At 67.1% G+C, this 226,446-nt stretch carries 206 protein-coding genes, 4 tRNA genes and 1 riboswitch (2 of these 211 only partly in view); of the genes, 149 read left to right on the top strand and 61 right to left on the bottom strand.

Going from position 1 to position 226,446, the window contains the following annotated elements; all coding sequences use genetic code 11:
- The 8 genes from RTK35_RS15835 to RTK35_RS15800 form a co-directional block, all read right to left on the bottom strand.
- Positions 1–570: the 5' portion of an outer membrane protein gene (locus RTK35_RS15835; protein ID WP_044405569.1), read on the bottom strand. Its footprint begins 114 nt before the window's first position; the window shows 570 of its 684 coding nt (coding positions 1–570); its start codon is at positions 568–570; the stop codon falls past the left edge of the window.
- A gap of 33 nt (positions 571–603) precedes the next feature.
- A complete protein-coding gene (locus RTK35_RS15830) occupies positions 604–1,059 on the bottom strand; it encodes an SRPBCC family protein (protein ID WP_316908406.1) in 456 nt (151 codons plus the stop codon).
- A gap of 31 nt (positions 1,060–1,090) precedes the next feature.
- Entirely contained in the window at positions 1,091–4,447 is a 3,357-nt protein-coding gene (locus RTK35_RS15825) for a beta-ketoacyl synthase N-terminal-like domain-containing protein (RefSeq protein ID WP_316908405.1), read from the bottom strand.
- A gap of 29 nt (positions 4,448–4,476) precedes the next feature.
- On the bottom strand, positions 4,477–5,529 hold the full coding sequence (locus RTK35_RS15820; RefSeq protein WP_316908404.1) for an acyl carrier protein: 1,053 nt from the start codon (positions 5,527–5,529) through the stop codon (positions 4,477–4,479).
- Positions 5,530–5,628: 99 nt separating this feature from the next.
- Positions 5,629–7,395, bottom strand: a complete 1,767-nt coding sequence (locus RTK35_RS15815) for an FAD-dependent monooxygenase (protein ID WP_253122468.1) — start codon at positions 7,393–7,395, stop codon at positions 5,629–5,631.
- Positions 7,396–7,398: 3 nt separating this feature from the next.
- Positions 7,399–8,010: an HAD-IB family hydrolase gene (locus RTK35_RS15810; protein ID WP_044405561.1), complete on the bottom strand. Its 612-nt coding sequence runs from the start codon at positions 8,008–8,010 to the stop codon at positions 7,399–7,401.
- Positions 8,000–9,514: a class I adenylate-forming enzyme family protein gene (locus RTK35_RS15805; RefSeq protein WP_316908403.1), complete on the bottom strand. Its 1,515-nt coding sequence runs from the start codon at positions 9,512–9,514 to the stop codon at positions 8,000–8,002. The genes RTK35_RS15810 and RTK35_RS15805 overlap by 11 nt, the downstream gene beginning before the upstream one ends.
- Before the next feature lie 36 nt (positions 9,515–9,550).
- Positions 9,551–10,591 carry an SDR family oxidoreductase gene (locus tag RTK35_RS15800; protein WP_316908535.1) on the bottom strand — a complete coding sequence of 347 codons (1,041 nt, stop codon included), beginning with the start codon at positions 10,589–10,591 and terminating at the stop codon, positions 9,551–9,553.
- 534 nt (positions 10,592–11,125) lie between these two features.
- Here RTK35_RS15800 and RTK35_RS15795 point away from each other — a divergent pair.
- Positions 11,126–11,719: a TetR/AcrR family transcriptional regulator gene (locus RTK35_RS15795; protein ID WP_044405555.1), complete on the top strand. Its 594-nt coding sequence runs from the start codon at positions 11,126–11,128 to the stop codon at positions 11,717–11,719.
- A gap of 48 nt (positions 11,720–11,767) precedes the next feature.
- Here the strand turns inward: RTK35_RS15795 and RTK35_RS15790 are convergent, their stop codons facing one another.
- Positions 11,768–12,400 (bottom strand): TetR family transcriptional regulator, encoded by a 633-nt coding sequence (locus RTK35_RS15790; RefSeq protein ID WP_284547014.1) that lies wholly within the window; start codon positions 12,398–12,400, stop codon positions 11,768–11,770.
- A gap of 94 nt (positions 12,401–12,494) precedes the next feature.
- Between RTK35_RS15790 and RTK35_RS15785 the strand changes: the two genes are divergently transcribed.
- The 3 genes from RTK35_RS15785 (at position 12,495) to RTK35_RS15775 (ending at position 15,575) form a co-directional block, all read left to right on the top strand.
- Positions 12,495–13,160 carry an O-methyltransferase gene (locus RTK35_RS15785; RefSeq protein ID WP_044405551.1) on the top strand — a complete coding sequence of 222 codons (666 nt, stop codon included), beginning with the start codon at positions 12,495–12,497 and terminating at the stop codon, positions 13,158–13,160.
- 275 nt (positions 13,161–13,435) lie between these two features.
- A complete protein-coding gene (locus tag RTK35_RS15780) occupies positions 13,436–15,040 on the top strand; it encodes a M28 family metallopeptidase (protein ID WP_074971869.1) in 1,605 nt (534 codons plus the stop codon).
- A 109-nt stretch (positions 15,041–15,149) separates the two neighbouring features.
- The gene (locus RTK35_RS15775) at positions 15,150–15,575 is read left to right on the top strand and encodes a LexA family protein (protein ID WP_074971868.1); all 426 of its coding nucleotides are present in this window, start codon (positions 15,150–15,152) and stop codon (positions 15,573–15,575) included.
- 27 nt (positions 15,576–15,602) lie between these two features.
- Here RTK35_RS15775 and RTK35_RS15770 read toward each other — a convergent pair whose 3' ends face one another.
- The 3 genes from RTK35_RS15770 to RTK35_RS15760 form a co-directional block, all read right to left on the bottom strand.
- Complete coding sequence (locus RTK35_RS15770; protein WP_182852994.1) at positions 15,603–15,755, bottom strand: hypothetical protein; 153 nt, start codon at positions 15,753–15,755, stop codon at positions 15,603–15,605.
- A gap of 225 nt (positions 15,756–15,980) precedes the next feature.
- Positions 15,981–16,376, bottom strand: coding sequence for a hypothetical protein (locus RTK35_RS15765; RefSeq protein WP_044405547.1), 396 nt, complete (start codon positions 16,374–16,376; stop codon positions 15,981–15,983).
- Between the two features lie 36 nt (positions 16,377–16,412).
- Positions 16,413–16,895, bottom strand: coding sequence for a GreA/GreB family elongation factor (locus RTK35_RS15760; protein ID WP_316908402.1), 483 nt, complete (start codon positions 16,893–16,895; stop codon positions 16,413–16,415).
- A gap of 132 nt (positions 16,896–17,027) precedes the next feature.
- Between RTK35_RS15760 and RTK35_RS15755 the strand changes: the two genes are divergently transcribed.
- The 4 genes from RTK35_RS15755 (at position 17,028) to rmuC (ending at position 20,496) form a co-directional block, all read left to right on the top strand.
- Complete coding sequence (locus tag RTK35_RS15755) at positions 17,028–17,399, top strand: XRE family transcriptional regulator (protein ID WP_044405544.1); 372 nt, start codon at positions 17,028–17,030, stop codon at positions 17,397–17,399.
- A gap of 18 nt (positions 17,400–17,417) precedes the next feature.
- Positions 17,418–18,167 carry an RES family NAD+ phosphorylase gene (locus RTK35_RS15750; RefSeq protein WP_044405542.1) on the top strand — a complete coding sequence of 250 codons (750 nt, stop codon included), beginning with the start codon at positions 17,418–17,420 and terminating at the stop codon, positions 18,165–18,167.
- A 387-nt stretch (positions 18,168–18,554) separates the two neighbouring features.
- Positions 18,555–18,968, top strand: a complete 414-nt coding sequence (locus RTK35_RS15745; protein ID WP_044405541.1) for a tetratricopeptide repeat protein — start codon at positions 18,555–18,557, stop codon at positions 18,966–18,968.
- A 52-nt stretch (positions 18,969–19,020) separates the two neighbouring features.
- Positions 19,021–20,496 (top strand): DNA recombination protein RmuC, encoded by a 1,476-nt coding sequence (gene rmuC / locus RTK35_RS15740; RefSeq protein ID WP_316908401.1) that lies wholly within the window; start codon positions 19,021–19,023, stop codon positions 20,494–20,496.
- A 509-nt stretch (positions 20,497–21,005) separates the two neighbouring features.
- Here rmuC and RTK35_RS15735 read toward each other — a convergent pair.
- Positions 21,006–24,110, bottom strand: a complete 3,105-nt coding sequence (locus tag RTK35_RS15735) for a transglycosylase domain-containing protein (RefSeq protein ID WP_410478673.1) — start codon at positions 24,108–24,110, stop codon at positions 21,006–21,008.
- Positions 24,111–24,271: 161 nt separating this feature from the next.
- On the opposite strand from RTK35_RS15735, the gene RTK35_RS15730 reads away from it, so the two are divergent.
- Positions 24,272–24,970 (top strand): class I SAM-dependent methyltransferase, encoded by a 699-nt coding sequence (locus RTK35_RS15730; RefSeq protein WP_316908400.1) that lies wholly within the window; start codon positions 24,272–24,274, stop codon positions 24,968–24,970.
- Here the strand turns inward: RTK35_RS15730 and RTK35_RS15725 are convergent.
- Positions 24,952–26,115, bottom strand: coding sequence for an OpgC domain-containing protein (locus RTK35_RS15725; RefSeq protein ID WP_316908399.1), 1,164 nt, complete (start codon positions 26,113–26,115; stop codon positions 24,952–24,954). The genes RTK35_RS15730 and RTK35_RS15725 overlap by 19 nt on opposite strands.
- A 161-nt stretch (positions 26,116–26,276) precedes the next feature.
- Here RTK35_RS15725 and RTK35_RS15720 point away from each other — a divergent pair, with 161 nt between their 5' ends.
- The 15 genes from RTK35_RS15720 (at position 26,277) to RTK35_RS15650 (ending at position 47,735) form a co-directional block, all read left to right on the top strand.
- Entirely contained in the window at positions 26,277–26,837 is a 561-nt protein-coding gene (locus RTK35_RS15720; RefSeq protein WP_316908398.1) for a cysteine hydrolase family protein, read from the top strand.
- A complete protein-coding gene (locus RTK35_RS15715; RefSeq protein WP_236215206.1) occupies positions 26,830–27,651 on the top strand; it encodes an aldo/keto reductase in 822 nt (273 codons plus the stop codon). The genes RTK35_RS15720 and RTK35_RS15715 overlap by 8 nt, the downstream gene beginning before the upstream one ends.
- Before the next feature lie 97 nt (positions 27,652–27,748).
- Positions 27,749–28,534, top strand: a complete 786-nt coding sequence (locus tag RTK35_RS15710; protein ID WP_160482886.1) for an efflux RND transporter periplasmic adaptor subunit — start codon at positions 27,749–27,751, stop codon at positions 28,532–28,534.
- The gene (locus RTK35_RS15705) at positions 28,531–29,850 is read left to right on the top strand and encodes an efflux RND transporter periplasmic adaptor subunit (RefSeq protein WP_142015484.1); all 1,320 of its coding nucleotides are present in this window, start codon (positions 28,531–28,533) and stop codon (positions 29,848–29,850) included. Before RTK35_RS15710 ends, RTK35_RS15705 begins: the two co-directional genes overlap by 4 nt.
- Positions 29,847–31,943, top strand: coding sequence for an HlyD family efflux transporter periplasmic adaptor subunit (locus tag RTK35_RS15700; protein ID WP_316908397.1), 2,097 nt, complete (start codon positions 29,847–29,849; stop codon positions 31,941–31,943). The genes RTK35_RS15705 and RTK35_RS15700 overlap by 4 nt, the downstream gene beginning before the upstream one ends.
- A 37-nt stretch (positions 31,944–31,980) precedes the next feature.
- Complete coding sequence (locus tag RTK35_RS15695; protein ID WP_316908396.1) at positions 31,981–32,781, top strand: aspartyl/asparaginyl beta-hydroxylase domain-containing protein; 801 nt, start codon at positions 31,981–31,983, stop codon at positions 32,779–32,781.
- Positions 32,778–33,746: a sulfotransferase family protein gene (locus RTK35_RS15690; protein ID WP_316908395.1), complete on the top strand. Its 969-nt coding sequence runs from the start codon at positions 32,778–32,780 to the stop codon at positions 33,744–33,746. The genes RTK35_RS15695 and RTK35_RS15690 overlap by 4 nt, the downstream gene beginning before the upstream one ends.
- A gap of 171 nt (positions 33,747–33,917) precedes the next feature.
- Positions 33,918–34,415, top strand: coding sequence for a GNAT family N-acetyltransferase (locus RTK35_RS15685; RefSeq protein ID WP_316908394.1), 498 nt, complete (start codon positions 33,918–33,920; stop codon positions 34,413–34,415).
- Between the two features lie 11 nt (positions 34,416–34,426).
- Positions 34,427–34,735 carry a DUF6916 family protein gene (locus tag RTK35_RS15680; protein ID WP_052807580.1) on the top strand — a complete coding sequence of 103 codons (309 nt, stop codon included), beginning with the start codon at positions 34,427–34,429 and terminating at the stop codon, positions 34,733–34,735.
- A 72-nt stretch (positions 34,736–34,807) separates the two neighbouring features.
- The gene (locus RTK35_RS15675; protein WP_236212252.1) at positions 34,808–35,383 is read left to right on the top strand and encodes a phage tail protein; all 576 of its coding nucleotides are present in this window, start codon (positions 34,808–34,810) and stop codon (positions 35,381–35,383) included.
- Positions 35,384–35,463: 80 nt separating this feature from the next.
- Positions 35,464–36,327: a sulfotransferase gene (locus tag RTK35_RS15670; RefSeq protein WP_107330703.1), complete on the top strand. Its 864-nt coding sequence runs from the start codon at positions 35,464–35,466 to the stop codon at positions 36,325–36,327.
- Between the two features lie 41 nt (positions 36,328–36,368).
- Positions 36,369–43,739, top strand: a complete 7,371-nt coding sequence (locus RTK35_RS15665) for an Ig-like domain-containing protein (protein WP_316908393.1) — start codon at positions 36,369–36,371, stop codon at positions 43,737–43,739.
- 49 nt (positions 43,740–43,788) lie between these two features.
- Positions 43,789–45,285, top strand: coding sequence for a TolC family protein (locus RTK35_RS15660; RefSeq protein WP_142016647.1), 1,497 nt, complete (start codon positions 43,789–43,791; stop codon positions 45,283–45,285).
- A 200-nt stretch (positions 45,286–45,485) separates the two neighbouring features.
- On the top strand, positions 45,486–46,499 hold the full coding sequence (locus RTK35_RS15655; protein WP_316908392.1) for a hypothetical protein: 1,014 nt from the start codon (positions 45,486–45,488) through the stop codon (positions 46,497–46,499).
- A gap of 132 nt (positions 46,500–46,631) precedes the next feature.
- Positions 46,632–47,735 carry a hypothetical protein gene (locus RTK35_RS15650; protein WP_142015494.1) on the top strand — a complete coding sequence of 368 codons (1,104 nt, stop codon included), beginning with the start codon at positions 46,632–46,634 and terminating at the stop codon, positions 47,733–47,735.
- 82 nt (positions 47,736–47,817) lie between these two features.
- On the opposite strand, the gene RTK35_RS15645 is transcribed toward RTK35_RS15650, so the two are convergent.
- Positions 47,818–49,425 (bottom strand): methyl-accepting chemotaxis protein, encoded by a 1,608-nt coding sequence (locus RTK35_RS15645; RefSeq protein WP_316908391.1) that lies wholly within the window; start codon positions 49,423–49,425, stop codon positions 47,818–47,820.
- A gap of 124 nt (positions 49,426–49,549) precedes the next feature.
- On the opposite strand from RTK35_RS15645, the gene arfB reads away from it, so the two are divergent.
- Positions 49,550–49,963 carry an alternative ribosome rescue aminoacyl-tRNA hydrolase ArfB gene (arfB, locus tag RTK35_RS15640; RefSeq protein WP_316908390.1) on the top strand — a complete coding sequence of 138 codons (414 nt, stop codon included), beginning with the start codon at positions 49,550–49,552 and terminating at the stop codon, positions 49,961–49,963.
- Between the two features lie 40 nt (positions 49,964–50,003).
- Here arfB and RTK35_RS15635 read toward each other — a convergent pair whose 3' ends face one another.
- From RTK35_RS15635 to phhA, 3 genes are read right to left on the bottom strand one after another with little or no spacing between them, the layout of a single operon-like run.
- Positions 50,004–51,197, bottom strand: a complete 1,194-nt coding sequence (locus tag RTK35_RS15635) for an amino acid aminotransferase (RefSeq protein ID WP_316908389.1) — start codon at positions 51,195–51,197, stop codon at positions 50,004–50,006.
- Complete coding sequence (locus tag RTK35_RS15630; protein WP_316908388.1) at positions 51,194–51,550, bottom strand: 4a-hydroxytetrahydrobiopterin dehydratase; 357 nt, start codon at positions 51,548–51,550, stop codon at positions 51,194–51,196. The genes RTK35_RS15635 and RTK35_RS15630 overlap by 4 nt, the downstream gene beginning before the upstream one ends.
- A gap of 60 nt (positions 51,551–51,610) precedes the next feature.
- Positions 51,611–52,441 (bottom strand): phenylalanine 4-monooxygenase, encoded by an 831-nt coding sequence (gene phhA, locus RTK35_RS15625; protein WP_316908533.1) that lies wholly within the window; start codon positions 52,439–52,441, stop codon positions 51,611–51,613.
- 356 nt (positions 52,442–52,797) lie between these two features.
- On the opposite strand from phhA, the gene RTK35_RS15620 reads away from it, so the two are divergent.
- Positions 52,798–54,357: a sigma-54-dependent transcriptional regulator gene (locus RTK35_RS15620; RefSeq protein ID WP_316908387.1), complete on the top strand. Its 1,560-nt coding sequence runs from the start codon at positions 52,798–52,800 to the stop codon at positions 54,355–54,357.
- A gap of 234 nt (positions 54,358–54,591) precedes the next feature.
- Here the strand turns inward: RTK35_RS15620 and RTK35_RS15615 are convergent, their stop codons facing one another.
- On the bottom strand, positions 54,592–55,302 hold the full coding sequence (locus RTK35_RS15615) for an XRE family transcriptional regulator (protein WP_044411536.1): 711 nt from the start codon (positions 55,300–55,302) through the stop codon (positions 54,592–54,594).
- 147 nt (positions 55,303–55,449) lie between these two features.
- On the opposite strand from RTK35_RS15615, the gene RTK35_RS15610 reads away from it, so the two are divergent.
- The 22 genes from RTK35_RS15610 (at position 55,450) to RTK35_RS15505 (ending at position 72,492) form a co-directional block, all read left to right on the top strand.
- Positions 55,450–55,980 carry a hypothetical protein gene (locus tag RTK35_RS15610; protein WP_044411537.1) on the top strand — a complete coding sequence of 177 codons (531 nt, stop codon included), beginning with the start codon at positions 55,450–55,452 and terminating at the stop codon, positions 55,978–55,980.
- Between the two features lie 161 nt (positions 55,981–56,141).
- On the top strand, positions 56,142–56,516 hold the full coding sequence (locus RTK35_RS15605; protein WP_044411540.1) for a putative holin: 375 nt from the start codon (positions 56,142–56,144) through the stop codon (positions 56,514–56,516).
- Positions 56,509–56,784, top strand: coding sequence for a phage holin family protein (locus RTK35_RS15600; RefSeq protein WP_044411543.1), 276 nt, complete (start codon positions 56,509–56,511; stop codon positions 56,782–56,784). Before RTK35_RS15605 ends, RTK35_RS15600 begins: the two co-directional genes overlap by 8 nt.
- 90 nt (positions 56,785–56,874) lie before the next feature.
- The gene (locus RTK35_RS15595) at positions 56,875–57,408 is read left to right on the top strand and encodes an LIC_12616 family protein (RefSeq protein ID WP_279802455.1); all 534 of its coding nucleotides are present in this window, start codon (positions 56,875–56,877) and stop codon (positions 57,406–57,408) included.
- A 1-nt stretch (position 57,409) separates the two neighbouring features.
- Complete coding sequence (locus RTK35_RS15590) at positions 57,410–58,909, top strand: DUF3383 domain-containing protein (RefSeq protein ID WP_107329710.1); 1,500 nt, start codon at positions 57,410–57,412, stop codon at positions 58,907–58,909.
- Between the two features lie 62 nt (positions 58,910–58,971).
- Positions 58,972–59,403 (top strand): phage structural protein, encoded by a 432-nt coding sequence (locus RTK35_RS15585; RefSeq protein ID WP_044411548.1) that lies wholly within the window; start codon positions 58,972–58,974, stop codon positions 59,401–59,403.
- 2 nt (positions 59,404–59,405) lie between these two features.
- On the top strand, positions 59,406–59,813 hold the full coding sequence (locus tag RTK35_RS15580; protein WP_069563008.1) for a phage tail assembly chaperone: 408 nt from the start codon (positions 59,406–59,408) through the stop codon (positions 59,811–59,813).
- A complete protein-coding gene (locus RTK35_RS15575; RefSeq protein ID WP_160158626.1) occupies positions 59,810–59,974 on the top strand; it encodes a hypothetical protein in 165 nt (54 codons plus the stop codon). Before RTK35_RS15580 ends, RTK35_RS15575 begins: the two co-directional genes overlap by 4 nt.
- Positions 59,964–61,715, top strand: a complete 1,752-nt coding sequence (locus RTK35_RS15570; RefSeq protein WP_316908386.1) for a hypothetical protein — start codon at positions 59,964–59,966, stop codon at positions 61,713–61,715. Before RTK35_RS15575 ends, RTK35_RS15570 begins: the two co-directional genes overlap by 11 nt.
- A gap of 9 nt (positions 61,716–61,724) precedes the next feature.
- The gene (locus RTK35_RS15565; RefSeq protein ID WP_044411553.1) at positions 61,725–62,486 is read left to right on the top strand and encodes a phage baseplate protein; all 762 of its coding nucleotides are present in this window, start codon (positions 61,725–61,727) and stop codon (positions 62,484–62,486) included.
- Positions 62,483–62,800, top strand: coding sequence for a phage baseplate plug protein (locus RTK35_RS15560; protein ID WP_160481214.1), 318 nt, complete (start codon positions 62,483–62,485; stop codon positions 62,798–62,800). Before RTK35_RS15565 ends, RTK35_RS15560 begins: the two co-directional genes overlap by 4 nt.
- Positions 62,797–63,654 carry a phage protein gene (locus tag RTK35_RS15555; RefSeq protein ID WP_316908385.1) on the top strand — a complete coding sequence of 286 codons (858 nt, stop codon included), beginning with the start codon at positions 62,797–62,799 and terminating at the stop codon, positions 63,652–63,654. Before RTK35_RS15560 ends, RTK35_RS15555 begins: the two co-directional genes overlap by 4 nt.
- Positions 63,647–64,288 (top strand): Gp138 family membrane-puncturing spike protein, encoded by a 642-nt coding sequence (locus tag RTK35_RS15550; RefSeq protein WP_052807641.1) that lies wholly within the window; start codon positions 63,647–63,649, stop codon positions 64,286–64,288. Before RTK35_RS15555 ends, RTK35_RS15550 begins: the two co-directional genes overlap by 8 nt.
- A 10-nt stretch (positions 64,289–64,298) precedes the next feature.
- Positions 64,299–64,652 carry a hypothetical protein gene (locus RTK35_RS15545; protein ID WP_044411559.1) on the top strand — a complete coding sequence of 118 codons (354 nt, stop codon included), beginning with the start codon at positions 64,299–64,301 and terminating at the stop codon, positions 64,650–64,652.
- Positions 64,653–64,714: 62 nt separating this feature from the next.
- Entirely contained in the window at positions 64,715–65,860 is a 1,146-nt protein-coding gene (locus tag RTK35_RS15540) for a baseplate J/gp47 family protein (protein ID WP_316908384.1), read from the top strand.
- A complete protein-coding gene (locus RTK35_RS15535; RefSeq protein WP_044411565.1) occupies positions 65,857–66,495 on the top strand; it encodes a DUF2612 domain-containing protein in 639 nt (212 codons plus the stop codon). Before RTK35_RS15540 ends, RTK35_RS15535 begins: the two co-directional genes overlap by 4 nt.
- Positions 66,492–68,798, top strand: a complete 2,307-nt coding sequence (locus RTK35_RS15530) for a phage tail protein (protein WP_316908383.1) — start codon at positions 66,492–66,494, stop codon at positions 68,796–68,798. The genes RTK35_RS15535 and RTK35_RS15530 overlap by 4 nt, the downstream gene beginning before the upstream one ends.
- Entirely contained in the window at positions 68,798–69,295 is a 498-nt protein-coding gene (locus RTK35_RS15525) for a DUF4376 domain-containing protein (protein WP_316908382.1), read from the top strand. The genes RTK35_RS15530 and RTK35_RS15525 overlap by 1 nt, the downstream gene beginning before the upstream one ends.
- A 255-nt stretch (positions 69,296–69,550) precedes the next feature.
- On the top strand, positions 69,551–71,176 hold the full coding sequence (locus RTK35_RS15520; RefSeq protein ID WP_222900014.1) for a hypothetical protein: 1,626 nt from the start codon (positions 69,551–69,553) through the stop codon (positions 71,174–71,176).
- 127 nt (positions 71,177–71,303) lie between these two features.
- Positions 71,304–71,864, top strand: coding sequence for a glycoside hydrolase family 19 protein (locus tag RTK35_RS15515; protein ID WP_316908381.1), 561 nt, complete (start codon positions 71,304–71,306; stop codon positions 71,862–71,864).
- Positions 71,861–72,241, top strand: a complete 381-nt coding sequence (locus tag RTK35_RS15510; protein WP_316908380.1) for a hypothetical protein — start codon at positions 71,861–71,863, stop codon at positions 72,239–72,241. The genes RTK35_RS15515 and RTK35_RS15510 overlap by 4 nt, the downstream gene beginning before the upstream one ends.
- Positions 72,238–72,492, top strand: a complete 255-nt coding sequence (locus RTK35_RS15505; RefSeq protein WP_044411579.1) for a hypothetical protein — start codon at positions 72,238–72,240, stop codon at positions 72,490–72,492. The genes RTK35_RS15510 and RTK35_RS15505 overlap by 4 nt, the downstream gene beginning before the upstream one ends.
- Positions 72,493–72,600: 108 nt before the next feature.
- On the opposite strand, the gene RTK35_RS15500 is transcribed toward RTK35_RS15505, so the two are convergent.
- Positions 72,601–73,107, bottom strand: a complete 507-nt coding sequence (locus RTK35_RS15500; protein ID WP_074971832.1) for a DUF4124 domain-containing protein — start codon at positions 73,105–73,107, stop codon at positions 72,601–72,603.
- 315 nt (positions 73,108–73,422) lie between these two features.
- On the opposite strand from RTK35_RS15500, the gene mgtE reads away from it, so the two are divergent.
- Positions 73,423–74,865: a magnesium transporter gene (gene mgtE / locus RTK35_RS15495; RefSeq protein WP_044411585.1), complete on the top strand. Its 1,443-nt coding sequence runs from the start codon at positions 73,423–73,425 to the stop codon at positions 74,863–74,865.
- 99 nt (positions 74,866–74,964) lie between these two features.
- On the opposite strand, the gene RTK35_RS15490 is transcribed toward mgtE, so the two are convergent.
- Positions 74,965–75,291, bottom strand: coding sequence for an Arc family DNA-binding protein (locus RTK35_RS15490; protein WP_044411587.1), 327 nt, complete (start codon positions 75,289–75,291; stop codon positions 74,965–74,967).
- Between the two features lie 451 nt (positions 75,292–75,742).
- Here RTK35_RS15490 and phnN point away from each other — a divergent pair, with 451 nt between their 5' ends.
- Positions 75,743–76,303 (top strand): phosphonate metabolism protein/1,5-bisphosphokinase (PRPP-forming) PhnN, encoded by a 561-nt coding sequence (gene phnN / locus RTK35_RS15485; RefSeq protein ID WP_316908379.1) that lies wholly within the window; start codon positions 75,743–75,745, stop codon positions 76,301–76,303.
- On the opposite strand, the gene RTK35_RS15480 is transcribed toward phnN, so the two are convergent.
- The 4 genes from RTK35_RS15480 to RTK35_RS15465 form a co-directional block, all read right to left on the bottom strand.
- Positions 76,300–76,485: a PA3371 family protein gene (locus tag RTK35_RS15480; protein ID WP_044411593.1), complete on the bottom strand. Its 186-nt coding sequence runs from the start codon at positions 76,483–76,485 to the stop codon at positions 76,300–76,302. The genes phnN and RTK35_RS15480 overlap by 4 nt on opposite strands.
- A 16-nt stretch (positions 76,486–76,501) precedes the next feature.
- Positions 76,502–76,681 (bottom strand): hypothetical protein, encoded by a 180-nt coding sequence (locus tag RTK35_RS15475; protein WP_268192955.1) that lies wholly within the window; start codon positions 76,679–76,681, stop codon positions 76,502–76,504.
- Between the two features lie 10 nt (positions 76,682–76,691).
- Complete coding sequence (locus tag RTK35_RS15470; protein WP_074971828.1) at positions 76,692–76,931, bottom strand: hypothetical protein; 240 nt, start codon at positions 76,929–76,931, stop codon at positions 76,692–76,694.
- A 204-nt stretch (positions 76,932–77,135) separates the two neighbouring features.
- Positions 77,136–77,603, bottom strand: coding sequence for an Lrp/AsnC family transcriptional regulator (locus tag RTK35_RS15465; RefSeq protein WP_044411602.1), 468 nt, complete (start codon positions 77,601–77,603; stop codon positions 77,136–77,138).
- Between the two features lie 198 nt (positions 77,604–77,801).
- Here RTK35_RS15465 and RTK35_RS15460 point away from each other — a divergent pair, with 198 nt between their 5' ends.
- Positions 77,802–81,269: an indolepyruvate ferredoxin oxidoreductase family protein gene (locus tag RTK35_RS15460; protein WP_208276328.1), complete on the top strand. Its 3,468-nt coding sequence runs from the start codon at positions 77,802–77,804 to the stop codon at positions 81,267–81,269.
- Positions 81,270–81,355: 86 nt separating this feature from the next.
- Positions 81,356–82,411, top strand: coding sequence for a Leu/Phe/Val dehydrogenase (locus tag RTK35_RS15455; protein ID WP_044411608.1), 1,056 nt, complete (start codon positions 81,356–81,358; stop codon positions 82,409–82,411).
- Between the two features lie 17 nt (positions 82,412–82,428).
- On the opposite strand, the gene RTK35_RS15450 is transcribed toward RTK35_RS15455, so the two are convergent.
- Positions 82,429–82,905 (bottom strand): GNAT family N-acetyltransferase, encoded by a 477-nt coding sequence (locus tag RTK35_RS15450; RefSeq protein ID WP_316908378.1) that lies wholly within the window; start codon positions 82,903–82,905, stop codon positions 82,429–82,431.
- Between the two features lie 93 nt (positions 82,906–82,998).
- Between RTK35_RS15450 and RTK35_RS15445 the strand changes: the two genes are divergently transcribed.
- Positions 82,999–83,075 (top strand) — tRNA-Arg (locus RTK35_RS15445).
- 62 nt (positions 83,076–83,137) lie between these two features.
- On the opposite strand, the gene RTK35_RS15440 is transcribed toward RTK35_RS15445, so the two are convergent.
- Positions 83,138–83,647 carry a DUF2165 domain-containing protein gene (locus RTK35_RS15440; protein ID WP_316908377.1) on the bottom strand — a complete coding sequence of 170 codons (510 nt, stop codon included), beginning with the start codon at positions 83,645–83,647 and terminating at the stop codon, positions 83,138–83,140.
- Between the two features lie 296 nt (positions 83,648–83,943).
- Between RTK35_RS15440 and pqqF the strand changes: the two genes are divergently transcribed.
- From pqqF to nahK, 4 genes are all read left to right on the top strand, one after another.
- Positions 83,944–86,358 carry a pyrroloquinoline quinone biosynthesis protein PqqF gene (pqqF, locus tag RTK35_RS15435; protein ID WP_316908376.1) on the top strand — a complete coding sequence of 805 codons (2,415 nt, stop codon included), beginning with the start codon at positions 83,944–83,946 and terminating at the stop codon, positions 86,356–86,358.
- A gap of 243 nt (positions 86,359–86,601) precedes the next feature.
- Positions 86,602–87,783, top strand: coding sequence for a porin (locus RTK35_RS15430; protein ID WP_044411629.1), 1,182 nt, complete (start codon positions 86,602–86,604; stop codon positions 87,781–87,783).
- 1,074 nt (positions 87,784–88,857) lie between these two features.
- The gene (nosP, locus tag RTK35_RS15425) at positions 88,858–90,021 is read left to right on the top strand and encodes a nitric oxide-sensing protein NosP (protein WP_316908375.1); all 1,164 of its coding nucleotides are present in this window, start codon (positions 88,858–88,860) and stop codon (positions 90,019–90,021) included.
- The gene (nahK, locus tag RTK35_RS15420) at positions 90,008–92,581 is read left to right on the top strand and encodes a hybrid sensor histidine kinase/response regulator NahK/ErcS' (RefSeq protein WP_044411635.1); all 2,574 of its coding nucleotides are present in this window, start codon (positions 90,008–90,010) and stop codon (positions 92,579–92,581) included. Before nosP ends, nahK begins: the two co-directional genes overlap by 14 nt.
- A gap of 848 nt (positions 92,582–93,429) precedes the next feature.
- On the opposite strand, the gene RTK35_RS15415 is transcribed toward nahK, so the two are convergent.
- From RTK35_RS15415 to RTK35_RS15405, 3 genes are read right to left on the bottom strand one after another with little or no spacing between them, the layout of a single operon-like run.
- Positions 93,430–94,788, bottom strand: a complete 1,359-nt coding sequence (locus tag RTK35_RS15415) for an HlyD family type I secretion periplasmic adaptor subunit (protein WP_074973563.1) — start codon at positions 94,786–94,788, stop codon at positions 93,430–93,432.
- Positions 94,789–94,797: 9 nt separating this feature from the next.
- Positions 94,798–96,957, bottom strand: coding sequence for a type I secretion system permease/ATPase (locus RTK35_RS15410; RefSeq protein ID WP_142015566.1), 2,160 nt, complete (start codon positions 96,955–96,957; stop codon positions 94,798–94,800).
- Positions 96,958–96,976: 19 nt separating this feature from the next.
- Positions 96,977–98,332, bottom strand: a complete 1,356-nt coding sequence (locus tag RTK35_RS15405) for a TolC family outer membrane protein (RefSeq protein ID WP_074973561.1) — start codon at positions 98,330–98,332, stop codon at positions 96,977–96,979.
- A gap of 472 nt (positions 98,333–98,804) precedes the next feature.
- Between RTK35_RS15405 and RTK35_RS15400 the strand changes: the two genes are divergently transcribed.
- The gene (locus tag RTK35_RS15400) at positions 98,805–113,780 is read left to right on the top strand and encodes a retention module-containing protein (protein ID WP_316908374.1); all 14,976 of its coding nucleotides are present in this window, start codon (positions 98,805–98,807) and stop codon (positions 113,778–113,780) included.
- Between the two features lie 94 nt (positions 113,781–113,874).
- Entirely contained in the window at positions 113,875–114,213 is a 339-nt protein-coding gene (locus RTK35_RS15395) for a hypothetical protein (RefSeq protein WP_044412584.1), read from the top strand.
- A 13-nt stretch (positions 114,214–114,226) separates the two neighbouring features.
- Here RTK35_RS15395 and RTK35_RS15390 read toward each other — a convergent pair whose 3' ends face one another.
- From RTK35_RS15390 to RTK35_RS15375, 4 genes are all read right to left on the bottom strand, one after another.
- Entirely contained in the window at positions 114,227–114,721 is a 495-nt protein-coding gene (locus RTK35_RS15390; RefSeq protein ID WP_074973557.1) for a SprT family zinc-dependent metalloprotease, read from the bottom strand.
- A gap of 80 nt (positions 114,722–114,801) precedes the next feature.
- A complete protein-coding gene (locus RTK35_RS15385; RefSeq protein ID WP_142015576.1) occupies positions 114,802–115,398 on the bottom strand; it encodes a Yip1 family protein in 597 nt (198 codons plus the stop codon).
- 150 nt (positions 115,399–115,548) lie between these two features.
- Complete coding sequence (locus RTK35_RS15380) at positions 115,549–116,148, bottom strand: Yip1 family protein (protein WP_044412634.1); 600 nt, start codon at positions 116,146–116,148, stop codon at positions 115,549–115,551.
- Between the two features lie 153 nt (positions 116,149–116,301).
- Positions 116,302–116,904, bottom strand: a complete 603-nt coding sequence (locus RTK35_RS15375) for a DNA-J related domain-containing protein (protein WP_316908373.1) — start codon at positions 116,902–116,904, stop codon at positions 116,302–116,304.
- A gap of 143 nt (positions 116,905–117,047) precedes the next feature.
- On the opposite strand from RTK35_RS15375, the gene ttcA reads away from it, so the two are divergent.
- The 8 genes from ttcA (at position 117,048) to RTK35_RS15335 (ending at position 122,524) form a co-directional block, all read left to right on the top strand.
- The gene (gene ttcA, locus RTK35_RS15370) at positions 117,048–117,872 is read left to right on the top strand and encodes a tRNA 2-thiocytidine(32) synthetase TtcA (protein ID WP_044412573.1); all 825 of its coding nucleotides are present in this window, start codon (positions 117,048–117,050) and stop codon (positions 117,870–117,872) included.
- 13 nt (positions 117,873–117,885) lie between these two features.
- Positions 117,886–118,557 (top strand): DNA-3-methyladenine glycosylase I, encoded by a 672-nt coding sequence (locus RTK35_RS15365; protein ID WP_316908372.1) that lies wholly within the window; start codon positions 117,886–117,888, stop codon positions 118,555–118,557.
- A gap of 32 nt (positions 118,558–118,589) precedes the next feature.
- On the top strand, positions 118,590–119,363 hold the full coding sequence (locus RTK35_RS15360; RefSeq protein ID WP_316908371.1) for an NAD-dependent deacylase: 774 nt from the start codon (positions 118,590–118,592) through the stop codon (positions 119,361–119,363).
- A gap of 67 nt (positions 119,364–119,430) precedes the next feature.
- Positions 119,431–120,024: a C40 family peptidase gene (locus RTK35_RS15355; protein WP_044412563.1), complete on the top strand. Its 594-nt coding sequence runs from the start codon at positions 119,431–119,433 to the stop codon at positions 120,022–120,024.
- A gap of 164 nt (positions 120,025–120,188) precedes the next feature.
- Positions 120,189–120,719 (top strand): C40 family peptidase, encoded by a 531-nt coding sequence (locus tag RTK35_RS15350; protein ID WP_301152355.1) that lies wholly within the window; start codon positions 120,189–120,191, stop codon positions 120,717–120,719.
- A 21-nt stretch (positions 120,720–120,740) separates the two neighbouring features.
- On the top strand, positions 120,741–121,400 hold the full coding sequence (locus RTK35_RS15345; RefSeq protein ID WP_316908370.1) for an O-methyltransferase: 660 nt from the start codon (positions 120,741–120,743) through the stop codon (positions 121,398–121,400).
- Between the two features lie 3 nt (positions 121,401–121,403).
- Entirely contained in the window at positions 121,404–121,724 is a 321-nt protein-coding gene (locus RTK35_RS15340) for a hypothetical protein (RefSeq protein WP_316908369.1), read from the top strand.
- 59 nt (positions 121,725–121,783) lie between these two features.
- Positions 121,784–122,524 carry an NAD-dependent deacylase gene (locus tag RTK35_RS15335; RefSeq protein ID WP_316908368.1) on the top strand — a complete coding sequence of 247 codons (741 nt, stop codon included), beginning with the start codon at positions 121,784–121,786 and terminating at the stop codon, positions 122,522–122,524.
- Positions 122,525–122,568: 44 nt separating this feature from the next.
- On the opposite strand, the gene lpcA is transcribed toward RTK35_RS15335, so the two are convergent.
- The 7 genes from lpcA to minC all read right to left on the bottom strand — a co-directional run bounded on the left by lpcA (position 122,569) and on the right by minC (position 127,742).
- Positions 122,569–123,156 carry a D-sedoheptulose 7-phosphate isomerase gene (gene lpcA / locus RTK35_RS15330; protein ID WP_208273255.1) on the bottom strand — a complete coding sequence of 196 codons (588 nt, stop codon included), beginning with the start codon at positions 123,154–123,156 and terminating at the stop codon, positions 122,569–122,571.
- A gap of 11 nt (positions 123,157–123,167) precedes the next feature.
- Positions 123,168–124,457 (bottom strand): M18 family aminopeptidase, encoded by a 1,290-nt coding sequence (locus RTK35_RS15325; RefSeq protein WP_069559737.1) that lies wholly within the window; start codon positions 124,455–124,457, stop codon positions 123,168–123,170.
- A gap of 94 nt (positions 124,458–124,551) precedes the next feature.
- Positions 124,552–125,127, bottom strand: coding sequence for a class I SAM-dependent methyltransferase (locus RTK35_RS15320; protein ID WP_316908367.1), 576 nt, complete (start codon positions 125,125–125,127; stop codon positions 124,552–124,554).
- Between the two features lie 3 nt (positions 125,128–125,130).
- Positions 125,131–125,766: an RluA family pseudouridine synthase gene (locus RTK35_RS15315; protein WP_142015607.1), complete on the bottom strand. Its 636-nt coding sequence runs from the start codon at positions 125,764–125,766 to the stop codon at positions 125,131–125,133.
- A 57-nt stretch (positions 125,767–125,823) separates the two neighbouring features.
- Complete coding sequence (gene minE / locus RTK35_RS15310; protein ID WP_044412541.1) at positions 125,824–126,078, bottom strand: cell division topological specificity factor MinE; 255 nt, start codon at positions 126,076–126,078, stop codon at positions 125,824–125,826.
- A complete protein-coding gene (minD, locus tag RTK35_RS15305; RefSeq protein ID WP_044412538.1) occupies positions 126,075–126,890 on the bottom strand; it encodes a septum site-determining protein MinD in 816 nt (271 codons plus the stop codon). Before minD ends, minE begins: the two co-directional genes overlap by 4 nt.
- 102 nt (positions 126,891–126,992) lie before the next feature.
- Entirely contained in the window at positions 126,993–127,742 is a 750-nt protein-coding gene (minC, locus tag RTK35_RS15300; protein ID WP_044412535.1) for a septum site-determining protein MinC, read from the bottom strand.
- A 138-nt stretch (positions 127,743–127,880) separates the two neighbouring features.
- Between minC and RTK35_RS15295 the strand changes: the two genes are divergently transcribed.
- The gene (locus tag RTK35_RS15295; protein WP_316908366.1) at positions 127,881–128,801 is read left to right on the top strand and encodes a lipid A biosynthesis lauroyl acyltransferase; all 921 of its coding nucleotides are present in this window, start codon (positions 127,881–127,883) and stop codon (positions 128,799–128,801) included.
- A 39-nt stretch (positions 128,802–128,840) separates the two neighbouring features.
- Entirely contained in the window at positions 128,841–130,031 is a 1,191-nt protein-coding gene (locus RTK35_RS15290; protein WP_142015613.1) for a patatin-like phospholipase family protein, read from the top strand.
- Positions 130,032–130,186: 155 nt separating this feature from the next.
- On the opposite strand, the gene RTK35_RS15285 is transcribed toward RTK35_RS15290, so the two are convergent.
- The 4 genes from RTK35_RS15285 to RTK35_RS15270 form a co-directional block, all read right to left on the bottom strand.
- Positions 130,187–131,038: a pirin family protein gene (locus RTK35_RS15285; protein ID WP_316908365.1), complete on the bottom strand. Its 852-nt coding sequence runs from the start codon at positions 131,036–131,038 to the stop codon at positions 130,187–130,189.
- A 141-nt stretch (positions 131,039–131,179) separates the two neighbouring features.
- Complete coding sequence (locus RTK35_RS15280) at positions 131,180–131,959, bottom strand: VacJ family lipoprotein (protein WP_410478672.1); 780 nt, start codon at positions 131,957–131,959, stop codon at positions 131,180–131,182.
- Positions 131,952–133,250, bottom strand: coding sequence for a serine/threonine protein kinase (locus tag RTK35_RS15275; protein ID WP_044412521.1), 1,299 nt, complete (start codon positions 133,248–133,250; stop codon positions 131,952–131,954). Before RTK35_RS15275 ends, RTK35_RS15280 begins: the two co-directional genes overlap by 8 nt.
- Positions 133,251–133,389: 139 nt before the next feature.
- On the bottom strand, positions 133,390–133,956 hold the full coding sequence (locus RTK35_RS15270; protein ID WP_182850705.1) for a hypothetical protein: 567 nt from the start codon (positions 133,954–133,956) through the stop codon (positions 133,390–133,392).
- Between the two features lie 133 nt (positions 133,957–134,089).
- On the opposite strand from RTK35_RS15270, the gene RTK35_RS15265 reads away from it, so the two are divergent.
- From RTK35_RS15265 to RTK35_RS15255, 3 genes are all read left to right on the top strand, one after another.
- On the top strand, positions 134,090–134,470 hold the full coding sequence (locus RTK35_RS15265; protein ID WP_279802416.1) for a hypothetical protein: 381 nt from the start codon (positions 134,090–134,092) through the stop codon (positions 134,468–134,470).
- 111 nt (positions 134,471–134,581) lie between these two features.
- On the top strand, positions 134,582–136,069 hold the full coding sequence (gene pap, locus RTK35_RS15260) for a polyphosphate:AMP phosphotransferase (RefSeq protein ID WP_142015626.1): 1,488 nt from the start codon (positions 134,582–134,584) through the stop codon (positions 136,067–136,069).
- 116 nt (positions 136,070–136,185) lie between these two features.
- Positions 136,186–137,370, top strand: a complete 1,185-nt coding sequence (locus tag RTK35_RS15255) for a thiolase family protein (protein WP_182850704.1) — start codon at positions 136,186–136,188, stop codon at positions 137,368–137,370.
- 76 nt (positions 137,371–137,446) lie between these two features.
- Here the strand turns inward: RTK35_RS15255 and RTK35_RS15250 are convergent, their stop codons facing one another.
- Complete coding sequence (locus tag RTK35_RS15250) at positions 137,447–137,653, bottom strand: DUF6316 family protein (RefSeq protein ID WP_074970042.1); 207 nt, start codon at positions 137,651–137,653, stop codon at positions 137,447–137,449.
- A gap of 214 nt (positions 137,654–137,867) precedes the next feature.
- Between RTK35_RS15250 and RTK35_RS15245 the strand changes: the two genes are divergently transcribed.
- On the top strand, positions 137,868–138,821 hold the full coding sequence (locus RTK35_RS15245) for a DMT family transporter (RefSeq protein ID WP_316908364.1): 954 nt from the start codon (positions 137,868–137,870) through the stop codon (positions 138,819–138,821).
- A gap of 6 nt (positions 138,822–138,827) precedes the next feature.
- On the opposite strand, the gene RTK35_RS15240 is transcribed toward RTK35_RS15245, so the two are convergent.
- Positions 138,828–139,679 carry an HDOD domain-containing protein gene (locus tag RTK35_RS15240; protein ID WP_160480049.1) on the bottom strand — a complete coding sequence of 284 codons (852 nt, stop codon included), beginning with the start codon at positions 139,677–139,679 and terminating at the stop codon, positions 138,828–138,830.
- Between the two features lie 121 nt (positions 139,680–139,800).
- On the opposite strand from RTK35_RS15240, the gene ung reads away from it, so the two are divergent.
- From ung to RTK35_RS15155, 17 genes are all read left to right on the top strand, one after another.
- Positions 139,801–140,496 (top strand): uracil-DNA glycosylase, encoded by a 696-nt coding sequence (ung, locus tag RTK35_RS15235; protein WP_044412501.1) that lies wholly within the window; start codon positions 139,801–139,803, stop codon positions 140,494–140,496.
- A 157-nt stretch (positions 140,497–140,653) separates the two neighbouring features.
- Positions 140,654–141,259, top strand: coding sequence for an outer membrane protein (locus RTK35_RS15230; protein WP_074970048.1), 606 nt, complete (start codon positions 140,654–140,656; stop codon positions 141,257–141,259).
- A 53-nt stretch (positions 141,260–141,312) separates the two neighbouring features.
- Complete coding sequence (locus RTK35_RS15225; protein WP_069559719.1) at positions 141,313–141,990, top strand: response regulator; 678 nt, start codon at positions 141,313–141,315, stop codon at positions 141,988–141,990.
- Entirely contained in the window at positions 141,987–143,351 is a 1,365-nt protein-coding gene (locus RTK35_RS15220; RefSeq protein WP_316908363.1) for an ATP-binding protein, read from the top strand. The genes RTK35_RS15225 and RTK35_RS15220 overlap by 4 nt, the downstream gene beginning before the upstream one ends.
- Before the next feature lie 109 nt (positions 143,352–143,460).
- The gene (locus RTK35_RS15215; RefSeq protein ID WP_044412490.1) at positions 143,461–143,874 is read left to right on the top strand and encodes a VOC family protein; all 414 of its coding nucleotides are present in this window, start codon (positions 143,461–143,463) and stop codon (positions 143,872–143,874) included.
- Between the two features lie 55 nt (positions 143,875–143,929).
- Positions 143,930–144,144, top strand: a riboswitch (cobalamin riboswitch).
- A 90-nt stretch (positions 144,145–144,234) separates the two neighbouring features.
- Positions 144,235–146,067, top strand: a complete 1,833-nt coding sequence (gene btuB / locus RTK35_RS15210) for a TonB-dependent vitamin B12 receptor (RefSeq protein WP_316908531.1) — start codon at positions 144,235–144,237, stop codon at positions 146,065–146,067.
- Between the two features lie 113 nt (positions 146,068–146,180).
- Complete coding sequence (cobO, locus tag RTK35_RS15205; RefSeq protein WP_069559716.1) at positions 146,181–146,792, top strand: cob(I)yrinic acid a,c-diamide adenosyltransferase; 612 nt, start codon at positions 146,181–146,183, stop codon at positions 146,790–146,792.
- Entirely contained in the window at positions 146,792–148,081 is a 1,290-nt protein-coding gene (locus RTK35_RS15200) for a cobyrinate a,c-diamide synthase (protein WP_139233611.1), read from the top strand. Before cobO ends, RTK35_RS15200 begins: the two co-directional genes overlap by 1 nt.
- The gene (gene bluB, locus RTK35_RS15195) at positions 148,078–148,728 is read left to right on the top strand and encodes a 5,6-dimethylbenzimidazole synthase (RefSeq protein WP_074970058.1); all 651 of its coding nucleotides are present in this window, start codon (positions 148,078–148,080) and stop codon (positions 148,726–148,728) included. Before RTK35_RS15200 ends, bluB begins: the two co-directional genes overlap by 4 nt.
- Entirely contained in the window at positions 148,725–149,633 is a 909-nt protein-coding gene (gene cbiB / locus RTK35_RS15190; protein ID WP_316908362.1) for an adenosylcobinamide-phosphate synthase CbiB, read from the top strand. Before bluB ends, cbiB begins: the two co-directional genes overlap by 4 nt.
- A complete protein-coding gene (gene cobD / locus RTK35_RS15185; protein WP_044412473.1) occupies positions 149,626–150,618 on the top strand; it encodes a threonine-phosphate decarboxylase CobD in 993 nt (330 codons plus the stop codon). The genes cbiB and cobD overlap by 8 nt, the downstream gene beginning before the upstream one ends.
- Positions 150,615–152,081 carry a cobyric acid synthase gene (locus tag RTK35_RS15180; RefSeq protein WP_316908361.1) on the top strand — a complete coding sequence of 489 codons (1,467 nt, stop codon included), beginning with the start codon at positions 150,615–150,617 and terminating at the stop codon, positions 152,079–152,081. The genes cobD and RTK35_RS15180 overlap by 4 nt, the downstream gene beginning before the upstream one ends.
- A complete protein-coding gene (gene cobU / locus RTK35_RS15175; RefSeq protein WP_316908360.1) occupies positions 152,074–152,592 on the top strand; it encodes a bifunctional adenosylcobinamide kinase/adenosylcobinamide-phosphate guanylyltransferase in 519 nt (172 codons plus the stop codon). Before RTK35_RS15180 ends, cobU begins: the two co-directional genes overlap by 8 nt.
- Positions 152,592–153,650, top strand: coding sequence for a nicotinate-nucleotide--dimethylbenzimidazole phosphoribosyltransferase (gene cobT / locus RTK35_RS15170; protein ID WP_316908359.1), 1,059 nt, complete (start codon positions 152,592–152,594; stop codon positions 153,648–153,650). The genes cobU and cobT overlap by 1 nt, the downstream gene beginning before the upstream one ends.
- Complete coding sequence (gene cobC / locus RTK35_RS15165; RefSeq protein WP_316908358.1) at positions 153,647–154,192, top strand: alpha-ribazole phosphatase family protein; 546 nt, start codon at positions 153,647–153,649, stop codon at positions 154,190–154,192. Before cobT ends, cobC begins: the two co-directional genes overlap by 4 nt.
- Positions 154,189–154,920: an adenosylcobinamide-GDP ribazoletransferase gene (locus tag RTK35_RS15160; protein ID WP_316908357.1), complete on the top strand. Its 732-nt coding sequence runs from the start codon at positions 154,189–154,191 to the stop codon at positions 154,918–154,920. The genes cobC and RTK35_RS15160 overlap by 4 nt, the downstream gene beginning before the upstream one ends.
- 426 nt (positions 154,921–155,346) lie before the next feature.
- A complete protein-coding gene (locus RTK35_RS15155; RefSeq protein WP_316908356.1) occupies positions 155,347–156,630 on the top strand; it encodes a Wzz/FepE/Etk N-terminal domain-containing protein in 1,284 nt (427 codons plus the stop codon).
- 362 nt (positions 156,631–156,992) lie between these two features.
- Here RTK35_RS15155 and sph read toward each other — a convergent pair whose 3' ends face one another.
- Both sph and RTK35_RS15145 read right to left on the bottom strand, forming a co-directional pair.
- Entirely contained in the window at positions 156,993–158,543 is a 1,551-nt protein-coding gene (gene sph / locus RTK35_RS15150; RefSeq protein ID WP_316908355.1) for a sphingomyelin phosphodiesterase, read from the bottom strand.
- Between the two features lie 200 nt (positions 158,544–158,743).
- Entirely contained in the window at positions 158,744–160,564 is a 1,821-nt protein-coding gene (locus RTK35_RS15145) for an acyl-CoA dehydrogenase C-terminal domain-containing protein (protein ID WP_316908354.1), read from the bottom strand.
- 162 nt (positions 160,565–160,726) lie between these two features.
- Between RTK35_RS15145 and RTK35_RS15140 the strand changes: the two genes are divergently transcribed.
- From RTK35_RS15140 to RTK35_RS15120, 5 genes are all read left to right on the top strand, one after another.
- Positions 160,727–161,140: a MarR family winged helix-turn-helix transcriptional regulator gene (locus RTK35_RS15140; RefSeq protein WP_074970076.1), complete on the top strand. Its 414-nt coding sequence runs from the start codon at positions 160,727–160,729 to the stop codon at positions 161,138–161,140.
- A 52-nt stretch (positions 161,141–161,192) separates the two neighbouring features.
- Entirely contained in the window at positions 161,193–162,383 is a 1,191-nt protein-coding gene (locus tag RTK35_RS15135; protein ID WP_316908530.1) for an MFS transporter, read from the top strand.
- Positions 162,380–162,502 (top strand): hypothetical protein, encoded by a 123-nt coding sequence (locus RTK35_RS15130; RefSeq protein ID WP_260845423.1) that lies wholly within the window; start codon positions 162,380–162,382, stop codon positions 162,500–162,502. The genes RTK35_RS15135 and RTK35_RS15130 overlap by 4 nt, the downstream gene beginning before the upstream one ends.
- A 71-nt stretch (positions 162,503–162,573) precedes the next feature.
- Positions 162,574–163,122: a glutathione peroxidase gene (locus RTK35_RS15125; protein ID WP_316908353.1), complete on the top strand. Its 549-nt coding sequence runs from the start codon at positions 162,574–162,576 to the stop codon at positions 163,120–163,122.
- A gap of 130 nt (positions 163,123–163,252) precedes the next feature.
- Positions 163,253–164,311, top strand: a complete 1,059-nt coding sequence (locus RTK35_RS15120) for a DUF2167 domain-containing protein (RefSeq protein WP_282886883.1) — start codon at positions 163,253–163,255, stop codon at positions 164,309–164,311.
- A gap of 126 nt (positions 164,312–164,437) precedes the next feature.
- On the opposite strand, the gene RTK35_RS15115 is transcribed toward RTK35_RS15120, so the two are convergent.
- The 3 genes from RTK35_RS15115 to RTK35_RS15105 form a co-directional block, all read right to left on the bottom strand.
- The gene (locus tag RTK35_RS15115) at positions 164,438–165,703 is read right to left on the bottom strand and encodes an OmpP1/FadL family transporter (RefSeq protein ID WP_410478671.1); all 1,266 of its coding nucleotides are present in this window, start codon (positions 165,701–165,703) and stop codon (positions 164,438–164,440) included.
- Positions 165,704–165,894: 191 nt separating this feature from the next.
- On the bottom strand, positions 165,895–166,374 hold the full coding sequence (locus tag RTK35_RS15110) for a hypothetical protein (protein WP_044412439.1): 480 nt from the start codon (positions 166,372–166,374) through the stop codon (positions 165,895–165,897).
- Positions 166,375–166,602: 228 nt separating this feature from the next.
- Entirely contained in the window at positions 166,603–167,457 is an 855-nt protein-coding gene (locus RTK35_RS15105) for a sulfurtransferase (protein WP_316908352.1), read from the bottom strand.
- A 93-nt stretch (positions 167,458–167,550) separates the two neighbouring features.
- Between RTK35_RS15105 and RTK35_RS15100 the strand changes: the two genes are divergently transcribed.
- Positions 167,551–168,345: a lysophospholipid acyltransferase family protein gene (locus tag RTK35_RS15100; RefSeq protein WP_316908351.1), complete on the top strand. Its 795-nt coding sequence runs from the start codon at positions 167,551–167,553 to the stop codon at positions 168,343–168,345.
- 126 nt (positions 168,346–168,471) lie between these two features.
- On the opposite strand, the gene rne is transcribed toward RTK35_RS15100, so the two are convergent.
- Entirely contained in the window at positions 168,472–171,591 is a 3,120-nt protein-coding gene (gene rne, locus RTK35_RS15095; protein ID WP_316908350.1) for a ribonuclease E, read from the bottom strand.
- Between the two features lie 562 nt (positions 171,592–172,153).
- Here rne and rluC point away from each other — a divergent pair.
- From rluC to sppA, 3 genes are read left to right on the top strand one after another with little or no spacing between them, the layout of a single operon-like run.
- Complete coding sequence (rluC, locus tag RTK35_RS15090; RefSeq protein ID WP_316908528.1) at positions 172,154–173,107, top strand: 23S rRNA pseudouridine(955/2504/2580) synthase RluC; 954 nt, start codon at positions 172,154–172,156, stop codon at positions 173,105–173,107.
- Positions 173,100–173,792, top strand: coding sequence for an HAD-IA family hydrolase (locus tag RTK35_RS15085; protein WP_316908349.1), 693 nt, complete (start codon positions 173,100–173,102; stop codon positions 173,790–173,792). Before rluC ends, RTK35_RS15085 begins: the two co-directional genes overlap by 8 nt.
- Positions 173,785–174,765: a signal peptide peptidase SppA gene (gene sppA, locus RTK35_RS15080; RefSeq protein WP_208273202.1), complete on the top strand. Its 981-nt coding sequence runs from the start codon at positions 173,785–173,787 to the stop codon at positions 174,763–174,765. The genes RTK35_RS15085 and sppA overlap by 8 nt, the downstream gene beginning before the upstream one ends.
- A gap of 51 nt (positions 174,766–174,816) precedes the next feature.
- On the opposite strand, the gene RTK35_RS15075 is transcribed toward sppA, so the two are convergent.
- Positions 174,817–175,395 carry a Maf family protein gene (locus RTK35_RS15075; RefSeq protein ID WP_236212770.1) on the bottom strand — a complete coding sequence of 193 codons (579 nt, stop codon included), beginning with the start codon at positions 175,393–175,395 and terminating at the stop codon, positions 174,817–174,819.
- A 107-nt stretch (positions 175,396–175,502) separates the two neighbouring features.
- Between RTK35_RS15075 and RTK35_RS15070 the strand changes: the two genes are divergently transcribed.
- The 18 genes from RTK35_RS15070 (at position 175,503) to RTK35_RS14985 (ending at position 189,935) form a co-directional block, all read left to right on the top strand.
- Positions 175,503–176,030, top strand: coding sequence for a YceD family protein (locus tag RTK35_RS15070; protein ID WP_044412418.1), 528 nt, complete (start codon positions 175,503–175,505; stop codon positions 176,028–176,030).
- A 13-nt stretch (positions 176,031–176,043) separates the two neighbouring features.
- Positions 176,044–176,226 carry a 50S ribosomal protein L32 gene (gene rpmF, locus RTK35_RS15065; RefSeq protein WP_044412415.1) on the top strand — a complete coding sequence of 61 codons (183 nt, stop codon included), beginning with the start codon at positions 176,044–176,046 and terminating at the stop codon, positions 176,224–176,226.
- Positions 176,227–176,229: 3 nt separating this feature from the next.
- Complete coding sequence (gene plsX / locus RTK35_RS15060) at positions 176,230–177,240, top strand: phosphate acyltransferase PlsX (RefSeq protein WP_074970096.1); 1,011 nt, start codon at positions 176,230–176,232, stop codon at positions 177,238–177,240.
- A 101-nt stretch (positions 177,241–177,341) separates the two neighbouring features.
- A complete protein-coding gene (fabD, locus tag RTK35_RS15055; protein WP_107329082.1) occupies positions 177,342–178,280 on the top strand; it encodes an ACP S-malonyltransferase in 939 nt (312 codons plus the stop codon).
- A gap of 14 nt (positions 178,281–178,294) precedes the next feature.
- A complete protein-coding gene (gene fabG / locus RTK35_RS15050) occupies positions 178,295–179,038 on the top strand; it encodes a 3-oxoacyl-ACP reductase FabG (RefSeq protein ID WP_044412409.1) in 744 nt (247 codons plus the stop codon).
- Positions 179,039–179,226: 188 nt separating this feature from the next.
- Positions 179,227–179,463: an acyl carrier protein gene (gene acpP, locus RTK35_RS15045; RefSeq protein ID WP_016493661.1), complete on the top strand. Its 237-nt coding sequence runs from the start codon at positions 179,227–179,229 to the stop codon at positions 179,461–179,463.
- Between the two features lie 108 nt (positions 179,464–179,571).
- The gene (gene fabF, locus RTK35_RS15040; RefSeq protein WP_044412403.1) at positions 179,572–180,816 is read left to right on the top strand and encodes a beta-ketoacyl-ACP synthase II; all 1,245 of its coding nucleotides are present in this window, start codon (positions 179,572–179,574) and stop codon (positions 180,814–180,816) included.
- Complete coding sequence (pabC, locus tag RTK35_RS15035; protein ID WP_236212772.1) at positions 180,816–181,628, top strand: aminodeoxychorismate lyase; 813 nt, start codon at positions 180,816–180,818, stop codon at positions 181,626–181,628. Before fabF ends, pabC begins: the two co-directional genes overlap by 1 nt.
- Positions 181,629–181,631: 3 nt before the next feature.
- Positions 181,632–182,687, top strand: coding sequence for an endolytic transglycosylase MltG (gene mltG, locus RTK35_RS15030; RefSeq protein WP_142015708.1), 1,056 nt, complete (start codon positions 181,632–181,634; stop codon positions 182,685–182,687).
- Positions 182,684–183,316 (top strand): dTMP kinase, encoded by a 633-nt coding sequence (gene tmk / locus RTK35_RS15025; RefSeq protein ID WP_236212773.1) that lies wholly within the window; start codon positions 182,684–182,686, stop codon positions 183,314–183,316. The genes mltG and tmk overlap by 4 nt, the downstream gene beginning before the upstream one ends.
- Positions 183,309–184,295, top strand: coding sequence for a DNA polymerase III subunit delta' (locus tag RTK35_RS15020; RefSeq protein WP_044412390.1), 987 nt, complete (start codon positions 183,309–183,311; stop codon positions 184,293–184,295). The genes tmk and RTK35_RS15020 overlap by 8 nt, the downstream gene beginning before the upstream one ends.
- Positions 184,296–184,329: 34 nt before the next feature.
- Positions 184,330–184,686 (top strand): PilZ domain-containing protein, encoded by a 357-nt coding sequence (locus tag RTK35_RS15015; RefSeq protein WP_044412389.1) that lies wholly within the window; start codon positions 184,330–184,332, stop codon positions 184,684–184,686.
- A gap of 56 nt (positions 184,687–184,742) precedes the next feature.
- Complete coding sequence (locus RTK35_RS15010; RefSeq protein WP_044412387.1) at positions 184,743–185,528, top strand: TatD family hydrolase; 786 nt, start codon at positions 184,743–184,745, stop codon at positions 185,526–185,528.
- Positions 185,529–186,092: 564 nt separating this feature from the next.
- Positions 186,093–186,731 carry a TetR/AcrR family transcriptional regulator gene (locus tag RTK35_RS15005; RefSeq protein ID WP_044412384.1) on the top strand — a complete coding sequence of 213 codons (639 nt, stop codon included), beginning with the start codon at positions 186,093–186,095 and terminating at the stop codon, positions 186,729–186,731.
- A gap of 85 nt (positions 186,732–186,816) precedes the next feature.
- Entirely contained in the window at positions 186,817–187,785 is a 969-nt protein-coding gene (locus RTK35_RS15000; RefSeq protein ID WP_236212774.1) for a GTP 3',8-cyclase MoaA, read from the top strand.
- A 25-nt stretch (positions 187,786–187,810) separates the two neighbouring features.
- Positions 187,811–188,698: a radical SAM protein gene (locus RTK35_RS14995; RefSeq protein WP_316908347.1), complete on the top strand. Its 888-nt coding sequence runs from the start codon at positions 187,811–187,813 to the stop codon at positions 188,696–188,698.
- Positions 188,699–188,761: 63 nt separating this feature from the next.
- The gene (locus tag RTK35_RS14990) at positions 188,762–189,364 is read left to right on the top strand and encodes a DUF4823 domain-containing protein (RefSeq protein WP_044412375.1); all 603 of its coding nucleotides are present in this window, start codon (positions 188,762–188,764) and stop codon (positions 189,362–189,364) included.
- Positions 189,365–189,374: 10 nt separating this feature from the next.
- Entirely contained in the window at positions 189,375–189,935 is a 561-nt protein-coding gene (locus RTK35_RS14985; RefSeq protein WP_236212776.1) for a DUF1285 domain-containing protein, read from the top strand.
- A gap of 57 nt (positions 189,936–189,992) precedes the next feature.
- Here RTK35_RS14985 and RTK35_RS14980 read toward each other — a convergent pair whose 3' ends face one another.
- A complete protein-coding gene (locus tag RTK35_RS14980; protein ID WP_316908346.1) occupies positions 189,993–191,657 on the bottom strand; it encodes an electron transfer flavoprotein-ubiquinone oxidoreductase in 1,665 nt (554 codons plus the stop codon).
- A gap of 322 nt (positions 191,658–191,979) precedes the next feature.
- Here RTK35_RS14980 and RTK35_RS14975 point away from each other — a divergent pair, with 322 nt between their 5' ends.
- A complete protein-coding gene (locus RTK35_RS14975) occupies positions 191,980–192,729 on the top strand; it encodes an electron transfer flavoprotein subunit beta/FixA family protein (RefSeq protein WP_069559679.1) in 750 nt (249 codons plus the stop codon).
- Positions 192,730–193,659, top strand: a complete 930-nt coding sequence (locus tag RTK35_RS14970) for an electron transfer flavoprotein subunit alpha/FixB family protein (protein ID WP_044412364.1) — start codon at positions 192,730–192,732, stop codon at positions 193,657–193,659.
- A gap of 203 nt (positions 193,660–193,862) precedes the next feature.
- Here the strand turns inward: RTK35_RS14970 and RTK35_RS14965 are convergent, their stop codons facing one another.
- Both RTK35_RS14965 and RTK35_RS14960 read right to left on the bottom strand, forming a co-directional pair.
- Entirely contained in the window at positions 193,863–195,413 is a 1,551-nt protein-coding gene (locus tag RTK35_RS14965) for a beta (1-6) glucans synthase (RefSeq protein WP_074970124.1), read from the bottom strand.
- 115 nt (positions 195,414–195,528) lie between these two features.
- The gene (locus tag RTK35_RS14960; RefSeq protein WP_044412359.1) at positions 195,529–195,750 is read right to left on the bottom strand and encodes a DUF2061 domain-containing protein; all 222 of its coding nucleotides are present in this window, start codon (positions 195,748–195,750) and stop codon (positions 195,529–195,531) included.
- Positions 195,751–195,973: 223 nt separating this feature from the next.
- Here RTK35_RS14960 and RTK35_RS14955 point away from each other — a divergent pair, with 223 nt between their 5' ends.
- Complete coding sequence (locus RTK35_RS14955; RefSeq protein WP_044412356.1) at positions 195,974–196,285, top strand: DUF485 domain-containing protein; 312 nt, start codon at positions 195,974–195,976, stop codon at positions 196,283–196,285.
- Positions 196,282–197,949 carry a cation acetate symporter gene (locus tag RTK35_RS14950; RefSeq protein WP_044412354.1) on the top strand — a complete coding sequence of 556 codons (1,668 nt, stop codon included), beginning with the start codon at positions 196,282–196,284 and terminating at the stop codon, positions 197,947–197,949. The genes RTK35_RS14955 and RTK35_RS14950 overlap by 4 nt, the downstream gene beginning before the upstream one ends.
- 71 nt (positions 197,950–198,020) lie before the next feature.
- On the opposite strand, the gene RTK35_RS14945 is transcribed toward RTK35_RS14950, so the two are convergent.
- On the bottom strand, positions 198,021–198,179 hold the full coding sequence (locus tag RTK35_RS14945; protein ID WP_044412351.1) for a DUF3309 family protein: 159 nt from the start codon (positions 198,177–198,179) through the stop codon (positions 198,021–198,023).
- A 175-nt stretch (positions 198,180–198,354) separates the two neighbouring features.
- Between RTK35_RS14945 and RTK35_RS14940 the strand changes: the two genes are divergently transcribed.
- The 7 genes from RTK35_RS14940 to RTK35_RS14910 all read left to right on the top strand — a co-directional run bounded on the left by RTK35_RS14940 (position 198,355) and on the right by RTK35_RS14910 (position 202,897).
- On the top strand, positions 198,355–198,732 hold the full coding sequence (locus tag RTK35_RS14940) for a DUF2784 domain-containing protein (protein ID WP_316908527.1): 378 nt from the start codon (positions 198,355–198,357) through the stop codon (positions 198,730–198,732).
- A 148-nt stretch (positions 198,733–198,880) separates the two neighbouring features.
- Positions 198,881–199,693: an SDR family oxidoreductase gene (locus RTK35_RS14935; RefSeq protein ID WP_074970130.1), complete on the top strand. Its 813-nt coding sequence runs from the start codon at positions 198,881–198,883 to the stop codon at positions 199,691–199,693.
- Positions 199,694–199,793: 100 nt separating this feature from the next.
- On the top strand, positions 199,794–200,960 hold the full coding sequence (locus RTK35_RS14930) for a CynX/NimT family MFS transporter (protein WP_316908345.1): 1,167 nt from the start codon (positions 199,794–199,796) through the stop codon (positions 200,958–200,960).
- A gap of 68 nt (positions 200,961–201,028) precedes the next feature.
- Entirely contained in the window at positions 201,029–201,457 is a 429-nt protein-coding gene (locus tag RTK35_RS14925) for a hypothetical protein (RefSeq protein WP_074970134.1), read from the top strand.
- Between the two features lie 43 nt (positions 201,458–201,500).
- Complete coding sequence (locus RTK35_RS14920; protein ID WP_074970136.1) at positions 201,501–201,833, top strand: YnfA family protein; 333 nt, start codon at positions 201,501–201,503, stop codon at positions 201,831–201,833.
- 136 nt (positions 201,834–201,969) lie between these two features.
- Positions 201,970–202,284 carry a hypothetical protein gene (locus RTK35_RS14915; protein WP_044412331.1) on the top strand — a complete coding sequence of 105 codons (315 nt, stop codon included), beginning with the start codon at positions 201,970–201,972 and terminating at the stop codon, positions 202,282–202,284.
- Positions 202,285–202,471: 187 nt separating this feature from the next.
- Positions 202,472–202,897 carry an organic hydroperoxide resistance protein gene (locus tag RTK35_RS14910; RefSeq protein ID WP_044412328.1) on the top strand — a complete coding sequence of 142 codons (426 nt, stop codon included), beginning with the start codon at positions 202,472–202,474 and terminating at the stop codon, positions 202,895–202,897.
- 45 nt (positions 202,898–202,942) lie between these two features.
- Here the strand turns inward: RTK35_RS14910 and mdtI are convergent, their stop codons facing one another.
- Positions 202,943–203,272, bottom strand: coding sequence for a multidrug/spermidine efflux SMR transporter subunit MdtI (gene mdtI / locus RTK35_RS14905; protein ID WP_044412325.1), 330 nt, complete (start codon positions 203,270–203,272; stop codon positions 202,943–202,945).
- A complete protein-coding gene (locus RTK35_RS14900; protein ID WP_279815649.1) occupies positions 203,269–203,625 on the bottom strand; it encodes a multidrug efflux SMR transporter in 357 nt (118 codons plus the stop codon). The genes mdtI and RTK35_RS14900 overlap by 4 nt, the downstream gene beginning before the upstream one ends.
- A gap of 515 nt (positions 203,626–204,140) precedes the next feature.
- On the opposite strand from RTK35_RS14900, the gene acs reads away from it, so the two are divergent.
- The 21 genes from acs to RTK35_RS14795 all read left to right on the top strand — a co-directional run bounded on the left by acs (position 204,141) and on the right by RTK35_RS14795 (position 226,040).
- Positions 204,141–206,096, top strand: a complete 1,956-nt coding sequence (acs, locus tag RTK35_RS14895) for an acetate--CoA ligase (protein ID WP_316908344.1) — start codon at positions 204,141–204,143, stop codon at positions 206,094–206,096.
- A 546-nt stretch (positions 206,097–206,642) separates the two neighbouring features.
- On the top strand, positions 206,643–207,425 hold the full coding sequence (locus RTK35_RS14890) for an ABC transporter substrate-binding protein (RefSeq protein WP_044412316.1): 783 nt from the start codon (positions 206,643–206,645) through the stop codon (positions 207,423–207,425).
- Between the two features lie 173 nt (positions 207,426–207,598).
- Positions 207,599–208,288, top strand: coding sequence for an ABC transporter permease (locus RTK35_RS14885; RefSeq protein WP_160480015.1), 690 nt, complete (start codon positions 207,599–207,601; stop codon positions 208,286–208,288).
- A 16-nt stretch (positions 208,289–208,304) separates the two neighbouring features.
- Positions 208,305–209,003, top strand: a complete 699-nt coding sequence (locus RTK35_RS14880) for an ABC transporter permease (RefSeq protein WP_044412311.1) — start codon at positions 208,305–208,307, stop codon at positions 209,001–209,003.
- Positions 209,004–209,007: 4 nt separating this feature from the next.
- Entirely contained in the window at positions 209,008–210,120 is a 1,113-nt protein-coding gene (locus RTK35_RS14875; RefSeq protein WP_316908343.1) for a M14 family metallopeptidase, read from the top strand.
- 24 nt (positions 210,121–210,144) lie between these two features.
- Complete coding sequence (gene aotP, locus RTK35_RS14870; RefSeq protein ID WP_044412306.1) at positions 210,145–210,909, top strand: arginine/ornithine transport ATP-binding protein AotP; 765 nt, start codon at positions 210,145–210,147, stop codon at positions 210,907–210,909.
- A 30-nt stretch (positions 210,910–210,939) separates the two neighbouring features.
- On the top strand, positions 210,940–211,920 hold the full coding sequence (gene argR / locus RTK35_RS14865) for a transcriptional regulator ArgR (protein WP_069559661.1): 981 nt from the start codon (positions 210,940–210,942) through the stop codon (positions 211,918–211,920).
- A gap of 360 nt (positions 211,921–212,280) precedes the next feature.
- Positions 212,281–213,501 carry an aspartate aminotransferase family protein gene (locus RTK35_RS14860; RefSeq protein WP_316908342.1) on the top strand — a complete coding sequence of 407 codons (1,221 nt, stop codon included), beginning with the start codon at positions 212,281–212,283 and terminating at the stop codon, positions 213,499–213,501.
- 144 nt (positions 213,502–213,645) lie between these two features.
- Positions 213,646–214,662 carry an arginine/ornithine succinyltransferase subunit alpha gene (gene aruF, locus RTK35_RS14855; RefSeq protein ID WP_044412298.1) on the top strand — a complete coding sequence of 339 codons (1,017 nt, stop codon included), beginning with the start codon at positions 213,646–213,648 and terminating at the stop codon, positions 214,660–214,662.
- Positions 214,663–214,734: 72 nt separating this feature from the next.
- On the top strand, positions 214,735–215,760 hold the full coding sequence (astA, locus tag RTK35_RS14850; protein WP_044412295.1) for an arginine N-succinyltransferase: 1,026 nt from the start codon (positions 214,735–214,737) through the stop codon (positions 215,758–215,760).
- A complete protein-coding gene (gene astD, locus RTK35_RS14845; RefSeq protein WP_316908341.1) occupies positions 215,757–217,220 on the top strand; it encodes a succinylglutamate-semialdehyde dehydrogenase in 1,464 nt (487 codons plus the stop codon). Before astA ends, astD begins: the two co-directional genes overlap by 4 nt.
- Positions 217,217–218,563, top strand: a complete 1,347-nt coding sequence (astB, locus tag RTK35_RS14840; protein WP_316908340.1) for an N-succinylarginine dihydrolase — start codon at positions 217,217–217,219, stop codon at positions 218,561–218,563. Before astD ends, astB begins: the two co-directional genes overlap by 4 nt.
- Before the next feature lie 85 nt (positions 218,564–218,648).
- Positions 218,649–218,939: a hypothetical protein gene (locus RTK35_RS14835; protein WP_044412286.1), complete on the top strand. Its 291-nt coding sequence runs from the start codon at positions 218,649–218,651 to the stop codon at positions 218,937–218,939.
- 10 nt (positions 218,940–218,949) lie between these two features.
- Complete coding sequence (gene astE / locus RTK35_RS14830) at positions 218,950–219,945, top strand: succinylglutamate desuccinylase (RefSeq protein ID WP_316908339.1); 996 nt, start codon at positions 218,950–218,952, stop codon at positions 219,943–219,945.
- Between the two features lie 115 nt (positions 219,946–220,060).
- On the top strand, positions 220,061–221,071 hold the full coding sequence (gene ltaE, locus RTK35_RS14825) for a low-specificity L-threonine aldolase (RefSeq protein ID WP_316908338.1): 1,011 nt from the start codon (positions 220,061–220,063) through the stop codon (positions 221,069–221,071).
- A gap of 113 nt (positions 221,072–221,184) precedes the next feature.
- Positions 221,185–223,806, top strand: coding sequence for an alanine--tRNA ligase (alaS, locus tag RTK35_RS14820; RefSeq protein WP_316908337.1), 2,622 nt, complete (start codon positions 221,185–221,187; stop codon positions 223,804–223,806).
- A gap of 144 nt (positions 223,807–223,950) precedes the next feature.
- Positions 223,951–225,189 carry an aspartate kinase gene (locus tag RTK35_RS14815; RefSeq protein ID WP_044412275.1) on the top strand — a complete coding sequence of 413 codons (1,239 nt, stop codon included), beginning with the start codon at positions 223,951–223,953 and terminating at the stop codon, positions 225,187–225,189.
- A gap of 181 nt (positions 225,190–225,370) precedes the next feature.
- Positions 225,371–225,556, top strand: coding sequence for a carbon storage regulator CsrA (csrA, locus tag RTK35_RS14810; RefSeq protein WP_007159101.1), 186 nt, complete (start codon positions 225,371–225,373; stop codon positions 225,554–225,556).
- Positions 225,557–225,616: 60 nt separating this feature from the next.
- Positions 225,617–225,707, top strand: a tRNA-Ser gene (locus RTK35_RS14805).
- Between the two features lie 108 nt (positions 225,708–225,815).
- Positions 225,816–225,892, top strand: a tRNA-Arg gene (locus RTK35_RS14800).
- Between the two features lie 71 nt (positions 225,893–225,963).
- Positions 225,964–226,040, top strand: a tRNA-Arg gene (locus RTK35_RS14795).
- A gap of 90 nt (positions 226,041–226,130) precedes the next feature.
- Here the strand turns inward: RTK35_RS14795 and RTK35_RS14790 are convergent.
- On the bottom strand, positions 226,131–226,446 hold the 3' portion of the coding sequence (locus RTK35_RS14790; RefSeq protein WP_316908336.1) for an alpha/beta hydrolase. The gene runs 629 nt beyond the window's last position; only the last 316 of its 945 coding nucleotides appear in the window; its start codon lies beyond the right edge, outside the window — the gene reads right to left on this strand; its stop codon occupies positions 226,131–226,133.

Raw genomic sequence — 226,446 nt, 5'->3', positions numbered from 1 at the left:
GCGGTAGTCCATGGAGACGGACCAGTGCGCGTCCCACTGGTAGGCGACGCCGGCGCCCAGCTGCCAGGTGCCGACGTCGTCGCGGTGGGTGGCGCCGAAGGACACGCCGTTGGCCTCCAGGTCGCGGATTGTCAGGCGGGTGTAGCCCACGCCGCCGCCGATGTACGGCTTGATGCGGGTGAAGCCCTCGGGCATCGGCAGGTCGTACCAGAGGTTGGCCATCAGGCTGCTGCCGGCCTCCTGGCCCTTGCCGTCGATCTTGCCGCCGCCTTCGTACACGCGGTCGGCGAACTGGTCCAGGCTGTTGCGCCGGTAGGCCAGCGCCAGCTCCGGGCGCAGGCCGATGGGGGAGCGCCAGCCCACGGCCAGGTCCACGGCATAGCCGGAGGACAGCGGCTGTTCGTAGTCCATCTGCACGAAGTCCAGCGAGTTCTGCCGCAGGTTCTGGTGGGCCACCCAGTTGGCGCCGCCCAGCAGGCTGACGTACAGGCCGCTGTCATCGGCGAGGGCCGGGGTGCACAGGCCAAGCAGCAGGGGGAGGGGAGCAAGGCGTCGAAGCGATAGCGTCATGGTGGTCTCGGTTCGGGGTGGGAAGGGGTCGGTTCAGCGCGTAGCGCGCAGCGGCTCGCGGGTGTCCTGCACCGCGCGGGCTTCAGCCAGGCTTCGCAGGTTGCGCAGGGCCTGGCCCATGGCGGCCTTCAGCAGGCGCCGCACCAGCGGGCGATAGAGGACGCTCAGCCGCCCCTCGATGCGCGCGGCATGGACCACATGGGTCTCGGTGCCGATGGGCGTCAGGTAGTGGCTGAAGGTCAGGCGCATGCCCAGCAGGCGGGCGGTGTTGGTGTAGCTGCGCAGGGGCGTCACCTGGGTGATCTGCAGCGGCATCTTCAGGCCGTTCTTCAGCACGCAGAGCCCCTGGGTGCCCACGCGGAAGGGGCCGTCCAGGGTGCATTGGCGCACGTCGGTGTCCCATTGCGGCGCGTTGGCCACGTCCTCCCACAGCAGCCAGATGGTGCTGGCGGGGGCGTTCATGCGCAGTTCCACTCTCACGTCACTCATGGTCTGTTCTCCTCGGGTCGATGGGCCGGCCTCAGGCCGGGTGCGCCTGCCGGCTGAGCACCTGGGCGGTCACGGTGGCGGCGCCGAGCGGTTGGCCGTCGGCCTCCAGCTCGATGACGATGCGGTTGGTCTTGAAGGCCTGGGCGTTGGCCGGCAGCGTGCTCTGCGGCGCCAGGGCCAGCGCCTGCCGGCGGCCGATGGGGCGGGCCAGGGTGAAGTCGAGCACCAGCAGGTTCATGGGCGTCTTCAGCGGGATGCGCAGCGCGCCGTGGGCGATCTGCATGTAGGCCTGCCGGGCGATCTCCAGGAAATACACCATGGAGTGCTGCCGGGGGTGGCCGTCCTCGAAGAACTGCCCCAGCGGGATGGGACATGCCAGCACCCGCGCCTGCGGGTCGATGTCGCCGACCAGCACGTTCTCCGCACGGGCCTTGTGCAGCCAGTCCTGTCGCTGGCAGGGGCGTACCGGTGCGAGCACGGCCCCGGAGGGCGGCACCTGGCCGGGGCCCAGCATCAAGGTGCAGGTGCACATCAGCTGCTCGTCCTGCATCACCCGCGCGGTGTAGCCGTGGGGGCCGTTCTGCTGCAGTTCGATGTCCACCGGGCGTTCCTTCATCACGTAGCGCTGGAAGCGCACGTTCAGCCCGCGGATGAACACCGCGTCGCCGCGCAGGGCCGGCACCGCGTGCTCCATCAGTTGCAGCACGCCCTCGATCAGCAGGATGCCGGGCACGTGGTCCAGCGGGTGGTCGAAGAAGTACGGGTGGCCCTCGTCGACCCGCAGGGTGGCGTTCAGGCTCTGCGGGCTGCGCCGCAGCACATGGGTGATCACCGTGTTGCGCTCGCTGCGGCGCCAGCTTTCGCCGGGCGCGCGCACCAGCGGGTCGGGGCGGATGGCCAGCAGCTCTCGCAGGGCGCGACTGCGCAGGTGCAGGCTGCTGAGCAGAGTACGGGTGAGGGTGTCGCCGAGGCCGATCAGGTCGACGCCGTCCTCCAGGCCCGGTTCGGCGGGGAGCAGTTGCGCCGCCGGCGCGAGTACCGCGGGGGCTGTGTGGGGCTTGGCGAAACGCAGGGTGAAGGCCGCCCGTGGCGTGGCCGGGGCCGGCGGTGCCTGCCAGGTGGCCAGGCACTCGGCCTGCAGCCAGCAGAGCACCCGCTCGCCGTCGCGCACCTCCACCAGCCGCTCGCCGGGTTCGCCCAGCAGGGCCTGGATCAGGGTGGCGATGCCCGAGGCTTCGGCCAGGTAGCCGGTGAGTGCCTGCAGCGGGTCGTCTGCCGGGCCCGCCTGCACCTGGCAGGTGAGCAGGCGGGCGCCCGGGGCGATGCTCAGGCGCTCGGCCGCCTGCTGGCGGTCGGTGGCGGCACTGCCCGGCAGTGCTGCGACGAGCCGCAGCAAGGGCGCCTGGGGGCCGTCGGCCCGGTAGCGCTGCAGGGCCAGCACGCCCAGGCCCTCGCCCTGGGGCACCGGCGTGTCGGCCAGCGCGAGCAGCTCGCTGGCGCCGCTGATGAAGCGGCCCGCGCCCAGCAGCAGGGTGTCGATGCCCCGCTCGAACCAGTGCGGCGCCGCCAGCAAGGTGTGCCAGAACAGCCCCGGGCCGCCGGCCAGGGTCTGGTGGAAGCCACGCAGGTCGAAGAACTTGGCGGGATAGCCGGAGAGCAGGCTGGGCAGCATGCTGGCTACGTCCGCCACCTCGATGCCCGGCGCCGGCCCCTGGCCTTCGCGGTAGTGACGCTCCGCCTCGCTGTAGGCGTTGGTGAAGCGTTCGCCGCCCAGGTTGCAGCACATGACCATGGCGGTGCGGTCCGAGGCGGCGGTGCCGGGCAGGCGCTTGAGCAACTGGCCGACGCGGTCGGTCACCAGCAGTTTGAACGGGTCCACATGGGCGAGGGGCCGTGGGCCCATGCCGTAGCCGTCGATGTCGATCACCCGGTCCCGCGCCAGGAACTGCCCGGCCCGCACCGCCACCTGCGGGGCCTGGGCGCCGAAGCGGCCCTGGGGAAAGGCCAGCGGCGCCTGCGGGCCCTGGCGCAGTGCCTGGCCGAACTCGACCAGGGAGCTGCCGCCGGCCAGGGCGGCCTCGGCCTCCACCACCATCAGGTCGAGGCGGATCGGCCCCTCGGAGCGGGCCGGTGCGGGCACCGGTGCCGCAGCGGGCCGGTAGGCTTCGACCACCATGTGCGCATTGGCGCCGCCGAAGCCGAAGCTGGAGAGGCCGATGCGCAAGGGCTGCTCCCCCGCCGCCAGGATCTGGGGTTGCCCCTCCACCAGGCGCAGGCAGGTGTCGGCCAGCTTGCCGCTGCCGGCGTAGGCCACCTGGGGCGGCAGCGTGCCGTGCCGCAGCATCAGCAGGGCCTTGGCCAGGGACGGACCGCCGGCGGCGGCAAGGGTGTGGCCGATGTTGGCCTTGATCGAGCCGAGGGGAATGGGCCCGGCGACATGGGGGCCGAAGAAGCGCTGCAGCGAGCCGATCTCGGTGGCATCCCCCAGGGGCGTGCCGGTGCCGTGGCTCTCGATGTAGCCCACGCTGGCCGGGTCCAGCCCGGCCCAGGCGCGCTGGTAGGCGGTGTACTGGGCCTGCTTGCCGGGGGTGAAGACCGAGCCTTCGGCGCCATCGGCGGAGAGCCCTAGGGCGCGCATCAGGCCCAGGGGCGTGCGGGCGCCCTCCAGCGCCTGTTGCAGCGGCTCCAGCAGGAAGGCCACGGCGCATTCGCCGGGGACGATGCCGTCTGCCTCCGCGCCGAAGGCCTGCAACTGCGCCCGGGGCGAGAACGCGGTGAGCTGGGAGAACCCCAGGTACAGCGGCGGCGGCATCAGGGTGTTGAGGGCCATGACCACCACCTGCTCCGCCTGGCCGCTGTCCATCAGCCCCTGGGCCAGGTCCACGGCATAGATGAACGAACTGCAGGCGGTGTCCACCGTCAGGGCCGGGCCGCCCAGGCCGCAGGCGTCGGCCAGCCGCGCCACCTGGTCGGCGGGCGTCAGCCCCGGGCGAGGGGTGTTGGCTGGGTCGGCACTGGCGAGGAAGTAGCTCTCGTCGCTCCAGGAGGTGGCGACGATCAGCGCCGTGCGCGCACGCGGCAGCGTGGCGAGCGGTTCCAGCAGCTCCTCCAGCACCGCGCAGCCGATGGCCAGCTGGCGACCGTCGCTCAACTGCTCCGGTTCGTCGTCACCCAGGCCGTGGACCTGGTGCAGGTAGACCCGGTCCTTCTCGCCGGGGCGGGGGTGGTGGATCGCCTCGCGGGCCATGCGCCAGCGTTGCAGCAGGTCCTGCTGCGGGGCGCGCTGGCCCTGGCGGAGCAGCTTCCACAGCGCGTCGATGCTGGGGGCTCCGGGAAAGGTGCCGGCCATGGCGCTGAAGCACAGCGGGGCAGGGGAGGGGGCCGTCATGACGTTCTCCTTGTCGTGGGGCACGCGGGTCAGCCCATGCGTCCGAGCAGGGCGGCGGCGTCCTCGGGGCTGCGCCGGGACATCAGCGCCTCACCGGCGAAGGCGCTGGTGCTGCAGGTGCTGGCCATGCGTTCGCACAGGGCGGCGCGGTCGAAGCCGGTCAGGCCCAGTTCGGCGAAGGGGCGGCTGGCGTCGGCGCCCTGTTCCGCCAGCAGCGGTGCCACGGCCTCGCGCAGGCGTTCATCGGGGGCGATGGGCGCTGCGTCGGCGGCCTCGGCACGGGGGCCGTCGGCCAGCAGGCGGGTGACCTGGGCGATGGTCTGCTGGGCACAGACCGCCTCGCTCAGTTCGCTTTCGTGGGGCTTCAGGGCCGGCCACTGGCGGGTGACCAGGTCGAGGAAGTCCAGGCGGATCAGCGAATCCAGCCCCTGCTCCTCGTAGGGTTGGCGCGGGTCCAGTTCGGCGGCGTCGAACCCGGTGATCTCGGCCAGCAGCGCCAGCACCTGGCCGGCCACGTCCACGGGCTCGGTCGCCGGGGCGCTGGCGAGCTGGGCGAGCACCTCGGCCGGGCTCTGCAGGTCGAAGAAGTGCTCGGCGTGGGTGCGGGTCTCGGGGAAGGCCTGGCCGAGGGCATCGAACAGGTTCACCCGGCTGAGGGAGTCCAGGCCCATCTCGTCGAAGCGCTGCTGCAGGTCGATGTCGGTGGCGGGCAGGCCGCTCATGGCGCTGATCTCCTCGCGCAGCCAGGCCTCGTAGCCCGGGGTCTCAGCGGGGGCTTCCGGCAGCGGCGCGGCCGGCACCACCCGCAGCGGTGTCACCGACAGCGGCGGGGCTTCGCGGCGTTCGGCGGCCAGGTCCTGGTGGTTGAGGTAGAGGCTCTGCACCACCTGCTGGTGGGCTTCCAGGTACTGCGAGGTGACCAGCTGGGCCTGTTCGATCAGGCGCAGCAGCACCGCTTCGCGGGCGCTGTGGGACTCGCACAGGGAGTCGATGATCTTGCCGGACAGATCGAAGTAGCTCTGGGCGATCTTGCCGTTGGAGACGATGAAATCCTGAACCACGTTATCCAGTGCCAAGTTCATGGGGTTGACCTCAAAAAGGGCGCGACATTGATCCACGGGCGAGCCGCCACGCTGGGGCGGCTCTCCGTCAGGGAATAAGGGTGTGGGTGGGGGCGGGCGTCAGGCCGTGGCCGGCTCCGGGGCATGCAGCGTCCGGCTGACCGGCAGCGGCTGGCGCACCAGGCCCGAGCGCAGCTGCAGGTAGCTCTCCAGCGCCATGGGTTGCAGGCCCTGGAAGGCGATGTAGCCGTCCGGGCGCACCAGCATCAGGCTGCCGGCCGGGGCGTGGTAGCGCTTGTGCAGCCGCCAGTCCGGGTCGAGCAGGGTTCGCGGGTGAGCCGTGAAGTCGCGGGTGTCGAGGGCGTCCACCACGCAGAAGGCCTGCACGGCGGGGTAGTCCCGTTCGATGCGCGCGGCCAGGTCACGGTAGCCGGGCAGCAGCGGGGAGAACTGGTCCTCGCCGGTGAACACCAGCAGGGTGAAGCCCTTGTCGAACAGGTCGATCAGGTGCTGCTCCGGTGCCCCCGGGTTGGGTTGCCAGAGCGTCACGTCCGGGGCCAGGTGCCCGGCCAGCGGGGCGCGGCCGTGGTACTCGCCGGCGTGGCCCTTGCGCGCCCAGCGGTTGCGCTGTCTGGGCTCCAGCGACTGCTGGATGTGCTCGCTGGGGCGGTAGTGGTACTGGTGCCCGGAAATCATCGAGGGCAGCACGCGCTGCACCGCGCGGCGGCGGGTGATGAGCGGCAGCAGGTGGTCCCGCAGCCACACCAGCGGGCGCTTCTGCACGGTGATCAGGGTGGTCAGGCGGTGGGCGGTGTTCTCCACCTCCAGGGCCACGGGGTAGCGCTCCTCGTGGTAGCTGTCGAGCAGCGCGGCATCGGCCAGGCCCTGGTGCACGAAGGCGAGCTTCCAGGCCAGGTTGTACGCCTCGGACACGCCCAGGTTCATCCACTGCCCGCCGATGGGGCTGCCGATGTGGGCACTGTCGCCCACCAGGAACACCGGGCCTTTCTGCATCTGCTGCACGCGGCGGTGCTGGAAGGAGGCGATGGTGGTGGAGCTGAGGTTGGACAGGGTCATCTTCTGCCCGCGCCCTTCGCACAGGCGCTGGAAGTTCTCCAGGGTCAGCGGCGGGCGGTCGGCCTCGTCGGCCGGCAGGTCGTAGGGCATCTCGATGAACAGGCGGTAGCGCGACTGCGCATTGATCGGCGCGACCGCGACGTAGCCCTGGGTGTCGCCGAGGAAGAAGGCGCCTTCGTCCTGGCTGCCGTCCCACTGGATGTCGGCGTCGGCGAGCATGAAGAAACGGTCGTAGAACTCGCCTTCGAAGGTCAGCCCCAGGTGCTTGCGGATCGGGCTGCGCGCACCGTCTGCGGCGGCCACCCAGCGTGGCCGGAGGATCTGCTGCGGGCCCTCGGCCGGTTGCAGCGTCACGGTGGCCTGGTCGCCGTCCACCTGCAGGTCGGTCAGCTCGGTGTTCCACTCCACCGTGATGCCCAGTGTGCCCAGGCGCTCCAGCAGGATGGCCTCGGTCTGCGGTTGCGGCAGGCTCAGCAGCATGGGGTAGGGCGCCTGCAACTGGGCGAAGTCGTAGTTGAGGATGCGGCTGCCGTCGGACTGCACGGAGAACTGGTTGATGGCGAAGCCCTGGGCCACGGCCTGCTCGGCCACGCCCATGGCGCGGAAGATCTCCAGGGTGCGCGAGTGGATGGCGATGGCCTTGGTGGCGGTGGAGGGGCCGGCGTTCTTCTCGATGATGCGCAGGGGGATGCCCTGCTGGGCGAGGAGGATGGCCAGGGTCATGCCGATGGGGCCGGCGCCGACGATCAGGACGGTGGGCGCGCCGGTGGGCCGGGTGGGGGTCTCGGTGGCGAAGGGTTGGCGGCTCATCGGTCAGTACCAGTTGCGGTAGAAGGGGAAGGTCGCCACGTCCAGCAGGTCGCGGTCACCGGAGGAGTCGCCGTAGGCATAGATGTCGTACTGGGCCAGGTCGCCGACGCAGGCACGCAGGCGGGTGACCTTCTCGCGCTCCACGCAGTTGCGCCCGTCGATGGCGCCGTTGAGGCCGCGCTTGTCGGTGGCCAGGCGGGTGCCGCAGACGTGGTCGAAGCCCACCAGGTTGCCCCAGGGCAGCAGGTAGTTCTCCGGGGAGTTGCTCACCAGCGCGGTGACGTGCCCTTGGGCCTGGTGCCACTTGAGCCGGCGCAGGGCCTCGGGGCGCAGCCAGCGGGACAGGTGCTCGGTGATGAAGAAGCGCGCGTGCTCGCGCTCCTGCTCCACGGTCAGCCCCTTGAGGTAGCGCTCGATGAAGGCCTGCCGCGCCGTCATCAGCGGCACCAGGCCGAGCAGCACGCCGGCCATCTTCGGCAGCAGCGGGACCATGGCCAGCCAGAAGCGCGCCGGGCCGTGGATGAAGCGCATGTAGCGCCAGAAGGTGTGGCGGTCGGTCAGGGTGCCGTCGAAGTCGAAGACGGCGAGGACCGGTCGGTGGGTTTCAGCTTGCATGGGCTCTCTCCTTGAGCGTGAGGATTTCGAAGACGCGGGGCAGCTTGAAGCCGGACAGGTGGCGGGCGAGCAGGGTGTTCAGCTCGCCCTGGGCGACCTCGTCCGTGCACTGCACGGCCAGGTGCAGGACGTTGATGGCCTTGGCGTCGGGCACCACGTAGGCGCGGGCGGCGGTGACGGCGGGGTGGCGCAGGGCGACCGCCTCGATCTCGGCGAAGTCGATCATCTGCGCCTTGATCTTGGAGATGCGCAGGCGCTGGCAATAGAAGAACAGGTGGCCGCTGTTGTCCTGCCAGGCCAGGTCGCCGGTGTGCAGCCAGCCGTCGCGGATGAACCGCGCACTGACCTCCGGCTCGCCGTCGTAGGCCTCGATCACCATGGGGCCCTTGATCAGCAGCTCGCCGATCTGCCCGGTGCGCACGTCCTCGCCCCGGCTGTTCACCACCCGCACCTGCACATGGCGGATGGGCAGGCCCATGGCGCCGCGCGAAGTCGGTTGCAGGGAACTCTGCACCAGCATCGGCATGCTCTCGGTCAGGCCGTAGCCCTGCAGCACCGGGCGGCAACCCAGCAGCTCGCCGAGCTTCTGGCCTTCGTCGGCGGGCAGGTGGCTGCCGCCCGAATAGAGCATCAGCTCCGGGTGCAGCGGCGGCGGCGGGGTCTTGCGCTTGGCCAGGCGCAGGTTGAAGTAGCGGATCACGTCCGGCACCAGGCAGGCGAAGCTGACCTGGTGCTCGGCCAGCACCTCGGCCAGGTCGCGGTTGAGCAGGGTATTGGTCATCAGCAGGGTGGCGCCGATGCTCAGCGGGAACACCAGCATCACCGACAGCCCGAAGATGGCGTACAGCGGCAGCGTCACCAGGTGCACCGAGCCCAGGCCCTGGGGGTGGAAGTGCTCGTGCAGGCCGTCGCTGGACAGGGTCAGGTCCAGGTAGTGGTGGGGCACGCCCAGCGGCCGGCCGAGGCCACGGTAGGTGTACTGCAGCGAGGCAATCGGGTTGCCCTCCGGCAGCGCCAGCGGGGCCGGGGCATGGGCGAGCCCGTCGAGGCGCACGGCGTTGGCCGGTAGCGCCGCCTGGCTGGCGGGGCCGTCCACCAGCAGGCAGTGGCGGATGCCGGCGCGGGCGAAGGTGGCGGCGTGCTCCTCGGCCAGTTCGGCGAGGGTGATGAGGGCCACTGGCTGGGCGGCGTCCATCACCGCGCCCATTTCATGAGGCGTGAGCTTGTAGTTGAGGATCACCGGCACGGCGCCCCGACCCAGCAGGGCGAGGTAGAAGGCGATGAACTCGGCGCCGTTGGGCAACGCCAGGGCGACCCGCTCGCCGGGCTCCAGCCCCAGCGCCGCGAGGGCGCCGTTGCGCAGGCAGGCATGGGCGTGGAGCTGGGCGTAGGTGAAGTCGCCGCCGGGGCTGTCCAGGTCACGGATGGCGCAGTGGTCCGGGTGCGCCCGGGCGATGTCGAGGAAGCGGTGCAGGAAGCCGGGAGGGTGGGAGGTGGGGCTCATGGCAAGGGGAACTCCGTCCGGTATCGAGGGGAAGGCTCATTCGGCAGTAGGAAGGGGGTTCCCGGTTTCCGGCAGGTAGCCGTTCGCCCGGTACCAGTTCAGGGTGTCCGCCAGCGTCTGTTCCACGGGACGGAAGCGGCAGCCCAGTTCTTTTGCGCTTTTTTCGTGGCTGAAGTGGGTCCGGTCGCGTTCGCCGGCCATCAGCTTGATGGTGGAGTTGCTGATCAGCACCGGCTTGCCGGTGATCAGGTGTTGCAGTTCATAGAGGGCGGCGATCACCCGCAGCACCGCCAGGGGAACCTTGCGCTCCGGTGCAGGCAGGCCGCTGACCTGGGACAGGACCTTGAAGATGCTGCCCATGTCCATGTGCACGCCGGCCGCCAGGTAGCGCTCGCCGCTGCGCCCCCGCTCCAGCGCGGCCAGTACGTGCTGGGCGACGTCGCGGGCATCCACCACCGAGAAGGTGCCGGGGAGCACGCCGGGCAGCTTGCCGTGCATGAAGTCGATGAGGAACTGGCCGGAGGAGGTGGGGCCGATGTCGCCGGGGCCGAACATCCAGCCCGGCAGCACCATGGCCATGCGCATGTCGGGGTGGCTGTGGAGGAATTTGCGCACCACGAGTTCGGAGAGGATCTTGCTGCGGTAGTAGTCGTCGGCACCGGCCTCGGGGCGCGACATGGTCTCGTCGATCAGCTGGCCCGGCTCGCCCTTGAGCACGGCGATGGAGGAGACATGCACGCCTCGACGGATGCCGGCCTCGTAGGCAGCGGCCAGCAGGTTCTCGGTGGCGATCACATTGGTGTCGTAGAGCACCTGCCAATGTTTACCGCCCTTGTAACTGTCGCGGAAGTAAGCGGCGGTATGTATGAGTGCATCGCAGCCTTTCAAGTGAGCGCGAAACTTATCAACTTCCTGCAGGTCGCCCTGAACCAGTTCGACGGGCAGGTCACCAAATTGTTTTCTCGCTTTATCGATGGAACGAACCAGCGCTCTTACTTTGATATTGCGTTGTAAAAGTGCATGTACGGTGTTGTTGCCCAAGAGTCCCGTTGCGCCGGTTACGAATGCACATTCCATTGAAAAAACACCTTGTTTGAACACGTGGGTGAAGGGCTTCCTTTCGCTTGCCAGCGGTCTGTCAGATTTGTCCCAGGACGCTGGCGGCGCAGATTGAATACCAGTCGGTATTCAAAAATCAAGCGGTATCCGAATGTGTCAAACCCCCTGTTCATGTAGGGGTTTTAGGTGCATAACCTATTGATTTTCATGGCTATGTTGTTCGAGTTCGGTATGGGCGCCGCTCGTCGGATCAGTGCGTTTGCAGGTTAATTTTTTGTGTCATCGCGCCGGATGCTGGCGAATTGATGACCCGCGCCTGGCGCCGGCGAGGGAATGGCCGGGCGCTGTGCGAGCGCTTCGGCAACCGGTGATAACGCGTTATCACCGGCGAGTTGGTTTTGATACCGGGTACGTCCGTGCCGGAGAACGATGCGTTATGCTGCGCCGGGTCAAAAGGCGGTGAAAGCCTGGTATTGCAGTCGGGGGGATGCAGGGCCGACCGGCATCTTTTCAGAATCGAGGTCTGGAGTTAGCACATTGACCAAAACCAGAATGGGCCGCGAAGAGAAGCAACTTCATACCCGCGAGCAATTATTCGAAGCGGCGACGGAACTTATGGTGAGCAAGGGATATCACGCCGCCAGTGTGAGTGATATCGCCGAGCAGGCCGGCTACTCCAAGGGGGCATTCTTTTCCAACTTCGCCAGCAAGGCCGACTTGCTGGTTGCCCTCACCCAGCGCTTCAAGGGCGTGGAGATCGAGCGCCTTGGCCAGGCCCTGGCCAGCGGGGCGTCCACGGCGGAGTTGAGCCAGGGGTTGCTGATGTACATCGACAACCTGAAGAACAACAAGCCGTGCGTGATCCTCGATGTGGAGCTGCAACTGATCGCCGCCCGCGACGCGGATTTCGCCCAGCACTACCACGACCTGCACCAGGCCAACAGCGAGGCGCTGGGCACGCTGATCGAGCTGATCTTCCACCACCGTGGCAAGCAGGCGCCGATGAGCCGGGAGCTGCTGGCCATGACCTTCACCGCCCTCTCCGAGGGGCTGATGCTGCAGGGCCGGGACGATCCTGCGGAGCAGATCCGCCTGGTGCTGGAGGCGCTGATCGAGAAGGCGCCGGGGTTGCCCGCCAGTCGCTGAAGGGCGGCAGCCCGCCCGAGGTGTAGCGGCCGGATCACGGCCTGCCGATCACTCCGCCCCCAACCCCCGCAGGTACGCACAGAGCATGTCCGCCAGCGCTTCGGAGAAGGCATGGATGGCTTCGGCCGTGCGGGGCTGTTCGGAGAAGTTCTTGCCCACGGCGCCGAGGGTGGTGGTGAGCAACTGGCAGGCGAGGGCGCGTTGCTCGTCGGTGGCGGTCGGCAGGGCTTCTTCGACGAAGGTGAGGAACAGCCGTTTGGCGTAGGCCTTGGCCTCCCTGGCTTCCGGGGCGTCGCGGTAGAGCGGGGCGGCGTCGTTGAGGGCGGTGCGCATGTCCGCCTCTTCGCATTCCGAGTGGACGAAGGCCTGCACCAGGTGGCGCAGGCGGGCCAGCGGAGGCTGCTCGCGGTCTTCGAGGATTTGCCGCAGCAGGTCGGTGGTGCGCTGCCACTCGTCACTCTGCAGGCGGAACAGGATGGCCGCCTTGTTGGGGAAGTACTGGTACAGCGAGCCGATGCTCACCCCGGCGCGTTCGGCGACCCGGGCGGTGGTGAAGCGCGCCGCGCCCTCCTTCTGCAAAACCTGAATAGCGGCGTCGAGGATGCTCGCCACCAGTTCGGTGGAACGGGCCTGCTGGGGCTCCTTGCGCGTGGCGATGCGCGGGTTTCGGCGTTCGGGCATGGGGGCTCGGCGGAATGCGAATGGGTGAATGTGACGAAATCGTCGCATTCTATTCAGGCGCAACGTAGCGCTCAACCTGACCCACGGAGTCGCCATGACCACCCTCACTTCCGCCCCCCTTGCTTCCCTGCTGGACAGCCTGTTCCAGCAGGCCGACGCCCTGTCCGTCGACGACCATCCCGCCCTGGCCGGGCTGGACGGCGCGGCCCTGACCCGGCTCATGCACAGCAAGACCGATTACCTGGAGCTGTATGCCCAGTTGCGCGACCTGCCGCTGCCGGTCTCGCGGGAGACCGGGCGCCTGCTGTACATGCTGGCCCGCAGCAGCGGTGCCCGGCACATCGTCGAGTTCGGCACCTCGTTCGGCATCTCCACCCTGCACCTGGCGGCCGCCCTGCGTGACAACGGCGGCGGCCGGCTGATCACCTGCGAGTTCGAGCCCGGCAAGGTGGCGCGGGCGCGGGGCAACCTGGAGGTCGGCGGCCTGCTGGACCTGGTGGAGATCCGCCGGGGCGATGCCCTGCAGACCTTGCGCACGGACCTGCCCGAGTCGGTCGACCTGCTCCTGCTGGACGGTGCCAAGGCGCTGTACCCCGAGGTGCTGGCGCTGGTGGAGCCGCACCTGCGGGCGGGCGCGCTGGTGATCGCCGACAACGCCGACCACAGCCCGGAGTACCTCGCCCACGTCCGCGCGCCTGCGGGGGGCTACCTGTCGGTGCCTTTCGGCGGTGATGTGGAGCTGTCCATGCGGCTGGGCTGAGGCGGGGCACAGGCGCCGGGCCGTGGTGCGGAATCCAGGTGTGAAATTGCTGGCGTCTTGATGGCAAATACCTGGCGTTTCGTCGCCGTTTGCGGCCCTTTGCGCCTTTTTGTATCAAAAAGGCGACAAGTTTCACGAAACCGGCGACTCCCCGGGAGAACCCCGGCTACACCGTCCAGTCTAGGTTCGAGGCCGTCCGAAGGATGCCGTACGGACAATGGCATTGCGCCATTCCCAGGCCTGCCTAAAGCCACTTCAAATGGATTGGAGTCAACATGAAGAACAACGTCAAACGTGTTGCCGGTTCCATCGCATTCGCCCTCTCCACCGCCGCCCTGGCGGGGCCCACCTCGGACGCCGAGCAGTTCAAGGAATACTGGAGCCCCGGCAAACCCAACGCCGCCATCTGCAATTCACCCCTCCTGGTGGGCACGCCCCTGGGGCTGCCGCGTTGCATGCAGGCGCGCAACGTGTTCGCGCGGCTGCAGGCCCTGGAAGACATCGCCAGCCTCAACGAGGGCAACCGCGCCGCCGGCCGGCCGGGCTACCAGGCCTCCATCGACTACGTGAAGCGCACCCTGGAGAAGGCCGGCTACAAGGTCACGGTGCAGCCGTTCCCCTTCACCGCCTTCTACCCGAAGGGGCCGGGCACCCTCAGCGCCGTGTCGCCCACTCCGGGCAACTACGTGTGGGAGACCGACTTCAACTACCTCTCCCAGACCGAGGCCGGTGACATCAGCGCCCCGGTGGTGCCGGTGGACCTGGCCCTGGGGGCCGGCAACACCAGCAGCAGCGGCTGCGAAGCGGAGGACTTCGCCAACTTCCCCAGCGGCGCCATCGCCCTGGTCCAGCGCGGCACCTGCAGCTTCGAGGTCAAGGCGGAGAACGCCGCGGCCGCCGGTGCGGCGGGGGTGATCATCTTCAACCAGGGCAACACCGACGACCGCAAGGGCCTGGAGAACGTCACCCTCGGCGACGGCTACGAAGGCGGCGTACCGGTGATGTTCGCCACCTACGACAACGGCGTGGCCTGGTCGCAGACCCCCGGCCTGCAGCTGCGCATGGTGGTGGACGTGGTCCGCGAGAAGACCCAGACCTACAACGTGGTTGCCGAGACCCGCTACGGCAACCCGAACAACGTGGTGATGGCCGGCGCCCACCTGGACTCGGTGTTCGAAGGCCCGGGCATCAACGACAACGGCTCCGGCAGCGCCGCCCTGCTGGAAATGGCCGTGCTGCTGCGCAAGGCCTACCCGCTGAACAAGCTGCGTTTCGCCTGGTGGGGCGCGGAGGAGGCCGGGCTGGTGGGCTCGACCTACTACGTGAAGAACCTCACCGCCGAGGAGAAGAAGAAGATCAAGGCCTACCTGAACTTCGACATGATCGGTTCGCCCAACTACGCCAACCAGATCTACGACGGTGACGGCTCGTCCTTCGGTCTGCAGGGCCCGCCCGGCTCCGGCGCCATCGAGCACCTGTTCGAGGCCTACTTCAAGCTGCGCAACCAGGCCAGCGAAGGCACCGAGATCGACTTCCGCTCCGACTACGCGCAGTTCTTCGAGGACGGCATCGCCTTCGGTGGCCTGTTCACCGGCGCCGAGGACATCAAGACCCCCGAACAGGCGCAGAAGTACGGCGGTGCTGCCGGCAAGCCGTTCGACCCGTGCTACCACAACGCCTGCGACAGCACGGCCAACATCAGCCTGGAAGCCCTGGAGCTGCATGCCGATGCCATGGCCTTCGTCACCAGCTGGCTGTCCATCTCCACCAAGGTGATCGACGACGAGATCGCCGCTGCCAAGGCAGCCGGCGGCAAGGGCCTGCTGCGCTCCCAGAGCGTTCGCCAGAGCGATCGCTGGGGTCCGGACTACGTGCGCTGATCCCCGCTGTTCCCTTGCGCCGGTGGCCCCGGCGCAAGGGCTTCTCCCCGTTGACGGCATTTCCTTTCTCGAAATACTGTATGCATGAACAGTATTCGGAGAATCCGCCATGGGGACTGTCCGCATCATCGGCCGCCTCGGCCCCTCGTACGCCACCCTGCCGCTCTACACCCTCGCCCTCGACCAGGCCCCCCGGCAGCCGGTCCGCCTGCACCTGGCGGGCAGCGCGCCGCTGGACGACCTGCTCGGCGTCGACATCCCGCAGACCTTCAGCCTGCGCCTGGAGGACGACAGCATGAGCGCCATCGGCCTGTACGCCGGGGACATCCTCATGGCCGACCGGGCCCTGGAGCCTGGCGATGGCAGCCTGGTGGTCGTCCGCATCGAGGGCGACTTCTGCATCCGCCGGCTGTGCCTGGAGAACGGCCATAAGGTGCTCCGCGCCGCCAGCGAGGGCTACCCGCCGGTAACGCTCGCACCGGGCGAAGCGTGGCGCGTCCGGGGCGTGGTGACCCACAGCTTCCGCCGGCCCTGAGGCAGGGATGCCCAGGGCCGTTCGGGGTCAGTGGAGGAGTTGGCGCGACTTGCCGGGCTTGCGCGGGTGGGGCGCCTGGCGTGGCGCTCGGGTGGTGGGATGGTGGTGGTGATGGGCGATGCGCAACATGCCCCACAACATGGCCACTGCGACCAGCAGCCAGCCCACGACCAACAGCACGATAAAGCCTTCAGGACTCATAACAACCGCCTTGGCACCCGCGTGTGGGTGCCTGCTGGAAAGTCTAGTCCGCGCCGCTTCGCCGGGTGTGTCAGGGCATGGCCTCCGGTCGGCAGGCGACAGGGCATTCGTCGGATGGCGCCAGGCCACCCCATGCTGGGTTGGGCAACCCGGTGGGCGGAAAGTGCAGGTCGCTTGGTCGGGCCGGTGCCGGCCCAACGGTTCTTACTGGCAGAAGCGCTCGACGTTCTGCCGGGCCTTTTCCGTCGGCGCGTTGCGCTGCTGCTCGCGCCAGAACTGGCATTGCGGGCTTTGTGCGCGATCGCGGGCCTCCGCCCGTTCGTTGTCGCGCTGCTGGGCGGCGTCCAGCCGCTCCTGGTAGTGCTGGAACATCTCGCTGCCCTTGTCCACCTGGGGCGCCGGCGCATCGGCTGGCGGGATGGAGGGGAGGGCGGCACGCCCCGACGCCTGGCTCCAGGCCTGGGCCACCACCGCCTGGTAGCCGAGCCACGCAGTGGCCACCACGGCGACCGCGCCGAGCCAGATGCCCAGGGCGATGCACAGCACCAGTTGCAGCGGGGAATAGGCGATACGCAGGGGTGGGCGGGTACGGCGGGTCATGTCGGTCTCCTTCTGGATGGGGGCAAGGCTAGCCGCTCAGGCCACCTGCAGCACCTCGTACACCTGGGGCACGCCCGCAGGGGCGACCACCACTTCGTCACCCTCGCGCTTGCCCAGCAGGGCCTGGCCCAGGGGCGCGCGTGGGGTGATCACGGTCACCTCGGCACCCTCGGCCTGGACCAGCAGGCCGGCCGCTTCCGGGCCGAGGAACAGCCAGCGCTCTCCGCCCTGTTCGTCGCCCAGGCACACCAGCGCACCCAGGGCGATGCCGCGCTCCGGGTCGTAGGGCCGCAGCACCAGCGCCTCGTACAGGCCTACCGCCTGGCGGATCTCCGCAGCGCGGCGGGCCTGTCCGGTGGCCAGGTAGGACGCCTCCAGGCCGAGGGTGTCGTACTTGTTCTCGGCGATGTTCTCCTCGTGGGTCGCCGTCTCGTAGGCGGTCTGTGCCGCCCGCTGCAGCAACTGCAGGTCGTCGGCCAGGCGGTCGATGATGAGGCGGAGCAGGTGGGCTTTGTCCATGGTCGGTCCGGTTCGCGTGGGCGGGCCATTCTACGTCCTGGCGCGTGGCTGTCGATGCGCCCGCAGGGCGCCTTTGTGTGTGATAAAGCAGCATTGATGATGTATATTGATGCCAACGCACGGAGGAAGACCATGAGCGCGCTGACCCGCCCCCACCTTGATCCCGACGCCGTCCTGGCCAAGGCCCTGCTCAACACCCGCGAGCAACTGGGGCTGACCCGCCAGCAACTGGCCGACATCGTCGGCGTCCACCGCACCGTCGTCACCCGCTGGGCCGACGCCGGCAGCATCCGCCCGCAGAGCAAGACCGGTGAACTGGCGCTGCTGGTGATCCGCATCTACCGCGCCCTGTTCGCGCTGTTCGGCGGCAACCTCGAGGACATGCGCCACTTCCTGCGCACGGAGAACCGTCACCTCGGCGGCGTACCCCTGGAGCTGATGGGGCAGGTGCAGGGGCTGGTGCGGGTGGTGGAGTACCTCGACGCCATTCGCGGCAAGGTCTGAGAGTTAGAGCGCATGGAAATGGACATCTGGAGCGCATGCGACGGCGAACGCCACATCGCCCCCCTGCGCGGGCGCGTGGTGCGCCTGGTAGAGAGCCAGGAACAGGTGGCGACCCTGCAACTGGTGGACAACCTCGCCGAACAGGCCCTGCTGGAAGAACTCATCGAGACCAGCAAACCGCCCCTGCCGCGCAGCGCCGAGCCGCTGCACTACCTGCTCAAGACCCCGTTCCGCTACCCGCCGCTGCGCTGGGGCTCGCGCTTCGGCACGGTGCACGAGCCCAGCCTGTTCTACGCCGCCGCGCGTCTGGAGACGGCCATGGCCGAAGGCGCCTTCTACCGCTTCGTGCTGTGGAGCGGCATGGCCACCCCACCGCCCAGCGGACGCATCCTCTCGGAGCACGCCTCCTTCGAGGCGCGCTTCCAGGTGGAGCGCGGCGTGAGCCTGCAGAACCCGCCGTTCGATGCCTACCCGGCGCTGCTCGATCGCCGCGACTACCGCGCCACCCAGGCCCTGGGGGCGGCCATGCGTGCCGCCGGGGTCGAAGCCTTCGAATACCGCTCCGCCCGCTGCCCGCAGCAGGGGCTGAACATCGCCCTGTTCACCCCCGACGCCTTCACCGAACGGCGCCCGCGCAACCTCACCCCCTGGTTCTGCGAAACCACCGCCGACTACGTCGCCTACAAGCACGCCCAGGCGCCGGACCAGCCTCGTTTGTTCCGCCGCGAAGCCTTCCTGGTGGACGGCGTCATCCCCCAGCCGGCGTGACCCGGAACGGGCCCTGTCACCTCCCGCCAAACGCCCTGAAACAGGGCGTTCGCGCGGGGTCGTGAACGCAGTTGTGCACACTCGCGAAGCACCCTGTCATTTCGCAGTCACAAACGTGCGTAACCATTTGATTCTTCGTCTTGTCAATCTAAAACGATGAAAAATAAGGACTTTTTCCACTGGTGAAAAAATCGCCAATCTGTCTGTAAGGCCCGTTCCATCGGGCCCCGGGAGAAGTGTGAGCACGTTTTTCACAAAGTTATCCACAGCTTCTGTGGATTGTCCCAAGGCGGCCCTCTAGAACGCCGCCTGTGGATATTGGCAAGTCTTTACCTGTGGAAAAAAAGGAGTAGAGTGGCGCGCCTTCTCGGCTTCCCCTGCCTTTCAATGAAGTTTCGCACCCCCGCCATCGACCCTTCCCGCACCGATGACCAACGCCTGCCGTTGCGCGTCGCCCTGTGGCTGTTGGACAGCCCGCGCCTGAGCCAGGCCGACAGCGTCAAGCGCATCGCCGGCCGCCTGCTCAAGCAGCCCGCCCGCCAGGGCGTGGTCGCCGCCCAGAGCCGCCTTGGGCAGATGCTCTGCCGGGACTGTGGCAACACCCGCGACCGCCGCATCGGCCTCGACCTGCTGCGCCAGGCCGCCCGTGCCGGCGACCGCCGCGCCCAGCTCGAACTGGGGCGCCTTTATACACAGCCGCGTACCCAGGAACTGCAGCAGGCCCGCCACTGGCTGGAACAGGCCGCCGCCCAGGGTTCCCACGAGGCCAGCCGCCTGCTGACCCGCCTGCCCCAGGCCTGACCGCCCCCAGAGCGCTGGGTATACTGCCCGGCACCCTGCCGCGGAGCCCTCCATGCCACTCGATCTGCCCAACCTGCTGCTTGGCCTGCTGCTGGCCGCCGCGCCGTTGCTCGGCCTGGCCTGGCGCCAGCAACGCCGGGTCACCGTCCTGGAGGCCGAGCGCCTGGTACTGGACGAGCGCCTGGCCACTGCCCAACTGGCCCAGGACGGCCTCGCCGCCCAGTTGGAGGACTGCCGGGCGGAAGTGCGCGAACTGAACCAGTTCAACGCCGACCAGCAGGCCGAGCTGGCCGCCCTGCGCCGCGAGTCCGAACTGCTGGCCGTGGAGCGCCGCGCCGCCCGTGAAGCCGTCGCCGGCTGGAACGACGAACGCGCCAGCAAGGACGCCGAGCTGCGCCGCCTCGACAGCGAGCGCGCCGCCCTGGCCGCCGAACTGCGCGAGCAGCAGGAGGCCCACGCCCAGCGCCTGGCCGACCTGCAGGCCGCCCGCGACGACCTGCGTGCCCAGTTCGCCGAACTCGCCGGGCGCATCTTCGACGAGCGCGAACAGCGCTTCGCCGAAACCAGCCAGCAGCGCCTCGGCCAGTTGCTCGACCCGCTCAAGGAGCGCATCCAGGCCTTCGAGAAGCGCGTCGAGGAGAGTTATCAACAAGAGGCGCGCGAGCGTTTCTCCCTCGGCCGCGAACTGGAGCGCCTGCAACAGCTCAACCAGCGCCTGGGCGACGAAGCCACCAACCTCACCCGCGCCCTCAAGGGCCAGAAGACCCAGGGCAACTGGGGCGAACTGGTGCTGGAGCGGGTGCTGGAGCACGCCGGGCTGGAGAAGGGCCGCGAGTACCGCACCCAGGTCAGCCTCAACAGCCCCGACGGCCAGCGCTTCCAGCCGGACGTGCTGATCCAGCTGCCCGGCGACAAGCAGGTGGTGGTGGACGCCAAGGTCAGCCTCACCGCTTACCAGAGCTACCTCGCCGCCGAGGACGAGAACGCCCGCCTCCAGGCCCTCAAGGCCCACGTCGGCTCCCTGCGGGGTCACCTCAAGGGCCTCTCGGTGAAGGACTACCAGCGCCTGGAAGGGCTCCACAGCCTGGACTTCGTGCTGCTCTTCGTGCCCATCGAAGCCGCCTTCGCCGCCGCCGTGCAGGCCGACCCCGGCCTGTTCCAGGAAGCCTTCGACCAGCACATCGTCATCGTCAGCCCCACCACCCTGCTGGCCACCCTGCGGGTGATCGACAGCCTCTGGCGCCAGGAACGGCAGACCCAGAACGCCCGCGAGATCGCCGAGCGTGCCGGGGCGCTGTATGACAAGTTCGTCGCCTTCATCCAGGACCTGGACGAGATGGGCAGCCGCCTGCAGCAGCTGGACAAGGCCTACGCCGCCGCCCGCAACAAGCTGGTGGACGGGCGCGGCAACCTCATCTCCCGCGCCGAGAACCTCAAGCTGCTGGGCGCCCGCGCCAGCAAGAGCCTCGCCCCCGACCTGCTGGAGCAGGCAGCGGGGTGGGGGGATGAAGACGAGGGGCGGGAATAGGTGGGTTAGGTTTCATAGGGGCTACAACGGGTGGGGGCTGAGGCGGTAATGGCCAAGCCCGTTATCGAGTTCTGCGGATGTTTTTTGTTTCGCCTTCCCAGGCGAGTCACTTTTCTCATTCGCCCAGAAAAGTAACCAAAAGGGCTCGCCCCTGCATCCGGGTCCCGCTTCGCGGGACTTCCCTCGCTCCGTCGCTGCTTCGGGGGCCGGCGCGATGGGCCATCCATGGCCTGGCGCGCCTCTCGCGGCATCCATGCCGCTCGTCCCCCTACGCAACGACTGCGCTCGGCCTCCTGAAGGGGCAGGTTCCCCGCCTTACCCTCTGAGCCAGGCAGGATTTCACCGTGCGCCTCAGATTTGCCCATCGTCTGGCGGGGGGCTTCAGAGACCAGGTGCTCGCCCGGCAAGGCGAAACAGGTGATATCCACAGAACGCGTCAACCCGCTTGCCCTCGGGCTTTCCAACTCCTCCGCCCTGCCGTCCACAGGCCGGCAACGCGGCCTTCATCGCTACAACTGCCTCACCCCCAACGCCGTCTGCGGCCCCTGGCACAAGGTGGCACGCCCAGGCTCCAGATAGGGCTGCAGCAACGGCGCCATGCCCTTCATCACCTGCACCGGCAACGCCGAGGTGAAGCGGAACCCCGATGCTTCGTCGCCGGCCACGTACGCGGTCAGCGTGCCGAAGTGGCGTGGGCCCAGGTAGAACACGAAGGTCGCCGTGCGGTTCAGCGCCCGGGAGGCGAGCACCTGGCCGCCCCGGCCGAAGGTCTGCAGGCGGTTGTCGCCGGTGCCGGTCTTGCCGCCCATCACCAGCGGCTGGCCATCGGGCTGGCGGAAGGCACCCTGCAGGCGTCGCGCCGTGCCGCCTTCCACCACCTGGGCGAGGGCGCCGCGCAGGGCGGCGGCCACCTCGGAGGGCATCACCCGCCTGCCGCCGCCGGTTTCGTGCAGCACCCGGGTTTCGTAGGGAGTGTCGGCGGCGAAGTGCAGGTCGTCCAGGCGCACCGTCGGCAGGCGCACGCCGTCGTTGACGATGATCCCCATCAGCTCCGCCAAGGCCGCCGGGCGGTCGCCGGAGCTGCCCAGCGCGGTGGCCAGCGATGGCACCAGGTGATCGAACGGGTAGCCGAGCTGACGCCAGTGCTGGTGGATGTCGAGGAAGGCCTCCACCTCCAGCATGGTGCGGATGCGCGAGTCCCGGGCGTTCTTGCGCTGGGACTTGAACAGCCAGCCGTAGACCTCGCGGCGTACCTCGCCACTGGCCTCCACCGCCTCGCGGAAGCTCGCCTGCGGGTGGCCTTGCAGGTAGGCCAGCAGCCACAGCTCCAGCGGGTGCACGCGGGCGATGTAGCCCTGGTCGTTGAGGTCGAAGGCGCCCGGCCCGTAGCGGTCGTACAGCTCCGCCAGGCGCTTGTCGCCGAGGGCTTCGCCGGGCAGGCGCGCGCGCATGAAGGCGGCGAAGGTGGCGCGGTCGGCCTGGGGCTGCAGGTAGCGGTGGATCGCCGCCAGCCGGGCGGGCCAGGGGTTCAGCCCGTCGAGGAAGGTGGCCATGCGGGCGTCGGCGTCCTTGCCCTTGTACTTGTTCCAGAAGCGCAGCAGGTAGGTCTGGCTCTCGCGGGATACGAACAGGTCCAGGTAGCCCTGCCGGCGCGGGTCGCGGTCGTCCCGCAGCAGGGCGGCCTTGTCGCCGTCGGGGCGGTAGATGGCGTGGCGCACCAGGTCGCGCAGCAGGCGCACGAAGGGCAGGTTGATGGATTCGCGCAGGGCCTCGCGCAGGGTCGGGGTGCGGCCGTTGTCCTCGCGGCGGAAGTTGCCGAAGGTGTGCATGCCGCCGCCGGTGAAGAAGCGCTCCGCCGGGCTGGCGGAGTAGGTGCGCTCCAGCGCGGCATCGAGCATCGGCGCCAGGCGCGCGTCCGGGTGGCTGGCCAGGTAGTCCAGCGCCCAGCGGCTGAGCACGTCCTGCGGGTCCACGTTGACCTCGCGCAGGGCCTTGGTGTCGAGCCCGGCATAGCGCTGGTGCAGGCGGGCGACGAAGTCCAGGTAGGTGGCCAGCACCCGCAGCTTGGCGGTGGAGCCCAGTTCCAGCTTGCTGCCTTCGTTGATGTCGAAGGGCTGGTCGGTGTTGTCGGTCTGCACCCGCACCTGGTTGCCCGCCGGGGTGCGCTCGAAGAGGGTGAAGCTGTAGCGCACGTCGCGGGTCTTCTCCGCCGTCAGCATGCGCTCGCCGAGCAGCCCGGCCTGTTGGGCGAAGGCGGGTTCGGCGAGGTCGTGCAGGTAGGTGGTGACGGCCTGCTGCAGCTCGCCCTGGAGGCTGGTGCGGGCGCCCAGGTCGAGGCGGTCGAGGTCGTACAGCGGCATCTGCAGCAGGCTCGACAGCCGGGCGCGGGCCAGGCTGATGCCCTTGTTGCCGTCCACCCGTGCCAGCGCCGGGTCCTGTGCCAGATCGCGGAAGGCCAGCCGTGCGCCGAGGGCGGCGTCCCGCAGGGCGGGCTGCAGCACCCCGGCGCCGGTCAGCAGGCGCAGGTGGCTGTCGGTGAGGGCCTCCAGCTCGTCGCGGCCGCGCCCGAGGTAATGGGACGGGCGCCGCTGGGCGATCATCAGCGCCACCGCCTCGCGCAGGGCCAGGCCCCGTTCGGCCAGGCCGCCGGGCTCGTCCTGGGGCTGGCCCAGCAGGCGGTTGCTGCGCTCGAAGTCGGCGCCGAACCACACCAGCAGCCCGTCGGCCAGGCCGTGCACCTCGCCGTGGCCGGGGGCGGCGGAGAGCGGCACGCTGTTGAGGTAGTCCTGCACGATGCGGCGCCGCGCCGGCAGCGTCTCCGGCCCGCCCTGGTAGGCGCGCACACTGGCCGAGGCCATCTGCAGCAGCTTGTCGCGGGCCGAGAGGGTCAGCCCGGCGGGGGAGTGGCGGTACTTCTCCAGCTGGGTCGCCAGGGTGCTGCCGCCGGCGCTCTGGCCGGGCACGTCCAGCACCTTGCCAGCCTGGGTCAGGGCAGCCTTGGCGAAGCGCGGCCAGTCCACCGCCGGGTTGGCCAGGGGCGAGGTGTCCAGCAGGTGGCGGTTCTCGATGAACAGCAGGCTGCTCACCAGCAGCGGCGGGATCTCGTCGAAGGCGCCGTAGAGCTGTTGCGGATAGCGGAAGGTGTACAGCGGTTCGTTGCGGCAGTCGCGGATGTCCAGCCCGGCCTGGACCTTCTCCCGGTAGGGCGGGAACAGCCCGTGCTGGGTGTATTCCAGCAGCGCCGGGGAGAAGCGCACCTGCTGGCGGATCTCATAGCCGCGCTGTTCCAGGCGCTGCAGCATGGCGGGCAGGTGGGCGTAGCCCAGGCGCTTGTCGAAGGGGCCGTCGCGGGGGAAGAGGATGGCCGGGCTGGGCCCGTCGCCGAGGCGGTAGTCCAGGGTGGCGGCGTAGCGGCTGATCTCGCGGGATTGCAGCCAGGCGTGGCGCATTTCCTCGCGGGCCAGCAGCGCCAGGATCACCGCCACCAGCAGCAGAAACAGCCACACGGCGAGGCGGTGACGGCGTCGGCGTGCCCGGCGGCGCGCGATCACCGGGTCCAGGCTGTGCGAAGACAACCGGGTCGATGACGCGTGGGACTGCCAGGCAACGCCCATGATCGAGAACCCGCCTCAGGTGACTGCTCTCGCTGCAAGCGTAGTCCGTCGCGGCGCACCCGGCGGGCAATGCGGCCGGTGCGGCGATCATCGGCCGCCAGCCATGGGCAGGGTGGGGCGCGCTGTGCTTTCATTCGCGCGTTTTCCCGGGAGCGAGCGCCATGACCGATTCGACGAGCCAACGTATCCGTGACAGCTGGCGGGCCAATGCCCAGGCCTGGGTCGACGCCGTGCGCAGTGGCCGTATCGAGAGTCGCCGCCTGGTCACCGACCAGGCCGTGCTGGATGCGGTGCTCACGCCCCGGCCGCGCCGGGTGCTCGACCTGGGCTGCGGCGAAGGCTGGCTGTGCCGCGAGTTGCTCTACCGGGGGATCGATTTCGTCGGGGTGGATGCGTCCTATGAACTGATCGAGGCCGCCCGGCAGGCCCAGGGCAACCAGGGCATCGGCCAGTTCGTGGCGGACGATTACCGGGTCGTGGAGATGGACTACAAGGTCTACGGCCAGTACGACCTCATCGTCTGCAACTTCTCCCTGCTGGAGGAGGACCTGAGGCCGATCCTCGCCACCCTGGTACGCCTGCTTGAGCCCCGGGGGCGGGTGGTGATCCAGACCGTCCACCCGATGACCGCCTGCGGACCGGAAGGCTACCGGGACGGCTGGCGCCTGGAGACCTTCGCCAGCATGGGCGAGGGCTTCCGCGAGCCGATGCCCTGGTACTTCCGCACCGTCCATGGCTGGTTCAACCTGGTCACCGACGCCGGCTTCCGGCTGGAGCGGCTCAGTGAGCCGTGCCACCCGGAAACCGGCATGCCGCTGTCGCTGCTGATGGAACTGCGGGTTCAGGACGCCGCCGCGTAGGGCGTGGTGCCGTAGCCACGGGCGGCCAGCGCCGGCTTCGGCGGCTGGCGCTGGCCGAGCCGGCCGATCAGGTCCAGCCAGCCGGCCAGGGCCACCATCAGCAGCACACCGGCGCAGGCCAGGGCCACCTGGCCCACGGCCCCCATCCGGTAGAGGGTGGCCAGGGCATCGGCCAGCGGCGCCAGCAGCACGCTCAGGCAGAACACCTCCAGCGAATGCCGCCCCATGCGCACCACCTCCCGTGCCGGCCAGCGCTGCAGCCAGGTGCCGCCCGGCAGCAGGCGCGCGGTGCAGTAGGCGAGGGCGAGGAAGTGCAGCAGGCGCAGGGGCGAGAGGTCGGTCTTGTCCAGGGGGTAGATCACCCGCGCCACCGCGTCCGGCATCCAGGCATCGTGCAGGCCCGGCACCTTCCAGCTCAGCGCCAGCGCCGCGCTGGCCGCCAGGTACAGCAGGCAACCGGCCAGCAGCGTGCTGCGCCAGGCCGGGGTCAGGTTCGGGGCCGGGTGGCGCTGGGCGTGCAGGGCCGCCGCGCCGCCCAGGACGAAGAGGAACTGCCAGGCCAGCGGGTTGAAGAACCATTCGCCGCCCGGGTGCGCCGTCAGGTTCCAGTAGGGCGCGCCCAGGTACGCCAGCGCCGACAGCGCCACCGTGGTGCGCGGGTGGCGCAGCAGCAGCGGCAGCACCAGCGGCCAGCCGGCCAGCAGCACGATGTACAGCGGCAGCGGGTCCATCAGGTTGGGCTTGAAGCGCAGCAGCAGCTCGTCGATCAGCGCCTGCTGCGGGTTGGCCAGGAAGTAGTCCAGGCCCATCTCGTCGATGAAGTCGCGCCCGCCCACCTGGGCGTTGGCGAAGAACACCATCCCCATCAGCACCGCCAGCAGGAAGATGTGGGCGATGTACAGCACCCAGGCGCGACGTAGGATGCGCAGGCAGGCCACGCCATAGCCGTCGCGCCGCAGCAGCTTGCCGTAGGCCAGCAGCGCCGCGTAGCCGGCCAGGAAGACGAAGATCTCCGCCGCGTCGCTGAGCCCCACGTTGCGCGGCGTCACCGCGCCCAGGGGGTTGTGGGGGATGTGGTCCCAGAAGATGAACACCAGGGCCAGTCCACGGAAGAAGTCGATGCGGAGGTCGCGTCCTGTCTGCATGGCGGCGTACTCGGGCGGGCGGCAAGAGGCCGGAAAGGGGGCCTGAAGCTGTGACCGGGGCAGGGGGTGGAGTTTCCGCCGCGCAGACCAGCGGTCGTCTTTACCGGGGCGGCGCCAGCCGGCACTATCGCCAGCCACACCCTCCCTCCCAAGGAACGACGATGAGCAAGGCATTGCTGGTGGTGGACGTGCAGGCGGGGCTGTTCTTCGCCGACCCGGAGCCGTGGCGCGCCGCCGAGTTGATCGCCACCATCAACCGCCTGGCCGACCGCGCTCGCACCGCCGGCGCCCCGGTGCTCTACGTGCAGCACGACGGCGAGGCGGGCAGCGAGCTGGAGCCCGGCTGCATCGGCTGGCAGCTGCACCCGGGCCTGGAGCGCGCGCCCCTCGACCCGGTGGTGCGCAAGACGGCCTGCGACGCCTTCTTCGAAACCCCGCTCAAGGCCACCCTGCAGGCCCTGGGCGTCACCGAGCTGGTGGTGGTGGGCTACGCCACCGAGTTCTGCGTCGACACCTCCATCCGCCGCGCCACCAGCGAAGGCTTCAGCGTCACCGTGGTCAGCGACGGCCACACCACCAAGGACCGCCCGCACCAGCGCGCCGAGGCCATCGTCGAGCACCACAACTGGGTCTGGGCCCAGTTCATCCAGCCGCGCCATCCGCTGCGCCTGGCGCCGGCCGACTCCATCCGCTTCGAACCCGAGGAGGCGCCCCATGCGTGAGATCACCTTCCCTGACGGCACCCGTGTGCCGGCCATCGGCCAGGGCACCTGGCACATGGGCGAGCGCGCCGACCAGCGCCCCCGCGAAGTGGCTGCCCTGCGCCAGGGCCTGGAGCTGGGCCTGAGCCTGATCGACACCGCCGAGATGTACGCCGAAGGCGGCGCCGAAACGGTGGTGGGCGAAGCCATCGCCGGGCGTCGTGACCAGGTGTTCCTGGTCAGCAAGGTCTACCCGTGGAACGCCAGCCGCCGGGGCATCCCCCAGGCCTGCGAACGCAGCCTGCGGCGCCTGGGCACCGATCACCTCGACCTGTACCTGCTGCACTGGCCCGGCGAGCACCCGCTGGAGGAGACGGTGGACGCCTTCGAGCAGTTGCGCGAGCGCGGGCTGATCCGCCGCTGGGGCGTGTCCAACTTCGACGTTGCCGACCTCGACGCGCTGCCCCCCGGCTGCGCCGCCAACCAGGTGCTCTACAACCCTGAGGCGCGGGGCATCGAGTTCGACCTGCTGCCGCGCCAGCAGGCCGAGGGTCTGCCGCTCATGGCCTACTGCCCCGTGGGGCAGGGTGGGGCGCTGCTGCGGGATGCGGCGCTGCTGGAGGTGGCCCGGCGCCACGGCGCCAGCCCCGCCCAGGTGGCCCTGGCCTGGGCCCTCCGCCAGGACGGGGTGATGGTGATCCCCAAGGCGGTGGAGCCCAAGCACATCGAGCAGAACGCCGCCGCCCACGCCCTGCGCCTGGACGCGGAGGACCTGGCACGGATCGACCGCGCCTGGCCGGCCCCCACCCGCAAGCGGTCCCTGGCGATGGTGTGACGCTTCGTCCTCGGCGGAGGAATCTTTCCGACACCCGATTCCTATTGTCCGAGCGCTCTCCTAGACTCTGCACCACTTGGAATCTAGGGACAGACCTATGAAGCACCTGATGTACGGGCTGGCGGGTTCGCTGGCGATGGCAACCGCCGCCTGGGCTGACGAGCCCCCCGCCCACGATCCGTTGCTGGATGCCCCTGCACCCTCCACCGCCGCCGCATCGGCCCCTTCGCCACGGGGCGTGCTGCGGGCCCGCAACCAGGCGGTGCTGTCCAGCGAGCTGGCCGGGCGCATCGTCGAGATGCCCTTCGCCGAAGGGCAGTCGTTCAAGGCCGGCGACGTGCTGGTGCGTTTCGACTGCAGCGCCTACCAGGCCCAGCTCACCGCCTCCAACGCCGCCACCCGCGCCGCCCGCGAGGAACTGAAGAACAAGCAGCAGCTGGCCGCCCTCAACTCCGTCGGGCGCTTCGAAGTGGCCCTGGCCGAGGCCCGCCAGGCCCAGGCCCAGGCCGAGGCGCAGGTCTACCAGGTGCAGGTGCAGCGCTGCCAGGTGAAGGCCCCCTACGACGGCCAGGTGGTCAACCGCCGCGTGCAGCCCCATGAGAGCGTGCCCGGCGGCGCGCCGCTGCTGGAGGTGGTGGACAACCGCACCCTGGAGATCCACCTGCTGGTGCCCTCGCGCTGGATCGGCGCCCTCAAGCCGGGCCAGCCCTTCGAGTTCATCCCCGACGAGACCGGCAAACCGCTCAAGGCCGTGGTCAAGCGCCTGGGCGCGCGCATCGACGAAGGCAGCCAGACGCTGCTGCTGATCGGCGGCCTGCCCGAGGATGCACCGGGCCTGGTGGCCGGCATGAGCGGCAGCGCGCGCTTCCCGGAGGCGCGATGAACGCACCGGTGCCCGGTTTCGCCGAGCGCGTCTTCGCGGTCTTTCTCGGCCTCCAGGCCCAGGCCCGGCAGGCCGCCACGACCGAGCAACTGGCCTTCGCCATGGTCAACGATGGCCAGGGCCTGTTCGGCTACCGCCACGCCGCGCTGCTGGTCGCCGGCAAGGTCAGCGCCCTCACCGGCATCAGCGTGGTGGAACCCAACGCGCCCTTCGTCGCCTTCGTCGAACGGGCGGCAGCCCAGCGCCTGGCCGCCGGCCTGCTGGGCGAGCCCGGCGTGGTCGACCCCGGCAGCCTGGACGAGAGCAGCCGTGACGACTGGCAGGCACTGTCCGCGCCCCATGCCTTCTGGCTGCCGCTGAAGGATCGCCAGGGCGCCGTGTTCGGCGGCCTGTGGATCGCCCGCGACACCCCCTGGAGCGAGGCCGAGCAGGCCCTGCTGGTGCAGCTGGGCGGCACCTACGGCCACGCCTGGCTGGCCCTGCAGCCGCGCAAGCCCTGGCGCCTGCGCTGGCCGAAGAAGAAGCTCCTGGCCCTGGCTGCCGCGCTGGCCCTGGTGCTGCTGGTGCCGGTGCGCCAGTCGGTGCTGGCACCCGCCGAAGTGGTGCCCCAGGGCGGCCGCGTGGTGGCTGCGCCGCTGGACGGGGTGATCGCCGAATTCCTCGTCAAGCCCAACCAGAGCGTCGCCGCCGGTGACCTGCTGGTGCGCTTCGACGCCACCACCCTCAAGGCCCAGGCCGACGTTGCCGAGCGCGCCCTGGGTGTGGCCGAGGCGGAGCTGAAGGCCAACAGCCAGCGCGCCTTCGCCGACGCCGAATCCAGCGCGCGCATCGACCTGCTGGCTGCCCGCGTGGAGCAGAAGCGCGCCGAGCGCGACTACGCCAGGCAGTTGCTGGCCCGCAGCGAAGTCCGCGCCGAGCGCGCCGGCATCGCCGTGTTCGCCGATGCCGAGCGCCTCACCGGCAAGCCGGTGCAGACCGGCGAGCGGCTGATGCAGATCGCCGACCCGGCCCAGGCCGAGCTGCGCATCGAGCTGCCGGTGGGCGACGCCATCGCCCTGGAGCCCGGCGCCGAGGTGGCGCTGTTTCTCGACAGCGACCCGCTCAACCGCCACGACGCGCGCCTGGAGCGGGCTGCCTACGAGGCCCAGGCCACCGCCGCCGGGCAACTGGCCTACCGCCTCGACGCGGCCTTCGCCGACGCCCCGCCGCGCATCGGCCTGCGCGGCACCGCCAAGCTGTTCGGCGCCCGCGCGCCGCTGGCCTATTACCTGCTGCGCCGGCCCCTGGCGGCGCTGCGCCAGAACCTGGGGTTGTGATGCTGCCGGCCCTGCGTTCCGACCTGCAGCTGTCCGCCGCTGCGCCAACCCGCGAGGGCGCGCCGCAATGGACCCTGGCCGACCCGCTGCGCGGCCGCTATTTCAAGCTCGGTGCGGCGGCCGTGCGCTTGCTGCGCCACTGGTCCCTGGGCGACCCCCGCGCGGTGCTGGCGGCGGCCAACGCCGAGCCGGGCGCGCCCCTCGGGGCCGGTGAGCTGGAGCAGATGCTGCGCTTTCTGCGCGGACACGACCTGATCGCCGCCCTCGACCCGGAGCAGCGCGCCAGCTACAGCCTCAAGCGCGCCAGCACACGCCACAGCCTGTGGCAGCAGGTGCTGCACCAGTACCTGTTTTTTCGCATTCCGCTGTGGCGGCCGGACCGCTTCCTCAACCGCGCCTGGCCGGTGCTGGAGCGCAACGGGCCCTGGCTGCTGCGGCGCGGGCTGCCGGTGGTCCTGCTGCTGGGACTGTTCCTGGTGGCGCGGGACTGGGAGCGCTACCTGGCCACCTTCCCGCACCTGTTCAGCCTGGGCGGCGCCCTGGCCTTCGGCATCGCGCTGACCTTCGCCAAGCTCTGTCACGAGTTCGGCCACGCCTTCATGGCCAAGCGCGCCGGCTGCCGGGTGCAGAGCATGGGGCTGGCCTTCATGGTGCTGTTGCCGATGTTCTACACCGACGTCAGCGATGCCTGGCGGGTGCAGGACCGCCGCTCGCGCCTGCTGATCGGCGCCGGCGGGGTGCTGGCCGAACTGGTGCTGGCGGTGCTGGCGCTGCTGGCCTGGTCGCTGCTGCCGGACGGGCCGGCGCGCACCGCGGCCTTCATGCTCTCCAGCGCCACCTGGATCACCACCCTGGCGATCAACCTCAACCCCTTCATGCGCTTCGACGGCTACTTCCTGCTCAGCGACCTGTGGGAGGTGGAGAACCTGCAGAACCGCGCCTTCGCCCTGTGCCGCTGGCGCCTGCGCGAGGCGCTGTTCGGCTACGGCGAGCCGGCCCCCGAGCCCTGGCCCGAGGCCATGCGCCGGCGCCTGCTGGCCTGGGGCTACGGCTCGTGGATCTGGCGTGCGGCGCTGTTCTTCGGCATCGCGCTGACGGTCTACCACCTGTTCTTCAAGGTGCTGGGCATCTTCCTGATGCTGGTGGAGCTGGTGTGGTTCATCGGCCTGCCGATCTGGAAGGAGTTCGGCGAATGGTGGCAACGCCGCGACCAGGCCGACCCGCGCAAGGTGCTGCTCACCGGCTCGGCCCTGGGGCTGGTGCTGCTGGCGCTGCTGGTGCCCTGGCGCAATGCGGTGGACGTGCCGGCCATGCTGGAGGCTTCGCGCACCGGCACCCTGCACGCGCCCATCGGTGCGCGGGTCAAGGCGGTGCGGGTGAAGGACGGCGACACGGTGGAGCAGGGCGCCCTGCTGGTGGAGCTGGAATCCCCGGACCTGGACGCGCGCCAGGGCATCGTCCGCCGCGAGATCGACATCCTCCAGTTGCAGTTGCGACGCCAGGCCGGGCGCAGCGAGACCGCCGCCGAGACCGGGGTGATCGAGCAGCAGCTGGCCGAGGCCGTGGCCGAGTACCGTGGCCTGGCCGCCCAGCGTGAGCGCCTGCAGTTGCGCGCGCCCCTGGCCGGCGTGGTGCGCGACCTGCCGCCGGACCTGGTAGTGGGCCGCTGGCTGCACAGCGGCGAGACCCTGGCGCGGGTGATCGCCCCCGGGTTGCGCCTGCGTGGCTACCTGGCCGAGGAGAACCTCTGGCGCGTGGCGCCGGGCACCGAGGGCCGTTTCATCGCCGACGACCCGGCGCGGCCGGCCCTGCCGGTGCGCCTGGACGAGGTGGACACCACCGGCGTCGCCTTCCTCGAACTGGAGGCCCTGGCCTCCGACCACCACGGCCAGGTGGCCGTGCGACGCAATGCCCAGCAACGCGCCGAGCCGGTGCAGGCCCAGTACGGCGTGCGCCTCAGCCTGCTGCAGGACCTGCCGCCCCCCGACCAGCCGCTGCGTGGCGTGGTGGTGCTGGAAGGCAGCCGGCAATCGCTGCTGGGCTTCGCCTGGCGCCGCATGGCGGCGTTGGGGGTGAGGGAAAGCGGTTTCTAGCTCAACAATCGAACGGACAGCCTGCCAGGAGGGTTCCATGGACGAAGCCTTGCCGATCTGCTCCCGCCTGCCCTGGCGCTTCGACCTGGCGCCGCTGCTGGCGGCGCTGGAGCGGATCGCCCCGACGGCCTGGGTGGCGCATTTCAACACCGCCTACTACCAGGGCGACTGGAGCGGCATCGACCTGGTGGCCGCGGTGGATGCGCCGATCCCCCTGGCGCCGGGTTTCGGCCCGGTGGCCCGCAGTGCCCTGTGCGCAGCCGAGCCGGCCTGGCTGGCGGCCATCGAATGGTTCGGCGAAGACCTGCGCAGCGCCCGCCTGCTGCGCCTGGGCGCCGGTGCCAGCATCCGCGAGCACTGCGACCCCGACCTGGGCAGCCCGGAAGGGCCGCTGCGCCTGCACGTACCGCTGCTCAGCCCGCCGGACGTGGAGTTCCTGGTGGATGGCCGGCAGGTGCCGATGGCACCGGGGGAGTGCTGGTTCATCGACCTGTCCCGCCCGCACCGGGTGGACAACCCCGGCCCGGGGCCGCGCATCCACCTGGTGCTGGACTGCATGATGAACCCACGGCTGTTCCAGGCCATCACCGAGGGCCTCGCGACCACGCCCGCGCTGCAACCGAGCCGGGGCATGCGCGCCTTCGCCGCCTTCAACGCGCAGGTGCAGCAGCGCCCGGAACTGGCCCATACCCTGCAACTGATCACTGACTCCACCGATTTCTGCCGCGATGCGGTGGCCGCCGGCCAGACCCTCGGGCTGGTGTTCAGCGAGGCGGATGTGCGCATGGTCATGCGCCAGGCACGGCAGGCCTGGAGCCGCCAATGGAGCATGCGATGACGGCCCTGGATTTCACCCAATGGCTGCCGATCCGCGCCTTCGAGCAGGCCGGCAACTGGCAGCTGGACTGGGCCTGGTTCGGCACCACGCCCCTGGCCCGGCCCTTCTTCAGCGACGACGTGGACGAAGCGCTGCGCCTGCCGTTCAACCTGGCCCTGCGCCGCCAGACCGGCCTGGACGCGCTGCTCGACTGGCAGGCCCGCAGCCCCGGCCTTGAACCGTCGCTGCTGGTGTTCCACACCTCCCGCTGCGGTTCCACCCTGCTGGCGCAGTTGCTGCGAGCCCTGCCCGGGCACGTGGTGCTGTCCGAGCCGCCGCCGCTGGATGCCGTGCTGCGCGCGCATTACCGGGACCCCGGCGCTTCTGCCTGGCAGGCGGAGACGGTGCGCGCGCTGTGCTCGGCCTATGGCCAGCGCCGCCGTGGCGACGAGACCCGGCTGGTGGTGAAGCTGGACGCCTGGAACCTGTTCGAGGCGCAGCTGCTGCGCCGGCTCTACCCTGAGGTGCCGTGCTTGTTCCTCTACCGCGACCCGCTAGAGGTGGTGGTGTCCCACCAGCGCCAGCCCGGGCTGCATGCAGTTCCCGGACTGCTGGGCCCGTCCGGGCTGGACGGCCTGCCGGGGCGGGAGGCGCTGGCGCCCGGCGACTACCTCGCCTGGATGGTCGGGCAGCTGCTGCAGGCCGGGCTCGACCGGTGCTCGGCAGGCGAGGCGTTGGCCCTGAACTACCGCGAGCTGCCTGGCGCCCTCTGGGGCCGCCTGGGCCCGCTGCTGGGCATCGACCCGGCCGCCGTGCCGCACCTGCAGGCCGTTGCCGGGCACGATGCGAAGCGCCCGGCGATGGCCTTCAGCGCCGACGGCGATGCCAAGCGCAGCGAGGCGGACGACGCCACCCGGGCGGCTGTCGAGCGGTGGGCGAGGGCGCCCTATGAGGCGCTGGAGGCGTTTTTAGCGCGCCAGTTGTGAATGCCACTTCACATTCATTGCAGAAACCGCCGAACGGCGGTTTTTCGATGGTGGCCAACTGAAATCCTCGTCTATGCTCCGTGCAGGGAAACTGTAACTACAGTTGTAGGCCCTGTTCCCGGGGCCAGCAGGGATGCACGCCGTATGTCTTTCCACACCTTGAACCTCCGCTTGGCAACCGAAGCAGACCGCACCTTCCTGCGGGTGCTCTACGGCACCACCCGTGCCCACGAACTGGAGCACACCCCCTGGGACCAGGCCGCTCGCGAGCGTTTCGTCGACCAGCAGTTCCAGGCCCAGCGCAGCTATTACCAGGCGCACTACGCCGACGCCGAACAATACGTCATCGAGGCGTCCGGCCAGCCCATCGGTCGCGCCTACCTGCTGTGGACCGACACCCACCTGCAGATCATCGACCTGGCGCTGTTGCCCGAGGCCTGTGGCCGCGGCATTGGCGGTGAGCTGCTGGGCCGCTTCCTCGAACGGGCCGACCGCGAGGGCCTCAGTGCAGGGCTGCATGTCGAGTCCTACAACCCGGCCCAGCGCCTCTACTTCCGCCATGGCTTCGAGGTGGTGGGAGAGAACGGTGTGTACCTGAAGTTGCGCCGTCACCCGCGCGGCCAGCAGACGGCCGCCACGCCGGCGCTGCGCCCGGCCATGCCGTCCTGAGGAGCCCGTCCATGTACCCCATGCCGTCCTACGCGCTGCTCTCCGAGGCCGTTGGCCAGTCCTTCCACCTCTGGCTCTCGCCGGAACAGGTGTTGCCCGTCGAGCTGCTCGGTGTCGAGGAGGGCATCGCCATGACCCCTCGCCACCACTGCTACCACGCCCACTTCGTACTGCCGCCGCAGTGCAGCCTGCCCCAGGACGTGTACCGCCTGGGGCCGCCCGGCGAGGAGGGCTGGGCGCTGCTGCTGACCCCCGGCCAGCCCGTCGAGGATGGGCGCCATGTACTCCAGGCCGTGTTCCATACGGATCGGCCGGCATAACTACAACAACGAGCATGCATGTGCGACCGGGATTCCGGTTGCGCGAAACCAGAGCCAGAGGAGAGTCAACACGTGGATCCTTTCATCGGTGAGATCAAGATGTTCGGCGGCAACTTCGCACCCCGTGGCTATGCGTTCTGCATGGGGCAGAGCATGGCGATTGCGCAGAACACCGCACTGTTTTCCCTGCTGGGCACCACCTACGGCGGCAATGGCCAGACCACCTATGGCCTGCCGGACCTGCGTGGCCGCTCGCCGGTCGGCCAGTCCCAGGGGCCCGGCCTGTCGCTCATCGACCTGGGGGAGCTTGGTGGGGTTGAGAACGTGACCCTGCTGCAGACCCAGATGCCCATGCACACCCACCTTGCGTCCGGCACCAGCACGATCTCCGCCGCTGGCACACCGACCAACCCGGCACTGGTTCCGAGTTCGACCAACTCCGTCCTGGGTGGCTCCGCGGGCGGCTCGGCTTCGGCAGCGGCGATCTGGTCGAGCGCGATGTCGAACCCGGTCCCGCTGACCAACCCCAGCACCGTGAACGTGACGGTGCAGATCGCCGGCGGCAGCCAGCCGGTGGCCATCCGCAACCCCTACATCGGGATCAACTTCATCATCGCGCTGGACGGCATCTTCCCCTCGCGCAACTGAGGCACTCGACCCGCCGGTGCCTTGCGGCACCGGTGGCTCTCCGGCCCCGTATCACTGACAGGCAGACGTACACGCAGACCATGGCCCATCCATCACCCACCTATCACTTCATCTCGGGGCTGCCACGCTCGGGGTCCACGCTGCTGGCGGCGCTGCTGCGGCAGAACCCGCGCTTTCACGCCGGCATGACCAGCCCGGTGGGCAGCTTCTTCTCGGGCCTGCTCAAGCAGTTCGGCGCCGACAGCGAGTTCGGCCCGGTGGTGACCCAGGAGCAGCGCAAGCGCCTGCTGGCCGGCCTGTTCAGCAGTTACTACGCGGACCAGAGCGGGCATGAGGTGATCTTCGACACCAACCGCCTGTGGTGCGCGCGTCTGCCGGCCCTGCTGGACCTGTTCCCCCAGGCCAAGGTGATCGCCTGTGTGCGCAACGTTGCCTGGGTGATGGACAGCATCGAGCGGCTCTACCGCGCCAACCCGTACGAGATCACCAAGCTGTTCAACGACGACAGCGAACGCAACACCGTCTACAGCCGGGTCGAGACCCTGGCCCAGCGCAACCGCCTGGTGGGCCTGGCCTGGTCGGCGCTCAAGGATGCCTATTACGGCGAGCACGCCCGCTCCCTGCTGCTGGTGGACTACGACCTGCTGGTGGCCACGCCCGAGCGGGTGCTGCAACTGGTCTACGAATTCCTCGATGAGCCCTGGTACCCGCACGACTTCGAGCACGTTGAGTACGACGTCCCGGAGTTCGACCAGGCCCTGGGCCTGCGCGGTCTGCACAAGGTGCGGCCCAAGGTTGAAGTGGCGGCGCGGCGCACCCTGCTGCCGCCGGACCTGTTCGAGCAATACGCACAACTGGATTTCTGGAAGGACTCGCGCAACAGCGAGGCCCATGTGATCAGGACCTCCCGGGACGCCCGGGCCCTGGAACAAGAACGCAACTGAGCACCTGCCAAGGCGGGCGTCGGAATGAGGAGGTAGAAGTCATGGGCTGGGGTCTTTCGAAGAAGGCAGGTCGCAACGGCAAGGCCAAGGGTGCGGAGGCTGCGCCGCTGGCATGCCCGCTGCCGCTGATCAGTGCGCTGGAGCCGCGCATGATGTTCGACGGCGCGGTGGCGGCTACCGTCGCCGATACCGCCGCCGCGACGGCGACAGCCGCTCCCACGGCCGATGCGGCCCATGACACCGGCGCCCGCGACAGCAGCCACGCGAGCACCCCCGACAACAACCACGGCACCCAGGACCTGCAGGCCAGTCCGGTGACCGATGGTCAGAGCGGCGTGCGCAAGGAAATCGTCTTCGTCGACACCCGCGCGCCGAACTACCAGGAGCTGCTCAAGGCCGTCTCGCCCAATGCCGAGGTGGTGCTGCTGTCCACCAACAAGGACGGCGTGCAGCAGATCGCCGACGCTCTGGCCGGGCGCACCGGCATCGATGCCATCCACATCATTTCCCACGGCGATTCCGGGGTGCTGCTGCTGGGCAACGGCCCGTTGTTCGAGGGCAACCTCGCGCAGTACGCGTCCCAGCTCTCCACCATCGGCAAGGCGCTGACCGCCGAGGGCGACATCCTCCTTTACGGCTGCGAAGTGGGGGCGGGCAGCGAAGGCCATGCCTTCGTCTCCAAGCTGGCGGACATGACCGGTGCGGACATCGCCGCATCCGACGACAACACCGGCGGCAACGCCAAGGGCGGTGACTGGGACCTGGAGGTCACCACCGGCCAGATCGCCGCCAGCAATGCCCTGAACCTGTCGCGCCTGGGCAGTTACGACCACCTGCTGGTGACCACCTCGGTGAGCACCCTGGCCCAGTTGAAGAGCGCCATCACCACGGGCGTTGCCGATAACGCCGACGACGTGATCACCCTCACCGGCAACATCACCTTCACCGGCTTCAACGACACCATTTCCATCCATGTCACCGACGGCCACACCCTGCAGATCGTCGGCGGTGGCTTCGCCATCGACGGGGCCAACAAGGCTCGGATACTGGACGTGAACACCAGCGGCGCCAACTCCAAGGTCGCGCTGGACAACATCACCATCCGCAATGGCCTGATCGTCGGCAACGGTGGCAACGAGAACTCGGCCGCACCCGATAGCGTGGGTGCCGGTATCTACAACGCCGGCGTACTGACCATCACCAACAGCACCATTACCGGCAACAAGGCGTCCGGTGGCGGCGGCGGCGGTGGCGACTCCGGTGGCTACTACGGCGGTGGCGGCGGCGGCGGCGGCGGTTTTGGAACGACCCCCGGCGGCTCCGGCGGCAGCAGTGCTGGCGCCGGGGTCTCGGCCACGCCCGCTTCCGGCATCAGCGGCGGCAATGGCGCGGGCGGTACCAGTAGCTTCGGGGGGCGTGGCGGCGGTGCGGCCGGCGGCGCGGGTGGCAGCTACAGTGGTGACGGCAACAGCACCTCCGGTTACACCGCAGGGGGGGGGGGTGGGTCGGCCAACAACGGCAGCACCAGCATTGGTGGCGGTGGTGGCGGCGGCGGTGTTGCCGCCGTCGGCGGCAAGGGGGGCGCCGCTGCGGGGGGTATCTTCAACGCCAGCAGCGGCATCCTGACCATCGTCAACAGCAGCCTCACCAACAACCTGGGGGCAGGTGGTGGTGGCGGTGGCGGTGTTTCCAGCGACGCGGCCACTGGGCCTGGCAACAGGGTGGGCAATGGCGGGGCGGGCGGTGCCGGGGTCGGTGCCATCTGGAACGCCGGCGGCACCGTGCGCATGGACAGCACCAGCTTCAATACCCTGACCAACGGCAACATCGGCGCAGGTGGCCTGGGTGGCAAGGCGGCCGGCGGCACGAACGTCAACGGCGCCGACGGTGATTCCACCTCGACCCTCTACACCACCAATGGCGGCATCACCGATACCAACTACAACCCCAACGCCGCGCCCACCCTCGGCAACCTCAACGGTGACAGCGTCGCCTGGGGCGGCGTGGGCAATACCGTGCGCCTCGACGTGGGCAGCAACGCCAGCCTGGCCGATGCCGAGCTGGGCGCGCTGAACAGCGGCAACGGCAACTGGTCCGGGGCCAGCCTCGTCATCCAGCGCAACGGCACGGCGGTGAGCAGCGATGTGCTGGGCTTCGACACCTCCGGTGCACTGTTCACCGTCAGCGGCAACAACCTGCAGGCGGGCGGGCTGACCTTCGCCACCTTCACCAACACCGGCGGCGTGCTGACCATCACCTTCACCAGCAGCGCTACCACCGCCACCACGGCGCTGGTCAACGACGTGGCGCAGCGCATCACCTACCGCAGCGACACGCCGGCCGGCGATGCCAACGTCAAGGTCACCGTCAATGATGGTGCCGGCGGCAGTGCCACCGCCAACGTCACGGTGGCCACGGACTTCATCTACGTCACCAACACCACCGACACCGCGACCATCGACGCCAGCAATGGCACCAGCTTCAGCGAGGCCGTGGCCATCGCCGCGGCCGACAGCACCGGTACCCAGACCATCATTTTCGCCAGCAACCTGGCTGGCCAGACGCTGAACCTCAACGCCGTGTCGATCAACGAGAGCCTGACCCTCGACATGGACCAGGCCAGCGGCCTGATCCTCACCGGCGGCACCATCACCCTGGGCGCTGGCACCACCCAGACCTTCACCCACGGTGCCGGCGACACCGCGACCATCGCCAGCATCATTACCGGCAGCGGCGCCCTGACCAAGGCCGGGGCCGGCAACCTGACCCTCTCCGGCGCCGCCAATACCTTCACCGGTGCCACCACCATCAGCGCCGGCACCCTGACGGCCAGTGGCGGGGATGCGATCTCCTCCAACAGCAGCGTGTCCGTCGCCGCAGGCGCCACCCTGGCCCTGGCTGGCAACGAGGCGATCGGCAACCTCTCCGGCGCCGGCTCGGTGACGCTCGGCAGTTTCAGTCTCACCAGCACCCAGACGGCGGATACCACCTTCTCCGGCTCCATCAGCGGCACCGGTGGAGTGGTTTTCAGTCAGAGCGGTTCCGCCACCTACTCGACCACGCTTTCCGGCACCAACACCTACACCGGCGCCACCCTGCTGGCCAACTACGCCTGGCTGAAGCTCAATGGCGACGCCTCCATGGCCGATAACAACGTCGTGCGGGTCAACGGCAACAGCGTCCTGACGCTGCTCTCGAATCAGACCATCGGCAGCCTGGCAAGCAACAACGCCAATGCCAGCATCCAGCTGGGCAGCTACACGCTCACTGCCGGGGGCGACAACACCACCACCTCGGTGCTCGGGGTGATTTCCGGCACCGGCTCGCTGGTCAAGCAAGGCAGCGGCACCCTGACCCTGTCCGGCAGCAATACCTACGGTGGCACCACCACAGTCTCCGGCGGCACCCTGTCGATCTCCGGTGACGGCAACCTGGGCGGCGACACGGTCATCCTGGCGGGTGGAACCGTGCTCGACGTCTCCGGCGCCACCACCATCAACAACGCCATCGTCCTGACCGGCAACAGCAGCATCGGCAACAGCAACGCCGTCACCCTCAGTGGTGCCATCAGCGGTGCCTACGACCTGACGAAGACCGGCAGCGGCACCCTGACCCTGTCCGGCAGCAATAGCTACGGCGCCACCACCGTGAGCGCCGGCACCCTGAGCGTGAGCAGCGACGGCAACCTGGGCTCGGGGGCGGTGAACCTGGCCGCCGGCAGCACCCTGTTGGTGTCCAGCGCCACCACCATCGACAACGCCATCGTTCTCGGCGGCAATGCCACGGTCAGCGCAGCGGCCAACGCCACCCTGTCCGGGGTGATCAGCGGTGCCTTCACCCTGACCAAGTCGGGAGTCAACACCCTGACCCTGTCCGGCAGCAACACCTACGGTGCCACCACCGTGAGCGCCGGCACCCTCAGCGTCGCCAGCGACAGCAACCTGGGCAACGGCACCGTTACCCTGGCCTCCGGCTCGACCCTGGCGGTGACCAGCGCCACCACCATCGACAACGCCATCGCCCTCAGCGGCAGCGCCACGGTCAACACCGGCGCCGACACTACCCTGTCCGGGGTGATCAGCGGCAGCAACAGCCTGACCAAGTCCGGTGCCAGCACCCTCACGCTGACCGGCAGCAACACCTTCACCGGCAGCACCAGCGTCAACGCCGGCACCCTGAGCGTCGCCAGCGACGCCAACCTCGGCGCCGGCGCGCTCAACCTGGCCAACGGCACCACGCTGCAGATCACCGGCAACACCACCATCGACAACGCCCTGGCGCTGACCGGCCTGGTCACCGTCAATGCCGGCGCGGCCGCCACCCTGTCCGGCACCATCAGCGGCACCGGCAGCCTGACCAAGACCGGCGCCAGCAACCTGACCCTCTCGGGCAGCAACACCAACAGCGGCACCACTACTGTGGCGGCGGGCACCCTGGTGGTCGACGGCAGCACCAACAGCGCCACCACTGTGGCCAGCGGCGCGACCCTGGCCGGCAGCGGCACCCTGGGCGGCGATGTCACCGTGCAGAGCGGCGGCACCCTCTCCCCGGGCGGCACGGGCGTTGCCACCCTGACCGTCAACGGCAACCTGACCCTGGCCTCGGGCAGCACCCTGGCCCTGGACATCAACGGCGCCACCGCCGGCACCGGTTACGACAGGGTGGTGGTCAACGGCGCCGTCGATGTCTCCGGTGCCACCCTGGCGGTCACCCACGGCTACGCGGCCGGCAGCGGCGACAGCTACACGGTGATCGTCAACGATGCTGCCGATGCCGTGACCGGCACCTTCAGCGGCGTCAGCGAGGGCACCAAGATCAACGCGTCGGGCAACGGCACCGAGCTGACCACCAGCTACATCGGTGGCAGCGGCAACGACCTGACCCTGACCGCGCCCATCGCTCCGACCGTCACCAGCGTGTCGTCCGGCACCGCCAACGGCACCTACAAGATCGGCGACGTCATCACCGTCACCGTACGCTTTGACAGCGCGGTGAACGTGACCGGCACCCCGACCCTGACCCTGGAGACCGGCACCACCGACCGCGTGCTCAACTACGTGTCCGGCTCGGGCTCCGACACCCTGACCTTCAGCTACACCGTGCAGGCCGGCGACAGCTCCGCCGACCTCGACTACACCTCCAGCTCGGCCCTGAGCCTGAACGGCGGCACCATCAAGGACGGCGCCAACCAGAACGCCATCCTCACCTTGCCGACCCCCGGCGCTGCCGGCTCCCTGGGCGCCAACAAGGCTTTGGTGGTGGACGGCGTGCGCCCGGCGGCCACCAGCATCACCCTCAGCGACACGGCCCTGCGCATCGGCGAGACCGCCACCGTCACCGTGACCTTCAATGAGCGGGTCACCGGCCTGGACATCGCCGACTTCAGCGTGGCCAACGGCAGCCTGAGTGGGCTCAGCAGCAGCGATGGCGGCCTGACCTGGACGGCGACCTTCACCCCCAGCGCCAACATCAGCGACGCCACCAACCTGATCACCCTCGACAACACCGGGGTGATGGACCAGGCGGGTAACATCGGCAGCGGCACCACCGACTCGGTCAACTACGCCATCGACACCCAGCGTCCGACGGCCACCATCGTGGTCACCGACACCGTGCTGAAAGCCGGGCAGACCACCACGGTCACCATCACCTTCAACGAGGCGGTGACCGGGCTGACCACGGCGGACTTCAGCGTTGCCAACGGCACCCTGAGCGGCCTCAGCTCCAACGACGGTGGCGTCACCTGGACGGCGACCCTGACGCCCAGTGCCAGCGCCAACGATCCGACCAACCTGATCACCCTGGACAACACCGGCTACACCGATGTCGCCGGCAACGCCGGCAGCGGCACCACCGACTCCAACAACTACGCCATCGACACCCAGCGCCCGACGGCCACCATCGTGGTCACCGACACCGCGCTGAAGGCCGGGCAGGGCACCACCGTCACCATCACCTTCAGCGAGGCGGTGAGCGGGCTGACCACGGCGGACTTCAGCGTGGCCAACGGTAGCCTGAGCGGGCTCAGCTCCGCCGACGGCGGCATCACCTGGACGGCGACCCTGACGCCCAGCGCCAACGTCACCGACCCGACCAACCTGATCACCCTGGACAACACCGGCTACACCGATGCCGCCGGCAACACCGGCACCGGCACCACCGATTCCAACAACTACGCCATCGACAGCCGCGCCCCGGCCGTCACCTCCGTCGGTGTACCGGCCAATGGCACCTACCTGACCGGCAACACCCTCGACTTCACGGTGAACTTCGATGAGGCCGTGACCGTCGACACCACCGGCGGCACGCCGCGCCTGGCCATCACCCTGGACACCGGCGGCACCGTCTACGCCAACTACGTCAGCGGCTCGGGCGGCACCGCCCTGGTGTTCCGCCTCACCGTCGCCAGCGGCCAGCAGGACAGCAACGGCATCGCCGTCGGCGCCAGCCTCGATGCCAACGGCGCGACCCTGCGCGATGCCGCCGGCAACAACGCCCAGACCGTGCTCAACAACGTGGGCTCCACCGCCGGCGTGCTGGTGGATGCTGCCGCCCCGCAGGTCACCAACATCGCCATCGATGGCACCTCGCCGACCCGCGACACCACCCTCAGCTTCACCGTGACCTTCAGCGAGAACGTCAGCGGCGTCGACCTGGCCGACTTCGCCCTGGCCACCAGCGGCAGCGCCAGCGGCACCCTGCTGTCGCTGGTGCAGGTGGATGCGCGCACCTACCGCGTCACCGTCAGCGGCGTCACCGGCCAGGGCACCCTCGGGCTGTCCCTTGCGGCCGCCGGCAGCGGTATCACCGACACCGTCGGCAATGCCATGGCGAACAACTTCGCCACCGTGGGCTACGTGCTCGGCGGGGTCGAGGGCGATCCGGAATTCCGTGCCAACCCGACGCCCAGCGTGCCGACCACGCCGACCGCACCGATCCAGCCCAACGTGCCCAGCGTGCCGCCCTCCAGCACCACCTCGCCGTTGCTGCCGCCGCCGCTGTTCGAGCAGCCGACCCTGGGCAGCGGGGTGCCCACCGTGGGCAACATCTTCATCAACCCGAACGCCCTGGCGCCCAGCTACATCGCCCAGGTCTTCGCCAGCAGCGACAGCTCCGCCAGTGACGGCGGCGCCAACGGCTTCCTCGGCTTCGGCGGGGGCGACGGCGGCGTGTTCGGCAGCAGCAGCTTCTCCAGCATGTTCGGCAAGGATGTGCCGCAGCAGGACATGCAACTGAAGGTATTCGACGGCAAGCAGTGGCGCGGTGGCGACACCGGCAAGAACGGGCGGGGCCTGACCGGCGCCCCCACTCTCGGCCAGCAACTGCACGCCATGAAGGAAGCCGACCTGCGCCCGGTGCGCGAGTTGGCCCAGGCCCTCGGGCAGGTGGCGGGGGCCACCACCCGTGGCTGACATGACAAGAAAGGGAATCACCGTGCCGTACCAGGGGGCGGCCGCCAGCATGAACCAGACCTACAAGCTCTTCACTGCCAGCCTACTGGCCTTGGCCATCAGCGGGTGTGCCGTGACCACCCAGCCCATCGACCGCAGCGAGAGTGAGGCCCGCGCACGGGCGGATCTTTCCAGCATGTTCAAGGACCAGGAGCCCCTCAGCGGGCCCCTGACCCTGAACGAGGCCATGGCCCGGGCCATCAAGTACAACCTCGAGGCGCGCCTCAAGGTGATGGAGCATGCCTTGGCCGAGCGCCAGCTGGACCTGGCCACCTTCGACATGCTGCCGCGCATGGCGCTGTCCGCTGGCTACGCCGGGCGCAACAACGTCAGCGCCTCCAGCAGCCGCAGCATCGAGACCGGTTCCCAGTCCCTGGAACCGTCCACCTCCCAGGACCGCGACCGTGGCGTGGCGGACCTGACCATGGTGTGGAACGTGCTCGACTTCGGCGTCAGCTACATGAGCGCCAAGCAGCAGGCCGACCAGCGCCTGATCGTCGAGGAGCGCCGTCGCAAGGTCATCCACACCATCACCCAGGACGTGCGCTCCGCCTACTGGCGGGCCGTGGCCGCCGAGCGCCTGCTCAAGCAGATCGACAGCCTCATGGCCCGCGTCGACAAGGCCCGCGATGACAGCCGCAACCTCAGCACCCAGCGCATCGGCGATCCGGTGCAGGCGCTGAGCTACCAGCGTGCGCTGATCGAGGCCACCCGCCAGCTGGAAGAGCAGCGCCGCGCGCTGTCCCTGGCCAAGACCGAGCTGGCCGCGCTGATCAACCTGCCGCTGAACACCGACTTCCAGCTGGCCGCCAGCAACGACTACGCGGTGCCCGAGCTGAAGGTGAACTTCGCCCAGCTGGAGCAGCAGGCCCTGGCCAGCCGCCCGGAACTGCGTGAGCAGGACTACCAGGCGCGCATCAGCGCTGCCGAGACCCGCAAGGCCATGCTGCGCCTGCTGCCCGGCCTGGAGTTCTCCGCCGGCGGCCACTACGACAGCAACAGCTTCCTGGTGAACCAGAGCTGGGCCGACTACGGCGTGAAGGTCACCTGGAACCTGTTCAACGTGCTCTCCGCGCCCGCGGCCATCGACGTGGCCAAGGCCGGCCAGGACGTCACCGCGGCCCGCCGCCAGGCGATGTCCATGGCCATCCTCGCGCAGCTCTACGTGGCCAGCGCCAACTACGCCGAGGCCCGCCGGCAGTTCCAGACCAGCCAGCAACTGGCCGACCTGGACGGGCAGATCGCCGAGCAGTTGCGCAACCGCTACAGCACCCAGAGCATCGGCGAGCTGGAGCTGATCCAGGGCGAGCTGAACACCCTGCAGGCCCAGCTCAAGCGTGACCTGGCCTACGCCGACCTGCGCAACGCCTACAACCAGGTGTTCGTCAGCGCCGGTGTCGACCCGCTGCCCGGCTCCCTGCCGGACACCCGCCTGAGCACCCTCGCCAATGCCCTGGCCAGCAGCCAGGCGCGCCTCGAACAGGGCGACATCAGCCCGGCCAAGTAAGCGGCCGGCGAGCCTGCCCGGTGGATCGTGCCCCTGCGATCTGCCGGGTGGGCCCGCATGCCTTCCTTCCTCTTCCTGACGATCCTGCGTCCGTCTTGTGAATCCACGAGTGTGATCGGCCTCGCGGATGGCCACCTGCGCCTGTCAGCCTTCCCGGGCTTTCTGCGAGCATGGGCACCTGCCATTGCCGAGGTGCGCCGATGATCCCTGTTCCCAACCCCACCGTGTTCCTGATCATCGGGTTGATCTACCTGCTCGGCGTGCTGGCTGTGCCCGTGCTGCTGGCCCTGGCGGCCTCCCTGTGCTGGCCGCGCTCGCGTCGGCATGTGCTGGCGCGTCCCTGGCGCTACGGCCTGCTGACGCTGGTGATGCTGGTGCCGGTGGGACTGATGGGCGCGTTGCGGCTGCAGGAGCGCGAGTTCGCGGCGGAATTCGCCGCCCGTCAGGCGGCGCTCAACCCGCGCCTGGAGCAGCCGCTGACCCTGGGCGACCTGACCTTCCCGGCGGGCAGCCAGGTCAAGCTGGAGACCCTCGATCCGCTGGACTGGCAGGACCAGCCCCAGCCCCACGGGCTGGAGAGCCTGAAGGAGGCCGAGCTGCCCGCGCCCATGGCACTGCTCGGCTTGCAGGTGGACGCCCTCGACTTGCCGACCGGCTATGACTCCAGCCGCGTGCGCCTGGCCCGCGAAGGCCAGGTGGACGGGTGGCCCTGCGCTGCCGGGGAGTGGGTGGAGTTCCGCCGCACCCAGGAGGACCGCCTGAAGCCCGCCGGCTGGCACTTCGAGAGCTGCCCGCTGACCCCCGGCCACTCCGTGCAGGGTATCGACTGGCCGACCGGCACGACGCTGCGGCAGCTGGGCGAGCACTGGGTGCTGCGCAACGACGGCCCCGCCGACCTGCCGTTCGATGGCCTGCACTGGCTGTCCCTGGTGCTGGAGCTGGATGCCCGGCGCGAGCCGGTGTTCTGGGAGGGCGAGCTGGCCCGGCCGCTGGTGCTGGGTGGCTGGCACTACCCGGTGGGCACCCGCGTGCGTCACGAGGGGGATGGCCTGTCGCTGTTCAGCCCCACCGACCGGGCCGTGGCGGTCCGCGAGGCAGACGGCCTGAAGCAGGGCGCCGGTCGCTCGATCCTGCAGCGGCGCAGCGACGGCCAGGTGCTGAAGATGCCGGCCAACGACGAGGTGGGTGTCATCGACTGGATGGTCCTCGAATAGCCCCGGGGCCCCTTTCGGACCGGGCTTTCCGACCTTTCGCCCGCGCCCGTCACTGGGTCCCGATTGCCCGATGCAGCCGACTCTGGGAGGGTAGCCGCTGCCCTGAGGCGTTGGAATTTTCGGGAGTCAGTCATGAAACTCGTTCTGCACTTCGACGGTTCTGTCGCGATCAATACCCTGCGCCAGGTGCTCCTGGCCGCTGGTGAAAACACCACCGTGCACTACGGGGCCGCCCACGGCCTGGATGCGGGGGCGCTGCTGTCGGTGGTGAGCGCCGCCGGCAGCGACCGCCGCCTGGTGCTCGGTTTCGACGGGGCCCGCGCCGAGACGCGCAACCTCCAGCAGGCGGTGAGCTTCGCCGGCCCGCACACGGCGGTGGAGATCAACGCCGCCCAGGCGGTGAACCCCGCTGCACTGCGCTCGACCCTGGCGGCGGCCGGTGATGGTCGCCAGGTCCGCGCCACCTTCACCGGCGGCCGCGCCAGCGCCGAAGCGCTGCTGGCCGCGCTGGGCGTGGCGGGTGAGCGGGTCGACATCGGCATCGGTGCCGCCCAGTCGCTGACCCCGGAAGCGCTGCTGGCGGCCCTGGAAGCGGCCGGCGACGGGCGCAACCTCGCCGTGGAGCTCAGCGGCACGCAACCGGCCGCGCACCTGCTGCAGGCGGTCGAGGCGGCCGGGGCGAGCACCGGCATCGTCATCGGTGGTGCCCAGGCCCTGACGGCGGACGAGCTGCGCGACACGCTGGGCGCCGCAGGCAACGGCCGCCACCTGAGCCTGGTGTTCAACGGCGCGCAGGCCGGCGAGACCGACCTGGCGAGCGTGGTGGCGGGCGCCGGCACCAACACCCTGGTGCGGGTGAACACTGCCGAGTCCCTGGACAGTGCCAGCCTGCTGGCCTGCATCGGTGCCACCGGCAACACCCGCCAGCTATCGGTGGAGTTCAACGGCGCCCTGCAGGCCGAGGTGAACCTGGCCCTGGCGCTGGAAGCGGCCGGGGTGAGCACCGCCGTGGCGGTGAACACGGCCCAGGAGGTGGCCGAGCCCAGCCTGCTGGCTGCCTTCGAGGTGGCGGGCGACCAGAAGCGCTTCGACGCCGCCTTCAACGGCGCACAGCTGACGCCGGAAGCCCTGCAGCGTTATGCCGGGGCCGCCGGCCAGCAGGTGACCCTGAGCATCGGCGGCGCCCATGCGCTGCCGCTGCCGGCGTTGCTGGAGGCCGTTCGCCTGGCAGCCTGACCGCTGGCTTGGCCGCACCACGAAGCCGCCTTGCCCTGATGGGCAAGGCGGCTTTTTTGTGGGCGGGCAGGGGAGGGGCGGGCTAGACCTGGAAGCGCGACACCGAGGACTGCATGGCGGCGGCCACCTGGTCCAGGCGCTGGGCGGCTGCGGCCAGTTCGTGCATGGCCTCGGTGTTGCTGCGGGACATGTGGGCGATGAGTTCGACCCGCTGGGCCACTTCGCTGCTGGCCTTGGACTGCTCGCCGATGGTGTGGGAGATCTCGTCCACCACTTCGGCGGCCTTGTGGGCGCCCTCGCGGATCTCGCTGATGGAGCTGCCGGCCTGGGTGGCGAGGGTGACGCCGTCCTGCACGCGGGTGACGCCGGTCTGCATGCTGTTCACGGCCTGGTCGGTGCTTTCGCGGATGCGCGCGATCATGCCGGTGATCTCCTGGGTGGACTGGGCAGTGCGCGCCGCGAGGTTGCGCACCTCGTCGGCGACCACGGCGAAGCCACGCCCGGCCTCGCCGGCCCGGGCCGCTTCGATGGCGGCGTTGAGGGCCAGCAGGTTGGTCTGCTCGGCGATGCTCTTGATCACTTGGATGATGGAGTGGATCTCTTCGGACGAACGGCCCAGGGCGGTGATGGTGTTGGAGGAGCTGTTCACCGCCTCGGCGATGCGGTTCATGCCGTCCACCACGCCGAGGATGACCTGCCCGCCACTGCTGGCCAGGCCTTCGGAATGGGCGGAAATGCCTTGGGCGTTGCGCGCGTGGTCGGCGATCTGGGCGATGTTGGTGATCATCTGCTCCATGGCGGCGGCCATGCTGGCGGCGCTCTCGGCCTGCTGGTTGGCGCCGTCGACGATGCCCCGTGAGGTGTCGCTGAGGGTGGTGGCGGTGCCGCGCAGCTCCTCGCTCTCCAGGCGGATGCTGGCGATCATCTCGCGCAGGCTGTTCTGCATCTGGGCCAGGGCTTCCATCAGCTGGCCGGCTTCGTCGCGGCTTTCCACCTGGATGCTGTTGCGCAGGTTGCCCTGGGCGATGGCACGGGCCACGTCGATGGTCTTCTTCAACGGGCGCATGATGGCGCTCATCAACTGTGCGGTGGCGAGGCAGAGCACGACGCAGACCAGCACCAGCCCGCCCAGCAGCCACCAGGCGGCGCTGTGTACGGCGTCGCTGGCAGTCTGGCGGGCCTCGTCGGCGCGGGTTTCGATCAGGGTGCTGAGCTTCTCGTTGCGCTCCTCCAGCTCGCTGAAAATGCGCTGGAAGTCGCTCAGCTGCGCGCGGCTCGCCTGGGGATCGCGCAGGGCGTCGTCCACCAGCTTGCCGGCTGCTGCGATGTAGGTGTCGATCAGCGGGCGCAGGTCGCGGATGGACTGGCTGAGCTCGGGACTCAGCGGCAGCTTGGCGTTCTCGTCCATGACCTTGCGGAACCACTGGCTGTGCTCGCTGAAGTCGTTGCGCACCTGGCTGGCGGCGGCGCTGTCGCCCGGGTTGGCGACGAAGGCGGCGAGCACGTCGGCGCGCAGGGCGTCGTGCATCATGTCGCCTTCCATGTGGTTGCGCAGGGCAGTGACGCTCAGCTGGTTCTCGGCCAGCGCATCGGCGAGGCGGTTCTGCCCGAGCAGGCCGATGCCCCCCAGCAGCGCGGCGGCGAGCACGCTGATGACGCCCGATGCCACCAGTTTCTGACGGATGTTCATCCCCTTGGCCTCCCTTGCGAAGCGGATCGTTGGCTAAGCGTAGTTCAGTGTTGGCGGGCTAGCGTGCTCGCATCAGGGCCTTTGCGCGGCGTATTCTGGGCGCCCTTTTTCGCGGGTCGTCGTCATGCTGCAGATTTCCTCCAACGTCCAGATCCCCGACGACGAGATCGAACTGACCGCCATCCGCGCCCAGGGCGCCGGTGGGCAGAACGTCAACAAGGTCTCCAGTGCGGTGCACCTGCGCTTCGACAGCCAGGTCTCGTCGTTGCCGCCGTTCTACAAGGAACGCCTGCTGGCGCTTCGGGATGCGCGCATCACCGCCGATGGGGTGGTGGTGATCAAGGCCCAGCAGTACCGGACCCAGGAACAGAACCGTGCCGATGCGCTGGAGCGTCTGGCGACGCTGATCCGCGAGGCGGCGGTGGTGCAGAAGAAGCGCCGGCCGACGCGGCCCACCCTCGGCTCCAAGACCCGTCGCCTCGACGGCAAGAGCAAGCGCGGGGCGATCAAGGCCGGGCGCGGCAAGGTGGATTACTGAGCCGACCGGGCGACCCCGGGCAGGGGCCGCCTCGGTGCGTTCAGCAGACCTTGGCGATGGCGGCGGCGAGGTCGCCGATGCGGCTGAAGTCCAGCCCGGCGACGTTGGCGCGGCCGGTGCCCACCATGTAGATACTGAACTCGCTGCGCAGGCGCGCCACCTGCTCCGGCGATAGGCCGGTGTAGGAGAACATGCCGCGCTGCACGCCGATGTGGGCGAAGCGCTCGGCCAGGCCGTAGGGCTGCAGGGCTTCCACCAGGCCCCGGCGCAGGTCGGCGACGCGGCGGCGCATGCCCTCCAGCTCGGTGATCCATTCAGCCTTCAGCTTGGCGTCCTCGAGGATGGTGGCGACCACGGCGGCGCCGTGGGCGGGCGGGGTGGACCACAGGTTGCGCGCGTGGAAGGCCAGTTGGCTGCGGACGTCGGCGAGCTTCTCGGCATCTTCGGCGCAGACGATGAGGGCGCCGGTGCGTTCGCGGTAGAGGCCGAAGTTCTTCGAGCAGGAGCTGGTGACCAGCACCTCCGGCAGGTTTTCGGCGAACAGGCGCACGGCCCAGGCGTCGTCGTCCAGGCCATCGCCGAAGCCCTGGTAGGCGAAGTCGATCAGCGGCAGCAGTTCGCGGCGCTTCACCACCTCCAGCACCCGTTGCCAGTCGGCCTGGGCCAGGTCGAAGCCGGTGGGGTTGTGGCAGCAGGCGTGCAGCAGCACCACGTCGCCGACGGGAATGCGTTCGAAGGCTGCCAGCAGGCCTTCGACATCGAGGCGGTTGGCGGCGTCCACGTAGGGGTAGTGGCTGATCGTGACACCGACGGCGTTGAAGATGGTTTCGTGGATCGGCCAGGTCGGGTCGCTCAGCCAGACGCCACGGCCCGGCAGGTTGCGGGCGATGAACTCGGCGGCCAGGCGCAGGGCGCCGGTGCCGCCCGGGGCCTGGGTGGTGCCGGCACGACCGGCGCGCTGTACGGGGTTGCCGATGCCCAGCACCAGGTCCTGCAGCAGGCGGCCGAAGGCGGCGTCACCGTGGCCACCGACGTAGGTCTTGGTAGTTTCCAGCTCCAGCAGGCGCTGCTCGGCGTGCTTCACGGCGTGGGGGATGGGGGTGAGGCCACGGGCGTCCTTGTAGACGCCGACGCCCAGGTCGAGCTTGTTGGGGTGGGTGTCCTGGCGGAAGGCGTCCATCAACCCGAGGATGGGGTCGCCCGGCACCCGGCCCACGGCGGCGAAGTGGCTCATTTGCGGCCCTCGGCGGTTTCGGCGATGCGGTCGGTATGCGCGGCCATGATGAAGTCGTTGCGGTGCAGGCCCTTGGCTTCGTGGCTCCACCAGGTGACGGTGACCTTGCCCCACTCGGTGAGCAGGCCCGGGTGGTGGCCTTCTTCCTCGGCGGCGGCGCCGACGGCGTTGGTGAAGGCCAGGGCGTGGCGGAAGGTGCGGAACAGGAAGACCTTCTCCAGCTGCATGATTCCGTCGCGGACTTCGATGTTCCAGTCCGGGATCTCCTTGATCAGCGTGGCCAGTTCGTCGTCGGAAACCAGCGGGGCGCCGGCGCGGCAGGCTTCGCAGTGCGCTTGGGACAAGGCGGTCATGGGGTTCTCCGTTGTTCGTTCGGCCGGCGTGGCTCGCCGGCTCCTTGAGTCTGGTTCGGTTCAGGCCGCCTTGGGCGGGAATTTCGGCGCGTGCAGGCCGAGGGCCATGGCCTGGTGGACCAGGGCCATGATGTCCTCGTGGGCCAGCTCGAACAGGCGCTTCAGCTCCGGCAGCACGAAGTATAGGGGTTGCAGGATATCGATCCGGTACGGCGTGCGCATCGCTTCCAGCGGGTCGAAGGCCTGGTGCTCGGGCTCGCTGGACAGCGAGTAGAGCGTTTCCTTCGGCGAGGAGAGGATGCCGCCACCATAGATGCGGCGGCCCTGGGGCGTGTCCACCAGGCCGAACTCGATGGTCATCCAGTAGAGGCGGGCGAGGTACACGCGCTCTTCCTTGGTGGCCTTGAGGCCGAGCTTGCCGTAGGTGTGGGTGAACTCGGCGAACCAGGGATTGGTGAGCAGGGGGCAGTGGCCGAAGATCTCGTGGAAGATGTCGGGCTCCTGCAGGTAGTCCAGCTCCTCCGGGGTGCGGATGAGGGTGGCCACGGGGAACTGCTGGCTGGCCAGCAGCTCGAAGAACGTCTGGAAGGGGATCAGCGCCGGGACGCGGGCAACGCGCCAGCCGGTGGCGGCCTGGAGCACGCGGTTGATCTCGTCGAGCTGGGGGATGCGGTCGTGGGGCAGAGCGAGGCGTTCGATGCCGTCCAGGTAGTCCTGGCAGGCGCGCCCTTCGATCACCTTGAGCTGGCGGGTGATGAGGGTGTTCCAGACGGCGTGCTCGCTGTCCGGGTAATGGATGAAGCCGCTGTCGTCCGGCTCGCGGGCCACGTAGTGGGTGGTTTTCATTCGGCCTCCCAGGGCGCGACGTTGTTGTTGTGTTGACCCAGGGATACCGCGTTTCGGTGGGCTGGGGCGGTGCAGGAGGTCGGGTTGGATGGGGAGGCGGGGGTGTGTTTCGTAACGAATTCTTTACGATTTTGCCGGTGGCCGGTGTTTCGGCCTTGCTGGTGCGTCGAAGCGTCACATATTCTTGACGGAAAAATCGGGCAGGACGCTGATTTTCCCGGCACTGCCCCTGGTGTGCACCTCTGAAAACGTAGGCGAGGCCGTCAGCGCAAGGCAAAAACAGGCGAAAAAGCGCAGTTTACGTGGTGTAAATGAGCACTTTGAGTCGGTTTTTAACGCAGCGATGACAACGCAGGTAGTTTTTGGAGGTGCACTGACAAGAGCCCGTTTCGGGGTGCCTCATGCGTATCAAAGTCCATTGCCAGAACCGCGTAGGCATCCTGCGCGACATCCTCAACCTGCTCGTCGACTACGGCATCAACGTCAACCGTGGCGAAGTGGGCGGGGACCAGGGCAACGCCATTTATCTGCTGTGCCCCAACCTCATCAACCTGCAACTGCAATCCCTGCGGCCGAAGCTGGAGGCCATCCCCGGCGTATTCGGCGTGAAGCGCGTGGGGCTGATGCCCAGCGAACGCCGTCACCTGGAGCTGAACGCCCTGCTGGGGGCGCTGGAGTTCCCGGTGCTGTCGGTGGATATGGGCGGCTCCATCGTCGCCGCCAACCGCGCGGCGGCGCAGTTGCTGGGCGTGCGGGTGGACGAGGTGCCGGGCATCCCGCTGTCGCGCTACGTGGAGGATTTCGACCTGCCGGAGGTGGTGCGGGCCAACAAGGCGCGTGTGAACGGCTTGCGCATCAAGGTGCGCGGCGACGTGTTCCTGGCCGACATCGCGCCGCTGCAATCCGAGCACGACGAGAGCGAGGCCCTGGCCGGCGCGGTGCTGACTCTGCACCGCGCCGACCGGGTGGGGGAGCGCATCTACAACGTGCGCAAGCACGAGCTTCGCGGCTTCGACAGCATTTTCCAGAGTTCGCGGGTGATGGCGGCGGTGGTGCGCGAGGCGCGGCGCATGGCGCCGCTGGACGCGCCGCTGCTGATCGAGGGCGAGACCGGCACCGGCAAGGAGCTGCTGGCCCGTGCTTGCCACCTGGCGAGCCCACGCGGGCAGTCGCCGTTCATGGCGCTGAATTGCGCCGGGCTGCCGGAATCCATGGCTGAGACGGAGCTGTTCGGCTACGGCCCCAGGGCCTTCGAGGGCGCCCGGCCGGAGGGCAAGCTGGGGCTGCTGGAATTGACTGCCGGCGGCACGCTGTTCCTCGATGGGGTGGGGGAGATGAGCCCGCGCTTGCAGGCCAAGCTGCTGCGCTTCCTGCAGGACGGCTGCTTCCGCCGGGTGGGCAGCGACGAGGAGGTGTACCTGGACGTGCGGGTGATCTGCGCCACCCAGGTGGACCTGTCGGAGCTGTGCGCGCGGGGCGAGTTCCGCCAGGACCTCTACCACCGCCTCAACGTGCTGTCCCTGCACATCCCGCCGCTGCGCGAATGCCTGGATGGGCTGGCGCCGCTGGTGGAGCACTTCCTCGACTCGGCCAGCCGGCAGATCGGCTGCCCGTTGCCGACCCTGGCGCCCCAGGCGCTGGAGCGGCTGTCGCGCTACCACTGGCCGGGCAACGTGCGGCAGCTGGAGAACGTGCTGTTCCAGGCCGTCTCCCTGTGCGAAGGCGGCCAGGTGCGTGCCGAGCACATCCGCCTGCCGGACTACGGCGCGCCACAGCCCCTTGGGGACTTCTCCCTGGAAGGCGGGCTGGAGGCCATCGTCGGGCGCTTCGAGCGGGCGGTGCTGGAGCGGCTGTTCGCCGACCACCCCAGCAGCCGGCAACTGGGCAAGCGCCTGGGGGTGTCGCACACCACCATCGCCAACAAGCTGCGGCAGTACGGATTGGGTCGGGAAGAGGCTTGAGCCGGCAGGCCGCTGGGGTTCCAGGCGGGGCAGCACAGGGCGTGTTCAACGGCCTGTTAGACCTTGGTGCAATGGTTGGGCCGGCGCTCGGGGGGTACAAAGGACGCGTCTGAATCTTGCGTGATCGGACACAAGCGTTTCTAGCATTCCCATCCCGGAATGAATTGGGCGGGCGACCAGATGGTCGCCCATTTTTTTGCCTGTGTTCCGGAGGTCACGCGGTGCCAGCGCTGCCTAGAGCAGCACCGAATACCAGAACACCCGGCCAATGACGTTGATGTGCTCGGCCACTTCAGTGGCCTCGTAGCGTTCGTCGGGGTGTTCGTCGCTGTTGAAGCTGCGGATGCGCAGCCCGCCGCCGGGGAGGCGGTAGAGCAGCTTCACCCGCAGTTGCCCGTCGTGGTCGAAGGCGTACATGTCGCCGTCCTTGATGGTGCGCGAGCTGGTGTCCACGCCCACCGTGCTGCCGTCGGGCAGGACCGGTTCCATGCTGTTGCCGTTCACCGTCACGCAGGCCGCGCTGGCCGCGTCGATGTTCTTCTTGCGCAGCGAGTACTTGCCGAAGCGCAGCTTGCGCCCGGTGGTCTGCAGCACCACGGTGCTGCCCTTGCCGCCGGACAGTTCCACTTCCTTGTAGAAGGGCAGTTCGACCTCGTCGGGGTCCAGCGGGGTGTCGTCGTCCCAGGACTCCACGGCGCCGGCCCAGTTGGCGTTCGCGCCGGACGGCGGCATGCGCGTGTCGAGCATGCCGCCGTGGCCTTCGGCGAGCCAGCGCGGGCTGACGCCGCAGACGGTGGCGATCTGCGTGGCAAAACTGGTCGCGCGCGACTTGCCACGCTCCAGATCGGAGATGGAGGCCTGGGTCATGCCAGTCGCCTGGGCGAGCTGGACCTGGCTGAGGTTGGCGTGCTTTCGCGCCGCCCGGATTCGGTCTTTGAGTTCCATGGGGCAGCAGATTAACGGTGCGCCTATTTCATTGCAAGCACCTATATATGGGTATTATTATATGTGCCTGTGCTGCCCCGTTGCCGTGAACCGGTCGACGGGGCTTTTGTTTAGCCCCGCCACGGGGCATGGAAAAGGAGACAGCCCATGTTTAACAGCACCGAACAGGCCCTGGCCGTAGCGTATTGGATGGCTGAACACCGGGTGGGGCCGAAGTCGTCCACGGCGATGGCGATCGATGTGCTGCGCGAGCGCTTCGACACCCAGTTCGTCGAGCGCCTGCCCAGCGGCCTGAGCCCCCACGAATGGCAGGCCCAGGCCACCATGACGATCCGTTTCGCCCAGCGCCTGCTGGCCGACCACCCCCTCGAACTGGCCGTGGTTCAGGCCGAATACGCCCACGGGCGCGACTTCGTGCTGGCCATGGCGGCCCTGCGTGACTGGCTCAAGCCGCAGGCCGATTCGGCCGAGCAGCGTGCCGCCCTGGCGCTGCTGATGCGCATGTTCCGCCGCCCGCCCCACAGCATCCGCGAGATCGAGCGCCTGACCGGCCTGTCCAAGAGCACCCTGCACCGCTGGGACCAGGATTGGCGCGCGCGCGTGGCCCTGAAACTGCGCGAAGCCCTGGCGCGCCTGGAGGCGCCGATGAGCCGTGCGGGGATTGTCGTGGCGCATTGAAAATATTTTTGAAAAAACAGGTTCTCCCATATTGACCTGTTGGGACGATAAAGGTAACCTAGCTCCAAGATCGAAATCAGACCATCAAGAGCCCGCCCACCAGCGGGCTCTTTCGTTTCCGGGCCCGGTCGATCATCGGGCCCTCTTCAAGGAGTCCCATCATGACCGAGCCCAGTGTCGCTGCGGCAATGGCAGGGGGGATGACCGGCGCGGGGTTGGCGATCCTGATCCCCAGCATCGATGGCAACGCGCTGATCGGAGGATTCGGCGGTGCCATCTTCTTCGTGGTGTTCGCCCGTGACTACAAGCCCCTGACCCGCGCCGGCTACCTGCTGGTGTCCTGGGTGGGGGGCTACTACGCCGCCGTCGAGGCGGTCAGTCGCGGGCTGGCCCAGACTAGCGGGGTGGTGGCCTTCGTGGCCGCCACCCTCTGTGTCACCGGGGGGATCGGGATGCTCGAATGGATGCGCGGCGGGCAGTTGCCCAACTGGCTGCGCACCTTGTTGCGCCGAGGCGCGGGAGGCCGCAATGGATGACCCGTTGGCCACCGCGACCCTCTTCGTCTGTTCGGCCATCTGCCTGCGGCTGATCACCTACCGGCGGCGCGGTTCGCGCTTCCGCCCCGGTGTTTCGCTCTGCGCCTACCTGATGGCGCTGTGCACCGGCAGCCAGGCCCTGAGCATCGCGGTCGGCCGCTACCCCGTGGGGCAGCTGTCGCCGTGGATGCTGGGGGTGTTGCTGATCCTGCTGGTCCTGGTCTTCAGGGCCCGCGGCAACCTCGCCCGCATCCTGCGCCTGGGCTGACGCCCGGCGCCCACCCGTTCCATCCCCGGCCTGGCCGGGCGGCCCCGGTCGCCCGCGCTGGGTCGTGCCCTGCATATAAAGGAGAACACCATGAGCATCACCGCCACGCGGCTGGATGTGGCGGCCCTGCGCGAAGCGCTGCGCAGCCTGCTGGAGCTGCCGGCCGGGGCGCTGGTGGCCGCCGACCAGGCCGCTGCGCCGCCGGCGGGCCTGTACGCCAGCCTGCGCGAGCAGCAGTCCGCCGAGGTGGGCGTGTCCCGCCGCGAGTTCAACGGCAATGGCGAGCGGGAAACCGTCGTCACCGCCTGTGAAACCACCTTCCACCTCATCACCCATGGCCCCGGGGCGCTGGATCTGGCGCACGACGCGCGCTCGATCCTGCAGTCCAGCCGGGCCCTGGACCGTTTGCGCCGGCTGGGCGTTGCCCTGCCGCGCATGAAACCCATCGACAACCTGTCCGCCGTCGAGGCGGGCGTGGCCAAGGAGCAGGCCCGTCTGGAACTGGTCCTCGCCCATGGCCACCAGGTGGTCCTGGAACAGAAACGCATCGCTTCCTCGGTGGTGACCGCCCACACCGATACGGGCCTCACCGCCACCCTTACAGTGAATCCAACGGAGACCTGATATGTCCCTTCCGCTTTCGCAGATCGTCAACGTACAACTCAACGTTCAACCGGTGGCCAGCCCGCGCCGTGACTTCGGCCAGCTCGCCCTGTTCACCCCCGAGGCCGGCAACGTCTTCACCGACGCCGCCACCCTCTACATCAGCTGCGCCAGCCAGGCCGAGGTGGAAGCCGCCTTCGGCAGCACCTCCCAGACCGCCCTGGCCGCCAGCGCCTTCTTCGCCCAGAGCCCGCGACCCAAGCAACTGCTGGTGGCGCGCTGGCTGAAGAACACCCGCAACGTGCCGGCGGTGAAGGCCGCCCTCAACGGCACGCCGCTGGTGGCCACCCTGGACCAGCTCAAGGCCATCAGCGCCGGCCAGTTCTCGGTGACCGTGGACGGCGTCCGCCAGGACGTCACCGGCCTGAACTTCAGCGCCGCCAGCGACCTGCCGGCCATCGCCGCGCTGATCGACGCCAAGCTCACCGCCCAGGCCGTCAGCTGCCGCTACGACGCCGTGGCCAACCGCTTCATCCTCGAAGCCGATGTCGCCGGCCAGGCCAAGTCCGTCGGTTTCGTCCAGGACCTGGGCGCCACCGGCACCTACCTGGGTGGCCTGCTGCGCCTGGAGAACGGCATGGCGCAGAAGGTCGCCGGCCGCGATGCCCTGGTGCTGGCTGCGCAGACCCTGCCCGAGGCCTTCACCGCGCTGCTGGAGGTTAACTCCGGATGGTACGCCGCCACCGTCGCCGCGTCCCTGACCGACGACGAGATCGAACAGGCGGCCGCCTGGGTGCTGGCTGCGGACAAGAAGGTCTTCGGCGTCACCACCCAGAACCCCAGCCACCTGGAGAACGTGCCGAGCAACCCGTTCAAGCGCCTGAAGGATCGCCAGAGCTACCGCACCGTCGCGGTCTACGACAAGAACGACCCCTACGCCGTGGCCAGCTGGCTGGCGCGTGCGCTGTCGGTGAACTTCGCCGCCAACAACTCCACCCTGACCATGAAGTTCAAGCAGTTGCCAGGCATCAGCGCCGACAACCTGACCCTCACCGAAGCGGACAAGTGCCGGAAGCTGGGCCTGAACTTCTACACCTACTTCGACGAGTCGGCGATGGTCGCCGAGGGCACCGTGATCGGTGGCCGCTTCTTCGATGAAGTGCACATCCTCGACTGGTACGTCGACGCGGTGCAGAAGGAGGTCTTCGCCACCCTCTACCGCTCTTCGAGCAAGGTGCCGCTGACCGACGCCGGTGTGGCGCGCCTGCTGGCCGCCGTGCGCAAGGTCTGCCGCGAGGGCGTGAACAACGGTGCCTTCGCCCCCGGTGTATGGAACGGCGACCCCTTCGGCAACCTGGTCAGCGGCGAGCGCCTGGACGAGGGCTACTACGTCTGGGCCGACAGCGTCGACAACCTGTCCACCTCCGACCGCGAGCAGCGCAAGGCGCCGCCGATCCAGGTGGCCCTGAAGATGGCCGGCGCCGTTCACTCCGTGGACGTGCTGGTCAACTTCGACCGCTGATCCCGACCCACCCAACGTTTTCCGGCCCCCGCGTGGGGCCTTTTCATTTCCGGAGATTTTCCATGGCTATCTACGACCAGAAACAACTGTCCGTCCTGATCAACGGCTACGAGATCAGCGACTGGGGCGCCGGCGCCGATGTCCTCAAGCTGGCTTTCACCGCCGAATCCGGCTCCATGAAGATTGGCAGCAACGGCACCGGCGTGTTCGTTGCCAACAACGACCGGTCCGCGACCCTCACCCTGAAGCTCAAGCAGCACTCGCGTGACAACAAGTTCCTCAACAGCCTGCGCCTGCTGCAGGAAGGCAACCTCAAGGCCTTCACCCCGCTGACCCTGGAAATGCGCGACCTGCTCAACGAAGACCTGATCAGCGCCACCCGCGGCTACTTCACCAAGCGTCCCGAGGTGACCCGTGGCAGCGAGGCCAACGACACCACCTGGACCATCGTCTTCGAGCGCGCCAACGTGAACCTGGAACAAGGAGTCGCCTGACCATGAACGCCGAACATCGCATCAACCTCGACGGCTTCGACTACGTCATGCGCCCGGCCAACGCCATGCCGGCCTGGAACGCCCTGAAGAAGGCCGCGCGCCTGCTGCAGGGCGTGGAGATCAAGCGCGGCGAGGGCGGCGACAGCCTGGCCATCGGCGCCATCCTGGCCAACCTGGGCGATCCGGTGGTGGCGGAGATCGAAGCGCTGGTGATCCAGCAGACCAATGTGCAACCGGCCGACGGCGCGGCATTCCGCCTCGCCGACCGCGCCGAGGCGCACTTCAACCAACACCGCGGGCACCTGGTGCCGCTGCTGGTGGAGGGGGTGAAGTACCAGTTCGCCGATTTTTTCGCCGCCGCCGCGCCAGCCCTGTCGGCGATTCTGCCGGGACCGGCCAAGGCGGAGTGACCGACTGGTTCCTGTTCACCCCTGTCATGCGCCAGCTCTGCACCCTGCACGAGCTGCGCGCGCTCTACACCCTGGCCGACCTGTGCGACTTCCATGACGCGATAGCCGAATGGGATGACGCACAGCGTCAGGCCCACGAGAGGCAGGCCAATGGCAATTGAAATTGGAATCCAACAACTCAGCACGCAGTTCGCGCTGGGCCTGCAGCAGATCACCAACACCCTGAAGCAGGAGCTGAACGTCATCAGCAATACGCTGGTGCAGGAGATCAGCGTGGTGAACCACCTCAGGCAGAACGTCGAGGTCACCCGCAACACCCTGCTCTCCAGCAACAAGGCCCACTACACCTACATCGAGACCCTCAACCAGGTTCAGGGCAAGGCGGCGCAGGTCGAGGGCAGTACCTCCAGGATCGGCGGCGCCATTTCCCAGGTGTCCTCCAAACTCTTCGACTTCGTGCAGTCCTCCCTGGGCAGCCTGAAGGACCTCAAGGCCGGGCCGGATGCCCTGGGCGTCGTCACCGACGAGCAGGCCCAGTCGGCCAAGGACTACCAGACGTCCATGGAGAAACTGGACAAGGTGCTGGACGGGGTCAAGACGCGGGTCGGCCTGGGCCTCGCCCCGCAACTGTCATTCCTGGCGGACCGCTTCCTCGCGGTGGTGGACGCCAACAAGGAGCTGATCACCGAAGGGCTGCAGAAGACCATGACGCTGGTCGCCGAAGGCCTGGACGCGGTCTACAACTTCGGCCGCGCGCTGGACTTCGTGGTCAGCGGAACCGTCGGTTGGGACAACGCCCTGATGATGCTCGGCACGGCCCTGCTCTGGGTCGGCCGCGCCAGCCTGATGGCCTTCGCCACCAACCCCATCATGTGGATCATCGCCGCCCTGGTGGTGGTGATCGCCCTGGTGGACGACTTCATGACCTACCTGGACGGCGGCGAATCGGCCTTCGGCGGCGTCTGGGAGCCGCTGGTGAAGGGCTTCAAGGAAGTCGGCGCCATCCTCGCGGACATGAAGGCGCAGTTCGACGCCTTCTGGGCGGAGAACGGCGAGACGGTGATGGCCTTCGCCGACGGCCTGATGATGTTCATCGGCGCGGGCATCAGCAACGTCATCAACCTGTTCAAAGGCTTCTCCGCCTTGCTCAGAGGAGATTTCGACGGCGTCAAGGAAGCGTTCGGCGGGATATTCGAAGGCTTGGCCACGCAGTTCGAAGTGATCGGCAGCCTGTTCTCCTGGGAGCCGTTGCTCAATGGCATCGCTGCGGTAGAGGCCGTGCTGAATGGGCTGAAGGCGCAATTCATGGCCTTCTGGACGGAGGGCAGCGAGTCGGTGATGGCCTTCGGCGAGGGCCTGATGGTCGTCATCGGCGCCAGCATCAGCAATCTCTTCAATCTGCTGAAAGGAATCTTCGCCCTCATCACTGGCGACTTCGACGGCCTCAAGGAAGCCTTCAACGGCTGGTTCGAAGGCGTGGCAGCGCAGTTCGAGGTGCTCAGCGCCGGGTTCAAGAAGGTCGCCGGGATGTTTGGTTTCGGTGGCGACAAGGAAGGCGCGCCCGAGGCAGCCAAGGAGTCGCCTGGGATGTTCTCCGGCGTGGCCGGGTTCTTCGGCTGGAACAGCACCGACGACCAGGCCGCCACGGCACCTCGCCTGGTGGAAGGCGCCAGCCAGTTCACGGCCGGTGTGCAGGATGCACAGAGCCGCGCGGCGCTGGGCGCTGGCGTCGGCGCAGCCGCCCTCGCGGCGCCGGTGAGCAACAACAGCTTCAACCAGTCGGTCACCGTCCACGTGAGCGGAGACAACCCCCAAGCCATCGGACGGGAGGTCGCCGAGCAGGTGGCCTCCAACCAGCAGCGCCTGGCCACCCACAACAACCAGAGTGACATCAGACAGTGAGGTGAATCGATGGTCATGCTGATCAACCGCCGCATCGGCACGATGAGGCTCGATGCGGTCATCAACGAAACCCACACCGCTGAACTCAAGATCACCGAAAACCCGGTGGAGAGCGGCGCCAACATTGCCGACCACGCCTACGCGCAGCCCCGCACATTGAAGATCAAGGGCATCGTGGTCGAGCATTACGACCCCCTGGCGGCACTGGCCGCCGAGGTCACGCCGGGGCTGCGCAGCAGTGTCGACTTCGTCGACGAGGTGAAGCCGGGGATCCTGGCCAACCTGACCCGGCAGGCCCGCAATCGGGCCCAGCGCGAGCTCAAGAGCTGGCTCAAGCCCCAGGTGGATACGCCCAAGGCCCGGCCCCTGGCGCCCTGGATGCTGGAGTACCAGCCGCTGTCGCGCTTCGACAGCTCGCCCAGCCAGTCGCGCCTGCAACAGGTCTACCAATGCCTGCTGGACACCCAGAAGGCCGGTGAGCTGCTGCAGGTGCAGACCGGTTTCTACCTGTACAAGAACATGCTGCTCACCACGATTTCCGCCGTGCAGGCCATCGATGGCGCCATCGAGCTGGACCTGACCCTGCGCGAAGTCCTGGTGGTGGATACCCGCGTCATCAATGGCGTGGTCACCCCGGCGGCCGGGACCAAGCGTTCCGGCCGCTCCCAGTGCCAGGCAGCGGAGAAGAAGTCCAAGGGCAAGACCACGCCCAAGACCAAGAAGCGCAATGAGAGCTTTGCGCATGCGGTAGGCAGGACGGTGTTCTCATGAAGCAGATCCCCATCAGCAGCGACCCGCTGCAGGAGCAGAGCTTCGAGTTCGCCGGCTACCGCCTGCGCCTGACCCTTCGCTACAACAGCATCGGCGACCACTGGGCCATCGACCTGCTGGACGAGACCAAGGGCACCTGGCTGGCCCAGGGCCTGACCCTGGTGACCGGCGTGCCGATGCTCTGGCGCAGCACCCTGCCGTTCTTCCTCTGGCTGGAGGATGTCAGCGGCGTCGGCCTCGATCCCATCGGGGGCGATGACATGGGCAGCCGCTGCCTGCTCCACATCGGCGAGAAAGCGGAGGTGCAGCCATGAGGCAGTTCGGCCGGCGTTACCGCTTGATCCTCGGTGCCGACCAGGAAGGGCTGGTGATCGACAGCCTGCGGGTGGCCTTCGACTTCACCAAGAGCATCGACAACAAACCCAACCCGGGGACGATCCGCGTCTGGAACCTCAACCCCGAGCACCGCGAACAACTGCAGGACGGCACCCTGCGCAAGGCCTGGCTCTGGGCCGGCTACAGCGAGCTGCGCCTGCTCTACGCCGGCGACATCGCCGAGGCGGCGGTGGAGCGCAAGGACCTGGACAACATCACCGTGCTCACCTGCGCCACCGGCGCGGTGGATTACCGCGAGGCGCGCATCAGCCGCTCCCTCGCCGCCGGCAGCACTGCCGACGACCACGTCAAGGCAGCGGTGCAGTCGATGAAGTCCACCACGCCGGGGCAGATCACCCTGCCCAAGCAACGGCCCCTGCCGCGCGGCAAGGTACTTGTGGGGCTGAGCCGCGACGTGCTCAGCCAGGTGGCGGCGGAGCAGGGCGCCGACTGGTCCATCCAGGACGGCGAACTGCTGCTGCTGCCCGCCGGCAACGTGCTGGACGACCAGGCCGTGTTCCTCTCCCAGGAAACCGGCCTGATCGGCTCACCCAAGGAAGTGGAGGGCGGCCTGGAGCTGACCTGCCTGATCGACCCGGCACCCCGGGTCGGTGGCACGGTGCGGGTGAAGTCCATCGAGCCGCGCTTCGACGGCGACTACAAGATCGTCAGGATCATCAGCAAGGGCGACGTCATGGAGAAGGACTGGTTCTGCGTGCTCACCGTGAGCAAGGGCGAGTTCCAGCCGGCCGGCGGCGCCAAGAGCCAATCCGGAGGCAAGAGCAATGGGTAACTATGACTGGCAGACCCCCTCGACCGAGGTCGCCATGGGCACCGCCCTCGACACCCGCATCAAGCGCCTGCACACCGCGCTGCCGGGGCGCATCGTCGCCTTCGATGCCGCCCGCCAGGTGGCCAGCGTGCAGCCGATGATCGAGCAGCAGCTGATGGATGGCTCGCGCCAGCCCCTGCCGATGCTGCCCGACGTGCCGGTGCAGTTCCCCCGCGGCGGCGGCTTCGTGCTGACCTTCCCGGTCAAGCCGGGCGACGAATGCCTGCTGGTGTTCAACGAGCGCTGCATCGACGGCTGGTGGCATTCCGGTGCCTCCAGCGAACCGCTGGACTACCGCCAGCACGACCTGTCGGACGCCGTGGCGGTGATGGGTATCAGCTCGCTGCCCCAGGTCGTCCCGGCCTTCGCCACCGACGCGGTGGAACTGCGCCGGCTGGACGGTTCGGCCTATGTACGCCTGGACGAGGGCGGCACCCTGACGCTGGACGGCGCCAAGGTGCTGATCAAGTGCCCTGTGGTGTTCGAGGCGGGCATGACCGGCAAGGGCGACGTGGTGTCCAGCGGCATCAGCCTGGAACGCCACCTGCACGGCCAGGTCATGGCTGGCCCGGCCGTCACCGGTGTGCCGCAATGAGGACACGACAATGAGAGTGAGACGAATAGACAAGGACGGCGACTGGACCTTCGGCCAGGGCCGCAACAACTACGCCGACGGCGGCGAATGCGTGGCCCAGCGAGTGTGCACGCGCCTGCGCTCCTTCCAGGGGGACTGGTTCCTCGACCTGGAGCACGGCCTGCCCTGGCTGCCCCGCATGGAGCGGCCGGCGGACCTGGCGCAGATCGAGGTGGACATCAAGCGCTGCATCCTCACCACCGAGGGGGTGAGCGAGATCCTCGACTTCCAGCTGGACGTCACCCCCGACGACCGGCGCCTGGCCATCGGCGTCACGCTGCGCGACAACCTCGGCAATGACCTGAGTACCCGCGTCCAGCGCTGATCGGCCGCCGCCGTCAAACCGAAGCCCCACCTCGCGTGGGGCTTTTTCTTTGGAGAACCAACATGGGACAACTGACCAACAAGGGCTATGTCGGTGTACGCCTGGACAGCATCCTTGCGGAGCTGGACCAGGGGTTCCGAGCCATCTATGGCAACGACATCGACCTCGCGCCCGACAGCCCCGACGGGCAGATGCTCGGGCTCATCGCCCAGGTCCGTGCGGACCTGGAGGAGCTGGGCGAGGTCATCTACCGCGCCCTCGATCCGGACCACGCCAGTGGCGACTGGCTCGAACAGCGGGTCGCCTACGCCGGGCTGACCCGGCGCCAGGCGCGCTACAGCTACCTGCGCGGCACCGCCCTCACCGGGCGTGCCGGCACCCAGATTCCCGCCGGCGCCGTGCTGCGCGACGCCAACCGCGGGCGCTGGCTGCTCACCGCCGACGTCACGCTGGGTGTCGACGGCTCCGCCCGCGCCGACTTGCGCAGCGAAGCGCTGGGCGCCTACAACCTGCCGGCCAACAGCAGCCTCACCCTCGAGACCCTGGTGCTGGGCTGGGACACCGCCACCACCCAGGCGCCCGCCGAAGTGGGCGCCGAGGAGGAGACCGACGCCGAGCTGCGTGCGCGCTTCTTCCGCAGCCGCGCCCGCCCGGCGCAGAACAGTCTCGATGGCCTGGTGGCCGCGCTGCTGCAACTGCCGGATGTGCGCCAGGTGGTGGGGCTGGAGAACACCGGCCCGACCGTAGACGCCGACGGCGTGCCGGGCCACAGCCTCAACCTGATCGTCGATGGCGGCGAGGAGCAGGCCATCGCCCAGGCGATCTTCCAGCGCAAGCCGGCGGGCACCGGGCTCATGGGCCAGCAGTCGCGCACCGTGGTGGACGGGCAGGGCATGAAGCGCCTGATCCGTTTCGACCGCCCGGCGGTGGTGGACTGCAAGGCCTTCGTCCAGCTGCGGCGCGACGCCGAGTTCACCGCCATCGACGTGGCGGCGATCAAGGCGCAACTGGCGCAGCTGGACTTCCGCATCGGCCAGGACGTGCAGCTGTCGCGGCTCTACAGCCCGATCAACACCGTCCAGGGCTTCTGGGTCGAGCAGCTGAAGATCAGCCGCCGCAGCGGCACCCCGGCGGCGGACAACATCGCCATCGGTGTGCGTGAACGGGCGCGGTTCGCCCCGTCCGACATCGAGGTGGTGGTGCTATGAGCTATGACCGCCTGCTGATCTGGCAATACCAGGGCAAGCCCCGGGCCGCCGCCACCGCCGAACTGATCTCGCGACAGTTCGGCGACACCTGGCAAGGCCTGTCGAGCCTGCCCGACGCGCTCGACATCGACCGCGCGCTAGGCGCCAACCTCGACCTGGTGGGCAAGCACGTCGGCCAGAGCCGCGTGCTCAACGGGCTCGCCCCGCGCAGCCTGTTCGGCTTCCACGAAGTCCCCGGTGCCCGTGGTTTCGGCACCGGCAAGTGGTACCGCATGGGCGACCCGCTGGAAGAGTCGGCGGTGCTGGATGACGACGACTACCGCTTCCTCATCCGCTGCCGCATCGCCCGCAACTACCAACTCGGCACCGTCGACGACATCAGCGCAGCCCTGCGCTTCATCTTCGACAGCGAGAGCCTGGTCTTCGACCAGTACGACATGAGCCTGACCGTGGTCATCCGCAGCGACCAGGTCAGCGACTTCAAGCGCTATGCGCTGAACACCCTGGACATCCTGCCGCGACCGGCGGGTGTCCGTATCCAGTTCTACGTCGCTGTGCCCCAACGGGCCTTCGGCTTCCGGGGCGCCGCCGGCGCACTCGGCTTCAACCAAGGAAAATTCGCGAGGTTCCTATGACGCATTACTCCCGTCCTGACGAACTGGTCTTCGCTTCCGGCGCCAAGCCGGGCGAGGTCCAGGGTTTCCCCGACATTCCCCGTGGCTGGGGCGTGGCCTACGACCAGACCGCCGGCATCCCGCCGATGGAGTGGTTCAACGCGCTGTTCAAGCGCGGTGACGAAGGCCTGCGCTACCTGCTGCAACGCGGCATCGCCGACTGGTCGGCCACCGAGGACTACCCCGTGGACGCCCACGTTCAGGAGGGGGGTAAGGTCTGGAAGGCCAAGGTGGCGAACCTTGGCAAGCGGCCGTCGGTCAACCCCGGCGAATGGGTGGAGACGGCGCTGACGCGTGAGGCGTTGAAGGCGTTGATCCAGGAGCAACTGGGCGGTGGCACCCTCAACTTCGGCCAGTGGCAATGGAGCAGCGCCACCTCCGGCGGCGTGGCCAACGGCTACCTGGCGCTGAACGCCACCAACCCGGCCGACGCCACCGCGCTGATGATCGCCAAGTCCAGCGCCGAAGGCCTGGACTACAGCCGCAGCGTGGCCTTGCTGCGGGCCGGCGACACCCTGTGCATCCAGAGCCGCCCGGGCGGCACCGTCGCCCACCGCTTCCGCGTCACTGGCGAGCTGGTGGACAGCGGCGCCTACCGCTCGGTGCCGGTGGTGTACGTCAGCGGGGCTGGGGGCGTGCCGGCCTCCAATGCGCTGCTGCAGGTGTTGATGACGCCGGCGGGGGCTTCGGACATGGGCATGCCGCTGCTGTCCGTCCAATGGTGGGTCAGCCGCGCCAGCATCCCCGCCGGTTGCGCCCCGGCCGATGGCCAATTGCTGAGCCGCGCGCTGTACCCCGACGTCTGGGCTGCCATTCGCGATGGCAAGGTGCCCAAGACCACCGAAGCGACCTGGAGCAGTGACCCTACCCAGCGCGGCATGTTCACCGAGGGTGACGGCAGCACCACGTTCCGCATGCCGGATTACAACGGCAAGGCGATGGGGTCGTTGGGGGCGCTGTTCCTGCGGGGGGATGGGGCGTTGTCTTCTAGCCGTGCTGGCGTGATTCAGCGGGATGCCATGCAGGATCACAAGCACCGCACGACGCTTGGTGACGCCAGTTTCACCAACCCATCTTCCAAGAACGATGGATTGGAGTCGTTACCGACCAACCCTACTGTCGGTGGAGCCGGTACAGGTAACTATTACCGTTACCTGACAGGTACCCCGATTGCCGACGGCAGCAACGGCACAGTACGCACCGACGCCGAAACGCGCCCGCTCAACGTCACCGGTTGCTGGATCATCAAGATGGGCAGCGAAGTGACCAACCCTGGGGCAATTGATGCCGCTGCGGTTTCTTCGACCTATGCGAAGTTGGTGACGCGGGTGGAAGCGATTGAGGGCGCGGGCATGCCGCTTATGTCCGTGCAGTGGTGGGTCAGCCGCGCCAGCATCCCCGCCGGCTGCGCCCCGGCGGACGGCCAACTGCTGAGCCGCACGCTTTATCCCGATGTCTGGGCCGCCATTCGCGATGGCAAGGTGCCCAAGACCAGCGAAGCGACCTGGAGCAGTGATCCAACTCAGCGCGGCATGTTCACCGAGGGTGACGGCAGCACCACGTTCCGCATGCCGGACTACAACGGCAAGGCAGCGGGATCGTTGGGGGCGTTGTTCATGCGGGGGGATGGGGCGTTGTCGGCGGGTGGTGCTGGCGCCATTCAAGGTTCGCGGAGTAACAGTCTCAGTCGTGTTCGACTCGAAACAACGTATGACATCAGTACCAACACTGATATGAGCATTCCCGAGGACGGGAGCTACTCACAGCGGCTCGCAGCGGATTGGGTCAACCATGGCATTCGGTTTGCGAAGTCGGGGGGAGAGACTCGGCCGCTCAACGTAACTGGTTGCTGGATCGTCAAGATGGGCAGTGGCGTGACCAACCAAGGAACAATTGATGCCGCTGCGATCTCTTCTACTTACGCAGCGTTGGCAACGAGAGTGGAGGCGCTTGAAAGTCGACCGCGTACGCTCGGTGACGGCCAGCAGTGGCTTGATGTGACAGCGCAGCGGGCACTTGGCACGACTTACACAAACACCACGAATCAGCTGATCAAGGCGCGGGTGACCGTGCAAGTTTCGACGAGCAGTGGTGGTTCACTCATTGCCCAGGTCAATGGCTCGTCGGTTGATCGCGGAACGCAGAGTTATTTGGGCAGTGCCCCGACTAGCAACGATATCGAAGTACCCCCCGGAGCCACCTACAGGTTTTTGATGGGGTCGGGTTCTTCTGGGTCAGTACTAACTTGGTGGGAGATGCGCTGATGATTTATTTCAAGGATCTGGCAGGTGAAGTATTCGCTTATGACAGTGCTGAGGAGCGTCATGAGTTCGGCAAAGCCGAACTGGTCCCAATGACTGCAACGGAGGTTGAGGCGCATCTCAACCCACCCGCGCCTCTGCCCAATACAGCGGAAATAGATGCCGCCCGTGACGACCGTCTTGCGAGGGGGATCGAGTTCCAAGGCACGTTGTTCCAATCCCGGCCAATCGACCGTGAACGTATCACCGAAGCCGCTCAACTGGCCTTCATGGCTGCAGCCAGCGGCGCCAAGCCGGGTGATCTGCGTTGGCTGGAACCTGAGCAGGATTTCACCTGGATCGCCGCCGACAACACACTGGTGCCGATGGATGCGCCTACTGTCGTAGCCTTCGCCAAGGCCATGGCAGCGCGCACCCAGGCATTGGTCCTGGCAGGGCGTCGCCTGAAGGACATGGACGCCATCCCCAGCGACTACACCGACGACAAGTGGTGGCCATGATGGCGCACCTTGCCAAACCTCTGATCTCCCCGCGCCCATTGGCGCCCGACCGGCTCGACTGAGCCTTCTCTCCCCAGCCCGCTCACGCGGGCTGGGCGTTTCAACCTGAGCCATGGCGAGCATCGATTCGTGATCGGTGGGGCGTTTGCCCCTCCTTTGTTCCCGAGCGCCAGCCCCCTTCCAGAGCGGGCCGCGCTCAATCGCCGGCCGTTGTGCCGGCGATTTTCTAGCCACGAATCGAATGAGGTTTTACCCATGACTCAATACAAACGTCCTGACGAGACGGTCTTTGCATCCGGCGCCAAAACCGGAGAAGTCGAGAATTTCCCCGACATCGCCCGAGGTTGGGGCGTGTCGTTCGATCAGACCAACGGCATCCCGCCGATGGAATGGTTCAACGCGCTGTTCAAGCGCAATGACGAAGCCCTGCGCTATCTCCTGCAGCGGGGCATCGCCGAGTGGTCGGCGACCGAGGATTACCCCGTGGGAGCCCACGTGCAGGAGGGGGGCAAGGTCTGGAAGGCCAAGGCGACAAGCCTGGGCAAGCGGCCATCGAGCAGCCCAAGTGAATGGGGGGAGGCCGCGCTGACGCGTGAATCCATCACGGCCCTGATCCAGGAGCAATTGGGTGGGATCGGGATCAAGGGGCGGGTGCGTGCGGCAAGCACGGGCAATCTGACCCTCAGCGGTCTGCAGGTCGTCGATGGCGTCAACTTGCTCGATGGTGATCGCGTGTTGGTGAAAAACCAGAGTGCAGCCAAGGACAACGGCATTTATCTGGTCACAACCGGCCCCTGGATACGGACGCCAGATGCCGACATCTCGGCTGAAATGACCCCAGGCTTACTGGTCGCCGTCGAACAGGGCAACAGCCAGGCAGACAGTTTGTGGCAGTTGGTCACCGACGGCCCTATCAACCTGGGCACCACCTCACTTGGCTTCGAGATGGCCTTCGGCCGCAACCTGGTTTCCGCTGCCAGCTACGACATCGTCACGGTGAACAATCGCGGTCTGGTCGTAGGAGGTGCTCCGCGCCAGGTGATTACGGTTTCCAGTGACGTGACTTTGGCCGCAAGCCAGATGAGCCTGGTTGTGATCGACGCCAGTGCGGGTCCCCGCACCGTCACCCTGCCGGCATCCAACCCTGCTCTTGGGGTTGTCGACGTGATTGTCCGTCGGCTGGACAACACGGCGAATCGATTGGTCATCCAGGCAGCTAATGGGGACCGGGTGCGTTTTCACACGCACCTCAATGGTGGCGGCTATCCGTTCTTCGTATTGATGGGGGCTGGTGACTACTGGCATCTGCGCAGTGATGGCACGGGTGGTTGGTATCCCCTGGATCGTCTGGATAACACGCCTTTGGGGCGTCCGGTTTTCCATACGAGCACGGCGACGATGCCCGGTGGGTACGAGTCCATGAATGGAGGCTTGCTCAGCCGGGCGTTGTGGCCATGGCTTTGGGATCACGCGCAGCAGTCGGGCATGTTGGTCACGGAGGCTGCGCGCGGGGGTATGGAAGGAAGTTGGACGAGCGGCGACGGCAGCAGCAACTTCCGTTTGCCCGATGTGCGAGGAGAGTTTCTTCGCTCGTTTGATGAAGGGCGGGGTATTGATGCCGGGCGTGTAATGGGAAGTTTGCAGGGCGATGCCATTCGAAATATTAAAGGCAGTGCTGCGGGTAACTATTTATCTAGTCAACCAACCGCCGCGGAGGGCGCACTTTTTTCAAGTATTACTCAGTTGGCTAACCGTTATAGCTACGGAAATGGTTCTTACTGGGGGGCGACGATGAACTTCGATGCTTCCTTGGTTGTGCCAACTGCAGGTGAAAATCGTCCGCGAAATATTGCGTATGTAAGTCGAGTAAAAGTTATCTAAAGGTTCTTGGCTTTCTTTGGTTTTTTTATTCGACTATTAGTTGGTAGGTTTTTACATGAGTAGTGCAAGTTATATGGATCATTTAGTTGAGGCGGGAACGAGTTGTATTGGTGGCATTGCTTTGAGCATGGATTTGCAACTTGTATTTCTCCGTTTCTCCCTCACCACCCCCACCCGTCAATCCGCCTTCCTCGCCCAAGCCGCCCACGAATCCGCCGGTTTCACCCGGCTGACCGAGAATCTCAACTACAGCGCCACCGGCCTGGCCACTACCTGGCCGGGACGTTTCCGGGGTGCGGATGGGCAGCCCAATGCGCTGGCCCGCAGCCTGCACCGTCGGCCCGAGGCGATTGCCAATGTGGTGTATGCCAACCGCATGGGGAACGGACCCGAGGCTTCCGGAGACGGTTGGCGGTACCGGGGCAGGGGGCTGTTGCAGATCACCGGTCGGGCCCAGTACCAGCGTTGCGGTGCGGCGCTGGGGCTGCCCCTGGTGGAGCAGCCGGATCTGCTCGCCCAGCCGGAGCCGGCCGTGCTTTCGGCCGCCTGGTTCTGGCAGGTGAATGGGCTGAACGAACTGGCTGATGCCGGGGACTTCGAGGCCATCACCCGGCGCATCAACGGTGGGCTCAATGGCCTGGCCGAGCGTCGGGCGCTCTGGGCGAAGTTCCGGGAGGCGCTGGCATGAGTGCCTTCCTTTCTAGCCGTTGGTTGGCCTGGGGGCTTTGTGCCCTCGGGCTGGTCGGGTTCGGCGCCTGGATGGCGGGGCAGTTCTACCGGCCCCGGTTGGACGATGCCCGTGCGCAGTTGGCCGTGTTGCAACAGGCCGATCAGGCCAATCGCCTGGCGCTGCTCAAGCAGGGCGAGGCAATGGCCGAACTGGAGCGCCAGGGACATGCGCGCAGCGAGCACGCCGAGGCAGCTGTTGCCGAAGCGCGGTCCCGGTCCGCCCGTGACTACCACGCCGCCGCCCAGGTGATGCTGGAGCCCACGCCCGTGGCCGATGCCTGCGAGGCGGCGAGGCACGCGTTTGCCGAGGAGCTGCGGCGCGAGCGTGCGCCATGAACGGGGTGTGGCTATTGCCCCTGGGTCTGCTGGCCGGATGTGTCGCGCCAGCTGTGCCGCCGCCCATGGAGGTGCGTGTGCCGGTGCCGGTTCCGTGTCGTGTCGAGCTGCCGGCTGCCCCGGCTTTTGCCGTATCGGCACTGGCGCTGGATGCGCCGATCGATCAACAGATGAAAGCGCTGCGGGCCGAACGCCTACAGCGCATGGGCTACGAGCGAGAGCTTGTGGCCGCCCTGGACGCCTGCCGCTAGCAGGCTGTTGAACACCTGAACGCTGCTACGGCAACGCTGCGGGTTGTTCAGCGGCCTGCCGGGGCGGACGTCAGTTCCCTTCCCATTTCCTACCTTCCAGGCGCTGCTTCAGCGCCTTCCCTTGACGCAGCCTTGTTCGTCGAACGCGACGACCTGGCTGCGTCCCTTTCCTTTCTTCGGCGTGTAGTGGTAACGGGTCAGCCCGTTGCTGCGGGTGATCCGGTCCGGTTTGCCGAGCATGCTTTCCACGTCCCGTTGTGTCATCCCGGTGCGCACCTGTTTGCGCAACATCGCCTGGCGCCGTTCGGTGCCGGTGATCCGATTGCCGCAGCCGTCCTGTCGTTCCCCCACCACCGTTATTTCGCGCCGATTCTCGGCCGCTTCCTTCCGGCTCCTGCGCACGATCCGTTCGGGTTTGGCCGGCGGCAGCAGGTACTCCGCTTCGCCGTGGGCAGGAGCGGTTTCCTGGCTGGCGATGCGCTGGTCGTCGGGACAACCCAGTTGCGAGTAGGTGATGCGCCCGTCCGGGCCCTTGCAGTGGTAGATGGTGGCGGCCTGGGGCGCGTTGAGCGGTGCAGCGAGCAGCAGGGCCAGGGTGGCGACGTATCGAAGCATGAGCGGTCCTCCATGACGATGAGCCTCGAAGGTATCTGCTTTACTTGCTTCCCAACGGTGCCTCGCCAGGGCGTGACGGCGTCCCACGGAAGGTGAAAGCAATCTCAGCTTTATGCTGCAACCGATTGTTCTGGCCACGATTTTGTAACGCGCAAAATGACTGACCGGTGTTATCATTGCGCGGTCAGCCTCGCCGAGGCTTTTGGACACCCCTCATGGACTTACCCAGTAGTTACTCAAGATCTCGATTTGCCAATCGCGTATTGACTGATTGACCCTCCTTGGCGTGCGCCGCCACTGGGGGTGGAGCGCGCTATGACCGAAGTAGAAGTAAAGAAGCCTCAAGAGAGCCTGCAGGATCGCCTGGCCCAGGTGGTCGAACTGCTGCATCGCCACAAGCTGGTGGAAGACCTGACCCACCGTCAGGAAGGTCAGCACCATGACCTGGTGGAAAATCTCGTCCACCGTCAGAACCTCGCCGAACTCCAGCGCAAGCTCGACGAACTTCACCCCGCCGACATCGCCCACATCCTCGAATCCCTGCCGCTCGAAGACCGCCTGACGGTCTGGCAGCTGGTCAAGGTCGAGCGCGATGGCGACATCCTGCTGGAAGTCTCCGACGCCGTCCGCGAGACGCTGATCGCCGACATGGACGATCACGAGCTGCTCGCCGCCGCCAAGGAGATGGACGCGGACGAGCTGGCGGACCTGGCCCCCGAGCTGCCCCGCGACGTGATCCACGAGCTGATGGAGTCCCTTGACGCCCAGCAGCGCGAGCGCGTGCGTTCGGCACTGTCCTATGAAGAGGACCAGGTCGGTGCGCTGATGGACTTCGAGATGGTCACCATCCGCGAAGACGTCACCCTTGAAGTGGTCCTGCGCTACCTGCGTCGCCTGAAGGAGCTGCCGGGCCACACCGACAAGCTGTTCGTGGTCGACTACGACGGCATCCTCAAAGGGGTGCTGCAGATCAAGCGCCTGCTGGTGAACGATCCGGACAAGCTGGTGGCCGAAGTGATGGCCAGCGACCCGGTGAGCTTCCACCCGGACGAGGACGCCAATGACGCCGCCCAGGCGTTCGAGCGCTACGACCTGGTATCGGCACCGGTGGTCGACAAGAACGGTAAGCTGATCGGCCGTCTGACCATCGACGAGATCGTCGACCTGATCCGTGAGGAGAGCGAAAGCGAAGTCCTCAGCATGGCCGGTCTGCGCGAAGAGGAAGACATCTTCGCCTCGGTCTGGAAGTCCGTCGGCAACCGCTGGGCCTGGCTGGCCATCAACCTTATTACCGCCTTCGTCGCCTCGCGGGTGATCGGCCTGTTCGAAGGCTCCATCGAGAAGCTGGTGGCCCTGGCTGCACTGATGCCCATCGTCGCCGGTATCGGCGGCAACTCCGGCAACCAGACCATCACCATGATCGTGCGCGCCATGGCGCTGGATCAGCTGAGCCCCGGCAACACCTCGCGCCTGCTGCGCAAGGAGCTGGGCGTGGGCCTGGTGAACGGCCTGGTGTGGGGCGGGGTGATCGGCGTCGTCGCCTTCTACCTCTATGGCAGCTGGTCGCTGGGGGTGGTGATGACCGCCGCGATGACCCTCAACCTGCTGCTCGCCGCCTTGATGGGCGTGCTGATCCCCATGACGCTTGCCCGCGTCGGCCGTGATCCGGCCATGGGCTCCAGCGTGATGATCACCGCCATGACCGACAGCGGCGGCTTCTTCATCTTCCTCGGGCTGGCGACCATCTTCCTGCTCTGATCCCAAGGCCCCGCACCAGCGGGGCCTTTTTCTTCCAGTCTGAAAATCCCAGGCAATAAAAAGCCGCCTCGAGGGCGGCTCTTGAATGTCGCAACGGACTCACGCTTCTTCGGCGGCGAGTTCCACGTCGTGGGCGATCAGCGCGACCAGTGCGTTCTGCTGGCGGCGGGAGAGTTGACGGAAGCGCTGAAGCAGCTCGCGCTCATGAAGGGAAAGCTCCGGGCTGTCGATCCGCATGCTCAACCCTTCATCCAGCGCGCCTTCCTGGAGCATGCTCTGCTCCAGTCGCGCGATGATTTCGGAGTTCATGCTGCGGTGGTGGTTGCGAGCCACATCGGCGATGCGTTCACGCATGCCTTCGGGCAGACGGACGACGAACTTGTCAGCGGTACGGCTGGAGTAGATAGCCTGTTTCATAGGGCGCATACATTCATAAACCGGTTAGTTCAGGGAGCGATGCTGGCAATGAGCTACGTGATTGTCACCGGTTTGACAATCCTTCGCATCAGGCGTTCCGCCCGACATCGCATTTGGCGTCAGGAGCGACCCGGCAGGTCAGTGCAACGTTTCCTTGACGTCAAAACTGTGTCGTAAATTCTGGTCTGGGTGCAGGCTTTTTGCCAGCACCAATTGTCCGAAATGCGAGTCACTGTGCAATTCGGAGCCCTGGGCAGAGCGCTTGCCGGTGAATCGACCGTCAGACAGCCGCATCGTTCCGTAAGGCTGCCGAACGGTTGCCATGATAACGCCGCTGCGCTGGCGTTTTGATACTGTTCGACGTTCGGTGATTCCAGGTGACCGAGGCTGCCAAAACAAGCCCGATCCCGGTATCGTGGCGCCCGTTTCCAGGCCCCTCGGTAGCGCGAGCGAGAACCCCATGAACGGCAGGCTCTTCTATCTCATCGGACCTTCAGGATCGGGCAAGGACAGCCTGCTTGACGCCGCCCGGCCGCAGTTGGCCGAGCGCGGTTGCCGGGTGGTCCGGCGGGTCATCACCCGCTCCGCCGAAGCGGTGGGGGAGGCGGCCGAAGCGGTTACACCCCAGCGTTTCAATGAACTGGAAGCCCAGGGCGCCTTCGCCATGAGCTGGCATGCCAACGGTCTTTCCTACGGCATTCCCAGGGAAGTCGATGACTGGCTGGGTAATGGACTGAATGTCCTGGTGAATGGTTCCCGCGGCTATCTTCCCGAAGCGCGTAGGCGCTACCCCCAACTCCAGGCCATTTTGCTCGACGTGGCGCCGGACGTTCTGCGCCAGCGCCTGCTGCGCCGGGGGCGGGAGACCGCAGACGAGATCGAAGCCCGCCTGGCCCGCAACGCCGCCTTCACCCAGGCCCTGCTAGCCGAAGAAAGTGAAGGGCTGGTGATACTCGACAACTCCGGCGACCTGCAAACCACCCTCGAACGCCTGCTGACGATCCTCGGCAGCGCGGACTAACGCAGCACCGGGTCGAACTTGACCCGCTTCCCCACCAGCAGCGCCAGCACCAGCAGCACGCCGCTGGTGGCCAGCCCGATCTTCAGGGCCTGCGCCAGCCACGCGGTTTCACCCGGCTCCAGCCACAGCCCGAACGCGCACAGCACGCACACCATCAGGCAGATCAAGGCCGACTTCGACATTTCGGGCTCCTTGCACTCAAAAGAAAGGGTCGTATTCCGAGTCATCCCCATTGGGGCGCTCGGCACGTCGTTGCTTGGCCTGCTGGTCCGGCGAGGTGATGCAGTCGATCACCCAGAACGCCAGGCAGGCCGAACCGGCCAACACCAGGACCGAGACCGGGAGCGCCAGGCTCCAGAGGGCGTAGTCGAGCTGCATCGCAACGCCCTCAGAACGACAGGCGCTCGACCGGCGCGGGCACCTGCTGCTCGGTCATGCGCAGAGCCTTGGCCGCAGGCTGGCTGGTAGCGGGTTGCCGTGCGTGCACGAACTCCATCGGTGCGATGCGGATATCGGCGATCGCCTGGCGGGTGGCGTACTGCTGGTACTGCCCGTGCAGGGCAGCGAAACCAGAAGCCACGAGCAGGGTGGCGGCGATGGCGACGAACAGGGTGAAGAGGCTGTTCATGGGAGGGTCCTGCATCCATAGGTCCTTTTGCCATGGATAAGAGCAGGTGTCGTGCCAAGCTGGATTTTATAGAAAATCCATATAAATCAATTAGTTAAATGCAAAACAAAACGCTCGTTCCGTGCACTTTGCAAGGTGGGGTATTCCCGGCATTGCAAATTGCACGGTGCCGCGCAGGCGCTCTGGAACGGGCCTGTCGCCGGCTCAATCGAGGGGCAGTTCGGTGGTCCGCTTCACTTCGCTCATGGCGATGTTCGAATGCGCCTCCTGCACGTGGGGGCGCTGCAGCAGATGGTCCCGAAGGAAGCGTTCATAGCCCGCGATGTCCTTGGCCACCACCTTCAACAGGTAGTCCGAGCCGCCGGCCATGGTGTAGCACTCCAGCACCTCCGGGTAGCCGACGATGGCTTCCTCGAACTCCGTCAGGTTGTTGCGGCCGTGGGCCGACAGCTTCACGTTGACGAACACCGTGATGGAAAACCCCAGGCGCTGGGGATTGAGCAGGGCGACCTTGCGCTCGATCAGCCCTTCCTCCTGCAGGCGGTGGATGCGTCGCCAGCAGGGCGACTGGGACAGCTCCACCCGTTCCGCCACTTCAGCGGCGGAGAGGTCGGCGTTGTGTTGCAACAGGCGGAGGATCTTGCGATCGATGGGGCTGAGAAGGGTGTGCATGAATCAGTCCGTAATCTTGTTCTTGTTGGAGGGATCATGCGCAAGTCTGGCCTTGGCGCCCGAAAATAGAAAGAAAAAAGCAGAACCCTTCGGTCAGATTATTGAGCATGCGTTCCGGGCAGCGATCCTGCCCAGGGACGGGACGATGGCCCCAACCGTGGCCATCCTGGTCGCCATAAAAATAAAAGGAGCGCCCGCATGTCACTGGCCGAGATCCGCCTGGATGACAAATACCGCCTCGAAACCGGTCACCTCTACCTGACCGGCACCCAAGCCCTCACCCGCCTGCCCATGCTGCAGAAGCAGCGGGACAAGGCCCACGGCCTCAACACCGCCTGCTTCATCTCCGGCTACCGGGGCTCGCCGCTCGGCAACCTCGACAAGAGCCTCTGGGAAGCCAAGTCCTTCCTCAAGGACAACCACATCCACTTCCAGCCCGGCGTCAACGAAGAACTGGCCGCCACCGCCGTCTGGGGCAGCCAGCAGACCAGCCTGTTCCCCGGCGCCCGCTACGACGGCGTGTTCGCCATGTGGTACGGCAAGGGCCCGGGTGTGGACCGCTGCGGCGACGTCTTCAAGCACGGCAACTCCGCCGGCGTGTCCGCCCATGGCGGCGTCCTGCTGCTGGCCGGCGACGACCACGGCTGCAAGTCCTCCAGCATCGCCAACCAGAGCGAGCACGCCTTCATCGCCGCCTCCATCCCCGTGCTCAACCCCGCCAACGTCCAGGAGATCCTCGACTACGGGATCATCGGCTGGGAACTCTCGCGCTACAGCGGCTGCTGGGTGGCCCTCAAGACCATCGCCGAGAACGTCGACTCCTCCGCCGTGGTGGACGTCGACCCGCTGCGCGTCCAGGTGCAGGTGCCCAAGGACTTCGTCCTGCCCGAGGATGGCGTGCACATCCGCTGGCCCGACCCGCCCCTGGCGCAGGAAAAGCGCCTGAACATGTACAAGATCTACGCCGCCCGCGCCTTCGCCCTGGCCAACAACCTCAACCAGGTCAAGCTCGACTCGCCCAACCCGCGCCTCGGCATCATCACCACCGGCAAGTCCTACCTCGACGTGCGCCAGGCCCTCAACGACCTCGGCATGGACGAAGCGCTCTGCGCCCAGGTCGGCCTGCGGGTGCTCAAGGTCGGCATGAGCTGGCCGCTGGAGCCGGTCTCCGTGCACGAATTCGCCCAGGGCCTGGACGAAATCCTCGTGGTGGAAGAGAAGCGCAGCATCATCGAGGACCAGCTCACCGGCCAGCTCTACAACTGGCCCGTGGACAAGCGCCCACGCGTCGTCGGCGAATTCGACGAGCACGGCAACTCCCTGCTGCCCAACCTCAGCGAACTGACCCCGGCGATGATCGCCCGCGTCATCGCCAAGCGCCTCGCGCCCATCTACACCAGCGAGCAGATCGAATCGCGCCTGGCCTTCCTCGCCGCCAAGGAGAAGGCCCTCGCCGCACCCAAGCACACCACCGTGCGCACCCCACACTTCTGCTCCGGCTGCCCGCACAACACCTCCACCAAGCTGCCCGAAGGCAGCCGCGCCCAGGGCGGCATCGGCTGCCATTACATGACCCAGTGGATGGACCGCAACACCGACACTTTCACCCAGATGGGCGGAGAGGGCGCCACCTGGATCGGCCAGGCCCCCTTCACCGACACCCCGCACATCTTCCAGAACCTGGGGGACGGCACCTACTTCCACTCCGGCCAGCTGGCCCTGCGCGCCGCCGTCGCCGCCGGCGTCAACATCACCTACAAAATCCTCTACAACGACGCCGTCGCCATGACCGGCGGCCAGCCCATCGACGGCGAACTGCGGGTCGACCAGCTCAGCCAGCAGGTCTTCGCCGAAGGCGTCAAACGCATCGCCCTGGTCACCGACGAACCCGAGAAGTACCCCACCCGCGCCACCTTCGCGCCCATCGTCACCTTCCACCACCGCCGCGAGCTGGACGCCGTGCAGCGCGAACTGCGCGAGTTCAAGGGCGTCTCGGTGATCATCTACGACCAGACCTGCGCCACCGAGAAGCGCCGCCGCCGCAAGCGCGGCAAGCTCGCCGACCCGGCCAAGCGCGCCTTCATCAACCCCGCCGTGTGCGAGGGCTGCGGTGACTGCAGCGTCAAGTCCAACTGCCTCTCCGTGCTGCCTCTGGAAACCGAACTGGGCCGCAAGCGGCAGATCGACCAGAACGCCTGCAACAAGGACTTCTCCTGCGTCGAAGGCTTCTGCCCCAGCTTCGTCACCGTTCACGGCGGCAGCCTGCGCAAGCCCGAGGCCGCCGGAGCCAAGGCACTCTTCGTCGCCCTGCCCGAGCCGCGCCAGCCGAGCCTCGCCCGGCCCTGGAACATCCTCCTGCCCGGCGTCGGCGGCAGCGGCGTCACCACCGTCGGCGCCCTGCTGGGCATGGCCGCCCACATCGAAGGCAAGGGCTGCACCGTGCTCGACCAGGCCGGCCTCGCGCAGAAGTTCGGCCCGGTCATCACCCACATCCGCATCGCCGCCAAGCAGGACGACATCTACGCCGTGCGCATCGCCGCCGGCGAGACCGACCTGCTGCTGGGCTGCGACCTGGTGGTCGCAGCCAGCGAAGAGGCCCTGGCCAAGCTCAACGACCGCATTGCCACCGCCGTGGTCAACAGCCACGAGGCCGCCACCGCCGAGTTCACCCGCAACCCCGACGCCCAGGTGCCCGGCGCCGCCATGCGTGACGCCTTGGTAGAGGCGGTGGGCGAAGCCAAGACCCACTTCGTCGACGCCACCCGCCTGGCCACCCGCCTGCTGGGCGACAGCATCGCCACCAACCTGTTCATGCTCGGCTACGCCTACCAGAAGGGCCTGGTGCCCATCTCCGCCGCCGCCATCGACAAGGCCATCGAACTCAACGGCGTCGCCGTCACCCTCAACCAGCAGGCCTTCCTCTGGGGGCGCCGCGCCGCCCACGACCTGCCGGCGGTGGAGAAGCTCGCCCGCCCGGCCGAGATCGAAGCCCCGCGCTGCGAAACCCTGGAAGAGATCGTCCAGTACCGTGCCGACCACCTGCGCGCCTACCAGGACGCCGCCTACGCCGAGCGCTACCGCGCCCTGGTGGAGCGCGTGCGCCAGGCCGACATCGGCGAAGACAAGGCCCTGACCCGCGCCGTGGCCCGCTACTACGCCAAGCTGCTGGCCTACAAGGACGAATACGAAGTGGCCCGGCTCTACAGCGACGCCAGCTTCCGCAAGCAGCTGGAGGCGCAGTTCGAGGGTGACTACAGCCTCGAATTCCACCTCGCCCCGTCCTGGCTGGCCAAGGCCGACCCAGCCACCGGCGAGCCGCGCAAGCGTCGCTTCGGCCCCTGGATGCTCAAGGCCTTCGACGTCCTCGCGCGCTTCCGCTTCCTGCGTGGCAGCGCCCTCGACCCCTTCGGCTACAGCCACGAGCGCAAGCTCGAACGCCAGCTGATCGACGAGTACGAAGCCCAGGTGGAACTGATCCTCAAAGAGCTGCGCCCCGGCAACTACGCCGCCGCCGTCGCCCTGGCCGAACTGCCCGAGCAGATCCGCGGCTACGGCCCGGTGAAGGAGCGCGCCCTGGCCAAGGTCCGCCAGCAGGAGCAGCAGCTGCGCGCGCGCCTCACCGCCAGCGACGTGCAGGTCTTGCACCTGTTCGACCCGGCAGCCTGACGCCCGATCAGAGGCCCCTCTCCCAGTCCATGGGGGAGGGCGCCCCATCGACTTGAAACACGCCCAACCCGAATCGAGGAACCCCCATGTCCGTCTTCAGCCACGTCGAATTCGACCACCACGAGCAGGTCGTCTACGGCCACGACAAGGCCAGCGGCCTCAAGGCCATCATCGCCATCCACAACCGCAACCTCGGCCCCGCCCTCGGCGGCTGCCGCATGTTCCCCTACGCCGACGACGAGCAGGCCCTGCGTGACGTGCTGCGGCTGTCCCGTGGCATGACCTACAAGTCCGCCCTGGCCAACCTGCCGCTGGGCGGCGGCAAGGCCGTCATCTTCGGCGACCCGCGCAAGGACAAGACCGAAGCGCTGTTCCAGGCCATGGGCGACTTCGTCGACAGCCTCGGCGGGCGCTACATCACCGCCGCCGACTCCGGCACCGGCCCGACGGAAATGCAGATCATGGCCGAGCGCACCCGCCACGTGGCCGGCGCCAACACCCGCGAAGCCTTCGACGGCGGCACCCGCAGCGGCGACCCGTCGCCGTCCACCGCCTACGGCGTGTTCATCGGCCTCAAGGTCGCCGTGCAGCACCGCCTGCGCCGGGATGACCTCAAGGGCCTGCGCGTTGCCATCCAGGGCGTCGGCCAGGTGGGCTTCCACCTCGCCCGCTTGCTGCATGACGCGGGGGCCGAACTGTGGGTGACCGACATCGTCGAGGCCAACGTGCGCCGCGCCGTCGAGCAACTGGGCGCCAAAGCCGTCGGCCAGCACGAGATCTACGGCCTGGACGTGGACGTCTTCGCCCCCTGTGCCATGGGCGGCATCCTCAACCTGCAGACCCTCGAAGCCCTGCGCGCCCCCGTGGTCGCCGGCGCCGCCAACAACCAGCTGGCCGACGCGCAACTGGCCGAGGAGCTGCGCCGCAACGGCTGCCTCTACGCCCCGGACTACGCCATCAACGCCGGCGGCATCATCGACGTGCACTACGAGCGCAGCGGCGGCAGCACCGCCGCCCTCAAGGCCCACATCGAAGGCATCGGCGCCACCCTCAAGACCATCTTCCAGCGCGCCGACCAGGAGGGCCGCACCACCACCGAGGTGGCCGACCGCCTGGCTGAAGAGCGCTTCGGGCGAACCTGAAGCGCGCGATGCCGGCGCTACAGGTCCAGGTAGAAACTGACCCCGTGGCGCCGGTACCCCAGGGACTCGTAGAAGGCATGGGCCGCCTCGCGGCCCAGCCCGCTGGAGAGCACCAGCTTGTAGCAGCCCAGCGCCCGGCCGCGTTCCGCCGCCTTCTCCATCAGCGCCTTGCCCACCCCCAGGCCACGGGCCTCGGCGTCCACCACCACGTCCTCGACGATGGCCGAGCGGGCGAAGTTGTGGGCCAGGTGCTCCACCAGGATCACCGTACAGGTGCCCAGCAACTGGCCCTCCCGCTCCGCCACCAGCACCTCCCGCCCGGCCGGCAGGTTCTCCAGGCGCAGCGCCAGCAGCGTCGGGTCCGGCTGCGGCTCGTCCGGCCCCAGCTGGTGCAGCAGCAGCGCCAGCGCCGGGGCATCGGTCGGGCTGGCAGCGCGCAGCTCAAGGGTCATGAAGGGGGAGTCGGGAAGGGGATCAAGGCGGCTCGGTTGCATGGTGTCGCTCCTTTTTTCCGGAAGTCTGAGCCTAGCCGGTGGCAGTGGCATGACAAAAACGCCGAGCGCCGCTAACATGCCGCCCGTTCCGATGTCCCAGTAGCTCAATTGGATAGAGCATCCCCCTCCTAAGGGGAAGGTTGGTGGTTCGAACCCACTCTGGGACACCATGAATGCAAAGCCCCGCACAGCTAGCGCTGGCGGGGCTTTTTAGTTACGACCGACCGCTCACTCAGGCGTTGCCGGTTTCGCCGCCGTCGTTGGGCATAGTCAGGTAGATCAGCACCACCAGCAGCGTGATGAAGAAGCGGAAGGCATCCGGCACGCCGTTCCACTGCTTCGACATCCACATCCCGAACCATTCCCCGCCCACCGACATGAAGCCCACCTGCCAGGTCAGGAAGCCCAGGGTCAGGCCGGCCACTGCCCAGCCCTTGGCCGCGCGGAATGTCTCGGCCGGTGCCTTGATCGCCCGCAGCAGGCGCACGCCGCCGATCCAGCAGAACAGGGCGGTCAGGCTTTCCAGCGTGATGATGAAGATGTAGCCCGCGTGGTGCAGCCAGGGCATGGTGATGGAGCGGTACATGATCTGGTTGTCGGGGAACAGCGTGTCCATCAGGAACACGTGGCGCACGAAAGCGAAGTTGGTGCCGTAGTCGGTGATGTTGCCGAAGGCGACCAAGGTGGCGAAGAAAGCCATGGCCAGCACCATGGCGGCCTTGGACAGGCGGATCAGGGTCATGTCGTTTTCCTTTTGGGTAGGGATGACCGCGCGCCCGAGGCAAGGCAGCCGGGCTCTGGGTCGGGTCGAAGGGGGGGGCGCAGGGCGCGCGGGTGCGGACATCGGGACTGGAAGACCTGAGGCCGGCGCCGCGCGGGGAAGCACGGCGGCTCGGCTGGATGGAACGGCCGCACCGGAAGGCGCGCGGATTCTCGGCAGGCCAGGCCGGAGCGTCAAGGCACCGCTGACGTCCAAAGAAGCATTGCCCTGTGGGCATGGGTTGAGGATGCTGTGCGCATTTGTCGACGGTGCTGCCCATGTCCGAGACGCCCGCCCCCTCCAGCCCGCTCCCCCTGCGCACCTGGCAGCAGCCGGGCCCCCTCGCCGCCGTGCTGCTGCGGGTCCACGCCGGCAGCCATGACGCGCCCCGCGAGTGGCCGGGCCTGGCGCACTTCCTCGAACACCTGCGCTTTCTCGGCGGCCAGCGCTTCACCCAGGGCGAGCGGCTGATGCCCTTCGTCCAGGCCTGTGGCGGCCGCCTCAACGCCAGCACCCAGGCCCACCACACCGACTTCTTCTTCGAGCTGCCCGCCGACCGCCTCCAGGCCGGCCTGGAGCGGCTCGCCGACCTGATCCAGGCGCCACTGCCCAGCCTCGACCTGCAGCGCCGCGAGCGGGAAATCCTGCAGATCGAATACCTCAACCGGGGGCGCGACCCCTGGACCCAAGCCCAATCCGCCCTGGCCGCCGCGCTGGCGCCGGGTCACCCCCTGGCCGACTTCCATGCCGGCCACCGCGACAGCCTGGCCATCGACGCGCCCGCCTTCCAGGCCGCCCTGGCCCGGTTCGCCGAGGCCGGCGAGCGCCAGCTGTGGGTGGTCGCGCCGCAGCCGGCGGAGCAGGTGCAGGCGCTCGTCCAGCAGGCCTTCGCCGGCTGCCCACCGGGCCAGGCGCTGCCACACCGGGCAGCGCCGCCCCTGCTGCCGTTGGCCTGCCACAGCCTGCGCCTGCAACTGCCCGGCGCCCCGCGCCAGTGGCTGGCCTTCGCCCTGGAGCGCCAGCCCGAGACGCTGCCCGACGCCGTGGCACTGCTCGGCGAACTGCTGCGGGACGAAAGCCCCGGCAGCTTCCAGGGCTGGCTGTGCGAACAGGGCCTGTGCGACGGCCTCGACCTGCACCTGACCTATCACCACCAGGGCCAGGCCCTGCTGGTGCTGGAGCTGGCCCTGGCGGATGCCAGTGCCGACACCCGCGCCCGCATCGAAGGCGGCCTGTTCGCCTGGCTCGCCGCCCTGCGCGAGCGGGAGCCCTGGGCGCGCCTCCTGCACGAGCGGCCTGCCGCGCCCCGGCAGGCGCCCCTGGACTTCATCCGCGACCAGGCACAGCGCCACGGCACCTTGCCCGCCAGTGCCCTGGCGGCCCTGCTGGCCCAGCTGCAGCCGGCCCGCCTCGTGCGCCTGCTGGGCGAGGCGCGCCCTGTGTCGGCCCGCTGCCTGTCGGCCGGTTTCGAACTGGCGCTGGAGCCCGCGCCCCTGGCGCCGCCCCTGCGCCCGGAGGTGCGCTGGCGCTTCGGCCCCGCACCGGCCTTCCAGGCCTTCGTCGCGCCGCCCCAGGCGCCCCGCGCGGTACCTCCGCTGGTGCGCTGGCCGGGGGACCCCGGGCACGCCCAGCTGCTCCTGCGCTGGCGGCTGAACCCCGGCGTCCGCGACCCCGCCCACTACCCGGCGCTGCAGCGCGCCTTGCGCGGGTTGCGCAGCCAGGCCCAACAGCAGGGCGGTGACCTGCTGCTGCTGGAGCAGGGGCTGGATTGGCAGCTGCAGGTCAAAGGCCGTTCCGGTGACCTCCCGGCCATGCTCGCCGCCGCCCTGCGCACCCTGCTGGCACCGCCGCTGGCCGCCTGCGAACAAGGCCCCCGGCTGCTGCAGGCCGGGCGCAACCGGCTGGCTGCCGAGCTGCCTATCCGGCAGTTGCTGCAGCGCCTGCCCGAAGTGCTCGCCACCCCGCGAGGGGCCGCTCCGGCGCAGGCCGTCGTCAGCCCCGCCAGCATCCGCCGCAGCCTCGACGCCAGCCGTTGGGACGTGATCGCCCTCGGCCTGGCCGACGACGACCTGCCCAGCGTGCAAGCCCTGCTCGACGCCCTGCCCGGCGAGGCAATGCCCCGCAGCCTCGCACCGCCGGCGCTGGCACCCGGTTATCACTGGCATCACCTGCCGGGCCAGGGCGAACCGGCGCTGGTGCTGTTCTGCCCGGTGCCGGATCGCAGCGCCCGCAGCGAAGCGCTCTGGCACTGGCTGGGTCGCAGCCTGGAGTCGCCCTTCTACCAGCGCCTGCGCACCGAGCTGAACCTCGGCTACGCCGTGTTCGCCGGCCTGCGCCACGTGGCCGGCCAGGCCGGTCTGGTCTTCGCCGTGCAGGCTGCCGACACGCCGGTGCCCGAAGTGCTGGTGCAGGTCCAGGCCTTTCTCGACCAGGCGCCACCCTTGCTGGCACAGGCCGAGCCCCTGCGCGAGGCGCTCCTGCAGGCATGGCGGCAAGCGGCCGAGGACCTGCCCGGCAACGCCAGCCCCCTGCACCTCGGCGCCCGGCCGGCGGACTGGCACCTGCAACTCGCCCAGGCCCTCGCCACCCTCGGCCCTGACGACCTGCACCGCGCCCTGGCGCGGCTGGTGGCCGGGGAGGGCGGCTGGCACCTGCTGGCCAACGCCCCGTCGCCCGGCCTGCCCTGGCGCTGACCCCTCCCTCCGTCCTACTCCTTCCGCAGCGACCCGCCCCCTGTCCAAGGGGGCGGGCCCTTGGTCGTCCGCCGTTCGCGACCTCCGCCCCGGGCCCGTCCCGCGACCTTCCGCCAGGCCCGCCCGTGCCCCGCCAAGGAACCGCCGGAACAGCGCCAAGGCCGCATATGCCGGGGGTTCCGGCGTTTCGATAATCGCCTCCGACACGGCCCGGACGGGTCGTCCCACACCGCGGAGAGCGCCATGCACAACAACAAGAACGCCGTCATCGGATTCCTCCCCCTCGCCCTCACCACCGGCCTGGCCCTGGTCGCCATGGAGCAGGCCAAGGCCGAGATCGTCCTCTACGACAAGGACGGCACCACCTTCGCCACCGACGGCTACGTCAACGCCTTCTACGTCAACAGCGACGTCGACCGCGAAGGCGAGCGCTACGACCGCCGGCAGTCCCGCGTGAAGATGGGGTTCCTGCCCAACTGGATCGGTTTCAACATGGGCAAGCAGGTGGATGACCTCACGCTCGGCGGCCGCGCCTCCTTCTGGGTGACCATCAACGACAGCGAGACCAACGGCACCGACACCGCCATCGACGTGCGCCAGTTCTACGGCACCGTCGCCAGCGACTGGGGCGAAGTGCTGGTGGGCAAGGACTTCGGTCTGTTCGCCCGCTCCAACATCCTCCTCGACGAACTGCTCGCCGGGTACGGCCAGGTCAGCGACACCCTGGGCCTGGTGGATGGCGGCGGCGTGTCCTTCGGCAACATCGGCAGCGGCTACCCCTATCCCTTCCCCACCTCGCAGATCACCTACCGCACCCCCAAGTCCGACGGCCTGCGCCTGGCGGTCGGCATCATGGACCCGGTGGACACCAACGACAGCAGCGCCACCGGCAAGGCCTACCAGGAGAACCCGCGTTTCGAGTCCGAACTCACCTACGAATTCGAACTGGGCGGCGCGCAGATCTACTCCTGGCTCAACGGCGGCTACCAGACCTCCGACAACACCGACCCGGCCGTGGACAGCGTCACCTCCAAGGGCCTGGGCTACGGCGTGCAGGCCAAGATGGGCGCCTTCTCCGTGGTCGCCTCCGGCTTCCAGGCCAAGGGCATCAACCCCTTCTTCACCAACAACGCCGGCGAAGCCACCCTGCGCGAAGTGGACAGCGACGGCTACCTGCTGCAGGGCTCCTACCGCTTCGGCAAGAACCGCCTGGCGCTGTCCTACGGCAAGACCAAGGACGACGGCAACGGCGCGGTCAACGCCGGCGCCGACTATCAGACCCGCGGCGTCGCCCTGTTCCACGACGTCAACGACAACCTCAAGCTGGTCGCCGAATACAACCAGTTCGAGATCGACGGCCACGCCGGCAGCACCCAGAACGAAGACACCGACACCCTCGCCCTGGGCGTGGTGCTCAACTGGTAAGCCCCACCCCTCGTAGCTCCCTTGGATTGGCGGGACGGCCTCGGCCTCCCGCCTTTTTTCATGGCACCGTGGCACGTAGCCCGGGCTTCAGCCCGGGAGCCGTTGGCGGATGGAAGTCGAGCCCCGGCGTGATGCGCTTCGTGGCCTCAGCACATCCTACGAACCGGTAGCGCCCGTAGGATGGGCTGAGCTGTGCGAAGCCCATCGCGTCCCGGCAGGCGACTCCCGGCGATCCACCTGCGGCGTCAGGCCGAGCGTCTAGGCGGATGGACAGAACGCGATCCGCCCCGAGCCTCGGCGTGATGCGCTTCGTGACCTCAGCACATCCTACGAACCGGTAGCACCCGTAGGATGGGCTGAGCTGTGCGAAGCCCATCGCGTCCAGGCAGGCGATTCCCGACGATCCACCTGCGGCGTCAGGCCGGGCGCCTGGGCGGATGGAAAGCACGCCATCCACCCCGAGCCCCGGCGTGATGCGCTTCGTGGCCTCAGCACATCCTACGAACCGGTGGCACCCGTAGGATGGGCTGAGCTGTGCGAAGCCCATCGCGTCCCGGAAGGCGGTTCCCGGCGATCCACCTGCGGCGTCAAGCCTAGCGCCTGGGCGGATGGACGGAACGCGATCCGCCCCGAGCCTCGGCGTGATGCGCTTCGTGGCCTCAGCACATCCTACGAACCGGTGGCACCCGTAGGATGGGCTGAGCTGTGCGAAGCCCATCGTGTCCCGGCAGGCGATTCCCGGCGATCCACCTGCGGCGTCAGGCCGAGCGTCTAGGCGGATGGACAGAACGCGATCCGCCCCGAGCCCCGGCGTGATGCGCTTCGTGGCCTCAGCACATCCTACGAACCGGCGGCGCCCGTAGGATGGGCTGAGCTGTGCGAAGCCCATCGCGTACCGGCAGGTGCTTCGCCGGGCGCCTTGGTGGATGGAAAAATCGTCATCCACCTCACAACCCCATGCGCCCCGGCGCCTCCTCCCTTCGAACGAGCCTGCCCGCTACCCAAGAAGGATGGGGCCGGCCTCGGGGGCTCCGTAGAATCGCGCCAACTGCTGTTCGACACGCGAGGCGCGTCATGCAAGAGCTACAGGCCGAAGGCGTGGTCACCGCCATGTCCGCCGCCGACGACGCGGAGGTCGTCGCCCAGGACCTGGCACGCCAGTTGGTGCACCCGCACCTGGGCTTCGTGCTGTTCTTCTGTTCCGCCGAATACGACCTCCAGGCCCTGGGCGACGCCCTGGCCCAGTACTTCGGCGGCATCGAACTGGTGGGCTGCACCAGCGCCGGCGAAATCACCCCCCAAGGCTACGGCCGGGGCTGCGTCAGCGCCGTGGGCTTCGACTACCGCAGCTTCTCCATCGCCAGCGCCCTGGTGGACGAGATGGAGCGTTTCAGCCTGATCGACGCCCAGCAACTGGTGGAGCGCCTGGTGGGGGATTGCCGGGGCCACGACCTCGCCCCGATCAAGGACCACAGCTTCGCCCTGACCCTGCTCGACGGCCTCTCCAGCCGCGAGGAAGTGGTGCTCGCCGCCCTCAGCGCCGCCTTCGGCAGCATCCCCCACTTCGGCGGATCGGCCGGCGACGACAACCACCTCACCCATACCCACGTCTACCACGGCGGCCAGTTCCACACCGGCGCCGCCGTGGTGCTGCTGGTCAACACCGCGCTGGACTTCGAAGTCTTCAGCACCCACCACATCGAGCCCAACGGCCAGAAACTGGTGGTCACCCAGGCCGACAGCCACAGCCGCCGCGTCTACGAGCTGGACGCCGAGCCCGCCGCCCTGGCCTACGCCCAGTGGGTCGGCGTACCCGTCGCCGCCCTCGACCACCCGCTGTTCGCCGCCCACCCCCTCGCCGTGCGGGTCAACGACCAGTACTACGTGCGCTCCATCCAGCAGGTCCATGACGACCTCAGCCTCAGTTTCTACTGCGCCGTCGAGACCGGCATCGTCCTCACCGGCATGCGCCCCGGCCCGCTGCTGCCCAACCTCCAGGCCCTGTTCCGGCGCCTGGAAGCGCGCCTCGGCCCGCCACTGCTGACCATCGGCTGCGACTGCTTCCTGCGGCGCCTGGAGGCCGAATGCAACGGCCGCGACGCCGAGATCGGCGACTACCTGCGGCGCCAGCGGGTGATCGGCTTCAACACCTACGGCGAGCAGTACAACGGCATGCACGTCAACCAGACCTTCACCGGCGTCGCCATCGGCCGCCGCAGCCGCCATGGCGGACGCTGAACAGGGCGCCCGGCTCGCCGAGCTGGAGCGGGAGAACGCCAAGCTGCGGCGCATCAACGCCGCCCTGATCGAACGGGTGGAATCCGGCGGAGCCCGCCGCGAAGGGGCCTATGCCGCCTTCGAGCACTCCGTGGTGCTGGCCGAACAGGTGCGCGAACGCACCGACGCCCTGAACCAGGCCATGTCCGAACTCAAGGCCAGCAACCGCCTGCTCAGCGATGCCCGCCTGCGAGCCGAGACCGCCCATCAGCACCTGGTGGACGCCATCGAGAGCATTTCCGACGCCTTCGTCCTGTTCGACGCCCAGCAGCGCATCGTCCTGTTCAACAGCCGCTTCAAATCCTTCTGGGCCCGCAGCCGCGCTCGCATCATCAGCGGCACCCGCCTCGACGAGATCCGTCGCCTGGCCCAGAGCACCGGGCTGATCGTCGAAGAACAGCGCAGCAGCGACAACGAGCACAGCCTCTACCGCCTGCACGACGGGCGCTGGGTGCAGGTCAGCGAACGGCCCACCCGCGAAGGCGGGCTGGTGATCCTCTACACCGACATCACCGAGCTGAAGGTCAGCGAAACCATGCGCCGCGAGCAGGCCCTGGCGCAGAAGTCGCGCCTGCTGCAGCGCGCCGTGGACAACCTGTCCCAGGGCATGGCCATGGTCAGCGCCGAAGGCACCCTGGAGCTGTGGAACCACCGCTTCCTCGAACTCTGCGGCCTGGCGCCGATCCAGGCCCACCGGCCCTTCGCCGAAGTCATGGCCGACAGCGAGCTGGCGCTGCTCACCCCCGCCAGCCGCGACGCCGAAGGGCGCCCCCAGCGGCAGATGGAGCAGCGCCTGTTCGATGGCCGGATGCTGGAGGTGCGCACCCACCCGTTGCCCACCGGCGGCTTCGTCAACACATTCACCGACATCACCGAGCGCTACCGCCACGCCGAGACCCTGGCCGAGAGCGAGCGCTGGATCCGCCTGATCACCGACCAGGTGCCCGCGCTGATCGCCTACCTCAATGCCGACCTGGTCTACGAATTCACCAACAAGGTCTACGAAGAGTGGTACCGCTGGCCCCGGGGCGGGCTGCTCGGCCAGCGCCTGCGCGACGTCCACAGCGAAACCCACTGGGAGCGCCTGGAGCCCTACGTCGAGCGCGCCCTCTCCGGCGAGAACGTCACCTTCGAAGTGGCCGAGGTCAACCTCGCCGGGCAGGAGCGCTACATGCTGCGCTCCTACGTGCCCAACCGCCTGCCGGGCGGCGAAGTGGTGGGCATCTTCGTGCTGATCCGCGACATCACCGAACGCCGCCGCACCGCCGAAGCCCTGCACCTGGCCTACCAGAACCTCGAGCAGCGGGTGCGTGAGCGCACCGCCGAACTCACCCAGCTCAACGAACAGCTGCTGCGCGAAGTGGGCGAGCGGCGCCAGGCCGAACAGCGCCTGCGCGAGGCCAAGCGCGAAGCCGAGCAGGCCAACCTGTCCAAGACCAAGTTCCTCGCCGCCGTTAGCCACGACCTGCTGCAACCGCTGAACGCCGCCCGGCTGTTCACCAGCGCCCTGCAGGAGCTGCGCGAACCCGCCCGGGGCGACACCCTAGTGCGCAACATCAGCAACTCGCTGGATGACGTGGAGAACCTGCTCGGCACCCTGGTGGACATCTCCAAGCTGGACGCCGGGGTGATCCGCCCCGAAGTGGCACCCTTCGCCCTCGGCGAACTGCTGGACAACCTCGCCACCGAGTTCCGCCAGCAGGCCGCCAGCGAAGGGCTGGCGCTGCACTACGTGCCCTGTTCGGCGCTGGTGCGCAGCGACGTGCAACTGCTCGCCCGCATCCTGCGCAACCTGCTCAGCAACGCCATCCGCTACACCCCCAGCGGCCGCGTGCTGCTGGGCTGCCGGCGGCGCCGCCGCAGCCTGTCCATCGAAGTCTGGGACAGCGGCATCGGCATCCCGGCGGACAAGCTCAAGGAGATCTTCCAGGAGTTCAAACGCGGCGACTCCCAGCGCCCGCAGCAGGACCGCGGGCTCGGCCTGGGCCTGGCCATCGTCGAGAAGATCGCCGGCATGCTCGGTCACCGCATCCGCGTCAGCTCCCAGCCGGGGCGTGGCTCCTGCTTCGCCCTGGAGGTGCCCCTGGCCCGCCGCGCCCCCCGTGCCCGGCCCGAAGTGGAGCTGCCGGTGGCGCCCCTGGAGCGCCTGCAGGGCGCGCGGGTCTGGGTGCTGGACAACGACGCCGCCATCTGCGCCGGCATGCGCACCCTGCTGGAAGGCTGGGGCTGCCGCGTGGTCACCGCCCTCTCCGAACAGGACCTGGCCCGCCAGGTGGACGACTACCAGGCCGACGCCGACCTGCTGATCGCCGACTACCACCTGGACAACGACCACAACGGCGTCGACGCCGTCGCCCACATCAACGCCCACCGCGACCACGCCCTCCCGGCGCTGATGATCACCGCCAACTACAGCCACGAACTGCGCCAGCACCTGCGCGAACTCGGCCACACCCTCATGCACAAACCCGTCCGCCCCATGAAGCTCAAGGCCGCCATGAGCCACCTGCTGGGCGGCTAGCTCCTGAACCGCCTCCTGGCACGCGATTGCCGACGAGCACCGTGGGTGGATCACGCTTCACCGATCCACCATTCGTGGCCATGCCGAAGGCCATGGGTGGATGGAAAGAGCGCCATCCACCCTGCGCGGTGACGCCCCTCGATGTGCTCTGGATTACGCCGTGAAAGCGCCCGAAGCCCCGGCGTGATGCGCTTCGTGCCTCAGCGCATCCTACGAACCAAACCGGTAGAACCGTTGGCACCCGTAGGATGGGCTGAGCTGTGCGAAGCCCATCGCACCCTGGCACGCGATTGCCGACGAGCGCCGTGGGTGGATCACGCTTCACCGATCCACCATTCGTGGCCATGCCGAACACCATGGGTGGATGGAAAGAGCGCCATACACCCAATGCGATGCTCACCCTCGATACGTTGTGGATGACGCCGTGCAAGTGCCTGACCCCGGCATGATGCGCTTCGTGCCTCAGCACATCCTACGAACCGAACCGGTAGAACCGGTGGCACCCGTAGGATGGGCTGAGCTGTGCGAAGCCCATCGCGTTCTGGCACGCAATTGCCGGCGAGCACCGTAGGGGGGGATCGCGCTTCACCGATCCACCATTCGTGGCCATGCCGAGCGTCATGGGTGGATGGAAAGAGCGCCATCCACCCTGCGCGGTGGCCGCCTTCGATGCGTTGTGGATGACGCCGTACAAGCGCCCGAAGCCCCGGCGTGATGCGCTTCGTGCCTCAGCGCATCCTACGTACCGAACCGGTAGAACCGGTGGCCCCCGTAGGATGGGCTGAGCTGTGTGAAGCCCATCGCGTTCTGGCACGTGATTGCTGGCGAGCGCCATCCGCCACCCTGCGCTAGCGTTCGCGCATGGCTTCGGAACGGGCCTTGAGGACGGGTTTGAGGAGGTAGTCGAGCACGCTCTTCTCGCCGGTGATGATGTCCACGGTGGCGACCATGCCGGGGATGATCAGCAGCGGTTTGGCGTCGCTGCCGAGGTGGCTTTTGTCGGTGCGGACCTGGATCAGGTAGAAGCTGTTGCCCTTGTCGTCGGTGATGGTGTCGGCGCCGATCAGTTCCAGCTTGGCCTTGAGCCCGCCGTAGATGGTGTAGTCGTAGGCGCTGAACTTCACCATGGCCTTCTGCCCGGGGTGGAGGAAGGCGACGTCCTGCGGGCGGATGCGCGCTTCGATCAGCAGGTTGTCCTCCAGCGGCACCACTTCCACCATGTCGCTGCCCGGCTGGACCACGCCGCCGATGGTGTTGACCTTGAGTTGCTTGACGATGCCGTGCACCGGCGAGAGCACGGTGGTGCGCGAGACGCGGTCGTCGATGGCGCGGCCGGTGGAGGTGATCTTCTGCAGCTCGGTGCGGGCTTCGTTGAGTTCCTTGAAGGCGTCGGAGCGGAACGACAGCTGGCTCTCCTCCATTTTCCGTTCGATCTCCTTCACCGCTGCCTCGGCCCGGGGGATGGCCAGGTTGGTGCCGTTCAGCTCGCCGCGCATCTCCACCGCGCTGCGCCGCAGGCGGAGGATCTCCACCTCGGAAATGGCGCCGGTGCCCACCAGCGGCTGGGACATGTTCAGCTCCTGCTGCAGCAGCGCCAGGCTGGAGGCGTACTGCTGGGACTTGGAGCGGAACTCGGCCAGTTCCTGCTCCTTCTGCCGCAGCTGTTCCTTGAGGATGTGCTGCTCGCTTTCCAGCCGCTGCAGGCGCGTGCGGTTCAGCGCGCGTTCGTCCTCGGCCAGCTGCGGCGCGCCCTTGGCGATCTCGTCGGGCACCTCGAAGGGCCGGCCCTCGGCTTCGGAGGCCAGGCGTTCGACCCGCGCCATCAGCGCCAGGCGGTCGGCCTCGGTCTCGCCCTTGTTGGAGAGGAAGCGGGTGTCGTCCAGGCGCAGCAGCACATCGCCCTTGTTCACCACCTGGCCCTCGCGGACGAAGATCTCCGAGACGATGCCGCCCTCCAGGTTCTGGATCACCTGCACCTTGCTGGAGGGGATGGCCTTGCCTTCGCCGGTGGTGACTTCCTCCAGCACGGCGAGCTTGGCCCACACCAGGGCGACGATCAGCAGGCTGCAGGCCACCCACACGGTGATGCGGGTGCCGGTGGGGGAGTCTTCGAGGATGGCGCCGTCCACCTCGGGCATGAACTCGGTGTCGGCTCGGGCCGGGGCGCGGCCGCCGAAGTACTGGGCGGGGGTTTGAGCGTTGGCCATGGAGCCCTCCTAGACAGCCGCCGGGCCGACACGGCCCTTGCGCAAGGCATCGATGACGGCCTCTTTCGGCCCGTCGGCGACGATGTGCCCGGCGTCCAGCACCACCAGGCGTTCCACCAGGCTGAGCATGGAGGCGCGGTGGGTGATGAGCACCACCGTCTTGCCCTGGGCCCAGGCGTGCAGGCGGTTGCGCAGCAGGTCTTCGCTGGTGTTGTCCATGGCGCTGGTGGGCTCGTCCAGCAGCAGGATGGGCGGGTCCAGCAGCAGCGCACGTGCCAGCAGCACGGCCTGGCGCTGGCCGCCGGAAAGCAGCTGGCCGCGCTCGCCCACCGGGCGGTCGAAGCCCTGGGGGTGTTGCCGGGCCAGTTCGGTGACGCCGGTCAGCTCGGCCACCTCCAGCATCCGCGCGTCGTTCACGTAGCGGGCGCCGAGGGTGAGGTTGTCGCGCAGGCTGCCGGAGATCAGCGGCATGTCATGGGTGACGAAGCCGATCTGGTGGCGCAGGTCGGCCACGTCCAGCTGGCGCAGGTCGATGCCGTCCAGCAGCACCTGGCCTTCCTCGGGGCTGTAGAAGTTCATCAGCAGCCGCGCCAGGGTGCTCTTGCCCGAGCCGCTGCGGCCGATGATGCCGACCCGCTCGCCGGCGGCCATGCGCAGGCTGACGTTGTGCAGCGCCGGGGCGTTCTGCTCGGGGTAGCGGAAGCTCACCCCGCGCACGTCGATGGCGCCGCGGATGTGGGTGCGTTCCAGCGGCTGCTGGGTGTTCTCCCGCTCCTGGGGCAGGCCCATCAGCGAGTCGGTGCTCTTCATCGTCAGCTGGGCCTGCTGGTAGCGGGTGATGAGCCCGGCGATCTGCCCGAGCGGCCCGAGCACACGGCCGTTGAGCATGTAGCTGGCCACCAGGGCGCCGACGCTGAGGTTGCCGCCGATGATGCTGTAGACCCCGGCGACGATCATCGCCAGCCCGGCGAACTGCTGCAGGAACAGGGTGCCGTTGGTGACCAGCGCGGAGAGGAAGCGGGCGTGGCTGTCCAGACGGGTGAGGGCGCCGTGGGTGCGCTCCCAGCGGTGCTGGCGCTCGCTCTCGGCGCCGCAGGCCTTGAGGGTTTCCAGGCCGGAGAGGGTTTCGATCAGCAGTGCCTGGCGTTCCGCGCCCAGGGCCAGGCTGCGCTGCACGGTGTCGCGCAGGCGGGCCTGGATGATCCAGGCGAAGATCGCGGTGATGGGGAAGGCGAGGATCGGGATCACCACCAGCCAGCCGCCGAGCAGCCCGATCACCACCAGCATGAGGACGGAGAAGGGCAGGTCGATGAGGCTGGTGAGGGTGACGGCGGTGAGGAATTCCCGCAGGCCCTGGAAGTCATGGATGCTCTGGGCGAAGCCACCGATGGTGGCCGGCCTGGCCTTCATCGACATGCCGGTGATGCGCTCGAAGAGGGTGGCCGAGAGCACCACGTCGGTCTTCTTCCCGGCGGTGTCCAGCAGGTGCGCCCGCAGCACACGCAGCAGCAGGTCGAAGCCGGTGCCGATGAGCAGGCCGATGGTCAGCACCCAGAGGGTGGAGGTGGCCTGGTTGGGCACCACGCGGTCGTAGGTCTGCATCACGAACAGCGGCACCAGCATGCCCAGCAGGTTGATCAGCAGGCTGGCCAGCACCGCGTCGGTGTAGAGCCAGCGCGACAGCCGCAAGGTGTCGCGGAACCAGGACTTGACCCGGGGCATCAGCGGCTTGCGGGTCTCCTCCAGCTCGTGGCGGGGGCGGGCGAACAGCGCCTGGCCGCTGTACTCGGCGGCCAGGGCCTCGCGGTCGATCCATTGCTGACCACCGTCGGACTCGCTGGGCAGGATCAGCGCGCGACCATCCTTGCCCCACTGGTGCAGCACCGCGCTGCGGCCGTTGCGCAGCAGCAGCAGCACCGGCAGGTTGAGCGGCGAGATGGCGTGCAGCTCGCGGCGCAGCAGGCGGCTCTGCAACCCGGCCCGGGCGGCTGCACGGGGCAGCAGCTCCGGGGTCAGGCGCTGTTCGGCCAGCGGCAGGCCGGCGGTGAGGCTGCCCCGGCTGGCGGGGCTCTCGTGCAGCCTGCAGAGGATCAGCAGGCCGTCGAGCAAGGGGTCATCGTGGCTCTGCCGCGGGTCGACTGCAGGGCCCGCCAGTTCCATGGTGGTCATCGACTGCTCCCGATCCGGGTTACTTCAGGTCCGGCAGGTGGGCCTCGCTCTTCACCTCGGTGGCGGCCACGGCTTCGGCCGGTACCACCACCCGCTGGCGCTGCAGCAGGCCGCCCATGGCCGCGAACACGCGGTACATGGCGAACTCCTCGGTGTAGCGGACTTCGACGTAGCGGCGGTTGGCGGTGAACAGCTCGTTGTCGCTGTCCAGCAGGTCCAGCAGGGTGCGCTGGCCGAGGCCGAACTGCTGCTGGTACGCCTCGCGCACGCGCTGGGTGTAGTCGGCGTATTCACGCGCCTTGGGGGTTTGCAGGCGGGCGTTCTCCATGGCGTTCCAGGCCAGGGCGAGGTTCTCGTTGAGGGTGCGCAGGGCGTTGTTGCGGATGTCCATCGACTGGTTGATGGAGTGGGCGGCGGCCTGCAGGCGGGCCTTGTCGCGCATGCCGTTGAACAGGTTGTAGTTCATCACCACGGCGGCGCGCCAACCCTTAACGTGGCCCTCGTCACCCTGCACGTCGTTGTCGGCGTTGGTGGCCAGCTCGCCGTCGAAGCGCGGGTAGAACGGCGACTTGGCCGACTCGTACTGGCTCTCGGCGGCCTGCACGTCGGCCTGGGCGGATTTCAGGTAGGGGTTGTTCTCCATCATGGTCTGGCGGGCCGCCAGCAGGTCGGCGGGCATCTCGCCACGGACGCTGGAGGGGGCTTCCAGTTCGTCCGCCGGGCGGCCGACGGCGCTGAAGAAGTTGGCCTCGGCATCGGCCAGATTCACTTCCTCGGTGTAGAGGTTGTTCTCGGCCAGGGCCAGGCGGGCGGCGGACTGGTCGGAGTCGGCGGTGCTGCCCACGCCGCGCTGGCTGCGCAGGTTGATCTGGTCACCGACGCGCTGGTGCGACTGCAGGTTGTTGCGGGCCAGGGCCACCATTTCGCGGCGCTTGAGCACTTCCAGGTACACCTCGATGGTGCGCAGCGCCAGGCTCTCGGCGGTGGCCAGGGTGTAGTAGGCGCGGGAGTTCACCACCGATTGGGTACGGCCCACCTCGTTGGGGGTGTTGAAGCCGTCGAACAGCATCTGCCGCAGGCGCAGCTCGGCGTTGCTGTAGTTGAGGGTCTCGGTGTTGTGGTTGCCCTGGGCGCGGGTGCTGGGGTTGTCGGTCATCTGCCGGCCGTAGCCGGCGATCAGGTCGACGGTCGGCAGGTAGCCGCCCTTGGCCACCTTCACCTGCTCGTCGGCGACGAGCCGGGCGTTGGAGGCGGCGCGCAGTTCCGGGTGGGTGTCGAGGGTGCTCTGAATCGCATCCGTGAGATTCATCGCCTGGACCTGGGTGCTGGCGAAGGCCAGCAACATGGCGCTCCAGAGTGGGGTGAGTGCTCGCATGAGGGGTGTCTCCTTGTCCGATGCTTCTTGCTGCTTTCTTCTGGGTCGCCATTTTTTTGGCGAAATTGCCTGTTCAACCGTTTCAGGCTTGTAACATCAGAGCTAAGAACAACTTTTGACGGAGCTAAGAAATTTTTTTCACAACGGATATGCCGAAAAAATCTTATGCAGGTGCGGCAAACCGGCACATCTTGTTTTCCTGTCAGCCGCGGAATTCGGGCCTTTCAGGCATTCGCGGTCTGGTTTCAGGTGGTCAGTTGCGCGATTCGAGCCCTGGGGAGACGCGGTTTTTGCTGGAGCAGTTCGACACGGAAAATAAGTGACGTTTTTCTGTCGCGAATTTTTTGACCAAAAAATTGTCGCCCCGCCCCACGCACTTTTCCCCCCTTGAGCACCGCTCCTACGCAGCGCTGGCCCTATTCGAGAAGGGTTGTCGGCAGTGGTCGGCAGGTGTGCGCTGGAGGAAGGATTCATGGCTACGGTAATCGGTGTCGTCAGGCAGGTCGTAGGCGAGGTGTTCGCGGTAGCAGGCGATGGAACGCGCCGGCCGTTGGTGGAAGGGGACCGGGTGTTTGCCGGTGAACAACTGGTTACCGGCGCCGAAGGCGCGGTGGCCATCAACCTGGCCAGCGGCGGCGAGCTGACCCTGGGGCGCGACAGCACCACCACCCTGAGCACCCAGATGCTCAGTGCTGGAGGCGACAACGCGGCGCCGGTCGATCCCACTGCCGACGCCCAGCCGCAGCCCCCGAGCCAGCAGGAGCTGACCGATGTGCAGCAACTGCAGGCTGCCATCGAGGCCGGCGTGGACCCGACCCAGGCTGCCGAGGCCACCGCAGCCGGCCCGGGCGCCGGCGGTGCCGGTGGCGCGGGCGGTGTGGGCGGCGGCCACTCCTTCGTGCTGCTGTCGGAAACCGCCGGTGCGTTGGACCCGACCATCGGCTTCCCCACCGGGCCCATCGACTTCACCCCGCTGTTCCCCGAGGGCGACATCCCTCCGCTTCCGGCCGACTCCACCCCCTCGCTGACGGTGGTGTTCCTCGACCAGTCCGGCACCGTGGTGACCGGCCCCGGCGTGGTGGATGAAGAGGCCCTCAACGGCGGCGAAGGCGGGGGCGGCAAGGCCGGCAGCAATGCCGGCAGCACTGCCGAGAGCACCTCCGGCAGCCTGGTGATCACCTCGCCGGACGGCATCGACCGCGTCGAGGTGCTGGACGTCAACGGCAACTGGATCAACGTCACCGGCGGCGGCACCGTGCAGGGCGCCTTTGGCGTGCTGGTGTTCGACGGCGCCGGCAACTGGACCTACACCCTCACCGACAACAGCCTCGACCACGGCAACCCCAACGCCACGGGCGCCGACGACCAGATCTTCGACAACTTCAGCGTGCGGGTCTTCGACCTGGACGGCGACGTGTCGCCCACCGTGCCCCTGACCGTGGCCATCAACGACGACGGCCCCACGGCCGGGCTGCAATTCAACCAGGAAGGCGGCTTCGTGGTGCTGGACGAGTCCGCCGGCCTGCAGCCGGACAGCCAGGAAGTGCCCGGCCCGCTGGCGGTGTTCGCCTCGGTGGCCAATGCCTCTGCTGACATGCTGGCCTTCGCCCAGGGCAGTGGCCCGGTCGTCGTGGGGGCCTTTGACACGGGGGCTGACGAAGCCGGCTCCTCCGCGGTGTTTTCCCTGGCCCTGGGCGAGGGTGGTGGCGAAGGCGAGGGCGGCAGCGGCCTGTTCACCACCGCCGGCAGCCCCATCACCCTGGCCCTGGAGAACGGCCTGGTGGTGGGCCGTGATGGCAGCGGCAATGCCGTGTTCGCCATCGCCATCGACCCGGATTCCGGGCAGCTCAGCGTGGTGCAGTACGAATCCCTGCGCCATCCCGACAGCGGCAGTGATGACGAGGGCCTGAACCTGTCCGGCCTGGTGCGGGCGGTGTTCACCGTCACCGACGGCGACGGCGACAAGGCCACCGCCAGCGCCGACATCGGCAGTGCTATCCGCTTCGAGGATGACGGCCCCACCGCGCTGATCCGCGTGACCGAGGGCGGCAGCGTGACCCTCGACGAAAGCGCCGGCCTGCAGAACGGCACGGCCACGCCCGGTGTCCCCGGCGATGCCGGCAACCAGGACACCAGCGACCCGGCCGTGGCCGCCCTGTTCAGCGGCGTGGCCAATGCCGGCACCGACCTTTCCAGCCCTGGCTATGCCCAGAGCAACGGCCCGGTGGTGGATGTTTCCGGCAGCAGCACCGGCGAGGACGAGGAGGGCGCCACCACGGTGCTGAGCCTGTCCATCGTCGGCGGTGACGGCGCCGATTCCGGCCTGACCACCACCGACGGGCGCGCCATCGTCCTCAGCCTGGAAGGTGGGCTGGTGGTCGGGCGCATCGTCGGCGGCAGCTTCGACGGCCAGGCCGCGTTCGCCGTGGCCATCGGCCAGGACGGCACCCTCCAGGTCGCCCAGTACGTGTCGCTGTTCCACCCGGACACCAGCAGCGGCGATGACAGCGTCAGCCTCGCCGGCAAGATCAACGCCGTGGTCACCATCACCGATGGCGATGGTGACGTGGCCGTCGACCAGGTCGGCGTCGGCGGAGCCGTGCGCTTCGAGGACGACGCCCCCACCGCCAGCATCCAGCTGGTGGAAGGCCGCAGCGTGACCCACGACGAAAGCCCCGAGCTGCAGAACGGCACCACCACCCCGACCCCGGCCGGCGATGCCGACGACAACGACGTGGGCGGCAAGGCGGTCGCTTCGCTGTTCGACAGCGTGGCCAACGCCGGCACCGACCTGCTCGGCTTCGCCCAGAGCGAAGGCCCGCTGGTGAGCACCGCCGGCAGCAGCTTCGGCGAGGACCAGGAGGACGCCACCCTCGAACTCAGCCTGGCCATCACCGGTGGCAACGGCACCGATTCGGGCCTGACCACCACCGACGGCCAGGTGATCCGCCTGTACGTTGAGAACGGCCTGATCGTCGGCCGCGTCGAAGGCATCGACGGCCCCGGCCAGGCGGCCTTCGCCATCGTCCTCGGGGCGGATGGCACGGTGAGCGTGGCCCAGTACATGTCCCTGCATCACCCCGACACCGGCAGCGGTGACGAGTCGGTGGACCTGGCCGGCCTGATCAAGGCCGTGGTCACCGTGACCGATGGCGACGGCGACGTGGCCCGGAGCGAAGTGGACATCGGCGGTGCCGTGCGCTTCGAGGACGACGCGCCCAGCGCGGCCATCCAGGCCGTGGAAGGCCGTGTGGTGATCCACGACGAAACCCCCGGCCTGCAGAACGCCAGTGCCACCCCCGGCATCCCCGGCGATGCGGCCAACCATGACACCAGCAACCCGGCCGTGGCGGCGCTGTTCGCCAGCGTGGCCAACGCCGGTACTGGCCTGGCGGCGGGCTATGCCCAGAGTACCGGCGCGGTGGTGGACACCTCATCCAGCAACGTTGGCCAGGACCAGGAAGGCGCCACCACGGTGCTCAGCCTGTCCGTGCAGGACAGCGACTCGGGCCTGAAGGCCCTCGACAGCTCGTCCATCCTGCTCAGCGTCGAGAACGGCCTGGTGGTCGGCCGCGTGTCCGGTGGCGCCCTCGATGGGCAAGCCGCGTTCGCCGTGGCCATCGGCCAGGACGGCACCCTCAGCGTGGCCCAGTACCTGCCGCTGCAGCACCTGGACGGCAGCAACGCCGACGACGCCCTGAGCCTCACCGGCAAGATCAACGCCGTGGTCACCGTGACCGATGGTGACGGCGACGTGTCCGTGGCCTCCACCGGCATCGGCGATGCCGTGCGCTTCGAGGATGACGGCCCCACCGCCAGCGACGTGCGTGCCGAAACCGTGCTGGACGACGAAGGCCTGGCCGGTGGCATCAACGGCGGCCCCGGCGATGTTGCCGGCGCCAACACCAGCACCAGCGGCAGCCTCGGCTACGACGGCGGCGCCGACGGCGTGAAGAGCGTGGAACTCACCGGCCCCAGCAGCCTGGGCAGCGAGAGCGTCACCTCCACCTGGGATGCCAGCACCAACACCCTGACCATCAGCTCCGCCCGGGGCGCGCTGATGACCGTGGTGCTCACCAACCCGGCCACCGGCGCCTACACGGTCAACCTGCTGCAACCGTTGATGCACCCGCAGGGCGGCACCGAGGACAACATCACCCTCAACGTCGGCTACAAGGTCACCGACGGTGACGGCGACAGCGCCAACGGCTCCCTCGCCGTGGTGATCAACGACGACTCGCCCAGCGTGCAGGCCAGCGAGCTGGACCTGAATTCCTCGGTGACCTTCCTCGGCACCAATGCCGGCTACTCCAACACGTACGGCTACTACATCAAGGGCGATGACGGCACGCCCCAGGGCGGCAAGATCATCTGGGCCAACGTGCACGACCAGAGCGTGGGTGACCAGGCCAGCCTCGATGGCCTGGACCCGGCCCACACCGGCTTCTTCATCATCCCCGACGGCGCCGCCAACGGCGGCCTGAGCAATGGCGCGGAGGTCACCTTCCAGCTGGTGGGTGGCAAGTGGCAGGCCTTCATCGGCAGCACCCCGCTGGTGGGGGCCGACGGCGCCAACGTGCTGTTCAGCGACGCCGCCCTGAACCCCGGCGGTTCCCACCTGCAGGACACCGGCAGCGCCGGCAACCAGAACTGGGAAGACAAGACTGCCACCTCCGACTACGACTACAACGACGTCAGCGCCAACGTCACCTGGGGCTCGGCGATCCAGTTGCAGGTGGACGAATCCAACTTCGCCCAGGACGCCACCGCCAACTTCAGCGGCGTGTTCAACGTGCAACCCGGCGCCGACGGCGTGGGCAGCCAGACCTACAGCCTGAGCGTGCAGAACGCCAATTCCGGCCTGGTGGACACCGCCACCGGCGAGGCGGTGCTGCTGAGCCTCAACGGCTCGGTGATCGAAGGCCGCACCGCCGGCACCGGCGAGCTGGTGTTCACCCTCAGCGTGAACGCGGCCGGCACCGTCACCCTCGACCAGCAGCGCGCCGTGGTGCACCCCACCAGCGACGCCGACGAGGCCAAGTACCTGGGCGCCGGGCGTGTCAGCCTGACCCTCACCGTGGTGGACAAGGACGGCGACAGCGCCAGCGGCGCGGTGGACATCGGCAAGGTCATCAGCTTCAAGGACGATGGCCCGAGCATCAGCGCGGGCCAGGCCGGCGTCGCCAGCCTGGAGGTGGACGAAACCAGCCTCGGCATCGACGCCACCACCGACTTCAGCGGGGCCTTCACCAGCAGCTACGGCGCCGACGGTGCCGGCAGCATCGCCTACAGCCTGGCGGTGAGCGCCAACGGTGCCTCCAGCGGCCTGAAGGACAGCGCCACCGGCAGCGACATCAAGGTCTACCTGGAAGGCAACCAGGTGGTCGGGCGCGTGGGCGGCAGCGGCGGCGCCGTGGCCTTCACCCTGACCGTGGACAGCGAAGGCAAGGTCACCCTCGACCAGAAACTGGCCATCCAGCACAGCCCGGATGCCGGGCCGGACCAGGCCACCGGCCTGTCGGCGGCGGACCTGGTGAAACTGGTGGCCACCATCACCGACAAGGACGGTGACTTCAGCAAGGCCAGCCTCAACCTGGGCGACGCCATCAGCTTCCGCGATGACGCCCCGGCCATTCGCGCGGTCTCCATCCCGGCGGACATCCTCCAGGTGGACGAAACCAACCTGGCCGGCGATGCCACCACCGACTTCAGCGGCGCCTTCATCCGCAACTACGGCGCCGATGGCCCCGGCACCACCACCTACGCCCTGCAGGTCAGCGCTGACGGCGCCAGCAGCGGGCTGAAGGACAGCGCCACCGGCAGCGACATCAAGGTCTACCTGGAAGGCGGCCAGGTGATCGGCCGCGTGGGTGGCCCCTCGGGCGCCATCGCCTTCACCGTCAGCGTGGACAGCACCGGCAAGGTCACCCTCGACCAGCGCATCGCCCTGCAGCACAGCCCGGACAGCGGGCCGGACCAGGAGGTGAGCCTGGGCAGCGCCGACCTGGTGAAACTGGTGGCGACCATCACCGACAAGGACGGCGACTCCAGCAGTGCCAGCCTGAACCTGGGCGACGCCATCAGCTTCAAGGACGATGCGCCCGGCATCCGCGCGGTGGAGATCCCCTCGGACATCCTCCAGGTGGACGAGACCAACCTCTCCGGCGATGCCACCGCTGATTTCAGCGGCGCGTTCATCCGCAATTACGGCGCCGATGGCCCCGGCACCACCACCTATGCCCTGCAGGTCAGTGCCGATGGCGCCTCCAGCGGGCTGAAGGACACCGCCACCGGCAGCGACATCAAGGTCTACCTGGAAGGTGGCGAAGTGGTCGGCCGCGTGGGCGGCCCCTCGGGCGCCATCGCCTTCACCGTCAGTGTGGACAGCACCGGCAAGGTCACCCTCGACCAGCGCATCGCCCTGCAGCACAGCCCGGACAGCGGGCCGGACCAGGAGGTGAGCCTGGGCAGTGCGGACCTGGTGAAACTGGTGGCCACCATCACCGACAAGGACGGCGACAGCACCAGCGCGACCCTCAACCTGGGCAACGCCATCAGCTTCAAGGACGACGCGCCGACCATCAGTGCTGGTCAGGCCGGCGTCGCCAGCCTGGAGGTGGATGAAACCAACCTGGCCATCGACGCCACCACTGACTACAGCGGCGCCTTCACCGGCAATTACGGCGCCGACGGTTCCGGCAGCATCGCCTACAGCCTGGCGGTGAGTGCCGAGGGCGCCAGCAGTGGCCTGAAGGACACCGCCAGCGGCAGCGACATCAAGCTCTACCTGGAAGGCGGGCAAGTAGTGGGCCGCGTGGGCGGCAGCGGCGGGGCCGTGGCCTTCACCGTCACCGTGGACAGCAGCGGCAAGGTCACCCTCGACCAGCGCATCGCCCTGCAGCACAGCCCGGACGCCGGACCGGACCAGGCCACCGGCCTGTCGGCGGCGGACCTGGTGAAACTGGTGGCCACGATCAGCGACAAGGATGGCGACAGCAGCAGCGCCAGCCTCAACCTGGGCAATGCCATCAGCTTCCGCGATGACGCACCGGCTATTCGCGCGGTCTCCATCCCGGCGGACATCCTCCAGGTGGACGAAACCAACCTGGCCGGCGATGCCACCACCGACTTCAGTGGCGCCTTCATCCGCAACTACGGTGCCGACGGCCCCGGTACCACCACCTACGCCCTGCAGGTCAGCGCCGACGGCGCCAGCAGCGGGCTGAAGGACACCGCCACCGGCAGCGACATCAAGGTCTATCTGGAAAGCGGCCAGGTGATTGGCCGCGTGGGCGGCCCTTCGGGCGCCATCGCCTTCACCGTCAGTGTCGACAGTACGGGCAAGGTCACCCTCGACCAGCGCATCGCCCTGCAGCACAGCCCGGACAGCGGGCCCGACCAGGAGGTGAGCCTGGGCAGCGTCGACCTGGTGAAACTGGTGGCGACCATCACCGACAAGGACGGCGACAGCACCAGCGCCACCCTTAACCTGGGCAACGCCATCAGCTTCAAGGACGACGCGCCGAGCATCAACGCCGGCCAGGTCGTGGCCGACAGCCTGCAGGTGGACGAAACCACCCTGGGCACCGATGCCACCACCGACTTCAGTGGCGCCTTCACCGGCAACTACGGGGCCGATGGCGCCGGCAGCATCGCCTACAGCCTGGCCGTGAGCGCCGATGGCGCCAGCAGCGGGCTGAAGGACACCGCCAGCGGCAGTGACATCAAGCTCTACTTGGAAGGCGGCCAGGTGGTCGGCCGTGTCGGCGGCAGTGGCGGGGCCGTGGCCTTTACCCTGACCGTGGACAGCAGCGGCAAGGTGACCCTCGACCAGAGGCTGGCGATCCAGCACAGCCCGGACGCCGGACCGGACCAGGAAGTGAGCCTGGCCGGTGCGGACCTGGTGAAACTGGTGGCGACCATCACCGACAAGGACGGTGACAGCAGCAGCGCCAGCCTCAACCTGGGTCATGCCATCAGCTTCAAGGACGACGCGCCGAGCATCAGCGCCGGCCAGGCCGGCGTCGCCAGCCTGCAGGTGGATGAAACCAACCTGACCGTCGACGCCACCACTGATTTCAGTGGTGCCTTCAGCGGCAACTACGGTGCCGACGGCGCCGGCAGCATCGCCTACAGCCTGGCCATCAGCGCCAGCGGTGCCAGCAGCGGGTTGAAGGACACCGCCAGCGGCAGCGACATCAAGCTCTATCTGGAAGGCGGCCAGGTGGTGGGCCGTGTGGGCGGCAGCGGCGGGGCGGTGGCCTTCACCGTGACCGTGGACAGCAGCGGCAAGGTCACCCTCGACCAGAAACTGGCCATCCAGCACAGCCCGGACGCCGGGCCGGACCAGGCCACCGGCCTGTCGGCAGCGGATCTGGTGAAACTGGTGGCCACCATCACCGACAAGGACGGTGACAGCAGCAGCGCGACCCTCAACCTGGGCCATGCCATCAGCTTCAAGGACGATGCGCCCACCATTAGCGCCGGCCAGGCCGGCGTCGCCAGCCTGCAGGTGGATGAAACCAACCTGGCGATCGACGCCACCACTGATTTCAGTGGTGCCTTCAGCGGTAACTACGGTGCCGACGGCGCCGGCAGCCTCGCCTACAGCCTGGCCATCAGCGCCAGCGGTGCCAGCAGCGGGTTGAAGGACACCGCCAGCGGCAGCGACATCAAGCTCTACCTGGAAGGTGGGCAGGTGGTCGGCCGCGTTGGCGGCAGCGGTGGGGCGGTGGCCTTCACCGTCACGGTCGACAGCACGGGCAAAGTCACCCTCGACCAGCGCATCGCCATCCAGCACACCCCCAACACCGGGCCGGACCAGGCCACCGGCCTGTCGGCGGTGGATCTGGTGAAACTGGTGGCCACCATCACCGACAAGGACGGCGACAGCAGCAGCGCCAGCCTCAACCTGGGCAACGCCATCAGCTTCAAGGACGACGCGCCGAGCATCAACGCTGGTCAGGCCGGTGTCGCCAGCCTGCAGGTGGATGAAACCAACCTGGCCGTCGACGCCACCACTGATTTCAGTGGCGCCTTCTCCGGTAACTACGGTGCCGATGGTGCCGGCAGCCTCGCCTACAGCCTGGCCATCAGCGCCAGCGGCGCCAACAGCGGCCTGAAGGACAGCGCCAGCGGCGGCGACATCAAGCTCTACCTGGAAAGCGGTCAGGTGGTCGGCCGCGTCGGCGGCAGCGGCGGGGCAGTGGCCTTCACCGTGACCGTGGACAGCGTCGGCAAGGTCACCCTCGACCAGCGCATCGCCATCCAGCACAGCCCGGACAGCGGGCCGGACCAGGCCACCGGCCTGTCGGCGGCGGACCTGGTGAAACTGGTGGCCACCATCACCGACAAGGACGGCGACTCCACCAGCACCAGCCTCAACCTGGGCAATGCCATCAGCTTCAAGGATGACGCGCCCACCGCCGGCAACATCGACGTGAAGCTGGACGACGACACCCTGGCCAACGGCAACCCCGGTGGCGTGGGCGACGACGTGGATGCGCAGAACACCAGCGGCACGGTGGCCCACAGCTTCGGCTCCGACGGCGCGGGCTCGATCACCTGGGTCACCAGCGGTGCGCCTAGCGGTTTCACCTACGAGACCTCGGGCAGCAACCTGCTGGTCAAGCAGGGCGCCACCACGGTACTGACCGTCACCCTCAACAGCACCAGCGGCGCCTACCAGGTGGTGCAGAACGCGCCCATCCGCCACCCGGACGGGCAGGACGAGAACAACGTCCAGTTCCAGCTGACCTACAAGGTCACCGACAAGGACGGCGACAGCGCCAACGGCACCCTGAGCCTGAGCGTGGATGACGACACCCCGGTGGCACGCAACGACGTGGCCACGGTGGCCGAGTCCAACGCGCCGGACATCAACATGGTGTTCGTGCTGGACTTCAGCGGCAGCATCGACAACACCGAGCTGAACCAGATGCTGGATGCCGTGAAAGCCGCCGCCCAGGCGCTGTTCCAGGGCACCCCGGGTGATGTGCAGATGCAGGTGGTGGCCTTCTCCTCCACCGCCCAGGCCTATGCACCGGTCACCTCCTATGCGGCCTTCGAGTCGCTGGTCAACTCGCTCAACCCGCTGGATGGCGGCACCCGGCCGTTCGACGGTGGCACCGACTTCACCGATGCCATCAAGGCCACCATCGCCAACTACGTGCCGCAGGCGGGGTGGAGCAACCAGGTAGTGTTCGTCAGCGATGGCAACCCCAACGAGCAGACCGGTACGGGCGGCAACGCCCTGGCCGATGCCACGGCCACGGCCTGGGCGCAGTTCATCGCCAACAACGGCCTCAACGTCACCACCGTGGGCGTGGGTAACGGCATCGACGACAGCAAGCTGCAGAACGTCGATCTCGACGGCAGCGGTTCGCCGATCCGCGTCGGCAGCTTCGACCAACTGGTGGATGCGCTGCTGACCGGCGTCAGCTCCGGCCAGGTGAGCGGCAACGTGCTCAAGGGCTCCGATGGCGTGGCCGGCACCGCCGACGACGACAGCTTCGGCGCCGACGGCAAGGGCGGCATCACGTCGGTGACCGTGAGCGGCGTGACCTACACCTGGAACGGCAGCGATGCCACCGCCCAGCTGTCGGTGAACACCGCCCTGGGCGGCAAGCTGCAGTTCAACTTCAAGACCGGCGACTGGAGCTACACCGCGCCCTCGGGCTTGACCGGCAATGTTTCGGAAGTGGTCGGCTACAGCATCAGCGACGCTGACAAGGACGGCACCAACGGCCAACTGACCATCAACGTGACGGCCACCAACGATGCCCCGGTGGCGGTGAACGACACCTTCACCACCGCCGAGGACAGCCCGCTGACCATCACCGCCGACGGCCTGTTCGGCAGCGACGGCACCGGGCCGGTGAACGACCGCGACAGCGACTCCGGCAGCTTCACTGCCATCAAGGTGACCCAGCTGGCGAGCAACGGCGTGCTCACCCTCAACGGTGTGGCGGTGACGCTGAACCAGGTGATCTCGCTGTCCGATATCAACGCCAACAAGCTGGTGTTCGTCCCTGATGGCGATGAGAACGGTGCGCCCTACGCCACCTTCAAGTACCAGGTGAGCGACGGCACCACCTTCAGCAACGCGGCCACGGTGACCATCAACGTGACGGCGGTGAACGATGCGCCGGTGGCGGTGGATGACAACCTCACCACTGCCGAGGACACCTCGCTGACCATCACCACCACGGCCCTGTTCGGCTCGGACGGCACCGGCCCGCTGAACGACAGCGACGTGGACTCGGCCAGTTTCACCACCATCCGCATCACCCAGCTGGCCAGCGACGGCGTGCTGAAGCTCAACGGCGTGGCGGTGACCCTGAACCAGGTGATCAGCCTGGCGGACATCACCGCCGGCAAGCTGGTGTTCGTGCCGGACGGCAACGAAAACGGCTCGCCCTATGCCACCTTCCAGTACCAGGTGAGCGACGGCGCGCTTTACAGCAATGTGGCCACGGTGACCATCGCCGTGACGCCGGTGAACGATGCGCCGGTGGCGGTGAACGACACCTTCAGCACCAACGAGGACACGGCGGTGACCATCACCAGCGCCGGCCTGTTCGGTAGCGATGGCACCGGCCCGGTGAACGACAGCGACATCGACTCGGGCAGCTTCACCGCCATCCGCATCACCCAGCTGGCCAGCGACGGTGTACTGAAGCTCAACGGCGTGGCAGTGACCCTGAACCAGGTGATCAGCGCGGCGGACATCGATGCCGGCAAGCTGGTGTTCGTGCCCGATGGCAACGAGAACGGCACGCCCTACGCGACCTTCCAGTACCAGGTCAGCGATGGCAGCGCCTACAGCAACGTGGCCACGGTGACCATCAATGTGGCGGCGGTGAACGATGCGCCGGTGGCGGTCAACGACACCTTCAGCACCACTGAAGACAACGCCGTGACCATCACCAGTGCCGGGCTGTTCGGCAGTGACGGCACCGGCCCGCTGAACGACAGCGACGTCGATTCCGGCAGCTTCGCCAACATCAAGGTGACCCAGCTGGCCACCGACGGCGTGCTGAAGCTCGATGGCGTGGCGGTGACCCTGAACCAGGTGATCAGCATCGCCGACATCGCCGCCGGCAAGCTGGTGTTCGTGCCCGATGGCAACGAGAACGGCGCGCCCTATGCCACCTTCCAGTACCAGGTGAGCGACGGCAGCCTCTACAGCAACACCGCCACGGTGACCATCAATGTGGCGGCGGTGAACGACGCCCCCGTGCTGGACCTGGACGCCAACAACAGCAGCGGCGCCACCGGGGCCGACTACCGCACCACCTTCACCGAAGGCCAGCCGGCGGTGGCCATCGCCGACCTGGACAGTCAGATCACCGACGTCGACGGCAGTACCATCGCCTCGGCCAAGGTGGTGCTGACCAACGCCCAGGCGGGCGATGTGCTCAGTGCCACCGGCATGCCGGCCGGCATCACGGCGGTGGTGGACACCAGCGTGGCCGGCAAGATCACCGTCACCCTCACCGGCGTGGCCAGCCAGGCCACCTACGAGACGGCGCTGGAGGCGATCCGCTTCTCCAACACCAGCAACACGCCGAGCACCACCCCGCGTGACGTGACGGTGACGGTGAGCGACGGCGCCACCGACTCCAACACCGCCCACACCACCATCAACGTGGTGGCCGTGGACAACGGGCCGGACGCGAAGGACGACGTGGCCAGCGTGGTGGAAGGGCACGGCCAGGACTTCAACGTGGTCTTCGTGCTGGACTTCAGCGGCAGCATCGACAACACCGAGCTGAACCAGATGCTCAGTGCGGTGCGCCAGGCCGGCAGCGAGCTGTTCGACGGCACCAGCGGGCATGTGCAACTGCAGATCGTGGCCTTCTCCTCGACGGCCACCTCCTATGCGCCGGTCACCAGCGTGGAGGCGTTCTCGGCGCTGATCGCCAGCCTCAACCCGGCCGAGGGCGGCACCCGGCCGTTCGCCGACGGCACCGACTTCACCGCGGGCATCCAGGAAACCATGGGCGTGTACCAGCCGATTGCCGGCTGGAGCAACCAGGTGGTGTTCATCAGTGACGGCAACCCCAACGAGCAGACCGGCAGCGGTGGCAACTCGCTGACCGATGCCACGTCGACGGCCTGGAACAATTTCGTCGACAACAACGGCATCAACGTCACCACGGTGGGCATCGGCGACGGCATCAACACCGCGCGCCTGCAGGACGTCGACCTCGATGGCCAGGGCTCGCCGCTGAGCGTCTCCGGCTTCGGCCAACTGGTGGATGCGCTGCTGGGGCAGGTGGTTGGCGGCGATGTGACCGGCAACGTGCTCAAGGGCTCCGATGGCGTGGCCGGCACCGCCGACGACGACAGCTACGGGCCGGACGGCGCGGGCTACATCAAGTCCATCACCATCGGCAGCATCACCTACACCTGGAACGGCAGCAGCACCATCACCCCGAGCAGCGGTTCGCCCATCAGCGGCAACCAGCTCACCGGGATCGACACGCCGCTGCACGGCAAGCTGACCTTCAACTTCGCCACCGGGGCCTGGAGCTACGTGGCGCCGGAAGGGCTCACCGCCAACGTCACCGAGCAGTTCAGCTACACCCTGGTGGACAGTGACGGCACCCCGGACAGCGCCAACCTGACCATCAACGTGATCGACGCCAACAGCCCGCCGGCCGGTGCCGACGCCACCCTGAGCCTGCTGGAGGACACCAGCCATGTGCTGACGGCGGCCAACTTCGGCTTCTCCGACAGCGAGGGCAACAGCCTGGCGGCGGTGAAGATCACCACGCTGCCCACGGCCGGCACGCTGTTGCTCAACGGCAGCGCCATCAGCGCCGGGACCTTCGTCTCGGCCGCCGACCTGGCTGCCGGCAAGCTGGTGTTCAGCCCGGCGGCCAACGCCAATGGCAACGGCTATGCGAAGTTCACCTTCCAGGTGCAGGACAACGGTGGGACGGCCAACGGCGGGATCAACCTCGACCCGAACCCGAACACCATCACCTTCAACGTCACCCCGGTGAACGATGCGCCGACCGCCGACATCAGCCGGCTCACCTACAGCATCGGCGAGAAGAGCAGCCTGACCCTCAGCGGCACCGGCATGAGCGTGGGTGACGTGGACGGCGGCAGCGACCTGCGCACCGTGACCCTGGCGGTGGCCCAGGGCGCGCTGACCGTCTCGGCGGGCAACAGCGGGGTGACCAACATCACCGGCAACGGCACGTCGCAGGTGACCTTCCGCGGAACCCTGACCCAGCTGAACAACCTGCTGGGAGGGATCGATACAGGGGCCGGCTCGGCGGGGAGCATTTCCTTCCTGGCCAGCACCAACACGGCGGCTGCGGTGGCGCTGATGCTGATGATCAACGACGCCGGCGCCATCGGAGGCGGCGCGCTGACGGCGGTGGACACGGCGACCATCAACGTCACCTTGGTGAACGATGCACCAACGCTGACCGGCGATTCGCTGATCACCAACGTGGCCTCGGGGGTCACGGTGCCGGTGCCGGAATGGGCACTGCTGTACAACGACACCGACCCGGACACCAGCACCTTGCACATCAGTACCGTGGGCAGTGCCAGCGGCATGACCGCGACCTTGGCGGCCGGGGTGGTGAGCGTCACCGACACCGGCACGCTGGGGGGCTCCTTCAGCTACATCGCCGAGTCGACGACTGCCTCGGTCAGCCTGACCCGTGACACCGACGGGATCCTCGATGGCAACAGCAGCGACAACCTGCTGGTGGACGGCCTGGCGGGTGGGCACACCCTCAACGGCAACGGTGGCAACGACGTGCTGCTGGGCAACGACGGCGATGACACCCTCAACGGCGGGGCCGGCAACGACCTGCTGGTGGGCGGTTCCGGCAATGACTACCTGGACGGCGGCAGTGGCACCGACACCGCCGGCTACCAGGACGCCACGGCCGGGGTCAACGTCAGCCTGGGCATCACCGGGCAGCAAAACACCGGCGGGGCAGGGCTGGACACCCTGGTGAACATGGAGAACCTGACGGGCTCGAACTTCAACGACACCCTCACCGGCAACAGCGGGGCCAACGTGCTCAGCGGGCTGGCCGGCAATGACACGCTGATCGGCGCGGGCGGCAACGACACCCTCACCGGCGGCGACGGCGCCGACACCTTCAAGTGGCTGTTGGGCGACACCGGTACCACCCACATCACCGACTTCACCAAGGGTGTGGATGCGCTGGACCTGTCGCAGCTGCTGACCGGGGAGCAGGCCAACCTGGGCAGCCTGAGCCAGTACCTGACCTTCAGCTTCGGCACCAACACCACCATCACGGTGGACAGCAACGGCAGTGGCAGCGGTACGGGCGGGCCGACCATCGTGCTCGATGGCATCAACCTGCAGGCAGCCTACGGCGCAGCCGATGCGGCGGGGGTGATCAGCGGGATGCTGGGTGACGGCACGCTGAAGACCGATACGGTCTGACGTGGGGCAGGGCCCGCCTCCCTCCGGGGGGCGGGCCTTTTCACGTGTGGATGGGCGGTGGCTGTTCCTTCCTGGGCTACAGAGGGTGAAGTCGATGGTCTACGTACAACGGGACGAGCGGGGCCGGGTGCTGCGGGTGGAGCACGAGGCCTTCCCGGGGATGACCCACCGGGTGCCGGAAGCTGACCCGGAGGTGCGCAGCTGGCTGGCGAGCCGCTCGCTGCACGAGCACCTGCTGTCGCTGCAGCATTCGGACCTGGAGCTGGTGCGGGTCATCGAGGACCTGGTGAACGTGCTGGTGGACCGTGGGGTGATGCGCTTCACCGACCTGCCCGAGGCCGCGCGCAACAAGCTGCAGCACCGGGCCAACACCCGGGCGCAGGTAGAGGGGTTGTCGGGGCTGGTGCCGGATGACGGGGCGCTGCCGTATTGAGGGCAGGAACGGCCTATTCCTGTCGCTGCTCCCCGCTGAAGCGCAGGGTGGCCCGGCAGCGCCGGCAGAAGTAGCGGCGCCCTCGGCCGACCAGGGCGTGGCGCTGGGGCGAGAAGGGGAATTCGCCGTCGGGGCAGGCACACAGGTAGATGAAGCGGTTCACCGTGCGGCGCTGCACTTCGTAGCTGTGGCAGCGGTTGGGCGGCAGTTCGTAGACGCCGCGCATGATCAGCTGCCATTCCTCGCCGTGGGGCTGGATGCGCGGGCCGAACAGTTGATGGGCGACCAGGTGGGCGACTTCGTGGGCGACGGTCTGGCGCAGGAAGTCCTCGCGGTTCTCCCGGTACAGCTGCAGGTTGAAGCGCAGGCGGTTTTCGGTCAGGTGGGCGACGCCGGCCTTCTGGCCGCGCAGCTTGAAGCTGACCTCGGGGCGGGTGAACGGGCGTTGGAAGAAGGCTTCTGCCTGCTGGTAGCAGGCTTCGACGCGGGCGTGTAACTGCTCGGGCATAAGGGGCACTCCAGAGTGCGGCGATTATGCCCAAAGCGGTGGACGCCCGCTGCGTTCTCCTGCCGAGTGGTGCGACCGGGTCAGCGGTATTCCGGGGTCAGGTAGAGGAGCCAGTGGAGGATCACCGTTACCAGCACGTTCACCAGCACCAGCAGCCCGACGCCCCAGATCGAGGAGGCGTAGAGGAAGGCCTGCTCACGGTTCAGGCGCATGAACACCGGGGTGCCCAGGTAGAGCAGGACGCTGGCGTAGGCGCCGGCCAGGCCCAGGACCAGCACGGCCAGCCAGCGGGTGGGGTAGAGCGCGGCGAGCCCGGCGATGAACAGCGGGGTGGCGGTGTAGGCGACGAAGCCGACGCATTCGTTGAAGCCGGGGCGGGTTTCGAAGGCTCGCGCCATCCAGCGCACAAAGGCGCCCATCAGCAGGGTGCCGAGCACGGCGGCCAGGTACAGGCCGGCGCACAGCTCCAGGGCGCTGGCGGTGTCGAGGCGCACCACTTCGTCCTCGGCCAGGCTCCAGCCGACCACGGTGGTGCCGATGTAGAGGCTGATGGCAGGGATGAGGGCGAGCAGCAGCAGGTGCCCGAGGTAGTGCAGCGGGTTGCGGGTCTCCTGGGCGCGGATGTCCTGCCAGGCTTGTTCGGGGCGGGTGAAGAGGGTGAGCAGGTGCGGGGCCATGTCCGTCTCCTTCTATTCCGGTGGTCGGGCACGGGCCCGGTCTCGAAGGGTTGGAGGACGGCGGCGGGGGAGGTTTCAACGTTTCCGGCGAATGGTATGGCGCACAGCAAAGGGCCACCCCGTGGGGTGGCCCGGTTCACGGCAAGACGGTCAGCGGATGTAGACGGGGCCGACGCCCATGCCCCAGAGGATGACGGAGGTGGCGATCATGGCCACCAGCACCACCAGGCCCACCGCCAGCACGGAGCTGGAGAAGAGGAAGCCTTCGTCCTGCGGGATGTTCATGAAGGTCGGTATGCCCACGTAGAGCAGGTACACCGTGTAGCAGATGGCGGCGGTGCCGATGACCATGCCCAGCCACAAGTGCGGGTAGAGCGCGGCCAGGCCACCGATGAACAGCGGGGTGGCGGTGTAGGCGGCGAACACGATGCACTCGGTCAGGCTCGGCGAGGCGTCGTAGGTGCGCGCCATCCAGTGGATGAAGGCGCCCATGACGGCGACGCCGGCGAGCATGGCCAGGTAGGACAGCACCGTCATCTGCAGGGCGCTGGATGGTGTGAGTAGCACGGGGTCGCCCTTGCCGATCACCCAGCCGACCTGGGTGGTGCCGATGTAGGCGGAGATCGCGGGTATGGCAGCGAGGATCAGGATGTGGGTGAGGTACATGTGGCTGATGCTTTCTTCTTCGCCACGAATGTCCTGCCATTCCTGATCGGGATGGGTGAAGAGCCCCCAGACGTGATGGATCATGCTGAACACCTCCTCTCTTTTTATGAGACCGCCCCCTGTTCGGGGCGCGGGGTGCGGGCCTGCCGGTGGGCTGGGCCTGCGACCTTGTGTCGCAGTATAGGGCAGGCTGGAGGCCACGCAGTTCGGGGCTTTAGAGCAAATCGCGCTTAACCCTCAGTGGTAATAGCGTTGCAATATTTCCATCGCCTTGTTGATCGACTGCAGGCGGCTGGTGCTGCCGCCCCGGTCGGGGTGGTGCAGGCTGACCAGCTGGCGGTAGCGGCGGCGGATCACGGCGAGGTCCAGCGGGGCCTCGGTGTCCAGCTCGAACAGCTCCAGGGCGGCACGCTTCTCTTCGCCGCCCTGCATGCGCGTCCAGAAGCTGGCCAGCAGGCGGTCGACGTCGCGCTCGGTGGTGTCGCGCAGCTGGTTCATGTCCAGGTAGTAGGCGCGCAGCGGGTCGGGTTCCTCCAGGGCGGCCTCGCCGGCCTCGCCGGCCTGGTAGGGCAGCAGCTGGATGTGCAGGGCGCCGATGGCCAGCCAGCCGCTGCGTTCGGCCAGCAGGCGGTCGCGCAGGCGATAGAGGGCGTTGAACAGCAGGAAGTGGGTGCGGAACAGCACCAGGTGGTCGTTCAGGCCGAGCTGGGGGATGTGGGTGCTGTGGCCGGCCTTGAGGCGCTTGATCAGCTCGAACTCGCCGAGGCCGTCGGGGGCGGCGCGCAGCAGGTCGAGCACCTGGTCGGCGAGGTCCTGGGTGGGGTCGAGGTCGTGATTCATCGGGCGAGCCTAGCAGGTTGTGCTGTACGGGGAATGCGACGCGGGCCGCAGGTGGTCGCCCGGGCTCTGGAGGGGCTGGGGCGGCGCGTGCTTTGTGCGTAAAATGGCCAGCTTTTCGCATCGCACCCGGACTCCAGAGCACCATGGGCACCCTTTCGGTCAACCAGAACAAGCTGCAGAAACGCATCCGTCGCCAGGCCGGCGAGGCCATCGCCGACTTCAACATGATCGAGGACGGCGACAAGGTGATGGTCTGCCTGTCCGGCGGCAAGGACAGCTACACCATGCTGGACGTGCTGCTGTACCTGCAGAAGGTCGCGCCGATCAAGTTCGAGATCGTCGCCGTGAACATGGACCAGAAACAGCCGGGCTTCCCCGAGCACGTGCTGCCGCAGTACCTGGAATCCATCGGCGTGCCGTACCACATCATCGAGAAGGACACCTACTCGGTGGTGAAGGAGAAGATCCCGGAGGGCAAGACCACCTGCTCGCTGTGCTCGCGCCTGCGCCGGGGCACTCTTTATACGTACGCCGACGAGATCGGGGCGACCAAGATGGCGCTGGGGCACCACCGTGACGACATCCTGGAGACCTTCTTCCTCAACATGTTCTACGGCGGCACCCTGAAGGCGATGCCGCCGAAGCTGCTGGCCGACGACGGGCGCAACGTGGTGATCCGCCCGCTGGCGTACTGCAACGAGGCGGACATCGAGGCCTACTCGCGCCTGAAGGAGTTCCCGATCATCCCGTGCAACCTGTGCGGCTCCCAGGAGAACCTGCAGCGCCAGGTGGTGAAGGAGATGCTCAACGAGTGGGAGCGCAAGTCGCCGGGGCGTACCGAGATCATGTTCCGCGCCCTGCAGAACGTGGTGCCGTCGCAGCTGGCTGACCGCAACCTGTTCGACTTCGTCAACCTGCGCATCGACGAGACCGCCACGCCCCGTACCCTCGACCTGGTGAATCTCTGAACGGAGCGCCTGCATGCGTGACTATCGCTGGCTGCACGAGTACTGCCTGAACCGCTTCGGCTCCGCCGAGGCGCTGGAGGCGCGCCTGCCGCAGCCCCGCTCCGACGGGGAGCTGCGCTCGATCCCTGATGACCGCTACCTGTCGCTGCTGGCGCTGCGGGTGTTCCGTGCCGGGCTCAAGCACAGCTTGGTGGATGCCAAGTGGCCGGCCTTCGAGGAGGTGTTCTTCGGCTTCGACCCGCAGAAGGTGGTGCTGATGAGTGCCGAACACCTGGAGCGGCTGATGCAGGACACCCGGCTGATCCGTCACCTGGGCAAGCTCAAGAGCGTGCCGCGCAACGCCCAGTTCGTGCTGGACGTGGTGCGGGAGAAGGGCAGCTTCGGGGCGCTGATCGCCGACTGGCCGGTGACCGATGTGGTCGGCCTGTGGAAGTACCTGGCCAAGCACGGCAACCAGCTGGGCGGGCTGTCGGCGCCGCGCTTCCTGCGGATGGCCGGCAAGGACACCTTCATCCCCACCGATGACATGGTGGCGGCGCTGAAGGCCCAGGGCGTGATCGATAAGTCGCCTACCAGCCAGAAAGACCTGGCCCTGGTGCAGGCAGCCTTCAACCGCTGGCACGAGGAAAGCGGCCGACCGCTGTGCCAGCTTTCGGTGATGCTGGCGCATACCGTCAACCATTGATCGAGGCCGCAAGGCCAGAGGGAGTGCAGCCGATGGACCCGAGCAGCCGAATCCGCCGCGTCGCCGAGGCCTTGTCGCGGGCCGAGCGCATCCTGGTGATCACGGGGGCTGGCCTTTCGGCGGACTCCGGCCTGCCGACCTATCGCGGGCTGGGCGGGCTCTACAACGGCGTGACGGAGGAGGGCATCCCGATCGAGGAGGCCATCTCCGGGCCGATGCTGCAGCGCGACCCGGCGTTGTGCTGGAAGTACCTCGCCCTGCTGGGGCGCGCCTGCCTGGCCGCCCGCCCCAATGGAGGGCACCGGGCCATCGCCCGCTTGCAGGCACTCAAGCCCCAGTGCTGGGTGCTGACCCAGAACATCGATGGCTATCACCGCCAGGCGGGCTCGCCGGCGGAGCGGCTGATCGAGATCCACGGGGAGATGGCGCCGCTGTTCTGCCAGTCCTGCGGCCGGGAGAGCGACCACGTGTCGCAGTACCTGGAACGGGAATTGCCTCCCCGTTGCGACGGGTGCGGTGGTATCCTCCGCCCCCCTGTCGTGCTGTTCGGCGAAATGTTGCCGGAACACGCCATCGACACCCTCTACGCGCAACTGCGCCAGGGCTTCGATGCGGTGCTTGCAGTGGGCACCACGGCTGGCTTCCCGTACATTTCCGAGCCCGTCCTGCGCACTCGCCAGCAGGGCGGCTTCACGGCGGAGATCAACCCCGCCGTCACCGATCTCTCCCCCGTCGTCGATGTTCATCTCAAGGGTCGCGCCTTAGATGTTCTGGAAGAACTCCTGAGTCACATTTCGATCGATTAAATTTGCAAATCAGATCGATAGAGGGCATAGTCGCGCCTTCATTTAAAAATTCGACACGGTCGTGCCCATGCTCAAGCGCTTCGCACCCCTCGTGCCCCTCGCATTCGCTATTTTGTTGACCGCCTGCGCCGGTGTTTCGCCCAAGCCGCAATCGGTCGCCATCCAGGAACCCCAGGTCGAAGAACCGACCGACCAGGAACTGGCTGATTTCACCGACGACAAGCCCTACGAGCTGCCGTCGCTGGCTGATGGCCTCCTGGAACGTGGCTTCGAACTGATCGGCACTCCCTACCGCTTCGGTGGCCGTTCCGAGAAGACCGGTTTCGATTGCAGCGGTTTCGTCGGCTTCCTGTTCAAGGAAGAGGCGGGCATCCAGCTGCCGCGCTCCACGCGCGAAATGATCAACCTCGACGCCCCGCTGGTTTCCCGCAATGAGCTGAAGCCCGGTGACATCGTCTTCTTCAACAACCGTGGCCGTGGTCGCGTCAGCCATGCCGGCATCTACATCGGCGACGACCAGTTCATCCACTCCTCCAGCCACCGCAGCGGCGGTGTGCGGGTAGACAGCCTGGATGACCGCTACTGGAGCGCCAGCTACATGGAAGCCAAGCGCGTACTCGCCCAGGCTTCCCCGCAGCCGACCCACCCGCTGCACCGCTGATCGATCGGCTTCACCTGACGGCCCGGACATTGTCCGGGCCGTTTCGTTTGTGGTATCCGTTGCCGGTCGTCGCTGGGGCCGCGCTGAAAGATGGCTTTTTGCTTGCATTATTCGAACTGGATCAGCACATTAGCGTGCAAACCTCAAGTCGGGACTGACTTGCCATGCGCGCCTTCCTCCGTTTTTCCCTCATCGCCCTGGCTGCCACCCTCGCTGCCTGTTCCGGCCACGCCCCGACTCCCGAGCCCGTCTACACCCCGCCCGTCTTCAGCAATGCCCAGAGTTCGCCCGAGGCCGAGGACGTGCTGTTCCGTGCGCTGGGCCTGGTGGGCACGCCCTACCGCTACGGCGGCAACACCCCCGACAGTGGGTTCGATTGCAGCGGCCTGATCGGCTACGTGTACCGCGACGCCGCTGGCATCCAGCTGCCGCGCTCGACCCGCGAGATGATCGCCATGCGGGCGCCCGACGTGGGGCAGGATGCATTGCAGAGCGGTGACCTGGTGTTCTTCGCCACCAATGGCGGCGGCCAGGTCAGCCATGCCGGCATCTACGTCGGCGAGGGGCGCTTCGTCCATGCGCCGTCGAGCGGCGGAACGGTACGCCTGGACAGCCTGTCCAACCGCTACTGGCAGAAGAGCTACCTGAATGCCAAGCGCGTGCTGGCGGAGCCGAGGCTGGCCCGCACTCCCTGACGGCTTACCTGCGGTCCCGCCATGACCAACCGAACCCTGGCCCTCGACGACGCCCTCCACCGTTACCTCCTCGATGTCAGCCTGCGCGAGTCGCCCCTGCTGGAGCGCCTGCGTGCCGAAACGGCTGCCCTGCCGACGGCCAACTGGCAGATCGCCCCGGAGCAGGGGCAGTTCATGGCATTGCTGGTGCGCCTCATGGGGGCGCGGCGAGTTCTCGAGGTCGGCACCTACACCGGCTACAGCTCCCTGGTGATGGCTGAGGCGCTGCCCGAGGACGGTCGGGTGGTCTGCCTGGACCGGGCGGGGGATTACCACGCCATTGCCCGGCGCTACTGGCACGAAGCTGGTGTCGAGGCGCGCATCCAGCTGCGCACAGGCGAAGCCCTGGCCTGCCTGGAGGCGCTTGAGCGGGAGGGAGGCGAGGCGTTCGACCTCGTCTTCATCGATGCCGACAAGGCCAACTACCCGCGCTACCTGGAGCATGCCTTGCGCCTGGTGCGTCGCGGCGGGCTGGTGCTGTTCGACAACGTGCTGTGGAGCGGCCGTGTGCTGCAGGCCGAGCCCGACAGTGACGACACCCATGGCATCCAGGCGCTCAACCGTGCCTTGAAGACGGATCCGCGGGTGGAGCTCAGCCTGCTGCCCCTGGGTGATGGCCTGACCCTGTGCCGCAAGCGCTGAGCCATGGCCGACGTCATCCGCCTGCCACCCCAGCCCGAGGCCTGTGAGCTCTGCGGGCGCGCCACGCTGCTGACCCGCCACCACCTCATTCCCAAGGCGCTCCACGACAAACCCTACGTGCGCAAGCGCTTCGACCGCAGCGAGCGCATCACCGCGACCCTCTGGGTCTGCCGGCCCTGCCACAACCAGATCCACCGGCTGTTCACCGAGAAGGAGCTGGCGCTCACCTACAACACCCGCGAGGCGCTGATGGCCCATGCGGACCTGCGCACCTTCGTCGATTGGCTGGCCACCAAGTCGCCGGGGTTCTCGCCGCGTCACTGACGCCGTTTTTCGGCCTGACCGAAGTGGGCACAATGGCGCTTTTGACCGAGGTGCCCGGAATGCCGCCGATCCCCGCCGAACTGACCCAACGCCTTGCCCGCAGCCAGCGCCTGGTGATCTTCACCGGGGCCGGGGTGTCTGCGGAGAGCGGGATTCCCACCTTCCGTGAGGCTCAGACCGGCCTCTGGGCACGCTACAACCCCGAGCAACTGGCCAGCCCCGACGGATTTCGGGTGGACCCACAACTGGTCTGGGACTGGTACACCTGGCGCCGGCAGCGCTGCCTGGAGGCGCAGCCCAATCCCGCGCACCGGGCCATCGCCGCTCTGCAGCAGCGCCTGCCGGGAACCGAGCTGATCACCCAGAACGTCGATGGCCTGCATGCGAGGGCCGGCAGCACGGGGTTGCTGGAATTGCACGGCAACATCCACCAGCTGCACTGCTTCCGCTGCGGAGCCAAGGGCGGCGAATGGCCGGAGTCGGCGGGGCCGGTGCCGCGTTGCGCGTGCGGCGGGCTGTTGCGCCCCTCGGTGGTGTGGTTCGGCGAGAACCTGCCGGCGCCTGTGTTGGCCAAGGCGGTGCAGGCCAGCGAGGCGGCCGACCTGTTCCTCAGCATCGGCACCTCCAGCCTGGTCTACCCGGCGGCGGAGCTGCCCTACCTGGCTCGGCACCAGGGTGCCTACCTGGTGGAGATCAACCCGCAGCCGACACCCCTCAGCGCCCACGCCGACCTGTGCCTGCACGGCCCGGCGGGCGAGGTGCTGCCGGCCCTGCTGGCGAGCCTCGATCAGCTGGAATAGGGAAGGATGCGCCGCTGCGGCCATGCCACAGCGGCGCGAGAGGGTCAGGCGTAGTTCTGCGGAGCCAGCTTGCGTTCGACCAGCTCGATGAGGATGTGCACCACCTTGATGTGCAGCTCCTGCACGCGGTCGGCGAAGTCGCCGCCCGGCGCGCAGACGCACACGTCCGCCAGGGCTTCCAGTTGCGAGCCGGGCTTGCCGGTCAGGGCGATGACCTTCACGCCCAGTGCCTTGGCGGTTTCGGCGGCCTTGATCACGTTCGGGCTGCGGCCGCTGGTGCTGAAGGCCAGCAGCACGTCGCCTTCGCGGCCGTGGGACTCGATGTAGCGGGAGAAGATGTGGTCGTAGCCGAAGTCATTGGCGACGCAGCTGATGTGGCTGGCATCGCTGATGGAGATGGCGGCGATCCCCGGGCGGTTCTTGCGGTAGCGCCCGGTCAGCTCCTCGGCGAAGTGCATGGCGTCGCACATCGAGCCACCGTTGCCGCAGGAGAACGCCTTGCCCTTGTTCTCGAAGCTGGCGACCAGCAGGTCGGCGGCCCGTTCGATGTTGCGCAGGGTCGCCTCATTGTCGATGAACGCGTCCAGGGCGCGCCTGGCTTCCTCCAGGCTGTTGCGGATGTGGCTCAGCATGGTGACTCCCTTCAGGGCAGATCGTGGCTGGAGTAGAACGCGGACAGCACCTTCACCAGGTGCGCCAGGTCATGGCTGCCGGCCAGTTCGCGGATGGAGTGCATGGCGAAGGTGGGCAGGCCGATGTCCACGGTGCGCACGCCCAGCTGGCTGGCGGTGATCGGGCCGATGGTGGAGCCGCAACCCATGTCGCTGCGGGTGACGAAGCTCTGCACCGGCACTTCGTTCTCCAGGCACAGGTGGCGGAAGAACCCGGCGGTCTCGCTGTTGGTGGCGTAGCGCTGGTTGCTGTTGATCTTGATCACCGGGCCGGCGTTGAGCTTGGGCCCGTGGTTGCCGTCGTGCTTGTCGGCGTAGTTGGGGTGCACGCCGTGGGCGTTGTCGGCGGAGACCAGCAGCGAGCGCTGGATCACCCGGGCGAAGGTGTCGCCTTCGGGCAGCAGGCGGCGCAGCACCTGCTCCAGGAAGGGGCCGTCGGCGCCGCAGGCGGAGCAGGAGCCTACTTCCTCGTGGTCGGTGCAGACCAGCACGCAGCTTTCGTCGCCCTCGGCGGCCAGCAGTGCCTGCAGGCCGGCGTAGCAGGAGAGCAGGTTGTCCAGGCGGGCGCCGGCGATGAAGTCACCGCCCAGGCCGATCACGGCGGCGTCCTGGGTGTCGTAGAAGCTCAGCTCGTAGTCGAGCACGGCATCGGCGGTGACGCCGTGTTCCAGGGTCAGCTGTTCGGCTAGCAGGTCGCGGAATTCGCGGGTCTCGCCGGTGGCTAGCTGGGCCAGGATCGGCGGCAGCTCGGTCTGCGGGTTGATCGCCCAGCCCTGGTTGGCCTCGCGGTTGAGGTGGATGGCCAGGTTGGGGATGACGGCGATGGGGGCCTGGAAGTCCACCAGCTGGCTTTCCACGCGCCCGGCGGAGCGGTAGGTGACGCGGCCGGCGATGGACAGGTCGCGGTCGAACCAGGGCGCCAGCAGGGCGCCGCCGTAGACTTCCACGCCCAGTTGCCAGAAGCCCTGGCGGTGCAGCTCGGGGTTGGGCTTGATGCGCAGGCACGGGCTGTCGGTATGGGCGCCGACCAGGCGCAGGCCGCCTTCGAGGGGCGCACGCTTGCCGAGGCGTACGGCGATCAGCGAGGAGTCGTTGCGGGTCACGTAGTAGCGACCACCGGCTTCGGCACGCCAGGCTTCGCGCTCATCCAGATGCACGTAGCCGGCTGCTTCCAGGCGCTTGGCCAGGCTGCGGGTGGCATGGAAAGGGGTAGGCGAGGCCTTGAGGAAATCGATCAGGCCCTGGTTCAACTCTTCGCGCATAAAACACTCCAGGCGGCAGTGGGCCGGAGTTTATCCCATCAGGCTCGGGGTTTAGCAGGCGAAGGGCGATGAATTTTGGCCAGCGGGGCGATAGTCACGGGCGCCGTGCGATCAGGCCGTACAGGTGCCAGTGTTTGGTGCGGCCTCGGGCAGTGGTGCCGTCGCGGTCGATTTCCTCCAGGTGCAGCACCTCCCAGCCGGCCAGCAGGGCGTCCAGCTGCGTGCGGGTGAAGGTGCAGACCTCGGGGCTGGCCCAGTCGTCGCGCTCGCCCAGCAGGTTGCCGCAGAACAGCCCGCCGCCGGCCAGTGCCCGCTCGATGCGTTGCCACAGGCCGGGGAAGTGCGCCGGGGCGCAGAAGGGCAGGGCGAAGGCGCTGTTCACCAGGTGGGCGGCGGGCAGCTCGGTGTGTTCGAAGGGGTCGCAACGGGTTTGCAGGCGAGGCGCCCAGGCGGGGTCGAGCTGGGCCTGGAGGCGTTCCAGGGCTTCGGCGGCCTTGTCCACCGCCAGCACCTGCCAGCCCCGGCGCAGCAGCTCCAGGCTGTCGCGCCCGGCGCCGCAGCCCAGGTCGATGGCCAGGCCATCGGTGTGGCCGAGGAGTTCCAGGGCCTTGAGCAGTTCGGGCCAGGGCGGTGCCCCCTGGGTGCGGTCGTAGTAGAGGCGGTCGGCCATTGTTCAGAACGGTGCGGGGCACTCGAAGCGCAGGCGCTCGCCGCTCACCGGGTGGGTGAAGGCGAGCATGCTGGCGTGCAGGCACAGGCGTTCGTGGGCGGCTAGGGCTTCGTCGTGGGCGTACAGGCGGTCCCCCAGCAACGGATGGCCGATGGCGAGCATGTGCACGCGCAACTGGTGGGAGCGGCCGGTCACCGGGGTCAGTTCGACCCGGCAGTGGTTGTCGCAGCGTTCCAGTACGCGCCAGAAGGTCAGGGCGTGACGGCCCTGCTCGTGGTCCACCACGTGGCGTGGCTTGGTCGGCGGGTCGTAGCGCAGGGGTAGTTCGATGCGCCCGCTGTCCTGCTCCGGCTGGCCCCAGCACAGGGCGGTGTAGGCTTTCTCGGTCTCGCGGTCATGGAACTGGCGGGACAGCTCGCGGTGGCTGTCCGGGTCACGGGCCAGCAGGATGATGCCCGAGGTCTCCCAGTCCAGCCGGTGCACGATCAGCGCCTCCGGGTAGCCGTTCTGCTGCAGGCGGGTGATCAGGCAGTCCTTGTTGTCCTCGGCACGACCGGGGACGGACAGCAGCAGCGTCGGTTTGTTGATGACCAGGAAGGCCGGGTCCTGGTGGAGTATCTGGATCTGCGAGAGGGGCATCTGGGGTACCGGAAATGACGACGGCGGCCGAGGCCGCCGTCCTTGTTCACCCGCCGATCAACGATCGGGGAGGGTGATGTTCAGCTCGAGGATGGAGCAGTTGCCCTGGTCCTCCAGCATGACCTGGACCTGGTCCTGGTCGATGTTGACGTATTTGCGGATCACCTCCACGAGCTCCTTCTGCAGGGCCGGCAGGTAGTCCGGCTGACTGCGTTGGCCACGCTCGTGGGCCACGATGATCTGAAGTCGTTCTTTAGCGATCGAAGCGCTGCTCTGCTTCTTCCGCTCGCGAAAGAAGTCAAGAATGTTCATTCACGGCCTCCAAAAAGGCGTTGCAGGAATCCTTTCTTCTGCACATCGAGGAAGCGGTGAGGCAGTTCCTTTCCGAGCAGGCGGTCGACGGCATCGCTGTACGCCTGACCGGCGTCGCTCTGATCGTCGAGGATGACCGGAATGCCCTGGTTGGATGCCTTGAGCACCGCCTGGGATTCCGGGATGACGCCCAGCAGGCGGATGGCGAGGATTTCCTCGACGTCCTCCACGCCCAGCATTTCGCCCTTGGTGACGCGTTCAGGGTCGTAACGGGTGAGCAGCAGGCGCTCCTTGATCGGCTCCTCGCCCTTCTCGGCGCGGCGGGACTTGCTGGCCAGCAGGCCGAGCATGCGATCAGAGTCGCGCACCGAGGAGACTTCGGGGTTGGTCACCACGATGGCCTCGTCGGCGTAGTACATGGCCAGGTGGGCGCCCTTCTCGATGCCGGCGGGGGAGTCGCAGACCACGTATTCGAAGCTCTGTGCCAGCTCTTCGATGACCTTGCCGACGCCTTCGATGGTCAGGGCGTCCTTGTCACGGGTCTGGCTGGCGGCCAGGACGTAGAGGTTGTCGAGGCGCTTGTCCTTGATCAGGGCCTGGGTGAGGGAGGCTTCGCCGTTGATGACGTTGACGAAGTCGTACACCACGCGGCGCTCGCAACCCATGATCAGGTCCAGGTTACGCAGGCCGACGTCGAAGTCGACGATGACGGTTTTGTGGCCGCGCAGTGCGAGGCCGGTGCCGATGGCGGCGCTGGTGGTGGTTTTGCCGACGCCACCCTTGCCGGACGTGACAACGAGGATCTTGGCCAAGGTGATTCACCCCAAAGAAGATAGAAATGGCGGGTAGCCTGCAGGCCCCGGATCGGCCGTCCTGGCGCCCGTTCAGGTCCCTTAAAATCGCGGCAGTATCCGTTAAAGGCGGGTGATGTTCAACACATCCCCCGACAGGCTGACCTGCACGGAATGGCCCCATGACGGATCGCGGCGCAGGTCCTCCGCGACCTTGTACTGGCCGGCCACCGAAACCAGTTCGGCGGCCAGTTGCTGGCAAAAGATCCGCGCCTGGGTATTGCCCTTGATGCCGGCCAGGGCGCGGCCTCGCATCGGGCCGTACACATGGATGTTGCCATCGGCCAGAAGTTCCGCACCCGGGCTCACCGGGGCGAGCACCACCAGGTCGCCACCGGGGGCGTAGACCTGCTGGCCGCCGCGCACCGGCGTGGTCACCAGCTTGGTGGGGCGGACCACCGGCTCCGGCGGCTTCTCGGGGGCTTTCTCTTCCTTCTTCACGGCGCCGGGCTCAACCGGGTCGATGGGGCGCTCGCGGGCGCCGGAGGGCGGCAGCACCGGCAGGTCCAGGGCATTGGCGGCCGCGACGTCCTGCTCGCGGCTGGCACGGATGGCCAGGGTGCGCAGGCCGTGGCGACGGCAGATTTCCATCAGCGCCGGCAGGTCCAGCTCGCCTTCGCCCTCGGGCAGCTTGTCCAGGGCCATGACCAGGGGCGTGTTCTGGAAGAAGTTGGGGGCCTGGGCGACCTTGTCCGCGAGCTGGCGATCCAGCCGTTCGAGGTCGTTGTGCGCCAGCTCCATCACGGTGATGGCGAGCATGCTGCCCTTGAGTTGGAACACGGGATCTTGGTCGAGGAGGTCAGCTTGGCTCATGGTCGTTCTGCGGGGTTCGGTGGGCAGGACTTATAGCGATATCGACCCGCCGTCGCAACCCGGATTCCGTGCCGGGGAGGCCGAGCGGCGGGCAATTCTGTAGAATGCCGGCCCTTGTCGATCTGCTTCGGAATCCTGATGGAACGTCCCCGTTTCCGTGCCGCCTTCCTGCACCCGCGTTTCTGGCCGTTGTGGCTGGGCCTTGGGCTGCTCTGGCTGCTCACCCAACTGCCTTACCCGGTGCTGGTGCGCCTCGGGCGCGTGCTCGGGGGCTGGATGGGGCGGCTGGCCGGCTCGCGTCGGCGCATCGTCCGGCGCAACCTCGAGCTGTGCTTCCCGGCCATGACGGCGGAGGCCCGTGAGCGCTTGCTGCGGGAGAACTTCGCCTCCACCGGCATCGCCTTCTTCGAGATGGCCATGAGCTGGTGGTGGCCGGCCGCGCGCCTGCGTCGCCTGGCCCACATCGAAGGCCAGGAGCACCTGCAGCAGGCCCAGGCCGAAGGGCAGGGCGTGATCCTCATGGCCCTTCACTTCACCACCCTGGAGATCGGCGCGGCGCTGCTCGGCCAGGTGCACACCATCGACGGCATGTACCGCGAGCACAAGAACCCGTTGTTCGACTACATCCAGCGCCGGGGCCGCGAGCGCCACAACCTGGACGCCACCGCCATCGAGCGCGAAGACGTGCGTGCCATGCTCAAGGTGCTGCGTGCCGGCCGCGCCATCTGGTACGCGCCGGACCAGGACTACGGTGCCAAGCAGAGCCTGTTCGTGCCGCTGTTCGGCATCACCGCCGCCACCGTCACCGCCACCACCAAGTTCGCCCGCCTGGGCCGTGCCAAGGTGCTGCCCTTCACCCAGGAGCGACTGGCCGATGGCTCGGGCTACCGCCTGGTGGTGCACCCGCCGCTGGCGGACTTCCCCGGCGAGAGCGAAGAGGCGGACTGCATCCGCATCAACCAGTGGATCGAGCAGGAGGTCAGCCGCCTGCCCGAGCAGTACCTGTGGGCGCACCGGCGCTTCAAGAGCCGGCCCGAGGGCGAGCCCAAGCTCTATTAGCGCTGGCCTACACTTGCGAGAAAAACAGCGGACGCCGCCATGACTTCGACCCCCGCCGCCACACCCGTCACAGGCCTGATCCTTTCCGGGGGTGGCGCCCGGGCGGCCTACCAGGTGGGGGTGCTGGCCGCCATCGCCGACCTGCTGCCGGATTCGGCGTGCAACCCCTTCCCGGTGATCGTCGGCACCTCCGCCGGCGCCATCAATGCCGTGGGCCTGGCCTGCGGTGCCCTGCACTTCAGCGAGGCGATCCGTCGCCTGACCGCCGTCTGGCAGGGCTTCGAGACACACCAGGTGTACCGCAGCGACTGGCCCGGGGTGATGCGCCAGAGCCTGCGCTTCCTCGGCCACAGCCTGCTGGGCATGAACCGTCACTCGCCGGTGGCGCTGCTGGACAACGCGCCGCTGCGCACCCTGCTGGAGCGCGAGCTGGATTTCTCCGGCATCGCCGCCGCCATCCGCATGCGCCAGCTGCGTGCCGTGGCGGTGACCGCCTTCGGCTACGAGACCGGCCAGGCCGTGACCTTCTATCAAGGCCGCGCCACCATCGATCCCTGGTTCCGCCACCGCCGTGGCGGTGTGCCGACCCGGCTGAGCGTCGAGCACCTGATGGCCAGCGCCGCGATCCCGCTGATCTTCCCGCCGGTCAGGCTGCACCGCGAGTACTACGGCGATGGCGCGGTTCGCCAGTCGGCGCCCATCAGCCCGGCGCTGCACCTGGGCGCCAGCCGGGTGCTGGTGGTGGGGGTGAGCGGCAACCCCAGGGAGGACGCCCGTGACAACGGCATGGCCCGCCTCGGCACCGGCAACCCGCCGAGCCTCGCGCAGATCGGCGGGCACATGCTCAACAGCACCTTCATCGACAACCTGGAAAGCGACATCGAGCTGCTGGAGCGCATCAACCAGCTCAGCCGGCTGATCCCCGACGAGGCTCACCGGCGCAGCCTGGGGATGAAGCCGGTGGAGGTGCTGGTGGTGTCGCCCAGCCGGCCGCTGGATGAAATCGCCGCGCGCCATCGGCGCGAGCTGCCCCGTGCCATCCGCACCTTCCTGCGCGGACCGGGCGCCACCAAGGCCAGTGGTGCCGGGGTGATCAGCTACCTGCTGTTCGAGGCTGGCTACTGCAACGAGCTGATCGAGCTGGGCTACCAGGACGCGATGGCGCAGAAGCTGGAGCTGCAGGCGTTCCTTGGCCTGGTCGAGGACGCCACGCTGCCCGAACCGGCCTAGGCGTCGCACGAAAAGTGCCTGCGCTCGGTGATGCTGCGTTGAAAACCCCCTCGTGCGCGAGTCCGATCAGAATGCTCATTTACAGCACGTAAACTGCGCTTCTTCGGGCGTTTTCGCCTTGCCTGACCGTCGCTCGACGACTTTTCGTACAGGGCCTAGTAGCCGGCCAGGCGGCCGTCGCGGTAGTCGCGCAGCGCCTGTTCGATCTCCTCCCGGCTGTTCATCACGAAGGGCCCGTACTGCACGATGGGCTCGCCCAGCGGGCGGCCCGCCAGCAGCAGCACCTTGGCACCCTCGCTGCTCGCTAGCTCGACTGCACCCTGTTCCGAAAGACGCGCCAGGCGCCCCTTGCCGACTGGGTTGCCGTTCACATGCAGCGCACCTTCGTACACGTACAGCAGTACCCGCAGGCCATCGGCCAGGCGCGGCGCCACCCGGCTGCCGGCGGGCAGGTGGAGGTCGAAGAGGTGGGGTTCGGTGTGCGGGCGCTGCACCGCACCGTCCTGTTGCACCTGGCCATCGTCGAAGCGACCGGCGATCACCCGTGCCTCGACCCCACCGGCCGTGCGCAGGTGCGGAATCTCGGTTGTGGCGAAGTCGCGGTAGCCGGGGTCGCCGAGCTTGTCCCTGGCCGGCAGGTTGAGCCAGATCTGGAAGCCGCGCATGACGCCCTCCTGCTGCTCCGGCATCTCGCTGTGGATGATGCCGCGCGCGGCCGTCATCCACTGCACGCCGCCGTTCTCCAGCAGGCCGACGTTGCCCAGGTGGTCCTCGTGGCGCATGCGCCCTTCGAGCATGTAGGTGATGGTCTCGAAGCCCCGGTGCGGGTGGGCGGGGAAGCCGGCGACGTAGTCGTCCGGGTTGGCCGAGCCGAACTCGTCGAGCATCAGGAAGGGGTCGAAGCGCGGGATGCCCTGCTCGGCGAAGACGCGGATCAGGTTGACCCCGGCGCCGTCGGAAGCGGGCTGGCCGGGGCGTTGCTCAAGAAGCTGGCGATAGGTGCTCATGGGAGCCTCCCTGGATGACGGACCGGGCGATCCTAATCCAGGGAATTGAATGAATGGTGCGTGATTTTGCGTGGTTTCAATCGAAGTGCTGGATGAGTGGCCGATGAGGTCCCCACCCGGCTCCCGGGCGGGGAGGGCGCATCACTCGGCGATCTGCAGCTTGCGCGACTCGGTGTAGACGTAGCGGATCTTCTCGTACTCGAACGGCGAGTTGAGCTGGCCGTAGCGGAAGCTGGTGGTGTAGCGCTTGTCGACGATGCGCAGCGCGGTGATTTCCGGGTGGTCGCTGCTCACCTCCGCCACGTTGAGGAAGTTGATCTGGTTTTCTGCGGCGAAATCCACCACCAGGCCGGTGGTGTCGCGCAGGTTCGACGGCCCCAGCAGCGGCAGCATCAGGTAGGGGCCGGCGCCGACGCCGTAGAAGCCCAGGGTCTGGCCGAAGTCCTCGCTCTGCTTGGGCAGGCCCATCAGGGTGGCCGGGTCCCACAGGCCGACCACACCGATGGTGGTGTTGATCAGCAGGCGCCCGGTGACCTCCATGGAGCGCTGGCCCTTGAACTGCAGCAGGCTGTTGACCAGGTTGGGCACGTCGCCGAGGTTGCTGAAGAAGTTGCTCACGCCGCTGCGCACGAAGCGCGGCGTGACGTAGGTGTAGCCACGCACCACGGGCAGGAACACCCACTGATCGAAGCGGTAGTTGAAGTGGTAGACGCGGCGGTTCCAGGACTCCAGCGGGTCGTAGACCTCCAGGGCATCGAAGGTCGAGCGCTCGAATTCGCGCTGGTCCAGGCCGGGGTTGAACGTCAGCTGGCGCAGCGGCTGGGTGAAGCCGTCCGGGTCGGCAACGGGTTTGGCCGGGGTGTCGGCGAATGCCGGCAGGCTGGCCAGCAGCAGGGCGGGCAGGAGTGCGTACTTAGCCACGGAAGAACTCCAGCATGGCGTCGCTGTTGACGCGGTAGTTGAGGTTGCCGCAGTGCCCGCCATGGGGGTAGACGGTCAGGCGGTCGCCGAAGGTGCGGCGCAGGAAGCCCAGGTCACCGGTGCCGAGGATCACGTCGTCGGCGTTGTGCATCACCGCGATCTTGCTGCTGCTTTTGAGGTAGTCCTCCAGGGCGTAGAGGCTCACCTGGTCGATCAGCTGGGTGAGGCTGCCGCCGTCGAAGCGCGCGCGCCAGAAGGGGATCAGTTGCTCGGTGATGTAGCAGTCGAAGTCACACAGCAGTGCGCCCTTGAAGTAGGGCGTCAGGCTCGTGCCTTCGGTGATGGGCATCTTCACCGGGGTGATCAGCCCGCGGCGGTTGATCAGGTCCGAAGTGAAGGCGATGTCCGAGGCGGAGAAGCGGAACGAGGTACCGATCAGCATCGCCATCTGTTCGTTGGAGAGCTTCTGCTTGGACTGCTGGAAGTCGTAGAGCATCGCGTCGTTGATGTCGACGTAGCCGCGCTGCTGGAAGTAGCGGGTCAGTTTGCCCAGCACCACTTCATAGAAGTTGGTGTTGGTGTCGATGCCCTTCACCCGGGTCTGCACCAGGCGGTCCAGGTTGCTGATGGAGGTGTAGAGGTTCACCGGCGGGTTGAGCAGCAACACGCGCTTGAAGTTGAAGCTGCGCCGGGTCTCGTCCAGGTGGCTGACGAAGGCCGCCTCCAGGGCGCCCAGGCTGTAGCCGGTGAGGTAGAAGTCGGTGACCGGCAGGCGCGGGTGCTGTGCGCGCACGGCCTGCATCACCCGGTACAGGTCGTCGGCGTCCTCGGTGGACAGGCCGGGGGTGGCGAAGCGCGAGGCGGCGGCCATGAAGTCGTAGCTGCTCGGCGAGGACAGCTGCACCACGTGGAAGCCGGCGCCGTAGAACAGCTTCTTCAGGTACTCGGCCAGTGTGCTGGAGTAGTGCGCACCGGTGCCGGCGATGATGAATACCAGCGGCGCCGCGTGGTCCTGCTTGGCCAGGCGGTAGCCCAGGGTGCGCACCGGCCAGAAGTTGTCCGGCAGCTGGAACTCCCGCTCGGGGCGCAGCTTCAGCGAGTAGTCGGCCTGGTCGATGTCCTCGTCGTCCGGCAGCTCGGGGCGCAGCTCGGGCGGCGTGGTGGCGATGGTCGCCTCGAACGGGTTGGTCAGCGGGTAGCCGTAGCTGGCCGCGTCGATGTCGGCCGCCCACAGCGGGGCACAGAAAAGCAGGCCGCCAAGCAGGGCGGCGATACGGCGGGTCAGGGCCATGTGGGTCGTTCTCGTGGCTGGAGCGTGAGGGCCGAGTGAAGTACGCAGGCTATGACAAGCGCAACCGCAGCAAAGTGCCGCAGTGAGTGGCAATCTGCCTGCCCCCGGCCAGGCTGGCAAGAACAAAGCCGTGGGCGGCTCAGTCCAGGCGCTCGATGCGCTCCAGCCAGACCAGTTCGCAGGCACCGTTGCCGGTGTCCTCGCGGGTCAGCGAGCTGACCCAGGTGAAGCCGTCGTCGCCGTCCACCCTCACCAGTTGCCCGCTGATGCGGATGCGCTGGCCGGGCGCCACGTCCGCCAGGTCCCGGGCCACCTGCGCCGTGGCCGGGATCATGTGCATGTTGGCGCTGTGGGTCTCGATCTCCCGCCGGGGAATGGGGAAGCGCTCGGTGGACCAGTGGTACCAGCGGTTGCCCTGGGTGATGCGGATCTGCGCCAGCACCGACGGATCGGCCATAGGCCCCCAGCCCAGGGCCAGGTCGGTGGGGGAGAGGCGGGCGCCGGCGTCGAAGCGGTAGTCCTCGCGGCCGAGGATGCGCGCCTCCAGTTGGAAGGGCTGCAGCGGGGTGATGCGGTCCTTGCCCACGCGCAGCTCCCCGGAGGCGATGCTGGCCGGCGGTGCGTGCGGAGTGGGGCGGGCCATGGTGTAGAGCATCCAGGCCAGGGCCAGCGCCGCGCAGAGGTAGACGAAGCGGGACAGGTTCATGGGGCGCAGTGTAGTGGCTGCAGGGCAAGGCGGAACCCGGCGCCTGGCCCCTCGTCACAATTGTGCGAAGCACCTTGCATAAGGCTTGCGGCGGTTTATCCTTGGCGCCGCTTTTCATCCACCGGAGAGAACCATGTCCCGCCGTTTCCCCCTCATTGCCCTGCTGGTGCTGTTCGCCCTCTGGTTGGCCGGCAGCTACGGGTTGCGCTATGCGCTGATGGAGGATGCCCAGTGGGTCGGGCTCTGCGTGGAAGACGCCCAGCGCTGGGAATGCCAGCTGCGTGCCGGCCTGGGCCTGCTGATCCACCACCGGGTGATCGCCCTGGGTGCCCTGGGCCTGGCACTGGTGGCCTTCTTCCTGCCCGGCCGCGCCGGCTGGCGCCTGGGTGTGCTGGGCATGCTGGTGGCGCTGCCGGCCATGGTGCTGTACAGCGCCAGCATCGGCGTGTTCGCCGTGGTGATCGCGGCCCTGCGGCTGGTACGTCGCCCGGGGGCAACGCCCGCTACGGTCTGATGGCCCATGTCACTGGAAAGGGATGCCGAGGCATCCCTTTTTTATTGACGCTGTTCTGTACGCACTCACGCCGGCTCCGCTATTTTTTCCCGATCAACCAGGGAGAGACGCATGTTCGAATCTGCGGAAATCGGCCATTCCATCGACAAGGACACCTACGAGAAAGGTGTGCTGGAGCTTCGCGAGGCGCTGCTGGAGGCGCAGTTCGAGCTGAAGCAGCAGGCACGCTTCCCGGTGGTCATCCTGATCAACGGCATCGAGGGGGCCGGCAAGGGCGAGACGGTCAAGCTGCTCAACGAGTGGATGGACCCGCGCCTGATCCATGTCGAGAGCTTCCTCACCCCCACCGACGAGGAGCTGGCGCGGCCGCCGCAGTGGCGCTTCTGGCGCAAGCTGCCGCCCAAGGGGCAGATCGGCATCTTCTTCGGCAACTGGTACAGCCAGATGCTCCACGCCCGGGTGGAGGGCGACATCAAGGACGCCCGCTTCGACCAGGCCATCGACGGTGCCGAGCGCTTCGAGCGGATGCTCTGCGACGAGGGCGCGTTGATCTTCAAGTTCTGGTTCCACCTGTCCAAGAAGCAGCTCAAGCAGCGCCTCAAGACCCTGGAAAGCGACCCCCAGCGCAGCTGGCAGCTCAACCCGCTGGACTGGAAGCAGAGCGAGACCTACGACCGCTTCGTGCGCTTCGGCGAACGCATGTTGCGCCGCACCAGCCGCGACTATGCGCCCTGGTACGTGATCGAGGGCATCGACGAGCACTACCGCAGCCTCAGCGTCGGCCGCATCCTGCTGGAGGGCCTGCAGGCGGCGCTCAAGCGCAAGGACCGCCAGCAACCGCAACCCCATGCCGCACCGTTGACTTCCAGCCTGGACAACCGCAGCCTGCTGGATGCCCTCGACCTCGGCCTGTCCCTGGACAAGGACGAATACCGCGAACAACTGGCCGCCGAGCAGGCGCGCCTGGCCAAGCTGATGTGGGACAAGCGCTTCCGCAGCCATGCGCTGATGGCGGTGTTCGAGGGCAACGACGCCGCTGGCAAGGGTGGGGCGATCCGCCGCGTCACCGGCGCCCTCGACCCGCGCCAGTACCGCACCGTACCCATTGCCGCCCCCACCGAGGAGGAGCGCGCGCAGCCCTACCTGTGGCGTTTCTGGCGGCACGTGCCGCCACGCCGGCAGTTCACCATCTTCGACCGCTCCTGGTACGGCCGGGTGCTGGTGGAGCGGGTCGAAGGGTTCTGCAGCCAGGCCGACTGGCTGCGGGCCTACAGCGAGATCAACGACTTCGAGGAGCAATTGCACGACCACGGCATCGTGGTGGTGAAGTTCTGGTTGTCCATCGACAAGGACGAGCAGATGAAGCGCTTCAAGGAGCGCGAGCAGACCTCGTTCAAGCGCTACAAGATCACCGAGGAAGACTGGCGCAACCGTGACAAGTGGGACCAGTACGTCAGCGCGGTGGGCGACATGGTGGACCGCACCAGCACCGAGATCGCGCCCTGGACCCTGGTGGAGGCCAACGACAAGCGCTATGCCCGGGTGAAGGTCCTGCGCACCATCAATGACGCCCTGGAGGCCGCCTTCCGCAAGTCCTGAACCATGGGCGCGCATACGCCGGGTGAATGATCGTCGCGGGCGAGGATAGTCGGCATCTATCCTCGCCCCATCGTCAATGGACACCCGTCCTCCAACCGACAAGAAAGAGGTGCCTCATGCGTGAAGTGGTGATAGTCGACAGCGTCCGGACCGGCCTGGCCAAGTCCTTCCGCGGCAAGTTCAACATGACCCGGCCCGACGACATGGCCGCCCACTGCGTGAACGCGCTGCTGGCACGCAACGACCTGGACCCGGCGCTGGTGGACGACTGCGTGGTCGGGGCCGGCTCCAACGAGGGCGCTCAGGGCCACAACATCGGCCGTAACGTGGCCGTGCTGTCCGGCCTGGGCATCGGCGTCGCCGGCATGACCCTGAACCGCTACTGCTCCTCCGGCCTGCAGGCCATCGCCATCGCCGCCAACCAGATCGCCTCCGGCTGCAGCGACGTGATGGTGGCTGGCGGCGTGGAGTCCATCACCCTGACGCTGAAGAGCATCAACCAGGACAACTTCGTCAACCCGCGCCTGAAGCTGGAACACCCCGGCATCTACTACCCCATGGGCCAGACCGCCGAGATCGTCGCGCGCCGCTACAACGTCAGCCGCGAGGTCCAGGACCTCTATGCCCTGCAGAGCCAGCAGCGCACCGCCCGCGCCCAGGCCGACGGCCTGTTCGCCGACGAGATCGTGCCGATGAACGTCAAGTACGTGGTGGAGGACAAGGCCACCGGCGAGAAGCAGATTCTCGACGGCGTGGTCGACCGCGACGACTGCAACCGCGCCGACACCACCCTGGAGGGCCTGAACAGCCTCAAGCCGGTGTTCTCCGAAGACGGCAGCGTCACCGCCGGCAACTCCTCCCAGCTCTCCGACGGCGCCTCCATGACCCTGCTGATGAGCCTGGACAAGGCCATCGAGCTGGGCCTCAAGCCTCGTGCCTTCTTCCGTGGCTTCACCGTGGCCGGTTGCGAGCCGGACGAAATGGGCATCGGCCCGGTGTTCTCGGTGCCCAAGCTGCTCAAGGCCCGTGGCCTGAGCGTCGACGACATCGACCTGTGGGAACTGAACGAGGCCTTCGCCTCCCAGTGCGTCTATGCCCGTGATCGCCTGGGCATCGACAACGAGAAGTACAACGTCAACGGCGGCTCCATCTCCATCGGCCACCCCTTCGGCATGACCGGCTCGCGCCAGGTCGGCCACCTGGTGCGCGAGCTGCAGCGTCGCGGCAAGCGCTACGGCATCGTCACCATGTGCGTGGGCGGCGGCATGGGCGCCACCGGGCTGTTCGAAGCGGTCCGCTGAGTTCCGGCGGCCCATATGCGCGAAACCCGCTGGAGGGAACTCCAGCGGGTTTCGTCGTTTCAGGGCGGCAGGTTCGTCAGGCGCGGCTGGCAACGATCTCCTTGGCCTGGACCATGCGGCGGATGTAGGAGGTGATTTCCCGCTCGGCATCGGCCCGGGTGAAGTAGGGGCCTTCCAGGGTGCCTTCGCGGGTGGCGAAGAAGTACTGGCCGTTCACCGAGCTGATCCGGTCGCTGCGGTAGTGGGTGCCGGGACCGGCGTCTTCAGTGCGTTGGCCGTACATGCGGGCTCTCCGAAAGCGGCGTACAGATGCCTGGAGTCTAATGCGTCGCCGCTGCGCTGCACGGGCCGGCGATGGACGGTTGTGATCACAGGTGCGGGTGGTCGACCGGTACAGTTGGCCGGCAGCCTGGCGGGCGGGTGTAGCTGTCCTGCCGGCCGGGCCCACCCTAGAATGGCGCACCCGCCGTCCTGCGGGCCCTGCCCTGAGGTTTCCCATGCATGTTTCATCCGGCCGCTGGTTTCTCGGCCTGGTTCTCGCCCTCGTCACTGCGGTGCTCTGGGGCATCCTGCCCATCAAGCTGAAGGAAGTGCTGAAGGTGATGGACCCGGTCACCGTGACCTGGTACCGCCTGGTGGTTTCCGGCTCCCTGCTGTTCCTCTACCTGGCGGCCACGCGGCGCCTGCCGACGTTCCGACCGCTGGGGCGCAAGGGCGGCTGGCTGGTGGCGCTGGCCATCGCCGGCCTGCTGGGCAACTACGTGCTCTACCTGATGGGCCTGCGCATGCTGACGCCGGGCACCACGCAGCTGGTGATCCAGGTGGCGCCGATCCTGCTGTTGCTGGGCAGCCTGTTCGTCTTCAAGGAGCGCTTCAGCCTCGGCCAGGCCCTGGGCCTGCTGGTGCTGGTGAGCGGGTTCGGGCTGTTCTTCAACCAGCGCCTGGGGGAGTTGTTCACCTCCCTGGGCAGCTACACCACCGGTGTGCTGATCGTCCTCGGCGCGGCCTTCGTCTGGACCTTCTACGGGCTGGCGCAGAAGCAGCTGCTGACGGTGTGGAATTCCATGCAGGTGATGATGGTGATCTACCTCGGCTGCGCCCTGCTGCTGACCCCCTGGGTCTCGCCGCTGGAGGCGCTGCAACTGAGCCCGCTGCAGGGCTGGCTGCTGCTGGCCTGCTGCCTGAACACCCTGGTGGCCTACGGCGCCTTCGCCGAGGCCCTGGCCCATTGGGAGGCCTCCCGGGTCAGCGCGACGCTGGCCATCACCCCGCTGGTGACCTTCGCCTCGGTGGCGGTCGCTGCCAGCCTGTGGCCGGACCACGTCCACCCCGAGCAGATCAACGGCCTGGCCTACGGCGGAGCCGTGCTGGTGGTGCTGGGCTCGGCGCTGACCGCCCTGGCACCCTCACTGGTGCGCAGCTGGAAGGCCCGCCGCCAGCGGGCCGGGTGATACCACTCAGGCGTGGCCCTTGCCGCCCAGCAGCTTGAACCAGAAGGCCACGCCATTGGCCAGTTCGGTGCGCAGGGTGGCAGCGTCCAGCTGGTCTGCGCGCTCGCCGAGCACCCGTCGCCAGGCCGGTAGCTGGGGCAGGCTTTCGTCGTCCGGCTCGCTGGCGCAGAGGCGGCTGGCCACCTGCACCAGGTCGGCCAGGTCGGCCCGCTCGCCGTGCTGGCGATCCCAGTGGGTGCGATGGCGCGCGCAGTCCACCAGCACCGGAGGCAGCTTCCAGGCGGTCAGCACCACCACGCCGATGTCTGCCGAGAGCTGCTCGCACAGCTGCTCCAGCACGGCTTCCTCGCGGGGGATCTCGGGCCACTGGTCGGCCTCGTCCAGCAGCGGCAGGCTGCCGATGTCCTGCACCAGGCCGGCGAGCATGGCGTCTTCCAGGGAGAGGCGGGTGTAGTCCTGGGCCAGGCAGGCGCAGTAGGCGGCGCAGAGCAGGGCGGTGTTCCAGCGATGGCGGAAGACCTTCTGCAGCACCGGGTCCTGGGTGGTCAGCAGGTTCTGCAGGGTGAAGCTGAGCACCAGGTTGTTCAGGCGCTGCATGCCCAGGCGGGCGATCACCTCCTGCAGGTTCACCCCCGGCCGCAGGTTGCGCAGCAGCGGGGTGGCGGCGAACTGCATCAGGTAGGCCGCCAGCGGCGGGTTGCTGTGCAGCAGGCGCGTCACCTGCTCCAGGGAGGCGTGCTCGGACGAGAGCAGCTTGCGCAGCTGCATCGAGGTCTCCGGCATCTGCGGGACCTTGGCCTCGCCCTTCATGAAGTGGCTGAGCAGCGAGAACTTGAGGCGGTCGTAGCGGTTATCCATGGGGTGTGTCCTTCCTCCCTCCTCGATTGACAAGAGTAGAGGGCATTTCTTAGGGTGCCCGACCACTGGACGGCCGGCCGGCCGTGCTCATGCGCCACGGGCGCCGCAGACGGGATGCACCATGACTGAAAGCGATCGGATCAAGCTCGAGGCAGGCTGGAAAGAAGCCCTGCGCGACGAATTCGACAAACCTTACATGAAAGCGCTGGGAAATTTCCTACGCACTGAGAAGGCTGCCGGAAAAGAGATCTACCCGCCGGGACCGATGATCTTCAACGCCCTCAACTCCACGCCGCTGGACCAGGTGAAGGTGGTGATCATCGGCCAGGACCCATACCACGGCCCGGGCCAGGCCCACGGCCTGTGCTTCTCGGTGCAGCCGGGGGTAGCCATCCCGCCGTCGCTGCTGAACATCTACAAGGAACTCAAGCGCGACCTGAACCTCGACATGCCCAGCCACGGCTACCTGCAGAGCTGGGCCGAGCAGGGTGTGCTGCTGCTCAACACCTCCCTCACCGTCGAGCGCGGCCAGGCCGGCTCCCACGCTAACCAGGGCTGGCAGCCGTTCACCGACCGGGTGATCGAAGTGGTCAGCCAGCACCAGCCGCACCTGGTGTTCCTGCTCTGGGGCGCCCATGCCCAGAGCAAGCAGCGGCTGATCGATACCCAGAAGCACCTCGCCCTGCGCTCGCCGCACCCCTCGCCGCTGTCGGCCCACCGGGGCTTCCTCGGCAACGGGCACTTCAGCCGCTGCAACAAGTTCCTCGAACAGCACGGGCTGGCCCCCATCGATTGGCGCGTCCCGCCGCTGGACTGAGTCGCCGCAAGGGCCGCAACCCCGCCCCGGGCCTGATTTCCTGATCGACCGGCTGTTCAGCCGAGGTTCAGAGAGGGTTCAGGGGCGGTTCAGTGACCCGCCTGCATCATGGCTCCCGAGTTCGACACCTACATACGTCAACAGGGAGAACCCCCTCATGAAGAAGATCCTCACCCCCCTCGCGCTGGCCACCACCCTGGGCTTCACCGCACTGTCCGCCCAGGCCGCCGAGCCGTTCGTGGGCCTGACCTGGGGCCAGACCAACAACAACATCCAGAACTCCTCGGCGCTGAACGCCAACATGGACCACCCGAGCCTGGACAAGGTCATCCACAAGACCGGTACCTGGGGCATCCGCGCCGGCCAGGCCGATGACAAGGGCCGCTACTACGCGACCTACGAGAACTTCTCCGACACCCACAGCGGCAACAAGCTGCGCCAGCAGAACCTGCTCGGCAGCTACGACCTGTTCCTCCCTCTGGGTGACAACAACACCAAGCTGTTCGGCGGTGCCACCCTGGGCCTGGTCAAGCTCGAGCAGGACGGTTCCGGCCTGCGTCGCGACAGCGACATCGGCTACGCCGCCGGCCTGCAGGCCGGTATCCTCCAGGAGCTGAACAAGAACACCTCCATCGAGGCCGGCTATCGTTACCTGCGTACCAACGCCAGCACCGAAGTCGCGCCCCACGGCGGTCCCAAGCTGGGCTCCCTGGACCTGCACAGCAGCTCCCAGGCCTACGTTGGCGCCACCTACAAGTTCTGACCCGCTGCACCCACGGGCCGGGCACCTGCCCGGCCCTCTTCATGGAGACGCTGATGAAACTGCTGGTCGTGGAAGATGAGGCGCTGCTGCGCCACCACCTCTACACCCGCCTGGGCGAGCAGGGCCACGTGGTGGACGCTGTCGCCGATGCCGAGGAGGCGCTGTACCGCGCCGAGGAGTATCACCACGACCTGGCCGTGGTGGACCTGGGCCTGCCCGGCATGAGCGGGCTCGACCTGATCCGCCAGCTGCGCAGCCGCGACAAGACCTTTCCCATCCTCATCCTCACCGCCCGCGGCAACTGGCAGGACAAGGTGGAAGGCCTGGCCGCCGGCGCCGACGACTACGTGGTCAAGCCGTTCCAGTTCGAAGAGCTGGAGGCCCGCCTCAATGCCCTGCTGCGGCGTTCGTCCGGCTTCGTCCAGTCCACCATCGAGGCCGGGCCGCTGGTGCTCGACCTGAACCGCAAGCAGGCACTGATGAACGGCGAGTCCCTCGGGCTCACCGCCTTCGAATACCGCATCCTCGAATACCTCATGCGCCACCACCAGCAGGTGGTCGCCAAGGAGCGGTTGATGGAGCAGCTCTACCCGGACGACGACGAGCGCGACCCCAACGTCATCGAAGTGCTGGTCGGCCGGTTGCGGCGCAAGCTCGAAGGCGACAACGGCTTCCGTCCCATCGACACGGTGCGCGGCCAGGGCTACCTGTTCACCGAGCGCTGCCGATGAGGCGACACCCCCTGGCGGGGTTCTCCCTGCGCCTGCGGTTGATGCTCGGCGCCGCCGGCCTGGCGGTGCTGTTCATGCTGGCGTTGCTGCCGGTGCTCAGCAAAGCCTTCGATAACGCCATGGAGCAGGCCATCGAGAAGCGCCTCGCGGCCGATGCCAGCGCGCTGATCGCCGCCGCCCGCATCGTCGACGGCAAGCTCGACATGCCCGACAAGCTCCCCGACGAGGAATTCGACAACCTCGACGCCCACCAGCTCGGTTTCATCTACGACAGCGACGGCCGCCTGATCTGGCAGTCGCGCTCCTCGCAGGATGAGAGCGTCCACTACATGCCGCGCTACGACGGGCGTGGCCACGAGTTCACCCAGATCCACGACGACCGCGGCCGGCGCTTCTTCGTCTACGACGTCGAGATCGACCTGCTGCGCGACCAGGCCGCTGCCTTCAGCATCGTCACCATGCAACCGATGAGCGACTACCAGGTGATGCACGACGGCTTCCTCCAACAGCTCTACTTCTGGCTCGGCACGGCCCTGCTGGTGCTGCTGGTGATGCTCTGGTTCGGCCTCACCTGGGGCTTTCGCAGCCTGCGCCGCCTCAGCGAGGAGCTGGACCAGGTGGAGTCCGGCACCCGCGATGCCCTGAGCGATGCCCACCCCCGCGAGCTGCTGCGCCTGACCAAGTCCCTCAACCGCCTGCTTGACAGCGAACGCCGCCAGCGCGAGCGCTACCGCCATTCCCTCGACGACCTGGCCCACAGCCTCAAGACGCCGCTCTCGGTGCTGCAGGGCGTCAGCGAGACCATCGCGACCCGCCCCGGCGACACCGAACCGGCGCGGGTGTTGCGCAACCAGATCGAACGCATGAGCCAGCAGATCGGCTACCAGCTGCAACGGGCCACCCTGCGCAAGAGCGGCCTGGTGCGACACCGGGTGCAGCTCGCCCCGCTGCTGGACACCCTCTGCGACGCCCTCGACAAGGTCTACCGCGACAAGCGGGTCAGGGTCCTGCGGGATTTCGACCCGAACCTGCAGGTGCCTGTGGAGCAGGGCGCCCTGCTGGAGATGCTCGGCAACCTGCTGGAGAACGCCTACCGGCTGTGCCTCGGCACCGTGCGGGTCAGCGCCCGGGAGCACGAGGCCAGTTGCGAGCTGGTGGTGGAGGACGACGGCCCCGGCGTACCCCCGGACCAGCGCGCGCGCATCCTCCAGCGCGGTGAGCGGGCCGACGCCCAGCACCCGGGGCAGGGCATCGGCACCGCCGTGGTGCTGGACATCGTCGAGAGCTTCGAGGGCGAACTGGCCCTGGGCGACTCGCCCCTCGGCGGCGCCGAGTTCCGCATCCGCCTGCCCCGGAACTGAGCAACGCGCCGACGCCGTTCGCCGGACGGTCATCGACAATCCGGCGGATCGGCGGAGCATGAGGGGGCCGCCACGGAGTGTGGCGGAACCCCACAGGGAGTAACCCCTCATGCGCATCAATGCCTACCTGATCTTCCCCGGCACCTGCCGGGAGGCCTTCACCTTCTATGCCGATGTACTCGGTGGCGAACTCCGGATGATGACCTTCGGCGAAACCCCGGCCGCTGCCCACGTACCCACTGATTGCCACGGGCACATCATCCACGCCTGCCTGACCCGCGACGGCCAGTCGCTGATGGCCTCCGACAGCCTGCCCGAGCAGCCCCACGCCGGCATTCGCGGCTGCTCGGTGTCGCTCAACGTCGACAGCATTGCCGAGGCCGAGCGGGTGTTCAGCGGGCTCAGTGCCGGCGGCACCGTGCAGATGCCCCTGGAGCCCACCTTCTGGGCCGTTCGCTTCGGCATGTTCGAAGACCGTTTCGGCGTGCCCTGGATGGTCAACTGCGAGAAGGACGGCGCCTGATCCCTCCCGTCCGGCGCGGCGCGGGCTCGATTGACCCTGTCCCGCCGCGCCACTAAGCTGCGCGCCTGCACCAGGTGCCCCACGGCTTTTGGCCGGTGGGGTGAAACAGGGAAGCCGGTCCATTCCATCAAGAATCCGGCGCTGCCCCCGCAACGGTAGGCGAGTCAACCACCGCATCCAGCCACTGTGCCCACGCATGGGAAGGCGCGGTCGGGGAACCCCAGGTTCCGCTCGCAAGCCCGGAGACCGGCCTGGTGCGAGCGAGCATGGCCAAGCCATGCATCCATCCCTGGAGTCGCGCGGGTGGCGCGACGGAGACCCCACATGCAGTCCCCCGTATCCCGGGCATCCGCCACATGGATGCTGCTCGGCCTCGGTGCCGTTCTGCCGGCCCATGGCGAGCCCCTCGAACTGGCGCCCCAGAGCGTCACCGCCACGCGCACCTCGCAGCCAGTGCGCGCCAGCCTGGCCGCCACCACCGTCATCGACCGCGACGCCATCGAGCGCAGCCAGGCCCGCTCGGTGCCCGAGCTGCTGCGCCAGGTGCCCGGCGTCACCCTCAGCAACAACGGCGGCCCCGGCAAGAACACCACGCTGTTCATGCGCGGCGCCGAGTCCGACCACGTGCTGGTGCTGGTGGACGGGGTGAAGATCGGCGCGGCCAGCAACGGCCTGGCCGCCTTCCAGGACCTGCCGGTGGAGCTGATCGAGCGCATCGAAGTGGTCCGTGGCCCGCGCTCCAGCCTCTACGGCTCCGAAGCCATCGGCGGAGTGATCCAGATCTTCACCCGCCAGGGCAGCGGCGACGGCACCGCCAAGCCCTGGTTCTCCGCTGGCTACGGCACCCACGACAGCTACCAGGGCAGCGCCGGCGTCAGTGGCGGCGGCGAGCAGGGCTGGTACAGCCTGGGCATGAGCAGCCAGGACAGCGACGGCATCGACGCCACCCGCGCGCGCAGCAGCTACCACGAGGGCGACGCCGACGGCTACCGCAACCTCTCCGGCAACCTGCGCGCCGGCTACCGCTTCGACAACGGCCTGGAACTGGACGGCACCCTGCTGCGGGCCAAGGCCCACACCGATCTGGACCTGGTGTCGCGGTCCAGCCCCGGCGGCGGCCGCAATGCCAACGCCGACAACGAGCAGCGTGTCATCGGCGGGCGCGCCCGTTTCAGCCCGGTGGAGCCCTGGGGCATCACCCTCCAGGCCGGGCGCAGCGAAGACCTGTCGCGCACCGAGGCCGGCGGGCAGTTCGACTCGCGCTTCGACACCCGCCGCGACACCGCCTCCTGGCTCAACGAATTCACCCTGGCCGAGGGCCACACCTTCAGCGTCGGCCATGACTGGCAGCAGGACGAAGTGGACAGCTCCACCCGCTTCGACCGCGACTCGCGCCTCAATCGGGGCACCTTCGCCCAGTACCTGGGGGAAGCCGGCCGGCATGACTGGCAGCTCGCCCTGCGCCGCGACGACAACCAGCAGTTCGGCCGCCACGACACCGGCAGCGCCGCCTGGGGCTACGCCCTCAGCGAGGCGCTGCGCTTCAGCCTCAGCTACGGCACCGCCTTCAAGGCGCCCACCTTCAACGAGCTGTACTACCCCGACTACGGCAACCCCAGGCTCAAGGCCGAGACCTCCGAAAGCCTCGAAGCGGCGCTGAGCGGCGAACACGACTGGGGGCACTGGTCGGCCAACCTGTTCCGCACCCATGTGGATGACCTCATCGTCCACGATGCCCAGGCCGGCACCGGCCCCTTCGGCGGCCCCAACAACATCGGCAAGGCGCGCATCGACGGCGCCGAGCTGAGCCTCGGCAGCCGCTGGCTCGGCTGGGACTGGAACGCCAACCTGACCCTGCTCGACAGCGTCAACCGCGCCCACGACGGCAACCACGGCAAGCAGCTGCCGCGCCGTGCCCAGCAGGTGTTCAACCTGGACCTGGACCGGCGCATCGGTGCCGTCGGCCTGGGCGCCACCCTGCACGCCGAGGGGCGGCGCTTCGACGACGTGGCCAACGACGACCGCCTGGCCGGCTTCGCCACCCTCGACCTGCGCGGCGAGTACTGGCTGAACGAGGAATGGCGCCTGCAAGCCAAGGTCAGCAACCTCTTCGCGGCCGACTACGAGACCGCCAAGGACTTCAACCAGCCCGGCCAGGCCGTCTACTTCAGCGTCCGCTACCAGGCCCTGTAACCCCTGAACATCCTTGCCGGGTGCGGCGGAAAAGCCTTCGGGCCGCCGCCGCACCCGGCGTAAACTGCGCATCCTTCCGCCGGCGCCCGCGTCGGCCCGAACCGAGGACTCCCATGAGCGAATCCCCCGAACGCGACCAGCGCCACAAGGCGCGCATGCAGCGCAAGAAAGCCCTGATCGACGAGAAGATCGCCCAGGCCCAGGACGAGTACGGCCTGCTGCTGGTGCACACCGGCAACGGCAAGGGCAAGAGCAGCTCCGCCTTCGGCATGGTCGCCCGCGCCCTCGGCCACGGCTTCAAGGTGGGCGTGGTGCAGTTCATCAAGGGCGGCATGTCCACCGGCGAGGAGGCCTTCTTCCGCCGCTTCCCCGAGGAGGTCAGCTTCCACGTCATGGGCGAGGGCTACACCTGGGACACCCAGGACCGCCAGCGCGACATCGACAAGGCCCGCGCCGCCTGGGCCGTGGCCCGTGAACTGCTGGACGACCCCGAGGTGGGCCTGGTGGTGCTCGACGAACTGAACATCGCCCTCAAGCACGGCTACCTGGCGCTGGACGAGGTGCTGCGCGACATCGAGTCCCGCCCCGAGCACCAGCACGTGGTCGCCACCGGTCGGGGCGCGCCCGAGGCGCTGATCGAGGCGGCGGACACCGTCACCGAGATGAGCCTGGTCAAGCACGCCTTCAAGGCCGGGGTGAAGGCCCAGAAAGGCGTGGAGTTCTGATGACCCGCACCTGCCCCGCACTGCTCATCGCCGCACCCGCTTCCGGCCAGGGCAAGACCACCGTCACCGCCGCCCTGGCACGCCTGCACGCCCGCCAGGGCCGGCGCGTGCGGGTGTTCAAGTGCGGGCCGGATTTCCTCGACCCGATGATCCTTGCCCGCGCCTCGGGCCACCCGGTCTACCAGCTGGACCTGTGGATGATCGGCGAGGCCGAGAGCCGGCGCCTGCTGTGGGAAGCGGCGGGGGAAGCGGACCTGATCCTCATCGAGGGCGTCATGGGGCTGTTCGACGGATCGCCGTCCGCCGCCGACCTGGCGCGGCACTTCGGCGTGCCGGTGCTGGGGGTGATTAACGGCGCCGCCATGGCCCAGACCTTCGGCGCCCTGGCCGTGGGCCTGGCCACCTACCAGCCGGACCTGCCGTTCGCCGGCGTGCTCGGCAACCGTGTCGGCAGCCAGCGCCACAGCGACCTGATCCGCGACAGCCTGCCGGACTGGATCCGCTGGTACGGCGCCCTGCCGCGCAGCGCCGAGGTGGAGCTGCCCAGCCGTCACCTGGGGCTGGTGCAGGCCGAGGAGCTGGCCGACCTGGACGCCCGCCTGGACGCCGCCGCCGACGCCCTGGCCGCCAGCGCCGAAGTGGCGTTGCCGCCCGCCGTGGCCTTCGCCGCGCCGGCAGCCGAACCCCTGGAGCCCTGGCTCGAGGGCGTGCGCATCGGCGTCGCCCGTGACACCTCCTTCGCCTTCCTCTACCAGGGCAACCTCGACCTGCTGCAGCGCCTGGGTGCCGAGCTGGTGTTCTTCTCGCCCCTGGTGGACGCCGAGCTGCCAGCGGTGGACAGCCTCTACCTGCCCGGTGGCTACCCGGAGCTGCACCTGCCGCAGCTGGCCGGCAACCCGGCCATGGCCGCCGCCATCCGCGCCCACCACCAGGCCGGCAAGCCGATCCTCGCCGAGTGCGGCGGCATGCTCTACCTGCTGGAGGCGCTCACCGATGCCGCCGGCCAGTCCGCCGAGCTGCTGGGCCTGCTGCCCGGCCGCGCGGTGATGCAGAAGCGCCTGGCCGCCCTGGCCCTGCAGGAAGCCGCGCTGCCGGAAGGCACCCTGCGCGGGCACACCTTCCACCACTCGCTGCTGGAGTCCCCCGAGGCGCCGCTGGTGCGCGGCCTGTGCCCCAACGACAAGCCGGTGGCCGAGGCGGTGTACCGCATCGGCCGGCTGACCGCCTCGTACATCCACTTCTACCTGCCGTCCAACCCCCGGGCGGCTGCGGAGCTGCTGCGTCCATGAGCGACCACGCCTACCGTCCCGAGGACCGCGAGGCGATCTACCGGGTCATCGCCGAGCGCCGGGACATGCGCCACTTCGCCGGCGGCGAGGTGGCGCCCGAGCTGCTAGCGCGGCTGCTGGAGGCCGCCCACCAGGCGCCCAGCGTCGGGTTGATGCAGCCCTGGCGTTTCATCCGTATCCGCGACCGGGCGCTGCGCGAGGCCATCCATGGCCTGGTGGAAGCGGAGCGGGTGCGTACCGCCGAGGCCCTGGGCGAGCGTTCCGACGAATTCATGCGGCTGAAGGTGGAGGGCATCCTCGACTGCGCCGAGCTGCTGGTGGCCGGCCTGATGGACGGGCGCGAAGCCCATGTCTTCGGGCGACGCACCCTGCCGGAAATGGATATGGCTTCGCTGGCCTGCGCCATTCAGAATCTCTGGCTCGCCGCCCGTGCCGAAGGGCTGGGCATGGGCTGGGTCTCGCTGTTCGAGCCCCAGGCCCTGGCCGACCTGCTGGGCATGCCGCCCGGCAGCAAGCCCCTGGCAGTGCTCTGCCTGGGCCCGGTGGAAGCTTTCTACCCGGCGCCGATGCTGGCGCTGGAAGGCTGGGCGCAACCGCGCCCGCTGAGTGATCTGCTGTTCGAGAACCATTGGGGACACACGCAATGAGCCTGGGCCTGACCACACTGGTCGCACTGCTGCTGGACGCCCTGTTCGGCGAGCCCCGTCGCGGCCACCCGCTGGTGCTGTTCGGCCGCTGGGCCGAGCGCCTGGAGCGTCGTTTCAATCCGGGCGGACGCGGCTGGCGCAGCCACGGCGTCAGCGCCTGGCTGCTGGCGGTGCTGCCGCCTACGGCGGTGGTCTGGCTGCTGGCCGATATCCCCGGGCTGGGCTGGGTGGTCAGCGTGCTGGCGCTGTATGCCGCCGTCGGCCTGCGCAGCCTCAACGAACACGCCGAGCCGGTGGCCCAGGCGCTGGAGCAGGGCGACCTGGCCCGCGCGCGGGAGCGGGTCGGCTACATGGTCAGCCGCGACACCCGCGAGCTGGACGACAGCGCCGTGGCCCGCGCCGCCACCGAATCGGTGCTGGAGAACGGCAGCGACGCGGTGTTCGCCGCACTGTTCTGGTTCGCCGTGGCCGGTGCGCCGGGCGTGGTGCTCTACCGCCTGGCCAACACCCTCGACGCCATGTGGGGCTACCGCAATGCGCGCTTCGAACGCTTCGGCTGGGCGGCGGCGCGCATCGACGACGTCCTCAACTACATCCCCGCGCGCCTGGTGGCGCTGACCTACGCCGTGCTCGGCAAGACGGCGCTGGCCCTGCAGTGCTGGCGCCAGCAGGCGCCGCTGTGGGACAGCCCCAACGCCGGCCCGGTGATGGCCGCCGGTGCCGGCGCGCTGGGCGTGCAACTGGGCGGGCCGGCGATCTACCACGGCGAGCTGCACGAGCGGCCGCACCTGGGGCAGGGCGAGCCCGCCTGCGCTGCCGACATCCAGCGCGGCATGGACCTGGTGCGCCAGGGCGTGATGCTCTGGGTCGCCGTACTGATCGTCGGAGGGTGGCTCCTTGCTTGAACATGGCGGACGGCTGCGCCTCGCCGCGCAGCGCTATCGCATTCCCGAAGGCGACTGGCTGGACCTCTCCACCGGCATCGCCCCCTACGGCCTGACACTGCCGCCGATCCCCGCCCAGGCCTGGGCCCGCCTGCCCGAGCGGGACGACGGCCTGGAAGACGCCGCCCGCGACTACTACGGCGCCTGCGGGCTGCTGCCGGTGGCCGGCTCCCAGGCGGCGATCCAGGCCCTGCCGCGCCTGCGCAAGCGCAGCCAGGTGGGCATCATCTCGCCGTGCTACGCCGAGCATGCCGCCGCCTGGCGCCGTGAAGGCCACCGCCTCGAAGAGATCAGCGAAGCCGGCGCCCGCCGCGCCGTGGACCGCCTCGACGTGCTGCTGGTGGTCAACCCCAACAACCCCACCGGTCAACGCTTCACCCCGGACCTGCTGCTGGACTGGCACGGCCGCCTGGCCGAGCGCGGTGGCTGGCTGGTGGTGGACGAGGCGTTCATGGACGTCACCCCGGAGCAGAGCCTGGCCACTGCCAGCCACCTACCGGGGCTGATCGTGCTGCGTTCCTTCGGCAAGTTCTTCGGCCTGGCCGGCCTGCGCCTGGGCTTCGTGCTGGCCGAGGGGCGGCTGCTGGGCGAGCTGGACGAACTGCTCGGCCCCTGGACCGTCAGCGGCCCGGCCCGCGCCCTGGCCCGGGGCCTGCTGGAAGACCGCGCCGGCCAGGCCCGGCAACGCGAGCGCCTGCTGGCCGACGGGCAGCGCCTGGAGGCCCTGCTGGCCGGCCACGGCCTGGTGCCCACCGGCGGCTGCGCGCTGTTCCAGTGGGTGGCCATGCCCCACGCCAAGGTGCTGCACGAATACTTGGCGGCGCGAGGCATCCTCACCCGGCTGTTCACCGCACCGCCCAGCCTGCGCTTCGGCCTGCCGCCGGACGAGGCCGGCTGGCGCCGCCTCGACGAGACGCTGGCCGGCTTCAACCAGGAGTTCGCATGACCACCCTCATGGTGCAGGGCACCACCTCCGACGCCGGCAAGAGCACCCTGGTGACCGCGCTGTGCCGCTGGCTCAAGCGCCAGGGCGTGGCGGTGGCGCCGTTCAAGCCGCAGAACATGGCGCTGAACAGCGCGGTGACCGCCGACGGCGGCGAGATCGGCCGCGCCCAGGCGGTACAGGCCCAGGCCTGCGGGCTGGCGCCGCACACCGACATGAACCCGGTGCTGCTCAAGCCCAACAGCGACACCGGTGCCCAGGTGATCATCCACGGCCGCGCCGTCACCTCGATGAACGCCGTGGCCTACCACGACTACAAGAAGGTCGCCCTGCAGGCGGTGCTGGCCTCCCACCAGCGTCTGCAGGCGGGTTACCAGGTGGTGATGGTGGAGGGCGCCGGCTCCCCGGCGGAGATCAACCTGCGCGCCAACGACATCGCCAACATGGGCTTCGCCGAGGCGGTGGACTGCCCGGTGATCCTCATCGCCGACATCGACCGGGGCGGCGTCTTCGCCCACCTGGTGGGCACCCTGGAACTGCTCTCGGACAGCGAGCAGGCGCGGGTGAAGGGCTTCGTCATCAACCGCTTCCGGGGCGACATCGCCCTGCTGCAACCCGGCCTCGACTGGCTGGAGCAGCGCACCGGCAAGCCGGTGCTGGGGGTGCTGCCGTACCTCACCGACTTCCACCTGGAGGCCGAGGACGCCATCGACCGCCGCCAGGCCGATAAGACCGGCGAGGTGCTGCGGGTGGCGGTGCCGGTGCTGCCGCGCATCAGCAACCACACCGATTTCGACCCCCTGCGCCTGCACCCGCAGGTGCAGCTCACCTTCGTCGCACCGGGGCAGCCGCTGCCACCGGCGGACCTGGTCATCCTCCCCGGCTCCAAGAGCGTGCGCGCCGACTTGGCGCGGCTGCGCGAGCACGGCTGGGACCGCGCCTTGGCCCGTCACCTGCGCTACGGCGGCAAGGTGCTGGGCATCTGCGGCGGCTACCAGATGCTCGGCCGGCGCATCGCCGATCCCCATGCCCTGGAAGGTCCGGCGGGGGAGAGCGAGGGCCTCGGCCTGCTGGAACTGGACACCGTGCTGGAGCCGGAGAAGCAACTGCGCAACGTGCGCGGCCGCCTGAGCCTGGGCGACGTGCCGGTGAGCGGCTACGAGATCCACGCCGGAGTCAGCCAGGGCCCGGCCCTGGAGCGACCCGTCGCCCAGCTGGACGATGGCCGCTGCGACGGCGCACTGAGTGCCGACGGCCAAGTGCTCGGCACCTACCTGCACGGCCTGTTCGAAGGCGCCGAGGCCCGCGAGGCGCTGCTGCGCTGGGCCGGCCTGGAGCAGGTGCAGACCGTGGACTACCCGGCCCTGCGCGAACGCGACATCGAGCGCCTTGCCGATCAGGTCGAGCGCCACCTGGACACCGACCTGCTGCGCCGCCTCTGCGGCCTGGAGCCTGCCCATGGCTGAACTGATCCTCGGCGGCGCCCGCTCGGGCAAGAGCCGCCTGGCCGAACGACAGGCGGCCGACTCCGGCCTGGCGGTGGTGTACATCGCCACCAGCCAGCCGCTGGATGGCGAGATGAGCGCCCGCGTCGCCCATCACCGCGCCCGCCGGCCCGACCACTGGGGCCTGGTGGAGGAGCCCGTGGAACTGGCCCGCGTGCTGCGCGAGCACGCCAGTGCCGGCACCTGCCTGCTGGTGGACTGCCTGACCCTCTGGCTCACCAACCTGCTGATGCTGGAGGACGAGGCACGCCTGGCCGCCGAGCGCGATGCGCTGCTGGCCTGCATCGCCGAGCTGCCCGGCCGCGTGCTGCTGGTGAGCAATGAAACCGGCCTGGGGGTGGTGCCCCTGGGTAAACTGACCCGGCGCTACGTGGACGAGGCGGGCTGGCTGCACCAGGCCCTGGCCGAGCGCTGCACCCGCGTGACCTTCACCGTCGCCGGCCTGCCCATGCTGTTGAAGGGAGCTTCCTGATGAACACCGACGCCTGGTGGCTGGCCGCCTGCCAACCCGAAGACGCCTCTGCCCGCGACCTGGCCCTCACCCGGCAGGACCAGTTGACCAAGCCCCGTGGCGCCCTGGGCCGCCTGGAGGACGTGGCCGTGACCCTGGCTGCCCTGCAGGGCCGCGAGCGCCCGCGCATCGAGCGGCCCTGGTTCACCGTGTTTGCCGGTGACCACGGCGTGGTGGCCGAGGGCGTGTCGGCCTATCCCCAGGCGGTGACCGGCGAGATGCTGCGCAACTTCGTGCGCGGCGGCGCCGCCATCAGCGTGCTGGCCCGCACCCAGGGCGCACCGCTGGAGCTGGTGGACCTGGGCACCGCCGTGCCCATCGAGTCGCTGCCCGGTGTGCTGCACCTGAATCTCGGGCCGGGCACGGCGAACTTCGCCCAGGGCCCGGCGATGAGCGAGGCCCAGTGCCACGCCGCCCTGGCGGCCGGTCGCGACAGTGCCGAACGTGCCCGTGCCGAAGGTGCCGACCTGTACCTGGGGGGCGAGATGGGCATCGGCAACACCACCACTGCCAGCGCCCTGGCCGCCGCCCTGACCGGCACCTCCGCCACCACCCTGGCGGGCCCCGGCACCGGCCTGGACGCGGCGGGCGTGCAGCGCAAGGCCCTGGTGATCGACCAGGCCCTGGCCCTGCACCGGGCTCACTGCGAGGCCCCCCTGGAGGCCCTGCGGCGCCTGGGCGGCTTCGAGCTGGCGGCCCTGGCGGGCGCCTACCTGGCCTGTGCCCAGCGCGGCATCCCGGTGCTGGTGGACGGCTTCATCTGCAGCGTTGCCGCGCTCTGTGCCGTGCGCCTCAACCCCACGTGCCGCCCCTGGTTGCTGTTCGCCCACCGCTCGGCCGAGCCGGGCCACCTGGCGGTGCTGGAGGCGTTGGGCGCCGAGCCGCTGCTGGACCTGGGCCTGCGCCTGGGCGAGGGCAGTGGTGCGGCGGTGGCCTTGCCGCTGCTGCGCCTGGCCTGCGACCTGCACGGCGGCATGGCCACCTTCGCCGAGGCGGCCGTCTCGGACCGCCCGGCATGAGCCCGGTCATCGACCTGCTGCGCCATGGCGAGACGGAGCGCGGGGGCGGCTTTCGCGGCAGCCTCGACGATGCCCTGACCGCCACCGGCTGGGCACAGATGCGGGCGGCCGTGGAAGGCGCCGGGCCCTGGACGCGGATCGTCAGCTCGCCGCTGCAGCGCTGCGCCACCTTCGCCCGTGAGCTGGCGGAGCGGCTGGCGCTGCCCCTGGCCTTCGACGAGGACCTGCGCGAGCTGCACTTCGGTGACTGGGAAGGGCGCAGCGCGGCCGAGCTGATGGAAACCGACGCCGACGGGCTCGGTGCCTTCTGGAACGATCCCTATGCCTTCACCCCGCCCAACGGCGAGCCGCTGGAGGCCTTCGAGGCACGGGTGCTGGCGGCCCGCCAGCGGCTGCTGGAGGGCAGTGATGGGCCGGTGCTGGTGGTCAGCCATGGCGGGGTGATCCGCCTGTTGCTGGCGCAGGCCCGGGGCTTGCCTCGGCAGCAACTGATGAGCGTCGAGGTGCCCCACGCCTCGCTGCAACGGATCGTCCTGACATGACGCCGTTGCTGATCGCCCTGCAGTTCCTCACCCGCCTGCCGGTGCGCCTGCCGGGCATGCCCGAGCCGCAGCAGATCGGTCGCTCGCTGCTGTTCTACCCGCTGGTGGGCGCGCTGCTCGGCCTGTTGCTGCTCGGCCTGGAGTGGCTGCTGGGGGATACCGCGCTGCTGCTCAAGGCGGCGCTGCTGCTGGCCGCCTGGGTGGCCCTGAGCGGTGGCCTGCACCTGGATGGCCTGGCCGATACGGCGGACGCCTGGGTCGGCGGCTACGGCGACCGCGAGCGCACCCTGGCGATCATGAAGGACCCGCGCAGCGGCCCCATCGCGGTGGTGGTGGTGGTGCTGGTGTTGCTGCTGAAGTTCGCCGCGCTGGTGGCGCTGCTGGAGCAGGGCCCCATCGCCGCGCTGCTGCTGGCGCCCTGGCTGGCGCGTGGCCTGCTGCCGTTGCTGTTCATGACCACCCCCTACGTGCGCCCGGGCGGCCTGGGCCAGGCCCTGGCCGAGCACCTGCCGCGCCAGGCGCTGCCCTGGGTGCTGGGCGCCCACGCGCTGCTGGGCCTGGTGTTCGGCTGGGTGGCGCTGGTGTCGCTGGCGGCGGCCCTGGCCGTGTTCGCCGGGTGGCGGCGCGGCCTGATGCGCCGGCTGGGCGGCACCACCGGGGACACTGCCGGAGCGCTGGTGGAACTGGTAGAGGTGGGGGTGCTGGTCGTGGTTGGGCTGTCAGCCTAGCGCACTCTGTGAACGCTAGAAACCACGGCCCACGAAGAAGAACAATACATAGAGCATGATTATTTAGTCGACCACCGTAAAAGTAAGCTACTCGCTTTGATACTCTGTGCTCTCGTTAGCTAAGTATGGACTGGTTAACAATATTGAGTGGCAATTGTTTGAAAAATACCATGTTCTTGATCTGGTAGTTTTATTTTTGCTAAGGTGCCTGTGCCCGTTTTTTTGAAGAGTGATACATGATAATTTAAATATTAAGCTGTCTCGCCGATTTTTATGATTTTTTTCTATCTTGCACTCAGGCGAGATGGTTGCACATTTATGATGTATTATTTTTGTTTTTAATTTATTTGATAGCGTTTTTTGGGGTAGAGAAGCCTTCTGTTCGTGAGGGGTAATCCGGTCGGCTTGTTTTTATGGAGGGATAGAATGAATAATCCGATGTTTCATCATCAGCAGATCAATGGTGAGGTTGATTTTTTTACGCTGTTAAGGGATTTGTGGGAGCAGAGGCTTTTAGTTTTTTCAGTAACTGCCGTGGCAACGTTTGTGGCTGTCGCATATGCGTACATCTCAACTCCTTATTATAGAGTTGAGAGCGTTATTCGGATGGCTTCTTTGAAGGATTTGGATGAGTTAAATGGTTCTGAGCTCTATTCTTTGACACCTAAAGAGGCATTGCTCAATGTTAGTGATGCTTTGCAGTCTTACAGTCTTCGCATGAAGTTCTTTCAGGCTAACTCCAATCTCTACAGGGGACTTCAGAAAGATGATGAGCCTCTGGAGCGCTCGGTAGAGCGCTTTAATCGGGAAGGAATTTCAATGCTGGGTCTTGGGCCAAAAAAGGGGGATGATGAGACTTCTTATCAGGGGATCAGCCTTACTTATCCCAAAGGCTTGAATGGGGTGGCTATTGTTAACGGCTTAGTGCTTGCTGCTATCGAGCAAGAGCGACAGCGCGTACAGGACGACTTCAACGTTATACTTAGTAATCGTCTGGTGCAGTTGCAGAACCAGATTTCAACTGAGCGTGCTCGTTATGAGGCTGATAAGGAGGCACGTATTGCTTCGTTAGCTGAGGCTGATCAACTAAAACGTGCCCAGCTGCAGGATGAGCTGCGAGCGTTGCGAAAAGAGCTACAGTTGCGTCGCCAAAATAGAATTAAAATGTTGGATGAGGCTATCCATATTGCAGAAAGTCTCGAAATTTACAAGCCCACGATGCCTTTTTCTTTTGGCGATAATTCAAACGAATTTCCGAGTGGTGTGACTCATGCGGAAGTCACTAGTCGGCAGTTTCCTCTTTATTTTATGGGGAGTGAGACGTTGAGGGCTGAGCGCTCTGCCCTGCAGTCTCGCCGTTCGGATGATTTTGTCGAGCCGCGTATCGCTGAGATTTACAGGGAATTTAGTTTGCTTGAAAAAAATAGACGGATTGAAATTATCAGGCAGCGAGATAATGTAGACCTGTTTTTTAGGGGGTTATTAAAGCTGCGTGGTGAGCAGATTCGGCTCGAAAACATAAAGCTTGATCTTTCTAATTTAAAGTTGGTGCGCGTGGATCAGCCGGCAATTGAGTATCAGGAAGTTGAGGGGGGGCGTAAGTTTTTTGTTATTTTGGTTGGTGTGATGTTTGGTTTTGTTTTTGGTTGTTTTGCTGCTGTATTGCGAGCTTTTATTTTGCGCAAGATTGGTTTTTCTAAGGTTTTGTAATCAGTTGTTTTGCGTTGCTTAAATTTAGCAAGGTGCGAGCGAGATTTTAATGCTGCTTTCTCTTTAAGAAGATAGTTGGTGTTGGTGGTGAGGTCGTATTTATTGTTGGTTTCGGAATATGGCTATCGGCTCTTTTGGGTTTAAGGTCGGAATCTGAGTGCGTTTTTGAGTGCAACTGATAGTTTTCAGTCATGGTGCATGTTTTGGCGCCGGAGAGAGCAGTCTTTAATCAGGGGCTAGCCCTCATCTATAGTTTCGTAGTGCCTAACTATATGATGGGGCTCCAGCCATTAAGGCGGAGACCTCCACCGGCGCCGATTCCTCCGTTCATTACCTCAGTTGCTGTCCCGCTGAACGTCGGTTCAGAAACGCAGCTTGCTGCGCCAGTCCTCGTGGACGGCGGTGGGGGCTACTTCCACACGGAAGCGGCTGCCGTCCTGGGCGTTGCCCCAGAGGAACAGGTGGTCCTTCCAGGCGCCGTCGGGCCAGATCTTCAGGTAGTAGTCGTGGCCGGGCAGGGGGCGTTGCCCGCTGTAGTCGATGAAGGCCACCTGGTCGCCGTCCTTCAGGCATTGCCCCTGGTCGTTGTCGATCTGCACGCGCAGGTGCCGCGAGGGCTTGCCGGCGGCGGGGTAGTAGCCCCATTTGCCGGCACCGTGTTCGTACCAGGTGAGGAAGTAGCCGGGGTAGGCGCGGGATTCCAGGGTGACGTAGTCGCCGTTGCGCACGCAGAAGCTGGCGAAGTGGTCCCAGGCATTGAGGCTGAAGGTGCTGGCGTCGTCGCGGCCGTTGCCGGTGACGGTGACCCAGTTGGTGGCCTTTGCCCCGGTGCGCAGGGCGTTGCCGTTGTCCAGGCTGCGCAGCACCACGCGGGCGTAGCGGTTGTCGGTGGGCTTGTAGGCCTGCTGCGGCGTGCGCAGCGGGTCGGCGTAGGTGAAGGCGGCCACCGGGTAGTGGTCGGAGTAGTCCTGGTAGTACCAGGTGTTGACGCCGTCGCTGGCACTCCAGCGCGGGGAGGGGATGTCCAGCGCCTGGTTGTGCCAGTAGGACACCTGGCCATGGCGGTTGGAGACGAGGATGTAGTCGAGGTACTCCGGCGGGTTGCTCGGCGCCTTGCCGGGGCCGTTGTCCTTGTAGGGGTACTGGTAGCCGGTGACGCCGTTGCGCCGGGTGTCGAAGGTGGCGGAGGCACCGGCGTAGCTGTCGGGCTCGCGCAGGTCCAGCTGGGCCAGCATGTGCGGGTATTCGTCGCTGCCGCGGATGACGTTGAGGTCGCCGCCGATGAACAGCACTTCGTTGGCGGGGATGTTCTCGCGGTCGATGAAGGCGCGCATTTCCCTGAACTGGCTTTCCCGCACGGCACGGCCTCCATCCGGGCAGGCGCTGTCGGCGGCCTGGGTGTGGGTGGCGATGACGTGGAAGGGGCGCTCGCCGCGCAGCACCTTGACGTAGACGAAGCCCTTGTTGGCCAGCCGGTCGGCGCCACAGGCATCGCGGTAAAGGTATTGCACCCGGCGTGCGATGGGCCAGCGGCTGACGATGGCGACGCCGCCGTCCTCGAGGTTGGCGGCGGGGTTGCCGGTGGTGGCGTCCCAGCCTGCGGTGGAGCGGCCGAGCACGGGCGTCTGGTGCGGGTAGCGGTCCTTCAGGCCGTTCAGCAGGATGTCGGAGGCGGCGTTGTCGAACAGTTCGTTGAAAATCACCAGGTCGCGCTCTTCCAGGTAGTCGGCGCGGGTCATCAGCCGGGCGCGATCCTGGTTGCTCCAGCTGAACTTGAACGGCAGCGGCGTGAGGAAGAGGGCGTTGTGGGTGAGCAGGTTGTAAGCGTCGGGCCGGGGATCGGGGGCGGCCTGGGCCTGGGTGGCGGCGAGGAGGGTGAGCAGCGTTCCGGTGATGCGGGCAGATGGGGTCATCGGCATGTCCTTGATGGGGGCTCAGGGCGGCGCGACGCTACCACCCGTTGGCGGACCGGCTAAGGCTTCGTCCGTTTCGTCCGCTGTAAGAAACATCAGCTGTATGACGGCGAGATTTCATGGGGGATAGCTGAAGGCCTGGCGTCGTCTGCCCCAGGCCTCCCGCCGGGAGCGCCTGGGGCGATGCCCCACCCGGTGCCTCATTCGAAGACGAAATGCTCCCCCGGCAGGCCCATCACCGAGCCGGTGGGCTTGGTCATGGCGGCGGCGTGGCCCTTGGCGCGGGGCAGCAAGCGGTCGAAGTAGAAGTCGCTGGTGGCCAGCTTGGCGCGGTAGAAGTCCTCGGACTCGCTGCCGCCTTCACGCAGGTGGCGGCGGGCGGCGGCTTCCTGCAGGGCCCAGGCGTAGGCGAGGGCGGCGTAGCCGGCGTACATGAGGAAGTCGTGGCTGGCAGTGCCCACCAGGTCGCGGTCCTTGCGGGCGCGCAGGGCGATGCGCAGGGTCATGACGTTCCACTGCCCGGCGAGCTTGAGCAGGGTGAGGGCGCGGCCGCGCATGGCGGGCTCCTGCTTGATCAGGTCCATGGCGAAGCGGGCCATCTGCCCGGTGAAGTCGCGCACGGCCTTGCCCTGGGTCATCAGCAGCACCTTGCGGCCGAGCAGGTCGAGGGCCTGGATGCCGGTGGTGCCTTCGTAGAGGGTGGCGATGCGGGCGTCGCGGACGATCTGCTCCATGCCGTGCTCGCGGATGTAGCCGTGGCCGCCGAACACCTGCATGCCGAGGTTGGCGCTCTCCAGGCCCAGTTCGGTGAGGCAGCCCTTGAGGATGGGGGTGAGGAAGCCGAGCTTGTCGTCCCAGTGTTCGTACTTGCCGGTGTCGTTCTGCAGGATGCCTTCGATCATGCGGTCGGCGTACTGGGTGGCGAGGTAGACCAGCGCGCGGCCGCCTTCGGCGATGGCCTTCTGGGTCAGCAGCATGCGCCGCACGTCACCGTGGTGCATCAGCACGTCGGCCACCTCGCCCGGCTCCTTGGTGCCGGAGAGGGCGCGCATGGAGCGGCGTTCGCGGGCGTAGGCGAGGGCGCCCTGGTAGGCCAGTTCGGCGGTGGCGACGCCCTGGATGGCGGTGCCGATGCGGGCGCTGTTCATGAAAGTGAACATGCATTCCAGGCCCTTGTTCGGCGGGCCGATGAGGTAGCCGGTGGCGCCGTCGAAATTCATCACGCAGGTGGCCGAGGCCTTGATCCCCATCTTCTTCTCCAGCGCGCCGCAGCTGACGCCGTTGCGCGGGCCGAGGCCGCCGTCGGCGCCGGGGAGGAACTTGGGCACGATGAACAGGGAGATGCCGCGGGTGCCCTTGGGCGCGTCGGGCAGGCGGGCGAGGACGATGTGGATGATGTTCTCGGTGAGGTCGTGGTCACCGGAGGAGATGAAGATCTTGGTGCCGGTGAGGGCGTAGCTGCCGTCGGCGTTGGCTTCGGCGCGGGTCTTCACCTGGCCCAGGTCGGTGCCGCACTGGGGTTCGGTGAGGCACATGGTGCCGGCCCAGCGGCCTTCGGTGAGGGGCGTCAGGTAGGTGCGTTTCTGTTCCTCGGTGCCGTGCTGCATGAGGGTGTTCATGGCGCCGAGGGAGAGGCCGGGGTACATGGAGAAGGGCCAGTTGGCGGTGCCGAGCATCTCCTGCTTGAGGGCGCCGAGGCTCATGGGCAGGCCCTGGCCACCGTACTCGACCGGGTGCGAGAGGCCTTGCCAGCCACCGGCGACGTAGGCGTCGTAGGCCTCTTTGTAGCCCTTGGGCGTGCGCACTTCGCCGTTCTCCAGGTGGCAGCCTTCCTCGTCGCCGCTGTGGTAGAGCGGGGCGATGACTTCCTCGCAGAGCTTCGCGCACTCGCCGAGGATGGCGTCGACCATGTCGGGGGTGGCGTCCTGGCCGTTGGCGAGGCTGCGGTAGTGGGCGGGGAAGTCGAAGACTTCGTTGAGCAGGAAACGGGTGTCGCGCAGGGGCGCCTTGTAGCTGGGCATCGGGACCTCGGCAGGCAGGTGGCAGTCGCGCCGAGTTATACGGCGCACCGGTCATGTCGGCCTTGGCAGCGGGAACGGGGGCGTCTGGCAGTTCGGACAATACCGGCCGGCGGTTGCGGTTTTCGTTGACGCTTTCCTTGATGCGGGTATATACACGCATCCATGTCGACCTCCCCCTGCCTGTGCACGCGGCTGCGCCGCGCCAGCCGCAACCTGACCCGCATCTACGACGAGGCGCTCGAATTCGCCGGGATCAACGTCGCCCAGTATTCGCTGCTGAGGAACCTGCAGCGGCTGGATCGGCCGAGCATCACCGACCTGGCGGAGGCGCTTGCGCTGGACCGCAGCACCCTGGGGCGCAACCTGAGGGTGCTGGAGGGCAAGGGCCTGGTCGGGCTGGGCGAAGGCGAGGACCAGCGCAACCGCGTGGCGTTCCTGACCGCTGAGGGCCAGGCCTGTGTCGCCTTGGCGCTGCCTGCCTGGGAGTCGGTGCAGCGACGGATGGTTGAGCGCCTGGGCGCGGGGCAGCGCGATGCGCTGATGGCCCTGCTGGGTGACGTGGAATCCCTGGACTGACTGTTTCGCGATAACGCGGGTGCCTGCCCGTAGAGGACATGCAATGAATTCGATGTGGCGCACGAGTGGCTGGGTGTTGCTGGGGGCGTCGCTGATCCTGGCGCTGTCGCTGGGCATCCGCCACGGCTTCGGCCTGTTCCTGGCCCCGATGAGCGGGGAGTTCGGCTGGGGGCGGGAGGTGTTTGCCTTTGCCATTGCGCTGCAGAACCTGATCTGGGGGCTGTCGCAACCCTTCACCGGGGCCCTGGCCGATCGCTTCGGTGCGACGCGGGCTGTGGTGGTGGGTGGTGTGCTCTATGCGCTGGGGCTGGTGCTGATGAGCCTGTCCCATACGCCGCTGCAGCTCTCGGCCAGTGCGGGGCTGCTGATCGGCATCGGGCTGTCGGGGACGTCGTTCTCGGTGATCCTCGGGGTGGTCGGGCGGGCGGTGCCGATGGAGCAGCGCAGCATGGCCATGGGCATTGCGGCGGCAGCCGGTTCGTTCGGCCAGTTCGCCATGCTGCCGGGCTCCCAGGGGTTGATCAGTTGGCTGGGCTGGTCGTCGGCGCTGCTGGCGCTGGGGCTGCTGGTGGCGTTGATCGTGCCGCTGGCGGGGATGCTCAAGGACCGTCCGTTGCCCAGCAAGGGGCCGGAGCAGAGCCTGGCCGAGGCGCTGCGCGAGGCGGCGGCGCACCGGGGGTTCTGGCTGTTGTCGCTGGGCTTCTTCGTCTGCGGGTTCCAGGTGGTGTTCATCGGCGTTCATCTGCCGGCCTACCTGGTGGACCAGCACCTGCCGGCGACCGTGGGCACTACGGTGCTGGCGCTGGTGGGGTTGTTCAATGTGTTCGGCACCTACATCGCCGGCTGGCTGGGCGGGCGCCTGGCCAAGCCGCGGCTGCTGACCGTGCTGTACCTGCTGCGGGCAGTGGTGATCCTGGCCTTCCTCTATATGCCGCTGTCGGTGTGGAGCGCCTACGCCTTCGGCATGGTGATGGGGCTGTTGTGGCTGTCGACGGTGCCGCTGACCAACGGCACGGTGGCGACCCTGTTCGGGGTGCGCAACCTGTCGATGCTGGGCGGCATCGTGTTCCTCTTCCACCAGCTCGGGGCCTTCCTCGGTGGCTGGCTGGGCGGCTACCTGTACGACCACACCGGCAGCTACGAGGTGGTGTGGCAGATCTCCATCCTGCTCAGCCTGATGGCGGCCGCGCTGAACTGGCCGATCCGCGAGCAGCCGGTGGCGCGCCTGCAGGTGGCGGTGTGAGGGCGCGCCTGGCGCTGGTCGCCGTGGCGGCCCTGGTGCTGGGCCTGACCGCGCTGGCCTGGTGGGGGTGGCAGCGGGGTGGCCTGGCGCTGCTGCAACTGAACATGAGCCTGTGCTGATTGCCGGCCGGCGGGCCCGGCGCTAGCCTTGCTCCACCGCTTGACCCGCCGCGTGCCCGAGGATGCCTGCCATGAAACGCCTGTTCGCCGTGCCCCTGCTCGCTCTGTTCGCCCTGCCCGTCGTAGCAGCGGAGTGCCCACCGCTGTTGCAGCACAGCCTGCCGCAGTTGCGGGCCAAGGCGACGGTGGACCTGTGCGAGCGCTTCGCCGGCAAGCCGCTGCTGATCGTCAACACCGCCAGCCACTGCGGTTTCACCCCGCAATTCAAGGGGCTGGAAGCGCTGTACCAGCGCTACAAGGCCGAGGGCTTCGAGGTGCTGGGCGTGCCTTCGGATGACTTCAAGCAGGAGGCGGCCAATACGGAGGAGACCGCGAAGGTCTGCTACGTGAACTACGGCGTGACCTTCACCATGACCGAGCCGCAGCACGTGACCGGTGACGAGGCGACGCCGCTCTACCGCGAGCTGATCGAGCAGTCCGGGCAGGCGCCACGCTGGAACTTCTACAAGTACGTGGTGGATCGCCAGGGCAAGGTGGTGGCGCATTTCTCCAGCCTCACCAGCCCGGATGACGAGGACCTGCAGAAGGCGATCCGCCAGGCGCTGGACAGCAAGCCCTGACCCGGCGAGGGGGCGAAAAGGCTGATCAGTCGAGAGTGTGTTTCAGAATCTTTCGGCTGGTTCCGGTTTGCGTGGCGTTCCTGTGATAGGGTTCGCGGCCTGTTTTTCACCCCCTCTCCTGGAGACACCCATGTCGATCAAGGACCTGATCCTGGCCGGACTGCTGGCCGCCGCCATTCCCACCGCCTTTGCCGCCAAGCCTGCTGCCCCCGTTGAAGAGAACGCTGCCCAGGCCGAACAGGCCACGGACGAGGACGTCTCGGCCGACGAAGAGCAGGGCATCAGCGAGGAAGAGTTCCTCAACAGCCTGAACTTCAAGCAGGGCAAGGTGGTGATCGGTGACAACCTGGCCACCCTGGATGTACCGGAGCAGTTCGTCTACCTGGACGGCAAGGACGCCGAGCGCGTGCTGGTGGAGGCCTGGGGCAACCCGCCGGATGCCGAGGAACCGCTGGGCATGATCCTGCCCAAGGGCATTTCTCCGCTGGCCGATGAGTCCTGGGCCGTGACCATCGAGTACGAGGAGAGCGGCTACGTGTCCGACGAGGATGCCAGCGACATCGACTACAACGAGATGCTGCAGGGCATGAAGGACGACACCAAGGAAGACAACAAATGGCGCGCCGAGAACGGCTACGAGCCGGTGCAGCTGATCGGCTGGGCCTCCCAGCCGCGCTATGACGCCAATGGCCGCAAGCTGCACTGGGCCAAGGAGCTGAAGTTCGGCGATTCCGAAACCCACACCCTGAACTACAACATCCGCGTGCTGGGCCGTAAGGGCGTGCTGGTGCTGAACTTCATCGCCAACATGGACCAGTTGCCGACCATCGAGCAGAACCTGCCGGCGGTGCTGGCGATGACCGAGTTCAACCCGGGCAACCGCTACGCCGACTTCAACCCGGACCTGGACAAGGTTGCGGCCTACGGTCTGGGCGCGCTGATCGCTGGCAAGGTCGCCGCCAAGACCGGCCTGCTGGCCATTCTGCTGGTGCTGCTGAAGAAGTTCTTCTGGGTGCCGATCGCCATCGGTGGCTGGGTCATTGCCCGTGTCCGCGGCAAGAAGAAGGAAGCTCCGCAGGCGGCCGATCCGGTCCAGCCGGAGGTGGCACCGGTGGTGCAGCCGAGCAAGCCGGTCGAACCTGCTGCGACGGTGATGGATCTGAACCGCGAAGAGCCGCCGAAGTCCTGACGGTGGCTGCTGCCCGGGGTGATGCGTCACCCCGGGCGCACATGAAAACGCCGCGATACCCGAGAGGGGACCGCGGCGTTTTCGTTTTGGGGTGTACCCCGGCGGCGACGGCCGCCGGGGTTCAGCTCAGAAGCGGTAGGTGACCTGGGCGCCCAGGCCGTGGGCGCTGTTCTTGTAGGTGGAGGAGTAGCTGCCCTTGGTGCTGCTGCTCTGGTTGATGGTGGCGTCGTCTTCCTTCAGGTAGGAGTAGGCGAGGTCCACGGTCCAGTCGTCGTTGGGGCTCCAGGCGGCACCGAGGCTGAGGATCTTGCGGTCATCGGTGGGAATGCGCGGGGAGCGGTACTCGTTGCGGGTCGGGCTCTGGTCGTAGGCCAGGCCGGCACGCAGGGTCCACTCGCGGTTCAGTTTGTAGGCTGCGCCGACGGCGTAGGACCAGGTGTCGCGCCAGTTCTGTTCTTCGGTGATGGTGCCGATACGACCTGCCAGCGGCGCCGGAACCCCCTTGTTGTTGACCGTGATGTCTTTCAGGCGACTCCACCGGGTCCAGGTGGTGCCGGCATAGAGGGTCCAGTCGGCATTCAGGTCGTGGGTGACGGAGAAGTCGACCGACTCGGGGGTTTTCAGTTTCAGCGAGGCGTCGTACTTGCTGCCGGCAAAGGGGCCAAAGCCGGTTCCGGAAATCTGGGTATCACCTTCCAGCTTGAAGTCGACCATCGAGTGGTAGGTCAGGCCGAGGCGAGTGCTGGGGGTGGCTTCGAACAGCACGCCTACGTTGTAGCCCAAGGCAGTGTCGTCACCCTTGATCTTGACCTTGCCATCGTTGCTACCTGGGCTAGATGGATTGAGCGTGGCAGAGGTCAGCTCGCCGTCAATGCGGTTGATGGTGGGGCCGAAGCCGACGGAGAGCTGGTCGTTGATCTTGTAGCTGACGGTGGGCTGCAGGGTGATCACGCGAACTTCGCTGCGGGTGCCGTAGTAGCGGCCCTGGAAGCCGTTCTCATAGTCGGTCACCAGGCCGAAGGGCACGTACATGCCGAGGCCGAAGGTCCATTTGTCGTCGATGGGTTTGACGTAGTAGCCCATGGGCACGCCGATGAACGGGACCATGTCGCCGTCATTGCTGCCCGATACGGAGCCGCGGCCATGGTCGATGTCGGTCTTGGCGTCCAGCAGGGCGACACCGCCGCTGACCTGTTCGCGCTTGAGGCGCGACATGCCGGCGGGGTTGCCGAAGACGGTGGAGGCATCGTCGGCCGAGGAAGAACGGCCGGCGAAGGCAGTACCCATGCCGCTCACGCTCTGTTCGTTGATGGCGAAACCGCCGGCGAGGCTGTAGGTGGATGCGCCGGCAACAGCGAGAGCGAGGCTGGTCTTTATGATTCTTGTGATCACGGTTGACTCCTGGGTCTGGTAAGGCAGGGGGCGGAAACTAGCAGGATTTCCAGACCCTTTCCAGCCACGTTGAGTTCCCGCTAAATCGGCGTTCTAGAGGCTTTCGTGTGGCAAATTGCCGCTAATTTCACGCTTCGTGCAAAAAGCCTTGGACGCTCGTTCCTGACTGATTGGTCAGTGATCGATTTATCCTAGGCAGCCTGTTGAGGAAGTCCTACGCAGCGATTCCAGGCGGCGAGGTAGTCGCTGGGATTTCCCTGCGGGTTGAATACGCGCCGCCAGACATCCGCCATGCCCGGCCAGTCATCCGCCGATGGCATCACGAGGACTTCGCTTTCCACCAGCAGCCAGGCGATGGCGGTGGCGTAGCGCAGGTTCACCGCGAGCTCCAGGTGGGGAGCGCCCAGGAAGGCGTGCTGGCTGGCTAGGCCCCGCACCAGGCTGGCCAGGTCTGGATCGCGGGCCAGGTGCTGGTCCCAGAGTTGGCGGTGGTGGGCTTCGCTGATGTGGTAGAGGCCGTAGCCGGCGCGATCCCCCAGGGCCGTGCCAAGGTCGGACTGGCACGCGGCGGCGCCGAGCAGGAGCACTTCGGCCGTGGGAGAGGGGCGTTGCAGGTAGGCCAGTGTGGGGCGGATGACGTGTTGGCAGAGATCGTGTGCGGCTATGCCCATGATGCCCTCGCGGAAGGTGCCGGCGGGGTCGGGGGCGTGTGGCAGCTTCTCGTTCTGGGAAAGGACCCCGCCGGGAGCGGGGTTAGCCGCTCGATTTGAAGTGTAGTGGGATAAAGGTGCTGTAAAGGCCTGTTTTTAAACTGTTTGGCGTCTTGCGCCAGGCGCCATATGCCAGGCAGTCATTAACAGATTGCGGAGTAGGCCGCCCGGTATGACGGGCGGCCGGGATCACAGGCCCGTGGCCACGGGGCGACTGGGGTCGGTTATCCATTCGCTCCAGGAGCCTGCGTAGAGCGGTGCGAGCGGGTAGCCGGCAAGGCTCAGGGCGAACAGGTTGTGGCAGGCGGTGACGCCGGAGCCGCAGTAGGCCACGAGGCTGTCTGCAGGGCGGTCGGCGAGGAAGGCCTGGAAGCGCTGGCGCAGGGCCTGGGCGGGCAGGAAGCGGCCGTCGGCGCCGAGGTTGTCGGTAAAGGCGGCGCACTGGGCGCCGGGGATGTGCCCGGCGACGGGGTCGATGGGCTCCACCTCGCCCTTGAAGCGCGGCAGGGCGCGGGCGTCCAGCAGGGTGAGTGCGTGGGAGTCGAGGCGGGCCTGGAGCTGACGGGCATCCAGCACCAGGCTGGAGTCGGGGGTGCCGGTGAAACTGCCGGCGCGCTCGGTGGGCTGCTCCGCATCCAGGGGCAGGCCGGCTTCGCGCCAGGCCTTCAGGCCGCCGTCGAGCAGGTAGACGCCATCGCGCTTGCCCAGCCAGGCGAGCAGCCACCAGGCGCGGGCGGCGAAGGCACCGGGGCCATCGTCATACAGCACGATGGTGCTGGCGTTATCCACGCCCCAGCGGCGCAGGGCGGCGACCAGTCGATCCGCCTCCGGCAGCGGGTGGCGTCCGGTGATGCCCGGTTGCACGGGGGCGGAGAGGTCACGCTCGAGGTCGGCGAAATGGGCGCCCGGGATATGCCCTTCGGCATGGCTGCGCTGGCCGTAGGACGGATCATCCAGGGCGAAGCGGCAATCGAGGATCACCAGGCCAGGCTCTCCCAGTCGAGGCGCCAGTTCATCAGGGCGGATCAGTTGCGCGAGGGGCATGACGGTCTCCTGTGTCGAATCGATGACGATGCGCATCATAAGGAACGATCGCGCGTTGCGTCGCGCGGATGAACACGAGATGGGAGGGCCACGATGCCAAACCTGCATTCATTCGCCCAGAGCGCCACCCTGGCACGTCGCGTCGGCGTGGTGGTTGGTTCGGTGCTCTGGACGCTGTATTTCTGCTGCCTTGTCCTGTGGCTGGCGCTCTGGCGGCGCCTGGACCGCCAGCGTGTGGACGGCTTCACGCGGGCCTGGTCACGCGGGCTGCTGCGCCTGGTGCGGGTTCGCCTGTCGGTCCATGGGCAGTGGCCGGATTTCAATGATGGCCGGCGCTACCTGATCCTCTGCAATCACTCCAGCCACTACGACATCCCGGCCTCTTTCGTGGCGCTGCCGGGCTCCATCCGCATGCTGGCCAAGCAGGAACTCTCCCGCGTGCCTTTCCTGGGCGCGGCGATGAAGGCGGCGGAATTCCCGTTCATTGACCGGCACAACCGGCGACAGGCGCTGGAGGACCTGGCCAAGGCGCGCGCCATGATGGAAAGCGGCATTGTGCTGTGGGCCGCGCCGGAGGGAACGCGTTCCCCGGATGGCCGGTTGCAGCCATTCAAGAAGGGCTGCTTCCACCTGGCCCTGGATACCGATGCGGTGATCGTGCCGGTGGCCATTCGTGGCATTCATCGGGTGCTGCCTGCGCGCTCCTGGCGTTTCAACCTGGGGCTGCCGGTTTCCGTGCATGTGGGTGAGTCGATCGATGCCAGCCAGTACGACGTGGCACGTCTCGGGATGCTCATGGAACTGACCCGTGAGCGCATGGAGGCCTTGTTGGAGCCTGGGGTGGCGCAGCCGGAAGCGGTGAGGCAGGTGCTGCTGGAGCCGGCCTGAAGCTGTTCGCAGCGGCGAAGGGGGAGGGCGGTTAACGAGCTGCCCAGTCTGAGAGGGCTCAGTGCTGTGAACGAGGCATAAAAAAGGGACGCCATTGGCGTCCCTTTTTCATGGAGCAAGCAGGCCTCAGACGGTCGGCTTGTCCTTCTCTTCCTCGCTGGCCTGCTGTTCTGCAGCAGGTTGCTCGGCTTCGACGGTTGCGGCTTCTTCTGCCTGGGCCTCGGCCTGGACGGCTTCAGCTTCGGCGGCCGGTGCGGCCTCTTCGGTCGGCTGAGCTTGTGCCTCGGCAGGGGCTTCGGCCACGACCGGCTCCTCGACCACCGCAGGTGCAGCCTCGGCTTCGACCGGGGCGGCGGCAGCGGCGGCAGCGGCTTCACGAGCCAGGCGCTCGGCCTCCTGCTGGCGACGACGAACCTCGCGAGGATCGTTGGGCGCGCGGCCGGTGCTGCTCACGCTGGCAGCGGGGGCAGCTTCGACGCTCGGAGCGGGCTCGGCGACAACCTCTGCGACGGGTTCCGGCTGAGGCTCGGCGGCTTCGGTCTGGGGCTCGACGGCAGCAGCCGGCTCGGCAGCTTCGGCGACTTCAACCGGCTGGGCCTGAGGCTCGCTGGCCACTTCGGCGCTTTCGCTCTGCTCGGTCTCGGCAGTGGCCGGTTCGTTCGCTTGCGGCGCGTCTTGCGGCTGGATCAGCTCCAGGCTGGCCTGCTGCTCGGTGGTTTCGCTGACGGCGTTCGCTTGCGGCTCGACCTCGGCTGCCTCTGCTGCTTGGCTGGCGGCTTCGACGGCGATCACGGAGCCGGCGGCGACCGCTGCAACCACGGCGGCTTCGGAGGGCTCGTTGGCCTGCTCGGCATCGCCTTCTGCTTCTTCATTACCATCCAGCGACTCGTCGCCATTCACTTCACGCTGACGCTCGCGGCGGTTGCTGCGGCGGCGTTGGCCACGGGAGCGACGACGGGGGCGTTCGCCGTCCGCGCCTTCCTGGCCGTCGTCCAGCAGCTCTTCGCTGTCGTTCAGCAGTTCTTCTTCGCTCGGGGCGGCGCCAGCCTGCTCGGGGCGCGGTTGGCGCTCTTCACGGGGCGGACGCTCACCACGCTCGCGGCGGTTCTCCTGGCCTTCACGCGGCTCACGGGCTTCGCGGGGCTGGCGCTCCTCACGGGGCTGACGCTCTTCGCGGGGTTGGCGTTCCTCACGGGCCTGGCGTTCTTCACGCGGTTGGCGCTCTTCGCGAGGCTGACGCTCCTCACGGGGCTGGCGCTCTTCGCGCGGGGCGCGCTCTGCACGAGGTTGGCGCTCTTCGCGCGGCTCACGGCCTTCGCGGGGCTGGCGCTCTTCACGCGGTTGACGGTCTTCGCGAGCCTGACGTTCTTCACGCGGCTGGCGCTCTTCGCGAGGCTTGCGCTCGTCGTCACGACGGCCTTCACGGCCTTCGCGGCGGCGGTTCTGCTGACGGCCGTTACGACGCTCCTCACCGGTACGGGCGGGGCGCTCGCTGGCGGCGGCCTTCTCGGGCGCGGGGCTCGGCTCGTCCTTGCCGGCGAACAGGCTGACCAGCGACTTCACCAGGCCCTTGAACAGGCTCGGTTCGGCGGCTGCAACGGCGGCGGTAGGCGGTGCCATCGGGGCCGGTGCGGTCGGGGCGGGAGCCGGACGCTCGGGGGCGACGGTCTTCACGGCGGCTTCCTGGCGAACCAGGGTGCGGGTGGAAGCGGCCGGGTGGTGCTCCTCGACTTCGGTAGGGGTCATCTCGTAGCTGGACAGGCCAGTGAGGACTTCCGGGTTGTCGTCGCGCAGGCGCTGGACTTCGAAGTGCGGGGTTTCCAGGTGGTCGTTCGGCAGGATCACGATGCGTGCGCGGGTGCGCAGCTCGATCTTGGTGATGCTGTTGCGCTTCTCGTTGAGCAGGAAGGCGGCGACCGGGATCGGGACCTGGGCGCGGACTTCGGCGGTGCGGTCCTTGAGGGCCTCTTCCTCGATCAGGCGGAGGATGGCCAGGGACAGGGACTCGACGTCACGGATGATGCCCTGGCCGTTGCAACGGGGGCAGACGATGCCGCTGGTCTCGCCCAGGGACGGACGCAGGCGCTGGCGGGACATTTCCAGCAGGCCGAAGCGGGAGATGCGGCCGACCTGTACGCGGGCGCGGTCGGCTTCCAGGGCTTCGCGGACCTTTTCTTCCACGGCGCGCTGGTTCTTGGCCGGGGTCATGTCGATGAAGTCGATGACGATCAGGCCGCCGATGTCGCGCAGGCGCAGCTGGCGGGCGATTTCCTCGGCCGCTTCCAGGTTGGTCTGCAGGGCGGTTTCTTCGATGTCACCGCCTTTGGTGGCACGAGCGGAGTTGATGTCGATGGACACCAGGGCTTCGGTCGGATCGATGACGATGGAGCCGCCGGAGGGCAGCTTCACTTCGCGCTGGAAGGCGGTTTCGATCTGGCTCTCGATCTGGAAGCGATTGAACAGCGGAACGCTGTCCTGGTAGAGCTTGATCTTGTTCTGGTACTGCGGCATCACCTGGCGGATGAAGCTGAGGGCTTCTTCCTGGGCTTCGACGCTGTCGATCAGCACCTCGCCGATGTCCTGGCGCAGGTAGTCGCGGATCGCGCGGATGATGACGTTGCTTTCCTGGTAGATCAGGAAGGGGGCACCACGCTCACCGGAGGCTTCCTTGATGGCGCTCCAGAGTTGCAGCAGGTAGTCGAGGTCCCACTGCAGCTCCTCGCTGGAGCGGCCGAGGCCGGCGGTACGCACGATCAGGCCCATGTCGGCCGGTGCGTTCAGGCCGTTCAGGGCTTCGCGCAGTTCGTTGCGCTCTTCGCCTTCGATGCGACGGGAGATGCCGCCGGCGCGGGGGTTGTTCGGCATCAGCACCAGGTAGCGGCCGGCGAGGCTGATGAAGGTGGTGAGGGCTGCGCCCTTGTTGCCGCGCTCTTCCTTCTCGACCTGGACGATGACTTCCTGGCCTTCGTTGAGCACGTCCTTGATGTTGACGCGGCCCTCGGGGGACTTCTTGAAGTATTCGCGGGAGATTTCTTTCAGCGGCAGGAAGCCGTGACGTTCGGCACCGAAGTCGACGAATGCGGCTTCGAGGCTGGGTTCGATGCGGGTGATGCGGCCTTTATAAATGTTGGCCTTTTTCTGTTCGCGGGCGCCCGACTCGATGTCCAGGTCATACAGGCGTTGGCCGTCGACCAGGGCAACACGCAACTCTTCGGGCTGAGTTGCGTTAATCAGCATTCTTTTCATGTAGTACCGTCGGTTTCCGGGGCTACCGGAAACGGCGACCGGCACACACGACTCTCGCGGTCGGTGTCAGGTGCGTGTCAGGAGCTGGTTAATGCTCCCGTGTCCAGCGACATCAGGCCATCTGGCCGGAGTCGCGACGACGTCTCCCGCTGCTGTTGTCGTAACAGAAGCAACGTTTATCAGGAGGAGGAATCAGCCATCGGCAGCGGACGGAATAAAACGTCTTGGTTGAAGCGCTGCTACGCAGTCCGACGGTTGTGCATCTCCACCCTACACTTGTCCCTTGAAAATCGGGTGCCGCTCGCAGAATCCGTAGCGGGTTGCATTTACCGCGACCGCCCTAGGGTGGTCACGCGTCATGGCTCAAGGCTTTTTTCTCCGAATGATCGCTGTTCTGGAGCGAAGATTCTGACGGACGGCCTGACGTCCTGAATGGGTTGCACGTGGCTGGGATGGCAGTTTTGGCGAGCATCCGGGGCACGGCCGCTTTTGGCGGCGTTCGCGACTATAGCAGCAATCATTAAGTGCTTCAAATCCATAAAAAATTGTTATGATCGCCGCCATGACGACTCCCTCCTCTCCAACTTCCGGCGTGCAAATGCTCGAAGTTGCGCCGGAATATGCCGGTCAGCGTATTGATAATTTCCTCCGGACCCAGCTGAAAGGCGTCCCCAAGACCTTGATCTACCGCATCTTGCGCAAGGGCGAAGTGCGGGTGAACAAGGGGCGCATCAAGCCTGAGTACAAGCTTCAGGCTGGCGATGTAGTTCGGGTGCCGCCGCTGCGTCTCGCGGAGCGGGATGAGCAGGTACCGCTTGCCCAGGGGCTGCTGGAGCGCCTCGAGGCCGCCATCGTTTATGAAGACAAAGGGCTGATTGTCCTGAACAAGCCGGCCGGCATCGCCGTGCATGGTGGCAGCGGGCTCAGCTTCGGTGTGATCGAGGCATTCCGCCAGTTGCGGCCGGACGCCAAGGAGCTGGAGTTGGTGCACCGGCTGGATCGCGACACCTCGGGCCTGCTGATGATCGCGAAGAAGCGCAGCATGCTGCGCCACCTCCATGAGGCGCTGCGCGGCGATGGCGTGGACAAGCGCTACATGGCGCTGGTGCGTGGCAATTGGCCGACTTCGAAGAAGAAGGTCAGCGCGCCGCTGCTGAAGAACACCCTGCGCTCCGGCGAGCGGATGGTGGAGGTGGATGAAGAGGGGAAGGATGCTCTGACCGAGTTCCGCGTGCTGCGGCGTTTTGGTGAGTTCGCCACTTTGATCGAGGCGAGCCCTATTACCGGCCGTACCCATCAGATCCGGGTCCATACCCGGCATGCCGGCCATGCCATTGCGGGTGATCCCAAGTACGGCGATGAAGATTTTTCTCGGGAAATCCGCGAGTTGGGCGGCAAACGCCTGTTCCTGCATGCCTATGCGCTCTCCCTGGTTTTGCCCGATGGCACGCCCCTGAGTCTTGAGGCGCCAGTGGATGAAATGTGGTCGCAGACCCTGGAGCGGTTGGGTGCCTGACTATCAGCTGCTGATCTTCGATTGGGATGGCACCCTGGTGGACTCCATTTCGCGCATCGTCGAGTCCCTTCGGGTGGCGGCTGAGGCTTGCGGTCTGCCGCAATTGGACGATTCGGCGCTCAAGGGCATCATCGGTCTCGGCTTGCCCGAGGCGATTGCAGTGCTTTACCCGGATCTGGCCGATCCGCAGCAGATCGCTCGCTACCGAGAGGTCTATGCGTCGCACTACAGTCATCTGGAGACGGCCCCGTCGCCGCTCTTTGCGGGCGTGGAAGATGCGCTGGAGTCGTTTCGCGAGGCTGGTTATCGCCTGGCGGTGGCAACGGGCAAGACGCGGCGCGGGCTTGATCGTGTCCTGGCGGGGCGTGGTTGGGAGTGCTACTTCGATATCACTCGCTGCGCTGACGAAACGGCGAGCAAGCCTGATCCCTTGATGCTGCGCCAGATCATGGCGCATTGCGGTGTCAATGCCGGTGCGTCGCTGATGGTGGGGGACTCGCCCTTTGATCTGCGCATGGCACGCAATGCGGCAATGGACTGCGTGGCGGTCGGTTATGGCGCGCAGTCGCTGGATGTCCTGCGGCTGGAGTCGCCGACGCTGACAATCGAGCATTTTGATGAGCTGCGCCATTGGTTGGCTGGTGGCGCGAACAATCCGGTGAACAAGGTGGAATTGCATGTCTGATGAATGGAACGCATCGGCACCCGCTGGTGGTGATGACAAGAGTTGGAGGCTGCTTGAGAAGGCTGTCCTGGCGGGCGTTCAGGAACAGCGGCGAGCTCGGCGCTGGGGTATTTTCTTCAAGCTCCTGACCTTCCTTTATCTGTTCGGCGCGCTGCTGATGTTTTCGCCGTTGTTCGATCTGCAGAAGACGGCGGCGCGTGGTGAGACCCATACGGCACTGGTCGAGGTTCGCGGCATGATTGCGGATAACGAGGCTGCGAGTGCCGACAACATCGTGAGCAGTCTCAGGGCGGCCTTCGAGGATCCGAAAACCAAGGGGGTTGTTCTGCGCATCAACAGCCCGGGCGGCAGTCCCGTCCAGTCGGGCTACATCTATGACGAGATCCGGCGGCTGCGGGGTGAGCATCCCGATACCAAGGTCTATGCGGTGATCACTGATCTTGGGGCATCTGGTGCCTACTACATTGCCAGTGCAGCGGACGAGATCTACGCGGACAAGGCAAGCCTGGTGGGGTCCATTGGTGTCACGGCGGCCAGCTTCGGCTTCGTCGACCTGATGGGTAAGCTGGGTGTCGAGCGTCGTGTCTATACCTCGGGCGAGCACAAGGCGTTCCTTGATCCGTTCCAGCCTCAGAAGGACGACGAGACTCGCTTCTGGCAGGGTGTGCTGGATACCACTCATCGCCAGTTCATCGAGAGCGTGAAGAAGGGGCGAGGTGATCGGCTGAAGGTCGATGGGCATCCCGAGCTCTTCAGCGGCCTGGTCTGGTCCGGTGAGCAGGCTCTTGAGCTGGGTCTGGTGGATAAGCTCGGTAGCACCAGCTACGTGGCGCGCGAGGTCATCGGCGCCAAGGAAATCGTCGACTACACGAAGCAGGACACGCCGTTTGATCGCTTTGCCAAGCGCCTGGGTGCGAGCATGGCTGAGCAGTTGGCGATGTGGATGGGGTTCCAGGGGTCTTCGCTGCGCTGAACCTCGCAGGTAGTTGCCAGAAAAGCCCGGCTTGTGCCGGGCTTTTTCGTCTCAGGGGACCTGTCGGCCTTCGGCGAGCAGCATGTCCACCAGGCGGATCAATGGCAGGCCAACCAGGCTGGTGGCGTCCTCTCCCTCTGTGGTGCGGAACAGCGCGACGCCAAGCCCTTCCGCTTTGAAGCTGCCAGCGCAGTCGTAGGGCTGCTCTGCCTGCAGGTATCGCTCGATGGTGGCTTCGTCCAGTTTGCGGAAGTGCACGGTGAAGGGGATGCAATCCACCTGGCAGCTACCGGTTCGCGTATTGAGCAGGGCGAGGCCGGTCAGGAAGCTTACGCTGGCGCCGCTTGCGGCCATGAGTTGCTGCTTGGCGCGGGTGAAGTCGCCGGACTTGCCCAGGACCTGCTGGCCAAGCACGGCAACCTGGTCGGAGCCGATGATCAGGTGCTGGTCATGGATGTGCGCCAGGGCACGGGCTTTCTGTTCGGCAAGGCGACGCACCAGTTGCTCGGCGCCTTCTCCCGGGTGGCGTGTTTCATCGATGGCGGGCGCGCTCCAGGTGAAGGGAAGGCCCAGGCGCTCCAGCAGGGCGCGCCGGTAGGGTGAGCTGGATGCGAGCACCAGATTGGTCATGATCGACTCCGCGAAAAAATGCCGCGATTCTATCGGGCGTGCCGTGCGGCGGACAGGTCGGAATTTGTTTTGACAGGGCAGGGGGGCATCCCTAGAATACCGCGCCTATGTTGAATGGGCCGATTCCAACTCACGTCGATCCGCGCAAGATGGCTGATCGCAGCGCCACCCTCCAGGGTGAGCTGCCTCTCGCCAGTCTCGAGCGTTTGTGCGATCCCCTCTCCGATGACGCAGGTCGCGTCACCGTCAGGCTTTCGTTCGAGCGCGACGAGCAGCGCACTGTGGTGATCCACAGCGAGCTCGACGTCGAGGTCAAGATGGTATGTCAGCGTTGCCTGGAGCTGGTCGCGCTGCCGATCCACAGCGAGTGTACGTACGCCGTGGTGAAGGAGGGTGCGGACAGCCAGTCACTGCCCAAGGGCTATGACGTGCTGGAAGTGGGTGAGGATCCGCTGGATCTTCTGACTCTGGTCGAGGACGAGCTTCTGCTGGCCTTGCCCATTGTTCCGGCCCATGACCCTGAGGAATGCCAGCAGCCGGCGGGGCTTGATGAGCCCGAACCGAGCGAGGACGAGGTTCCGCGGTCCAACCCGTTCAGCGTACTGGCGCAGTTAAAGCGTGACCCAAACGTTTAGGAGTTAATTGATTATGGCTGTTCAGCAGAACAAAAAATCCCGCTCTGCCCGTGACATGCGTCGCTCCCACGACGCCCTCGAGGCCAATGCCCTGTCCATCGAGAAGAGCACCGGTGAAGTTCACCTGCGCCACCACGTCTCCCCGGACGGCTTCTACCGTGGTCGCAAAGTGATCGACAAGGGCTCGAACGAGTAATCCTTGTCCGTCTCTGTTATAGCGATTGACGCAATGGGCGGGGACTTCGGTCCCCGTTGCATTGTTCCGGCCAGCATTGCCTGCCTGGCTGAGTTCCCCTCTTTACATCTGGTCCTTGTCGGCCAAGCCCCTGTCCTTGAAGAGCTCATCGCCCGCGAAAGCGGAGTTGATCGTCGACGCCTGTCCGTTGAGCATGCTGCCGAAGTGGTGGCGATGGACGAGCGCCCCTCGCAGGCGCTGCGCAGCAAGCCCGACTCCTCCATGCGTGTCGCTCTGGACCTCGTCCGTGCCGGGCGTGCCCATGCCTGCGTGAGCGCCGGCAATACCGGTGCGTTGATGGCGCTTTCCCGCTATGTGCTCAAGACCCTGCCGGGAATCGATCGACCTGCCATGGTGACTGCGATCCCCACGGCGCGCGGCCATTGCCACCTGCTGGACCTGGGCGCCAACGTGGATTGCAGTGCCGAGCATCTCTATCAGTTTGCGGTGATGGGCAGCGTTGCGGCTGAGGCGCTCGGGTTGCGCAGCCCTCGTGTGGCGTTGCTGAACGTCGGCACGGAGGACATCAAGGGCAACCAGCAGGTCAAGCTCGCGGCCAGCCTGCTTCAGCAGGCCAATGGGTTGAACTACATCGGCTACATCGAGGGCGATGCGCTGTATCGCGGTGAGGCGGATGTGGTGGTCTGCGATGGCTTCGTCGGCAACATCCTGCTCAAGTCCAGCGAGGGGCTGGTGGCGATGATTGCCGCGCGCATCGAGTCCCTGTTCACCGAGAATCTTGGCTCCCGTCTTGTTGGTGCGCTGGCGCTGCCGCTGTTGAGTCGTCTCAAGGGCGACCTGGCTCCGTCCCGCCACAATGGCGCGAGCTTTCTCGGGCTGCAGGGGATCGTGGTGAAGAGCCACGGCTCCGCTGGCGCGGATGGTTTCCAGAGTGCGATTCGTCGTGCCGTCATCGAGGTGCGGGAGAATCTGCCGCAGCGACTCCATGGGCGGCTCGAGGATCTGTTGCTCTAGGATGTGACCGCTGGCCGAGGGTTGTCATCCAACTGTCAGTCCGTTGCGCCTGGCGCCGCCAGGTGTGCGAATCGAACAAGGCAAACACGGGAACCGTTCCAATGTCCGCATCCCTCGCATTCGTTTTCCCCGGCCAGGGCTCTCAGTCCCTTGGCATGCTGGCTGAGCATGGCGCTTCGAGCCGCCTGGTCGCAGAGACCTTCGGCGAAGCCTCCGAAGCACTCGGTTACGACCTGTGGGCCCTGACCCAGCAAGGTCCCGAGGAAAGCCTCAACCAGACCGACAAGACCCAGCCGGCGATCCTGACCGCATCCATCGCCTTGTGGCGCCTGTGGCTGCAGGAAGGCGGCGCACGTCCCGCCTATGTAGCTGGTCACAGCCTGGGCGAATACTCCGCTCTGGTAGCCGCAGGCAGCCTGCAGTTCGCTGACGCCGTGAAGCTCGTCGAGCGCCGTGGGCAGTTGATGCAGCAGGCCGTCCCGGCTGGACAGGGCGGCATGGCGGCCATCCTGGGTCTCGAGGATGCCGATGTACTGGCAGCCTGTGCCGAGGCTGCAAAGGGTGACGTGGTCAGTGCGGTGAATTTCAACGCACCGGGCCAGGTGGTGATTGCCGGTTCGGCTGCAGCTGTCGAGCGTGCCATCGAAGCCTGCAAGGCGCGCGGTGCCAAGCGTGCGATGCCGCTGCCGGTGAGCGTGCCGTCCCACTGCGCCCTGATGAAGCCTGCTGCAGAGCGTTTCGCCGAGTTTGTCCAGGCGCTGGACTGGAAGGCACCCGAGATTGCGCTGGTGCAGAACGTCAGCGCCTCGGTGGTGACCGACCTTGATGTGCTCAAGGCCGACCTCCTGGCTCAGCTCTACAGCCCGGTCCGCTGGGTCGAGTCGATGGTGCGCTTGTCCGAGCAGGGTGTGACCGATCTCGTCGAGTGCGGCCCCGGCAAGGTCCTGAGTGGCCTGAACAAGCGCTGCGTCAAGGGCATCGCCACCCATAACCTGGATACCCCCGACGCCTTCGCAGCCGCCCGCGCTGCGCTGGCCTGATCAAGGAGAAGACCATGAGTCTGCAAGGTAAGGTCGCACTGGTTACTGGCGCGAGCCGTGGTATCGGCCAGGCCATCGCCCTGGAACTGGGCCGCCAAGGTGCCGTCGTCATCGGTACCGCCACCACGCCGGGCGGCGCCGAGCGCATTGCCGAGTACCTGAAGGAGCACGGCATCGAAGGGGCCGGTCTGGTTCTGGATGTCAGTAGCGATGAATCCGTCGCCAGCACGCTGGAGCACATCCAGCAGCATCTGGGGCAGCCGCTGATCCTGGTGAACAATGCCGGCATCACCCGCGACAACCTGATGCTGCGTATGAAAGACGACGAATGGTTCGACGTCATCAATACCAACCTGAACAGCCTGTTCCGCTTGAGCAAGGCAGTTCTGAGGGGCATGACCAAGGCGCGCTGGGGCCGCATCATCAACATCGGCTCCGTGGTCGGTGCGATGGGCAACGCCGGCCAGGCCAACTACGCTGCTGCCAAGGCCGGTCTCGAGGGCTTCGGTCGGGCGCTTGCCCGTGAAGTGGGCTCTCGCGCCATCACCGTCAACTCCGTTGCCCCTGGCTTCATCGATACCGACATGACTCGCGAACTGCCCGATGCGCAGCGCGAGGCCCTGTTGACCCAGATTCCGCTGGCTCGCCTTGGCCAGGCCGAGGAGATTGCGAAGGTGGTCGGATTCCTCGCTTCCGATGGTGCTTCCTACGTCACAGGGGCTACCATTCCGGTGAACGGTGGGATGTACATGAGCTGAATGTGACGAATCCCCTCAGGAAACTGTCATACGAGCTGTCTAAAATCCGGTACTCGAGTGCAATTGGGTTCTGGGCGGCTCCTGACGGGGCCTGAAGGGGTTCGGAGTCCTGCTTGAAAAGCAGAAAACCCTTTCTATACACTGCAGCCCAAGCTGCACGGATTTTTCCATAGGAGTGAAAACAAGGTATGAGCACCATCGAAGAACGCGTCAAGAAGATCGTCGCCGAGCAACTGGGCGTCAAAGAAGACGAAGTCACCAACAGCGCTTCCTTCGTTGAAGACCTGGGCGCCGACTCCCTTGACACCGTTGAGCTGGTGATGGCTCTGGAAGAGGAATTCGAGACCGAGATTCCGGACGAGCAAGCCGAGAAGATCACCACCGTTCAGGAAGCCATCGATTACATCAACGCTCACGCGCAATAAGTAATCGTCGGTTCCCCGACCTGGAAAAGCCGCACGACCCTGAAGGTCGTGCGGCTTTTCTTTAAGCGGTTTTTGCCGCCGATCAGCAACATGTAAAAGGAGAGCGCTGTGTCGCGTAGACGCGTCGTGATCACCGGCCTTGGCATGCTGTCGCCCTTGGGCAACACCGTCGCCGATAGCTGGCAAGGCATTCTGGCTGGCCGCAGTGGCATCGGCCTCATCGAGCATATGGATCTGTCGGCCTATGCCACCCGTTTCGGCGGCTCGGTCAAGGGCTTCGATGTCGAGCAGTACCTGTCGGCCAAGGAAGCACGAAAGCTCGACCTGTTCATCCAGTACGGCCTGGCCGCGAGTTTCCAGGCCGTGCGTGACGCTGGCCTGGAAGTGACCGATGCCAACCGCGAGCGCATCGGCGTGGCCATGGGGTCGGGCATCGGTGGCCTGACCAACATCGAGAACAACTGCCGTTCGCTGATCGAGCAGGGGCCGCGGCGCATCTCGCCGTTCTTCGTCCCGGGTTCGATCATCAACATGGTGTCCGGCTTCCTGTCGATCCACCTGGGCATCCAGGGGCCGAACTACGCCATCGCCACGGCGTGTACCACCGGCACCCATTGCATCGGCATGGCGGCGCGTAACATCGCCTACGGTGAGGCGGACGTGATGATCGCCGGTGGCTCCGAGATGGCGGCCTGCGGCCTTGGTCTCGGCGGCTTCGGTGCGGCCCGTGCACTGTCTACCCGCAACGACGAGCCGACTCGCGCGAGCCGCCCGTGGGACAAAGGGCGCGATGGCTTCGTGCTGTCGGATGGCGCCGGTGCGCTGGTGCTCGAAGAGCTGGAGCACGCCCGTGCCCGTGGCGCCACCATCTATGCCGAGCTGGTCGGCTTCGGCATGAGTGGCGATGCCTTCCACATGACCTCTCCGCCGGATGACGGCGCCGGTGCCGCGCGCTGCATGCGCAACGCCCTGCGTGATGCTGGTCTGAATGCGGACCAGGTGCAGTACATCAATGCCCATGGCACCTCGACGCCGGCCGGTGACCTGGCGGAAGCCGCTGCCGTGAAGAGCGTCTTCGGCGATCACGCCTACCGCGTTGCGGTGAGCTCGACCAAGTCGATGACCGGTCACCTCCTGGGCGCTGCCGGGGCCGTTGAAGCGATCTTCAGCGTGCTGGCGATCCGCGACCAGGTGGCTCCGCCGACCATCAACCTGGAGGAGCCGGACGAAGGCTGTGACCTGGATTTCGTGCCTCACCAGGCGCGCTCCATGCCCATCGACGTCGTACTGTCCAACTCCTTCGGCTTTGGCGGCACCAACGGTTCCCTGGTGTTCCGTCGCTTCGAGGGCTGATGGACGACTGGATTGATGGCCGGCCGGCCGCTTCCCTTCCCATGAGGGATCGCGGCCTGGCCTACGGCGATGGACTGTTCGAGACCATCGCCGTTCGCCGGGGCGTTCCAAGCCTGTTGGAACGTCATCTGGCGCGCTTGGCTGAAGGCGCGCGTCGGCTCTTCCTGTCCCTGGATCTGGAGACCGTTCGTAACGAGCTCCTGGCATTCTCCGCCGAATTGGGGGAGGGCGTTGCAAAGCTCATCGTCACCCGGGGTGATGGCCTGCGCGGCTATGCACCCTCCAGCGGCCCGGCCCGTCGCCTGCTGATGGCCAGTCCATTGCCTGCCTACCCATCGGTATGCGCCGAAGAGGGCATCGAGCTTTTTCCCTGCACCACGCGCCTGGCCGAGCAACCCCTGCTGGCTGGCCTCAAGCATTTGAACCGGCTTGAGCAGGTTCTCGCGCGTGCCGAGTGGAGTGATTCCCGCTATGCGGAAGGGCTGGTACGAGACCATTCGGGCCGGCTGATCGAGGGCGTGTTCAGCAACCTTTTCCTCGTGCATGACGGCCAGTTGCTGACGCCGGACCTGCAGCGCTGTGGTGTGCAGGGTGTCATGCGCGCGGCATTGCTGGATCTGGCCGCAGTCGAGGGAATCAACGTCCAGGTCCGCGACATCGCGTTCGACGAGTTGGCGGTCGCTGACGAGGTCTTTACCTGCAACAGCCTGTATGGCATCTGGCCGGTGCGCGCCTGCGGCGAGCATGTCTGGTCGGTGGGCCCGCTCACCCGTAAACTGCAGCCCCTTGCCCTCGCCCAACTGGACTGCTGATTCGTGATTCGCAAATTGCTCATGCTGCTGCAGGGTGGCCTGTTCCTCGTTGGTCTCTTGCTGGCGTTCGCGGGTTGGCAACAGCACCTGGCCCTTACCCAGCCCCTCGACCTCAGCGAGGAGCGCCTGCTCGATGTGCCGGCGGGTGCCACCCCGGGTGGCATGCTCAATCGACTGGAGGAGCAGGGCGTGATTCACAGCGCCTTCTGGCTGCGCCAGTACTGGCGTTTCAACCTTTCCGGCCAGGCGCTGCACAGCGGTGAGTACCGCATGACCCCGGGCATGACCGCCGAAGGGTTGCTCGGGCTCTGGCAGCGGGCCGATGTCGTCCAGTACAGCCTCACCCTGGTCGAAGGCTGGAATTTCCGCCAACTGCGAGCCGCGTTGGCCAAGCAGGTCAAGCTGGAACAGACCCTGGCCGGTGCCAGCGATGATGAAGTGATGAAGCGCCTCGGTCTGGAAGGCCAGCATCCCGAGGGGCGATTCTTCCCCGATACCTACCGTTATGTACGCGGCATGCGTGATACGGACCTGCTTCGCCAGGCTCACCAGCGCCTGGAGCAGGTCCTGGACGAGGAGTGGCAATCCCGTGCCCAGGGCTTGCCCTACAAGGATGCCTACGAGGCATTGATCATGGCCTCGATGGTGGAAAAGGAGACCGGCGTCCCGGAGGAGCGTGGGCAGATCGCCGGCGTGTTCATCCGTCGCCTCCAGCAGGGCATGCTGCTGCAGACCGATCCCACGGTGATCTACGGCCTGGGTGAGCGCTACACCGGCAAGATCACCCGTGCCCACCTGCGCGAGGCGACGCCCTACAACACCTACGTCATCGCCGGAATGCCGCCGACACCCATCGCCATGGTGGGGCGCGAGGCCATCCATGCGGCCCTCAACCCGGTGGAAGGCAAAAGCCTTTACTTCGTCGCCCGTGGCGACGGTAGCCACGTTTTTTCGGAGACCCTCGAGGCGCACAACAAGGCGGTCCGTGAGTTCCAGCTCAACCGCCGTGCGGACTACCGCTCGAGTCCCGCTCCCGTCAGCAAGAAGGACACCCCGTGAACGGCCTGTTCATTACGCTCGAGGGCCCCGAAGGGGCCGGCAAGAGCACCAATCGCGACTTCATCGCCTCTCGCCTGCGCGAGCGTGGCGTTGAAGTCCTGCTAACCCGCGAGCCCGGTGGCACGCCGTTGGCTGAACGCATCCGCGAGCTGCTGCTGGCGCCCAGTGACGAGTCGATGGCGGTGGATACCGAACTGCTGCTGATGTTCGCCGCCCGCGCCCAGCACCTGGACCGCGTCATTCGCCCTGCGCTTGAGGCCAGGCAAGTGGTGCTGTGTGATCGCTTCACCGACGCCACCTACGCCTACCAGGGCGGTGGCCGGGGTGTGTCGATGGCGCGTATTGCCGAACTGGAGCGCTTCGTCCAGGGCAGCCTGCGCCCGGACCTGACCCTGGTGTTCGACCTGCCGGTGGAAGTGGGCCTCCAGCGCGCCGCAGCCCGTGGCCGGCTGGACCGTTTCGAGCAGGAGGACCGCAGCTTCTTCGACGCCGTTCGCCAGACCTATCTCGAGCGTGCCGCCCAGGCGCCCGAGCATTATCGGGTGATCGATGCGGCGAAGCCCCTGGCCGATGTCCAGCGTTACCTGGACGCCCTTCTGCCGGAGTTGCTGGAGCGCTGTCATGGCTGAAGCCTACCCCTGGCAGGATTCGCTCTGGCAGCACCTGGCCGGTCGCCCGCGTCATGCCCATGCCTACCTGCTGCACGGGCCGGCCGGCATCGGCAAGCGTGCGCTCGCCGAGCGCCTGATGGCACGGCTGCTCTGCCAGCAACCTGCGGGAAACGATGCCTGTGGTCAGTGCAAGTCCTGCTTCCTGCTGGCGGCGGGCACTCACCCTGACAACTACGTGCTGGAGCCCGAGGAGGTCGACAAGGCAATCCGTGTCGATCAGGTGCGAGACCTGGTGGATTTCGTCGTGCAGACCGCTCAGCTGGGTGGGCGCAAGGTCGTACTTCTGGAGCCGGCGGAGTCCATGAACCTGAACGCGGCCAACGCCCTGCTCAAGAGTCTGGAGGAACCTTCCGGCGACACCGTGCTGCTGCTCATCAGCCACCAGCCGAGCCGCCTGCTGCCCACCATCAAGAGCCGCTGTGTGCAGCAGGCATGCCCGTTGCCAGGTGAGGCGGAGAGCCTGGCCTGGCTCGCCCGGGCCCTGCCCGACAGTGATGCTGCGACCCGCTCGGACCTGTTGGCCCTGGCCGGCGGCTCGCCCCTGACCGCGTTGCGTCTGCACGGACAAGGCGTGCTGGAGCAGCGTGCCCAGGTGGTGGAGGGGGTAAAGAAGCTGATCAAGCAGCAAGTCGGCGTCAGCCAGTTGGCCGAAGGCTGGAACGCGGTACCGCTGGTGCTGCTGTTCGACTGGTTCTGCGACTGGGCCCAGTTGATGCTGCGCTACCAGTTGACGCAGGACGAAGCAGGGCTGGGGCTGGCGGACATGCGCAAGGTCGTCCAGTACCTGGCGGACAAATCATCCCAGGCCAAGGTGCTGGCGATGCAGGAGTGGCTCCTGCAGCAGCGGCAGAAGGTGCTGGGCAAGGCCAATCTCAACCGTGTCTTGCTTCTCGAAGCCTTGCTGGTGCAGTGGGCAAGCTTGCCCGGACCGGGCTAGAATCGCCCACTGAGCCAGCCAGCAGGAACGCCGAATGAGTCTCCCACCCAATCTAGGCCCGCGTAACGGGATCCTGTCCCTGACGATCAAGGACAAGTCCGTGCTCTACGCCGCCTACATGCCGTTCATCAAGAACGGCGGCCTGTTCATCCCCACCAACAAGAGCTACAAGCTCGGTGACGAGGTGTTCATGCTGCTGAACCTGATGGATGAGCAGGAGAAGATCCCGGTGGCGGGCAAGGTGGTGTGGATCACCCCGAAGGGCGCCCAGGGCAACCGGGCTGCCGGCATCGGCGTGCAGTTCAACGATGGCGACACCACCGCCCGCAACAAGATCGAGACCTACCTGGCCGGCGCGCTGAAGTCCGATCGTCCCACCCACACCATGTAATCTCCGGCGCCGCCCAGGCGGCGCTTCCCTGTATCCCTCCAGTGGCACCCCGCACCATGTTGGTCGACTCTCATTGTCATCTTGATCGCCTTGACCTGGCTGCCCATGGCGGCTCCCTCGATGCAGCGCTCGATGCGGCGCGCGCCCGGGGCGTTGGGCAATTCCTCTGCATTGGCGTGAGCGCCGACAACGCTGCCGCAGTGAAGGCCCTGGCCGACCGCTACGGTGATGTGCACTGCTCGGTCGGCGTACACCCGCTGGATCTCGCGCCTGGTCAGCCTCCAGCCCTGGACTGGTTGCTGCAGGAACTGGATCACCCGCGTGTGGTGGCCATTGGCGAGACCGGGCTCGACTATCACTACGAGCCGGAGGCAGCGGAGCTCCAGCAGCAGGCTTTCCAACTGCACCTCGAGGCTGCACGGATCACCGGCAAGCCGGTCATCGTCCACACCCGCGAGGCGCGGGCGGACACCCTTGCCCTGCTGCGAGAAGCTGCCTTGCCCCAGGCAGGCGTGTTGCATTGCTTCACCGAAGACTGGGACATGGCCCGGGCTGCGCTCGACATCGGCTTCTATATCTCCCTGTCAGGGATCGTCACCTTCCGCAATGCCGAGGCGCTGCGCGAGGTCGCTCGCCAGGTGCCTGCCGATCGGTTGCTGGTAGAGACGGATTCCCCCTACCTGGCACCGGTGCCCCACCGGGGCAAGGCGAACCTGCCGCAGTATGTGCGCGAGGTGGCGGAGTTCCTGGCGGAGCTGCGGGGTGTGTCCTATGACGCGCTGGCCGAGCAGACCACGGCCAACTTCTACCGTCTGTTCCCGCTGGCCCAATCGGCTGCCTGACGCACAGGCAAAAAAAACCCGGGTTCTGGGGGATGAATCCGGGTCAAGACCATTAGGAGTAAAACAAAGTACGCGATCCTCGGTACTTTGGCCGGCGGGGCACTTGGGGGGAGATGCCGCGCACCGGTAAAGGGAAGTATTGGCCAATATCCCCGAGCGTCCAGAGCAGATCGGTCGTTTTTTAAACAGATTTGGAATACTCCCGCGCCCGCTGAGTCCCCCCTGTTCCTGCCTATCGTCTTGCATGCCGCAGCCCCAAAGAATGGGCGCAACATGACTTTTTCCACTTTGATCGGGCTTACAGCGAGCGTCGAATCGTCTGGCGTCGTCTTATAGATTGCTGATCGAATCCGGTCGGATTGATGTCTGGATGACTTCCAAGCGTTCTGTTTGGAGGGGGCGAAACCCTTCTGGGTCGCGCTTTCCAGCCATTCGGGGGCGTGTCGGCTGCTGCCTAATATGCCCGGTTGGGTGCTGGCAATACGCTCATAGTCGGATGTTCCGTGCATTTTGCCGGCATTTAGGCATAATACGCGGCTTGATTTTTGACCCTATAGTCCCTTTATGCAGAAAGAACCCCGTAAAGTCCGTGAGTTTCGCCGCCGCGAGCAGGAAATCCTCGATACCGCGCTCAAACTGTTCCTGGAGCAGGGCGAGGACAGCGTCACCGTCGAGATGATTGCCGACGCAGTGGGTATCGGCAAAGGCACGATCTACAAGCACTTCAAGTCCAAGGCCGAGATCTACCTGCGCCTGATGCTGGACTACGAGCGCGACCTGAACGAACTGCTCCACTCGGCGGACGTGGATCGCGACAAGGAAGCCCTGTCCCGCGCCTATTTCGAGTTCCGGATGCGGGATCCGCAGCGCTACCGCCTGTTCGACCGCCTGGAGGAGAAAGTGGTGAAGAACAGCCAGGTGCCCGAGATGGTGGAGCAGCTGCACAAGATCCGTGCGTCCAACTTCGAGCGCCTGACCCAGTTGATCAAGGGGCGTATCGCCGAAGGCAAGCTGGAAGACGTACCGCCTTACTTCCACTACTGCGCGGCCTGGGCGCTGGTGCATGGCGCCGTTGCGCTCTACCACTCGCCCTTCTGGAGCAACGTCCTGGAAGACCAGGAAGGCTTCTTCCAGTTCCTGATGGACATCGGCGTGCGCATGGGCAACAAGCGCAAGCGTGACAATGAGTCGCCATCCGGCTGAGTGATGGACGCCTGCTGGGCGCCGAGCCATGGGACGGGCTCGGGGCCCGGCGATATACTGCGCCACCCCCTCCTCGGAGCGTCCCGTGATCGTCGATCGACAAGGCAGGCGGTTTCGCAACCTGCGCATCAGCCTCACTGCCGCTTGCAACTACGCCTGTACCTACTGCGTGCCTGACGGCAAGCGCCTGGTCGCCGCCCATGACGAGTTGCCTGCCGATGCGCTGGTGCGCGGTGTGGCTTACCTGATCGAAGCCGCGGGCATCGAACGGTTGCGCATCACCGGCGGAGAGCCCCTGGTCAGCCCCAAGCTCGAAGCCTTTCTGGATGGCATCGGCCAGCTCGGTCTCGATGACATCAGCCTGACCACCAATGGCCAGCTGCTTTCCCGCAAGTTGCCCGCGCTGCTTGCCAGCGGCATCCGTCGCCTCAATGTTTCCCTGGATACCCTCGATGCGGATGCCTTCCGCCGGATCGCCAGGGGAGGAGACTTGGCGTCCGTGCTTCGTGGAATGGATGAAGCGGCCGCTGCCGGGATCAGGATCAAGGTCAACATGGTGCCGCTGCGGGGCCAGAACCTCGACCAGGTGCTGCCCCTGCTGGAGTACTGCCTGGCGCGCGGCTTCGAGCTGCGCTTCATCGAACTGATGCGCATGGGGCACCTGGCACGCGACTCGGCTGGCTTCCAGCGTCAGTTCGTCGGCCTGGATGAACTGCTGGCCGCCATTGGCGAGCAGTACGCCTATGTCCAGGCCGATGCGCCGGTGGACGCGACCGCGTTGCGCTATGAGATTCCGGGGCGCGGCCACTTCGGGGTGATCGCCAATGAGAGCGTGCCCTTCTGCCGGACCTGTTCGCGCCTGCGCCTGTCGTCCACGGGCTGGCTGCATGGCTGCCTGTCCTCCAGCAATCGTCACTATGTGGGGGACTTGTTGCACAAACCCCGTCACCAGGCACTCCCTGCACTGCAGCGGCTGCTCGTCAGCGCGTTGGCGGACAAGCAGGATGTCGCCTTCTCCGGTGGTGTGACGGTCATGAAGATCATCGGCGGCTGACGGCCGCCTCGGCGAGAAACAGCCCATGAGCTTTCCCGTTTCCTATATCGAACCCGTGTTCCGGCCGCCGAGTGAGGCGAACTCCCTGATCCTGCCGGTGACCAACGGCTGTTCGTGGAACCAGTGCACCTTTTGCGAGATGTACACGCAGCCGCAGAAGAAATTCCGGGCGCGTGATGAAGCGCAAGTGCTGGAGGAAATCCGTCGCTGCGGCGAACAACTGATCGTCCAGCGGGTTTTTCTGGCTGATGGCGATGCGCTGGTGCTGCCGACTCACCGCCTGCTGACGATTCTCCGCGCCATTGCCGAGCACCTGCCGGAGGTGAGGCGTGTCTCCAGCTATTGCCTGCCGAGGAACTTGCGTCGCAAATCGGTCGAGGAGCTGAAGGAGTTGGCCGATGCGGGCTTGGGGATGGTGTATGTCGGTGCCGAGTCGGGGGACGACGAGGTGTTGGCCCGGGTCAACAAGGGTGAAACCGCGGCCTCGACCCGCGATGCACTGCTGAAGCTCGGCGAGGCTGGTATCACCCGTTCGGTGATGGTCCTCAACGGGTTGGGCGGAACGGTGCTCAGTGACCAGCATGCTGATCATTCAGCGCAGTTGATGAACGAGACCCAGCCCGAATTTCTCTCCACGCTGGTGGTCAGCTTTCCCATGGGGGATGACCGCCTGCGGTCGCGTTTCGAGGATTTCCGTCCCCTGGACCAGATCGGCCTGTTCCGCGAAGTCGAGCGGATGCTGGAGGGGTTGGAGCTGCGCGACACCGTCTTCCGCAGTGACCATGCGTCCAACTACCTGGTCCTCAAGGGGCAGCTGGGAGCGGACAAGCCGCGTCTGCTGGAGCAGGTGCGCCAGGCCATCGCTGCGCCAGGGCGCGCCAATCTTCGCCAGGAATGGCAGCGCGGGTTGTGATGGCGCGGAACCTGCATTTCATACCGCCAGTGCCGGATTTACGTCGCTGGACGGAGGAACGTTATGCATAGGCTGATGGTGTTGCTGGTGATCGTGGCGTTGGGTGGCTGCATGAAGGTGAGCGACCTGGCCCTGGGCGCGCGTGACCACATGAGCGATGCGGGCCTGCTGGACCACAGCGAGACGCGCCGTGCCAATACGTGGCGCCTGCAGGCGGACTCCCTCATCTATATCGCCCAGAGCGCCTTCATGCCGGAGAACGGCACCCATACCCGGCCAAACGTGGTGGCGGAGGAGGCGTTCCGGGGCTTCGTCGAGTATTTCCCAATGGTCCGTCGCGCACGCCAGCCAGTGAGCCTGGAGCAGGCGATGAGCGAGGCGCGGGCGGTTGGGGCGAACTACCTGCTGTATACGCGCTTCGCCGATGCGGACGATCGGATCGGCACGCTGGAAGAGTGGGAGGACCAGGAAGCGGTGGACCGACTCGGCGTCGACAACGGCGTGATCCAGCTGATGCTGATCGAGACCAACACCCGCTACCTGGTGGATACCGCGCGGATCACCAACCGCGGCGGGCTGTTCACCTTCTATGACCAGAAGCCCGAGGACCTGATCGGTCCGCCCCTGAGAGAGTACGCGCGCAGCCTGTTGGGGTTGAGCCGCTGAGGAGGATGCCATGAGCGATACAGGCAAGGCAGGTGATCTGTTGGCACAGCTGCCCAAGGGAAAGGGGCTGCCACCTGTCCACCTGTGGAACCCCGATTTCTGTGGCGACATCGACATGCGCATCGCCCGGGACGGGACCTGGTACTACCTCGGTTCGCCCATCGGGCGGAAGCCGATGGTGCGGCTGTTCTCGTCCATCATCCGCCGCGACGGCGATGACTACTTCCTGGTGACACCGGTGGAAAAGGTCGGCATCACCGTCGAGGACGCGCCCTTCGTTGCGGTAAGTGTCGAGGTGAGCGGGGAGGGCGAGCGTCAGGTGCTGCGCTTCGTCACACATGTCGAGGACGAGGTGGAGGCCGGCTCCGAGCATCCCATTCGCGTGGTGATCGATCCGGTCACCCAGGAGCCTTCGCCCTATGTACATGTGCGGGCCAACCTGGAGGCGCTGATCCACCGCAACGTCTTCTACCAACTGGTCGAGCTGGCGGTGGTGCGCGAAATCGATGGTCGTCGCTGGCTGGGGGTGTGGTCGGGCGGGGAGTTCTTCCCGATCGGCGAAGAGCCTTGATCGGCTTTCCCACAAGCAACAAAAAAGGCCCCTCGGGGCCTTTTCTGTTTGTGGCGATTACATGTTGGGGTAGTTCGGGCCACCGGTGCCTTCCGGGGCAACCCAGGTGATGTTCTGCGCCGGGTCCTTGATGTCGCAGGTCTTGCAGTGGACGCAGTTCTGGGCGTTGATCTGGAAGCGCTTGTTGCCGTCTTCCTGGGTCACCACCTCGTATACGCCGGCCGGGCAGTAGCGCTGGGCGGGCTCGTCGTACAGCGGCAGGTTCTTCTCGAGCGGAATGCTCGGGTCGGTGAGCTTCAGGTGGCAGGGTTGTTCCTCTTCGTGGTTGGTGTTGGAGAGGAATACCGAGGACAGCTTGTCGAAGCTGATCTTGCCGTCCGGCTTCGGATAGTCGATGCGCTGGGACTGGGCGGCGGGCTTCAGGCAGGCGTAGTCCGGCTTGTTGTCACGCAGGGTGAAGGGAATCTTGCCGCCGAACCAGTTCTGGTCGATGTAGTTGAACGCACCGCCGACCAGGGCGCCGTACTTGTGGATGGCGGCACCGAAGTTGCGGCTGCAGAACAGCTCGTCGTACAGCCAGCTGGACTTGAAGGCATCGACGTAGCCGGTCAGCTCGTCCCCACCTTCCTTGCCGGCGGCCAGGGCGGCGGCGATGGCCTCCGCAGCAAGCATGCCGGACTTCATGGCGGTGTGGCTGCCCTTGATCTTGGCGAAGTTCAGGGTGCCCAGGTCGCAGCCGATCAGCGCGCCGCCTGGGAAGACCATCTTCGGCAGGGAGTTCAGACCGCCCTTGCAGATGGCGCGGGCACCGTAGGCGACGCGCTTGCCGCCTTCCAGGTACTGCTTGATCACCGGGTGGTGCTTGTAGCGCTGGAACTCGTCGAACGGCGAGAGGTAGGGGTTGGCGTAGGACAGGTCGATGATCAGGCCCACGACCACCTGGTTGTTCTCCAGGTGATAGAGGAAGGAGCCGCCGGTGTTCTCGGTGCCCATGATGTCCATCGGCCAGCCGGCGGTGTGCACCACCAGGCCCTGCTCGTGCTTGGACGGGTCGATGTCCCAGATCTCCTTGATGCCGATGCCGTAGTGCTGGGCGTCGGCCTCGGAGTCGAGGTTGTATTTCTTGATCAGCTGCTTGCCGATGTGGCCACGGCAGCCTTCGGCGAACAGGGTGTACTTGGCACGCAGTTCCATGCCGGGGGTGTAGTAGACTTCCTTCGGATGGCCTTCACGGTCGACACCGAGGTCGCCGGTGACGATGCCGCGAACCACGCCATTCTCGTCGATCAGCGCTTCCTGGGCGGCGAAGCCCGGGTAGATCTCGACGCCCAGGCCTTCGGCCTGCTGGGCCAGCCAGCGGCACAGGTTGCCCAGGGAGATGATGTAGTTGCCCTCGTTGTGCATGGTCTTGGGCACGAAGAGGTCGGGGATCTTGATCGCGCCCTCTGCATCCTTGAGCATATAGATGTCGTCGCGCTTGACCGGAGTGTTCAGCGGAGCGCCCAGCTCCTTCCAGTCAGGGAACAGTTCGTTGAGCGCGCGGGGTTCGAAGACTGCACCCGAGAGGATGTGGGCGCCGACTTCGGAACCTTTCTCGACCACGCATACGCTGATCTCTTGACCAGCTTCGGCGGCCTTCTGCTTCAGTCGGCATGCTGCGGACAGGCCAGACGGGCCGGCGCCGACGATGACGACGTCGAATTCCATGTATTCGCGTTCCACTGTCTATCTCCTCAAGGCTCTCTTCGATGTTTTATGTGGGAGGGCTAGGCTCGATCCCTGACCAGAGCTGGCGCATTATATCCACACCCTTTGGTGGGTCCAATACAAACGTTTGTTTGAATTTTGTCAAAGCCTGATAGGATAAGGCTCTGCGGCTTATGACTGGGTATTTTCCCGTATTGACCGGTTTGGGTGTTACGGTCAAGATACGGTCGGTTTTGCACTCGCCGTATGGGCTGACCGTCGGTTCCGGCCGATGAGCATCACCCGCCAGGTTCGCCTTGGCGACATTCTTATTTCACCGGAGAGTAACGAGGAATCCATGAAGGTTCTTGTAGCTGTCAAACGAGTGGTCGACTACAACGTCAAGGTCCGCGTCAAGGCGGACAACTCCGGCGTCGACCTCGCCAACGTCAAGATGTCGATGAACCCCTTCTGCGAGATCGCTGTCGAAGAGGCCGTGCGTCTGAAGGAAAAAGGCGTCGCGACCGAAATCGTCGTCGTCACCATTGGCCCGAACACCGCTCAAGAGCAGCTGCGTACTGCCCTGGCCCTCGGTGCTGACCGCGCCATCCTGGTCGAGTCGGCCGATGAGCTGAACTCCCTGGCCGTCGCCAAGCTGCTTAAAGCCGTCGTGGACAAGGAGCAACCCCAGCTCGTGATCCTCGGCAAGCAGTCCATCGACAGCGACAACAACCAGACCGGCCAGATGCTGGGCGCCCTCACTGGCTTCGCCCAGGGCACCTTCGCCTCCAAGGTCGAAGTCGCTGGCGACAAGGTCAACGTCACCCGTGAGATCGACGGCGGCCTGCAGACCGTGGCCCTGAACCTCCCGGCCATCGTCACCACCGACCTGCGTCTGAACGAGCCGCGCTACGCTTCGCTGCCGAACATCATGAAGGCCAAGAAGAAGCCGCTGGACGTGGTTACCCCCGACGCCCTGGGCGTTTCCACCGCCTCCACCGTCAAGACCCTGAAAGTCGAAGCGCCTGCTGCCCGCAGCGCCGGCATCAAGGTCAAGTCCGTGGCTGAACTGGTCGAGAAACTGAAGAACGAGGCGAAGGTAATCTAAATGGCTATCCTGGTTATCGCTGAACACACTAACTCCGCCCTGGCCGCCGCTACCCTGAACGTAGTGACCGCTGCCCAGAAGATCGGCGGCGACATTCACGTTCTGGTTGCCGGTTCCGGCGTTGGCGGTGCTGCCGAAGCGGCTGCCAAGGTTGCTGGCGTTTCCAAGGTACTGGTTGCTGACAACGCGGCTTTCGCCCATCAGCTGCCGGAAAACGTCGCGCCCCTGATCGCCGAGCTGGGCAAGGGCTACAGCCACGTCCTGGCTGCTGCCACCACCAACGGCAAGAACTTCCTGCCGCGCGCTGCTGCACTGCTGGACGTCGACCAGATCTCCGAGATCATCGCCGTTGAAAGTGCCGACACCTTCAAGCGTCCGATCTACGCCGGTAACGCCATCGCCACCGTGCAGTCCACTGCTGCCATCAAGGTGATCACCGTTCGTACCACCGGTTTCGACGCTGCTGCTGCCGAAGGTGGCTCCGCCGCCATCGAAGCCGTGGGCGCTGCCAACGACGCTGGCAAGTCCGCCTTCGTGGGTGAAGAGCTGGCCAAGTCCGACCGTCCCGAACTGACCGCAGCCAAGATCGTCGTCTCCGGCGGCCGTGGCATGGGCAACGGTGACAACTTCAAGCACCTGTACTCCCTGGCCGACAAGCTGGGCGCTGCCGTCGGTGCTTCCCGCGCCGCCGTCGACGCCGGCTTCGTGCCGAACGACATGCAGGTCGGGCAGACCGGCAAGATCGTCGCCCCGCAGCTGTACATCGCCGTGGGCATCTCCGGTGCCATCCAGCACCTGGCCGGCATGAAGGACTCCAAGGTCATCGTCGCCATCAACAAGGACGAAGAAGCCCCGATCTTCCAGGTGGCTGACTACGGCCTGGTGGCTGACCTGTTCGAAGCCGTACCCGAGCTGGAAAAGCTGGTCTGATCCCGCTGCTCCAGTCGTGAAGAAGCCCGCCTCCTGGCGGGCTTTTTCATCCCTGCATGATTCCTGGCGGCAACCATCCTGACCTGTCTCCTGAGGTCTGCACCTACGTCCCTGCTTCGCTCATGGGCGGGCGCTGCAGCCTCCGTTCGACTCCCAACAAAAAGCCCGCCATGAGGCGGGCTCTTCGAGCGATCCAGCCGGTGTCAGCGTGTCAGCTTCAGGCTGCGAACCATCGCCAGGGTCATCAGCAGGGCGGTGGCCGCCCAGCCGATGGCCTGGATGTTGCCCAGTGTTTCCTCGACAAGCTGGGGAATGATCCCCAGGCCGATCATCAGGGCCAGCAGCAGCGTCTCGCGGCGCGAGGCGCTGACCGGGCGGGCGAGATAGAACAGCGCCGGCAGCAGCAGTGCTGCGCTGGGGAAGCTGCGGTAGCGCGCATCGAACACCAGGCCCAGCATCAGCACCGCGCCGACGAAGCCGGCACCGAGCAGCCACCAGCCGCCACGGGCTTCCAGCCAGGCGAACAGGCGTTCACGCGCTGCACCCCGGGCGGACAGGCTCAGCACACCGTGGGCCAGCACCACCAGGTTCAGCGCCACGATGGCGGCGGCCCAGGCCCACTCGCCGGCATAGCGTGCGGTCACGCGGGTCAGCTCGGCCCACATGCCGATGCTGCCGGCGCCCAGGGCGGCCAGCAGCGGCATCAGCCAGGCCGCGCGCACCGAGGCGGGGCGGCCACCCAGAGCGAGGGCGACCAGGAACAACAGGGCGCTGGCGCCCAGCCAGTTCGGCCAGTGGGGGAGGTTGGAGACCGGCCCGGCCAGCACGCCTTTCTCGGTACGGTCGGCGCTGAACAGACCCCAATAGCCGCCCACCGCACCTTCGCTGACGCGCTTCCAGGGCTGGTCGAAGGCTTCGATCAGGTTGTAGCGCCAGCCGTTTTCCTCGGCCATGTGGACGAAGCCACGGATGAACTTGGCCTCGTTCACGCGGCTGGGCAGGGCGGTTTCGCGCTGGCGTCCCTCGCTGGGCCAGCCGGTCTCGCCGATCAGGATGTCCTTGGGCGCGAAGCGCTTGCCGAAGTCCTCGCGGATCTCGCCGACGTGGGCGAGGGCCTCGTCGATCCCCGCCGGGTCATCTTCCCAGTAGGGCAGCAGGTGGATAGTGAGGAAGTCCACCGCCGGAGCCACCTCCGGGTGGCGTAGCCAGAACTCCCACACATCGGCGTAGGTCACCGGTTGCTTCACCTGGGCTTTCACCTCGGTGATGAGCTTGGCCAGCTGGGCGCCGGTCACTTCCTTGCGCAACAGGGTCTCGTTGCCGACGATCACTGCCTCGACCACGTCCGGGTTGGCGTTGGCGGCTTTCACCAGCGCGGTGATTTCCTTGCCGGTGTCCACCGGGTTGCCGTTGACCCAGGCGCCGAGCATCAGCTTCAGCCCGTGCTTGCGGGCCAGCTCCGGCATGGCTTCGAGGCCGGTCATCGAATAGGTGCGCACGCAGTGGAAGCGCGTCGCCAGCAGCGCCAGGTCGGCATCCATGCGTTCGGGGCGCAGGACGAACGGCTGGTCGAACGGCGATTGGTCCTTGTCGAACGGGCTGTAGGACGCGCATTGCAGCTTGTGGGTCGGCGTGGCGGCGTCCGGCAGGATCACCGGCTTGCCCTGGCCGTACCAGAGGCCGGCGAGCGACAACAGGGCGATCAGAGATGCGAACAGGTAGGGAAACAGGGGGAATCGGCTGGTTGGGCTCATTGGATGTGTCGCGACTGGCGGCAAAGCGCCGAATCTTAGCGGATTAGCACCCTGCGTAGGAATGTGCCTTTCCTTCCGATCCGCCGCTGCCTGTGTCCAGTCGTTACCTATGCCCTCAGGCGTGGCGATGACCCCAGCCCGCAAAGCCGTTCGCACCATCGATGCCCCGGGCTTCCAGGCGCTTCCAGAGCTTCTCGTGCAGATGGAAACCCACCGAGTTCACCAAGGGTTCCACCAGGGCCACCAGGCCGCCGACCGTCACGCTGCCGGTGAGCAGGTAGGCCACCGTGAAGGCGATGCCGAAGTGCATGAGGGTGAAGGTCACGGTCTTGAGCATGATGGCGTTCCGCAGTTGCGAATGATTCAAGTTCGCCAGGCTAATGGCCGTGCGGCGCGGAAGGAAATGCAACGCGGGAATGGTGACGATAGCCCCGGTCAATCAAGGGTGTACGACCTTGGTCTAGAAAGCTGCGGCGCTACGACTAAGGTCGTCTGTCACCCGTGCATGGTCGATCTAGAGTTGCTTTCACCACCCATGTGCTGTGGAGGACAACAACAAAATGAACGACAGCATTTACCAACGGATTCACGAGAATCCGCGCTTCAAGGAACTGGTGACCAAGCGTGAACGTTTCGCCTGGTTGCTCTCTGCCATCATGCTCGGCCTCTACCTGGCCTTCATCCTGCTGATCGCTTTCGAGCCGCAGGTACTGGGCATGCGCCTCAGCGCCGACTCGCCGATCACCCTCGGCATTCCGATCGGCGTCGGGATCATCCTCACCGCCTTCGTCCTGACCGGTGTCTACGTGCGCCGCGCCAACGGCGAGTTCGACCGGCTGAACCAGGAAATCCTCAAGGAGGCGCAGCAATGAGCGCGCGTATTCTCTCGCTTCTTGCCGCCGCGGGCCTGATGGTCGCCGCGCCGGCACTCTGGGCAGCCGGTGCCATCGAAGGCGATGTGCAACGCCAGCCGGTGAACGTGTCCGCCATCGTCATGTTCGTGGCCTTCGTCGGCTTCACCCTCTGCATCACCTACTGGGCCTCCAAGCGCAGCAAGTCGACTGCCGACTTCTACACCGCCGGCGGCAGCATCACCGGCTTCCAGAACGGCCTGGCGATTGCCGGCGACTACATGTCCGCCGCGTCCTTCCTGGGCATTTCCGCGCTGGTGTTCACCTCGGGCTATGACGGCCTGATCTACTCCATCGGCTTCCTCGTCGGTTGGCCGGTGATCCTGTTCCTGATCGCCGAACGCCTGCGCAACCTCGGCAAGTACACCTTCGCCGACGTCGCCTCCTACCGCCTGAAGCAGAAGGAAATCCGCACCCTCTCCGCCTGCGGTTCGCTGGTGGTGGTGGCCTTCTACCTGATCGCGCAGATGGTCGGTGCCGGCAAGCTGATCGAGCTGCTGTTCGGCCTGAACTACCACGTCGCCGTGGTCCTGGTGGGCATCCTGATGGTCTGCTACGTGCTGTTCGGCGGCATGCTGGCCACCACCTGGGTGCAGATCATCAAGGCCGTGCTGCTGCTCTCCGGCGCCTCCTTCATGGCGATCATGGTGCTCAAACACGTCAACTTCGACTTTGCCGCCCTGTTCAGCGAGGCCATCAAGGTCCACCCGAAAGGCGAGGCCATCATGAGCCCCGGCGGTTTGGTGAAGGATCCGATCTCGGCCATCTCCCTGGGCCTGGCGCTGATGTTCGGCACCGCTGGCCTGCCGCACATCCTGATGCGCTTCTTCACCGTGAGCGATGCCAAGGAAGCCCGTAAATCGGTGTTCTTCGCCACCGGCTTCATCGGCTACTTCTACATCCTGACCTTCATCATCGGCTTCGGCGCCATCCTGCTGGTCAGCACCAACCCGGCCTTCAAGGACGCCACCGGCGCCCTCATCGGCGGCAACAACATGGCGGCGGTGCACCTGGCCAACGCCGTGGGTGGCAGCCTGTTCCTCGGCTTCATCTCCGCCGTTGCCTTCGCCACCATCCTCGCGGTCGTGGCAGGCCTGACCCTGGCCGGCGCCTCGGCCGTGTCCCACGACCTGTACGCCTCCGTGGTCAAGAAGGGCAAGGCCAACGAGAAGGATGAGCTGCGCGTCTCGAAGATCACCACCGTCGCACTGGGCGTCCTGGCCATCGGCCTGGGCATCCTGTTCGAGAAGCAGAACATCGCCTTCATGGTGGGCCTGGCCTTCTCCATCGCCGCCAGCTGCAACTTCCCGGTGCTGATCCTTTCCATGTACTGGAAGAAGCTGACCACCCGTGGCGCCATGATCGGTGGCTGGCTGGGTCTGGTAACGGCCGTCACGCTGATGATCCTCGGCCCGACCATCTGGGTTCAGATCCTCGGCCACGCCGAAGCCATCTACCCCTACGAGTACCCGGCCCTGTTCTCCATCCTGGTGGCCTTCGTTGGTATCTGGTTCTTCTCCATCACCGACAAGTCCGCGGCGGCTGATGAAGAGCGTGCACGCTTCTTCCCGCAGTTCGTCCGCTCCCAGACCGGCCTGGGTGCCAGTGGCGCCGTCGCCCACTGATCGCTCGGCCAACAAGAAGAAGGGCAGCCACTGGCTGCCCTTTTTCTTTTTCGAGCCGGTCGTTCGCCGCGCTAGATGCGCCCCAGCAGCATCAGCACGATGAGGATTACCAACAGCGCACCGACGATGCCGGACGGGCCATAGCCCCAGGAGCGGGAGTGGGGGAAGACCGGCAGTCCGCCGACCAGCAGGAGGATCAGGATCAGCAGCAGGATGGTGCTCAGGCCCATGGTGGACTCCTTGTTTCTGATTGGTTCTGGACTTCCTGGCGCAGGGCGGCGAGGCTTTGCGGCCTTTTCTACCCGTGCCTATGTGTTCCGACTTCAGCGGTGCGCAGCGGGTTCAGGGTGTTTTCATTCCAGCCTTATCAAGGAGGCGGCGCGGGGATGCGCCGACAGCGAGCGGATGATCGAACGGATCGCGGCGGATGCGGTGGTGCTGGTGCACCTGGCCTTCATTCTTTTCGTGCTGCTGGGTGGGTTGGCTGTGCTGGTGCGCACCTGGATGGCGATGCTGCATCTGCCGGCCGTGGCCTGGGGCGCCTGCGTGGAGCTGCTGCACCTGCGCTGTCCGCTGACGGACCTGGAAAACAGCTTGCGGCAGGCGGCTGGCGAGTCGGGCTACCCCGGTGGCTTTGTCGAGCGCTACATCCTGCCGGTGATTTACCCGGCCGGGTTGACCGACGCCATTCAGCTCTGGCTGGGCGCCGTGGTCATCAGCCTCAACCTGCTGGTCTACGGGCTGGTGCTGTGGCGGGCGCTGAAGCGCCGCACGGCCTTTTGAGGCGTTCTCGGGGATGCCGCTCGCGGGGCGCTGCGCAAGCCCGTGAAGCAACGTTTTGCACCGGTCATTCAGCGTCCTGATTTCGCGCTTCGGCGCCAGGGGCCTCGCTACACTGCGGGCATCTAGCACAGCAGAAGGCACCCTCACCATGCACAACCGCATCATGATCACTGGCGCCGGCTCGGGCCTGGGCCGCGAGATCGCCCTGCGCTGGGCCCGCGAAGGCAGCAAGCTCGCCCTGTCCGACGTCAACGAGGCCGGCCTGGCGGAAACCCTCGCCCTGGTTCGCGAAGCCGGCGGCGATGGCTTCACCCAGCGTTGCGATGTGCGTGACTACAGCCAGCTCACCGCATTCGCCCAGGCCTGCGAGCAGAAGCTTGGTGGCATCGACATCATCGTCAACAACGCTGGCGTCGCCTCCGGCGGCTTCTTCGAGGAACTGTCCCTGGAGGATTGGGACTGGCAGATCGCGATCAACCTCATGGGCGTGGTCAAGGGCTGCAAGGCCTTCCTGCCGTTGCTGCAGAAGAGCCGTGGGCGCATCGTCAACATCGCCTCCATGGCGGCGCTGATGCAGGGCCCGGCCATGAGCAACTACAACGTGGCCAAGGCCGGCGTGGTGGCCCTGTCGGAAAGCCTGCTGATCGAATTGCGCCAGGAGGGCATCGGCGTCCATGTGGTCTGCCCATCATTCTTCCAGACCAACCTGCTGGATTCCTTCCGTGGCCCGACCCCGGCCATGAAGCAGCAGGTGGGCAAGCTGCTGGAAAGCTCGCCGATCAGCGCCGCCGACATCGCCAGCTATATCTACGACGAAGTGGCCGCCGGCACCTTCATGATCCTGCCCCACGAACAGGGCCGGATGGCCTGGACCATCAAGCAGAAGAACCCCCAGGCCCTCTACGACGAAATGGCCACCATGGCCGAGAAAATGCGCGCCAGGAACCGCCAGGCGTCCTGATCGCTCGGTCAATTTCTGGGGCTTCCAGCCTTGCCTGGCCGGGGAGGGGAGTAGTAGGGTTCCGCTCCCCGACCTGCCTGTCGACGACCCTGGAAGCCCTGTGAAGCCTGTATCCCGAGCCCTCCTGATGCTCGCCCTGGTGCTGGGAGCGATCAACCTTCGCCCCGGCATCACCTCCCTCGCCCTGCTCATCGAGCGCATTGCCGCCGAGTTGTCCCTGAGCCGCGGGCTGATCAGCCTGACCACCGCACTGCCGGTCCTCTGCATGGGGCTGCTGGCCCCGCTGGCGCCACGCCTGGCTGTGCGCTTCGGGCTGGAGCGGGTCATCGCCGGCTGCCTGGGGTTGATCGGCTTGGCCCTGGCGGCCCGTCTCGGGTCGCACCACAGCGCCGTGCTGATCGGCAGCGCGGCCGCCCTGGGCGCCGGCATCGCCATCGCCGGCCCGCTGATGTCGGGTTTCATCAAGCGCCATTTCCATGACCACGTCGGCCGGGTCGTCGCCTGGTATGCCCTGAGCATGACCGTGGGCGGTGCAGCCGGTGCGGTGCTCACCGAGCCGGTGGTGGCGCTGGCCCAGGGTGGCTGGCACCTGGGCCTGGCCGCCTGGGCCATTCCCGCCGGGGTGGCGATGCTGCTCTGGCTGTGCCTGCCCAATCGTGCCGAAAAAGCCGAGGAGGGCGGGGCGGCTGGCCTGCCCTGGCGTGAGCCGCGTGCGTGGTTGATCACCGCCTTCTTCGCCATCCAGGCCGGCTTGTTCTACGCCCTGGCTACTTGGCTGGTGGCCCGCTATGGCGAGGCCGGCTTCAGCAGCCTGCGCAGCAACAGCCTGTTCAGCCTGTTCATGCTGATGGGGTTGCCCAGCTCCTTCGTGCTGCCCTGGCTGGCCCAGCGTTTTGGCAACCGCTATCACCTGCTGCTGGCGTGCGGCTTCATCAGCACGCTGTGCCTGGCGATGATCACCTTCGCGCCGACCCGGGTGCCCGAGCTCTGGGCGCTGTTGCTGGGCCTGGGGCTCTCCGGTTCCTTCTCCCTGGCCATGGTGCTGCCGCTCTATGAGGTGAACAGCTCCCTCGCCGTGAGCCGCTGGACGGCGATGATGCTGTTCGCCGGCTACAGCCTCGGCAGCCTGACGCCGGTGCTCGCCGGCCTCGGCCGGGACCTGGCGGGCGACTACCAGGGGCCCTTCATGGTCATCACCGCGCTGGCCTCGCTGCTCTGCGTGCTGGCCTGGCTGCTGGGGCGCGGCAAGGCGGATGCGCGGAAATAGCGCGCAGTTCCTTTCCTGGCCGCCGGCCCTGTGTTAGAAGGCTGCCTCAGTTTTCCTGGAGTGCTTGTGTGGACTCTGAATCCATCGTCTATGGCTGCATCCGCGATTGGCCGTCCGATGATCCCGAGGTGCTGGATCATCGCCGCGAGACCAATCGTGAGGTGATCGAGCGCCTGCCTGCCGGCGATATCTGGCCCTTTCTCGGCCGCGAGATGTTCTCCTTCAGCCGTCGCCCCGGGCTCGGCCTCTACCAGACCCAGGTGATTCACTTCGGCGCCAGCTACCCCGCCATCGAGTACGAGTGGAACCTCTGGGTGAAGCAGTTCGAGGCGTTGCTGGAGCAGCTCTACTGGGGCAGCGCCGTGGTGCACCTGGAGACGGAGCTCAACGGCACCCACACCTTCCGCTGGGAAAGCGAGCAGGGCTTCCACAGCCCGCAGGAGGCCGGCCTGCGCGTGCGCTGTGCCTGGGAACGGGAAGGCGCGTTGCGCGGTTGACATCAGGCGGCCGGCTCCGGCCGCACTCGCCCTGGAGGCACCCATGCTCAACTACCTGTGGTTCTTTCTCGCGGCGCTGTTCGAGATCGCCGGCTGCTACGCCTTCTGGATGTGGCTGCGGCTTGGACGCAGTGCGCTGTGGATCGCCCCCGGGCTGCTGAGCCTCACCCTGTTCGCCCTCCTGCTCACCCGGGTCGAAGCGGCCTACGCGGGGCGGGCCTACGCCGCCTACGGCGGGGTCTACATCGTCGCGTCACTCTGCTGGCTGGCCTTCGTCGAGCGCACCCGCCCGCTGGCCAGCGACTGGCTGGGCGCGGCGCTCTGCATCATCGGTGCTGCCATCATCCTGCTCGGGCCGCGCGTTTCCTCGTCCTGACCCCTCCGTCGCGTTCGTCTGATCCTGTTACTGGTTGGGGTGGAAAGCCGCCCTGTGACTGCTAGATTTTCGCACTCGGTGTTCGAAGATCCCTACGTCAGGCCCGCTCAACCATAACAAGCAGGACGGACCCGCCATGGATACCTGCCAATCGTTTTCGACCGTCGAAATCAAGAACCTGGTGTTCCAGCACCTGTGCGACTGCTCGCCTGCCCAGCAGGTGGTGTTCGCCGCCTGCCGCGTGCCCTTCTATGCCTGCACCCGCCTGCGCTCCGGCGAGCCGGAGGATGTGCTGGTGGTGGCCGAACTGCCCAACGGCATCCTCTATTTCGGCGAGGGTGACGAAGGCTTCGGGCTCGGCCTGCCGGACGGGCAGGGGCGGCTGCATTGCCAGGGGCAATACGCCCTGGCACTGACCCAGGCGCTCAGCCGAGCGGGTTTTCATCGCTAGGCGCGCGGGCGCTGCGCTGGGCTTATGCCTCGCTGGAATGAAGCCATAGCGAAATGATCCAATGAAATAACTTGCGCGCAAAATTAATGAGCGATAAATTTATCGCCATGAAGATTTGAGCGCTAAATGAAATCGCGCAAATCGAATCGGATCTACCCCAACGCAACCTGATCACGAGGACCGCACCATGAGCATCGAAAACGTCGTATACCGCGCCTATGCAGAAGCCACCGGTGGCCGTGATGGCCGTGCCGTTTCCTCCGATGGCGTGCTGGACGTCGCCCTGACCACCCCACGCGAACTGGGCGGTGCCGGCGGCTCGGGCACCAACCCCGAGCAACTCTTCGCGGCCGGTTACTCGGCGTGCTTCATCGGCGCGATGAAGTTCGTCGCGGCACGGGACAAGTACCCGATGCCGGCTGACGCCTCCATCGAAGGGATCGTCGGCATCGGCGCCATCCCCAACGGCTTCGGCATCGAGGTGGAGCTGCAGATCAGCCTGCCGGGGATGGACAAGGCTCAGGCCCGCGAACTGGTGGACAAGGCCCACATCGTCTGCCCGTACTCCAACGCCACCCGCGGCAACATCGACGTCACCCTGACCCTGGTCTGACCGTCGGCACAAATGAAAAAGGCCCCTCACGGGGCCTTTTTCATGTCAGGCGAGTTTCAGCAGGGTCATGCCGCCTACCAGCAAGCTCAGGCCGAGCCAGCCGCGCCAGGCCAACCGCTGGCCGAACAGGGCCCAGCCGAGGGCAACGGTGGCGATGATGCCGAAGCCGCCCCAGATGGCGTAGGCCATCGACAGCTCCATGCCCTGCACCGCCTGGGCCAGCGCGGTGAAGGCCGCGAGGATGCAGAGGATGGACAGGCCGCCGAGCAGGCGCCGGCGGAAGCCGTCGGAGTACTTGAGCAGAATGTTGGCCAGGACTTCCAGGACGATGGCCACGCCCAGCCAGGCGAAGTGAATCCAGGTCACGGTGCTCATGCTGCCACCTCCTGGCGAGTCGGCTCGGTCGAGCTGTGGGTGCCGAACTTGATCAGCAGGATGCCGGCAATCATCACGCCGATGCCCAGCGCCTTGGCCATGCCGAGGCTTTCCCCGAGCCAGGCGACGCTGACGGCGGTGATCAGCACGATGCCAATGCCCTCCCAGAGAGCGTAGGCGACCCCGACCGGGACGCGTTTGACGGCCAGTGCCAGGAAGAAATACGACAGGCCGATCAGCCCGTACATCAGCAGGTGCCCCAGCACCGGGTTGTTTTCGTTGGCAAAGGACATGGAGGTGGTGCCGACGACCTCGAAGAAGATCGCCGTCAGAAGATAGATCCAGGAACGCATGGTGCCCTCCCATGGGCATTGCGGGCTCGCCGGCAGTGGCGAATCGCCCGTGTTTCGGTTTCGGGTGTGCGCAGGGCGCAGGTGGCCGAAGTTGTCCGGCCCGAATGGGAGGGGCGCTACAGGTCGCCGGTCCAGTGGCCCTCGCGGGACACCAGACGGGAGAAGGACAGGGAAGGGGAGTGACTGTTCAACATAATGAACGGAATATTAACTTTAGGTATCCATGCGTATCAATCGATAGGTTTTGGCTAAATGTTTCCACGATTGTTACGGATTTGAGCGCGCCTGATTTCTGGGTTGGCAAAAACCTGTTCGCTTTATTGATCGTTCTGGGGCTTCGGCGCCCTGGAGCGGCAGACGCTGCCAGGGGCACCTGGAAAACGCGCTGGATGGCCCGTTCCACGGGGCTTAGACCATGGTCCAAGTCCGGTAAGACCATGGTCGAATGGCCCCACTGACAGGCGGGGGATACAAAAGACGGCATACAAAAACAACTACCCGTCGAGGTATGAGACATGAGTGCTGCTTCACTGTATCCGGTGCGTCCCGAGGTGGCTGAAAAGTCGCTGACCAACGAGGCGACCTACAAGGCCATGTACCAGCAGTCGGTGATCAACCCCGATGGTTTCTGGCGCGAGCAGGCTCAGCGCATCGACTGGATCAAGCCGTTCACCAAGGTCAAGCAGACCTCCTTCGACGACCATCACGTCGACATCAAGTGGTTCGCCGACGGCACCCTCAACCTCTCCGCCAACTGCCTGGACCGTCACCTCGCCGAGCGCGGCGACCAGCTGGCGATCATCTGGGAAGGCGACGACCCATCCGAGCACCGCAACATCACCTACCGCGAGCTGCACGAAGAAGTGTGCAAGTTCGCCAGCGCCCTGCGCGGCCAGGATGTGCACCGCGGTGACGTGGTTACCATCTACATGCCGATGATCCCCGAGGCGGTGGTGGCCATGCTGGCCTGCACCCGCATCGGCGCCATCCACTCCGTGGTCTTCGGCGGCTTCTCCCCCGAAGCCCTGGCCGGTCGCATCATCGACTGCAAGTCCAAGGTGGTGATCACCGCCGACGAAGGCCTGCGTGGCGGCAAGAAGACCCCGCTGAAAGCCAATGTCGACGACGCCCTGACCAACCCCGAGACCAACAGCGTCCAGAAGCTCATCGTGGTCAAACGCACCGGCTCCACCATCAAGTGGAACCCGCACCGCGACGTCTGGTACGAGGATCTGATGAAGGTCGCCTCCAGCCAGTGCCTGCCGAAGGAAATGGGTGCCGAGGACCCGCTGTTCATCCTCTACACCTCCGGCTCCACCGGTAAGCCCAAGGGCGTGCTGCACACCACCGGCGGCTATCTGGTCTACGCCTCGCTGACCCATGAGCGCGTGTTCGACTACCGCCCGGGCGAAGTCTTCTGGTGCACCGCCGACATCGGCTGGGTCACCGGCCACACCTACCTGGTGTACGGGCCGCTCTCCAACGGTGCCACCACCCTGATGTTCGAGGGCGTGCCGAACTACCCGGACGTCAGCCGCGTCGCCAAGATCATCGACAAGCACAAGGTCAACATCCTCTACACCGCCCCCACCGCCATTCGCGCGATGATGGCCGAGGGCAAGGCCGCCGTGGCCGGTGCCGACGGTTCCAGTCTGCGCCTGCTGGGTTCGGTGGGTGAGCCGATCAACCCGGAAGCCTGGCACTGGTACTACGAGAACGTCGGCCAGTCCCGCTGCCCGATCGTCGACACCTGGTGGCAGACCGAGACCGGCGCCTGCCTGATGACCCCGCTGCCGGGAGCCCACGCCCTCAAGCCGGGCTCTGCCGCGCGGCCCTTCTTCGGCGTGCAGCCGGCCCTGGTGGACAACCTGGGCAACCTGATCGAAGGCGCCGCCGAAGGCAACCTGGTAATCATCGACTCCTGGCCGGGCCAGGCCCGTACCCTGTACGGCGACCACGACCGCTACGTCGACACCTACTTCAAGACCTTCAAGGGCATGTACTTCACCGGTGACGGTGCCCGTCGCGACGAGGACGGCTACTACTGGATCACCGGCCGCGTCGACGACGTGCTCAACGTCTCCGGCCACCGCATGGGTACCGCCGAGATCGAGAGCGCGATGGTCGCTCACCCGAAAGTCGCCGAGGCCGCCGTGGTCGGCGTCCCCCACGACATCAAGGGACAGGGCATCTACGTCTACGTCACCCTCAACGCCGGCGTGGAATCCTCCGAAGCGCTGCGCCAGGAGCTGAAGCAGTGGGTGCGCCGCGAGATCGGCCCCATCGCCACGCCGGACGTGATCCAGTGGGCACCCGGCCTGCCCAAGACCCGCTCCGGCAAGATCATGCGCCGCATCCTGCGCAAGATCGCCGTGGCCGAGTACGACACCCTCGGCGACATCTCCACGCTGGCTGATCCTGGCGTGGTGCAGCACCTCATCGACACCCATCGCACCATGCAGGCCGCCTGACCCGGCGACCTCCCGCTCCAGCGAACGCCCCGCCCGGCCACAAGCCCGGCGGGGCGTTCTGCTTCTGGTCGATTGATATCGGACGGTGCCAGCGGCAGGCGTGTGGCAACGAGGGATAGCGAGCGGTAACAGTCGGGGTGTAACCTTGCGCGCCATTCTGGGGCGCCTGGGAGCAGATTGCCCCAGGCTGGTGCTGAATGAGGTGGGGCTGACAGCCCGGTAGCGGGCTGGAACGCCCGTTTTTACTGGGGGTGTTGGAAAGTGGTCTGGTAATTGCTTTTCTAGAAGGTTCTGAATTGAACTGCCTAGTCACGAAAGCAGGCTGCTGTCAACCTCTCCCTCCCGGCCGTCCTGGCCTTTTGTAATTTGTTGTCGCATTGAAGAAATATCGACTTTAGGGCTGTCGCTAGAATGCCGCTCACCCGGCCAAGGCCATTTCCCTGAGTTCAATCAAGGTAAATTCCGCGCCTATTTCTACAATTCGCTGAATGGTCTGGGCACGATCTCTCCTGCCAGCAGATGCTTCCCTATTCCAAGGAGTCAAACATGAAGAAGATTGCCCTTCTCGGCGCTCTGGCGCTGACCCTGCTGTCGCCGCTGGCAGCCACTGCCGATGATTCCAAGCCCCTGCGCATTGGCATCGAGGCCGCTTACCCGCCCTTCGCCTTCAAGACCCCGGACGGCAAGATCACCGGCTTCGACTACGACATCGGCAACGCCCTCTGCGAAGAGATGAAGGTCAAGTGCCAGTGGATCGAGCAGGAGTTCGATGGCCTGATCCCCGCCCTCAAGGTGCGCAAGTTCGACGCCGTGCTGTCCTCGATGACCATCACCGAAGACCGCAAGAAGTCCGTCGACTTCACCAACCGCTACTACCTGACCCCGATCAAGCTGGCGATGAAGGCCGGCACCGTGATCAACGACCCGCTGGTGGACCTCAAAGGCAAGAAGGTCGGCGTCCAGCGCGCCAGCACCTACGACCGCTTCGCCACCGAGGTCTACGCCCCGGCCGGCATCGAAGTGGTGCGCTACAGCTCGCAGAACGAAGTGTTCCTCGACATGACCGCCGGCCGCCTCGACGCGACCCTGGCCGATGCCGTGAACATCGACGACGGCTTCCTCAAGACCGAAGCCGGCAAGGGCTTCGCCCTGGTAGGCCCGGACTACACCGATCCGAAGTACTTCGGTGAAGGCGCCGGTATCGCCGTTCGCAAGGGCGACAAGGCCCTGGCGGACAAGATCAACGCCGCCATCGCCGCCATCCGTGCCAACGGCAAGTACAAGGAAGTCCAGGACAAGTACTTCCAGTTCAACATCTACGGCGAGTAATCCCCTCCGCCCTTCCCCGGAAGTGGCACAACCAGGACGTTGAGGTCGCGCGTGCGACCACGGCACCGCGCGACCGGGCGTCACGGTCGGCGGCTAACCTGCAGGTTGTGCCACTTTTTCATTGCAGCGGTGCTGTCCGGTTTCACCTGGGGCGCTGCAAGAGGACCTGAAACATGCTCAACGGCTACGGCTCGACCATTCTCGAGGGTGCCTGGCTCACCCTGCTGCTGGCGCTGTCCTCCATGTCCATGGCCATCCTGCTCGGCCTGGTCGGCGCGGCCTTCCGCCTGTCGCCGGTGCGCTGGCTGGCCATCATGGGGGATGCCTACGCCACCGTGGTCCGCGGCATTCCCGACCTGGTGCTGATCCTGCTGATCTTCTACGGCGGCCAGCAGGTGGTGAACCTGGTGGGGCCGATGGTCGGCTATGACGACTACATCGACCTCGACCCGTTCTGGTCCGGGGTCTTCACCCTCGGCTTCATCTTCGGTGCCTACCTGTCCGAGACCTTCCGGGGCGCCTTCATGGCCATCCCGAAAGGGCAGGGCGAGGCCGGCTTCGCCTACGGCATGAGCGGTCGCCAGGTGTTCTTCCGCATCCTGGTGCCGCAGATGATCCGCTTCGCCATCCCCGGCTTCACCAACAACTGGCTGGTGCTGACCAAGGCCACCGCGCTGGTGTCCGTAGTGGGCCTGCAGGACATGATGTTCAAGGCCAAGAGCGCGGCGGACGCCACCCGCGAGCCCTTCACCTTCTTCCTGGCCGTGGCGGGTCTGTACCTGGTGCTGACCAGCGTGTCGCTGCTGGCGTTGCGCTTCCTGGAAAAACGTTACTCCGTCGGCATCAAGGCCGCCGATCTGTGAGCGAGAGGGCGCATCCGTGATCTTCGACTACACCGTCATCTACGAGAACCTGCCGCTCTACTTCAGCGGCGTGCTGGTGACCCTCAAGCTGCTGGCCATTTCCCTGGCCGTCGGCCTGCTGGTGGCCGTGCCCCTGGCGCTGATGCGGGTCTCCAAGCAGCCCATGGTCAACTTCCCGGCCTGGCTCTACACCTACGTCATCCGCGGCACCCCGATGCTGGTGCAGCTGTTCCTCATCTACTACGGCCTGGCCCAGTTCGAGGCCGTGCGCGCAAGCTGGCTCTGGCCCTACCTGTCCAACGCCACCTTCTGTGCCTGCCTGGCGTTCGCCATCAACACCAGTGCCTACACCGCCGAGATCCTCGCCGGCAGCCTCAAGGCCACGCCCCACGGCGAGATCGAAGCGGCCAAGGCCATCGGCATGTCCCGCGCCAAACTGTACCGCCGCATCCTGCTGCCCTCGGCCCTGCGCCGTGCGCTGCCGCAGTACAGCAACGAAGTGATCATGATGCTGCACACCACCAGCCTGGCCTCCATCGTCACCCTGGTGGACATCACCGGCGCCGCGCGCACCGTGAACTCGCAGTACTACCTGCCGTTCGAGGCGTTCATCACCGCCGGCCTGTTCTACCTGTGCCTGACCTTCATCCTGGTGCGCCTGTTCAAGCTGGCCGAGCGCCGCTGGCTGGCCTACCTGGCTCCGCGCAAGGCCTGATGCCATGGAGCGCATCGATCACGAACTGCCCTGGGGCCTGCCCGGTACCCGCCGCCAGCTGAGCGTCTTCCGCTTCGGCGCCGGCGCGCGCAAGGCGTACCTGCAGGCGTCCCTGCATGCCGACGAACTGCCGGGCATGCGCGTGGCGGTGGAGCTCAAGCGGCGCCTGGCCGAACTGGAGGCCGAAGGCCGCCTGACCGGCTGCATCGAACTGGTGCCGGTGGCCAACCCCATCGGCCTCGGCCAGGTGCTGCAGGCCACCCACCTGGGTCGCTTCGAGTTCACCAGTGGGCGCAACTTCAACCGGGGCTTCGTCGACCTGGCGGCCCAGATCGAGGCCAGCCTGGAAGGGCGCCTGGGTGATGACGCTGATGCCAACCGCACCACCATCCGCGAGGCCATGCGGGCCGCCCTGCGCCAGCTGCCGCCGGCCACTTCGGAGCTGGAGGGGCTGCAGCGCCTGCTGCTGACCCACGCCTGCGACGCCGACCTGGTGCTGGACCTGCATTGCGACCTGGAGGCGGCCGTGCACCTGTACTGCCTGCCGCAGCACGCCGCGCCGCTGGCCGGGCTCTCGGCCCGCCTGGGGGCCGCGGCCGTACTCACCGCTGAAGAGTCCGGCGGCAGCTCGTTCGACGAGGCCTGCTCGCTGCCCTGGCTGCGCCTGGCCCGGCGCTTCCCGCAGGCGTCGATTCCGCTGGCCTGCGTGGCCAGCACGGTCGAGCTGGGCGGCGTGGCCGATACCGACCGCCCGCTGTCCGAGGCTCGCGCCGAGGCCATTCTCGCAGTGCTCGCCGAGCACGGGTTGATCGACGGTGACTGGCCGGCCGCTCCGCCGGCACGGTGCGAGCCGACCCCCTTCGAGGGCACCGAACTGCTCTATCCGCCCCACGCCGGCGTGGTCAGCTTCCTGCAGCCTGCCGGTGCGCGGGTCAGGGCTGGCGAGCCGCTGTTCGAAGTGATCGACCCCTTGAGCGACCGCCATTCCACGGTGTGCGCCACGGTGGACGGCGTGCTGTTCGCCCGTGAGCGCACCCGCTTCGCCCAACCCGGACTGTGGCTGGCCAAGGTGGCCGGCCGTGAACCCATTCGTCAGGGACGCTTGCTGAGCGACTGATCCAATCGCATCGAGACCGAGACCATGTACAAACTGGAAGTCCAAGACCTGCACAAGCGCTACGGCAGCCATGAAGTCCTCAAGGGCGTCTCCCTGGCCGCCAAGGCGGGCGATGTGATCAGCATCATCGGCTCGAGCGGATCGGGCAAAAGTACCTTCCTGCGCTGCATCAACCTGCTGGAGCAGCCCCACGGCGGCAAGATCCTGCTCAATGGCGAGGAGCTCAAGCTGGTGGCCAACAAGGACGGCGGCCTCAAGGCGGCCGACCCCAAGCAGCTGCAGCGCATGCGTTCGCGCCTGGCTATGGTGTTCCAGCACTTCAACCTGTGGTCGCACATGAGCGCCCTGGAGAACGTCATCGAAGCGCCGGTGCACGTGCTCGGCGTGTCGAAGAAGGAAGCCATCGAGAAGGCCGAGCACTACCTGGCCAAGGTCGGCGTGGCCCACCGCAAGGACGCCTACCCGGCGCACATGTCCGGCGGTGAGCAGCAGCGTGTCGCCATCGCTCGCGCCCTGGCGGTGGAGCCGGAGGTGATGCTCTTCGACGAGCCCACTTCCGCCCTTGACCCCGAACTGGTGGGCGAGGTGCTCAAGGTGATGAAGGACCTGGCCCTGGAAGGCCGCACCATGGTGGTGGTCACCCACGAGATGGGCTTCGCCCGCGAGGTGTCCAACCAGTTGATTTTCCTGCACAAGGGCGTGGTCGAAGAGACCGGCTGCCCGAAGGATGTGTTGGCCAATCCACAATCCGAGCGGCTCAAGCAGTTCCTCTCCGGAAGCCTCAAGTAAATCGTGCCGACTGAGGCTAAGCTGCCTGCCATGACTGCCCAACGAATCGGTTTCCTGCTCTGGCCCGGCACCAAGGCCATGACCCTGGCGCTGGCCGAGGAGGCCCTGCGCGTCGCCCAGCGCCTGCACCCGGAAGTGGTCTACGACCTGCACTTCCTCCAGGCCGAGGCACCGGCCGAAGGCGGCTGGCGCCTGCCGGGCGAGCCCTGGACCGGCAGGCTGGAAGGGCTGACACGCCTGTTCCTGCTGGCCGACGAGCCACCGGCGGCGGTGTCCGTCGGGCTGGCCACGGCACTGAAGCAGGTGGCCCGCACCGGCTGCGTGGTGGGCGGGCTCTCCGCCGGGGTCTACCCGCTGGCGCAGCTCGGCCTGCTGGACGGTTACCGCGCGGCGGTGCACTGGCGCTGGCAGGACGATTTCAGCGAGCGCTTCCCCAAGGTCATCGCCACCAGCCACCTGTTCGACTGGGACCGCGACCGCCTTACCGCCTGCGGCGGCCTGGCGGTGCTCGACCTGCTGCTGGCGGTGCTGGCCCGTGACCACGGCGCCGAGCTGGCCGGCGCCGTGTCCGAGGAACTGGTGGTGGAGCGCATCCGCGAAGGCGGCGAACGCCAGCGCATCCCGCTGCAGAACCGCCTCGGCTCCAGCCACCCGAAGCTCACCCAGGCGGTGCTGCTGATGGAGGCCAACATCGAGGAGCCGCTGACCACCGACGAGATCGCCCAGCACGTGTGCGTGTCGCGCCGCCAGCTGGAGCGCATCTTCAAGCAGTACCTCAACCGCGTGCCCAGCCAGTACTACCTGGAACTGCGCCTGAACAAGGCCCGGCAGATGCTGATGCAGACCAGCAAGTCGATCATCCAGATCGGCCTCTCCTGCGGCTTCTCCTCCGGCCCGCACTTCTCCAGCGCCTACCGCAACTTCTTCGGCGTCACCCCCCGCGAAGACCGCAACCAGCGGCGCAGCGGCGGCCCCTTCGACAACCAGCCGGCACTGTCCGAGCGCGGTTGATCACCGGTGCCGGGCGGGCGGCTTGCAGCGCCCGGCGCCTCGTTCCTGTCTTCCTTGTGCTGGCAGCCCCGGTTGCGGGTGCGGCGTGCCGGTGCATGGCGTCTCGATGCGCCGTCTCGCCTCGTGCCCTTGCGCATGACGGATACCCGCCGGTCATCCCGTGGCGAATACGCTGTGCCCCGTGCGTCCTGTGGCGATCCGCGTTTAAACTGCGCCTTCCCGACGCTTTCTGTCGCATTTCCGAAAGCCTCGGATTTTCGCGGGTTTGGGCTGTAAGAAGTTGTCGCTTGGCGGCAATGCCAACCCCGGATCACTCCCTACAATCCTTTCACCACTAGCCGCTTCAGGCAGGAGAAACTGATGTCCGTTGAGCATGCGCAGGTCGAGCGCGCCGATTTCGATCAGCTGATGGTCCCCAACTATGCCCCCGCCGCGTTCATCCCGGTGCGAGGCCAGGGTTCCCGCGTCTGGGACCAGAGCGGCCGTGAACTGATCGATTTCGCCGGCGGCATCGCCGTGAACTCCCTGGGGCATGCTCACCCGGCACTGGTCAAGGCACTGACCGACCAGGCCAACAAGATCTGGCACGTTTCCAACGTCTTCACCAACGAGCCGGCCCTGCGCCTGGCCCGGAAGCTGGTGGACGCCACCTTCGCCGAGCGCGTGTTCCTCGCCAACTCCGGCGCCGAGGCCAACGAGGCCGCGTTCAAGCTGGCCCGTCGCTACGCCCACGACGTTTATGGCCCGCAGAAGCACGAGATCATCGCCGCCACCAACAGCTTCCACGGCCGTACCCTGTTCACCGTCACCGTGGGCGGCCAGCCGAAGTACTCCGACGGCTTCGGTCCGAAGATGGAAGGCATCACCCATGTGCCGTTCAACGACCTGGAAGCCCTGAAGGCCGCCATCTCCGACAAGACCTGCGCCGTGGTGCTCGAACCCGTGCAAGGGGAGGGCGGCGTGCTGCCGGCCGACCAGGCCTACCTGGAAGGCGCCCGCAAGCTGTGCGACGAGCACAACGCCCTGTTGGTGTTCGACGAAGTGCAGAGCGGCATGGGCCGCAGCGGCCACCTGTTCGCCTACCAGCACTACGGCGTGACCCCGGACATCCTCTCCAGCGCCAAGAGCCTGGGCGGCGGTTTCCCCATCGGCGCCATGCTGACCACCACCGAGATCGCCAAGCACCTCTCCGTGGGCACCCACGGCACCACCTACGGTGGCAACCCGCTGGCCTGCGCCGTGGCCGAAGCGGTGCTGGACGTGATCAACACCCCCGAAGTGCTCAGCCGCATCACCGCCAAGCATGAGCGCTTCAAGGCGCGCCTCGAGGCCATCGGCCAGAAGTACGGCCTGTTCAGTGAAGTGCGCGGCCTGGGCCTGCTGATCGGCGCGGTGCTGGCCGATGCCTGGAAAGGCAAGGCCAAGGACGTGCTCAACGCGGCCGAGAAGGAAGCCGTGATGGTGCTGCAGGCCAGTCCGGACGTGGTGCGCTTCGCGCCCAGCCTGGTGATCCCGGACGCCGACATCGATGAAGGCCTGGACCGCTTCGAGCGCGCCGTGGCCAAGCTGACCCAGGCCTGAGGGCCCGGAAGGCGCGGCACAGGAGGTGCCGCGCCGCACAACCAGGGATGAAGGTTTTTCATGCGTGATCGGCGGCCCATTGGCCGCCGTTTTCTCCGGTCGGCCAACGGCGCCGCCGGAGCCTTTATTGAAGGAGTGACTCCCATGCTGGTGATGCGCCCCGCGCAAATGGCCGACCTCGCCGATGTTCAGCGACTGGCCGCGGACAGCCCCGTGGGTGTCACGTCCCTCCCGGACGACGCTGGTCGCCTGGGCGAGAAGATCACCGCCTCCGAAGCGTCCTTCGCTGCCGAAGTGAGCTTCAACGGTGAGGAGAGCTATTTCTTCGTGCTGGAAGACACCGAGCGCGGCTGCCTGGTGGGCTGCTCCGCCATCGTCGCCTCCGCCGGTTTCTCCGAGCCCTTCTACAGCTTCCGCAACGAGACCTTCGTGCATGCGTCCCGGGAGCTGAAGATCCACAACAAGATCCACGTCCTCTCGCTGTGCCACGACCTCACCGGCAACAGCCTGCTGACCAGCTTCTACGTCGAGCGCGACCTGGTGAACACTGCCTTCGCCGAACTCAACTCCCGCGGCCGCCTGCTGTTCATGGCCAGCCATCCCGAGCGTTTCGCCGATGCGGTGGTGGTGGAGATCGTCGGCTACAGCGACGACCAGGGTGAATCGCCATTCTGGAACGCCGTCGGGCGCAACTTCTTCGACCTCAACTACGTCGAGGCCGAGCGCCTGTCGGGGCTGAAGAGCCGCACCTTCCTCGCCGAGCTGATGCCGAACTACCCCATCTACGTGCCGCTGCTGCCCGACGAGGCCCAGGAGTCCATGGGGCAGGTGCACCCGCGCGCGCAGATCACCTTCGACATCCTCATGCGCGAAGGCTTCGAGACCGACAACTACATCGACATCTTCGACGGTGGCCCGACCCTGCACGCCCGCACGTCCGGCATCCGCTCCATCGCCCAGAGCCGCGTGGTGCCGGTGCGCATCGGTGCCGCGCCCAAGGTGGGCCGCCAGTACCTGGTGAGCAACGGCCAGCTGCAGGACTTCCGCGCCGTGGTGGCCGAGCTGGACTGGGCCCCGGGCAAGCCGGTGGAACTCACCGCCGAAGCCGCCGAAGCCCTGGGCGTCGGCGAGGGCGCCAGCGTGCGCCTGGTGGCGATTTAACCCCGAGTGCCAGCCCTGGGCGGCGTGCCGCCCGACCTGCCGCTCGCAGCACGAAGCTCTAACGGAGTGACTATGATCGTTCGTCCCGTACGCAGCGCCGACCTGCCGGCCCTGATCGACCTGGCGCGCAGCACCGGCGCCGGCCTGACCACGCTGCCCGCCAACGAGGAGCGCCTGACCCACCGTGTGGGCTGGGCCGAGAAGGCATTCCGTGGCGAGGCTGAGCGGGCCGATGCCGACTACCTGTTCGTGCTCGAGGACGACGATGGCAAGGTCGTCGGCATCTCCGCCGTGGCCGGCGCCGTGGGCCTGCGCGAGCCCTGGTACAACTACCGCGTCGGGCTCACCGTCAGCGCCTCCCAGGAGCTGAACATCCACCGGCAGATCCCCACGCTGTTCCTGGCCAACGACCTGACCGGCAACTCCGAGCTGTGCTCGCTGTTCCTGCACGCCGGCTACCGCACCGGCCTCAACGGCCGCCTGCTGTCCAAGGCACGCTTCCTGTTCATCGCCGAGTTCCCCGAGCTGTTCGGCGACAAGGTGATCGCCGAGATGCGCGGCATGTCCGACGAGCACGGCGTCTCGCCGTTCTGGGAGAGCCTGGGCCGGCATTTCTTCAAGATGGAGTTCTCCCGCGCGGACTACCTCACCGGCGTCGGCAACAAGGCCTTCATCGCCGAGCTGATGCCCAAGTTCCCGCTCTACACCTGCTTCCTCTCCGAGGCGGCGCGGGACGTGATCGGGCGCGTGCACACCGATACCGAGCCGGCCCTGGCGATGCTCAAGGGCGAGGGCTTCAGCTTCCAGGGCTACGTCGACATCTTCGACGCCGGCCCGGCCATCGAATGCCAGACCGCGAAGATCCGCGCCGTGCAGGACAGCCAGGCGCTGGTGCTGGCCGTCGGCACCCCCGGCGAGGACGCCACGCCGTACCTGATCCACAACCGCAAGCGCGAGGATTGCCGTGTCACCGCCGCCCCGGCGCGCCTGGCTGCCGGCACCCTGGTGGTGGACGCCGACACCGCCAAGCGCCTGAAACTCTCGGCTGGCGCCTCGGTTCGCGCCGTGCCCCTGTCGGCCAAGGAGTCCGTGAAATGAGCACCCATTACATCGCAGGCGCCTGGCAGACCGGGCAGGGCGAGGCCTTCGACTCGCTGAACCCGGTCACCCAGGCATCCGTCTGGAGCGGGCAGGGCGCCAGCGCCGAACAGGTCGAAGCCGCCGTGGCTGCCGCCCGTGCCGCCTTCCCGGCCTGGGCCCGCCTGAGCCTGGACGCGCGCATCGCCGTTCTCGAACGCTTCGCCGCCACCCTCAAGACCCGCGCCGACGAACTGGCCCGCTGCATCGGCGAGGAGACCGGCAAGCCGCTGTGGGAGTCCGCCACCGAAGTGACCAGCATGGTCAACAAGGTCGCCATCTCCATCCAGAGCTACCGCGAACGCACCGGCGAGAAGAGTGGCCCGCTGGCCGACGCCACCGCCGTGCTGCGCCACAAGCCCCACGGCGTGGTCGCCGTGTTCGGCCCCTACAACTTCCCCGGCCACCTGCCCAACGGCCACATCGTGCCCGCGCTGCTGGCCGGCAATGCCGTGGTGTTCAAGCCCAGTGAGCTGACCCCCAAGGTGGCCGAACTGACGGTCCAGTGCTGGATCGAGGCGGGCCTGCCCGCCGGTGTGCTCAACCTGGTGCAGGGCGGTCGCGAAACCGGCGTCGCCCTGGCTGGCAACCCGGGCATCGACGGCCTGTTCTTCACCGGCTCCAGCCGCACCGGCAACCTGCTGCACCAGCAGTTCGCCGGCCGCCCGGACAAGATCCTGGCGCTGGAGATGGGCGGCAACAACCCGCTGGTGGTGGACGAGGTGGCCGATGTCGATGCGGCCGTCTATACCATCATCCAGTCCGCCTTCATCTCCGCCGGCCAGCGCTGCACCTGCGCCCGCCGCCTGCTGGTGCCGGTCGGCGCCTGGGGCGACGCGCTGCTGGCGCGCCTGGTGGCGGTGGCGGCGAGCATCCAGGTCGGTGCCTTCGACGCCCAGCCGGCGCCCTTCATGGGCTCGGTGATCTCCCTGGACGCGGCGCGCCACCTGCTCAAGGCCCAGGAGCACCTGATCGCCCAGGGCGCCACGCCGCTGCTGGCCATGTCCCAGCCCCTGGAGACCGCCGCGCTGCTGACCCCCGGCATCCTCGACGTCACCGCCGTGGCCGAGCGTCCGGACGAAGAGTTCTTCGGCCCGCTGCTGCAGGTGATCCGCTACGACGGCTTCGAGGCCGCCATGGCCGAGGCCAACGCCACCCAGTACGGCCTGGCTGCCGGCCTGCTCTCGGACTCCCGCGAGCTGTACCAGCGCTTCTTCATCGAGAGCCGCGCCGGCATCGTCAACTGGAACAAACAACTGACCGGGGCCGCGAGCAGCGCGCCCTTCGGGGGTGTCGGCGCGTCGGGCAACCACCGCGCCAGCGCCTACTACGCCGCTGACTACTGCGCCTACCCGGTCGCCTCGCTGGAAAGCGAAACCCTTGCCCTGCCTGCAACCCTGACGCCTGGAGTCAGCCTATGAGCGCCCATGAAGTGAACTTCGACGGTCTGGTCGGCCCGACCCACAACTACGGTGGCCTGTCCTACGGCAACGTGGCGTCGCAGAGCAACAGCCAGGCCGTCTCCAGCCCCAAGGAAGCCGCCCTGCAGGGCCTGGCGAAGATGAAGGCGCTGATGGACATGGGCTTCAAGCAGGGCGTGCTCGCCCCGCAGGAGCGCCCCAACGTTGCCGCGCTGCGCAGCCTCGGCTTCGCCGGGACCGACGCCCAGGTGATCGAGAAGGCCGCCCGTGACGCCATGCCGCTGCTGGCCGCCTGCAGCTCGGCATCCAGCATGTGGACCGCCAACGCCTGCACCGTCAGCCCCAGCGCCGACACTGCCGACGGCCGCGTGCACTTCACCGCCGCCAACCTCAACTGCAAGTTCCACCGCAGCATCGAGCACCCCACCACCAGCCGCGTGCTGGCGGCGATGTTCGCTGACGAGCGCCACTTCGCCCACCACGCCGCGCTGCCGGCGGTGGCGCAGTTCGGTGACGAAGGCGCGGCCAACCACACCCGTTTCTGCAAGGGCTACGGCGAGGCTGGCGTGGAGTTCTTCGTGTTCGGCCGCAGCGCCTTCGACAGCCGCTTCCCGGCGCCCTCGCGCTACCCGGCGCGGCAGACCCTGGAGGCCAGCCAGGCCGTCGCGCGCCTGCACGGGCTGAGCGAGGCCGGCGTGGTCTACGCCCAGCAGAACCCGGCGGTGATCGACCAGGGCGTGTTCCACAACGACGTGATCGCGGTAGGCAATGGCGAGGTGCTGTTCCATCACCAGGACGCCTTCCTGGAGACCGACAAGGTACTGGCCGAGTTGCACGACAAGCTGGGCCGCGTCGGTGGCCGCTTCCAGGCCGTGTGCGTGCCCCGCGAGGCGGTGACGGTGGAGGACGCGGTGCGTTCCTACCTGTTCAACAGCCAGCTGCTCAGCCGCGCCGACGGCAGCATGCTGCTGATCGTCCCGGAGGAGTGCCGCAACAACGCGCGGGTGTGGCGCTACCTGCAGACCCTGACCGCCGAGGACGGCCCGATCCGCGAGGTGAAGGTCTTCGACCTCAAGCAGAGCATGCAGAACGGCGGTGGCCCGGCGTGCCTGCGCCTGCGCGTGGCCCTGAAGGACAACGAGCTGGCGGCGGTCAACCCGGGCGTGATCCTCACCCCCTCGCTCTACGACACCCTGACCGCCTGGGTGGAGAAGCATTACCGCGATCGCCTGAGCGAAAGCGACCTGGCTGATCCACAATTGCTCACCGAATGCCGCACGGCATTGGATGAACTCACCCAGATCCTTAAACTGGGCGCCGTTTATCCGTTCCAACTGAACTGAGCGGCGTGCGGCCGGCGGTGAGGTGTTCCTCGGAACCCTCCGCCCCGCCCGCCGCTCTCTGCCTTACGATCCTGGAGTTCTACACATGTCCGACGCCCTGCAACTCATCCTCGAAGACACCGACGGCACCCAGCTGGAAACGTCCTGCACCCGTTTTGCCGTGGTCTGGCAGGGCAAGGAGGTCTGGATCCAGACCGCCGGCAACGGCCAACTGCTGATCGGCGTGGACGTGGAGGAGGGCGATACCGAGTACGCCAACCTGCTGCTGCGCCCGCTGGCCACCAACCTGGTGAGCCTGCAGCTAGAGATGGAACCGGCCGACGCCGACGACGAAGACGGCCACGTACACGGGCCGGACTGCAACCACGACCACTGAGGACGCGCGGATGCTGGCCCTTGGCAAGCTGCTTGAACTGACCCTGGCCGGCCGTGAGCCGACCGAGAAGATTCAACTGACCGCCGAGGGCACGCGCCTGCACTGGCTGGCGGAGGGCGCCCTGGAGGTGACCCCGCCCGCCGGCGCCGATGACGGCCTGGACCTGCTGCTCTCCGCCGGCATCCACGGCAACGAGACGGCGCCGATCGAACTGCTCGACCGGCTGATCCAGGGTGTGGCCCGGGGCGAACTGAAACCCCGCGCACGCATCCTCTTCCTGCTCGGCAACCCCGAGGCCATGCGCCGGGGCGAGCGCTACGTGGAGCAGGACATCAACCGCCTGTTCAACGGCCGCCACGAGCAGACCAGCGGCACCGAGGCCATGCGCGCCAACGAGCTGGAACACCTGGCCGCTGCGTTCTTCGCCCGCGAGGGCCGCACCCGCCTGCACTACGACATGCACACCGCCATCCGCGGTTCGCGCATCGAACAGTTCGCCCTCTATCCCTACCGCGAGGGGCGTGCCCATTCCCCCCGCGAGCTGGCGCGCCTGGCCGCTGCCGGGGTCGAGGCCGTGCTGCTGCAGAACAAGACCGGCATCACCTTCAGCTCCTACACCTACGCGCGACTGGAGGCCGAGGCCTTCACCCTGGAGCTCGGCAAGGCCCGGCCGTTCGGGCAGAACGAGGGCGTGAACCTCGGCCGCCTGGAGACCCGCCTGCGTCAGTTGATCGAGGGCGCCGAGCCGGAGGCAGACGCGCTGGGCGACCTCAAGCTGTTCGCCGTGTCCCGCGAGGTGATCAAGCACAGCGATGCCTTCCGCCTGCACCTGCCCGACGACGTGGAGAACTTCAGCGAGCTGCCCACCGGCTACCTGCTGGCCGAGGACATCGCCGGGACCCGCTGGGTGGTGGAAGAGCAGGGCGCGCGCATCATCTTCCCCAACCCCAAGGTGAAGAACGGCCTGCGCGCCGGCATCCTCATCGTGCCCGCCAACGTCGACTGATCCAGTGGGCCGAGCCCTTGCGGGCTGAGGCCCGTTCCGCGGGGCGCCTGGCGCCCCTTGCCCCACTCGCCGCGCTCCTTTAGGGTCACCCCCTTACCCAGCTGAGGAGCCCGAGATGTCCGTCATAGACCTGCGCAGCGACACCGTCACCCAACCCACTCCGGGAATGCGCGAGGCGATGAACCGTGCCCCGCTGGGGGATGACGTCTATGGCGAAGACCCCACCGTCAACCGCCTGGAAGCCTGGCTGGCCGAGCGCCTGGGGTTCGAGGCGGCGCTGTTCGTCCCCACCGGCACCATGAGCAACCTCCTGGGCCTGATGGCGCACTGCCAACGGGGCGACGAGTACATCGTCGGCCAGCAGGCGCACACCTATAAGTACGAAGGCGGCGGCGCGGCGGTGCTGGGCTCGATCCAGCCACAGCCCATCGAGGGCGAGGCCGACGGCAGCCTGGACCTGGCGAAGGTGGAGGCGGCCATCAAGCAGGACGACTTCCACTTCGCCCGCACCCGCCTGCTGGCGCTGGAGAACACCATGCAGGGCAAGGTCCTGCCCCTGGCGTACCTGGCAGCGGCCCGCGAGCTGACCCGCCGCCGTGGCCTGGCGCTGCACCTGGACGGCGCGCGGCTGTACAACGCCGCCGTGAAGCTGGGGGTGGACGCCGCCGAGATCACCCGCCATTTCGACTCCGTCTCAGTGTGCCTGTCCAAAGGGCTGGGCGCGCCGGTCGGGTCGGTGCTGTGCGGCGGGGCCGAGTTCATCCAGCGTGCCCGCCGGCTGCGCAAGATGGTCGGTGGCGGCATGCGCCAGGCTGGCCTGCTGGCCGCCGCCGGGCACTACGCCCTGGAGCACCAGGTGCCACGCCTGGCCGACGACCACGCCAATGCCGCACGGCTGGGTGAAGGTCTTGCGGCGCTGGGCTTCAGCGTGGAGCCGGTGCAGACCAACATGGTCTACGTCGACATCGGCGAGCGGGCCGCTGCCCTCAAGGCCTTCATGGCCGAGCGCGGCGTGATAGTGAGCGCGGCGGCACGCCTGCGCATGGTCACCCACCTGGATGTCGACGCCGCCGGAATCGAGCGGGTGATCGAGGGTTTTGCCGCGTTTCTGGATCATGCGAGCTGAAATCCCCCCGATAGCCCCTTTCTATCGCACAAGGCACTATCCGCGCGGCAAAGGGCCGATATAATGCGGCCCTTTGCCGGCGATTCTTGACCGCAGATTCCGTGGACGAACCTATGAAAAGCGCAGAAATCCGTGAAGCCTTCCTGAGCTTCTTCGAAGAGAAGGGGCACACCCGCGTCGCCTCCAGCTCCCTGATCCCGGGCAACGACCCGACCCTGCTGTTCACCAACGCGGGCATGAACCAGTTCAAGGACTGCTTCCTGGGCCTGGAAAAGCGCGCCTACACCCGTGCCACCACCAGCCAGAAGTGCGTCCGCGCCGGCGGCAAGCACAACGACCTGGACAACGTCGGCTACACCGCGCGCCACCACACCTTCTTCGAAATGCTGGGCAACTTCAGCTTCGGCGACTACTTCAAGCGCGATGCCATCCACTACGCCTGGGAATTCCTCACCGGCGACAAGTGGCTGAAGCTGCCCAAGGAAAAGCTCTGGGTCACCGTCTACGCCAGCGACGACGAGGCCTACGACATCTGGACCCAGGAAGTCGGCATCCCTGCCGAGCGCATGGTCCGCATCGGTGACAACAAGGGCGCGCCCTATGCGTCCGACAACTTCTGGGCGATGGGCGATACCGGCCCGTGCGGCCCGTGCACCGAGATCTTCTACGACCACGGCCCGGACATCTGGGGCGGCCCGCCCGGCTCCCCGGAAGAGGACGGTGATCGCTACATCGAGATCTGGAACAACGTCTTCATGCAGTTCAACCGCACCGCCGATGGCGTGATGCACCCACTGCCGGCGCCCAGCGTGGACACCGGCATGGGCCTGGAGCGCATCAGCGCCGTGCTGCAGCACGTGCACTCGAACTACGAGATCGACCTGTTCCAGAGCCTGCTCAAGGCCGCCGCCGAGGCCATCGGCTGCGCCAACGACGACGCCCCGTCCCTGAAGGTCGTGGCCGACCACATCCGCTCCTGCTCCTTCCTGGTGGCGGATGGTGTACTGCCGTCCAACGAAGGCCGTGGCTACGTGCTGCGCCGCATCATTCGCCGCGCCTGCCGCCACGGCAACAAGCTGGGCGCCAAGGGCACCTTCTTCCACAAGATCGTCGCTGCCCTGGTGGCCGAGATGGGCGAGGCCTTCCCCGAGCTCAAGCAGCAGCAGGCGCACATCGAGCGCGTGCTGAAGACCGAGGAAGAACAGTTCGCCAAGACCCTGGAGCATGGCCTGAAGATCCTCGAGCAGGACCTCGCGTCCCTGCAGGGCCAGGTCATCCCGGGCGACATCGTCTTCAAGCTCTACGACACCTACGGGTTCCCGGTGGACCTGACCGCCGACATCGCCCGCGAACGCGAGCTGACCGTCGACGAGGAAGGCTTCGAGCGCGAGATGGAGGCCCAGCGTGAACGCGCCCGCGCCTCCAGCGCCTTCGGCATGGACTACAACAGCCTGGTCAAGGTCGACGTTGACACCCGCTTCCTCGGCTACGCCGGCACCAGCGGCAGCGGCAAGGTCGTCGCGCTGTTCAAGGCTGGCGCTGCCGTCGACAGCCTCGCCGAAGGCGAGGAGGGCGTGGTGGTGCTGGACCAGACCCCGTTCTACGCCGAGTCCGGTGGCCAGGTGGGTGACTGCGGTTACCTGGAAGGCGCCGGTGTGCGCTTCGACGTCCGTGACACCACCAAGGCCGGCGGCGCCTTCCTGCACCACGGCATCGTGGCCAAGGGCGGCCTCTCGGTCGGCGCCAGCGTCAAGGCTGAGGCCGACTCCAGCGTTCGCAGTGCCACGGCGCTGAACCACTCCGCGACCCACCTGCTGCACGCAGCCCTGCGTCGCGTGCTCGGTGAGCACGTGCAGCAGAAAGGCTCCCTGGTGGACAGCCAGCGCCTGCGCTTCGACTTCAGCCACTTCGAGGCCATCAAGCCCGAGCAGCTGAAAGCGCTGGAAGACATCGTCAACACCGAGATTCGCCGCAACACCGCAGTCGAGACCGAAGAGACCGACATCGAGACCGCCAAGGCCAAGGGCGCCATGGCGCTGTTCGGCGAGAAGTACGGCGACCAGGTACGCGTGCTGAGCATGGGCGGTGATTTCTCCGTCGAGCTCTGCGGCGGTACCCACGTCTCCCGCACGGGCGACATCGGCCTGTTCAAGATCACCAGCGAAGGCGGCGTAGCCTCCGGCGTGCGCCGTATCGAGGCAGTCACCGGTGCTGCGGCCCTGGCCTACCTGAACGGTGCCGAGGAGCAGCTGAAGGAAGCAGCCGTGCTGGTCAAGGGCAGCCGTGACAACGTCCTGGACAAGCTCGCAGCCCTGCTGGAGCGCAACCGCCAGCTGGAGAAGGAAGTCGACCAGCTCAAGGCCAAGGCGGCCAGCGCGGCCGGCGACGATCTGGCGGCATCGGCGGTGGAGGTCAAGGGTGTCAAGGTCCTGGCCGCGCGCCTGGACGTGGACGGCGACGCGCTGCTGGCGCTGGTCGACCAGTTGAAGAACAAGCTCGGCCGCGCAGTGATCCTGCTCGGCGGGGCGCTGGAGGGCAAGGTGACACTGGTCGCCGGCGTCACCCAGGACCTGACCGGCCAACTCAAAGCCGGCGATCTGATGAAGCAGGCCGCGGCAGCGGTCGGTGGCAAGGGCGGTGGCCGTCCGGACATGGCGCGTGGCGGTGGTACCGACGCCGCAGCCCTGGACCAGGCCCTGGCACTTGCCGTTCCGTTCGTCGAGCAGGGGCTCTGATGCCGTTGGTGCCCGGTTGCCACACGCACCGGGCGCCCGCCGGAACCCTTCGCCAGGAGCTCCGCGCCACGCCCGGCGGGCCCTTGGCAGTGTCCTGCGTTGATTGTTTAATGGGCGCCCTTCACGGGATTAGGCGGCTTTGAAATGGCTTTGATCGTACAGAAGTTTGGGGGGACCTCGGTCGGCACCATCGAGCGCATCGAGCAGGTGGCCGAGAAGGTCAAGAAATTCCGCGAGCGCGGTGACGACATCGTCGTGGTGGTTTCCGCCATGAGCGGCGAAACCAATCGCCTCATCGATCTGGCCAAGCAGATCAGCGACAACAAGCCGGTTCCGCGTGAGCTGGACGTGATGGTGTCCACCGGCGAGCAGGTGACCATCGCCCTGCTGGCGATGGCGCTGATCAAGCGCGGTGTGCCGGCCGTCTCCTACACCGGCAACCAGGTCCGCATCCTCACCGACAGCGCCCACAACAAGGCGCGCATCCTGCAGATCGACGACCAGAAGATCCGCGCCGACCTCAAGTCCGGTCGCGTCGTGGTGGTCGCCGGTTTCCAGGGCGTGGACGAGCACGGCAACATCACCACCCTCGGTCGTGGTGGTTCCGACACCACCGGCGTGGCCCTGGCGGCTGCCCTGAAGGCGGACGAGTGCCAGATCTACACCGATGTAGACGGCGTCTACACCACCGATCCGCGCGTTGTTCCCCAGGCCCGTCGCCTGGACAAGATCACCTTCGAGGAAATGCTGGAAATGGCCAGTCTCGGTTCGAAGGTGCTGCAGATCCGCTCGGTGGAGTTCGCCGGCAAGTACAACGTTCCGCTGCGCGTGCTGCACAGCTTCCAGGAGGGTCCGGGCACCCTCATTACCCTTGATGAAGAGGAATCCATGGAACAGCCGATCATTTCCGGCATCGCCTTCAACCGCGACGAGGCCAAGCTGACCATCCGTGGCGTGCCGGACATCCCCGGCGTGGCCTTCAAGATCCTCGGCCCGGTGAGTGCGGCCAACATCGAAGTGGACATGATCGTGCAGAACGTCGCGCACGATAACACCACCGACTTCACCTTCACCGTGCACAACAATGACTACCAGAACGCCCTGGCCGTGCTGGAGAAGACCGCTGCCGAGATCGGTGCCCGTGAAGTCGGCGGCAACACCAACATCGCCAAGGTGTCCATCGTCGGTGTCGGCATGCGCTCCCACGCGGGCGTCGCCAGCCGCATGTTCGAAGCCCTGGCCAAGGAAAGCATCAACATCCAGATGATCTCGACTTCCGAGATCAAGGTCTCCGTCGTCATCGAGGAGAAGTACCTCGAACTGGCCGTCCGTGCCCTGCACACCGCCTTCGAACTGGATGCACCCGCTCGACAGAGCGAGTGAGCCTTATAACGAAAGGCGCGGCTCACCCCGCGCCTTTCGTCGTTTTTGGTCTGCGGTGGTGGAACTTTCCTTTTGCCACCGCTGGTCAATACTTGGGTGGACGCCCCTTGAAATTCATGGGGGGCCGACGCCATTTCTTTTTTGCAGACTGTCCCTGAAACACATCCGTGAGGAGAAAGGAATGCTGATTCTGACTCGCCGGGTCGGAGAGACCCTGATGGTCGGTGATGAAGTCACTGTCACCGTATTAGGCGTGAAAGGTAATCAGGTGCGCATTGGCGTCAACGCCCCGAAAGAGGTAGCCGTGCACCGTGAGGAAATCTACCAGCGCATCCAGAAAGAGAAAGACCAGGAACCAAACCACTAATTTTTCTACTTTTTTTCTTTGCAAACGGGGAAAACATGGTTATCATGCGCCCCGTGTTGCGGAGAGGTGGCCGAGTGGCCGAAGGCGCTCCCCTGCTAAGGGAGTACACCTCAAAAGGGTGTCGGGGGTTCGAATCCCCCCTTCTCCGCCATTATTCAGTGTTGTAGAGATGTCAGCGGTTAGTTCGATAAGTTATTGAAAAGTATCGAAAAAATCAGTTGACGGTGGTTTTGAAGTCTCTATAATGCGCGCCCACAACGCACTCGTAGCTCAGCTGGATAGAGTACCCGGCTACGAACCGGGCGGTCAGAGGTTCGAATCCTCTCGAGTGCGCCATTTTCAATCAGCTGATATAGCGTCGGGTGATTGAAGAAACCAGCGGTGATCTGGTCTAAAAACACCACAACGCACTCGTAGCTCAGCTGGATAGAGTACCCGGCTACGAACCGGGCGGTCAGAGGTTCGAATCCTCTCGAGTGCGCCATACAAGAAAGGCCTGCAGAAATGCAGGCCTTTTTCTTTTCCCGCCTTTTTTATTTCTCCGGTAATTCCGTCGCTCTGTACGGGCAAGCGGTCACGGTGTGGCCGTGCCGGTGGCGAGACCGTCGAGGAAGGCCTGGTAGTGGCGTGCCGTCTCGGCGGGTCGCTCGATCATCGGGGCGTGTCCGCAATCCTTCATGACCACCGTACTGGCGTGCGGGATCAGCGGCTTCATGACATCGAGGCTCGATACATCCAGCACGCGGTCCTTGTCGCCCCAGAGCAGCAGGGTAGGGGCCTTGATCTTTGGCAGTTCCGGCTCCAGGGGGATGTAGCGCTGAACCAGTTGCTGAAAGACCACTTCGTAGTGGACCTGGTTGGCGATGGCCCTGTCGGCCAGGTAGCGCTTG

Source organism: Pseudomonas sp. zfem003, from assembly GCF_032621675.1.
GTDB lineage: Bacteria > Pseudomonadota > Gammaproteobacteria > Pseudomonadales > Pseudomonadaceae > Metapseudomonas > Metapseudomonas otitidis.
The sequence above is the reverse complement of the archived record's forward strand: the minus strand, read 5'-3'. Positions and strand labels throughout refer to the sequence as shown.

Excerpts from the sequence above, each read along its gene's own strand:
- RTK35_RS15830 (WP_316908406.1), bottom strand. The coding sequence starts at position 1,059 with ATGAGTGACGTGAGAGTGGAACTGCGCATGAACGCCCCCGCCAGCACC.
- RTK35_RS15825 (WP_316908405.1), bottom strand. The coding sequence starts at position 4,447 with ATGACGGCCCCCTCCCCTGCCCCGCTGTGCTTCAGCGCCATGGCCGGC.
- RTK35_RS15820 (WP_316908404.1), bottom strand. The coding sequence starts at position 5,529 with ATGAACTTGGCACTGGATAACGTGGTTCAGGATTTCATCGTCTCCAAC.
- RTK35_RS15815 (WP_253122468.1), bottom strand. The coding sequence starts at position 7,395 with ATGAGCCGCCAACCCTTCGCCACCGAGACCCCCACCCGGCCCACCGGC.
- RTK35_RS15810 (WP_044405561.1), bottom strand. The coding sequence starts at position 8,010 with ATGCAAGCTGAAACCCACCGACCGGTCCTCGCCGTCTTCGACTTCGAC.
- RTK35_RS15805 (WP_316908403.1), bottom strand. The coding sequence starts at position 9,514 with ATGAGCCCCACCTCCCACCCTCCCGGCTTCCTGCACCGCTTCCTCGAC.
- RTK35_RS15800 (WP_316908535.1), bottom strand. The coding sequence starts at position 10,591 with ATGGAATGTGCATTCGTAACCGGCGCAACGGGACTCTTGGGCAACAAC.
- RTK35_RS15795 (WP_044405555.1), top strand. The coding sequence starts at position 11,126 with ATGGGCCGCGAAGAGAAGCAACTTCATACCCGCGAGCAATTATTCGAA.
- RTK35_RS15790 (WP_284547014.1), bottom strand. The coding sequence starts at position 12,400 with ATGCCCGAACGCCGAAACCCGCGCATCGCCACGCGCAAGGAGCCCCAG.
- RTK35_RS15785 (WP_044405551.1), top strand. The coding sequence starts at position 12,495 with ATGACCACCCTCACTTCCGCCCCCCTTGCTTCCCTGCTGGACAGCCTG.
- RTK35_RS15780 (WP_074971869.1), top strand. The coding sequence starts at position 13,436 with ATGAAGAACAACGTCAAACGTGTTGCCGGTTCCATCGCATTCGCCCTC.
- RTK35_RS15775 (WP_074971868.1), top strand. The coding sequence starts at position 15,150 with ATGGGGACTGTCCGCATCATCGGCCGCCTCGGCCCCTCGTACGCCACC.
- RTK35_RS15765 (WP_044405547.1), bottom strand. The coding sequence starts at position 16,376 with ATGACCCGCCGTACCCGCCCACCCCTGCGTATCGCCTATTCCCCGCTG.
- RTK35_RS15760 (WP_316908402.1), bottom strand. The coding sequence starts at position 16,895 with ATGGACAAAGCCCACCTGCTCCGCCTCATCATCGACCGCCTGGCCGAC.
- RTK35_RS15755 (WP_044405544.1), top strand. The coding sequence starts at position 17,028 with ATGAGCGCGCTGACCCGCCCCCACCTTGATCCCGACGCCGTCCTGGCC.
- RTK35_RS15750 (WP_044405542.1), top strand. The coding sequence starts at position 17,418 with ATGGACATCTGGAGCGCATGCGACGGCGAACGCCACATCGCCCCCCTG.
- RTK35_RS15745 (WP_044405541.1), top strand. The coding sequence starts at position 18,555 with ATGAAGTTTCGCACCCCCGCCATCGACCCTTCCCGCACCGATGACCAA.
- rmuC (WP_316908401.1), top strand. The coding sequence starts at position 19,021 with ATGCCACTCGATCTGCCCAACCTGCTGCTTGGCCTGCTGCTGGCCGCC.
- RTK35_RS15735 (WP_410478673.1), bottom strand. The coding sequence starts at position 24,110 with ATGGGCGTTGCCTGGCAGTCCCACGCGTCATCGACCCGGTTGTCTTCG.
- RTK35_RS15730 (WP_316908400.1), top strand. The coding sequence starts at position 24,272 with ATGACCGATTCGACGAGCCAACGTATCCGTGACAGCTGGCGGGCCAAT.
- RTK35_RS15725 (WP_316908399.1), bottom strand. The coding sequence starts at position 26,115 with ATGCAGACAGGACGCGACCTCCGCATCGACTTCTTCCGTGGACTGGCC.
- RTK35_RS15720 (WP_316908398.1), top strand. The coding sequence starts at position 26,277 with ATGAGCAAGGCATTGCTGGTGGTGGACGTGCAGGCGGGGCTGTTCTTC.
- RTK35_RS15715 (WP_236215206.1), top strand. The coding sequence starts at position 26,830 with ATGCGTGAGATCACCTTCCCTGACGGCACCCGTGTGCCGGCCATCGGC.
- RTK35_RS15710 (WP_160482886.1), top strand. The coding sequence starts at position 27,749 with ATGAAGCACCTGATGTACGGGCTGGCGGGTTCGCTGGCGATGGCAACC.
- RTK35_RS15705 (WP_142015484.1), top strand. The coding sequence starts at position 28,531 with ATGAACGCACCGGTGCCCGGTTTCGCCGAGCGCGTCTTCGCGGTCTTT.
- RTK35_RS15695 (WP_316908396.1), top strand. The coding sequence starts at position 31,981 with ATGGACGAAGCCTTGCCGATCTGCTCCCGCCTGCCCTGGCGCTTCGAC.
- RTK35_RS15690 (WP_316908395.1), top strand. The coding sequence starts at position 32,778 with ATGACGGCCCTGGATTTCACCCAATGGCTGCCGATCCGCGCCTTCGAG.
- RTK35_RS15680 (WP_052807580.1), top strand. The coding sequence starts at position 34,427 with ATGTACCCCATGCCGTCCTACGCGCTGCTCTCCGAGGCCGTTGGCCAG.
- RTK35_RS15670 (WP_107330703.1), top strand. The coding sequence starts at position 35,464 with ATGGCCCATCCATCACCCACCTATCACTTCATCTCGGGGCTGCCACGC.
- RTK35_RS15665 (WP_316908393.1), top strand. The coding sequence starts at position 36,369 with ATGGGCTGGGGTCTTTCGAAGAAGGCAGGTCGCAACGGCAAGGCCAAG.
- RTK35_RS15660 (WP_142016647.1), top strand. The coding sequence starts at position 43,789 with ATGAACCAGACCTACAAGCTCTTCACTGCCAGCCTACTGGCCTTGGCC.
- RTK35_RS15655 (WP_316908392.1), top strand. The coding sequence starts at position 45,486 with ATGATCCCTGTTCCCAACCCCACCGTGTTCCTGATCATCGGGTTGATC.
- RTK35_RS15650 (WP_142015494.1), top strand. The coding sequence starts at position 46,632 with ATGAAACTCGTTCTGCACTTCGACGGTTCTGTCGCGATCAATACCCTG.
- RTK35_RS15645 (WP_316908391.1), bottom strand. The coding sequence starts at position 49,425 with ATGAACATCCGTCAGAAACTGGTGGCATCGGGCGTCATCAGCGTGCTC.
- arfB (WP_316908390.1), top strand. The coding sequence starts at position 49,550 with ATGCTGCAGATTTCCTCCAACGTCCAGATCCCCGACGACGAGATCGAA.
- RTK35_RS15635 (WP_316908389.1), bottom strand. The coding sequence starts at position 51,197 with ATGAGCCACTTCGCCGCCGTGGGCCGGGTGCCGGGCGACCCCATCCTC.
- RTK35_RS15630 (WP_316908388.1), bottom strand. The coding sequence starts at position 51,550 with ATGACCGCCTTGTCCCAAGCGCACTGCGAAGCCTGCCGCGCCGGCGCC.
- RTK35_RS15620 (WP_316908387.1), top strand. The coding sequence starts at position 52,798 with ATGCGTATCAAAGTCCATTGCCAGAACCGCGTAGGCATCCTGCGCGAC.
- RTK35_RS15615 (WP_044411536.1), bottom strand. The coding sequence starts at position 55,302 with ATGGAACTCAAAGACCGAATCCGGGCGGCGCGAAAGCACGCCAACCTC.
- RTK35_RS15610 (WP_044411537.1), top strand. The coding sequence starts at position 55,450 with ATGTTTAACAGCACCGAACAGGCCCTGGCCGTAGCGTATTGGATGGCT.
- RTK35_RS15605 (WP_044411540.1), top strand. The coding sequence starts at position 56,142 with ATGACCGAGCCCAGTGTCGCTGCGGCAATGGCAGGGGGGATGACCGGC.
- RTK35_RS15600 (WP_044411543.1), top strand. The coding sequence starts at position 56,509 with ATGGATGACCCGTTGGCCACCGCGACCCTCTTCGTCTGTTCGGCCATC.
- RTK35_RS15595 (WP_279802455.1), top strand. The coding sequence starts at position 56,875 with ATGAGCATCACCGCCACGCGGCTGGATGTGGCGGCCCTGCGCGAAGCG.
- RTK35_RS15590 (WP_107329710.1), top strand. The coding sequence starts at position 57,410 with ATGTCCCTTCCGCTTTCGCAGATCGTCAACGTACAACTCAACGTTCAA.
- RTK35_RS15585 (WP_044411548.1), top strand. The coding sequence starts at position 58,972 with ATGGCTATCTACGACCAGAAACAACTGTCCGTCCTGATCAACGGCTAC.
- RTK35_RS15580 (WP_069563008.1), top strand. The coding sequence starts at position 59,406 with ATGAACGCCGAACATCGCATCAACCTCGACGGCTTCGACTACGTCATG.
- RTK35_RS15570 (WP_316908386.1), top strand. The coding sequence starts at position 59,964 with ATGGCAATTGAAATTGGAATCCAACAACTCAGCACGCAGTTCGCGCTG.
- RTK35_RS15565 (WP_044411553.1), top strand. The coding sequence starts at position 61,725 with ATGGTCATGCTGATCAACCGCCGCATCGGCACGATGAGGCTCGATGCG.
- RTK35_RS15560 (WP_160481214.1), top strand. The coding sequence starts at position 62,483 with ATGAAGCAGATCCCCATCAGCAGCGACCCGCTGCAGGAGCAGAGCTTC.
- RTK35_RS15555 (WP_316908385.1), top strand. The coding sequence starts at position 62,797 with ATGAGGCAGTTCGGCCGGCGTTACCGCTTGATCCTCGGTGCCGACCAG.
- RTK35_RS15550 (WP_052807641.1), top strand. The coding sequence starts at position 63,647 with ATGGGTAACTATGACTGGCAGACCCCCTCGACCGAGGTCGCCATGGGC.
- RTK35_RS15545 (WP_044411559.1), top strand. The coding sequence starts at position 64,299 with ATGAGAGTGAGACGAATAGACAAGGACGGCGACTGGACCTTCGGCCAG.
- RTK35_RS15540 (WP_316908384.1), top strand. The coding sequence starts at position 64,715 with ATGGGACAACTGACCAACAAGGGCTATGTCGGTGTACGCCTGGACAGC.
- RTK35_RS15535 (WP_044411565.1), top strand. The coding sequence starts at position 65,857 with ATGAGCTATGACCGCCTGCTGATCTGGCAATACCAGGGCAAGCCCCGG.
- RTK35_RS15530 (WP_316908383.1), top strand. The coding sequence starts at position 66,492 with ATGACGCATTACTCCCGTCCTGACGAACTGGTCTTCGCTTCCGGCGCC.
- RTK35_RS15525 (WP_316908382.1), top strand. The coding sequence starts at position 68,798 with ATGATTTATTTCAAGGATCTGGCAGGTGAAGTATTCGCTTATGACAGT.
- RTK35_RS15520 (WP_222900014.1), top strand. The coding sequence starts at position 69,551 with ATGACTCAATACAAACGTCCTGACGAGACGGTCTTTGCATCCGGCGCC.
- RTK35_RS15515 (WP_316908381.1), top strand. The coding sequence starts at position 71,304 with ATGGATTTGCAACTTGTATTTCTCCGTTTCTCCCTCACCACCCCCACC.
- RTK35_RS15510 (WP_316908380.1), top strand. The coding sequence starts at position 71,861 with ATGAGTGCCTTCCTTTCTAGCCGTTGGTTGGCCTGGGGGCTTTGTGCC.
- RTK35_RS15505 (WP_044411579.1), top strand. The coding sequence starts at position 72,238 with ATGAACGGGGTGTGGCTATTGCCCCTGGGTCTGCTGGCCGGATGTGTC.
- RTK35_RS15500 (WP_074971832.1), bottom strand. The coding sequence starts at position 73,107 with ATGCTTCGATACGTCGCCACCCTGGCCCTGCTGCTCGCTGCACCGCTC.
- mgtE (WP_044411585.1), top strand. The coding sequence starts at position 73,423 with ATGACCGAAGTAGAAGTAAAGAAGCCTCAAGAGAGCCTGCAGGATCGC.
- RTK35_RS15490 (WP_044411587.1), bottom strand. The coding sequence starts at position 75,291 with ATGCGCCCTATGAAACAGGCTATCTACTCCAGCCGTACCGCTGACAAG.
- phnN (WP_316908379.1), top strand. The coding sequence starts at position 75,743 with ATGAACGGCAGGCTCTTCTATCTCATCGGACCTTCAGGATCGGGCAAG.
- RTK35_RS15480 (WP_044411593.1), bottom strand. The coding sequence starts at position 76,485 with ATGTCGAAGTCGGCCTTGATCTGCCTGATGGTGTGCGTGCTGTGCGCG.
- RTK35_RS15475 (WP_268192955.1), bottom strand. The coding sequence starts at position 76,681 with ATGCAGCTCGACTACGCCCTCTGGAGCCTGGCGCTCCCGGTCTCGGTC.
- RTK35_RS15470 (WP_074971828.1), bottom strand. The coding sequence starts at position 76,931 with ATGAACAGCCTCTTCACCCTGTTCGTCGCCATCGCCGCCACCCTGCTC.
- RTK35_RS15465 (WP_044411602.1), bottom strand. The coding sequence starts at position 77,603 with ATGCACACCCTTCTCAGCCCCATCGATCGCAAGATCCTCCGCCTGTTG.
- RTK35_RS15460 (WP_208276328.1), top strand. The coding sequence starts at position 77,802 with ATGTCACTGGCCGAGATCCGCCTGGATGACAAATACCGCCTCGAAACC.
- RTK35_RS15455 (WP_044411608.1), top strand. The coding sequence starts at position 81,356 with ATGTCCGTCTTCAGCCACGTCGAATTCGACCACCACGAGCAGGTCGTC.
- RTK35_RS15450 (WP_316908378.1), bottom strand. The coding sequence starts at position 82,905 with ATGCAACCGAGCCGCCTTGATCCCCTTCCCGACTCCCCCTTCATGACC.
- RTK35_RS15440 (WP_316908377.1), bottom strand. The coding sequence starts at position 83,647 with ATGACCCTGATCCGCCTGTCCAAGGCCGCCATGGTGCTGGCCATGGCT.
- pqqF (WP_316908376.1), top strand. The coding sequence starts at position 83,944 with ATGTCCGAGACGCCCGCCCCCTCCAGCCCGCTCCCCCTGCGCACCTGG.
- RTK35_RS15430 (WP_044411629.1), top strand. The coding sequence starts at position 86,602 with ATGCACAACAACAAGAACGCCGTCATCGGATTCCTCCCCCTCGCCCTC.
- nosP (WP_316908375.1), top strand. The coding sequence starts at position 88,858 with ATGCAAGAGCTACAGGCCGAAGGCGTGGTCACCGCCATGTCCGCCGCC.
- nahK (WP_044411635.1), top strand. The coding sequence starts at position 90,008 with ATGGCGGACGCTGAACAGGGCGCCCGGCTCGCCGAGCTGGAGCGGGAG.
- RTK35_RS15415 (WP_074973563.1), bottom strand. The coding sequence starts at position 94,788 with ATGGCCAACGCTCAAACCCCCGCCCAGTACTTCGGCGGCCGCGCCCCG.
- RTK35_RS15410 (WP_142015566.1), bottom strand. The coding sequence starts at position 96,957 with ATGACCACCATGGAACTGGCGGGCCCTGCAGTCGACCCGCGGCAGAGC.
- RTK35_RS15405 (WP_074973561.1), bottom strand. The coding sequence starts at position 98,332 with ATGCGAGCACTCACCCCACTCTGGAGCGCCATGTTGCTGGCCTTCGCC.
- RTK35_RS15400 (WP_316908374.1), top strand. The coding sequence starts at position 98,805 with ATGGCTACGGTAATCGGTGTCGTCAGGCAGGTCGTAGGCGAGGTGTTC.
- RTK35_RS15395 (WP_044412584.1), top strand. The coding sequence starts at position 113,875 with ATGGTCTACGTACAACGGGACGAGCGGGGCCGGGTGCTGCGGGTGGAG.
- RTK35_RS15390 (WP_074973557.1), bottom strand. The coding sequence starts at position 114,721 with ATGCCCGAGCAGTTACACGCCCGCGTCGAAGCCTGCTACCAGCAGGCA.
- RTK35_RS15385 (WP_142015576.1), bottom strand. The coding sequence starts at position 115,398 with ATGGCCCCGCACCTGCTCACCCTCTTCACCCGCCCCGAACAAGCCTGG.
- RTK35_RS15380 (WP_044412634.1), bottom strand. The coding sequence starts at position 116,148 with ATGATCCATCACGTCTGGGGGCTCTTCACCCATCCCGATCAGGAATGG.
- RTK35_RS15375 (WP_316908373.1), bottom strand. The coding sequence starts at position 116,904 with ATGAATCACGACCTCGACCCCACCCAGGACCTCGCCGACCAGGTGCTC.
- ttcA (WP_044412573.1), top strand. The coding sequence starts at position 117,048 with ATGGGCACCCTTTCGGTCAACCAGAACAAGCTGCAGAAACGCATCCGT.
- RTK35_RS15365 (WP_316908372.1), top strand. The coding sequence starts at position 117,886 with ATGCGTGACTATCGCTGGCTGCACGAGTACTGCCTGAACCGCTTCGGC.
- RTK35_RS15360 (WP_316908371.1), top strand. The coding sequence starts at position 118,590 with ATGGACCCGAGCAGCCGAATCCGCCGCGTCGCCGAGGCCTTGTCGCGG.
- RTK35_RS15355 (WP_044412563.1), top strand. The coding sequence starts at position 119,431 with ATGCTCAAGCGCTTCGCACCCCTCGTGCCCCTCGCATTCGCTATTTTG.
- RTK35_RS15350 (WP_301152355.1), top strand. The coding sequence starts at position 120,189 with ATGCGCGCCTTCCTCCGTTTTTCCCTCATCGCCCTGGCTGCCACCCTC.
- RTK35_RS15345 (WP_316908370.1), top strand. The coding sequence starts at position 120,741 with ATGACCAACCGAACCCTGGCCCTCGACGACGCCCTCCACCGTTACCTC.
- RTK35_RS15340 (WP_316908369.1), top strand. The coding sequence starts at position 121,404 with ATGGCCGACGTCATCCGCCTGCCACCCCAGCCCGAGGCCTGTGAGCTC.
- RTK35_RS15335 (WP_316908368.1), top strand. The coding sequence starts at position 121,784 with ATGCCGCCGATCCCCGCCGAACTGACCCAACGCCTTGCCCGCAGCCAG.
- lpcA (WP_208273255.1), bottom strand. The coding sequence starts at position 123,156 with ATGCTGAGCCACATCCGCAACAGCCTGGAGGAAGCCAGGCGCGCCCTG.
- RTK35_RS15325 (WP_069559737.1), bottom strand. The coding sequence starts at position 124,457 with ATGCGCGAAGAGTTGAACCAGGGCCTGATCGATTTCCTCAAGGCCTCG.
- RTK35_RS15320 (WP_316908367.1), bottom strand. The coding sequence starts at position 125,127 with ATGGCCGACCGCCTCTACTACGACCGCACCCAGGGGGCACCGCCCTGG.
- RTK35_RS15315 (WP_142015607.1), bottom strand. The coding sequence starts at position 125,766 with ATGCCCCTCTCGCAGATCCAGATACTCCACCAGGACCCGGCCTTCCTG.
- minE (WP_044412541.1), bottom strand. The coding sequence starts at position 126,078 with ATGAACATTCTTGACTTCTTTCGCGAGCGGAAGAAGCAGAGCAGCGCT.
- minC (WP_044412535.1), bottom strand. The coding sequence starts at position 127,742 with ATGAGCCAAGCTGACCTCCTCGACCAAGATCCCGTGTTCCAACTCAAG.
- RTK35_RS15295 (WP_316908366.1), top strand. The coding sequence starts at position 127,881 with ATGGAACGTCCCCGTTTCCGTGCCGCCTTCCTGCACCCGCGTTTCTGG.
- RTK35_RS15290 (WP_142015613.1), top strand. The coding sequence starts at position 128,841 with ATGACTTCGACCCCCGCCGCCACACCCGTCACAGGCCTGATCCTTTCC.
- RTK35_RS15285 (WP_316908365.1), bottom strand. The coding sequence starts at position 131,038 with ATGAGCACCTATCGCCAGCTTCTTGAGCAACGCCCCGGCCAGCCCGCT.
- RTK35_RS15275 (WP_044412521.1), bottom strand. The coding sequence starts at position 133,250 with ATGGCCCTGACCCGCCGTATCGCCGCCCTGCTTGGCGGCCTGCTTTTC.
- RTK35_RS15270 (WP_182850705.1), bottom strand. The coding sequence starts at position 133,956 with ATGAACCTGTCCCGCTTCGTCTACCTCTGCGCGGCGCTGGCCCTGGCC.
- RTK35_RS15265 (WP_279802416.1), top strand. The coding sequence starts at position 134,090 with ATGTCCCGCCGTTTCCCCCTCATTGCCCTGCTGGTGCTGTTCGCCCTC.
- pap (WP_142015626.1), top strand. The coding sequence starts at position 134,582 with ATGTTCGAATCTGCGGAAATCGGCCATTCCATCGACAAGGACACCTAC.
- RTK35_RS15255 (WP_182850704.1), top strand. The coding sequence starts at position 136,186 with ATGCGTGAAGTGGTGATAGTCGACAGCGTCCGGACCGGCCTGGCCAAG.
- RTK35_RS15250 (WP_074970042.1), bottom strand. The coding sequence starts at position 137,653 with ATGTACGGCCAACGCACTGAAGACGCCGGTCCCGGCACCCACTACCGC.
- RTK35_RS15245 (WP_316908364.1), top strand. The coding sequence starts at position 137,868 with ATGCATGTTTCATCCGGCCGCTGGTTTCTCGGCCTGGTTCTCGCCCTC.
- RTK35_RS15240 (WP_160480049.1), bottom strand. The coding sequence starts at position 139,679 with ATGGATAACCGCTACGACCGCCTCAAGTTCTCGCTGCTCAGCCACTTC.
- ung (WP_044412501.1), top strand. The coding sequence starts at position 139,801 with ATGACTGAAAGCGATCGGATCAAGCTCGAGGCAGGCTGGAAAGAAGCC.
- RTK35_RS15230 (WP_074970048.1), top strand. The coding sequence starts at position 140,654 with ATGAAGAAGATCCTCACCCCCCTCGCGCTGGCCACCACCCTGGGCTTC.
- RTK35_RS15225 (WP_069559719.1), top strand. The coding sequence starts at position 141,313 with ATGAAACTGCTGGTCGTGGAAGATGAGGCGCTGCTGCGCCACCACCTC.
- RTK35_RS15220 (WP_316908363.1), top strand. The coding sequence starts at position 141,987 with ATGAGGCGACACCCCCTGGCGGGGTTCTCCCTGCGCCTGCGGTTGATG.
- RTK35_RS15215 (WP_044412490.1), top strand. The coding sequence starts at position 143,461 with ATGCGCATCAATGCCTACCTGATCTTCCCCGGCACCTGCCGGGAGGCC.
- btuB (WP_316908531.1), top strand. The coding sequence starts at position 144,235 with ATGCTGCTCGGCCTCGGTGCCGTTCTGCCGGCCCATGGCGAGCCCCTC.
- cobO (WP_069559716.1), top strand. The coding sequence starts at position 146,181 with ATGAGCGAATCCCCCGAACGCGACCAGCGCCACAAGGCGCGCATGCAG.
- RTK35_RS15200 (WP_139233611.1), top strand. The coding sequence starts at position 146,792 with ATGACCCGCACCTGCCCCGCACTGCTCATCGCCGCACCCGCTTCCGGC.
- bluB (WP_074970058.1), top strand. The coding sequence starts at position 148,078 with ATGAGCGACCACGCCTACCGTCCCGAGGACCGCGAGGCGATCTACCGG.
- cbiB (WP_316908362.1), top strand. The coding sequence starts at position 148,725 with ATGAGCCTGGGCCTGACCACACTGGTCGCACTGCTGCTGGACGCCCTG.
- RTK35_RS15180 (WP_316908361.1), top strand. The coding sequence starts at position 150,615 with ATGACCACCCTCATGGTGCAGGGCACCACCTCCGACGCCGGCAAGAGC.
- cobU (WP_316908360.1), top strand. The coding sequence starts at position 152,074 with ATGGCTGAACTGATCCTCGGCGGCGCCCGCTCGGGCAAGAGCCGCCTG.
- cobT (WP_316908359.1), top strand. The coding sequence starts at position 152,592 with ATGAACACCGACGCCTGGTGGCTGGCCGCCTGCCAACCCGAAGACGCC.
- cobC (WP_316908358.1), top strand. The coding sequence starts at position 153,647 with ATGAGCCCGGTCATCGACCTGCTGCGCCATGGCGAGACGGAGCGCGGG.
- RTK35_RS15160 (WP_316908357.1), top strand. The coding sequence starts at position 154,189 with ATGACGCCGTTGCTGATCGCCCTGCAGTTCCTCACCCGCCTGCCGGTG.
- RTK35_RS15155 (WP_316908356.1), top strand. The coding sequence starts at position 155,347 with ATGAATAATCCGATGTTTCATCATCAGCAGATCAATGGTGAGGTTGAT.
- sph (WP_316908355.1), bottom strand. The coding sequence starts at position 158,543 with ATGACCCCATCTGCCCGCATCACCGGAACGCTGCTCACCCTCCTCGCC.
- RTK35_RS15145 (WP_316908354.1), bottom strand. The coding sequence starts at position 160,564 with ATGCCCAGCTACAAGGCGCCCCTGCGCGACACCCGTTTCCTGCTCAAC.
- RTK35_RS15140 (WP_074970076.1), top strand. The coding sequence starts at position 160,727 with ATGTCGACCTCCCCCTGCCTGTGCACGCGGCTGCGCCGCGCCAGCCGC.
- RTK35_RS15135 (WP_316908530.1), top strand. The coding sequence starts at position 161,193 with ATGTGGCGCACGAGTGGCTGGGTGTTGCTGGGGGCGTCGCTGATCCTG.
- RTK35_RS15125 (WP_316908353.1), top strand. The coding sequence starts at position 162,574 with ATGAAACGCCTGTTCGCCGTGCCCCTGCTCGCTCTGTTCGCCCTGCCC.
- RTK35_RS15120 (WP_282886883.1), top strand. The coding sequence starts at position 163,253 with ATGTCGATCAAGGACCTGATCCTGGCCGGACTGCTGGCCGCCGCCATT.
- RTK35_RS15110 (WP_044412439.1), bottom strand. The coding sequence starts at position 166,374 with ATGGGCATAGCCGCACACGATCTCTGCCAACACGTCATCCGCCCCACA.
- RTK35_RS15105 (WP_316908352.1), bottom strand. The coding sequence starts at position 167,457 with ATGCCCCTCGCGCAACTGATCCGCCCTGATGAACTGGCGCCTCGACTG.
- RTK35_RS15100 (WP_316908351.1), top strand. The coding sequence starts at position 167,551 with ATGCCAAACCTGCATTCATTCGCCCAGAGCGCCACCCTGGCACGTCGC.
- rne (WP_316908350.1), bottom strand. The coding sequence starts at position 171,591 with ATGAAAAGAATGCTGATTAACGCAACTCAGCCCGAAGAGTTGCGTGTT.
- rluC (WP_316908528.1), top strand. The coding sequence starts at position 172,154 with ATGACGACTCCCTCCTCTCCAACTTCCGGCGTGCAAATGCTCGAAGTT.
- sppA (WP_208273202.1), top strand. The coding sequence starts at position 173,785 with ATGTCTGATGAATGGAACGCATCGGCACCCGCTGGTGGTGATGACAAG.
- RTK35_RS15075 (WP_236212770.1), bottom strand. The coding sequence starts at position 175,395 with ATGACCAATCTGGTGCTCGCATCCAGCTCACCCTACCGGCGCGCCCTG.
- RTK35_RS15070 (WP_044412418.1), top strand. The coding sequence starts at position 175,503 with ATGTTGAATGGGCCGATTCCAACTCACGTCGATCCGCGCAAGATGGCT.
- rpmF (WP_044412415.1), top strand. The coding sequence starts at position 176,044 with ATGGCTGTTCAGCAGAACAAAAAATCCCGCTCTGCCCGTGACATGCGT.
- fabD (WP_107329082.1), top strand. The coding sequence starts at position 177,342 with ATGTCCGCATCCCTCGCATTCGTTTTCCCCGGCCAGGGCTCTCAGTCC.
- fabG (WP_044412409.1), top strand. The coding sequence starts at position 178,295 with ATGAGTCTGCAAGGTAAGGTCGCACTGGTTACTGGCGCGAGCCGTGGT.
- acpP (WP_016493661.1), top strand. The coding sequence starts at position 179,227 with ATGAGCACCATCGAAGAACGCGTCAAGAAGATCGTCGCCGAGCAACTG.
- pabC (WP_236212772.1), top strand. The coding sequence starts at position 180,816 with ATGGACGACTGGATTGATGGCCGGCCGGCCGCTTCCCTTCCCATGAGG.
- RTK35_RS15020 (WP_044412390.1), top strand. The coding sequence starts at position 183,309 with ATGGCTGAAGCCTACCCCTGGCAGGATTCGCTCTGGCAGCACCTGGCC.
- RTK35_RS15015 (WP_044412389.1), top strand. The coding sequence starts at position 184,330 with ATGAGTCTCCCACCCAATCTAGGCCCGCGTAACGGGATCCTGTCCCTG.
- RTK35_RS15010 (WP_044412387.1), top strand. The coding sequence starts at position 184,743 with ATGTTGGTCGACTCTCATTGTCATCTTGATCGCCTTGACCTGGCTGCC.
- RTK35_RS15005 (WP_044412384.1), top strand. The coding sequence starts at position 186,093 with ATGCAGAAAGAACCCCGTAAAGTCCGTGAGTTTCGCCGCCGCGAGCAG.
- RTK35_RS14995 (WP_316908347.1), top strand. The coding sequence starts at position 187,811 with ATGAGCTTTCCCGTTTCCTATATCGAACCCGTGTTCCGGCCGCCGAGT.
- RTK35_RS14990 (WP_044412375.1), top strand. The coding sequence starts at position 188,762 with ATGCATAGGCTGATGGTGTTGCTGGTGATCGTGGCGTTGGGTGGCTGC.
- RTK35_RS14985 (WP_236212776.1), top strand. The coding sequence starts at position 189,375 with ATGAGCGATACAGGCAAGGCAGGTGATCTGTTGGCACAGCTGCCCAAG.
- RTK35_RS14975 (WP_069559679.1), top strand. The coding sequence starts at position 191,980 with ATGAAGGTTCTTGTAGCTGTCAAACGAGTGGTCGACTACAACGTCAAG.
- RTK35_RS14970 (WP_044412364.1), top strand. The coding sequence starts at position 192,730 with ATGGCTATCCTGGTTATCGCTGAACACACTAACTCCGCCCTGGCCGCC.
- RTK35_RS14965 (WP_074970124.1), bottom strand. The coding sequence starts at position 195,413 with ATGAGCCCAACCAGCCGATTCCCCCTGTTTCCCTACCTGTTCGCATCT.
- RTK35_RS14960 (WP_044412359.1), bottom strand. The coding sequence starts at position 195,750 with ATGCTCAAGACCGTGACCTTCACCCTCATGCACTTCGGCATCGCCTTC.
- RTK35_RS14955 (WP_044412356.1), top strand. The coding sequence starts at position 195,974 with ATGAACGACAGCATTTACCAACGGATTCACGAGAATCCGCGCTTCAAG.
- RTK35_RS14950 (WP_044412354.1), top strand. The coding sequence starts at position 196,282 with ATGAGCGCGCGTATTCTCTCGCTTCTTGCCGCCGCGGGCCTGATGGTC.
- RTK35_RS14945 (WP_044412351.1), bottom strand. The coding sequence starts at position 198,179 with ATGGGCCTGAGCACCATCCTGCTGCTGATCCTGATCCTCCTGCTGGTC.
- RTK35_RS14940 (WP_316908527.1), top strand. The coding sequence starts at position 198,355 with ATGATCGAACGGATCGCGGCGGATGCGGTGGTGCTGGTGCACCTGGCC.
- RTK35_RS14935 (WP_074970130.1), top strand. The coding sequence starts at position 198,881 with ATGCACAACCGCATCATGATCACTGGCGCCGGCTCGGGCCTGGGCCGC.
- RTK35_RS14920 (WP_074970136.1), top strand. The coding sequence starts at position 201,501 with ATGCTCAACTACCTGTGGTTCTTTCTCGCGGCGCTGTTCGAGATCGCC.
- RTK35_RS14915 (WP_044412331.1), top strand. The coding sequence starts at position 201,970 with ATGGATACCTGCCAATCGTTTTCGACCGTCGAAATCAAGAACCTGGTG.
- RTK35_RS14910 (WP_044412328.1), top strand. The coding sequence starts at position 202,472 with ATGAGCATCGAAAACGTCGTATACCGCGCCTATGCAGAAGCCACCGGT.
- mdtI (WP_044412325.1), bottom strand. The coding sequence starts at position 203,272 with ATGAGCACCGTGACCTGGATTCACTTCGCCTGGCTGGGCGTGGCCATC.
- RTK35_RS14900 (WP_279815649.1), bottom strand. The coding sequence starts at position 203,625 with ATGCGTTCCTGGATCTATCTTCTGACGGCGATCTTCTTCGAGGTCGTC.
- acs (WP_316908344.1), top strand. The coding sequence starts at position 204,141 with ATGAGTGCTGCTTCACTGTATCCGGTGCGTCCCGAGGTGGCTGAAAAG.
- RTK35_RS14890 (WP_044412316.1), top strand. The coding sequence starts at position 206,643 with ATGAAGAAGATTGCCCTTCTCGGCGCTCTGGCGCTGACCCTGCTGTCG.
- RTK35_RS14885 (WP_160480015.1), top strand. The coding sequence starts at position 207,599 with ATGCTCAACGGCTACGGCTCGACCATTCTCGAGGGTGCCTGGCTCACC.
- RTK35_RS14875 (WP_316908343.1), top strand. The coding sequence starts at position 209,008 with ATGGAGCGCATCGATCACGAACTGCCCTGGGGCCTGCCCGGTACCCGC.
- aotP (WP_044412306.1), top strand. The coding sequence starts at position 210,145 with ATGTACAAACTGGAAGTCCAAGACCTGCACAAGCGCTACGGCAGCCAT.
- argR (WP_069559661.1), top strand. The coding sequence starts at position 210,940 with ATGACTGCCCAACGAATCGGTTTCCTGCTCTGGCCCGGCACCAAGGCC.
- RTK35_RS14860 (WP_316908342.1), top strand. The coding sequence starts at position 212,281 with ATGTCCGTTGAGCATGCGCAGGTCGAGCGCGCCGATTTCGATCAGCTG.
- aruF (WP_044412298.1), top strand. The coding sequence starts at position 213,646 with ATGCTGGTGATGCGCCCCGCGCAAATGGCCGACCTCGCCGATGTTCAG.
- astA (WP_044412295.1), top strand. The coding sequence starts at position 214,735 with ATGATCGTTCGTCCCGTACGCAGCGCCGACCTGCCGGCCCTGATCGAC.
- astD (WP_316908341.1), top strand. The coding sequence starts at position 215,757 with ATGAGCACCCATTACATCGCAGGCGCCTGGCAGACCGGGCAGGGCGAG.
- astB (WP_316908340.1), top strand. The coding sequence starts at position 217,217 with ATGAGCGCCCATGAAGTGAACTTCGACGGTCTGGTCGGCCCGACCCAC.
- RTK35_RS14835 (WP_044412286.1), top strand. The coding sequence starts at position 218,649 with ATGTCCGACGCCCTGCAACTCATCCTCGAAGACACCGACGGCACCCAG.
- astE (WP_316908339.1), top strand. The coding sequence starts at position 218,950 with ATGCTGGCCCTTGGCAAGCTGCTTGAACTGACCCTGGCCGGCCGTGAG.
- ltaE (WP_316908338.1), top strand. The coding sequence starts at position 220,061 with ATGTCCGTCATAGACCTGCGCAGCGACACCGTCACCCAACCCACTCCG.
- alaS (WP_316908337.1), top strand. The coding sequence starts at position 221,185 with ATGAAAAGCGCAGAAATCCGTGAAGCCTTCCTGAGCTTCTTCGAAGAG.
- RTK35_RS14815 (WP_044412275.1), top strand. The coding sequence starts at position 223,951 with ATGGCTTTGATCGTACAGAAGTTTGGGGGGACCTCGGTCGGCACCATC.
- csrA (WP_007159101.1), top strand. The coding sequence starts at position 225,371 with ATGCTGATTCTGACTCGCCGGGTCGGAGAGACCCTGATGGTCGGTGAT.